This window comes from Kaistia defluvii, from assembly GCF_026343955.1.
In the GTDB taxonomy this organism is placed as follows: Bacteria; Pseudomonadota; Alphaproteobacteria; order Rhizobiales; family Kaistiaceae; genus Kaistia; species Kaistia defluvii.
The window spans coordinates 683,295-910,118 of sequence record NZ_JAPKNI010000001.1; the positions used below are offsets into that span (position 1 = coordinate 683,295).

Sequence of the window (226,824 nt, forward strand, 5' to 3'; positions counted from 1 at the left end):
GATGTTGGACTGGGCGTCCGCGTCAATCCGCAGACCGCCATTGATGGCATGCGCCGAGCAGGTGATCTCGACCGAGTCCTTGCGCAGATCGGTGCCGCGTTCCTTGTACCAGTCATAGGTCAGCGGCCACATCTTGGCGACGCTGCGGCTTTGATCCCCCAGGATGGCGTCGAGATCGTCATGGATGAAATCGAGCCGCAATCCGCCCTTGTCGGTGCCGCGTCCTTCATTGATCGCCTTCTGGATCGAGATCTCGATGAAGCGGGAGATGTCGCTGGAGCTGAACGGGAAATGCCGCTGCTTCTCATGGATCACCGCGTCGAGGGTTAGTCCATCCGGCAAGTAGTCGGTGATGAACGGCCTGCCGTCGCGATCGGTCAGGTTGGGGCGCGCATCCCAGAGATAGTTGCCGAACAGGTTGACGAAGGGATCGATGATCGAGACGCCCGCCTGCATGAACTCCATATTGACCAGATGCGCGCCGGCGCGATGCGCCATGGCATAGCCGTCGCCCGTGATGTCGGACGGGTAGAGGTTGGTGCGGAAGAGCTGGCTGGCGCCGCCGGTTGTCAGGATCGTCGCCTTGGCGCGGATGACGACCAGCTTCCCCTCGGCATCCACCGCGACCGCGCCCAGGCACTCGCCGTCGCGCACGATCAGGTCCTTGATCATCAGCCGGTCGAGCGCCGAGAGACCGCGTCGCGTCGCCTCGCCGCCCAGCGCCTTCACGATCGGCTTGAAGTGATCCTTGATCACATGCGAGCGCGGCTTCGACGAAAAGCAGGCCTTGAAGGTCAGATAGGGCTCGCCCGCCCCGGGACCGACACGCTCGAAGGGAACGCCGTAGCCCTCCAGATAGCGCAGCGCCGCCTCGGCCTCCTCGGCGAGGATCGCCGACAGGCGCGGATCCGACATGCCCTGCCCGGCGGTCAGGATATCGTTCAGGAACACCTCGGGACTGTCGTTCGCATCGCCGGCCCCGTCCGGCACGTTGAAGGCGCCGACCTCGGCCACGGAGTGGAAGGTCGCGCCGCTGCGCCGGAATTCGCCCTTGATGGCGACAGTGACCTCGGCCCCGCCCTCCTGTGCCTCGAGCGCGGCCCGCAACGCCGCCCCACCGCTTCCAACCACGAGGACGTCGGTCCTGATTTCCCTGAGCTCCCTTGGCATCCCGTTCCTTTCGCGCCGGCGCGATGCCAGGCGTCCGTCCTTATGGCCGACGAAGTCAAACCGCCTCCAGCAATGAAAGCGCTTTCATTTCCACCGGTATCCGACTTTCAGGCCTTTGGCAATGCGGGGGACGGGTGGGCGGATCGCGTCGGCGAGCGCTCGCACGATGCGTGCGAAAGCCCGTCGCGGGCGGATCGGAAGCGGGTCGTCTGCCGGAGTCACCGCGGGTCCTGTAGCCTCCCGCGACAACGTCGATTGCGCGTTCGAGGCGGGCGAGCTAAGCCTTTCAAGACGAGAGCCTCGCAACAGCATGGACGTGTCCTGCTATGATGGCATTTCTGGTCTCGATTGCAGAAGTCAGCCCGTTATTGTTTGGCGCTCTACTTCTGTTCGCTCAGTTGATTGTGTACGAGGTCGGCATTCGCCTCGGCCTCGATAGCCACAGGCGCGGCTGGCAATCCGAGGCAGCCGGCATCGTCGTCGGCGGCATGATGGCGCTGCTGGCCTTCGTGCTGGCTCTCACCCTGACCTTCGCCCACACGCGCTATACCGAGCGGCGGCAGGGAACCATGACCGAGGCAAATGCGATTGGCACGGCCTGGCTGAGGGCCAACGCCGTCGGCGGCCCGCAGGGCACCGAAATCGCCCGCCGGATCGAGGAATACAACGACCTCCGCAAGGCATTCATCCAGGCCAAGGGCGAGACAGGCGACGTCGCGGCGATCAACGATCGCTCCACCGCGATGCAATCCGAGATCTGGGGCCAGCTGACCCAACTGGTCCGCGAGCAGCCCAACCCGATTTCCGCCTCGCTGATGTCGGCACTCAACGAGATGTTCGACGCCTCGACCAGCGAGCGATTTGCCTTCCAGATGCGATTGCCGTCGCAGATATTCTGGCTGCTGATTGCCATGGCGATGCTGAGCATGGGCTGCCTCGGCTTCCAGATGGGCCTCAAGGAGCGACCGGCCCGCGTTCTGGTGGCGCTGCTCTCCATGATGTGGACGATCGTCATCGTCGACATTCTGGATTTGAGCGCGCCGAGGATCGGCAACTTCCGGACCAGCGCTGCGCTCTATGACTGGAATGCCAGCAGCTTCAAAAGCGGGCCCGCCGGGCCGCCGGCCACCACTGGCAAGCCGTAGCGGCTGCAGGAGATCGTTGCGGCTGCGTCAGTGAAACGCCCGCACCTCGACCGGCGCGCGACAGGCGATGGCGGCCTTCCGGCCCCATTCCAGCGCTTCCTCGGCGGTGCCAACGTCCAGGATCCAGAAGCCGCCGACATGCTCCTTCGCCTCGATATAGGGCCCGTCGGTGACATGGACCTCGCCATTGGGCTGAGGCCGCAGCGAGCGCGCGCTGGCGGCCGGCTGCAGCCCGCCGGCGAACAGCCGGACTCCGGCCGCCTTCATCTCGACGTTGAGCGCCTGAATATCCCGGATCGTCGCTTCCGATTCCATCAAAGGGTCGAAATCGTCGGGGTGGTGAATGGCGACCAGATATTGGGTCATCGGCGGTTCCTGTCACGGTTCTCGGCCAGGCGCCTTGCCTCGCCCTCGCCAGAACGACGGACCAGTCACCCCGGATTCGACACGTCACCAGAAAAGACCGCGCCTGACGGCGCGGCCTCCCGATGTCCGGCGGCTACTTGCCGGGCAGATATTTGCCGATATTGATCAGCTGGACGCGCCGATTGATCGGGTTCTTCGGATTCTTGACGTCCTCCAACGCCTCTTCGCCAAGACCGACCGCCTCCACGCGGGAAGGGTCGACGCTGAAGGTCGTCGTCAGGGCTTCCACCACGGCGTCGGCCCGAGCCTGGCTCAATGCCAGATTGTCCTTGCGGTTGCCGGTCGTGTCGGTGTTGCCCGTGACGACGAACTTGTATCCGCCCAGAATGGGGTGATGCAGAGCATCGGCCATCGAGCCGATCGTCGAATAGGACTCCGGCCGGATGATCGCCGAGTTCAGCGCGAACTGGATCTGCACGTCGATCTGCGCGAGGTTATCCAGCAGTTCCAACGGCTTCCAGGTGATCGGCATTCCCGGATTGTCGATCATGTGCTGCTGCACGGCCTGGCGGATGAGCGCGGCCGTGAGACCGGGAGGGGCGGCCCGCGCCGCGCTGCCCATGGTCTGGACAATCTGGTCCCCACTCAGCGCCGTCTGCGCGTTGGCGGAACTGAGCCCGCCGGCAAGCATGCCGGCGACGGCGAGCGAAAGAAGCGAAGTATTCCGGATCGATCTCGACATGACGCTCAATTCCAGCCAGCGTTGGTGATGGCGGTGGTGCAGCGCTTGCTGACAACCTTCTTGGCGGCGTTCAGGCAGTTGAGATAATGCGCGTTGCCGGGGGCCGTGCCCTGGCAGAACTGCGTCGCGTCACCCCGGCACGCCTTGGTCACCGCCGCCTGCGCCGCAAGGCGGGCGCTGAGCGACGCGACCACGGTCTTGTAGTCGGCGATGCATTGCGGATTGATCTGCGCGGCCCGCTCCTGCAGGCAGTCCTTGAGCGCCCCGCCGCCGAGATTGACCTTCGGACAATACTTCTCGATGTCCTTGCCGCAGCTCTTGGCGAGCAAGGCGCCCGCCTCCGAGTAGCTGATCGTCTGCGCCGAGACGGATCCCGCCAGGCCCATCAGGAGCCCCGCCGCCAGTCCCGCGCCGAGCAGCCTTCGACATGAAAAACGCATTGCTTCATTCCCCCGCTAACCGTCGCTACGGTCGCCGGGCGAAGCCCGACGCGACCACCGACATTTCCAATTCGCCCGTCTGGATCTTCGACGAAAGCCCCACCTGCAGGCGCCGCGTGGATATGGCCCGCCCGCCCCTGGCACCCAGCAGGCGCGTTGGCGAACCGAAGACCCTGCCCGCCGCCGGAAAGCGTCGCGCCCATCCAGGGCCGGACCAACGCGCAATTCCCCAACGACATGCACGCCATTTACGCACAGATTCGCCCGGGGCCGAGATAAATTTCGATGACAGCGCCAAAACGGGCGCGAGCGCCGGCGGCGCGAAGCCGCCGTGCCATGCGTGCCGCCGGACGGGCTTGGAAAGCTGCGGTGCTGGAAAGCTGCGCTACAGCACGCGCGAGAGGAATTCGCGCGTTCGGGCGGATTGCGGGTTGGCAATCACCTCGCGCGGTTCGCCGCGCTCGACGATGACGCCCTCATCCATGAAGATCAGGTCGTCGCCGACTTCGCGGGCGAAACCGATCTCATGCGTCACCACAACCATGGTCATGCCGCTCTCGGCCAGATCTCGCATCACCTGCAGCACCTCGCCGACCAGTTCCGGGTCGAGAGCCGAGGTCGGCTCGTCGAACAGCAGCACCTTGGGGTTCATGGCGAGCGCGCGCGCGATCGCGACGCGCTGCTGCTGGCCGCCCGACAACTCGCGCGGATAGCGTCCGGCCTTGTCGGAAAGCCCGACCCGCGCGAGCAGAACCTCGGCGCTGGCCTTCGCCTCGGCGACGGACATGCCGCGCACCCGGGTCGGCGCCTCGATCAGGTTCTCCATCACCGTCATGTGCGAGAACAGGTTGAACGACTGGAACACCATGCCGATATCGGCGCGGCGCTTGCAAAGCAGGCTGTCCTTCACCTCATAGAGCTTGCCGTCGCGCAGATCGTAGCCGACGAACTCGCCATCGACGAGCAGGACGCCGCCGGTCAACTGCTCGAGGTGGTTGATGCAGCGCAGGAAGGTACTCTTGCCCGAGCCGGACGGCCCGATGATGCAGGCGACCGAGCCCTTCGGCACGATCAGGTCGATGCCCTTCAGGACATCGAGCGAGCCATAGGACTTGCGGACGGAGCGCGCGAAGACCATTGCATCGGCTGGCACGCCGAAGCGCGCGCGGCTTTCCGCCTGAGACGTCATGACTGGACACTCCCCTTGCGAGACCCAAGCAGCGATTGCAGCAGCCGGATCAGCGGGTTCTCCTGGCGGCGGTCGCTGCGGCCGTAATAGCGCTCGAGGAAGTGCTGCCCGATCGACATCACCGTGACCACGAACAGGTACCAGAACGCCACGACGATCAGCAGCGGGATGGTTTCAAAGGTGCGGGCATAGATGCTCTGCGCGGTATAGAACAGATCGTCCACGGCGATGAAGGTGACGAGCGACGTCATCTTCAGCAGGCTGATCGCCTCGTTGCCGGTCGGCGGCACGATGAAGCGCATCGCCTGCGGCAGGATGATCCGGCGCAGGATCTGCCGGTAGGACATGCCGAGGCCGCTCGCCGCCTCGAACTGGCCGTGCGGCACGGACTTGATGCCGGCGCGGATGATCTCCGCCAGATAGCCGGCCTCGCAGAGCGACAGGGCGACGACGGCCGAGACGAACGGCGTCATGAAATCGTTGGTGTTGACCGAGAAGATCGTGCCGACACCGGGGATCGACAGCGACGCCGTGCGGAACAGCAGCGACAGGTTGAACCAGAAGATCAGCTGGATCAGCGCCGGAACGCCGCGGAAGAACCAGACATAGGCGCTGGCGAAGGTCTGCAGCACCGCGCTCGGCGACACGCGCATGATGGCGATGATCGTGCCGATCACGATCGCCGCCGCCATGATCACGACCGTCAGCAGCAGCGTCTTGCCGAGGCCGCGCATGATCGACGGGTGGAACAGATAGTTGGCAGCCGTTCCCCAATCGAAGGCGGGATTGGTCGCGAATGCCTTGCCGATGAAGAAGGCGAACAGCATCGCGATCGCGATGCCGATCCAGATGCCATAGCGCCGGCGCGGCACCACGACCAGCTCTTCAACGGGTAAATCCAATGGAAGCCCGGTAGTGTTTTTCGGCTCAACCAGGCTCATCCGCACGGTTCCTCGAAGCTATTTGGGGGGTCGATGGGAGCGGCGCCGGACGCCGTGACGCCCGGCGCCGACAGACTCAGTCCTTGCGGACCTTGTCCATGCTGTCGACCAGATAGGGTTCCTGGATGGCGTATTTGCCCATGCCGTACTTGTCGAGGATCTTCTGGTAGGTGCCGTTCTTGAACAGCTCCGAAAGCGCCTCGATCATCATCGTCTGGGTGGCCGCGTCGCCCTTGGCGACCGCCATGCCGAGCGGTGCGACGTCATAGAGCTCCGGCAGCACGACCAGCTTGCCCTTGCTCGTCACCTCGAAATAGCTCGACGCCGTAGCGTCGTCGAGGCGCGCATCGATGCGGCCGGACAGAACGGCCTGGATGATGTCCGTCGAGGCGTTGAAGACCGACTTCTGGATCGGCGGCAAATTGGCGGCCTTGCATTCGGCGTCCAGCTTGTCGACGAGGAAATCGGAAGCTGTGCCGGCCGAGACGCCGACGCGCTTGCCGCAGAGCGGATGGTCGCCGGTGAAGGAGGCGACCAGGTCCGGCGCCGTCGATGCGGCCACGCCAGCCTTCAGGAACATGACGAAATCGACCTGCTTCAGGCGATCCTCATTGGCCGAGAAGGTCTCCCAGGCGATCTTGAAACGACCGGCGGAAAGGCCGGGGATCATCGAGGGAAACGGCGTCCGCTGGATGTCGAGCTTGGCGCCGACCAGCTTGGCGACCTCGCCGGCCAGCTCGATGATGATGCCCGTCTGCTGGCCATCGGCATCGAGATATTCGAACGGCGCGAAGTCGAGCGTGTTGGCGATCGCCAGCGTGCCCGTCTGGGCGACCTCGGGCGACTTGGCGATCTCGGCCGAGGCCGGTGCGGCGGACCAGGCCGCCAGCCCCAGCGCAATTCCCAGCCCTGCCATCGGCTTCAGATATCGGATCATCGTCATTTCCTCTCGATCTCTCCTGGAAGTCCACTGTCTCGTCCCCGCCCAGTCGGTGGGGTTTCCCCGCAATCCAGCCCGCGCTCTTCGGGGCGGGTTTGGATTTCGAAAATTCGTCAATCCAGATGCCGACCGGCGGCGGTTCGAAGCACGCCGTCGCCCTCAGACCCCCGTCGTCGGTTGCGGCCGCGTGCCGTCGATGAAGCGTTCATAGCGGAAGGCGCGCGGGTCGACGATCGGCGTCGCGCCCGTGACCAGATCCGCCGCGAGCCGCCCTGCCGCCGGACCGATGCCGAAGCCATGCCCGGAAAAGCCCGTGGCGATCACCAGCCCGGGATGCGTCTGGACGGTCGAGATCACCGGCACCGCGTCGGGCGTGGCGTCGATCATGCCGGCCCATTGCTGCACCACCGGAACATTCCTGAAAGCCGGGAACACGTCCTTCAGCGCGGCATAGGCGGCGGCGAGCTGGCGCTGGCGGGGTTGCGGATCCAGGGTCCGCGTCTGTTCGAAGGCCATCGCCGCGCCCTCGACGCCGCGCAGACTCTGGCGCAGGCCGGCCACGAGCGGCGCGCCGAAGCCGAGGCGCATGTGGCGCCATTCGCGCTTCAGGATCGGCACGAAATCGCCGAGGAAGCGAAAGCTGTCCGGCACCACGTCATGCAGGCTGCGGCTGCCATCGGCGATCGTATAGCCGCCATCGAGGCGCTTGCGATAGGCGAAGCGCGACCCCCAGGCAGCGCCTTCCGGGCCTCCCTCGAAGGGAGCCGTCCGCAGCACCGAGGACCGTATGCCGAGTTGCGGCAGGCGCAGGCCCAGCGTCCGGCAAAGCTGGCTCGACCAGATGCCACCGGCGATCACCACGCGCTTGGTGGCGATCCGACCCCGCTCGGTGACGACGCCGGATAGCGTACCGCCGCTGGTCTCGATCCCGCGCACGGCGCAATCCGCCAGAAGCACGGCGCCATCGCGCGCGGCGGCAGCCGCGATCGCCGGCGCCGCCTTCTGCGGCTCGGCGCGGCCGTCGCTGGCCGTGTAGAGCGCCGCGTGAAACGGCCGGGTGGCGCCGGGCAGCAACGCCGCCAGTTCCGGGCCGGAGATGATCCGCGTGTCGAGCGCATGCGCGCCGGCGCGGGCGATCCAGCCCAAGTGATGCGCCACGTCGGCGTCGTTCTCGCAGAGATAAAGAATGCCGGTGCGCCGGAAGCCGACATCGCGCCCGACCAGAGCCTCCATGTCATCCCAGAGGCGCATGGCCTCGACGACCAGGGGCAGTTCGCGCGGATCGCGACCCATGCGACGAACCCAGCCCCAGTTGCGGCTCGATTGTTCGCCGGCAAACTGACCCTTTTCGCAGACGACAACGGACAGCCCTTCCCGCGCAAGGAACAGGGCCGTGCTCAAACCAATAATGCCGCCGCCAATGACGACGACATCGGACGATGTCGGCTGAGTGTCGGAGGATCCGACGGGATCAGTGGGTGGCCCCAAACTTGGTCCTTTCGCAGTCAGGATGCCGGCGGGCCGGACGTCATGCATCCGGCCCGCCGGGTTCTCGGCGCAGGATCCTGCGCGCTAGCTCGCCTGGGAGGAAGCCGCCGCGCCCTTGCGGTAGTGATAGTTCTTGTCGATGCGCTCCATCAGATAGTCGCGATAGACCACCGGCTCGTATTTGGGCTGCGTGCCTGCCGGAACGCAGGGCGGCAGCGCCTCGATCGTCTCGTCCATCGAGGGATCGAAGAAGAAGGGCTGCGAATAGCGCTCGCGGCCCGAGCGGTTGATGACGCGGTGCGGCGTCGACACGAACAGGTCGTTCGACCAGCGGGCGAGGATGTCGCCGACATTCATCACGAACGTATCGGGAATCGGCGGCGCGGGGATCCAGTCGCCGGCCTTGTTCTTGACCTCGAGCCCGCCGACATCGTCCTGCGCGAGCAGGGTGATGTAGCCGTAATCGGTATGCGGCGCGGAACCGAACAGGCCGGCTTCCTCGGGCTGGGTCGGATAGTGCAGCAGGCGCAGGAAGGTCGTCGGCTTCTCGAAATAGCGATCCATGCTCTCGGGCGGCAGGCCGAGCGAGATCGAGATGGCGCCGACCAACTCGCGGGCCAGCGCGCTCATTTCGGCGACATAGCGATCGATCGTGGCGTGGAAGCCCGGCAGTTCCGCCTCGGACGGCCACTGGTTCGGACCCTGCAGCGGCTTGCCGGCCAGCGCGTCCGGGTCGTCGGCCGCGACCTCGTGCATGAAGAAGATGGATTCGCTCTGGTTCGGCTTGCTGACCTTGGCGACCGAGGACGTGACGATGGTCGATCCGTTGAACGGCAGGTAGCCGCGGAAGTTCTTGTCGATCTTGAGCTTCAGCTTCTGCTCGTCCGGCAGAGCGAAGAACGCGCGGCTCATGCTGCGCACCGCCTCGACATCCTCGCGCGGCACGCGATGGCCCGAAACATACAGGAAGCCAACCGTCTCGAGATAGCCGCGCAGCGTCTCCGCCACGGCGCGGGCGTCAGCGAGATTGCCGGTATACAGCCCCGAAACGTCGAGGATCGGAATGTGCGAAAAATCTCCGCGTGCCTCTGCAACCATGCAAGCCTCCCATCTTGAACATAAGATACAGTACTGTATTCTCGGATCGCGTCGCTTGGCAATAGTCAGGCCCTTCCTCCCACAGCATCGACAAGGAAACGCCGTGGCTCCGCGCAAGATCATCATCGATACCGACCCGGGACAGGACGACGCCTTCGCGCTCCTGTTCGCCCTGGGCTCTCCTGCGGAACTCGAGGTGGTGGGCGTCACGACGGTCGGCGGCAACGTGCCCCTGAAACTGACGACGGAGAACGCGCTCAAGGTGGTCGAACTGGCCGGCCGCGCCGATGTCCCGGTCTATGCCGGCTGCGCGGGCCCGATGGTGAAGACGCTGATGACGGCCGAATATGTGCACGGCCCGACCGGCATGGACGGCGCCGACCTCCCTGCCCCCTCGGTCGCCGCCCAGGACGAACACGCCGTCAACTACCTGGTCCGCACGATCATGGCCGCGCCGGAAGGCGAGCTCACGGTCTGCACGCTGGGTCCGATGACCAACCTCGCCATGGCGATGGTCATGGAGCCGCGGATCATCCCCCGTCTGCGCGAAGTCGTGCTGATGGGCGGCGGATTCTTCCAGGGTGGCAACGCGACCCCGGCGGCCGAATTCAACATCTTCGTCGACCCGCACGCGGCCCATGTCGTGTTCGAATCCGGCGTGCCGGTGACGATGTGCCCGATCGATTGCACCTATACGGCCGAGATGACCGTCGAATGGCTCGACCGGCTGCGGGCGACGGGCAAGCGGGCGGCGATCGAGGCGGCGAACATGGCCGATTTCTACCGCCAGTATGGCAGCCACAAATTCGCGACGACGGCGCGGCCGATCCATGACGCCTGCGTCACCGGCTATCTGCTGGCGCCGGAGATCTACGAGCAGCGCCAGTGCAACGTCACCATCGACATCGTGTCGCCGGAGACGATCGGCATGACCGTGGTGGACTGGTGGCATGTCACCGGCCGCCGCCGCAATTGCAACGTGCTGCGCCGGATCGATCCGGCCCCGTTCTTCGAACTGATGCTGGAACGCATCGGTTCGCTCGACTGACCTCGCTCTCGGCGCGCGGTCGGCGCACGCCCGGCCTGTCCCGACCGAAGCGGGACGGGTTGTGGCCGGATTTTCCGGCCACAACCTTCGCGCGGCTGGGCTAAGGTTGTCGCCTCTACGTCACCAATTGCTGGAGCGCGTTTTGCCGAAGACCGACCGACCTGCCAAGCAAGGCACCCAGGAAGCGCCGGCCGTTCGGCGCAAGACGCTGACGCGCGAAGCCTGGATCGCCGCGGCGCTCAAAGTGCTCGAAAAGCGCGGCATCGCCGACGTGAAGATCGATGTGCTGGCGAAGCAGTTCAAGGTGACGCGCGGCAGCTTCTATTTCCACTTCTCCAGCATCAAGGACCTGCGTGAAGCGCTGCTGGAAGAGTGGCGCGCGCGCAATTGCCGGCCCTTCGAGGCGCTGGCTAGGAATCCGCATCCGGACGGGCTGGTCTTCTTCGAGATCATCGTGCTGACCTGGGTCAACGAAGACCCGTTCAGCCCCTTGCTCGACTTGGCTGTGCGCGACTGGTCGCGCGGATCGCGCAAGCTCGCCGACGAAATGGCAGCGGCGGACGATCTGCGCATCTCGCTGCTGGAAAAGGCGTTCCTGGCTCTGGATTACCCGGCCGACGAAGCGCTTGTTCGCGCCCGCATCACCTATTTCCACCAGATCGGCCACTACACGCTGTATTTCCGCGAGTCCGCCGCCGACCGGAAGCGCTACCAGCCGATCTACGGCAAGGTCCTGCTCGGCCCCAACGCCGAGGCGGCGGAGGCGCGTCAGGCGATCCCGCAGGGCCAGGACGGCTGAACGCCGGTCCCGGGGCCGACGGCCGCCGGCGCGGCTGTCCGGGTTCCGCCCCTCCCCGCAGGTGAGGCTGCATGCGGGATGGTTCGCGCCGGATGGTCGGCGCGGGTGCTGCTCCGCATGGATCTCGCACGCGGCGGAAGTGCCGCGCGGACTGCCGAAGCGACCAGGCATCTACCCCCTCGTTGCCACGCCGGCTTCGGCGCTGCCGTGCCCCGGCATCTGCCCGCCGGGTGGGTTCAGGGTGGTCTTAACCATCGCGCCGGCTTGTCCCGCCGACTCTCCAGAATTCACTGGCCACGAAGTTCCTGAGCCGCCATAGGCTGGGTAACGGCAAAGTTGGAAACAAGGTGGCGGCGTGGAACGTACTGCAACCCCAGGCTGCTCGATGACAGGCTGGAAGAGTTCTAAGGTCACTCATCCGCAACCGTGGCGCGGTTCTCTCGGATTCCGCTTCGTCAACAAAAAATCCCGGTCGAGATGAGGCCCCAATGCAATGGCCCCCTTTTCGGCATCTAAACTTACTATCAGCCATCCAGAGCGTAGAAGGAACCGACCTGAAGGAGCAAGGCCCGCAGGTGCGGACAAGCTTGATCTGGTTGGTCTGTGGCCTCGTGTTTGGCGCGTGCGTCGCCCTGATTGTCACGCTCTGCATTCTGTACATGGTCATCCTGCCCCAGCTGTCCTCGAAGGGGGCAACCGGCCGCCTGTATGTGCAGGGCCGGGAAATCCATAGAACCTTCCGGAGGCTCGAAGCCATCACGGCGGCACGATGCTCGCCGGAATTCCTCGCAGCCATGCGATCCATCGTTCTCGACACCTACACGATCCGCGACGCGGCCTACCGCGAAGGCGATATGGTTCGGTGCAGCAGCGGTGCAGGCCAGGTCCTTGTTTCGGTTCAGTCCTTTGGGCCACCCCTCTTTCGAGCCGTCTCGGGTGCGGAAACCTGGCGCAACATCGAACTGCCCTCGGCACCCGGGGTCAAATCGACCATCATCATGAGGGGCGCTTTCAGTCTGATGGTCGCGCCCGTCAGCCCGCAGAGCCGGTCCGGCCGTCCGATCAGCACCGTCCTCGTCAATCCGCTTTCAGGCGCGGTCACGACGATCTCCGGCCCCAAGATCAGCCTCAGCGCCGCCGCGCTCCTTGCGCACAAGCCGGCTCGCAAAGGTCTGCGCTTCATTTCTGCGGAGTGCGTGGAGGGCGCCTATGTCTGTTACGTGCAGGTGATGGGGCTCAGGGAGATCTGGCACGAGTTCAGCCTGCCGATTGCCCTGCTTGTCCTGCTGGGCTCGGTCGTCGGAGGTAGCCTGTCCGTGCTTGTCCTGCAGGCGCAGCGCAAGCGGGCGACCCTCGAGAATCGCCTCCGACGCGCCCTGGACACGAATGAGATCTCGCTCGAATACCAGCCGATCGTGGAACTCGGAAGCGGCCGGGTATGCGGGGCGGAGGCCCTGATGCGCTGGACGCTTCGCTCGAACGAGAAGGTCTCCCCCACCGCCTTCATCGCCTGCGCCGAAGAAAGCTCGCTGATTACCGACCTCACCTGCTTTGCCATCCGGACCGTGAGCCGCGAGCTTCGTAGCCTGCTCAGGAACGAGCAGGACTTCGTGATCAGCATCAATATCGGGTCGCGCGACCTGACGGACCCTCGTTTCCTGCTGGCCCTGGAGACACACATCGTGGCCACGGGCATCAGTCCGCGGCGCATCGCGCTCGAACTGACCGAGCGGCAGCCGATCGATACCCCGGATGCCCGAGCGACGATCCGGTCGCTGCATGCCAAGGGCTACAGGATCTACATTGATGACTTCGGCACCGGATACAGCAACCTGGCCTATCTCGGCGAACTGTCTGTGGACACGATCAAGGTCGACATGATCTTCACGCAAAGCGTCGGCAGCGACACTATCCGGGCCCGCCTGATCCCTTCCATCCTCGGCGTCGCAAGAGACCTCGGAATATCGGTGATCATCGAAGGCGTCGAGTCGGAGGAGCAGGAGAGGTACTTCCGCGCATCCGGCGCCCATTTCGCCCAGGGCTGGCGCTACAGTCGCAGCGTTCCGGCGCGCGACCTCCTATCCGTCGCCAGGTCCAGTCGAACGTCCCGTCCGCTGCACGGACCCGCCGGCGGCGGATAACGCATTGGCCCGGCCGTCTCGCAGGCCGATCCGGATCCGATGCGCCGGCTCCGGCCACTCCGAGCGGCGGCGGTGCCCAGGCCGCTCATCGGGCAGGCCGCAGGCGGCCCTAGGGAAGCAGCAGACCCACCCGCATGGTGAAGTCCATCGCCTCCAGGGCGAGCAGCGCGGAGATGGCCGCCCAGATCTTGCCCGGCAGCCCCTTGAGCGAGGACAGGCGCGACGACGCCGGCTCGCCCTCGGCGCGGCAGGCCTCGAAATCGACCAGGAACCGCAAGGACGAACCGGTCTTCGCCGCGTTGTCGTGCCGGATCGAATAGCGTCCACCCGGCTCAATCGACACCACCGTTCCGACATTGTCCTGGCCACGAACCTTGGGCCAGAGAACCCGGTCGCCGACGCGGAATCTCGGCTGGATCTCCTGCTCGGCCGCCCAGCGCACCTGAAGCGCCTCCAGCCGCTCGGCCAGCAGGCGACTGTAGCCGTCAAGCGCGGCGCAGACGGCATCGTTGCAGCGCCACGCCTCGTAGCGGGCGAGGTCGCGGCCCAATTCCCGGCCATCCTTGGTGAAGTCGCCATAGGTCGCGATATCATGCGGGGCGTCGGCAAGCCGGTCGGCCCGGATCAGCCCCGCCTCATACATCTGCGCGGCAAGCTCGGTCGCGAGGCGCAGCCGATCCGGAAAGGGTACATCCGTCGGGCGAACCAGTCCCGTCAGCAGTTCACTCATGGCAGGTCCCGTCAGTCTTGGTCAGCGAGGCTTGGGCAGCAGCAACGATCATAGGACGACAATTCCCTTATGCTTGGCCTTGTTTGCGGGCTCGACATGGATACTGACCACGGCGCCGTCAACGGCCGCTTCCAGCGCCGATTCCAGCCGGTCGCACACCGCATGGGCCCGCGAAATCGTCATCTCGCTGGCGACGACCAGGTGGAAATCGATGAAGGTGGCCGCGCCGGCATGCCGGGTCCGGAGATCATGGGCCTCGATGGCTTCCTCCGCCTGGGTCGAGATAATGCCGCGGATCCTGTCCAGAGTCGCGGCCGGGACCGCCTCGTCGAGCAGCGCGCTGGCGCTTTCGCGCAGCACGCCATAGCCGCTCCAGAGAATATGCAGCCCCACCAGCGCCGCGATCGCCGCATCGAGCACCGCCATGCCGGTGATGACGACCAGGACGACACCGACGAGCACACCCAGCGACGTCACGACATCGGCCAGCATATGCTTGCCGTCCGCCACGAGCGACGCCGAGCGGGCGCGCCGGCCGAAACGAATGATCAACAGTCCCCAGACGGCATTGATCGCGGTCGCGCCCATGCTGACGGCGAGGCCGAGCGCCGGCGCCTCGATCGGTTTCGGGTCGAGAAAGCCGGCCCACGCCTCATGGAAGATCAGGAGCGAGGCGACGATGATCATGACGCCGATCAGCACCGCCGAAAGATACTCGGCCTTGTGGTGCCCGAACGGATGATTGGCGTCCGCCGGGAGCGCGGAAACCCGGATGGCGACGATGGCGGCAACCGACGTGCCGACATTGATGATGCTTTCCAGGAAGTCCGAGTACAGCGCCAGGCTGCCCGTGACGGCGAAGGCGACATATTTGATGCCCAGCACGACGAAGCTCACCACCAGGCTGCCGATCGCGAACTTCATGGCCTTTTTCATGGAAACCTTCGAGCGGATTGGCACAGGGCGGGTCAGGACAAGCTTAGCATGCCTTGCGAGTGTGACGTCCTTGCAGGACGAAAGCGGCAAAAGCCGGTCCTGAAGAAGCGCTTCCCCAAAGAAGCGGCGCACCCTTGCGAGATCGTCGCGAGAGCCCCCTCCCCACCGGGTGTCCGGATCGGAATCGCCGCCTGACAGCGGACTGACAGCTCCTTCCGCCACATTGCGCTGGCCGGCCGGTGGCCGTGCGAAACCGCAACCCGGAGCTACCCATGCGTATTGTCTCGACTCTCGCCCTCGCCGCCCTGTCCCTGCCGCTTCTGGCGGGCGCCGCCCTTGCCGGCCCCGCCTGCACCAAGGAGCCCAAGTCGGCCTGGATGAGCCAGGAGGCCATGAAGGCCAAGATCGCCGACATGGGCTACCAGAAGATCAAGACCTTCAAGGTCACGGGCTCGTGCTACGAGATCTATGGCTACGACAAGGCCAACAAGAAGGCCGAGGTCTATTTCAACCCGGTCGACGGCTCCATCGTGAAGGCCGAGATCGGTGATTGATCGCGGCGAGACAAGCGTCTCGTCCGAGGATTTCACGGTCGCCCCGAAAGGGGCGGCCACGATCCGCGTCTGGGACCCGATCGTCCGGCTCTTTCACTGGACCGTCGTCACCGCCTGCATCCTCAACCTGTTCGTGCTGGAACCCGGCCACGCGTTGCATCGCGCCGCCGGCTATACGGTCGCCGCCGCGCTGGCGATCCGCCTGGTGTGGGGTTTCATCGGCACGCGCCATGCCCGCTTCTCCGATTTCTTCCCGACACCCCGCCGGTTGCTGCCCTATCTGCGCGCCCTGGTGCAACGCCGCGAGCCACGGCATCTGGGTCACAATCCCGCCGGCGCGGTGATGATGATCCTTCTCATGGTCCTGCTGTCCGGCGTATGCTTGACGGGGTGGATGATGGGCCTCGACGCGTTCTGGGGCGAGGACTGGCTGCAGGAAGTGCATGGCACGCTGGCAAATTCCATCATGGTGCTCGCGCTGTTGCATGCCGCCGCCGCGCTGTTCGAGAGCTTCCGGCATCGCGAGAACCTGGTTTTGTCGATGGTGACGGGTCGCAAGAAGGCATGAGGATCCTGCTCGTCGAAGACAGCCCGCGCCTTCGCGAGCTCCTCATCGAAACCATCCACAAGGCGGAGTGGCGCGTCGACGGCGTCGAAACGGTCGCCGACGCCCGTGCCGCCATCGCGGTCGCGCCCTATGACCTGCTGCTCGTCGACCTGGGCCTGCCGGATGGCGACGGACTCGATCTGGTCCGGGGCATCCGCGCCGACGGCCACACGCTTCCCGTCCTGATCATGACCGCGCGCGGCGCGGTGGATGAACGGATCGCCGGCCTCGACGCCGGCGCGGACGACTATCTAGTCAAGCCGTTCAACCATTTCGAGCTGCTGGCGCGCTGCCGCGCGTTGCTCCGACGCGCGCCGGCCCATGTCGCCGACCTGATCGAACTGGGCCATGTCGCCTTCGACCCGACCAGCGCGGTCCTCTCCTGCGCCGGCGAGCCGGTCGCGCTGTCGCCGCGCGAGCGCTCGGTGCTGGCCGTGCTGCTGCGCAACGCTGGCGCCGTCGTGCCCAAGGAGCGGATCGAAGCGAAGCTCTCCGAATTCGGCGATGAACTCTCCGCCAATGCCATCGAGCTTGCCATATCGAGGCTTCGCAAGCGCCTGGAAGGGATCGAGGCCGGCCTGGCGATCGAGACGGTGCGCGGCGCCGGCTATCTCCTGCGGGACCTCACCCATGGCTGAGCGGGCGGCGCGTCGGCCGGGCCTGGTTGCGACGATCGCCTGGGGCATCGTCTTCTTCGCCGTCGTCGCGATGGCGGCGCAACTCGTCATCGTCTTCGCCGACTATTATTTCGACGATTCCGAGCTCGGCTCGCTGATGATCGAGCGCGAAACGGCGCTGCTGGCGCAAGGCATCTCCCGGCAGGATGGGCGGTGGCGCTTCGAACTGCCGGAATCGGACGGAGGGTTCGGCCCCGACAGCCCGACCCGCGTCGCGCGCATCCGCACTGCCGATGGCACGCGGATCTTCTCCAATTGCGGCGACCAGTGCCGGGAGCACCTGCTACCCGAAGAGATCGATCCACCGGATCGCTGGACGCGGCTTCTGAGCCAGGGCAAGCCGATTGCCGTGGCGGGCGGGCGGTCCGTCCGGATCGACGGCCAGCAGGTCATCATCGAGATCGCGATCCTCGACAGGAACGAAGCGGTCATGTGGCGGGCACTGGGCCACGAATTCGCCGATCACCTCGCCATCCCGATGCTGCTGCAGCTGGTGCTGGTCCTGGGCGGTTCCCTCGTCTCGACCTGGCTCGCGCTGCGGCCGGTCAAGGCGGCGGCGCGGCAGGCGGGAGCCATCGACCCGCTCGACCCGGAGCACAAGATCGACATCAGCCAGATGCCGAGGGAGGTCGCGGAACTGGGCGCAGCCGTCAATCGCTCGCTGGCGCGGATCGGACGGCTCATGCGCGAGCAGAAGCTGTTCACCACCGCCGTCGCGCATGAGATCCGGACACCGCTCGCCATGCTGCAACTCGAGCTCGGCCAGATCGACAGTCCCCGCGCCCGGCGCATGGAAAAGGACGTCGAGGGCCTGGCCCGGTTTGTCGGCCAGATCACCGCGCTCGGCCGTCTGGAGGCGATCGAGCGAAAGGGCTTCAAGCCGATCGACCTGGCCCGGCTTGGCAGGGGCGTCGTGGCCTCCATGGGACCCTGGGTCTACGATCATGCGCACGCGATCGCCTTCGTCGAAAGGGAGGCCGGGACCATGATGGGAGATCGCGGGCTCCTGGAGGACGCCCTGATGAACCTCATCACCAACGCCGTCACGCACACGCCGCCCGGCACCGAGATCGAGCTCTGCGCCGGCCCGGGTTCCCGGATCGCGGTGGTCGACAAGGCGGGTCTCTACCACGCCACGGCCAGCGACGAGGCGCCGATGGCCAAGGCCGGCGACAGCCTCGGCATGGGCCTCGAGATCGTCAAGCGAATCGCCGCCCTGCATGACGGGCGGTTCGCGATTTCGGCCGATCCGGCGATCGGCACGATGGCCGTGCTGACATTCCCGCCGCTGGCCCCCGAACCCATGAACCCCGTACCATGAACCCCGCTTCCCTCCCGCATTCAGGAAACCAAAGATGCCGCGTCATTTGACCCACCGGGAAAACCATCTGGTCCATCGCATCGGCTGGCTCAGGGCGGCCGTGCTCGGGGCCAATGACGGCATCCTCTCGACCTCCAGCCTGATCGTGGGCGTGGCCGCGGCGGCGTCCGGGCCGAGCGAGATCCTGCTGGCCGGCATCGCCGGCTTGGTGGCGGGCGCCATGTCGATGGCCGCCGGGGAGTATGTGTCGGTAAGTTCGCAGGCCGACACGGAAAACGCCGATCTTGACCGGGAACGCGCGGAACTGGCGACCGATATCGAGGCCGAGCGACAGGAACTCGCCCAGATCTACGAGCAGAGAGGACTGGACAGCGCTCTCGCCCGCCAGGTGGCCGAGCAGCTGATGGCAAAGGATGCGCTCGGCGCGCATGCCCGCGACGAGCTCGGCATTTCCGAGATCACCACGGCCCGTCCCATTCAGGCGGCGATGGCCTCGGCCGCGACCTTCTCCATCGGCGCACTGATGCCGCTGCTGACGGCGCTGATCGCCCCGGCTTCCTGGGTGGTGCCGGCGGTGTCGATCGCCTCGCTCGCCTTTCTGGCCTTGCTGGGCGCCATCGGCGCCAAGGCGGGTGGCGCGAATGTGCTGAAAGCCACGATCCGCATGACCTTCTGGGGCGCGATCGCCATGGCGATCACCGCCGGCATCGGCGCGGCCTTCGGCACGGTCGTCTGACGCGCCGTCGCGTTCAAGAGAGGAAACACCCGAGCGGCAACGCGGCACCGGGGCGGCCAAACTCCGCCTCCCCGGTCCCAAGTCAGGCTTGAAACGTCCCCCTCCCCCCGACCCGGGTTCGCCCATTTTCTTTGACCGGCTGCACAGGCTCTGATACTAAGGCATATGCCTTACCATTCATCGCCACTCGATCTCGCCTTTCACGCGCTCAGTGACCCGACCCGCCGCGCCGTGGTCTCGCGGCTGGCCGAGGGCGAGGTGCAGGTCAGCGCGCTGGCAGAGCCTTTCGACATGGCGCTGCCTTCCTTCGTCCAGCATCTCAAGGTGCTGGAGGACTGTGGCCTGATCGCCAGCGAGAAGCGCGGCCGCAGCCGCTGGTGCCGGCTGGTGCAGCCGCGCTTCGAAGAGGCGGCGGACTGGATGGAAGCGGAACGGCGACGCTGGGCCCAGCGGCTGGATCGGCTGGAAGCCTATTTGGACAAGAGGGAGGCGGAGGATGAAGGACATGGAAAGTCTGTTTGAGACCTGGTCGCTCGACCGCGAGATCGTGCTGGTGAAGCTTCTCGATCACCCGCGCGAAAAGGTCTTCGCCGCCTGGATGGACCCCGACGCCTTGGCCGAGTGGTATGGCCCGGCCGGCCTCCGCATCGAAAGCCACGAGGCCGACATTCGCGAGGGCGGGCTCTGGCGGTTCGACATGGTCGGCATGTTCGAGGGCCGCGAGCAGCGCTTCCCCAACCTGATGCGCTTTCTCGAGATCGTGCCGAACGAGCGGATCGTGATGGACTATGGCACGCCCGCCGCCGACGATCCCGAGCGTTTCCGCGTCACGGTGACGTTCGACGAACAGTCCGACGGCAAGACGGTCCTGACCTTGCGCCAGCTGCATCCGAGCGCCCAGCGGCGGCGGGAGGTCATCGGTTTCGGCGCGGTGGAATATGGGCTGCAGACGCTGGACGGGCTCGCTGCCTGGCTGGACAGATGAACTGGACAGATGAATCTGTCACGAGGGAAAGACCGTCGGCGCGGCGCGACCCTTTTGCAACGCTGGGCCACGGCATGACCACGCAGCGACACGCTGTGTTTGCCAATCGAGCGGTTTGACGGCAATGTTGGTGCGGCAAGATTTTCGCTGCTGTGCGCCGAAGTCTTTCGGGGGGCGGGCAACAGGACATGGGACACTCCGACATCATGATCATGGACCGTATGTTTGCCGGTAGCGACGCGCTGCCTGAGGAAGCTCTGCCCGAAGCCAGGCCCGGGCAGCTCAACCGCCGATCGTTTCTGGTAGGTTCCGCGCTCGGTCTGGGCACGCTGGGTCTGGCCGGTTGCGCATCGTCGGGCGGCATGAGCCACGCCGAGGCGGTGCGGGCCTACGGGCCGGTGCCCGACGACAAATTCCCGATCGCCGCCGTGGATATCAGCAAGGTCGATCCGAAGTACTATCGCCGCACCGTGCGCTATCCCAGCAAGGAAGCGCCGGGCACGATCATCATCGATCCCGGCAAGCATTATGTTTACCGCATCGAGGGCGACGGAAATGCCACCCGCTACGGCGCCAATGTCGGCCGCGAGGGCTTCCTGTGGAGCGGCGAGGCCTATGTCGGGCGCAAGGCAGAATGGCCGACCTGGACGCCGCCCAAGGAGATGATCGCACGCCAGCCGGAGGCCGCCAAATATGCCGGCGGCATGCCCGGAGGCCCCGACAATCCGCTCGGCGCGCGCACGCTCTATCTCTATCAGGACGGCAAATACACGCTCTACACGATCTACAGCACCCGCGTGGCCCGCTCGATCGGGACGGGCGTGACCAGCGGCTGCACGGGCCTGCTGACCCAGGACATGCTCGACCTCTATGCGCGCACCCCCGTCAACACCAAGGTGCTCGTCCTGCCGGCCTAGGCAGGCACGTCCTCCCGGCTGCGCGGACGCCCTGCGAGGCTCGCGGAAGCCGCGATCCGGCGCGCCGGAAGAGGCGGCGCTCCGCTGGCGCGTTGTCCAGCCCGGCGCCGGCTTGGACGGCGCCGGGCTCGCCACGTGTGGTTGCCGCCCGCGCGGCGGGTCTCCCTACGGCCATCCCCGCCGGCAGCGTCACGAACCGATATCGAGCCCGGCCTTCTGGAGCGAGTCGAGAAAGCGCGCCGCATCCTCGGCGCGCGTGAAACGCTCGGAGGTTTCCCGGCGGACGTTTTGCACCAGGGACGGCGCGTCCCGCTTCAGCCAGGCGACCTCGCGGGCGGCATCGGCCGTTTGCCCGGCCTCGATGAATATGGCGGCGGCGATCGCGTGGTAGATCGCGTTCTTGGGGGCCGTCGTGCGGGTGATCCAGGTCGCCGCCTCCCCATAATCACCCTTGAAATAAGCGCATAGCGCGAGCGCGGATTCGAAATAGGCGAACGGTCCGGGATTTCTTTCCCGTGCCTCGACGACCATCGGACACCCCTCCTTCCAATTGCCCGAAAGGGCCAGTCGATAGCCGTATTCCCCCATCAGCTCCGTATCGTTCGGATTGATTTCCAGGGCCCGCTTGCCAACGGCCAGGCCGGCGGCCGGCTGCTTGACGAAGAACAGCGCGAACATCTCCGCCTGCAATCCGCGCACATTCAAAGGGTCCAGTTCGACCGCCTGCCGGGCCTCGGACAGCGCCTGCTCGATCGCCGCCGTCGATTTCTCGCGATCGAAGGGATAGAGGAAACGGACCTGATCGATCCTGGCTTGCGAGAGCAGCCCCCAGGCGGTCGCGTAGTCGGGGAAGCGCTTCACCGCGTTTTCCAGGCACGCCAGCACAGCCGGCAGCCGCGTCTGGTCCAGATTGGCGCGATAGGCATAGTAGGAAAGCGTGCAGGCATAGGCGTCCCAGTCGCCTGTCAAAGGCGGCCGGTGGCGCCCGGAATCGGCTTCATAGATGACGCCATAGGGCTGGCCGACCGCGGTCGCCACCCGGCGGGCCAGATCCGCCTCGATCGCCAGTCCCCGCGCCGGGTCATAGGGCGCCTCATAGGTCCTGGCCCAGAGCACGCTGACGTCCTGCGCGTCGAGCACGCGCGCCTGCAGGCGGAGCTTGTCTTCGGTGACGCTGACCGCGCCCATCAGGACATAGCGGGAGCCGTGGTCCGCTCCGTCGCGCTCTCCCTGGACCGTGACGATATCCTTGAACTTGGTCAGCTGGTTGAGGACCTCCTGCGTCAGGCCATTGGCGACGGCCGAAGCGGCATCCGTTCGGGACAGGTCCTCGAACGGCCGGACCAGCAGGCGTGGAACGGCGGGCACGGAGGTCGCGCTCCGCCACGGTGCCCAGCCCGAGGCAGACAGCGCCACGGCCATGACGACGCCGGCACAGAGGCCCACGACGAGCGTCGCCGGCCACCATCGCCGCGAGCCCGGCGGCGCTGCGGATTGGGCAGCCAGGTCGGGCCGCCGGGGCTCGAATGCCGGAACATAGCCTCCCTTCGGGATGGAGATCACGATCGGATCTTCCGCCCCGGCGCGCTCATAATACTGCTCGAGCGCCCGGCGCAGCCGCACGGCTTCCAGCCGCACGATCGGATCGGCATGCGCATCGAAATCCGCGCCACGGCCGAACACGTCGGTCGCGATCACAAAAGCCTTGATGCGGTCGGCCCTGCCGGCCAGCGTCTCGTCGACGACATAGCCGAGAAATCGGCGCGACCGGGGCGTCGCGTCGAATTTCGCGCTCCCGAGGATCCTGGCGAGCGCATCCCGGATGGCATCGGGCGTCGGGTCGCAGCCCTCCGCAGCCAACGCACTGTCTCCGGGCGCCGGCTGGGTCTCTCCTGCCGCTGCCGGACCGGTTCGAAGCGCTGCAAACCACCCCCGCATCGCGTCGCCTACCCCCCAAATGCTGCGTAACCTTACGCTACGAAACAGCCTCCGCACTCTATAGCTGCATTTCGGTGCTGGGAAGGACGGTGCGGCATCTGGATTTTTCCCCAGCCCGGGAAGTCCCACGCTGCCGGCGCACGGCCAGATTGCGCGATGGCGCGCGGGTTCAGCAGGAAGGGTCGGCGGCGTGCGACGCACCCGTCCCTCCATCAACCGGAGAGGAGTTCGGACATGAAGACCGCATGGGCTCTCGTCGTTTGCGCTTTCGTCCTGGCGGCTTGCCAAAGCAGCCAGTCGTCCACGGGAGGGCTTTCGACGTGCCAATCCACCGGAGCGGGCGGCACGACGGATGTGATCTGCCCCTGAGCCCCGCGCCCCCAGGGAACGACGGGCGGACTGGAGTTCAACATGGCAGGCGCGGAACAATCGGACACAGGACGCGACGGGATTGAGGCCGCCATTCGCCACTTCCCGGCCCAGGCGACGGATATCGAGGCGCTCGCCCGCGAAAGCGAGCGCTTCCGGGACCTCTGCGAGGAACTGGTCGAGGCCGAGGCGGCGCTATCGGCTGTCGATGAGCTCGAAATGGCCCTGCGCGCGGAACGGCGGCTGGAATGGCTCGCCTTTGTGCGCTGGGCGCTGAAGGAAATCGACCGCGACCTGCGACAGACGCGGGTCGTGTCCATCAACCGGACCAGCCGGTCCAACGGATAGAGCGGTGACACCCGCTGCCACGACAACCGAGGAGAACGAAGATGAAGCGAACCATTCTGATGGTCGCGGCGCTGTCCTGCGCCCTCGCCGCCGCCACCGCGGCTCGGGCGCAGGACGCCATCCAGGCGCCAGCCCAGAAACCGATCGGCGGCAATTCCAAGACGCAGATCGAACCGTCGCTGATCGTGATGAACGCGGCCGGTGCGAAACTCGAGGGCAACCGGCTCACGCTCATCGGCGCGGCGCCCAACGCGATCATCTTCGCCGACCGCCCGGTGCGGGCAGCCGGCCATGCGCTGACCGCGCATCTTCTCGAGGAATGGGACACCGGCTCCGACAGCTTCGCCAAGGACCCGCCCAACGCGACCGTATCGGTCTTCGACAAGAACGGCGAGAGCGTGAAGGACGCCGTCGTGACGCTTCGCTCGCCCAAGCGGGACGGGGCGAACATCGTCTTCGACGTCGCCGTGCTCGAGGGCGACCTCGGCGATGCGGCGGGGCCGGCCTCCGTGTTCATCGACATCATCGGCATGCCTTTGACGCCGTTCTCCTTTGCCGGCGCGGCGCGGCGCACGGCCTATCGCGGCGCGTTCTACGCCGGCGCGGCGGCGGGGGCGGCCTATCGCTACGCGCCCTATCCTCCCTACCCGGTCTATCCGCCCTATCCTTATTACCCGCCCTATCGCCCCTACTGATCGAGGAGCATGATGATGATGGATATTGCGCGCCGTACGGCGACCCTTCTGGGCGCCGGCCTGCTTGGTTCCGCCGCCCTCTCGCCCGCGCTCGCGCTGGACGGCCCGCTGTACGACATCGTCGCCGGTTTCTAGACGGGGCGTCGAGGCCTACATCTACGGCTACCCGCTGGTGACGATGGAACTGACGTGCCGCGTCGTCACCAGTGGTGGAGCCCAAGGACACCCGCGCCCCGAGCGGCCATCTGATCAAGCCGCGGGAATATCCCGACATGGGCGACCAAGTCCCCGGGCCAGGAAAAGGAGTCCAACTGGCTGCCGGCGTCCAAGGACAAGTTCTACCTGATGATGCGCCTGTACTGGCCGGACGAAAGCGATCCGACGATCCTGAACGGAAGCTGGATCATTCCGGCTGTGATGAAGACGAGATAGCTCCATCGGCGGGCGGGCGGCAGACAGGGTCCGCCGCCCGCCCCTTCTCCCCGAATTCTCGGAGCGGATCCCGCAGCACCCGTCAAGAGCGGCCCCGCCGGCGGGAGATCGACCCCGCCGCAGAGGCCGGGCGCGCTCGACCGATGCCTCTGGGGCCTCCAGGCTTCGGCGCTTCCCCGGGCGAAGGGCCCGGCGGGGTCTGCGCGCCTCGATGGCGGCAAGCCCTCCTCGCACAGATCCTCCGGTTCCCGATGCCGGCCGCCGATCTCCCAATCCGGCAGCTTATGGGCCGGGGCCGAGCCCCGGCTCGGCGACCGCGATCTTCCTGCCGTCCAGCCTGCCCGGCAGGACATCGCCTCCTTCCCAGGAGATGCATGGCCCCATCCTCCCGGCGTCTTCGCCATCGAGGCTTCGTCGGCATGCCCGACCGATTCCGTCCGTTCCAGCCGCGGCGCGCGGCCGTTCTGCGGCCCGCCGATCCGCGCCTCGCCCCGCCTTTCCGTAAAGGACGGTGAAACGGCGAAAATGGACGTGAAGACAATTTCCCGGATTCCAAGATAGAGACCGCATACCCAAAGTTTCCTATCGTCAGACATCAACAATACGCACGAGCTTCCTGCGTGACGTCTTGAATTGACGGATACGCAGATCGGATCTTCACGCGGCTGGTCCGAGTAATTTCTCCTTGTTCTGACGGAGGAAAAATTGAAAAACATATTCGACACAACAAAGATCATTTCAAAGAGGCCGCCGGCTCGCCGAATTCTTGTCGCGGGCGGGGCGGGATTTCTAGGATCTCATCTTTGCGAACGGCTGGTCCACGAAGGCAATACCGTCATCTGCGTCGATAATTTCTCCACCGGTAGAATGGAGAACCTGAGCGATCTGCTGCGTTTCGACACGTTCAGCGTCATCCAGCACGACATCGTGGATCCCCTCGAGCTGCCCGTCGACGAGATCTACAATCTCGCCTGCCCGGCCTCGCCACCGCATTATCAGGCGGATCCGATCCATACGCTGAAGACCAGCGTTATCGGTTCGCTCCATCTTCTGGAACTGGCGCGCAAGCATCAGGCGCGGATCTTCCAGGCCTCGACCTCGGAAGTCTATGGCGATCCCCATGTGCATCCGCAGCCGGAAGCCTATTGGGGCAACGTCAATTCCTTCGGACCGCGCTCCTGCTACGACGAAGGCAAGCGCTCCGCGGAAACGCTGTTCTACGACTTTCACCACCAGCATGGCGTCGATATCCGCATCGTCCGCATCTTCAACACCTATGGGCCGCGGATGCGGGCCGACGACGGCCGCGTGGTGTCGAACTTCATCGTCCAGGCGCTCCGGGGCGATGACATCACCGTCTATGGCGACGGGTCGCAGACCCGTTCCTTCTGCTATGTCGATGACCTGATCGAAGGCTTCTGCCGGCTGATGTACAACCAGCCGGCAATCCGGACACCGGTCAATCTGGGCAATCCCGGCGAATTCACCGTGCGGGAACTGGCCCAGCAGATCATCCGCATGACCGGCTCGTCCTCGAAGATCGTCCATCGCCCGCTGCCGACCGACGATCCGCGCCAGCGCCGGCCCGATATCTCCGCGGCGAAACGCGACCTCGACTGGACGCCTGGCGTGGCCCTTACCGAAGGCCTGACGTCGACGATCGCCTATTTCGAGCATCAGCTGAGCCGGGCGGACGGCGAATTCGTCGAGGCAGCGCAATGAGCCGGCCAGCCGTTCTCGTGGTCGGCGGCGCGGGCTTCATCGGCAGCCACACGGCCAAGCTCCTATCGAAACAGGGTTATGACCCCGTCGTCTATGACAATCTCTCGACGGGGTCGGCGGCGGCGGTGCGCTGGGGCGCGCTGGTCGAGGGCGATATCCTCGACCAGAAGAAGCTGGTCGAGACGATCGAGGCCTTCGATCCGGTCGCGGTCATCCATTTCGCCGCTTCCGCCTATGTCGGCGAGTCCGTCCAGAACCCCGCCAAATACTACCAGAACAACGTCAACGGCACGCAGTCGCTGCTCGAGGCCTGCCGCCTCGCCGGCGCGCCTCCCGTCATCTTTTCCTCCAGTTGCGCCACCTATGGCGTTCCGGATCACCTGCCGATCCGGGAAGGCGAAATCCAGCACCCGATCAACCCCTACGGACGCACCAAGCTGATCGCCGAGCAGATGCTGGCCGACTATTCGGCGGCCTATGGCATCCGCTATGCGGCGCTTCGCTATTTCAATGCCTGCGGCGCCGACCTCGAGGGCGAACTGGGCGAAGCCCATGATCCCGAGACGCATCTGATCCCGCGCGCCATGCTCGCGGCGGCCCGCTCGATCGACTTCCTCGAAGTCTTCGGCGACGACTACGACACGCCCGACGGCACCTGCATCCGCGACTACATCCACGTGACGGATCTGGCGCGCGCCCATGTCATGGCCGTCGAGCACCTGATCCGGGGCGGCGACAATCTCGCCGTCAACCTGGGCACCGGCCGCGGCACCTCGATCCGGGAAATCCTCGAGACGATCGGCCGCGTGACCGGCAGTCCGGTTCCGGTGGCGTTGCGGGCACGCCGGGCCGGCGACCCGCCGATCCTCTACGCCGATCCGACGCTCGCCGCAGAAAAGCTCGGCTTCCGCGTGATGCACTCCGATCTCGATACGATCATCCGCACGGCGGCACCGTTTTTCGGACTGACGGTGCGGCCATGAAGACGCCGCGCATTCTTCCCACGACGCAGGGCGAAGAGCCGCTTCTGGTGCCGATCTTCACCGGCCGCAAGCGGGTTGAATATGTCGTGGGCGTCGCCTTCTGGGCCGCGGCCCTCATCTTCTTCTGGCAATGGTGGCTGTTCGAGGCGACGCATACGCATCTCGTCGGGTCGGTGCTGGTCACGGCCATCCTGGCCTGGATCACCATCCTGCCGGTCTATTTCATCACGATTTTCTACAAGGCGCGCCGGCCGAACGGCCCGCTCCGCATTCCCGCCGGCAGCCGGGTCGCCATGGTCGTGACCAAGGCGCCATCCGAGCCCTTCCCCATCGTCGCCGAGACGTTGCTGGCAATGCTGGCGCAGAATGTGCCGCACGATACCTGGCTCGCCGACGAGGATCCGTCTCCCGAGACGCTCGACTGGTGCCGCGAGCACGGCGTGTTCGTCTCCACACGCAAGGGGCGCGCCGACTATCATCGCCAGACCTGGCCGCGCCGCACGCGCTGCAAGGAAGGCAACTTGGCCTTCTTCTACGACACCTATGGCTATGAGCGGTATGACTTCGTCTCCCAGCTCGATGCCGACCACGTGCCGGATCTGGACTATCTGTACAACATGCTGCGGCCCTTCGCGGACCCGGCCATCGGCTATGTGTCCGCTCCCAGCATCTGTGATCGCAATGCGCATGAGAGCTGGTCGGCGCGCGGCCGCCTCTATGTCGAGGCAAGCATGCATGGCTCGCTGCAGGCCGGCTATAATGGCGGCTATGCCCCGGTCTGCATCGGATCCCATTATGCGGTGCGCACGGCCGCGCTGAAGCAGATCGGCGGCCTCGGCCCGGAGCTCGCCGAGGATCACTCGACGACGCTGTTCATGAACGCGCATGGCTGGCGCGGAACACATGCCCTCGACGCCATTGCCCATGGCGACGGCCCGCGAACCTTCGCCGATCTCGTGACGCAGGAATTCCAGTGGTCGCGCAGCCTGGTGATGATCCTGCTGCAGTATTCGCCGACGCTGGTGAAGCGGCTGCCGCTGCGCCTGAAGGTCCAGTTCCTGTTCTCGCAGCTCTGGTACCCGCTCTATGCGTTCTTCCTGGCGGCGACGTTCCTGCTGCCCGTGACGGTGCTGCTCTACGGCGCCAATTTCGTGACGGTCACCTATCCGGACTTCCTGCTCCATTTCATGCCGCAATCGCTCATGATCCTGGTGCTGGCGTTCTGGTGGCGGTCGAGCCGGACATTCCGTCCGGTCGACGGCAAGATCTTCAGCTGGGAAGCGATGCTGTTCCTGCTGGCGCGCTGGCCCTGGGTGATGGCCGGCACGATCGCCGCCTTCCGCGACTGGGCAACCGGCTCGTTCGTCGACTTCCGGGTCACGCCCAAGGGGGCCTCCGAAGTCGATCCGCTGCCGTTCCGCGTCCTGGCGCCCTACGTCGTGATCATCGCTCTCTCGATCCTGCCGGTTCTCCTTGTCCAGGATGCCTTCGAGACACGCGGCTTCTACGTCTTCGCCATCATCAATACCTGCTTCTACCTGGTTCTGATGGCCGTGATCGTGCTGCGGCATTCCCGCGAGAACAACATTCGCATGCGCAGCCGCGCCTATCGTCCCGCGCTGGCGAGCGGTCTCGTCACGCTGTGCGCAATCGTCAGTTTCGCCACCATCGAACGCGGCCGGGACGGCATCGAGGCGCTGGCCTGGGGCACGAAGAGCTTCTCCATCTTCGACGACCGCTTCTCGGTTGCGGGCGCGGGCGTAGGGGGACATGCGGTCCACAAGACCGTCTTCAATCCGCGTTGGCGGGGCAGTTCAACCAGTCCTCAGGACGAGCGGGAGCAAGACTGATCATGAAAATCGCGGTCATTGGAACGGGTTACGTCGGATTGGTCAGCGGCACCTGCTTTGCCGCCTGGGGCCACGAGGTCGTCTGCGTCGACAAGGACGCGCAGAAGATCGCCGGCCTGAAGCGCGGCGTCCTGCCGATCTACGAGCCAGGACTGGACGATCTGGTGGCGCGCAACGCCGGCGCGGGCCGGCTCGGCTTCACCTGCCATCTCGCCGAGGCCCTGAAGGGCGCCGCCATCGTGCTGATCGCGGTCGGGACACCGACCCGCGCCAACCATGGCGACGCGGATCTCTCCTTCGTCTACATGGCCGCCCGCGAACTGGCGCCCCATCTCGAAAAGGGCGCCGTGATCGTCGTCAAGTCGACGGTCCCCGTCGGCACCGGCGACGTCGTCGAGAAGATCGTCGGCTCGATCCGGCCGGCCGGATCGTTCTCGGTCGCCTCCAACCCCGAATTCCTGCGCGAGGGGGCCGCCATCCGCGATTTTCTCGAACCCGATCGCGTGGTGATCGGCGTCGAGGACGACTGCGCGCGCAAGGTGCTGATGTCGCTGTATGGCCCGCCGCTGCAGGCGCGCGAAACCCCCATCGTGGTGACTCGGCGCCGCACGTCCGAGCTGATCAAATATGCGGCCAACGCGTTCCTGGCGACCAAGATCACCTTCATCAACGAACTGGCCGACCTTTGCGAGGAAGTCGGCAGCGATGTCGGCGAACTGGCGCTCGGCATGGGGCTGGACAAGCGCATTGGCGCCAGCTTCCTGAATGCCGGCCCCGGCTATGGCGGCTCCTGCTTCCCGAAGGACACGCTGGCGCTGCTGCGCACCGCACAGGATCACGGCGTCTCTCTGCGGCTGGTGGAGGAAACCGTCACCGCCAATGAAGCGCGCAAGCGCCGCATGGCGCTCAAGGTGATGGATGCGCTCGGCGGCGACGTCGAAGGCGCGACCATCGCGGTGTTGGGCCTTACCTTCAAGCCCGACACGGACGACATGCGCGACGCGCCGTCCGTGCCGCTGATCGAAACCCTGCAGCGCTTCGGCGCCCGGATCCGCGCCTACGATCCCGTCGGCGCGGAAAACGCCAGTCGGGTCCTTTCCGACGTGGAGTTTTGCAAGGATGCGCATGAGTGCGTCCGCGGCGCCGATGCGGCGGTGGTCGTGACGGAATGGGACAGCATCCGCGGCCTCGATCTCGTGCGCGTCAGAAGCGCGATGCGGCAACCGGTGCTGATCGACCTCCGCAACGCCCTGCCGCGGGCGATTGCCGAGGATCTCGGCTTCCACGTCTCGGCGATTGGCCGTCCCGCGCCCACGCGGCAGGAGGCTGCCGGAAAAGGCCCCCACGCGAACGATCATCGCTCGCCCCGGCGCGTGGGCGGAATGAGAAGCCATGCACGAATGGGAGGTTCGAATGAGCGGATGGAGATCTAAAGCGGGCCGGTCCCGGTCGGGATCGACGAGTCTGGCCCTGGCCGTTGTGGCAGCGTCGACGATTGCCGGCGTGACCATGGCCGGCGCGGCCTCGGCCCCCGGCCGTCCCGCCACGGCCAACACGGCAACCGCACCGGCCGCCTCCGCCAGCGAGGCGAGTCCGCCCGCGGGCACCATCCCCATGGCGGCTTCCGAGCTCTACCTGCTCTATCGGAACAAGAGCTGGCAATGGGCGGACGGCGCAGGACGGATGGCCGACGAGGATCGCCGGTTCACCGCCTGGGTCGAGAGCGACAAGGGCAAATCCTGGGCCGAAGGCCGCTGGCTGGTCACGGATGCCGGCACGATGTGCCTCAAGGCGGACTGGCACAGCGCCGAGGGGGTATTCCCGGGCAAGACCTGCTTCGCCCACCGCATCGGCGACGGGACGATCTACCAGAGGCAGGTGCCGGACGGCGCCTGGTACGTGTTTCGCCACGCCGACGGCCGCGCCGACGACGAAGCGAAGAAGCTCGTCTCCGCCGATCTGGTCACCGACCACATCGACAGCCTGAAGCCGGTGCGGCGCCCGAAACAATCGCCGATGAAACAACAGAGCAGGAAGTGAGGGGCCATGCAGTCACGACTCTTTATCGCAACGCTTTTGCTGTGCGGGGCGGCCTTCCCCGGCACGCTCCATGCCGCCAGCGGCGTCTCCGGCGCCAATGTCGACAACCGCAGCCAGTTTCAGGACAAGCGGCCTGTCATCGCCACGCCGTCGGTAACCCCCGGCGCCTATGACCCGCATGGCGACTATGCCAATGACGCCAACTCGAAGATCGAGCATCTCTTCCTGCCCTGGGAAGACGTCGATCTCGAAACGCTCGCCTTGGCGGACCAGTACGCCAGCGAGCGCGGACGCGCATTGCTGATTACCGTCGAGCCCTGGTCATGGGCCCGCGACTGGCGCGTCGCGCCGGACGACCTGCTACGGGGCATTTTGAACGGGCGCTATGATGCCAACATGGCATCCGTCTGTTCGGCCGCGTCCGAGCTGAAGAGCCCGGTCACGATCCGCTGGGCCCAGGAAATGGACGACAAATCCGGACAGTTCACATGGTCGTACTGGAAGCCGGACGACTACATCAAGGCCTACCGGCATGCGGTGGATGTGTGCCGCAAGGAACTCCCCTCCGCCCAGTACATGTGGTCGCCCCGGGGCGATGAGGGCCTGGAAGCCTACTATCCGGGCGATGACTACGTCGACTCGATCGGCCTCTCGGTCTTCGGCTACCAGCCCTATGACCAGTTGACCACCGGGCGCGACACCACCTTCGTCGAACGCACCAAGCCTGGATACGACCGGGTGAAAGGCTTCGGCAAGCCGATCGCCATCGCCGAACTGGGCTATGAAGGCAAGGACGACTATGTCCGCGCCTGGGCGCTGGCGGCCAACCGTCCGCATGCCGAATTTCCGGCCATGACGGCGGTGGTCTATTTCAACGATCGCGAAGTCTATCCCTGGCCCAAGGGCGTTGGACGGCCGGACTGGCGCGTCGCCAACCATCCGCTGGACTGGCCCGCTCCGTCGGATCCGCTGGAGTAGCCGGCGATCCCCCGGGGTCGCGGCCATCTCGAACCTGGAATGAATGCGCGTCCGGCCTTGGAAGACCGCCCGGTCTGGCCCGGATCCGCCCCAAGGATGAATAGGAGAGAAAATTGTTTCCGATCCGATTCACGATCATGAGCGCGGCGCTGTCCACGCTCTGCCTCGCCGGCGCCAGCGCCGCAACCCCATCCAGGACCGACGACGGGACGGCGAAGCTCGCTGCGGCCGCAGCGCCGATGAGTGCCCGGGCGCTGGAGGCGCTGTATTCCGGCAAGACCTGGAAATGGAAGGATGGCGGCGGCTATTTCTCCAGCGACCGCCACCGCTTCGCCGGCTGGTCGCAGAAGGGCGATGCCTGGTCCTATGGCAAGGGCCGCTGGCAGGTGAACAATAGCGGCAAGCTCTGCATGCCGGCGGTCTGGTACTACCGGACCGGCTATTCCAACAACGTCACCTGCTTCCTGCATCGCGAAAAGGATGGCGTGATCTACCAGAAGCCGGCGCTTGGCGGGTCCTGGTACGTGTTTCAGCACAATCCCGTCCGCCGCAGCGACGAGGTTCGCAAGCTGGTTCCCGGTGATCGGGTGAGCAAGCCGCTCGCCCGGCTCCAGGCGGGTTCCTGAACCCACCTGCCCTGTACGCATCCGGACAAGCAGGTCTTCACATCCCGGAAACGCAGGCCGTATCCGGGATGTGCGCGGCTGAGGAGGCCCCGTCGGAAGTCGCGCCATCGCCCGGCGCGGGACGACGCCGCGCCCGCTCAGAAAAAGTTGCGGCGGAAGCATCGCGATTGCTGGCCAAAACCGCTGGGCGTGCAGACATAGGGCGTGCCTCCGCGATAGGCGTCGGCGGAAATTTTCAGGATCTTGCCGGCGCGGCCCTTGTTGTAGCGAACCTCGCCGTTGACCCGATACTTGACGAGGTAGACGGAACGCACCTCGCCACCCTTCTTGCGGGCCGGTTCGGCCTGTGCGCCGCCTTGCAGCGACAAGGACAAGGCCATTCCGGTGGCGGCGATCGCCAGCCACTTCCGGCAGTTCCAACGAAGATGCTGAAGCCGTTCGAGGTGTTTCACAGGGTTGTCTCCAGATTGTGGATCTGGGGAATTCCTAGGGGCCGTCCGCTAAGAATCCTGCCGGGAATTGGCTCCAATTTTCATCAATACCCATCCAGGACTTCCGCAACGGCACGGGCAACGCCCCCCCCGGCGCATGGCGGCTGGCAAGCCATCGTCCGGCACGCCTCACCGCCGGCGCCAGGCCCCGCACGGTCTGCCCTCGAGCCCGAACGAAACCCGCCCCCCCCTGACTGGATGCCTCCTCCTGTGGCGAAGATCACTGAGGGCGCAGGGAGGTCATGCCTATTCTGCCCAGCTTGAAAGGAGAGCGCGGCTCTTCTAGGTTCTCAAATGGATTGGCAGGGTATTGCTGTGACAGCGGATGGGCACAAGGAACCTTACCCTCAGTTCGATTTTGTCGAACGCCGATTGCTGCCTCGCGTATCGATGGCCCCGCTTGGAGACAACGAGACCGAATGCGCCAATCTGGTTCCGCAGCATTTCACCACGCATACTCTCCCTCGGGCCCAGCAGTTCCAGGCGTGGCAGGACCACATCTCGCCTCTGCTTGACGTTCGCCTGCCCGAGGACGTCGTTGCCGACGACGGCTTCCTGGCGTCGCAGACATGCTGGAATCTCGGCGGAATGCTGCTCGTGCAGCAATCGACGGCGACGCATAGCTATGAGCGGTCTCCCGAAAAGGTTCGCTTCAGCCCCATCGACCATTGGATGATAACCCTGCTGCGGGCCGGTCACACCTGGACGGCGGTGGATGGGCGAGTCGCCGAGAACAAGCCCGGCATGATCGCCATCCGCTCGCTCGGCCAGCCCTTCCGCGGCCGCGCGCTGGCAACGGAATCCGTCTCCCTCATCATTCCCATCGATCATTTCGCGGCCCATGGCGGCCTGCCGGGCGCAAGCGACCACACCGTTCTCGTCGGCCACCGCGCCAAGCTGCTGATCGAATTCGTCGCCAGCGTCGAGGAAAGCCTCAGCCGGTTGACCATCGACGATCTCGCCAGCGTGAGAACCTCCCTGATCGAGATCGTCTTCAACACCGTGTCCCATCTGGTGGGGCCGAACAGCGAGCGGGATTTCACCGCGAACACCAGCCTGATGACGCGGGCGCGCCGGTTCATCCATGGCCACCTCCTGTCGGACGATCTGAGCCCGGAGGTTCTGAGCCGGGAATTGGCGATTTCGCGCACCCGCCTCTACGAATTGTTCGAGAGCTTCGGCGGGGTGCAGAAATACATCCGCGAGCGGCGCCTGCTCGCCGCCCACGCCATGCTGGCGGACGGGTCCGAATACCGGAAGATCGCCGATATCGCGACAGACTTCGGCTTCGATTCCGCCGCCAATTTCAGCCGAGCCTTCACCCAGCAGTTCGGCTATAGCCCGAGCCTCGTGCGGAAGCTGCGGGCGGGCCTGGACACCCATTTGAAGACGCCTTCCAGGCTTGGGAGCGACGAAAACTTCGGCGCCTTGTTGCAAACACTCGAGCTTCGGTAATGGCGCGGCTTCAAGCCCGCGCAAGCTCCCGGACGCGCCGAACCGAAAAAGCGGGCGCCCCCGGAAAGGCGCGATGCCACCCTCATGGGCGGCATCGCCCGCATCGCCGCCACGCGTCCCTTGCTAGTTGAGCAACTCCACGACGACCGCCTCGAGCTTTCCCTGGAAGGGGAAGGCGCCCGAATAGTCGGAGACGACCGGCGAGCCGGTGTCGCTGCCGACGTCCTGATTTTCAGACAGCGAGTATTTGAACGGCGTCGTCTGTTCGATCTTGCCGGATCCCGCCGGCTTTCCGTCAACCGACAGGTCGACAATGCCGCTCTTCCCCATCTCTTTCCCGCCCTCATAGGTGAAGGTCATCTTGAGATCATGTTTGCCAGCGGGCACGGTCTGGTCGCTGCGAACGACATACTCCTTCACATCAATGAAGTTGTGCGCAACGACGAGCTTGCCATCCTTCATGTAGAAGCCCCACCCGCCGGTATTGCCGCCTTGCGTGAAGATCATGCCGTTGTTGTCATCCTGGATGTCGACCTTGGCGGACACGCTGAACGACTTGTTCTTGAGATCCGGGGCGGCCGCCTCGGGCAGGCCGGTGAAGTTGCCGGCATAGACAAACGTCTTGCGGTCTCCGGCAAGATTGGGCTTGCCCGTAAGTTCGCCGCTGAAGCGCTCGGGGCCGCGCCAGTCGAGCGGAAGCGCGTTGTTCACCCGCGCCTCGGCCCACCAGAGGGCGGTCAACTCGTCCAGCTTGGACGGGTCGTCCTGCGCGAGGTCTTTGCCCTGGGAGAAGTCCTTGTCCAGATTGTAGAGTTCCCACCTGGCTTTGAACGGGTCGAACGCCCCGCGCTCGGCCTGCCAGGGCTCAAACGACATGGATGCCGCCCACCAGCCATCCTTGTAGATGCCCCGATTGGCAAACATCTCGAAATACTGGCTGGTCCGCATCTCGCCCGCTCCCGCATCGGTCATGGTGTCGAGGAAGCTGCGGCCCTGGATGGGCTCCTGCGATGTGCCGTTCACGCTGCGCGGCTCGTCGATACCGGCCGCCGCGAGCAGTGTGGGCGCGATGTCGATGACGTGGGTGAACTGCGAACGGATCGCATGCTGGTCCTTGATCCTGGCGGGCCATTTCACGATCATCGGGTTGCGAACGCCGCCCAGGTGGCTGGCAACCTGCTTGGTCCACTGGAACGGCGTGTTCATCGCCCAGGCCCATGCCGCCGGGAAGTGGTTGAAGTGCTTCTCCGTCCCGATTTCGTCGATCAGCGGCAGCATCTGCTGCCAGGTCATCTGGTAGAGGTTGAAGATGGCGTTCTCGTTCAACGTCCCGTCGAACCCGCCCTCGGCCGAGGCGCCATTGTCGCCGATGATGTAGAGGATCATCGTGTTGGAAGCGTCGGGAAGCGTGGCGACGTAGTCGAGCACGCGGCCGACCTGCTGATCGACGTGGTCGCCATAGGCGGCGAAGACCTCCATCATCCGTGAATAGAGCTCTTTCTGCTCGGCGCTTGCGCTGTCCCAGGCCGGCAGGCTCGCCGGCCGCGGCGTCAGCACCGCATCCGGCGGGATGACGCCGAGGCGTTTCTGGCGCTCGAAGGTCTGCCTGCGGTATTCGTCCCATCCCATGTCGAACTTGCCCTTGTATTTGGCGATCAGTTCCTTCGGAGCTTGGTGCGGGGCATGGGTCGCAGCCGGCGCGAGATAGAGGAACCAGGGTTTTCCCGGCTCGACCGCCTCGGTCATTTTTAGCCATTGGATCGATTTGTCGGCGAGATCGGTGCTCAGGAAGTAATTCGGGTCCTGCGGCGTGCCGACGGGCGTCTGGTTCTCGAACAGATACGGCTTGATCTGGTTGATGTCGCCGCCCATGAAGCCGTAGAAGTAGTCGAAGCCGAGACCGTTCGGCCAATGGTCAAAAGGCCCCATCGCGCTGGTCTCGTAGATCGGCGTGTTGTGGTTCTTGCCGAGCCAGGCCGTCGCGTAACCGTTCTGTCGCAGCACCTCGGCGACCGTCGCCGTGCGCTTTGGGATAATGCCGGTATAGCCGTCATAGCCGGTGGCGAGCTCGGTGATGATGCCGGTTCCCGAAGCCTGGTGGTTGCGTCCCGTCAGCAGGGCCGCCCGCGTCGGCGAACAGAGCGCGGTAGTGTGGAATCGATTGTACAGGAGCCCTTCCTTCGCCAGCCTTTCCAGGTTCAGCGACGGAACGCCGCCACCGGTCACGGAGAACTGGCCGAAACCGACATCGTCCAGCAGGACGAGCAGGATGTTGGGCGCGCCGTCGGGCGCCTGGACGGCCTTCGGGAAGGCCGCCGGATCCGAGTCCTTGAAGGTCGTTCCGACCGAGCCCCGAAAGCGAGGTTCCGCATAGGGCAGCACCGATTGCCCGCGCGATGTATCGGCGTCGCGCGCCAACGCTGCGCCGGAATGCATCGCCACCAGCACGGACACGCCAAACAACAGAGATTTTGAGACAAACGATCCCAACATGGCTCTCGGCCTCCCATGGAAACGAAGGAACACGGATCTCAGCCCATGAACCGACGGATGAGATCACGACACACGCGCCGGCCGGCCGGCCGGCGACAACGACGCGCGGGATGGCCGATCCGCCCCATGTCCGGCTGGCCACCCTGCCCGCTCGCCCTCCATCCATCGCCGCCGCACGACGCTTGACGGTCACGCCGGATGCCCCCCGCTGACAGGCATGAAGACCCGCCACGGACATGGACAGCGACAGAACCGCCGGAGCCCAGTCGATACGTCCCCGCACCAGCCCGGCGCAGGCATTGCCCATCCAGCCAATGAATAAACTACAGAATTCAATCTATAGAACAGACTTATTATTCATCACCTTACGTTGAGTTTCGTCTGGACGCATATTGATCCAGCATGTATATTGAAGATATTGCGGTGACGGAATGCATCACAATGAAACATCCGATCACATTCGTATCAATAGTCGTGAGCCTTCTGGCGCTTTGCCCGACGGGCGGCCTGGCGACCGAGGCCGCGTTGGGGCGCTATACAGTGGGCCTGTTCGCCGTGCCGGGCGCCGGCATCGTCCCGCCCTCTCCCAACGTCTACTGGCAGAGTTCGAGCTTCGTCTATTCCGGCTCGGCGGCAGCTGGCCTCGAGATCCCGATTGGTGGAACCGCGCAATTCGGCATATCTGCCGAGGTCATCGCGACCGCCATGACGGGCCTCTGGGTGCCCGACATCAAGCTGGGTGACAATCTGACGTTTGCCATCAGCGGTACGATCCCGGCGGGCTACATGAAGGTGGATGCGGCGCTCGGCCCGCTCGGCGCATCCGACCATGTCACGGATATCGGCGACATCATGGTGGCGCCGACGATCGGCTGGAACGAGGGGGCGAACTTCATCTCGGCCGCGCTTCGGATCTATGCCCCCACCGGAGGCTGGGAGAAGAATGCGCTGGCCAATATCGGCCTGAACTATTGGACGTTCTCGCCGACGCTCTCCTATACCCACCTGGTACCGCAGCAAGGGATCGATTTTACCGTGGTTGCGGGCCTCGACATCAATACCGAGAATACCACGACCGACTATACCAGCGGCCTGCTGGCCCATGTCGACGCGGTGCTCAGCAAGAAATTCGAGAACAATGTCGGCATCGGCATTTTCGCGTCGGCGCTGCTGCAACTGACCAAGGATCAGGGCGGCCCCCTCGTGGACCGGCTGGACGGGTTCGAGGGCCGCTCTTTCGCGATCGGCCCTGTGCTGACCTATACCGGCGGCACCAAGGAAAAGCCGGTTAACTTCAGCGTCAACTGGGCGCCCGAATTCGGCGTCAAGAACCGGCTCGAAGGCAACGCTGTCTATCTCAACATAGCGGGCTCGTTCTAGGACACGATATCCAGCAACCGTACGGAGACATACGGCAATGCAGAACTCGCTCCGGGCAATCTTGGGTGCGACAGCAGCTCTGATCCTAGGCATGGGCGGGGCGCTCGCCGATGACGCGGAACTCGCCAAGCAGCTGGCCAACCCTGTCGCGGACCTGATCAGCGTACCCTTCCAGGGAAACTATGATTGCTGCCTGGGGCCCAGCGATGCCGGCCAGTACACGCTGAACCTGCAGCCCGTCATCCCCATCACGCTGTCCGACAATCTCAACCTGATTGTCCGCACCATCCTTCCGACCATCCAGCAGGGAGAACTGGCGCCTGGCTATGGCAGCCATTTCGGGCTCGGCGACACCACGCAGAGCTTCTTCCTCTCCCCCGCCCTGAAAAATGGATGGGTGTTCGGCGCCGGCCCCGCTTTCCTGTGGCCGACAGCGACGGAAAGCGAACTTGGCAGCGGCATCTGGGGCGCCGGCCCGACCGCGGTCTTGCTGAAGCAGACGGGCGGCTGGACCGTTGGCGTGCTCGCCAACCAGATCTGGTCCTATGCCGGACCGGACAGTCGCGACGACTACAGCAAGGCTTTCATCCAGCCTTTCCTCAACTATACCTTCCCCGATACGACGTCGCTCATACTGAACACGGAGTCGACCTACGATTGGCAATCGGGCGACTGGACCGTCCCGATCAATTTCGGCGTCAGCAAGATCTTCAAGTTCGGCGACCAGCGCGTCAGTCTCGGCGCCATGGGACGCGTCTACGCCGTCGCGCCGGAAGAAGGCCCGGAATGGGGCGTGCGCCTGATCGCAACCTTCCTGTTTCCAAAATAACGGCACCGCCGGACGCCGAAGACAACACCATTCGCGACGATCGCCTGAAAGAAGCCCCTATCGCCACGGGATCAGTGAAGGACGTTTCTCAAAGAACAGGAGGATCCGTTATGCGAGTGCCCAGACTCATCGCCTCGGCGGCTGTCGTTGGAGCGGGGCTGCTTGGCCCTGCGGCGCTTGCCTTCGCCCAGGACGCACCCGCCCCGAACAACGCCGCCAAGCCCAACATCCTCGTCATCTTCGGAGACGACATCGGCCAGACCAACCTCTCGACCTACAGCTTCGGCCTGATGGGCTACCAGACACCGAACATCGATCGCATCGCCCAGGAAGGACTGAAGTTCACCGACTATTATGCCGAGCAGAGCTGCACGGCGGGTCGCTCGACCTTCCTCACCGGGCAGTCGACGCTGCGAACGGGCCTTTCGAAAGTCGGGATACCCGGCGCCGATCTCGGGCTCCAGGCGTCCGACGTGACCCTGGCCTCGGCGCTCAAGGACCAGGGCTACGCAACCGGCCAGTTCGGCAAGAACCATCTCGGCGACAAGGATGAGTTTCTGCCGACCGCCCATGGCTTCGACGAATTCTTCGGCAATCTCTATCATCTCAATGCGGAGGAAGAGCCGGAAGATCGCAACTACCCGCGCGATCCTCAGTTCAGCAAGCGGTTCGGCCCCCGCGGCGTCCTCCGCTCCTTTGCCGACGGCAGGATCGAAGACACCGGCGCCCTGACACGCAAGCGCATGGAGACCGTGGACGACGAGACGGCGGCGGCCGCCATCGACTTCATGCAGCGCCAGAACTCGGCGAAACAGCCATTCTTCACCTGGTTCAACACCACGCGGATGCATTTCCGCACCCATGTCCGCGACGAGCATCGCAGTCCCCCGGGCCTGGCGGCGCTGACCGAATATGCCGACGGCATGATCGAGCACGACGCGCTGATCGGCACGGTACTGAAGTCGCTGGACGACATGGGCATCGCCGACAACACGATCGTGATCTACACGACCGACAATGGCCCGCACCAGAACTCCTGGCCGGATGCCGGTACGACGCCGTTCCGCAGCGAGAAGAACACCAATTGGGAAGGCGCCTACCGCGTACCGGCGATGATCCGGTGGCCCGGACACATCAAGGAAGGCAGCGTCGCCAACGGCATTTTCTCGGGCCTGGACTGGTTCCCGACCCTGATGGCCGCAGCCGGCGATGCCGATATCAGCGAGCGGCTGCTCAAGGGCACGACGATCAACGGCAAGTCGTACAAGAACCATCTCGACGGCTACAACCAACTCCCCTACCTGACGGGCGAGTCCGACAAGAGCGCCCGCAATTCGTTCATCTATCTCAACGATGACGGCGAGGTGGTCGGGCTGCGGTTCGAGAACTGGAAGCTTGTCTTCGCCGAGCAGCGCAAGACCGGCACGATGGGAATCTGGGCGGAACCCTTCACCCGGCTACGCCTGCCGAAGATGTTCGACTTGCGGGCGGATCCCTACGAACGCGCCGACATCACCTCCAATACCTATTGGGACTGGATGCTTGCGCACAGCTACCTGGCGATCGCCGGACAGGCCTATGTCGCCAACTTCCTCGCGACATTCAAGGACTTCCCGCCGGCGCAGCGTCCGGCCAGCTTCTCGATCGACCAGATCCAGGATCAGCTGAACGAGTCCTTCAAGAACGTCGGAGGCGGCCAATAGCGAGCCGGGGCGCGGAGCCAGCCACCCGCGCCTCCACGCGCCCGGAATGCGCGGTCCCTGGCCGTCTTGGGACGCCAGGGACCCCGCCGACCCGGTTGCGCCGCCTGGTTCCAGAACCGTACGGCACGCTGGACATGCCCAGGGACGCGTCCGACGCGGACGGTGCATGCGACCGCTGCGGAGAGACCTTTCATCGCCTCCGGCCTGGACAGCGGAACGGCGCAAGGGCCGTCGTCCAGATGGTGGGACCGATCGCCGCCACCGACCGCCGTCCTGTCCCCTCCTGTGAATTCGGCCGGGCATAAGGCCTTTGGTTCGATCCGAACCACGATCCCGGGCGACGGCTACCCGGCCTTCTGGGCTATGGCATCCGCTCCACCCCTGCTAGTTGCCCGGCGCCTGGGATCCATGGAGACAATGTCAGCAAGGTCAGACGGAACCCCGCCTCAGGGGCGCGCAGCTCTCGCCCAGAATCAGGGCCGGCTGGAACACGACGTTTCGCGGCGGCGTATTATCGCCGCGCTGGATCCGATCCACCAGAAGCCGCAGCGCCTCGTTGGTCATCTCGATGATCGGGTGCTCGGTGCGCGTCAATCGCGGCCGCAAGCCTCCGATACCGGGGATCGTATCGGTCGACGCGATCGAGATCTCCTGCGGACAAGGAATCGAGAGATCGGCCAGGGCCCGCATGACGCCCAGCGCCATCACGCCGTTGGCGACATATAAAGCGGTCGGCCTGTCCGGACGATCGAGCATCTCGCGCGCCACGGAATAGGCAACGTCCTCTCGGAACTCACCGGCGCGGACATGGCCCGGCTCGGGCGCGAGGCCACGCTGCTGCATCGCCTGCAGCATTCCATCCAGCCGGCCGCGCCCCGTGGTCAAATGGAGCGGGCCGGTAATCGAGCCGATCCGCGTATGGCCGAGATCGAGCAGATAGTTCGTGACCTGGCTCGCTGCGGCGACATTGTCGATGGTGACAGTATCCGAGCGTCGATCCTCGACAATGCGCCCGAACAGCACCGTCGGGATGCCATGGCCCTCCGCATCGCGCTGGGCATAGTGGGCCGGCAGCCCCACCGGAACGACCAGCGCCCCATCGCAGGATAGAGCGCGAATGCGGGCGAGCGCCTTCCTCTCGTTCTCGGGCTTCTCGTCGCTGTTGAACACGACCAGAGAATAGCCCCAGGCCGCCACGGCCGCCTCCGCCGCCCAGACCATGCGGGCGAAGAACGGATTGGCGAGGTCGGCGACGACCAGGCCGATAAGCTGGCTGCGCCCCTTCTTGAGGTTTCGCGCCATCTGCGACGGCTCGTATTTCAGATCATCGATCGCCGCCTGCACGCGCGCCCGGAGCGGGGGGCTGACATAGGCGGAATCATTGATCACAGCCGACACCGTCGCCGTGGAAACTGCCGCGGCCTTCGCCACATCCTTGATGGTCGTCATTCCACACCGAGCTAATCGTTTCGCTGTATTTTAGCCGATGGAAATGGCTTGTCTAGGCCGCAATCCATAACTTGCACTTGCCAAGGAATGCCGTTTCAACGAACATAGCAAAACGGTTAGCACGCGTTCGCTGCATGTCGAGGCGTGTTGAAGCGGATTTTTGGGGAGGAACCCAATGACCAAAATAACACTCGGCGTCTCGCTGCTGGCGAGCCTTGTCCTATCGGCCGGCGTCGCGGCGGCGCAGGAAAAGCCACTGCTCGGCATCGTTTCGATCGCAGCGACCGAGGCGAACAATGTTCGCTACATCACGGGCGCGAAGGCTGCCGGCGAGGAGCTCGGCTGGGAAGTCTCGGTCATCGACGCGGCCGGCAACGCCGATCAGGCGAACTCCGCCATCCAGAATTTCGCCCAGCGTGGCGCCGTCGCCGTCATCGACATGGTGTTCCCGTATTCCTCGATTGGCGCCGGCCTCGAAGCCGCGAAGACCGCAGGCATACCGGTCGTAACCTGGGGCGGCGGAATCGGCGGCTCGGTTTCCGCGACCAACGGTTCGGGCGCGCCGATCGCCCTGCCCGTCATCGAAAGGATGATCGCCGATCTCGGCGACAAGGCGAGCCTGCTGGCCCTCACCTATCGCACCGGCGAAGTCTGCCGCAATCGCGAGACCTTGCTGGACGAAGTGCTTGCCAAGCACCCGGGCATCGAAGTCACCAAGAACGAAGTTCGCATCCCAGGCTATTTCGAGGATGGCGCACAATATGCCAACGCCTGGCTTGCCTCGCATCCGGCCGGCGACGGCAATCTCGCCATCTGGGGCTGCTGGGATGATCCGGCCATCGGCGCGATCGGCTCGCTGCGCCAGCAGGGCCGCACGGACGTCAAGGTTTACGGCGTCAACGGCAACGCGCAGGCAATCGAGAACATCAAGAACGGCCATATGACCGCGACAGCCTGGGAAGACAGCCACAAGGAAGGCTATGACATGGTCAAGCTGCTTCCCGAGATCATCAAGGCCAAAGCGGACTGGCAGCCCAAGGCGGTCGAAGTGCCCGCCGTCCTGATCACGGCCGAGAATGTCGCAGCGTTCATCGCCCAACATCCCGAAGCCGTCGGCAACTGATCGCCGAGCCCCATAGCAATGCTCTCACCTGACAGGACTGTTTCGGCCGCGATGACGCCTTTCGTCGCGGCCGAAAGCATCGCCAAGGCCTATGGCGGCGTGCAGGCGCTGACCGACGTATCGCTGATGATTGCCCCCGGCGAGGTGCATGGCCTCGTGGGGGCCAACGGCGCCGGCAAGTCGACCCTGATCAAGATACTGGCCGGCCTCGTCCAGCCGGACGCAGGCCGGATTCTGGTCGACGGCGCACCGACATCGCTGCCGACGCCGCACCACGCAACCGACCTTGGCATGAGCTTCATCCATCAGGAACTCGCCTTCATTCCGGGCATGACCGTCCTGCAGAACATCCTGCTCGGCGTTCCGAAGAAGACGCGGTTCGGCATGGTCGACTGGCAGGCGGCCGCGCGCGAGGTTGCGCCGATTGCCGAGCGCGTCGGCATTAAGGCGCCGCTCTCTGCCAGCGTGAAGGGCCTCTCGACCGCCGAAAACTGGCTGATCAATATCTGTCGGGCCCTCGTGCGCAATGCGCGGCTGATCGTGATGGACGAGCCGACCGCCTCGCTCTCGGCAGCCGAGGCCGAGAAACTGTTCGCGATCGTGGAAGACCTGTCTGCATCCGGCGTCGCGGTTCTCTATGTTTCCCACCGGCTTGACGAGATCATGCGGCTTTGCAGCCGGGTCAGCGTGTTTCGCGACGGCAGATCCGTCGGCTGCCTCGAAGGCGCGGCGATCACCCGCCCCGCCCTGATCGAAGCCATTGTCGGCAGCGCGGTCGCGCCTCTGGCGGCGACGCAACGCCATCCGGTCGCCGGACGGAAGATCACCCTTACCGTAGACGCCCTCACCCGTGCGCCAAAAGTCAACGGCGTGAGCTTCGAGCTCCGCCAGGGCGAAGTGCTCGGCATTGGCGGGCTCGTCGGTGCCGGACGAACCGAACTGGCGCGCCTGATCTATGGCGCTGACCGGGCGGATTCCGGCGTGATGACGCTGGACGGAGCTTCCTTCTCGCCGAGCAACCCGACCGAGGCCGTCAAAGCGGGGCTTGGCCTCGTGCCGGAAGAGCGCCGCTCCGAAGGCCTGCTGCTCACCAAGAGCGTCGCGTTCAATCTGCAGATCGCCAATCTGGCGAATATCGTCCGCAGCCCGGTCCTGCCGCTTATCGACCGGCGCAAGCGCGAGGCGCTTTCGCTTGAGATCGTGCGCGACCTCGCGGTCAAGACGCCGAGCATCGACACCCCGGTCGGACGCCTCTCGGGCGGCAATCAGCAGAAGGTGGTGATCGGCCGCTGGCTGTTGCGGGCGCCGAAGGTGCTGATCCTCGACGAGCCGACGCGCGGCGTCGATATCGGCGCGCGGGGCGAAATCCATCGCCTGGTGCGGGAACTGGCCGCCAGGGGTATGGCGGTCATCGTGATTTCGTCCGAGCCGGACGAGCTTCCCGACCTCTGCGACCGCGTCCTGATCATGGTGGAAGGTCGCATCGTCAGGGCACTCGAAGGCGCGGACATCACGCGCAACGCCATTGTCGAAGCGAGCTATTTTGTCGGCGAACCGCCGTCCAGGGAGAATACGATATGAGCATGGTGATGAGCGGCGGACGGCGCCTTTCGCCGTCATCGAAGGCGGCGCTCGGCTTTTTCGCCCGCTACGCGACCATCATCGGCCTGCTGCTGATGATCGCCGTCTTTGCCTTCCTGTCGCCGCGAGCGTTCCCGACGCTGAACAATTTCACCAACGTCCTCAATCAGGCATCGCTTGCCATGATCATCGCCGGCGGCCTGACGCTCGCGGTCATCGTCGGCGAACTCGATCTTTCGATCGGTTTCGCGGCGAGCCTGCACGGCGTGCTCGTCACCGGCCTGATCGTCGCCAACAAGCTGCCGATTCCCCTGGCCATCGTGATCGTGATCGCGCTCGGCGCGCTGATCGGCCTCGTCAACGGCATCATCGTGACCAAGGCGAAGGTCAATTCGGTGATCGCGACGCTGGGCGTCGGCACGATCCTGACCGGCCTCGCCTTCGCCTATTCGGCCGGCGTGCCCATCGTCGCCGGCGTGCCGGAAGCGTTCCTGCAGCTTTCGCTCGGACGCTGGCTTTTCGGTATCCCGAACAACATCATCATCATGGCGGTCGTGCTCGGCGGCCTGTGGATCCTCGTCGAACGCACCGCTCTCGGCCAGGAGATCCAGGCGGTCGGCGGCAATCCGGCCGCGGCCCGCCTCGCCGGCATCAATGTCGACCGGATCAAGATCCTCGGCTTCGTCGTCTCGGGCATGTGCGCGGCGCTGACCGGCATCCTGCTCGCCTCGCGCCTCGGCAGCGGCACGACAAGCGCTGCCGACAGCTATCTGCTCACCGCCTTCGCCGCAGTCTTCCTGGGCTCGGCGACCCTGCGCGACGGCGAATTCCATGTGCTCGGCACGTTTGTCGGCGTCCTCATCATCGCGTTCGGCTTCAACGGCCTGAACATCTTCGGCGCCCCGACCTTCTCGCAATACATCTTCCAGGGCGCGATCCTGATCGTGGCCGTGGGCCTGGCCAGCCTTGGCCGCATGATTTCGGAAAGCTGAGGAATCCCCGATGACCGGCACAGAAGCGCTCTGGGAAGTCCATATTCTCGAATTCGCCCGCTCAAAGGACCAACTCGTCGCAGGCCTGATCCTGGACGCGCATGATCAGGGCGTCGTCGACCTGCCCTTCTCCTTCCTCCTCGCACGACGGGACGAGCGGGTCGTCCTGATCGACACCGGGTTCATGCGCGAAGGCAGCGGGGCCGAGTTCAGCGAGAAGTTCGGCATCCCCGACTGGATCTCGCCGCTCGCATTGCTGAAGCGGCTCGGCGTCGAGCCGGGCGACGTCACCGACATCGTCCTCAGCCACGCACATTTCGACCATATGGGCTCGATCGGCAAGTTTCCGAACGCCATGATCCACGTGCAGAAGCAGGAGATCCTGAGCTGGGTCGAACTGCTCGCGCTGCCGCCGCGTTTCGGCGCGCTGACGGCGATCATAAACCCGGACGACATGCGCAGGGCCTTTGACGCCTCGATCGAGCACCGGCTCGACCTGCTGGATGGCGACCGCGACAATCTTCTCCCCGGCCTGCATGTGCGGACCGGCCCCGGCCATACGATCGGCCAGCAGTTCATCATTCTGGAGACGGCGCGCGGCCGACTGGTCGTCGCCGGCGACTGCATCTACACCAGCGCCAATATCTGCGGCCACAAGCATGGCGGCGTTGCCAGCGGCGTCTATGTGCCGCTGGCCAACGCCGTCGGCAGCACCTGGGACCAGTTGAAGACGATCGACAGGATCCATACGGAAATCGGCGGCGATCTGAGCCGCCTGATCATCCTGCACGACACGGAGCGGTGGGCCGGCCTGCCTATCGTCGAGGAAATCGACGGCTTCCGGATCGTGAAAGCCGCGTGAATACTCACGGATATCGCGGCGTATCTGGCGACGGCCGGCAGGGATGAACGGGCCATCCACTCGCCCCGCCTTGCCGTTGCAAGTCGGAATCGGGCGCGCGCGACATATCGGACCGGCAGCCAACCGCCCAATCGGATAGCTGGCCTGGTCTCCAGTCCCGTTGAACACCTTGTCTCGGTGTCCACAAAACCGGCAGGAGGCCGCTGCTGCCGGGGCACCACGATCCGCGTTCCAGGGCGCTGCTGGGATGGTTCCGCCAGCCGTTGATTGGCCGTGACAAGATCAGCGGGGCTCAGTCGACTTCGGCACGACGACCTGCCGCGCGGGCACATTCGAGTGACGACCTGATCTCTTCCGTCAGCATGTCGACGACGATCCGCCCAATGCGGGAGAGCGGCTTTTTCGCATCAATGGCGACGGAGACCGTTTGCGGCTCAGCTCCCTTGTCCCGAACCGGCAGGAAGATAAGCGACCCGGCCATGATTTCGGGCGCAGCGTCGAGTTCCGAGGTGAAGGCGACATAGCTGCCGCCGCGGGCGAGCTGCTTGACCAATTGCAATGAGTTGGTGACCAGCGCCTTGTGCGGGTCAGCAAACAGCCAGCCATAGCGCGCATCGAGATAGCGGCGGATCATCAGGGCCTTGCTCTGCAGCGCGATGGGGTGAGCCACCACCTCCTGCAGGCTGACCGACCGGCTTTTCGCCAGCGCATGATCCGGCGCCACGACGCAGCCGAACGGCAGGTCCGCGCTCCAGTGCACGTGAAGGTCACGGCGCGGCGTGAGATTGAAGATCGCCGCGATGTCGGCGCTGCCCGCCAGCAAGGCCGACAGCGCGTCGTCCGGACTTGCGACCTCGACCTCCAGCGAAATGCGGGGCTGCTCCGCCGCGAGGCGCTGGATGAAGCGCGGCAGGAAACCATTGGCGTGGCTGTCCATGGCGACGAGCCGGACGTGCCCCTGATCGACCCCTTGCAACTGCTTGATCTCGTTGGCGACGCGCCGCTCGTCGCTGCGCCAGCGCCGGGACAGCGTCACCAGGGCGTCGCCAGCCGCCGTCGGGCGCATGCCCCTTGGCAATCGCTCGAACAGTTCGACGTCGAGTTCCTGCTCAAGCAGCAGGATCTGCCGGTCTATGGCCGAGGCGGCGACGTTGAGTTCCTTGGCTGCCTTCTGGATCGAGCCCGATCGTGCCACCTGATCGAGATAGCGAAGCGAAGCCGGGACAAGGGAAGCGCGGGCCATCGGTACCATCCTAATAATTCGAACGGACTGTTGCTCAATCTGCGCTGGACGGCAACGCGTTTGTGGCTGACCCTGCGAATACAGTTGAGATCGCAGCGCCGGAACCAGGATCCGGGCAGCCACAGGAACAGCCGATGAGCCGGGCCGACATCATCGACGTGACCGCCTCTTCTTCCCCGGACCTCCGCGCGGCGCGCGAGATCCCGGAAGGCTGGATCTCGCGCCTTGCCGGCAAGGCATGGAGCCTGCTCTCCGGTCGCTATACCGGATACCTGCTGGTGGCGCCGACCGTCCTGTTCCTGGCCGCGTGGTTCCTCTGGCCGGTGCTGACGATGGTCTATCTCAGCCTCACCGCGCATAGCGTCGACGGCGTGATGGTCGAGGGCTTCACGCTGGAAAACTACATCCGGCTGTTCTCCTCGGATCTGTATTTCCGCATCCTGATGCGCACCATCCGTATCGCGCTGATGACCAGCCTGTTCGCCGCTCTGTTCGCCTACCCGCTGGCCATCACCATCGCCCGCGGCGGCCCCACGCTCGCTCGCCTGGTGACGATCACCATTCTCGCGCCGCTGCTGGTCAATGTGGTGGTGCGCTCCTATGGCTGGCAGACCATCCTTAACAAGACCGGCGCGCTCGCCTGGGTTCTGAAGCTGCTCGGCGTCAGCAATCCGCCGGTGCTGCTCTATACCGAATGGGCGGTGCTGATCGCCTGCGTCCACGTCTATCTGCCCTTCGTGGTGATGCCACTCGCGGGCGCCATAGGCCGGATCGATCGAACCGTGGAAGAGGCGGCACGGGTCGCCGGCGCGACGCGGTTCTCGGTGTTCCTGCGCGTGATCTTCCCACTCAGCCTGCCCGGCCTTGCGGTGGGCGTGTCGCTGGTTTTCTCGCTCAGCGCGGCGGCCTATGTCACGCCGCAGATACTGGGCGGCAATTTCTCGCCCCTGCTCGGCACGCTGATCGAACAGCAGATCCTGACCCTCAACGACTGGCCCTTCGGCGCGGCGATCTCGACCCTGCTGATCGCCATGGTGCTCGCCTCCAACCTCATCTTCCTCAAGCTCGTCAGCCGGCGCTTCGCGCGCTGGACGGCCGGCGCACGGTGAAGGAGTCCGCGCGATGAACGAGACCGTCAGTCCGCTTCTCAAGGTCGTCGTCGGCATCATCCTGCTGATCGTGGTGGCGCCGCTTGTCGTGCCCCTGCTGATGTCGATCTCCGACACGCCCTTCATCGTGTTCCCGCCGCAGGGCTTCACGCTGAAATGGTATGGCGCGGTGCTGGCGAACCCGGAGGCACGCGCCAGCTTCCTGTTCTCACTCGAACTTGCCGCCATCGTCACAGGCGTGTCGCTCCTCCTCGGTGTCCCCTGCGCGGCCGGGCTCACCCGCTTCAAGCTACCCGGGCAGGACGCAATCCTCGGCCTCATCCTGTCGCCGCTGATCGTGCCGCTGATCGTCACCGGCGTCGCGCTACTCCAGCTCTTCGCAATGCTGGGCTCGCGCGCCACGCTGCTGCAACTCGTCATCGGACACACGGTGGTATGCCTGCCCTATGTGATCCGCTCCGTGTCGGCGAGCCTGCTGCTGGTCAACCGCAACCTGGAGGACGCCGCCTCGGTGCTCGGCGCGCCCCCTCACATCGTGGCGACCCGGGTAATCTGGCCGCAGGTACGCCCCGGCATCCTGGCGGGCGGCATCTTCAGCTTCATCGTCTCGTTCGACGACTACCCGATCTCGATGTGGCTGGCCGACGGCAACCACTTCCCGGTGCCGCTCTACCTCTACACCGTCATCGAGCGCTCGTTCGATCCATCCATCGCGGCCATCGCCTCGCTGATGATCTTCTTCGCGCTGCTTCTCGTGCTCGTCATTGAAAAAGTCTTCGGACTCAGCCTGGCCCGGCTTGCGAGCTGACGCCTGCCTATACGCATAACCAGAACAGGGGACCTCGCATGACCACTCTTTCGCGACGTACATTCGGCAAACTCGCCCTGGGAGCCACCACCCTCGCCGCTCCCATGGGCTTCACCCGCAATGGCTGGGCGCAGGGCAAGGAGATCCAGATCGGCATCTGGGGCGGCTCGCAGGGCGAGTTCGTCAAGAAGAACATCATCCCGGCCTTCGAGAAGGATTTCGGCTGCAAGGTCACGGCGGAAGAGGGTTTCACCCTCGCCAATGTCGGCAAGATGCGGGCGACCAAGGCCAACCCGAAGTTCTCGGTCATGTTCATCGACGACGTGGCGATCCCGATCTGCAAGACCGAAGGCCTGATCGATCAACTGCCGAGCGCCGACATGCCCGCGCTCGCCAATCTCTATCCGCGCTTCGGCTTCGATGGCTGGGGCACCGCGCTCGCCATCTCGGTGGCCAGCATGTTCCACAACACCTCGATCACGCCGCCCGGCAGCTATGCCGATCTGTGGAAGCCGGAATATGCCGGCAAACTGAAGCTCGTCAGCCCCAAGAATACGCCGTCCGTATTCTTCCTGATCGTGGCGGCCGCCGTGAAGTCGGGCAAGCCATTTGCCGAAGCGCAGTATCTCGTCGACGACAGCTTCGACAAGGTCGCGGCGCTGAAGCCCAACATCATGAACCTGTTCGACAACGGCCCGCAGGCCGCCGCCGAGGTGGCGCAGGGCCAGGCCGAGATCGGTCTGCTGGAGCTGTCCAAATACATCTACCCCTACACCGCCAAGGGCGCGCCGGTGACGATGAGCTTCCCGAGCGAGGGCAGCTTCGCCGGCAACAACTGCCAGGTGCTGGTCAAGGGCGCGCCGAACAAGGATCTCGCCGTCGCCTTCATGAATCGCATGATCGAGCCCGCCGTGCAGAAAGCGTTCTCCGAATACGCGCTGACCGCACCGCCGGTTTCGGGCATCGAATTCTCGGCGGAAACGCTGAAGTACATCGCCTACCCGGTCGAGGAGATGGACAAGCGCGGTCTGTTCACGCCGGACTGGGAATACATCAACGCCAAGCGCTCGGGCTGGACCGAGAAGATGAATGGCATCTTCGCCGTCTGACATTGCGGGACCAGCAGGGGAGTACCAGATGGCGACATCTCAGGGGGCCGAGGTCCGCCTCACCGGCATCTGCCGAAGCTATGGCGATGCCCAGGTGGTGAGCGACGTGAATCTGAGGGCGTCTGGCGGCGAGATTCTCGCTTTGCTCGGTCCCTCGGGCTGCGGCAAGACGACGACGTTGCGGATGATCGCGGGGCTGGTGCAACCGTCGGCCGGCGAGATCACGATCGACGGCGCATCGGTCACCGGCCTGCCGGTGCACCGGCGAAACCTCGGCATGCTGTTCCAGAACTATGCGCTGTTTCCCCATCTCACGGTTCTGGAAAACGTCGCCTTCGGCCTCACCATGCGTGGCGTATCCCGGGCAGAGACCGCAAGACTGGCTCTCCAGGCGCTGGACCTCGTGCGCCTGACGGGCTTCGGGGACCGGATGCCGGCGGCGCTTTCCGGCGGCCAGCAACAGCGCGTGGCGATGGCGCGCGCCATCGTCTACCGCCCGCGCGTGTTGCTGCTCGACGAGCCGTTCGGGGCGCTCGACAAGAAGCTTCGCGAAGAGATGCAGATCGAGCTGCGCCAGCTCTGCAACGAGCTCGGACTGACCACAATCCTCGTCACCCACGACCAGGAAGAGGCGCTTGTCCTCGCCGACCAGATCGCGGTGATGCGCGGCGGGTGCATCGAGCAGGTCGCCGCCGCTCGCGCCATCTATGAGCGGCCGGTCTCGCATTTCGTCGCTGACTTCATCGGCACGTCCAACTTCCTGCCGGCCGGCATCGTCGAAAGGACCGGCGGGCGAACGGTTCTGAGAAACGCGCAGGGGCTGGTGTTCGAAAGCACCGTTGCCAATGATTTTACGGCGCAGGATCGCGTCGCGGTCGCCATTCGTCCCGAAAGCGTGAAGCTCACGCCGGGAGTGGCCCCGGCCGCGGCCAACACCCTCACCGGCACGATCCGGCGCAGCCTGTTCAAAGGGCAGATCATCTCGGTCTGGATGGAGATTGGTGAAGGAACGGAAATCGTCGTCTCCGTTCCCATCGAACAGGCCGGAACGACCAAGCCCGAGCCGGGTGAGGTCTGGACGGCGCGCTGGTCGCAGGAGCGCACGCTTGTGGTGCGCGAACAGTGAGCTCGATTCACCCGGATACGCCCCACGCGATAGGAATTATCGTGCCGTCGTCCAATCGCGTCGTCGAACGGGTGGCGCGCTCCATCCTCGACGATCGGCCGGGCATCGATGCCTGCTTCGCCCGCGTTCCCTATGCGGGCCATCCCCCGGATGGCTATGACATGGCCTCGTTCCGGCAGGCGGCATCCTTGCTCGCGCAGGCGCACCCCGCGGTCATTCTCTGGAATGCGACGCGCGGTGCCCTGATCGGCTTCACGCCCGATCGCCAGCTTTGCGAAACGATCGAAGGCGAGACCGGTATCCCCTGCGCGACAACCGCTCTGGCCACCGTCGACCTGCTGCGCCGCCGGAATCTGCGGCGGATCGGACTTGTCGCGCAAGGCGACGATCCGGACGGCGCACGCCTGAAGCAGACCTTCGCGCAGGAGGGCATAGAGATCGTGGCGGGGCATAATTTCGGCATCACCGACAATTTCGAGGCGGCCAGCGTCACGCCCGAGCAGATTGAAGCACAGGTCATCCGCCTCTCGACCGTCGCCGATCTCGATGCGGTGCTGATCTGGAGCACCAACCTGGCCGGTCACGGACTATCGGCCCGGCTTGGGAAACACTTGGGCATGCCGGTACTGGACTCGGCAGCTTTGGGAATACTCGCCGCGATGCCCTATGTAGACGACTAGGGTCGGCCTCAACCGCCCCCCCTGGATGAGGGACGGCAGCCATGACAGTGGCGGCGTGGGACGTTCCGGCGAGTTTGTCGTAGCGGATTGCGGCGCGCCGCCAGCCCTTTGGGCGGCACCACAGTCTCCCGCCTGCTGGACTGCGACGCGATGACGAGTTCGGCGTCCTGGCCGGCAATGGGTGGTCGAGCCCGTCCAAGAAGATCGTGAGATGCTCCGGCGCGAGCGGGAATAGGAAGGGACAAATCTCCCTCCCAATTTTCCTGCGGACGTCGAGCGAATGATGCACAAGCAGGCGACGCGGATCGAAGTGGCGGAGCGTGTGCCCCTATGCGCGCCGAGCGCGTCCGAGATCGGGAGGGGCGTCCATCGAGATGGAAGTGCGCCTAAGCCACATCTTCTTGGGCAGCGCGCATGCGGGCGCGAAATTCGAACGAGCGGCCGCGCCGAAAATGGATCGGGATGGGCACTTTGATGGGTGGGGTCTGGCGCGGCTCGAAATAGAACGCGACCGGATATTCGCCAGGGCGCGCCACGGTCGCAGCCACCGGCCCAACCGCATGGATATGCAAAGCCCGCTTGGTGAATTGTGCGATGGCTGCCTGGCCCGACGCGGCACTGACAGGTTCATAGGAAACGGCAGGAGAAGCGCCAAGCCCCTTGGGAAGATAGGTCGTCACATAGTAGTAGGTCATGCCAATCCCCCATCGAACGGACCAAGGGCCGCAACTAACTGATCTGGGCTCGAGCCAACATGGCGTTTATCTGCTGCAGAACGATGGCTGATCGACGGAGAGCGGCGGCTCCCTCGCTGAGCAAAGCTTCAGTATCGGCGCCTTCGACAATTCGTGCAGGAGGCGAGGCCGACTGAGTCATGCCCGCATAAGCCGCCTTTACGCAAGGGAAGTCCAGCACCAACTCTCTGGCACGAAATCCCATCTCGCGTTTCATGTCGCGTGCATTCGCCGTGCCTCGGTGAAGCCGCTGGAATCCAGCGTATCTGGCTGCAACACGGACGCGACGGGAAATGCCCCCCAGAGGGAGGATATTTCACAGGTCTATGAAGTCATTGAGGAAATGATGGTAGCGGAGGAGGGACTTGAACCCCCGACACGCGGATTATGATTCCGCTGCTCTAACCAGCTGAGCTACTCCGCCCCAGGACCGGCGCTTGCCGCGCCGGCTGGAATGGCCCGCTTATAGGGAGCCGGGCCGAGGGCTGTCAAGCATCGACCGCGCTTCACACACGCTCAAATACCAGCAGTGTGAAAAACCCGATCGGACCGACGCGGCGACGGTCGACAAGGCGCAGATCCGAGCGACCGAGAATCCGGCTGATATCGAAATCCATGTGCCAGCCGAGCGAGGCCGACAGCGGCGCCAGCTTCTCGCCGAGCCAGCCGCGCCAGCCCTTCTGCTCGGGAAAATGGCTGACCAGCACGACAGCGCCGCCGGGCTTGGTGACGCGGGCGAGTTCGCCCATCACGGCGCGCGGATCCGGCACCACGGTCAGCACGAACATGGCCACCGACGTGTCGAAGCTGGCATCCGCCATCTGCAGGTCGCCGGCATCGGCGACTTCCAGCGCCTCGACATGATCGAGTTGGCCCGCCGTGACGCGCTCGCGCGCGATCTCCAGCATTTCCGGCGACAGGTCGATGCCGGTGATGCGGTGTTCGGCGCGGTAATGCGGCAGCGAAATTCCCGTGCCGACGCCGCATTCGAGGATGCGGCCGGGCGAAAGCTCGTTGACGAAGCTGACGGCGGCGCGCCGGCCGGATTCGAACACATAGCCAAATACCCGGTCATAGACCGGCGCCCAGCGGGCATAGGTATTGCGGACGGCGTTCTCGTCGATGCGGTTTGCCGACCGGCGCTTGCCGGCAAAGGATTTCCACTTGCGCGCGACGTCTTCCAAGAATTCCGGCATCACTCTCCCTCAAGCTGCGGCGACGGTATCCGTCACGATCAGGCGACGAAGCGCCTGTTCTGCCTCGGCGTCGCGCTCGGCCCGGCTGATCCAGCCACCGCCAAGGACGCGAGCCCCTTCCCCCTGGCCGGCATAGAATACGCAGGCCTGGCCCGGCGCGACACCCGTCTCGCCATCGAACAGCGAGACCTGTGTCTCGCCATCCCTCTGCACGATCTGCGCCCGCTGCGGCGCGCGCGTTGAGCGGACGCGGGCATAGATCTCCATCCCGTCGGCGCCGATCGCCTCCAGCGGCGCATCGCCCAGCCAGTTGACGTTGCGCAGCACCAGCCGGCGGGCGGCGAGCGCCTCGCGCGGGCCGACGATGACCCGGCTGCGCCGCGCGTCGAGATGGATGACGTAGAGCGGATCGGCCGAGGCGATGCCGAGGCCGCGGCGCTGGCCGACCGTGTAATGGATGATGCCCTCGTGCCGGCCGAGCACGCGGCCGTCGATATGCACGACCTCGCCGCCCTCGGCCGCGCCCGGCTTCAGCCGCTCGATGACGTCGGAATATTTTCCGTTCGGCACGAAGCAGATGTCCTGGCTGTCATGCTTGTCGGCGATCTCCAGGCCGAGCTCGCGGGCGATGGCGCGCGTCTCCGGCTTGGTCAGATGGCCGAGCGGGAAGCGGATGAAATCGAGCTGCTCGGGCGTGGTGGCGAACAGGAAATAGCTCTGGTCGCGGTCGAGGTCGGCGGGGCGGAACATGCCGCGATGGCCGTTCGGCTGCAGCCGGCTCTGGACGTAGTGGCCGGTGGCGAGCGCGGCCGCCCCCAGCTCGCGCGCCGTGGTCAGGAGGTCGGAGAACTTGACCGTCTGGTTGCAGGAGACGCAGGGGATCGGTGTCTCGCCGGCGATGTAGCTCTCGGCGAAACGGTCGATGACCGACTTGCGGAAGCGCTCCTCATAGTCGAGCACATAGTGCGGAATATCGAGCCTTTCCGCGACGCGGCGCGCGTCATGGATATCCTGGCCGGCGCAGCAGGCGCCTTTGCGGTGCGTCGCCTCGCCATGATCGTAAAGCTGCAGCGTCATTCCGACGACGTCGTAGCCTTCGCGTTTCAGCAGTCCCGCGACAACCGAGGAATCAACGCCGCCGGACATGGCGACGACGATGCGCGTGTCCTCGGGTCGGCCGGGAAGATCGAGACTGTTGAGCATGGTGGAATGCCTTGCCGGAATGCTGCGCGAAACAGGTTTCGAACAGCGGCAGAAACGCAGGAGGCGGCAGAGCCGCGTTAAGCGCGGGACTATAGCGGCGATCGCGTCATCTTCAAGGCGCAAGCGGCGCCACAACCTGGAATGGGGCCCGGTTTCCGACGCGACATCCTGCCGGCACAGCCGGCAGCGGCCAGACCGAAAGCGCAGATTTCGGGGCTGCGGGCGGCTGCAAACCTTACCGAAGTGTTGCCGGGGGCTTAGTCAATTTTTAAAGCCGACGTCGTAGTCTCCCCTTCGACAAGGTCAGGTTGAGTATGTGAGAGTAGAATGACCGATCAAATGCGTCCGCGCGTCAAATATGTCATCGGACCGGACGGTAGTCCGCTTACGATTGCCGATTTGCCGCCGCGGGACACGAAACGTTGGGTTATCCGCCGTAAGGCAGAAGTTGTCGCGGCGGTGCGGGGGGGCCTGCTCAGCCTTGAAGAGGCGTGTCAGCGTTATACGTTGACCGTCGAGGAATTCATCTCCTGGCAGCAATCGATCGACCAGCACGGCCTCGCCGGGCTGCGGACGACGCGGATTCAGCAATATCGCCAGTAGATCGGGCAACCGGGCCACCGGTTGACCTTCAAATGCACCAAAAGGCCGGCGGCAACGCCGGCCTTTTCTTTTGGCTTTTTTTTGCCCAGGCCGCCGGTCGGTTGGCCGGGCGCAACCCGTTCGCCTTTCGACTCAAGAAAGACCCTGCTCCACGTGGGCCACCCTCCGCCGTCATCCTCGCGGAAGCGAGGATCCATGCAGCCGGAATTGCGGAAGGCTTGCACCCAACCCGGCTGGATGGATCCCGGGTCTTCGCCCGGGATGACGGCGAGTGTGGGGCGCGCGCGCCTCAGAGCGTCAGCATTTCGCCGATCGCCGGGACCGCAACCTTGGTGTCGGCGCCCTGCATCGCCTCAACGAATTTGTCCGCCGTCTGGTCGAGCAGGCCGAAGGTCGCGTAGTGGCAGGGGATCACCGTGTCGAAATGGAAGAAGCGCCGCGCGGCAAGCGCCGCCACCTTGCCGCCCATGGTGAAGCGGTCGCCGATCGGCAGGATGCCGATCTTCGGCTGGTAGATCTCGTCGATCAGCGCCATGTCGGAAAAGATGTCGGTATCGCCGGCGAGGTAGAGCGTCTTCTCGCCGGGGGCGGCGATGACAAGGCCATGCGGATGGCCAAGCGAATGCGAGACGCCGTTCTCGTCCAGCGTGGCCGAGGAATGGTGCGCCACCGTCATCGAGACGCGGAACGCGCCCTGGTCGGTGGTCCCGCCCGTGTTCATCGGGTCGACCTTGGCGACGCCCTTATGGGCGAGATAGCTGGCGAGATCCGCATCCGCCACCACCCTGGCGCCGGTCTTCGCCGCGATCGCGACCGTGTCGCCGAGGTGATCGCCATGGCCATGCGTCAGCAGGATATGCGTGACGCCGCGCGTCCAGGCCTGGTCGTTACCGGGAAAGCTTGGATTGCCGGTGAAGAACGGGTCGATCAGGATGACGGCGCCGTCGATCTCGACGCGAAAGGCCGAATGGCCGAGCCAGGTAAGCTGCATGGAGAGATTCATCCTTCTGTCGAATTTCAGCTCCAATATGGCGGCGGCGGGCCGATTAAACACCCCCGCGGGCGCGCAATCTTGCCGCGCCCCGGCGGGCTTGCTTGCCGCGCGCGGCATGATCCGTGATAAGGGCGGGTGAACCGACCGGAGGGAACGTGACGGACATGGAAGCAACCGCGCCGAAGGCCGCCCGCCCAGGGCTGATGAAGCGGCTCTTCGACCGATGCATGGAAGTCTCGGCCGGGCCGCATGCGCTCTGGCTGCTGGCCGTGGTGTCCTTCGCCGAAGCGTCGTTCTTCCCGATTCCGCCCGATCCGATCCTCGCCGCCATCGTGCTGGCGCGGCGCGAGCGCGCCTGGATCGCGGCCCTGGTCTGCACGGTCTTCTCGGTTTTGGGCGGCCTTGCCGGCTATGCCATCGGCGCCGGACTCTACGAGGCGATCGGCCAGCCGGTCATCGTCTTCTACAATCTGCAGGAAGCCTTCCATACCTTCCAGCTGCGCTTCGACGAATGGGGCGGCTGGATCATCGTCGCCAAGGGGCTGACGCCGATCCCGTTCAAGCTGGTGACGATCGCGTCGGGCGTGGCGCATCTGAACCTCGCCACCTTCATCATCGCCTGCATCATCACGCGCGGCCTGCGCTTCTTCCTGGTGGCGGGCCTGTTCTACGCCTTCGGTCCGCAGGCGCGCGCCATCATCGATCGCCATTTCTCGAAGGTGATGATCGCCGGCACCATCCTTGTCATCCTCGGCTTCGTCGCCGTCGTCTACATTTGAGGGCGGGCATGACCGGCACCATCCTGGACTTCGCGGAACTGCAGCAGGCGCTGCCGCCCGCCGCCGCCGTGATCGGCCTCGATCTCGGCACCAAGACGATCGGCGTCGCGATCTCGGATCTCGGCCGCCGCATCGCCTCGCCGCTGGTCCTGATCAACCGCGTGAAGTTCACCCAGGACGTCGAGGCGCTGACCAAGGTCATCGGCCAGCGTCAGGTGGCGGGCATCATCATCGGCCTGCCGCTCAACATGGACGGCTCGGAAGGCCCGCGCGCCCAGGCGACGCGCGCCTTCGTGCGCAATCTGCTGCCGAAGATCGATATCTCGGTGTCGTTCTGGGACGAACGGCTGTCTACCGTGGCGGTGACGCGGACGCTGCTCGAGGCCGATACCAGCCGCAAGCGGCGCGGCGAGCTGGTCGACAAGATGGCGGCCGCCTTCATCCTGCAGGGCGCGCTCGACCGCATGCAGAAGATCACGCGCGACATCCAGGACGCGCGCGATCTCGAGGACGATCAGCCCTTCGGGCAGATGTAGTCGACGAAGGCGCGCGCATCGAAGCGGGCGTCGAGCATGCCATAGGTCGAACGCCACGGCTTGCCGAGGCGCGATTCCAGGAACGCGTCGGCAATCACGGCCGGGAAGCGGCGGCGCATCGCGGCGGCGGCCACCGTCATGGCCAGCTGTTCGACCAGGATGCGGGCCGATCCCTCGTCGGCCAGCGCCACGGCGGTGGCGGCGCGCAGCACGTTGAGCGTCGAGCGGGCGGCCTGGCCGAGCCCGTCCTCGATCACCCGGAGCACCGCTTCGAGCGAATCCGACGAGCGGCGCAGGATCCGCAGCACGTCGAGGCAGAGCACGTTGCCGGGACCATCGGCCAGCGCCGGCGCCAAGGCATCGCGATAGAGCCGCGCGAGATGGCTCTCCTCGACGAAGCCGTTGCCGCCGGTGCATTCGATCGCCTCGGCGACCACCGACGGCGTCACCTTGGTGATCCAGTATTTCACCACCGGCGTCATCAGCCGCGCGAAGGCGGCCTCGAGCGGATCGTCATGCGAGCGGTCGACGGCTTCCGCGAGGCGGAAGGCGAGCGCCGCCGACGCCGTGACGTCGAGCGCCATGTCGGCGAGCACGCGGGTCATCAGCGGCTGGTCGAGCAGCGGAGCGCCGAAGGCCTTGCGGTGGCGCGCATAATGCACGGCCTCCGCCAGCGCCGCGCGGGAGATCCCGGCCGAGGTGATGGCGCTGTCGACGCGGGTCAGCGTCACCGTCTCGTTGATGGTCGAGACGCCGCGCCCGGCCTCGCCGACGAGGAAGCCGGTCGTGCCGGGGAATTCGACCTCGGCGACCGCGTTGGAGCGGGTGCCGAGCTTGTCCTTGAGGCGCGCCAGGCGGATCGGGTTGCGCTTGCCGTCAGGCATGAAGCGCGGCACCAGGAAGAAGGAGAGCCCTTCCAGCGTCTGCGCCAGCACCAGCAGCGCGTCGCTCATCGGCGCCGAGACGTACCATTTGTGGCCGACGAGCCGGTAACTGCCATCGCCCGAGGCCTCGGCCCGCGTCGAATTGGAGCGAAGGTCCGAGCCGCCCTGCTTCTCGGTCGTGGCGAAGGCGAACAGCGCACCCGCCTTCTGCGCCGGGGGGATGACGCGCGAATCATAGCGCCGCGAACGGATCATCGGCAGCCAGGTTTCGGCGAGGTTCGGCGCGTGTGCCAGCGCGGCGACGCTGGCGCTGGTCAGCGACATGGCGCCGACATGGCCTGCCTCGACCTGCGCGGTCATGTAGATGCGGGCGGCGCGGGCGACCGCGCGGACGCTGGCCTCGTCGCCGCTGGCGTCCCAGATCGACGCCTGCAGGCCGGCGGCCACGCTGCGCCGCATCAGGGCATGGTAGGCCGGATGGAACTCGACCGTATCGGCGCGGCGCCCGGCCGCGTCATGCGTCTTGAGGACAGGCGGCACGGCGTTGGCCAGCCGCGCGAGATCGGCCATCTCGGCCGATCCCCATTGCTGACCATGGGTTGCAAGCCCCTCGACCACCGGCCGTGGCAGGCCCTCGACCAGCGCGGCCAGCACCGGGTCGGACGCATAGAGGTTCGCGCCGACGCGAAACGCGACCTGGTTGTTGACTTCGTGCGTCTCATAATCCGGCGAAACCATGCGTCCCCTGCCCCGTCCTCGGCCCGCGCCCCTTATGGCCCGCCAAGGTTAATAGGGGCAAAAGGCGCCGGTGTCTTGCCTCAAGGATTTGAGATTTTTCTAGCGCCGCTTGCCCCCCGGCCGGCCCTTGAACGCCGCTCCGGCAGGACGCCCGCCGCGGCCGCGGAACTCGCGCTCCACAACCTTGCGTTCGCCCTTGGGAAGCAGCTTGCCATCGGACATCAGCTCGAAGCGCAGCGCGCCGGCGACCGGCGCGACTTCGACCAGCTTGACGTCGACGCTGTCGCCCAGGCGGAACATCTCGCCATTGCGCGAGCCGATCACGGCCTGGCGCGCCTCGTCGAACTGGTAGAAGTCCGAACCAATGGAGCCGATCGGCACGAAGCCGTCGGCTCCGGTCTCGTCCAGCTTGACGAACAGGCCGGCGCGGGTAACGCCGGCGATGCGGCCATGGAACTGGGCGCCGATGCGATCGGCCAGCCAATGCGCGACGAGACGGTCGATAGTCTCGCGCTCGGCCGCCATGGCCCGGCGCTCGGCCGTCGAGATCTCCTCGGCGATCGCCGGCAGGTCCTTGTCCATGCCGTCCGGCAGACCGCCCTCGCCCATTTCGAGCGAACGCACCAGCGCGCGATGCACGATCAGATCGGCATAGCGGCGGATCGGCGAGGTGAAATGCGCGTAGCGGCGCAGGTTGAGGCCGAAATGGCCGATATTGTCGGGGCTGTAGATCGCCTGGCTCTGCGACCGCAGCACCACCTCGTTGACGAGGGCGGCGTGCTCGCTATCCTTCACCCGTCCGAGGATGGTGTTGAAGTTGCTCGGGCGCAGATTGCCGCTCTTCGGCAGGTTCATCTCGATCGTGGCGAGGAACTCGCGCAGCGATTCGAGCTTCGCCAGCGAAGGCTGGTCGTGCACGCGATAGACCAGCGGCGACCCCTTGCGCTCCAGCGTTTCCGCCGCCGCGACATTCGCCTGGATCATGAACTCCTCGATCAGCTTGTGCGCGTCGAGGCGTTCGGGAATGACGATCTTGTCGATCGAGCCATCGGGACCGACGATCACCTTGCGCTCGGGCAGGTCGAGATCGAGCGGCTCGCGATTGTCCCGGCCGCGCTTCATCACGGCATAGGCCGCCCAGAGCGGCTTCAGGATCGGCCCGAGCAGCGGCCCGGTCTTGTCATCCGGCCGGCCGTCGATCGCGGCCTGCGCCTGCTGGTAGGAAAGCTTGGCCGCCGACCGCATCATGATGCGGTGGAACCAGTGGAACTTCTTCTTGCCCTCGGCGGTGAACTGCATCTTCACGGCCAGCGCCGGGCGATCCTCGCCCTCGCGCAGCGAGCAGAGATCGTTCGAGATGCGCTCGGGCAGCATCGGAACGACGCGGTCGGGGAAATAGACCGAATTGCCGCGCTTCAGCGCCTCGCGGTCGAGCGCCGAATTCGGGCGCACATACCAGGCGACATCGGCGATGGCGACGGTGACGAGGAAGCCGCCGGGATTCTCCGGGTCGGTGTCCGGCTCGGCATAGACGGCGTCGTCATGGTCCTTGGCGTCGGCCGGATCGATGGTGACGAGCGGCACCTGCCGCCAGTCCTCGCGGCCGCCGGCGATCTTCGCCGGCTTGGCCTTCTCCGCGTCTTCCAGAACCTGCGGCGGGAAGATGTAGGGAATGTCGTGCGCATGGATGGCGATCATCGAGACCGCCTTCTCGCTCGACATGTCGCCGATGATCTCGACCACGCGCACGCGCGGCAGGCCGAAGCGCGACATGCGCTTGGCCTCGACCGAAACGAGATCGCCATTCTTGGCGCCGTTCAGGTCGTCGGGCTCGACTTCGGCTTCCTTCTGCTTGCGATCGACCGGCAGCACGCGGGCGCCGCCGGGCGTGATGCGGATGACGCCGAGGATCGAGGCGGCCCGCTTCTCCAGCACCTTGATGATGCGGCCGGTATGGGCGAAGCCCGTCTCTTCCAGGTCGGCGGCGTCGACATGCGACAGCACGCGGTCGCCGATGCCGGGGGCCGGAACCAGCGGCTTGCCGCGATTGAGACGGATCAGGATGCGCGGCGCGGCGCCATGGTCGGTGTCCCAGAGCGCGGGCTGGGCGACGAATTCGCCATGCTCGTCGCGCTCGGTGATCAGCAGCACGGTCACGGGCGGAATATCGCCCGGACGCGACAGCTTCTTGCGGTTCTTCTCGACGAGCCCGTCTTCGCTCAATTCCTTGAGCGTGCGCTTCAGCGCGATGCGGGCGCCGCCGGAAATGCCGAAATGCTTCGAGATCTCGCGCTTGGTCGCCTTGCCGGGATGCTCGGCGATGAAGGCGAGGATCGCTTCGCGCGACGGCATGCCGTTGGCAGGCGGGGCGACGGGGGCGACCGGCTTGCCGGAGGCCTTGGCAAAGGCTGCGGAACGCGTCGCGGATCTCGCGCCGGGCGTCCGGACCTTGGCGGCTTTGGGGGGAGTATCTGGCTTCTTGGCCAAGTAAATTGTGTCCAGTTCGGAATGGGGTGCGGCCGGGACTGCGCCCGTCCTCTCCCAAGGGGGAGAAATGAGAATGGCCGGCTGTGTCCATTCTGGCAACAGCCGGCCTCGATTGTGTCGTTGGCGGCCGATTACTCGGCGTCGGCCTCGACGGCCGATTTCTTGGGCGCGGCCTTTTTCGCCGCCGGCTTCTTGGCGGCGGCCGCCTTCTTGGCCGGTGCCTTCTTGGCCGGCGCGTCTTCGCCATCCGCGGCCTTGGCAGCGGCCTTCTTCGCCGGCGCCTTCTTCGCGGTGGTCTTGGCTTCGGCCTTCGGCTTCGCCGCCGCGCGCGTCTTCTTGACCGGAGCCTTGCCCGCCTTTTCGGCGATCAGGGCGACGGCTTCGTCGAGCGAGACGGTTTCCGGCGGCAGCGCCTTGGGCAGCGTGGCGTTGACGGCGCCATGCTTCACATAGGGGCCATACTTGCCGGCATGCACGGTGATCGGCCCGCCCAGGGTCGGGTGGTCGCCCAGCGTCTTCAGCGGCTCGGCGCCGGCGCGAGCCGGACGTCCGCCGCGCGCCTTCTTTTCGGCGATGACGGCGACAGCCCGGTTGATGCCGACGACGAAGACCTCGTCGACGCTGTCGAGATTGGCGTATTTGCCGTCATGCAGCAGGAACGGGCCGTAGCGGCCGATACCGGCCTGGATCGGCTTGCCGTCCTCGGGGTGGATGCCGACCTCGCGCGGCAGCGACAGGAGCGCGAGCGCCTTGTCGAGGTCGAGCGACGCGGCTTCCCAGCCCTTGGGCAGGGAGGCGCGCTTGGGCTTGTCCTTGCCTTCCGGCTCGCCGAGCTGGACATAGGGACCGAAACGGCCGCTGCGCAGCGTCACGTCGAGTCCGGTCGCCGGATCCTTGCCCAGCACCTTCGAACCCTCGGCGCCGAGCACCGAACCGTTTTCGCCATTCTCGCCCGGCGTCGCCTCGTCGCCCGAGGCGACGAGTTGGCGGGTGAAGCGGCATTCCGGATAGTTCGAGCAGCCGATAAAGGCGCCGAACTTGCCGAGCTTCAGCGACAGGCGGCCGACGCCGCAGGACGGGCAGGCGCGCGGATCGCCGCCATCGGCGCGCGCCGGGAAGATGTGGGGCCCCAGCAGGTCGTTCAGCGCGTCCAGAACCTGCGTGACGCGCAGTTCCTTGGTCTCGCCGACATCGGCGGCGAAACGCTGCCAGAATTCGCGCAGCACGTCCTTCCAGGCGATCTCGCCAGCCGAGATCTGGTCGAGCTTCTCTTCCAGGTCGGCGGTGAAGTCATATTCGACATAGCGGGCGAAGAAGCTCTGCAGGAAGGCCGTGACCAGACGGCCCTTGTCCTCCGGCACGAGGCGCTTCTTGTCGAGGCGGACATATTCGCGGTCGCGCAGAACGGTCAGCGTCGCGGCATAGGTCGAGGGACGCCCGATGCCGAGCTCCTCCATGCGCTTCACCAGCGTCGCCTCGCTGTAGCGCGGCGGCGGCTCGGTGAAATGCTGGGTCGCGGCGATCGCCTTCTTGGTCAGGCTCTCGCCCTTCTCCATGCGCGGCAGGCGGCCTTCGTCCTCGTCGCCCTCCTCGTCCTTGTCCTCATTATAGAGAGCGAGGAAGCCGTCGAAGGTCATGACCTGGCCGGAAGCGCGCAGGTCGATCTTGCGGCCGCCGGCCTCGACGAGAATGTCGACGGCGGTGCGCTGCATCTCGGCCGATTCCATCTGGCTGGCGACGGTGCGCTTCCAGATCAGCTCGTAGAGGCGGGCCTGGTCCTGCTCGACATAGCGGGCGACGTCACGCGGACGGCGCGTTGGGTCGGTCGGGCGGACCGCTTCGTGCGCTTCCTGGGCGTTCTTCGCCTTGGTCTGGTAGCGGCGCGGGGCGTCCGGCAGGTGCTTGGGCGAGAAATCGGTGCCGATCACGCCGCGGACGGCGGCAACCGCCTCCGGCGCCATGTCGACGCCGTCGGTACGCATATAGGTGATCAGACCGACCGTCTCGCCACCGAGCTCGACGCCTTCATACAGGCGCTGGGCGAGCTGCATGGTGCGGTTCGGCGCGAAGCCGAGCTTGCGGCTGGCCTCCTGTTGCAGCGTCGAGGTGGTGAACGGCGCGAAGGGATGGCGCTTGGCCGGCTTCGACTCGATCTCGGCCACCGTGTAGCGGCCGGCATCGAGCGCCGCGCGGAACGCTTCGGCCTCTTCGGCCGTGCCAACGTCGAGGCGGCTGATCTTCTTGCCGTCGGCGCCGACCAGGCGGGCCTGGAACTCGTCGCCGCGCGGCGTCGCCAGCGTTGCCAGCAGCGACCAGTATTCGCGCGGCTTGAAGATCTCGATCTCGTTCTCGCGGTCGCAGACCAGGCGGAGCGCCACGGACTGGACGCGGCCGGCCGAGCGGGCGCCCGGCAGCTTGCGCCACAGCACCGGCGACAGCGTGAAGCCGACCAGATAGTCGAGGGCCCGGCGCGCCAGATAGGCGTCGACCAGCGCCACGTCGATCGGGCGCGGGTTCTTCATCGCCTCGAGGACGGCCTGCTTGGTGATCGCGTTGAACACCACGCGTTCGACCGGCTTGTCCTTGATCGCCCGCTTCTGCTTCAGGACCTCGAGAACGTGCCAGGAAATGGCCTCGCCTTCGCGATCCGGGTCGGTTGCGAGAATGATGCGGTCGGCCGCCTTGGCGGCGGCGGCCATGTCGACGAGGCGCTTGGCGGACTTCGGGTCCGCCTCCCAGCTCATCGCGAAGTCCTCGTCCGGCAGAACCGAGCCGTCCTTCGACGGCAGGTCGCGGACATGGCCGTAGGACGCCACGACGTGATAGTCGGAGCCGAGGTACTTGTTGATCGTTTTCGCCTTTGCAGGCGATTCCACGATGACGAGATTCATCAATGCCATTTACGAAAAGGCCGGACGGGCCACGAAAACCCGATCCGACGAGAATTGGAACAAGGCGGAAATCCCGCCGGCCCACGGTGTGGGCGCATTCGGGCTGGACAATCCCGGAAAGCACCCTGACTGTCAATGAAGGCCGTGACGCCCCATACCGGCGCAACAATAAGTTGCATTCGGTTGCAATCGCAACTATATCAGAGCCGATGCAGACCTTGTAGCGATCGAGGTATGGATATGGGGTGGCAACCGGAAGATACCAGCGGCGACGACATGGGCCCCCGTGACGCCAGCCTGCGGCACGAGAAGGCCAGCTACATCGCCGACATGACGAAAGAACTGCGCAGCATGGCCTCCAGCGCCGGGCTGGAGTTCCTGTCCTACCTGCTCGCCGTCTCGGAAGAAGAAGCCCGCCAGGAAAGCCAGCGCCAGCGCCATACCGGCTAGAGAAGGCCGCGCTTCGCCCTGCGGCGCGGGCAGGACCGCCACGCCTGGAAACAGGACGGCCACGCCTAGGAAAGCAGGGAAACGCGCTGGCCGGCGTGGTGCTCGATCCGGCCGGCCAGGTCCAGTTCCAGCAGCAGCATCTGCACCGTCGCCGCCGGCAGGCCGGTAAATCGAATCAGGGCGTCGATCTCGGTCGGCGCCGGCCCCAGCGCCTCGACCAGCCGGTCGCGATCCCTTTCGTGCTGCGCGGCATCCGGCGCAACCGCCGCGCGCATCCCCTCGCCCGCCATGCCCGGTCCGGACGCGGCGTGGCTGGATCGCCCCTCCGCCCTCGCCACCTCTTCGCCCGGCATCGCTTCCGCTTCGAGCGCCGCGTCCGCGTCGAGGAATGCCGCCCCGTCGAAGCCGCGTTCGGCCAGGCCGTCGCCACCGCCGACCGGCCAGCCGGCCTGCGGCGCAAAGGCGCGGCCGAGCATGGGCGCCACGATCTCCAGCACGTCGGCGGCTTCGGTGACGAGATGCGCGCCCTGCTTGATCAGCTGATTGGTGCCGGCGGCGCGCGGATCGAGCGGCGACCCCGGCACGGCGAACACCGCCCTGCCCTGTTCGGCGGCCAGCCGCGCCGTGATCAGCGATCCCGAGCGCTGCGCCGCCTCGACGATGACGGTGCCCGACGCCATGCCGGCGACCAGCCGGTTGCGGCGGGGAAAATCGCGCGAGCGCGGCTCCCAGCCGAGCGGCATTTCCGAGACATGCGCCCCGCCGCTGGCCAGGATGCGGTCGGCGAGCGCGGCGTTTTCCGGCGGATAGAGCCGGTCGAGCCCGCCGGCGAAGACGGCGACGGTGCCGCCCTCCAGCGCCGCCGCATGCGCTGCCGCGTCGATTCCGCGCGCCAGGCCCGAAGCGATGACGAAGCCGCCATCGCCGAGATCGCGCGCCAGCCGCTGCGCCAGCCGGCAGCCGACCACCGAGGCGCTGCGCGCGCCGACGATCGCGATCATCGGCTTCTCCAGCACGGCGAGGCTGCCGCGAACGGCGAGAAGTGGCGGCGCGGCATCGATCGCCTTCAGCCAGGCCGGATACCCCGTCTCGCGGATCGCAACGAACTGGCCGCCGAGGCGAGAAAGCTGGTCGATCTCGCGCTCGGCTTCAGTGCGGCCGGCGATGCGGACGCGGCGTCCGCTGCGGGCGGCGAGTTCCGGCAGTCCTTCGAGGGCGGCGATGGCCGAGCCGAAATGCCGGATCAGCTCGCGAAAGGTCACGGGCCCGACATTCTCGCTACGGATCAGCTGCAGCCAGGCGGTGCGCTCGTCGTCGCTCAGGCGGACGTCGGCGGGCCGTCCAACGTCGCGGGGAGAACCATTTTCCCCGCGCGCCATGTCAGCCCTTCTGGCCGATGCGGCTCTCGGTGCCGCCCAGCAGCCGCCGGATGTTGGTGCTGTGCTTGAGGATCAGGATCACCGCCAGAACCGCGAACAGCCCCCCCTTCGGGATATCGCCGGTCGCCAGCAACACGATCGGCACGAGCACGCTGGCCACCAGCGCCGCGAGCGAGGAATAGCGTGCGATATAGGCGACCGCGATCCAGACCACCGCGAACAGCAGCGCCATGGGCCAGGCAAGCCCGATCAGCACGCCGAGATAGGTAGCGACGCCCTTGCCGCCCTTGAAGCGCAGCCAGACGGAGAAGATGTGGCCGAGAAAGGCGCCGAGACCGGCCAGGATCGCGGCTTCCGGCCCCCAGAAATGACCGGCCAGCAGCACGGCGGCGGTGCCCTTCAGCGCATCGCCGAGCAGGGTCGCGGCGGCCAGCTTCTTGTTGCCGGTGCGCAGGACGTTGGTGGCGCCGATATTGCCCGAGCCGATCGAGCGGATGTCGCCGAGGCCGGCGAAGCGCGTCAGGATCAGCCCGAACGGGATCGAGCCCAGGAGATAGCCAAGCACCAGCGCCGCCACGGCGAGCGACGCGCTTAAGTCCCAGCCAACCGGCTGCGGCATGGCAGGATTCCCCCGAACTCGAAAAGATGGCCCGGTGCCTGGAAAGGCAGCACCGGAAAACGTGAAATCAGTCGCCAGCGTATGCGTAGACGGTCCGGCCTGCAACGATTGTCCGGAGCACGCGGCCCTCGAAGCGCGCGCCTTCGAACGGCGTGTTCTTCGAGCGCGAGCGCAGCTTCTCGCCGTCGCAGATCCAGGGCATCGCCGGATCGACCAGGATGATGTCGGCGGGCGCGCCCGGCGTCAGCCTGCCACCCGGCAGGCCGAGCAGTTCCGCCGGGCGGGTCGAGAGCGCGCGCGCCACCGTCAGCAGGTCGACATCACCATTGTTGACCAGGCGCAGCGTCGCCGCGAGCAGGGTTTCGAGCCCGACCGCGCCATCGGCGGCTTCCGCGAAGGGGTGGCGCTTGGTGTCGACGTCCTGCGGATCGTGGCTGGAGACGATCACGTCGATCGAGCCATCGGCGACGCCCTCGATCATCGCCTGCCGGTCGTCTTCCGAACGCAGTGGCGGCGACAGGCGGAAGAAGGTGCGGTACGGCCCGATATCGAGCTCGTTCAGCGCCAGATGCGTGGCCGAGACGCCGCAGGAGACGGCGAGCCCGGCCTTCTTGGCGCGGCGGATGATCTCGAGCGATTCCGCGCAGGAGATCTGGGCCGCGTGATAGCGGCCGCGCGTCAGCGCCGCGAGACGGATGTCGCGCTCCAGCATGATGATCTCGGCTTCCTTGGGGATGCCGGAAAGGCCGAGCCGGGTCGCCGTCTCGCCTTCGTTCATCACGCCCGAGCCGGTCAGGTCCGGATCGGCCGGATGGTGCATGATCAGCGCGCCGAAATCGCGCGCATAGGTCAGCGCCCGGCGCAGCACCAGCGCATTGGTGATCGAGTGCCGCCCATCGGTGAAGCCGACGGCGCCGGCATCCTGCAACAGGCCGAATTCCGTCATCTCGCGGCCCTTCAGGCCCTTGGTGACGGCGGCCATCGGCATGACGTTGACCAGCGCCGTGTCGCGCGTGCGGCGGGCGATGAAATCGACCAGCGCCACGTCGTCGATCACCGGGTCGGTGTCCGGCATCATGATGACGGTGGTGACGCCGCCGGCGGCGGCCGACTGGCCGGCCGAGGCGAAGGTCTCGCGATGTTCGCCGCCTGGTTCGCCGATGAAGACGCGCATGTCGATCAGGCCGGGCATGACGGCAGCGCCGCGGCAATCGACGATTTCGGCGCCATCCGGAACGGCGGCGCTGTCTGCCTCCGGCCCGGCCGCCACGATCATGCCATCGGCGAGGATGACGGAGCCGCGCGCGTCGAGCTTGCGCGACGGGTCGATGACGCGCGCATTGGCGAGCACCAGCGGGCGTTCATTATTCTTCAGGCGATCCGGGTTCATCTCGCCCTCATCCGTTCGGAAGGTTCTGGGCGAGTGCCTCGAGCACCGCCATGCGCACTGCGACGCCCATCTCGACCTGGTCGCGGATCAGGCTCTGCGGCCCGTCGGCGATGGCCGAGTCGATCTCGACGCCCCGGTTCATCGGGCCGGGATGCATCACCAGCGCGCCCGGCCTGGCATAGGCCAGCTTCTCGGCATCGAGACCGAAGAAGTGGAAATATTCGCGCACCGAAGGCACGAAGGAGCCGTCCATGCGCTCGCGCTGCAGGCGCAGCATCATGACGATGTCGACATCCTTCAGACCCTTGCGCATGTCGGTGAAGATCTCGACGCCGAGACGGTCGAGCCCCTTCGGCAGCAGCGTCGATGGCCCGATGCAGCGCACCCGGGCGCCCAGCGCGTTCAGCAGCATGATGTTGGAGCGGGCGACGCGCGAATGCAGGATGTCGCCGCAGATCGCCACCGTCAGGTCGTGGATCGGCCCCTTGTGGCGGCGGATGGTCAGCGCATCGAGCAGCGCCTGGGTCGGATGCTCATGCGCGCCGTCGCCGGCATTGATCACCGAGCAGCCGACCTTCTGCGCCAGCAGATGAACCGCGCCGGCCGCGTGGTGGCGGACCACCAGGATGTCGGGGTTCATCGCGTTCAGCGTCATCGCCGTGTCGATCAGCGTCTCGCCCTTCTTCACCGAGGACGAACCAACCGACATGTTCATGACGTCGGCGCCGAGGCGCTTTCCGGCCAGTTCGAACGAGGATTGCGTCCGGGTCGAAGCCTCGAAGAACAGGTTGATCTGGGTGCGGCCGCGCAGGACGGCCTTCTTCTTCTCGACCTGTCGGCTGACTTCGACGGCCTCTTCGGCGAGATCGAGAAGGGCGATGATCTCCGCGGGCAGGAGACCTTCAATGCCTAGCAGGTGGCGATGCGCGAACACTGCGGCGGGACTGGCTTTGAGCTCATTCATTGAAGCGACCCCTATATTGACTTCCGCCCTGGGCGACAAGACCGGCGGGCCTTTCCCCGTGTGTTTTGCACGCCCGCCAACGCCGCGCCAGATGGACCCTTGGGGTCATGGCGACGCGCCGGTCCCGGGCCGGGCCGCGGCCCGGCCGCGCGGTGGATTGCCGCGTCGGCTTGTATCCCCCGGCCCAGGCGCGATATTAGCCGCGTCAAGGAGAAGCCGATGAACGAGTGGACCAGCAGTTCCGAAGCGACCGTCCGCCCGCAGCGTTCGTTGTGGCAGGCCATGTCGCGCGGGTTCTTCTGCCGCTGCCCGGCCTGCGGCAAGGGCCGGATGTTCAACGGCTACCTCACCGTCGCCGATGCCTGCGACGCCTGCGGCGAGGACCTGTCGCACCAGCGCGCCGACGATGCGCCGCCCTATTTCACTATCACCATCGTCGCCCACATCGTGGTCCCGCTGATGCTGATCGTCGAAATGGCCTGGCATCTCTCCAACATGACGCATCTGGCGATCTGGCTGCCGCTGACGGCCATCCTGACACTCGGCCTGCTGCGGCCGGTCAAGGGCGCCATCGTCGGGCTGCAATGGGCGCTCTACATGCACGGCTTCGATCCCGAGGGCGACGCCGACGACCACGCGCCGGAAGCCTGGCGCGCCGATTCGGGCTAGGGCCGGACGGCCTTAAAATGCGAAAGCCGGCTTTCGGACAAAGTCCGGCCTCACCCTGATCCCATCCGTCATGCAGAATCCCGACCGGCTCGAAGAGCAGCGCTCCGCGCCTCTCCCTGAGGGAGACGTGAAGTTCAAGTTTGAACCCCATGAACCCTGCTGCTGCTCCCGATCCGACAGGGGCTGAACCGGCCTTCCCCTCTCGACCCAAGCCGGCGCAGCGTCTAGAACGGCGCCGTCCTTTCACGACACAGCGCTGCATTACAGTATCCGAGGCGAATACATGACCATGGCATCCGGGCGGCGGACCGATGGCGGCGGCACGATCGGCCTCGTCGCGGCGATCGGATCCGTCGCGGCCGTCGGCCTCGGCTTCTCGATCACGCTGCCGCTCCTGGCGCTGACGCTGGAAGATCGCGGCATCTCCTCCACCTGGATCGGCATCAACACCGCCACCTGGGGCCTGGCCGCCATCGCCGTGACCCCGTTTGTCTCGAAGCTCGCCGCGCGAATCGGCACGGCGCAATTGCTGGCGCTGGCGATCCTGACCCTCGCGGCCGCCCTGCCCCTCTTCTATATCGCCCCCTTCTGGGCCTGGTTCCTGCTGCGCCTGATCGGCGGCGCCGCCGTCACCACCACCTTCGTGCTGTCGGAATTCTGGATCAGTTCGGCCGCGCCGCCCGCAAAACGGGGCATCGTCATGGGCATCTATGCCTCGGTGCTGTCCGGCGGCTTCGCGCTTGGCCCGGTGATTCTGTCGCTGACGGGGACGCAGGGCATGCTGCCCTTCCTGATCGGCTCGGGCGTGCTGACGCTCGGTATCATCCCCGTGCTTTGCGGCCTGCCCGTCGCGCCCAAGCTCGATCGCCGCGAGAAGCACTCCTTCGGCCGCTTCCTGTTCCTGGCGCCCGCCGCCACCGGCGCCGCGCTGCTGTTCGGCACGATCGAGACCGGTGCCTTCGCGCTGCTGCCGATCTATGGCCAGCGCGTCGGCCATACACGCGAACTGGTGATCCTGCTCGGCATCGGCGTCACCGTCGGCAACATCCTGCTGCAGATGCCCATGGGCATGCTGTCGGACCGGATGGACCGGCGGAAGCTCTTGATGATCATCGCCGCCTTCGGCCTGCTCGGCGCGGCGATCCTGCCGCTGGTGGCCGCCTCGTTCTGGCCGCTGATGATCGCCCTGGCGATCTGGGGCGGCGTCATCGGCTCGCTCTACACGGTCGGCCTCGCCCATCTCGGTTCGCGCTTCACCGGGTCGGATCTGGCCGCCGCCAACGCCGCCTTCGTCTTCTGCTATTCGCTGGGTGGACTCGTCGGCCCGGCGACGCTCGGTGTCGCGATGGATGTCTGGAATCCGCATGGCTTCGCCATCGGGATCGGCCTCTTCTTCGCCGCCTATCTCGCCATGCTGATCATCCGGATCGGGCTGGCGCGACTTCCCGGAGGAGTTTCCAAGGGAGTGTCCAAGAAGCTTTCTTGACTTTCAGTTCTGAATCCGTAGGGTGCGCGCACAAAGGCGCCGGGCCAGTTTCAGCTACGCTGCGCGCAACAATTTTGAGGTTTGACCATGGCCAAGGCCACCACGATCAAGATCAAGCTCGTGAGCTCCGCTGACACCGGCTTCTTCTACGTCACCAAGAAGAACTCGCGTACCATGACCGAGAAGTTCTCGGCCAAGAAGTACGACCCGGTCGCGCGCAAGCACGTCGAGTTCCGCGAAGCCAAGATCAAGTAAGATCGGTTTCGGAAGTTTCGAAAAAGGCGCCGTTTCGGCGCCTTTTTTGTTGTCTCAAATGTGAGGGCGGCAGTTGTCCAAGCCTCTGAGTCTATCAGGCCGATCGACCTGCCCCGCCATCATCCTGAGGTGCTTCGCGTAAGCGAAGCCTCGAAGGAGGGTCCAGCGGGGCACTCCAGTATGCAGACAACGTCCGAAAGTCCGGCGAAACCCGCTCGCGATCCAGATCAAGGGCGTTCGCTGGACCCTCCTTCGAGGCCCGGCTTCGCCGGGCACCTCAGGATGATGGCTACAGTTCCGGCCAGCAGCACGAATTGGGAAAAAGCGCCTCAGGCGTCGCCGAGATAGGTCTTCACCGTCTCGATGAACTTGCCGATGGAGATCGGCTTCGACAGATAGGCCTCGCAGCCGCCCTGGCGGATGCGCTCCTCGTCGCCCTTCATGGCGAAGGCGGTGACGGCGATGATCGGGATGACGCGCAGTTCGTCGTCCTCCTTGATCCACTTCGTCACTTCGAGGCCCGAGACCTCGGGAAGCTGGATATCCATCAGAATCAGGTCGGGGCGATGGGTGCGGGCGAGTTCGAGCGCTTCCAGGCCGTTTCGGGTCTGGATAATGTCATAGCCATGCGCTTCGAGGAGGTCGTGGAAGAGCTTCATGTTGAGCTCGTTGTCTTCCACCACGAGAACGGTCTTTGCCATTCGTCCCTTCTTGCAGCCCTCGATCCCGTCGACGGCGTCTACTAGATGGTATCGATCTCCACTTTAGCGAAGATTCGTTTCGGAAAGGCAAATGCATGATCCGGCAGAAAGAGCCGCCGCTCGACCTCGAGGGCGCGGAGAGGCTGGCGATCGAGGGCCTGGCCTTCCTGGCATCGGAACCGGAGGAACTGGGCCGCTTCCTGGCGCTGGTCGGTCTCGGGCCGGAAACGCTGCGCGACGCGGCCGGCGATCCGGGCTTCCTCACCGCGGTGCTTGAATACTTCCTCGAGAACGAGCCGCTGCTGCTCGTCTTCGCCGCCCGCGCCAACATCCGGCCGACGCTGATCGCGGCCGCTCGCTACCTGCTCGACCGGGAGATTCTGGAATGACGCAAACGATCGCCCTCGACCTCGACGGCTATACCGACCTGCCGCCCGGCCGGATCGCCAATGTCGTCACCTATCTGGAGATGACGAGCCGCCCTGCCCCGGCCGTCGCGGCGGAGAGCGGCCGGACGGTGCGCCATGTGGCGAAGCCGGATCTCGCCGCCTACCGCGACCTCTACCGCCGGATCGGCACGGACTGGCTGTGGTTCTCGCGCGCCGTGATGTCGGATGACGAACTCGCCGCCCTGCTGGCCAAGCCCTCGACCGAGATCCACTTCCTCGAGCAGGACGGCGCGCCGATCGGACTGGCCGAGCTGCATCGCGGCGAAGGCCGGCCGGCGAATGTCGAGATCGCGATGTTCGGCGTGGTGCCCGAGGCGACCGGCACCGGCGCGGCCCGGCAACTGATGAATGCGGCGCTTGCCGTCGCCTGGGACGGCGGTACGGAGCGCGTCTGGCTCCACACCTGCTCGTTCGACCATCCGGCCGCCCTGCGCTTCTACAAGCGAGCCGGCTTCACGCCGTTCAAGTTCGCGATCGAGGTCTCGACCGATCCGCGCCTCGACGGCCACCTGCCGAGATCGGCCGGGCCGCATGTCGCGTTGATCGATCCGACGCCGTCGGCCTGAGGCCGGCGCTTTCCGGAGGGTTAACGAGGCGCTAACAGCGGCAGGTGCCGTTAACCCCTACCAGGACCGCCGCTCGGCGGCGGTCGAGCGAGCCGGGCGACGCGTCGCGGCAAGATCGACCGCTGCATTTCTCTCCTGGTCGCGGAGCGCCATCTGCTCCGCCTTGGCGAGATCGTCGAGCGCGAGATCGAGGCCAGCCTGGGCCGCGGCCAGCTGCGCCTCGAGATCCTGTGCCGAGGCGCGGAGATTGTCGCGCCGGGCCATCGCCGCCTTGGCGAAGGTCGGATAGGCGAAATGCGAGGTGTCCCGGATGCCGGCGCGTTCCTGCTCGACATTAATCTGGTCTTCGAGGTCGCGCGCCATGCGCTCGAACTCGGCGACCATGGTCTGGATCTGGTTGACCTGCCGACGCTTTTCCTCGGCCTGGAAACGCTTTAGCCGAATGATGCTATCACGCGACTTCATACTCGTTACTCCCTGAACACTGAGACGTAGACGCGCTGCGATGCCGACGGCCTCGGGGACGTTCTCGTCGCCGCTGTGGTTAACGGCCATCAAACTTGTCAAAACCTTAAGCCCGCGACCTCGCGCTAACCTTTCGTTTACGTCTCGCGTTAATCATGGCGCAGGAGGGCTTAAGGGCGGGTAAACCCCGTCTGCGGTGCCTTCATCCTAATTCCGTGAGTCCGACCAATTGGTTACCGGAATTCGTGCAATCGAGCGAAAGGGTGCAATCCACACCAATTCGCTCGGAATCTCAAAGAGCTTGGGCGATTTCCGAATAATTCGCCTGAACCCCTTGTGAGCACGAATCAGAATTTGTTAACCATTAAGCGTTAGCCTTCGAATCGGGGTGAGCCGTTTTCCAAGCACCGGTTTTCGAGGCCGGAGCGCCAAGCCCAGGATAGGCAATTGAGGGGATTGGTATGCGAGTTCTGCTGATCGAGGACGACAGCGCCACGGCGCAGAGCATCGAGTTGATGCTCAAGTCCGAGAATTTTAACGTCTACACGACGGATCTCGGCGAAGAGGGTGTCGATCTCGGCAAGCTCTACGATTACGACATCATTCTGCTCGACCTGAACCTGCCCGACATGTCGGGATACGAGGTTCTCCGGTCGCTGCGCGTCGCCAAGGTGAAGACGCCGATCCTGATCCTTTCCGGCCTAGCCGGCATCGAGGACAAGGTGCGCGGCCTCGGTTTCGGCGCCGACGACTACATGACCAAGCCCTTCCACAAGGACGAGCTCGTTGCGCGCATTCATGCGATCGTGCGCCGCTCGAAGGGCCATGCCCAGTCGGTCATCATCACCGGCGAGCTGACGGTCAATCTCGACACCAAGACGGTCGAGGTCCATGGCAGCCGCGTGCACCTGACGGGCAAGGAATACCAGATGCTGGAGCTGCTTTCGCTCCGCAAGGGCACGACGCTGACCAAGGAGATGTTCCTGAACCATCTCTATGGCGGCATGGACGAGCCCGAACTGAAGATCATCGACGTCTTCATCTGCAAGCTGCGCAAGAAGCTGGCGACGGCGACCAACGGCCTCAACTACATCGAGACCGTCTGGGGCCGCGGCTATGTGCTGCGCGAGCCCGACGAAGTTCAGATGCGCGCCAGCGCATAGCCGGTCCTCCCCCGGCTGGAATGTGAAAAGCTCCGCTCCGGCGGGGTTTTTCTTTGGCGGAAACCGGCGGCCCTTCACGGCACGTTCAAGGCCCTGCCCCGTGCAAGCCTTTGCCGGGCAAAGAAAAAGCCGCGCCGATCGTTCGATCCGCGCGGCTTCTCTGTATTTCAGGGCTGCGGCAGGCGCAGCCGTCCTGCCGATCAGGCTTGCTGCGTGGCCTCGTCTTCGCCGACGGCGACAGGCTCGGCCGCCTCCGGGGCGGCTTCCGCGACCATCGTCTCGGCCGCGGGCGCTTCGGCCGGAGCCTCCTCGCTCCCCGCCGCCGCGGCGCTCGACCGCGCGGTGATGATCACATCCGTGCCCTCCAGCACCGCCGCCACGGTCATGCCGCAGCTTCGCGCCAACAGGCCTGCATAGTAAGGCTGCACGGCATGCGCATCGATGTTGACGTCGACGATCGTGCCGGGGATCAGCTTTTCGAAGGCGGGCGGGATGCGCGCGCTCGGGCCCGAGCAATGGAAGGTGACGTCCGGCCTGGACGGCTCGCCCTCGACCGTGACCTTGATCAACCCGCCGCGCGGCACGGAAGCCACCGCCATCAGCACGAGGTTGAGGATCAGCTTGACCTGGTTCTTCGGCATAAGCGCGCGCGGCGCCGTCCATTCGAAATTCGCCTTCTCGCCTTCCATGTAGCCGCGTGCGACCTTCTCGGCGTCGCCGATGTCGATCTCGGCGCCGGCCGAACCGGCCGCGCCAAAGGCAAGACGGGCGAATTGCAGCTTGGCCGAGGCCTGGCGGGCGCTCTTGCGGATCAGGTCGAAGGCGAAGGCCTTCATTTCCTCATTGGTCTCTTCGTCGAGAACCTCGAGGCCGTTGTTGATCGCGCCGACGGGCGAGATGATGTCGTGACACACGCGGCTGCACAGCAGCGCCGCGAGATCGAGGGCTTCGAGTTCGATCTCATTGGTCATGACGGGTCATCCCCCTGATTGGCACGAATCAACGCATGGAAAAAAGACGCTTCGGGGATACACCGGCCCAACGATGCTGCCAACCGCCCGCCACCGGCGGGGCTGCAACCGGCCCTGCGGCGCGCCCGCCGGAACCACGTCAGAATGCCGCCCTTTTTTCACTTACACTCCTATCGGTGATTCGCGCGCCTGCTGCCGGTTTCCGCCGCCCGTCGGGGATCGGTTCCGTGCCATGACAGCCGCCACGACAAGGAGCCGACCGACATGACCCGCAGCCTGCGTCTTACTTTCTGTCTCGCGCTGATCGCGCTGGCCGCGCCGCTCCTTGCCCTCCGGCCGGCCTATGCGCAGAACCCGCAGCAATATTCCTCGGACGAGCTGGTCAATACCGGGCATCGGTTCTTCGGCGAGGTATCCGGCAGCCTCGCCTCCGTCGTGGAGCACGCAGTATCCAAATATGGCCTGCCGAACGGCTACATCCTGGGCGAGCAGGGATCGGGCGCGCTGTTCGCCGGCCTGCGCTATGGCAACGGCACGCTCTACACCAAGAACGCCGGACAGCATCAGGTCTTCTTCCAGGGACCATCGCTTGGCTGGGACATTGGCGGCGAGGGCTCGCGCGTCATGATGCTCGTCTACAATCTGCCCTCGATCAACGCGATCTATTCGCGCTTCGGCGGCGTCAACGGCTCGGCCTTCCTGGTCGGCGGCGTCGGCATGACGGTGCTGTCTCGCGACGACGTCTTCATCGTTCCGATCGTTTCCGGCCTTGGCGCCCGTCTCGGCCTCAATATCGGCTATCTGAAGTTCACCGACCGCCAGACCTGGAACCCCTTCTGATCGATGGGAACGCCCGCAGGGCGGGCGGCGGCGCAACACCGCGCGGGAACCGGCGCCGACCGGCCCGCGACACGCGCTTGTGGCTGGACTCCGGGCTTCGGACGATGTCATTAGGAAAACTGCGCGTGGGCTGGCGCGGGGAAGCCGATGACTGGGGGATTGGGTCTTGCCGGCCCGTCCTCAGGCGCGACGGACATCCGGAGACGGTGCATTGATTGAAGCGCTGATGTACTTCGCACTCGGCTTCCTGTCGGCGGGGATCCTTGCCCTGGTCGTCCTGCCGCCGGTCTGGCGCCGCGCATTGCGCCTGACCCGCCGCAACATCGAGCGCACGCTGCCGATGACCCGCGCCGAGATCCAGGCCGAGAAGGATCAGATCCGCGCCGGCTTCGCCCTGTCGACGCGAACCCTCAACCAGACCATCGAGCGCCTCAAGACGCAGGTGACCGAACAGCTGATCGACATCAACCGCAAGCGCGAAGTGATCACCCACCTGACCGCGCAGGGGACGCTTTCCGCCGATGACATCGTCGCGCTGGAAGAGCGCCGCGCCGAACTGGAAGTGCGGGTTGCCGAGGCCGACCTCGCCGTCGCTGCCGCCGTGACGGACCGAGCCGAGGGCGAAAAACGCCTCCAGCAGATGCGGATGAAGCTGGAAAGCGCCGAGGAAACCCTGGAGCAGATTACGGCCGAGCGCGAAGAACAACGGCTTGAGATCATTGCCCGCGATACCGAACTGGACAATCTGCGCGATGCGCTGGCGGCCGTGAAGATGAGTTCTACGGTCGACGAAGTGGCGAGCGCCGGGTTCGAATCCGAGCTGTCGACGCTTCGCGCCAATCTGGCGATCGAGCGTCGCCGCACCGAGGCGCAGTCGGAGCGCGAGCTCGAGAGCGAAGCGACGATGCGGGCCGCGATCGCCCAATTGAAGCAGCGCGAAACCGACCTCGCCGACGCGCATGCGAAGATCCAGGACCTCTCGGTCCGTCTGGTCGATGCCGAGGCGGCGGAGATGAGCGGCATGGCGCTGCGCGACCAGAAGTTGGAGCTGGAGGCCCGGATCCTGTCGCTGGAGAGCCGCAACGCCGCTCTCCAGGCCGATCTCGAGGGATGGAAGCAGCGGAGCGGGACGGCCAGCGCCGAGGAAAGCGCCGTGCTGCGCGAGAAGCTGATCGAGTTCGGCGCCGCCGTGGCCCGGCTTGCCAGCGAGCGGGGCGAGGCGCCGGGTCTCGTCACCCTGCTCCCGCCGCCGCCCGAGGAGACGACGGCGCCCGCGCCCGCCCCGGGGCTTGCCGAGCGCATTCGCGCCCTCCAGCACGCCGGCACGGGCGCCTGAGCGCCGGTCAGGCGGGGTCAGCCCCCGGCATCGAGCCCATCGCCGTCAGCGTCGCGCGCAAGGCGTCGGGCAGCGGCGTATGCGGTTCCTGGCCGAGAAAGGCGAGAAGCTTGCGATTGTCGAGTTCGAGCGGCTCGGTCCAGAGATAGCGCATCTCGATCAGTTCGCGGAACATCTCGACGAAAGGCGCGGCGAGATAGACCGCCACCCACGGAAAACCCCGGATCCGGCTGCCCTGCCTTCCGACCGTCGCCGCCACGCCTTCCGACATTTCGACGCCGCGTTCGAAATAATGGCCGCGGAAATGGAAGACCTCGAACAGCCCCATGGCATCGGCGCGCTCCATCAGTTGAACCATTGTCTCGGCCAGGTCCGGCAGATAGGCCCAGGCGTGGCCGATATCCCGCCTCCCCGGATAGCGGATCGTTGACGCGGGGACGCCCGGCTTGACGATTCCGGCGGCGAACCAGTTGTTGCCGGCATGAGGACCGAAGAAATCGCCGGCGCGCACGATCAGCACCGGCGTGCCCGCCGCCGCAGTTTCGCGCAGGCGCTGTTCCATGGCGACGCGGATCTTGCCCTTGCGGGTGGTGGGCCGCTGCGATGCGGCCTCGTCGACCAGGGGCCGCGCATCGGGCCCGAAATTGTAGACCGTGCCTGGGAAGACAATCCGGGCGCCAACCGCCCGGGCGGCGGCGATCGTGCTTTCCAGCATCGGCAGCGCCAGGCCCTTCCAGTTGCGGTAGCCGGGAGGATTGGCGCCATGGAAGATCACCTCGGCGCCCTTCGCGGCGGCGATCACGTCGGCGGCGACCATGGCGTCGCCTTGGACCCATTCGATGCCCTCGCCGCCCGGCTTGCGGCGGGCTGCGGCCGGGTCCCGGTTCAGGCCGCGCACCTTCCAGCCGCGGGCGAGCAGCACCCGAGCCACTGCGCCGCCGACGCCGCCCGTTGCGCCAACCACCAAGGCAATCCTGCCATCCGTCATGATCATCTCCTGTCGTTCCAATGACGAGAAGATCGCGCGCCCAGCTCCTATTTTAAATTGTTGAACTTCGGATAGCAGTCATACATTCTTGAATGATGACGCCATCCTGGGATCATTTCCGCTCGTTCCTTGCCGTGCTCGGCGATGGCAGCCTTTCGAAGGCCGCGCGCAGTCTGCGCCTGACCCAGCCGACGATCGGCCGTCACATTGATGAACTGGAGCAATCGCTGGGCGTCGTGCTGTTCACGCGCTCCCGCACGGGCCTGACGCCAACCGAAGCGGCGCTGGAGCTGGAGCCGCATGCAGCAACCATGGCGGCCGCGGCCGATGCCCTCGTCCGCGCCGCCTCGGGCGAAGCGCGCGAGGATCGCGGCACGGTTCGGCTGACGGCGAGCGAGGTGGTCGGCACCGAGATCCTGCCCGCCCTCCTGCGGCCCTTCCTGGGGCGGCATCCGCATATCGCCATCGAGCTGGTGGTATCCAACCGCAACGAGGACCTGATGCGACGCGAGGCCGACATCGCCGTCCGCATGGCGCGGCCGACCCAGGGTGCGCTGCTCGCGCGCCGCATCGGCGCGGTCGATATCGGCCTGCATGCGCACAGGTGCTATCTGGCGCAGCGCGGCACGCCGAAAACGTTGGCCGAACTCTCCGGCCATGCGCTGATCGGCTATGACCGCGATTCCCCGGCCATCCGCGCCCTGCAGAAACTCGGCCTGCCCCTGACCCGCGACATGTTCAGCCTGCGCACCGACAGCGACACGACGCAGCTCGCCGCCATCCGCGCCGGCCTCGGCATTGGCGGCTGCCAGAGCCGCCTCGCGGCGCTCGATCCCGATCTGGTGCATCTCGTGCCGGAAGAATTCGCCTACCCGCTCGAATGCTGGGTCGCCATGCATGAGGATCTCGGCGCGGTGCGGCGAATGCGGCTTGTCTTCGATCATCTTGTCGCGGGGCTCGGCGACTATGTCGCCGGCAGGCCGCTGGAAGGCTGAACGGGGCCAACGCAGGGCTAGAGCCCTTGAGATCACAAAAACTTAGAGAGCAGCCATTTCTGGGTGGGGTGCAAATTTTGGTACGCCCAAGGGGAATCGAACCCCTGCTTTCGCCGTGAGAGGGCGACGTCCTGACCGCTAGACGATGGGCGCGGATCCGTTCGCTTTCGGATGACGGCGATATACCGGGTGATCGGAACCTTGGCAAGCCATCTCGCCAAGGTTCTTTGCATCTCCCTGTGCAGAACTTCGCCGCAGGGAAGCCAAATGGCGGAAATCCTAGGGCGTGACGCCCAGCGTGATGTTGCGCAGAACCTTGCCCGTATTGATGTTGAGGATCACGACGCGGGTGGCGCCACCGGCATCCAGCGTCAGGGCCAGCTGGTCGCCATTCAGCGACGAGGAAATGATGCGCGCGCCGGCCGGAATCGCCTTCTCGATGCGCAGCTCCGCCGACGATGGCTTGAGACCGGACTTGCTTCCGCCGGGGCCGATCCGATAGATGACGGCGAACAGCACGGCGACGAAGCCGAGCAACACCGTCAAACTCGATACCAGGATCAGACGTCTCAGCTTCAGCCGGACGCGCTCGACGGCGGGATCGAGGGGCGTATCGCCGCCAGGCTGCTGCGCGCCGGGCTGGTTCGAAGAGGAAGTAGAGTTGACCATGGATCAGTTTCCGGATGACGGCGAGGAAATCGTCGACCTCGTGGTCGAACCGGACGCGGCAGGCCGTCGCCTCGACGCCTATCTGGCCACCGCGATCGCCGAGCTTTCCCGTAGCCGCCTCAAGGTGTTGATCGAGGCCGGCCACGTCTCCATCGGCGGCGCGACCATAGTGGAGGCCAAAAAGGCGGTCAACGCGGGCGACGTCATCCGCGTCGCCGTGCCGCCCGCCGTCGCCCCGGAGCCCGAAGGCGAACCGATCCCGCTCAATGTCGTCTACGAGGACAGTGACCTGCTCGTCATCGACAAGCAGGCTGGCCTCGTGGTGCACCCGGCCGCCGGCAACTGGTCGGGCACGCTGGTCAACGCGCTGATCGCCCATTGCGGCGACAGCCTGTCGGGCATTGGCGGCGTGCGCCGGCCGGGCATCGTGCACCGGCTCGACAAGGACACGACCGGGCTGATGGTCGTGGCCAAGAACGACCGCGCCCACAAGCGCCTCGCCAACCAGTTCGCCGACCATGGCCGCACCGGCCCGCTCGAGCGCGGCTACCGCGCCATCGTCTGGGGCGTGCCGTCCCTGCCCTATGGCCTCGTCGATGCGCCGATCGGCCGCTCGCCGACCAGCCGGCTGAAGATGGCCGTGCTGAAGACCGGCGGCAAGGAAGCCATCACCCATTACACGGTGCAGGACCGCTTCGGCGACCCGAAGAACCCGATCGCCAGCCTGATCGACCTGCGGCTGGAAACCGGCCGCACGCACCAGATCCGCGTCCATATGGCCGCCATGGCGCATCCGCTGATCGGCGACCAGGAATATGGCAAGGGCTTCCTGACCAAGATGAGTCTGATCCCGGAGCCGGCGCGCTCGGCGATCGCCTCGTTCCATCGCCAGGCGCTGCATGCCTGGCTGCTCGGCTTCGAGCATCCGACGACCGGCGAAACGCTGCATTTCGAAAGCGAACCGCCGGAGGATCTGGCCCATCTGATCGAGGCATTCAACGGACTGTGATCGGATCGAACCGATCGGTCCTGTTAAACTTGTATTTCGTGCCTATATATCTCCATGCGGGCCAACATGGCCGCGACCGGCGTTGGCTTTCGGGGAACGCCGGCAAGAAATGGAGGGGGCACATATGGCTGCCAGAGCAAGTCTTCCTGTCATCGCGTCCGGCGAAGCCGGACTCTCACGCTATCTCGACGATATCCGCCGCTTTCCCATGCTGGCGCCGGATGAAGAATATATGCTGGCCAAGGCCTACAAGGAACATGACGACCGCAGCGCGGCGCATCGGCTGGTCACCAGCCATCTGCGTCTCGTCGCCAAGATCGCCATGGGCTATCGCGGCTACGGCCTGCCGATCGGCGAAGTGATCTCCGAGGGCAATGTCGGCCTGATGCAGGCCGTGAAGCGGTTCGAGCCCGAAAAGGGCTTCCGCCTCGCGACCTACGCCATGTGGTGGATCAAGGCCTCGATCCAGGAGTACATCCTGCGGTCGTGGAGCCTGGTCAAGATGGGCACGACGGCCAACCAGAAGCGCCTGTTCTTCAATCTGCGCAAGATGAAGAGCCAGATCCAGGCGCTCGAGGAAGGCGATCTGAAGCCGCATCAGGTCGAGCAGATCGCCACCAAGCTCGGAGTCACCACCGAGGACGTCATCTCGATGAACCGTCGCCTCGGCGGCGACGCGTCGCTGAACGCGCCGCTGCGCGCCGACACCGAAGGCGGCGAGTGGCAGGATTGGCTCGTCGACGACAGCGACAACCAGGAAACCATCCTCGCCAACCAGGAGGAGGCCGACAACCGTCGCCAGCTCCTGCGCGATGCGATGGGCGTCCTGAACGAGCGCGAGCGCCGGATCTTCGAGGCGCGCCGCCTTGCCGAGGACCCGATGACGCTCGAGGAACTCTCGTCCGAATTCGGCGTCAGCCGCGAACGCGTGCGCCAGATCGAGGTCCGCGCCTTCGAAAAGGTGCAGAAGGCCGTCAAAAGGGGCGCCCGGGATCTCGAGCGCAACCATGGCGAGGACGAACTCGCCGCGACCGACGCCTGAGCTTCAGGCGCCGGTCCCGCCGCGTTTGGCGACATTTCTGCCAACGCGAGAGACTTTCGACTTTCCCGACAAACGAAACCGTTGCGAAAGCCGCGGCGATGCTGTATGCGGCTGATAGGCGCATGCCCCAGCGTAAGCTTCGGCGGGCCGCATTACTCATCCAATCCGGTGTCGGGGAACCACCATGGCGCGCGCGCGTCGTCGACTGACCGTCATTGCTGCGCTGGACATGGTCGGCTACTCGGAGCTGATCCAGCGGGATGAACTCGGCGCGATCCGCGAAGTCCGCTCGATCTACCGCAATCTCGTACGCCCGACGATTGCCCGCTTTGGCGCCCACATCATCAAGACGATGGGCGATGGCGGGCTGATCGAATTCCCCAGCGTGCTTGACGCGGTCGAATGGACCATGGCCTTCCAGACCGGCATGGCCGCCCGCAATGCGGCGCGCGATCGGGCGCCGATCGAAGTCCGGGCGGCGATCGTGCTCGCCGACCTGATCCTGACCGATGATGATCGCTTCGGCGCCGCGATCGGCTTTGCGATGCGGCTGCAGACAGCCGCGCCGCCCGGCGGCATCGCCATCACCCATTCCGTGCGCTGGCAATTGCTGGGCGAGCCCGCCGCCGCGTTCAAGCCGGCCGGTTTCCTGTCGCTGCGCAGCATCCCCTACCCTGTCGAAGCCTGGTTCTGGATGCCCGAGGGCAAGCCGATGCCGCGCCGCGTACCGACGGCGGGGCAGACGCTGACGCCCGGCAGCCTCGCGGTTCTCGCCCTGAAGCCGGCGGAGGCGCCGGATCTCCGCCCGCTCACGGTCGTGCTGCCGTTCGACGACCTTTCCCCGCGCGCCGATCATGAATCCTTCGCCGATGGCGTGGTCGAGGAAATGACCGCGACCCTGTCGCGCGTGCGTGACATTCGCGTCGTCGCCCGCAATTCCGCCTTCACCTACAAGGGCAAGCCGACCGACGTCCGCTCGCTCGGCCGCGATCTCGGCGTGCGCTATGTGATCGAGGGCAGCGTGCGCCAGTCCGGCGAGATGCTGCGCGTCACCGCGCAGTTGGTCGAGGCCGAGACGGGCGCGCATCTGTGGTCCGGCCGCAAGGACGGGACCATCCACGACCCGCTCGCCCTGCAGGACGATGTCGCGACGCTGGTCGCGGGCGCGCTGCGCCCCGCCATCCGCACGGCCGAGATCGAACGGTCCAGGCGCAAGACGTCGGAGACACTGAAGACACATGACCTGATCCTGCAGGCCATGCCGCATTTCTGGGCGCATCGGCGCGAGGACAATGCCGCCGCCCTGGCGCTGCTCGAAAAAGCGCTGGCGATCGATCCGCGCTCCAGCGGAGCGCTCAGCCTGAAGGGCTGGTGCCTCAGCCAGCAGATCACCTATCTCTGGTCCGAGGATCCCGTCCGCGATCGCGCCGAGGCCCTCGAATTCGCGGAGCTGGCCGCCGAACTGGCCGAGCCGGATCCGCTCGTCATGACCGCGATCGGCGCCACCTTCTCCATCCTGCATACCGACCAGTCGCGGGCGCTGCTCTTCATCGAGCGGGCCCTGGCGCTGGACAGTACCTTCGCCTGGGCCTGGACCCGGCTTGGTTACGCCCAGGCCTATTCTGAGGGTCCGGAACTGGGCATCGAGAGCTTCGAGAAAGCGATCGCCTTGAGCCCGGAGGATCCGATCCAGTTCAATGCCTTCGCCGGCATGGCCACCTGCCACTTCCTGCTCGGGCATTATGCCGAGGCGGCGCATTGGGCAGCGCAGGCGCTGCACGGCCGCCCCGGCATGGTCTGGGCCTATCGTCTGCTCGCCACCTCGGCGTCCCTCTCCGGCCAGACGAGCCTCGCACGGCATGCCGTGCGTCGGTTGCTCGCCGAGAACCCGGCCCTGACCCTGGCCGGCGTACGGGCCGGCATCCAGAACCTCGCCGGCCCGGCGCTGGATCGCTACATGGAAGGCCTGCAACTGGCGGGCCTGCCCGATTAGGCGCAGCGAGCCCGCCAACCCAGGCCCTTCCCGCTATGCGGGGAGACGGGTCCCTTCTGTAGAGCCTAGCGCGGGGCGATCGCGTAGCTGTCGATCGGCGGGATCGTATCCAGGAGGCCCCTCGCCTTCATGAACGCGGCGAACCGGTCATAGCGCCCGATGTCGAGCGCGGCCGGCCGCTTGGCGAAGCGCGGCAGGGTCGCGGCGAACGACTCGCGATTCAGCTTGTCGTCCAGTTCCTTGTGCGACTTGACGAACATCGCCAACGCCTCGTCCGGATGATTGGTCAGGAAGATCGTCGCGTCCTCGACAGCGGAGAGGAAGCGGGCCATGCGCGGATCGCCGCGCAATTCGTTGCGCGTCACATAGATCAGTTCGTCATAGGCCGGCACGCCATGCTCCTCCGGAAAGAAGGCGACGCCCGGCTTGCCCTCGATGCCAAGCTGGATCAGCTCGACATTGCGATAGCCGTCGATCACCGCGTCCACCTGGCCGGACATCAGGGACGTCGAGAGGTTGAAATTGACGTTGACCATCTCGACGTCCTTCTCGGACAGGCCGACCGAGTTGAGGATCGCGCCGATATAGGCATTCTGCAGGCTGGCGACCGAATAGCCGACCTTCTTGCCCTTGAGATCCGCCAGGGACTGGATCGGCCCATCCTTGAGCACGATCAGCGCGTTGAGCGGCGTCTCGATCAGCGTGCCGATGCGCGTCAGCGGCAGGCCTTCCTTTACCTGGAGCATCAGGTCGGGCTGATAGGTGATGGCAATGTCGGCCTGGCCGGCGGCGACCAGCCGCGGCGGGGCCGAAGCATCGGCCGGCGCGATCATCTCGACGTCGAGGCCATGCTTCTCGAAGAAGCCGGCTTCCTTGGCGATCACCAGCGGCGCGTGGTCGGGATTGTAGAACCAGTCGAGCAGCACGGTCAGCTTGTCGGCCGCGTGGACAGGTCCGATCGTCAGGGCCGCTGCCAGACCGAGCGCCGCGAGCCGGATGAAGGGTTTCATGCGTTTTCCTTTGCAGATGCAGAACGTTAGCGGAGGGTTTCTGGCGCCCAGGGGGCGATATGGCGGGTGGCGATCTCGACGACGGCGCGGACCAGGACGGCCATGGCGGCGAGGATGACCAGAGCCGCGAAGACGACATCGGTCTGCGCCCGGCCATTGGCCATCAGCATGGCGTAGCCAAGCCCGGACGACGCGCCGACCCATTCGCCGATCAGCGCGCCGACCGGCGCATAGACGGCGGCAACCCGCAGCCCGGAGGCCAGCGCCGGCAGCGCGTCGGGAACACGCAGATAGAGGATTTCCTGCCAGCGCTTCGCCCGGTAGAGCCGGCTCAGATCGACGAGCCCGGCCTCCGTCCGCGCCAGACCGTCATGGAAGGCGGAAGCAACGGGGAAGAAGATCGCAATCGTCGCCATCACGATCTTCGAGCCGATGCCGAAGCCGAACCAGAGAACCAGCAAGGGTGCGATGGCGAAGACCGGAAACGCCTGGGTGACGATCAGCAGCGGCATCAGGATGCGGCGGATTGCCGGCACGAAGGTCATCACCAGCGCCAGCACGATGCCGGCCAGGGCGCCGGTGATCAGCCCGGAGACCGTCTCGATCAGCGTGGTGACGGCATCGCGCCGCCAGAGATCGGGGCGCTCGACCAGGGCGCGCCAGACGCGCGAGGGCGGCGGCAGCATGAAGGGCGGCGGCGCGAAGATGAGGATGACCGCCTGCCAGATGGCGACGAGCGCCACGGCGACGACGAGAGCCCGCACGATGCCGGCGATCCAGCCGCGCCGCCCGTCTCCCGCTTCAAATTCAGCCCTTGCCGCCATGGCGAAGCCGCTCCTCCGAAATACGGACGAGACCATGCCAATAGCGATGGGGGACGAGCAGACGTCGCGAACCAGCTTCCCGTCCCTTCGCCGGCATGACCCGGATCAGGTTCGAAGGGTTCGGCCCTAGGCCATCTCAGCTCGCGTCCGCGAACACCCCTCGGAATGGCCGAAGCATGGCCGAGGATGCGTGAACGTGCAAGGCCCGCGGCCGAAGAGCAGCTATGCAGTGCCGTTCAACGGCGTCGGACCGAGATGGACGCGGAGGGCGGAGGGGCGGCATTCGACGCGGAAGTGCCGCGTCCTCACAGGCTCGCCGTCGAGGTTGATGTGCAGTTCCTCCTGCGAATCGAATTCGATCCAGGAACTGCGGGTCTTGACCTGAAGGCTTTCGACTGCCGCCGCGCCCTGCCGCAGGATCTGCGTGAAGGCATCGAGCCGGGCGTCGCCGACCAGATCCGGCAGGATGGTGAGGTCGAGCAGGCCATCATCGATCCGCGCCCCGGGACACAGCACGATGCCACCGCCGGCCTGGCGGCCATTGCCGATGGCAAGCGCCAGGAAGCTGCCTTGCCACTCCAGGCCTTCGGCGCGGAAACGGCCCTGGCTCGCGGACAATTCGCGAAACCGGGTCACGCCGGTGACGACATAGGCGAGACCACCCAGACGTCGCTTGAGTTCGGGATCGGTCTCGACGGTGACGCGCGACCCGAACCCTCCGGAGACGAGATTGATGAAGACGCGGCCATTCAGGCTACCGACGTCGATTGGCGACGCCGGCGCTTCGACGACCAGCCGAAGCGCGGCGGTCAGGTCGTCGACGGGAATGCCGGTGGAATGGGCGAAATCGTTGGCGGTGCCGAGCGGCAGGATCCCGAACGAGCAGGAATCGGGCGGTCCCGCCGCCAGCGCAGCGGCGAACACCTCGTTGACCGTGCCATCGCCGCCGCCGGCCACGATGCAATCCACGGCGCCACGATGAGCCTCGGCGACGGAGTCACGGGCGAACCGGGTGGCGTCGCCCACCTCCCACGTCACGCGAACCTCGACGACATGACCATCGGCGCGGACGGCGCCGACCGCTTCGCGAACGCGCGGATCGCGCGCAGCCTTGCCATGCAGGATGAGCCGGATCTTCATGGGTTCATCCTGACGAGGGTTCATCCTGGCGAGGCCGGAGACGCTACTTGTTGCCCCAGGCGGTCATCGCCTTGTCGAAGACCCGCTGGCCCGGAGTTCCCTTCTCGAATGTCAGGATCGCACGCTGATCGTTGTTGTAGACCAGCGGCAGGTCGATCCAGTTGCGCTCGCGCATCAGCCCGACATTCTGGGTCAGCGGACCGGCATCGTTCGAGAAGGCGATCCAGAAGAAGCCATCGGCGACCTTGGCGGCGGCGCCGTCGAGCGGCTGGCCACGCGATTCCTCGGTCGGCTTCATCACCAGCGCCGGCACGGACTTGATGCCGCCGCCGGCGAAATCGGCCGGCGTATCGACGACGATCTCGACGAGATGGCTGGCGGGAAGCGCCGGGTCGTTGTTCTTCCGGATGTTCAGCGTCACCTTCATGTTCTTCTCGGGAACATCCAGATTGGCCTGGATTTCCGGACCATTCGGCGAGTTGGCGTTGAACTTCCACGTGACGTTGGCATTCACGATCTTGACGTTCTGGCTGCCATCGGTCGGCTGTTCGTAGAGAATGGCCTTTTGGGCGACCAGCGATTCATCGGCGGTGCCCGCGTCCGAGGCGCTCGACGGGGCGGGAGCAGGCTCGCTGGCTGCGGGTGCCGCAGCGACGGGGCCCGTGCCCTCCGGCGTCATGACGCCGGCGAGCGGATCGGCTTCTTCGCCATCCGTAGCTGGCTGCGCCTCGACCGTGCGCACCGCCTTGGGCGCCTCTTCCGGGGCACCGCCCAGGCGATCCGCATTCTTGCTGCTGACGGGAGCGGATGCGGTCGGAACCGCGTCCTCGCTGAGAGTCGGCTTGGCGCCGGTATCGGCGGAAGAAATCAGGTCGCCGATGACATCCTTGACCACGCCGCGCTGCGACCAGGCGAGCGCGGCAATGCCGCCCAGCATCAGGCCGATCAGCACCAGCAGGATGAGGGTCGGCCAGCGCGACGGCTTGGCGCGCTCGACATAGACGGCGGGGCGCTCCACATCGCGGTTGCGCTCGCGGCGCGACGCCCGGCGCTCGCGCGGCTCGTCGAGACCGTCATTGTCCATGGGCGTGACGCGCATCGGCTCGGGCGCCCAATCGGCGTCGGCGCTGAAATGGCGGCCATCATCGCGATCGGCATCGACATCGAAGCGCGGCTCGTCGATCGGATCGGCGGCCACCATGGGCGGCTCGCGACGGCCCTGCGGCGCGGCGCGATCATAGGCGCTCGGCTTGGTGGGCGAAACCTGCGGCCATTGCGGCTGCACCGGCGGTGGCTGCCGCACGGGCGGCGCAGGCGGCGCCTGCTCGGGTTCGGGTTCGTGCCAGACGGGTTCGGGTTCAGGCTCCTCCCCGTCATCGATGTCGGAATACACATCCTGCGGAGGCGGCGCGGGCGGCGGCGCGACAGCTGCCGGCGCCGGGGACGGCGCGGGCGGCGGCGGCGGCGCTACGGCCTCTTCCAGCTCGTGCTCGAGCTCGTCGGCATATTCGGATTCGTCCAGCGATTCCGGCTCGGCGGGAACCGCCAGCGCCTCGGCAACGGCCGCCGCGGCGCTGACGCGAACCGGAGCCGGGCGCGCGGCGCTCGCCTCGCGCTCGACCTTGCGGATCGCCTCTTCCAGTTCCAGGCGCTGGCGCGAGATCTCGGACGTGGTCAGCGGTGGGTCGATGGATTTCAGCTGTCCGATCAGCGCCGTGCGCGCCTTGTCGTAAACTGAACGACGCGCGTCGCCGGATTCGCTCTCGAACCCGGAAACCGCCTTTTTCAATACCGCGTAATAGTCGGTCATCGTCCCATTCTACTAACTACACGTCCGAACCGGCGCCTGTGATCGACAACCTCAGTCCTGAAACGGATCCTGAACCAGAATTGTATCGTCACGTTCCGGACTGGTCGACAGGAGCGCAACGGGCGCGCCGATCAATTCCTCGACGTGGCGGACATATTTTACGGCCTGCGCCGGCAAATCGTTCCAGCTACGGGCACCGGCGGTCGTATCCTTCCAACCTTCCAGCGTCTCGTAGATCGGCTCGACCCGGGCCTGTGCGGCCTGCGAAGCCGGAAGATAGTCGATTTCGCGACCATCCAGCCTATATCCAACGCAAATCTTGATTTCTTCAAGGCCGTCGAGAACATCGAGCTTCGTCAGCGCGATTCCGGTGATGCCGGAGGTGCGGATCGTCTGGCGCACCAGCACGGCGTCGAACCAGCCGCAGCGACGCTTGCGGCCCGTGACGGTGCCGAATTCATGGCCGCGCGTGCCGAGGAAATCGCCGATCTCGCCGGTCTGCTCGGTCGGGAACGGGCCCTCGCCGACGCGCGTCGTATAGGCCTTGGTGATGCCGAGCACATAGCCGACCGCGCCCGGACCGACGCCCGAACCCGTCGAGGCCTGGCCGGCGACGGTGTTGGACGAGGTCACGAACGGATAGGTGCCATGGTCGATGTCGAGCAGCGCGCCCTGCGCGCCTTCGAACAGGATGCGCTTGCCGGCGCGGCGCTCGCGGTCGAGCAGCTGCCAGACCGAATCCATGAACGGCAGAACCTTGTCGGCGACCGAGGCGAGCTCTTCGTAGAGCGTCTCCGCCAGAATCTCTTCCTGACCAAGACCACGGCGCAGCGCATTGTGATGCGCCAGCAGCCGCTCGATCTTGTCGCGAAGCGCCGGTAGATCGGCGAGATCCATGACGCGGATGGCGCGACGGCCGACCTTGTCCTCGTAGGCCGGGCCGATGCCGCGCTTGGTGGTGCCGATGCGGGTGCCGGAATTGCTGTTTTCGCGGAACGCGTCGAGCTCGCGGTGCAGCGACAGGATCAGCGCGGCATTCTCGGCGATGCGGAGATTGTCCGGCGAGACGGCAACGCCCTGTGCGGCCAGGCGGCCGATCTCGGCCACCAGCGCATGCGGGTCGACGACGACGCCATTGCCGATGACGCCCATCTTGCCCGGACGCACGACGCCGGACGGCAGCAGGCTGAGCTTGTAGGAAACGCCGTCGATGACGAGCGTGTGGCCGGCGTTATGTCCGCCCTGGAAGCGCACGACGATATCGGCGCGCTCGGAGAGCCAGTCGACAATCTTGCCCTTGCCTTCGTCGCCCCATTGCGATCCGACGACGACTACATTCGCCATTGAGACTTCCCTTTTCGACGTCCAGCCACTGCCTGTGCCGCAATGCGCGGCGCGCGATAGACTTCGCCCCGGCAGGCCGCCAGGACGAAGCGCGCGGACTATATAGACTCCCTCTGCCCGGCGCGACCCCCGCCGGAGCATGTCAGGCCCTCAATTCTCCCAGAATACGTCCTGATCGGCCGGCCAGCTGATGGCAAAGGCGTGGGTGATCTCCTTTGTTTCGCCGGCGGCATAATCATAGCCCCAGGCCACCACCCCGCGCCTGCCGTCCACGGCGCGCGCGGTCGGCGGCGTCGCCTCCGGCAAAGCCTGCACGGTTATGGTCTTGGCCTCGGATACGGGAAGCTGGTCCAGCACCACGATCGCGATCGGCCGGGCGTGCCGATTCTCGACCTGGATGCGATAGCGTCGCTCGTCGGTCTTCTCCGACGAGATCAGCCCGCGCTCGCCGGTCTTGCGCTCCAGCGTCGTGCGGGTGACGGCGACCTTGTCGTCAATGCCGAAGCCCAGCGTCAGCTCCGCATTGGGCGCGGTGAAGGCAAGCGGCACGGTGCCCGCGAAAGCACCGTCGCGATACAGCACCGCATGGCCGCCGACATAGGGCGCGCCGGACGTATTGCGGAAGCGCGCTGTCAGATAGGCGGCATCGCTGACTGCCGGCACGGCGCGCACCTCCAGCGTCGGCGCGAGTTTCTCCGTGGCGATCCGCACCGATCGGCTGCCCTCCCCCGAAGCGACCGTAACGGGATCCGTTATCCGGTACTCGGCGCGGAAGTCGCCGAAATCGCCGACCGCCTCGGCCTGGAATATCCCGTCGGCGGCGCCGCCAGCGGCCTCCATCTTGGAGCGCGCCGGGGGAACGGGCGCGGGGCGCGCCAGAGCCATCGATTCGCGCGCCTCGTCCTGGGCGAAACGCGGCGCGAAGCGCACGACGCTTTCGCCAAGCTCCGGCGGCTGCGTGCCTTCCGCCGGCCGCGTCGTCGACAGCGTCAGCGCCACGCCGGACCAATTCTCGCCTGTCTCCTGGTGCAGTTCGGCCCGGCGGACCAGTTCCAGCTTCGGCTCGGCCGCCGATTCGCCGAGCGCGAGCGAGATGTCATAGGCCGGGCTCCAGCCCGCCGATTGCGTGCGATAGCCGAGCGTCAGCTTGCCGGTCGCCGCCTGATTGGCCAGCAGCTCGATCCGCGCCTCAAGCTTTGGTGCCGCAACCGGCAGGTCGTCCAGCGCGGCCTGCCGGGTCGCGAGCGTCTTCTCGATGCCGCGCCGGTCGATGGCGATCGCCGCGCGCTGCTGGTCGATCTTCTCCCGCTCGAGGCCGAGACCTTCGGCGGTCTGGACCCAGTCGCCGATCGACTTGCCCTCGGCCATGCCCTTGGCGAGCCCCTGCGGCACGCTCTCGGCCAGCTGGTCGATGAATTTCACGCGCAGATCCAGCGCCGCGCGCTTGTCGTCGAGCGCGCCGAGCCGGTCGCGCAGCGCCTCGATCTCGGCCTCGATCGCCGCGCGCGCCGGATCGGCGTCCGCATCCGCCTTGGCGGCGCGCGTCTCGACCGAACGGATGGTGACGCCGCCCGCCGCCAGGCCCTCGACCCGCAGGCTGTCGGCGACCATGTCGGCCGGCAGGTCATCCGCCACCAGCACGCTGACGCCGGGCGGCACCGAGAACGCAGCCTCGCGAAGCACCGCCGCCCCTTGCGGATGCACGGTCACGGCGGTGATCCGGCTGCCGAGCGGCAGATCGGCGGCGTGCACATTCGCACTGGAGGCGGCCAGCACCGCCAGCGTCAGAGCGAGGATTGTCTTGGCCATCGGGCTTCCCCTACATGATGAAGCGCCGCCACCCATGGAACGCCGGCGCGCTTCCTGCCGCATAACGCGCGATTGTGGTATCGCCGCGCCACAATTGCGCGAATTCCATGAAAAGCGGCGCTGCACCGTCTCAGGCGATGCCGTTTTCCTTTTTCCATTTGCGCAATCGTCCCCGTGCGTTGGCATAGGGCGAGGATGTGTTGAACTGGATCATCCGGCCCATGGTGTAGGTCTCGTACCAGGGGGCGCCATAGAGCGCGGCATCGTTCTGGCGCTCGATAAGCTCGATGATACGGGCCTTGGCATCGGCGAGACGCCTCAGCAATTCGTCGAAGGGCACGTCCTCGTAGTCGGCGTAGAATTTCTGCGCCAGCGCACCGAGCTGGTTCCATCGATAGCCGGTCTCGGGAAAATCGACGGGCAGGCCGGCGTCACGCCGCGCATGCCACTTCAGCACAAGCTCGTTCCACCCCGTCAGATAAGCGACGAGATCGTGCACGCTGATCCGCGTATCCCGGACATGCCCTTCCAGCGTCTTTTCGGCCGTCCGGCCGGACGGCACGGTCGAGAGGTCCTGCATCAGCCTGGCGAAGCTGGATTCGATCGCCTCCACAAGCTCAGCCTTGCTGGTCGGAACCGCCATGAACCGTGTCTCCATCCTCATCAGCCCGAAGGCATAGCCATGCCGCCGCGCCGGTGCAAACCCGGACAAGGAAGGTTCCCGGCAACCCGGCGGGGCGTTGGCGCTTGGCAGCGACCGCCCGACAGCGCTATCCAGACGTTCCGCTGTCCGAGGCCAGTTCATGTCATTGCTTTCGCGAGCCTTCGCCTGGTTGTTCAACCGGCCCTATCTGCTGCTCGCCCTCACCTTCCTGTTCTGGGCGATCAACATCGTGCTCGGCCGTTATGTCGCCGGCAGCATACCGCCGGTCGCGCTGGCGCAGGTGCGCTGGGCCGGGGCATCGCTGATCATCCTGCCCTTCGCCTGGCCGCGTCTGAAACGCGACTGGCCGGCGATCCGCGGCAGCTTCGCCGTGATGCTTCTGCTCGCCGCCTCCGGCATTGGCGCCTACAACACGCTCGCCTATTACGGGCTGCAATATACCGAGGCGCTGAACGGCCTGCTGATGCAGTCGATCGCGCCGCTGGTCATCGGCCTCTGGTCGCTGATCCTGTTCCGCGATCGCATGACGGCGGCCCAGATCACCGGCGTCTGCCTGTCGCTTGGCGGCGTCGTCCTGATCATCTGCCGCGGCGATCCGGGCGTTCTCCTGCACATGACGCTCAATATCGGCGACATCATCATGCTGGTGGCGATCAGCTGCTACGGCTTCTATTCGGCCCTGCTGAAGAAGGGGCCGCGCATCCACTATCTGTCGATGCTGGGCTTCACGATACCCGCCGGGGCCGCGATGATCCTGCCCTTCTGCCTGTGGGAGATCGCATCGGGCAAGGTCATGCACGCGACGCCGCTGACCTTCGCGGTGCTCGCCTATGTCGTCGTAATACCGTCGGTCGTCGCCTACATGTTCTTCAATCGCGGCGTCGCCCTGATCGGCCCCAACCGCGCCGGGCCGTTCTTCCACCTGCTGCCGGTGTTCGGCTCGATCATCGCCATCCTGTTCCTCGGCGAACAGCCGCGCTGGTACCACGGCGCCGGCTACGCGCTGATCCTTGGCGGCATCGCGCTGGCGCAGCTGAGCCTCGCCAGGATTCGGTCGTTCGGGCGGTAGCTTTCATTTCCTGTCTTTCCCGCTGTCTCGCCCGCTTCCCCACCCTCGCCGTCATCCCGGGCGCAGACCCGGGATCCATTCAGCCGGGTTTCCAGCCGCGTCAAACGCCTTAAAAACGGGGCTGCATGGATCCTCGCCTTCGCGAGGATGACGGCGGTGGCGGGTCGAGCCGCCGGCTCTTGCTGCGCGAAAGCCGCTGAAAACACAGACAAAGAAGGGGCGACGGTTGCCCGTCGCCCCTCTTCATTCCGGCAATAGAGCCTGGTCTCAGAACGTCAGGCGCTTGGCCTGGACCACGCCTTCGAGCGCGCTGACGCGATCGATGACGCTGTCCGAGATCGCCTCGTCGACTTCGATCAGCGCGATCGCATCCTCGCCGGCAGCCTTCCGGCCGAGATTGAAGGTGGCGATGTTGATGCCCTCGGAGCCAAGCAGGCTTGCAAAGCGGCCGATGAAGCCCGGCTTGTCCTTGTTGGTGACGTAGAGCATGTGGGGACCGAGCTCGGCCTCCATGTTGATACCCTTGATCTGGATGATGCGCGGCTTGACGTCGCCGAACACCGTGCCGGCAACCGAACGCTCCTGGCGCTCCGTCGTCACCGTCAGGCGGATGTAGTTCTCATAGGCGCCCTGCTGCTCGCGACGGACCTCTTCCACCGCGATGCCGCGTTCCTTGGCGATGGCCGGGGCCGAGACCATGTTGATGGTCTGGAGCTGCGGCCGCAGAACGGCGGCGAGCGCGGCGGCGGTCAGCGCGCGGACGTTCATCTCCGCGACCTCGCCTTCATATTCGAGCTTGATCGCCTTGATCCCGGTTTCGGTGAGTTGGCCGGCGAACGAACCGAGCTGCTCGGCGAGCTTGACGAACGGCGTCAGGCGCGGCGCTTCCTCGGCCGTGATGGAAGGCATGTTCAAGGCGTTGGAAACCGCGCCCTTGACCAGGTAGTCGGCCATCTGCTCGGCAACCTGCAGCGCGACATTCTCCTGCGCTTCCGTGGTCGAGGCGCCGAGATGCGGCGTGGCGACGACGTTGGGCAGGCCGAACAGTACGTTCTCGGTCGCGGGCTCCTCCTCGAACACGTCGAAGCCGGCGCCGGCAACCTTGCCGGATTTCAGCGCCTCGGCGAGATCCTTCTCGACGACGAGACCGCCACGGGCGCAGTTGATGATGCGGACGCCGTCCTTCATCATCGCGATCGCCTTGGCGTCGATGATGCCGCGCGTCTTGTCGATCAGCGGCGTGTGCAGGGTGATGAAGTCGGCGCGGCGGAACAGTTCCTCCAGCTCGACCTTCTCGACGCCGAGATCGATGGCGCGCTCCGGCGACAGGAACGGATCGAAGGCGATGACGCGCATCTTGAGGCCGACGCCGCGCTCGGCGACGATCGAGCCGATATTGCCGCAGCCGATGATGCCAAGCGTCTTGCCCGTCACCTCGACGCCCATGAAGCGGTTCTTCTCCCACTTGCCGGCCTGGGTCGAGGCATTGGCTTCGGGGATCTGGCGCGCGGTCGCGAAGATCATCGCGATGGCGTGCTCGGCGGTGGTGATCGAATTGCCGAAGGGCGTGTTCATCACGATGATGCCCTTGGCGGTCGCGGCCGGGATGTCGACATTGTCGACGCCGATGCCGGCGCGGCCGATGACGCGAAGGTTCTTCGCGGCCGCGATGACCTTCTCGGTCACCTTGGTGTTGGAGCGGATGGCGAGACCATCATAATTGCCGATGATCTCGAGCAGCTTTTCCTTGTCCTTGCCGAGGTCCGGCAGATAGTCGACCTCGACGCCACGATCCTTGAAGATCTGGATGGCGGTCTTGGAGAGCTTGTCGGAAATGAGAACGCGCGGTGCCATAGTGCTGATGTCCCTGGTTACCTACCGCCGACGTCATCCCGGACGAGCGAAGCGAAGATCCGGGATCCATACAGCCGAAGCCTTGGGCTGAATGGATCCCCGCTTCCGCGGGGATGACGCCTGAGGGGCGGAGACGCTGGTACGAAAAGTGGAATGTCTGGAGATGACGGGGCCGAAGCCCCGCCTCTGGAAGATCAGGCGGCCTGAAGGGCGGCCTTCTGCGATGCGAAGGCCCAGTCGAGCCACTCGGTGACGATGGCGAGGTCGGATGCCTCGATCGTCGCACCGGCCCAGATGCGAAGGCCGGCGGGCGCGTCGCGGTAGGAACCGATGTCATAGGCGACGCCGGCCTTGTCGAGCGCGGTCGAGACGGCCTTGGCGAAGGCGGCCTGCGCCTTGTCGTCGAGCGCCTTGATCGCCGGATCGGTGATGATCAGACAGACCGACGTGTTGGAGCGCGTGTTCTCGACAACCGGCAGGAAATCGATCCAGCTGGTCTTCTCAACCCAGTCGGCCAGAACCTTGAGATTCGCGTCGGCGCGTGCCTGAAGGGCCTTCCAGCCACCGAGCGCCTTGGCCCAGTTGAGCGCATCGAGGTAATCCTCGACCGCGAGCATGGACGGGGTGTTGATCGTCTCGCCGACGAAGATGCCGTCGATGAGCTTGCCGCCCTTCGTCATGCGGAAGATCTTCGGCAGCGGCCAGGCCGGCTTGTAGGTCTCGAGCCGCTCCACCGCGCGGGGGGAGAGAATCAACATGCCATGGGCGCCCTCGCCGCCGAGAACCTTCTGCCAGGAGAAGGTCACGACATCGAGCTTGTCCCAGGCGAGATCCTGCGCGAACGCGGCCGAGGTGGCGTCGCAGATGGTCAGGCCGGCGCGGTCGGCATCGATCCAGTCGCCATTCGGAACGCGGACGCCCGAGGTGGTGCCGTTCCAGGTGAAGACGACGTCACGGTCGAAATCGACCTGGTTCAGATCGGGAAGCTTGCCGTAATCGGCGGTAAAGGTGCGGACGTCTTCCAGCTTCAGCTGCTTGACGACATCGGTGACCCAGCCCTCGCCGAAGGACTCCCACGCCAGCATGTCGACGCCGCGGGCGCCGAGCATCGACCACAGGACCATCTCGACGGCGCCCGTATCGGAAGCCGGCACGATGCCGATGCGATAGTCGGCCGGCACGCCGAGCACGTCGCGAGTGAGGTCGATGGCGTTCTGGAGCTTGGTCTTGCCGATCTTGGCCCGGTGGGATCGGCCGAGGGCCGCATCCTTAAGCGCATCCAGGGTCCAACCAGGACGCTTGGCGCAGGGGCCGGAAGAATAGTTTGCGTTCACCGGCCGGCGGGCGGGCGTAGCGAAGTCAGCCATTTTCTATCCTCTCAGATAGTCAGCGCCTCGTTGGGGAGGCGTGTCCCGCCGACGCGTTTACGCCTGGGCTGGAGGGAAAGCAAGACGAGGATAGAGATTTTGTCGATCGGCCTCTCGCGGCTAAATGGGGTAGCGCTGAAATTCGTTCACCCGCGCTCGAGAGGTCCCATGACGATCGACGGCAAGCCCCCGCGCCGCCCTCCCTACCGTCCGTCCGGGCAACTGGTCCTGCTCGTGCTCATCGTGATCCTGACGATCCTGCAGGCGGCGAAATCGCAGGGCTGGATCTAGCGACAGCGATGGGGCCGAGCACGATCGCCACGCCCTGAACGAAAAAGCCCGCCACGGCGCCGTGGCGGGCTCTTCCTGAAAATGCCGTGCCGGGGCGAGCCGGATCTTCCGGCCTGCCGGGCGAGCCGATCAGTTGAACAGGTAGCGGATGCCGAAGTTCACATCATGCGACGTGATGTTCTTGAACTTGAAGCCGTCGTTCGGCCGCGAATAGTTCGGGTCGATGTTGTAGGCCGTCGCGGTCTTGGCGTTGCCGAGATCGGTGTAGCTGTAGCCGAGATCGAAAATGAGGTTCTCGGTCACCTTGAAGCCCAGGCCGGCATGCAGCGCCCAGGCAAAGTTCCACTGCGACGCGCTGCCGGCATAGCCGCCGGCATTCATTTCCGTGTTCACGTCGCGAAAGCCGGAAATCGTGTTGCGCGACGTGCCGATGCCGGCACCGACATAAGGTGTGATGCCGTGATAGGTGCCGAGATCGACATAGCCATTGGCCAGGAACAGCCATTCCGACTTCTGCCCGGTGTAGTCGTCGCTATAGGGCGCGCCCTGTAGCGGCGTCACGCGCTGCGTCGCGGAGAAATCCGCCTTGCCGCGATACTGGCCGGTCAGGTCGGCGCGGAACCAGTCGTTGAACTGATAGCCGGCGCCGAGGCTGAAGGTCGGGGCGGACGAGAAATCGCCCTTGTTGATCCATTCGGTCGCGTAGCCGGGCGTCTCGAAATACTGGTAGTCGAGATTGCCGAGCCGCTGGTTGCTCATGCCGATCGCGCCGCGCAGGTACCAGCCGCCGGTTGCCAGCGGCACAGGCTCGACATAGGCCAGGTCCGCTGCCATCGCCACGCTGCCTGGAGCTCCAAAGCCAAGGCTCGCCGCAATCGCGAGGGCCGCTATTCGAGATCTGGTCATCCTTATCCCCCATCGAAGGCCGGACCACGTCGCGCGCGATCCCGAAACTTTCATGGGACGGAATTTCAGTCCGAACCTTTTAACATTGGATTAACTACACCGCTTAACCCAGATCTTTCCGTCGCAACGGAAGGTTAAGCATAAATTTCGCGTCAAAAGTGCTGTTCCCGAGCTCGACACATCCTCCTGCCGCGGGCACCTCCTGCCCCCCCGGATGGGAGCGAAGTCCGCCACAGCATCGCAAGATGCGCCTGCGGCGGACGCCATTGGCGAGGACAGGGCGCGATCGCTCAGGCGACCTGCTTCAGCGCGCCGATGATGTCGTCGACCACGGCTTCCACCAGGGCATGATCGTCGCCCTCGGCCATGACGCGGATCAGCGGCTCCGTGCCCGAGGGCCGGATCACCAGGCGACCCGAGGCGCCAAGCCGGGCCTCGCCCTCGGCGATGGCCGCCTTGACGCTCGCCTTCTCCAGCGGCTTGCCGCCGCCGAAGCGCAGGTTCTTGAGGATCTGCGGCACCGGCTCGAAGCGGCGGCAGACTTCGCTGACCGGCTTGCCGGTCTTGCGCACGACGGCAAGTATCTGCAGCGCCGAGACAAGGCCGTCGCCCGTCGTCGAGAAGTCGGACAGGATCAGATGGCCGGACTGTTCGCCGCCAACGTTGAAGCCGTGCTGGCGCATATGCTCGACGACATAGCGGTCGCCGACCTTGGTGCGCGCGAGGCTGAGGCCGATCGAGCCCAGAAAACGCTCCAGGCCGAGATTGGACATGACCGTGGCCACGATGCCGGGCTGCGACAGAAGCCCATCCTCGGCCCAGGACTGCGCGACGACGGCCATCAGCTGGTCGCCATCAACGACCTCGCCATTCTCGTCGACGATGATGACCCGGTCGGCGTCGCCATCCAGCGCAATGCCGATATCCGCCCGGACCTCGTGCACCTTCTTGCGTAGAGCATCCGTCGCCGTCGAGCCGACATCGAGGTTGATGTTGAAGCCGTTCGGCTCCGCGCCGATGGTGATCACCTCGGCGCCGAGTTCCCAGAGCACGTCTGGGGCAACCTTGTAGGCGGCGCCATTCGCGCAATCGACGACGATGCGCAGGCCGGCCAGATCCAGCGTCTTCGGCAGCGTCCGCTTGGCGAATTCGACATAGCGCTCCTGCGCGCCATCAATGCGCTTGGCGCGGCCGAGATCGCGCGATTGGGCCAGACGGTCCGACAAGTCCTCTTCGATCAGCGCCTCGATCTTGCGCTCGGTCTCATCGGAAAGCTTGTAGCCATCCGGACCGAACAGCTTGATGCCGTTATCCTCATACGGATTGTGCGAAGCGGAGATCATGACGCCAAGATCGGCGCGCAGCGAGCGGGTCAGCATGGCGACAGCCGGCGTCGGCATCGGACCGAGCAGGAAGACGTCCATGCCGGCGGCCGTGAAACCCGCCGTCAGCGCCGGCTCGATCATGTAGCCGGACAGGCGCGTGTCCTTGCCGATCACGACGCGGTGCCGATGGCCGCCATTCCGGAACGCCAGCCCCGCCGCGATCCCCACCTGCAGCGCCAGTTGCGGGGTGATCGGGAAGGTGTTGGCCTTGCCACGAATGCCGTCGGTACCGAAGAATTTGCGAGCCATGCGTCGAATCCGTCTCCTAAATCGCCGGCAGTCTTAACCCAGCATTGCGGCGAAACCGTTCAAAAATCATAAGCAGTTGTTACAGGCCCGGCCGCGGCAACCAGCCCTCGCTGCGGAGACCACCTCACCCGCTCTATTTCCTTGACCATAAGGTCTAGTTTTCATTGAGCAATTCGGCGAGATCGGATGTAAATTGGTTCGGGAGCCGAATATTTCAGCCGGATATGCAATGTGCGTTTCCCTGCACCGGGCGAGGTGGCAAGGGGGGCTTCCCTTGCCAAATCAGGAGCAGGATATGAAGGCCCTCATCATCGTCGACATGCTGAACGACTTCTACTCGGGCGTGCTTCAGAATGAAATGCACGCCTCGAAGATCGTGCCGGTCATCGCCAGGCTGATCGATCATGCCCGCGGCAATCCGGAATGGATGGTCGTCTATTCCAACGATGCGCATCGCGCCGACGACGCCGAGATCGCCGTCTGGGGGCCGCATGCCATGGCCGGGACGCACGGTGCCGACGTGATCGACGCGCTGAGGCCAATTGGCGCGGCGCGCGAGATCGTCTCCCCCAAGCGCTTTTACGGCGCGTTTGACGAGACCGGCCTGCATGAAATCCTGCAGGGCTATGGCGTCACCGACGTCGTCATCGTCGGCCAGCACACGCATTGCTGCGTCCGCCACTCCAGCTATGGCGCGTTCATCCGGGGCTATGGCATCGAGATCCCGACCGACGGCGTCTGCGTGTTCGACGGCGTCGACAACCAGGCGGCCATCGAATACCTGCGCACCATCTATGGCGCTACGATCACCGATTCCGAAACGCTGATCGGCACGTCGGCCAGCAAGGCCGCCTGAGCCCGGCAACCGGACAAGAAAAAGGGCGGGACCTCGGTCCCGCCCTTTCTTTGTATTGCCTGTCGATCAGACCTGCGGCTGCGGCTCGAGGCCGGTATCGCCCTTCGGGCGGGGGCCACGGGTCGTCGGCACCACCGAGGGACGCGACGGCGGGACATCGTCCCCGGTGTCGCGGATCGGCGGCTTGCCTTCGAGGAGGTTGCGGATCTCCTCGCCCGACAGCGTCTCGTATTCGAGCAGCGCTTCCGCGATGGCGATGAACTTGTCCCGGTTTTCCGTGATCAGGCGACGCGCCTCGCTCTCACCCTCTTCGATCAGCTTGCGCACTTCCTCGTCGATGATCTTGGCGGTCTCGTCGGAAATGTTGGTCGATTGCGAGACCGAATGACCGAGGAAGACTTCCTGCTCGTTCGAACGGTAGCGCACGCGGCCAAGACGCTCCGACATGCCCCACTCCATCACCATGGAGCGCGCGAGCCCGGTCGCCATCTGGATGTCGCCCGAGGCGCCGGTCGTCACCTTCTCCGGACCGAAAGTCAGGATCTCCGCCTCGCGACCGCCGAACAGCATGATCAGGCGCGACTTGGCCTTCTCATAGGTCCAGTTGTAGCGATCGGATTCCGGCAGGGTCATCACCATGCCGAGCGCACGGCCGCGCGGAATGATCGTGGCCTTGTGGATCGGGTCGATCGTGCCCGAGAGCAGCAGCGCGATGATCGCGTGGCCGGCCTCGTGATAGGCGGTGTTGCGCTTCTCTTCGGCGGTCATGGCCATCGACTTGCGCTCGGCGCCCATCATCACCTTGTCCTTGGCGTCCTCGAACTCGGCCATGGTGACGATGCGCTTGTTGCGGCGGGCCGCGAGCAAGGCACCTTCATTGACCAGGTTCATTAGATCGGCGCCGGAGAAACCGGGCGTGCCGCGGGCGAGCGTCTTCAGGTCGACGTCCGGCGCCATCGGCACCTTGCGGGCATGGACCTTCAGGATCTTCTCGCGGCCGATGACGTCCGGGTTCGGGATCATGACCTGGCGATCGAAACGGCCGGGACGCAGCAGCGCGGGATCCAGCACGTCGGGACGGTTGGTCGCGGCGATGATGATCACGCCTTCGTTCTGCTCGAAGCCATCCATCTCGACCAGCAACTGGTTCAGCGTCTGCTCGCGCTCGTCATTGCCGCCGCCGAGACCGGCGCCGCGATGACGGCCGACCGCGTCGATTTCGTCGATGAAGATGATGCAGGGCGAATTCTTCTTCGCCTGCTCGAACATGTCGCGCACGCGGGACGCACCGACGCCGACGAACATTTCGACGAAGTCGGAACCCGAGATGGTGAAGAACGGCACATTGGCTTCGCCGGCGACGGCGCGGGCCGTCAGCGTCTTGCCGGTACCCGGAGGGCCGACCAGCAGCACGCCGCGCGGAATGCGGCCGCCCAGACGCTGGAACTTCTGCGGGTCACGCAGGAACTCGACGATCTCCTGAAGGTCTTCCTTGGCTTCGTCGACACCGGCGACGTCGTCGAAGGTGACGCGGCCATGGGCTTCCGTCAGCAGCTTGGCCTTGGACTTGCCGAAGCCCATCGCCTTGCCGCCGGCGCCGCCCTGCATCTGGCGCATGAAGAAGATCCAGACCGCGAGGATCAGGAACATGGGGAACCACGAGATCAGCACGCCGATCAGCGAGGTTCCGCCTTCGGTCGGCGGCTTCGCCGTGATCGAGATGCTCTTGTTCTCGAGGCGCTTGACCAGATCCGCGTCATTCGGCGCGAAGGTCTGGAAGCTGGAATTGTCAGTATAGCTGCCGGAGATCTGCTGCCCGGCGATCACCACGCTTTTGACTCGGCCGCTGTCGACGTCGCTCAGGAACTGCGAATACGCAATATCCTGGCCGGCGGCGCGCGGTCCCGGGTTCTGAAACAGGTTGAACAGGGCGATCAGCAGCAGGCCAATAATGACCCACACTGCGAAGTTGCGAAAATTCGCGTTCATCAGAATCCCTTCAAGGGCAGGATTACGGCCGAGGTGCCGCTCATTTGAAAGCTAAGATAGGTGGCCCGACCGCTTAAGCCAATATGAGCTATGCCAATGAAAGCGCGGAAAATGCGGCGATGGTTTAGATCCGGCGGCTCATTCCCCGGATCGGACCGGTTCCAGCATCCGACGAGCGACCAGCGAGGAGGCCTCGAACCCCACGCCAAGGCTCGCCTCCGCCGTGATGCCAAGACCCGGAACCGCAATGATTTCGCCATTTCGCCGCAGTGCCGGCAGCGCCTCGATGGCGCGCGGCATGCCCTTCGGCACACAGACGGCAAATTGTCGCCGCCCCCCGGCTCCCAGCGCGCCGATGGTAAACGCCCCCTCCCCCTCGGCCGTCATCCGGACGGCAAATCGGCCGTCCCAGATGCCGACGAAGCCGCTTTCGACTGTAATTTCGGCCAATCCCTCGCGTCCCGGCTCGCGCTGGAAGCGGAAGGCCCCCTGCCGCAGGTCGACAAGCACCCCGGCCAGGGTCCGCGCCAGCTTGCCGGATGGCTCGTCCTGCAACGCCTGACGCATTGCCAGCTCCAGCGCCTCCAGGCTCTCCAGCCGCGGCACGTAAGGCGCTCCGCCGGCGGCGCGCAGGATGCGGGCAAGCGCCCGCAGGCGCACCTCCTCCGGCTCCCCGCACCAGGCGGCGGCATCGAGCCGCACGCCGCCGGTGGCGTCGAGGATCGCCGCCCGGTCGAACAGCCGCCCGACATAGCTGTCGAGGGCCGCCGCCGCGCGGCCCAGCCGTTTTGCCGTAGCCGCCAGTGTCTCCGCGTCGAGCCCTTCGGCAGCGACGATCGGCATCAGCCGGCGAAAGCGGACGCGGTCGAAGGCGGGATCGGCATTATGCGGGTCGTCGACGGCTTGGAGCCCCGCAGCGCGGACGACCGCGACAAGGTCCTCATGCGGCACGTCGAGCAGCGGACGGACGAGGCGGATGCCGTCGCGCTCGACATCGCGCGCCATGGCGGCCAGCCCGTAGACGCCGGACCCACGCGCCAGCCGCATGAGAAAGGTCTCGGCCTGGTCGTCGCGATGATGGGCGGTGGCAAGGTGGGTCGCGCCGGCCTGGCGCGCCGCGTCCAGCAGCAGCGCATAGCGCGCGGCGCGGGCGGCGGCCTCGACGCCGCTCAGGGGAGCCGGCCCCTGCCAGAGCAAGGACTGGAACCGAAGTCCGTGGCGTTTCGCGACCTCGCCGACAAACCGGGCCTCGGCGGACGATTCAGGGCGCAGGCCGTGATCGACGGTCAGCACAAGAAGCTCGGGCCCGCTCAGGCGCGCAGCGCGCCAGCGTTGGGCGAGGAGGAGCAGAGCCAGCGAATCGGCGCCGCCGGAAACGGCAAGGGCCAGGCATCGGGTCTCCGCGAACGGTGCGAAAAGTTCGTCGAGCCGCGCGCCGTCGTTCAGCAGCGAGCCATCAGCAGCTGGCACTGGCCTGTTCTTGCTTGACCCGCTGGACAAGGGCATTCGAGCTCTTCGGATACTGCTTCAGCACCTCGGCATAGGTGGCGCAGGCCGCCTCGCGCTGCTTGAGGCCGGCGAGCGACATGCCGAGCTTCAGCAGCATATCGGGCGCCTTGCCACTCTTGGGATACTTCTTGTAGCCGGAGAGGAAGGAATCGGCGGCGCCGCGATAATCCTGACGCGCATAGAGGCTTTCGCCGAGCCAGTACTGGGCGTCGGCGGCGAGCGGATCGCCCGGATACTGGCGGAGAAACTGCTGGAACGACGCTTCCGCGACGTCGTAATCGCCCTTCAGCACGAGACTGTAGGCCGCGTCATAATCACCGCGCGCGCTGCCCGTCGAGCGCGGAGCCGTCCCCGGAGCGGCGCCCGGCACGGCGCTGCTGCCCTGGGACAGGTCGATCGGCGCGTTGGGATCGAGGGTGATCTGGCCGAGATCGCGCGGCGGCGCGCCCTGCCCGACCGGCACGCTGCCCTCCATCTCGCCATCGGTCGAGCCGATCGCCTGGCCGATCGGATCCCCGCCCCGTGCGGCGGGCGGAACGTTGGCGGCGGCGGACGACGGCACCCGGGCGCGCAGCGGCGGCGCCTCGGAACGCTTGCCCGCGCCGGTCTCGGCGCCACCGCCGCCCTGCGCGCGCTGCAGCTGTTCCTGCAACTGGCGGACCTGGAAGGTCAGTTGCTCGATCTGGCCGGTCATTTCGCGCATCTGCTGCTCGATGCGGTCCATGCGCATGCTCGCCTGGCCGTCATTCGGGGTCGACTGAGACGGCGCAAAGCCGCCATCGCCAACCCCTGCCGGCGGCACCTGTTCCTCCGGGCCGCGCTTCAGGCGGTCGAACAGGCCGGCATCGGCCGGGCCGGTCGTCGCGAAGCTCAGCCCGGCTGCGAACAGCACGGCGGTCAGGATCGGAATTCTCTGTGTCATCAGCCCATCCGTTGAAGGATCGTCGCGGGTCCGCCGCTCTACCGTCTTCTTCTGCCTATCTGGGCGGGGTGAGTTCGGCCAAATTGCGGCGTCGCACAAACAGAAACGGCGGCCAGAGGCCGCCGTTTCCGTCAAACCGTATGGTGGACTGCGATCACGAGCCGGCGTTGTTCAGCACCGTGACGGCACGACGGTTCTGCGACCAGCAGGAAATGTCGTTGCAGACGGCGACGGGCCGTTCCTTGCCGTAGGAGATCGTGCGGATACGGGCGGGATTGATGCCGCGCGAGACCAGATAGTTCTTGGTGTTGGTGGCGCGACGGGCGCCCAGCGCGATGTTGTATTCACGCGTGCCGCGCTCGTCGGCATGGCCTTCGATCGTGACCTGGTAGCGCGGATACTGCTGCAGCCACTGGGCCTGCTTGTCGAGGGTCGCGCGGTTGGCCGACGAGATTTCGGTCTGGTCGGTCGTGAAGAAGATGCGGTCGCCGACATTGACGACGAAATCCTGGGCGCTGCCCGGGCTCGCCGAACCGATGCCGCCGGAGCCGTAACCACCGGCGCCGCCAGCGCCACCGGCACCCGGCTTATTGGCGCAGGCCGCCAACGCGAGCGCTGCACCGAGGAACACGACGAACTTGGCGCCGCGCAGAATGGGGTGAGTATTCGTCATGAAGATAACTCCTTGTCCACCATACTCGGACATGAGGCGGTATTAGCAGCCCGTTGGTTAAGCGCGGGTTCAAAAACGTGGTTGAGAGGAGATTAACGTCACGGCCGTGGAAGCCATACGGTACCGGAAAACACGAGGCCCAGCCTGGATTCCCACATGCCTAACGAGGGGCGGGAACATGATTACCGAAATACGCACGGCGATGAAAAAAGCCGCCGGCGCAGAGCGCCGACGGCTTGGAAACTATCCACTCGATCTCAGTTGATCAAGGGCGACCAGGCGGGATCCGAGCCGAAGGCGGGCGTCGGAACCTTGAACTCGTTATAGCCGGTCAGATCGACCGACCAGAGCTGCGGTCCGCCATTCGCGCCAGGCGTGTCGCGGAAGAACATCAGCACGCGGCCGTTGGGCGACCAGGTCGGACCTTCATTGTGGAAGCCTTCGGTCAAAATACGCTCGCCGGAACCGTCCGGCTTCATCACGCCGATGGCGAAACCGCCGGCAGACTGGCGCGTGAACGCGATCAGATCGCCGCGCGGCGACCAGACCGGGGTCGAATAGGAACCCTGGCCGAACGAGATGCGCTGCGGGTTCGAGCCGTCTGCGCCCATCACGTAGATCTGCTGGCTGCCGCCACGATCCGAGGTGAAGACAATGCGCGAGCCATCCGGCGCATAGGACGGGCTGGTGTCGATCGAGGCCGAATTGGTCAGCCGCGTGGTGCGGCGCGAACGCAGATCCATCGCATAAATGTTGGCGTTGCCCTGGTCCTCGAAGCTCATGACGATGCGCTGGCCATCCGGCGAGAAGCGCGGCGCGAAGGTCATGCCCGGAAAATTGCCGACCAGCTCACGCTGCCCGGTTTCGATATTGAGCAGATAGACCCGCGGCTGGTCGGCGCCGTAGGACATGTAGACCACTTCCTGCGCGGAAGAATTGAAGCGCGGCGTCAGCACGAGATCATTGCCGCGGGTCAGATAGCGCGAGTTGGCGCCATCCTGGTCCATGATGGCCAGGCGCTTGACGCGCTTGTCCTTGGGGCCGCTCTCATCGACATAGACGACGCGGCTGTCGAAATAGCCCTGTTCGCCGGTCAGCCGCTCATAGATCGCGTCGGCGATGATGTGGGCCACCCGACGCCAGTTCTCCGGCGTCGTGTAGAACTGCTGACCGGCCATCTGCTGGCCGGCATAGATGTCCCACAGGCGGAACTCGGCGCGCAGCCGGCCATCGGACTGGCGGGTGACGCCACCGGTGACGAGCGCCTGCGCCTTGATCACCGTCCAGCTCTGGAAATTCGGCGTCTGGTTGGCGTTGCCGATCTTCTCGATGAAGGAAGCCGGGTCGAGCGGCAGAAACAGGCCCGAGCGCTTCAGGTCGGCGGCGATGACGCCGGACACATCGGCCGCGAGCTGTGCGTCGGCCGGCGTGCCGCCGATGAAGGTCGGGATGGCGATCGGCAGCGGCTGGACATTGCCCTGCGTCACGTCGAGCTCGATGAGGGCTTCGGCGCGCTGGGTGAACGGCACGGTCGCCACCACGAAGGCAGCGGCGAAAAGAAGGGCCGCTCCGAAGGACATCCGGGTTAGGCGACGCGGACCGGCCGCGGCGCCTTTGTCGAGGGCGTGAACCGTCATGGTGCTGTTCCTGTAATCCAAATCTTCTGTGCTGGTTCGGTTGTGGCCGAAGATAACGGCAGAGCAGTGACGACGGCGAATCTCATCCTTGCGGAGAGAATCGCATCTGGACCTCGCTCCAAAGATCATACTTCTCGACCGGCAGCTGATACGGGCCGCACTGGAGCACGGCGCCAACCGCGCGATCCGCGGCGACCGTGCCATACTGGCTGGCCGGATATTGCTGGATCGACGGCATGCCATTGACCGTGCCGTCCTGGTTCAGCTTGAAGCGGATCGTGACGGTGACGTCCTTCGGATCCGTCCAGCCGACCGGAATGTTCCAGCAGCGCTGGATCTGCGCGCGCAGCGCGTCGATCTCGCTCTGCGTCATCGTGGCGCTCGGATTGCGTGCCTCTTCCGCGCCAAACGATTCCTGTTCCTGACTGCGCGTCTCGCCGCCGGTCGGCTTGGTCTTGTCGAGCAGGGCGGCAATACGGTCGGGGTCGAAGTCCGACGGCGTCGTGCTCTGCGAGGGCTGCTTTGCGGGCTTGTCCGGCTGCTTCTTCGGCGCCTCGGCGGTCTCGACCGGCTTGGGCGGCTGCGGCTTGACGCGCGGCTTGGGAGCGGGCTGCGGCGGCGTGGCCTCGGCCTCCTTGGGCGCAGGCGCGGGTTCGGGCGTCGGCTCGGGCTTCACCTCGGCCGGGGCAGGCTTGGGCGGCTCCGGCGGCGTCGGCTCGGGCGGCGCGGGGGTGGGCTCAGGCGGGGTCGGCGCCGGCGGCGTCGGTTCCGACTTGGGCTGCGGCGGCGGGGGCGGCGGAGGCGGCGGCGTCGACGGCTGCGCGGGCTTCGGCGGCGCCGGCGACGGCTTCGGCGTCTCCTTCTCGGAAGGCTTGTTCGGAGACGGCTTGTTCTTGACCTCGGCGGTCTTCTTGCCCTTCTGCAGGCTGGTCAGCTCCGAGATCGGAACGAGGTCGACCGGCATCGATTCGACCATGGTCGCATCGAACGGCTTGTTGTCGGGCAGCCCGAAGAGCCCCAAGGCGAGAACCGAGAGGTGGGCAACGGCGGAAAAGGCGAGCCCGACGCGCATGGATCAGCCGTCCGTCGCCTCGGTGACAAGCCCGATGTTGCGATAGCCGGCGCTCGAGATGGCGCCCATCACCTGCATGATCGCGCCGTAATTGCTGGTCTTGTCGCCGCGCACGAAGATGCGCTCTTCATAACCAGCCGCCGCGATCGCCTTGAGCTTCGGCACGATCTCGTTGAGCGAGATCTCCGTGTCCTGCAGGAAGATCTTGCCGTCGGCATTGATGCTGACGGAAATCGGATCCTTGTCGGCCGTGAGCGCCTTGGCCTGGCTCTGCGGCAGGTCCAGCGGAACACCGGCCGTCAGCAGCGGCGCCGAGACCATGAAGATGATCAGCAGCACGAGAATGACGTCGACGAACGGCGTGACGTTGATTTCGCTCATGACGCCAGTCGTGCGCCGGCGACGGCGTCCACCGCGTCCACCGCCTCCCGACCGACCGCCGACCGACATGCCCATGGCTCAGGCCCTCTCGTCGATCTGGCGCGACAGGATGGCGGAGAACTCATCGGCGAAGCCCTCGAGCCGCGACGAGATCTTGCCGGCCGAGCTTGCGAGCTTGTTGTAGGCGATAACGGCGGGAATGGCGGCGAACAGGCCGATCGCGGTCGCCATCAGCGCTTCGGCGATACCGGGCGCCACGACGGCCAGCGAGGTGTTCTTGGAGGCGGCGATGGCCTGGAACGAGGACATGATGCCCCAGACCGTGCCGAACAGGCCGATGAAGGGACCGGCGGCGCCGACGGTGGCGAGGAACAGCAAGCGGCTCTCCAGCCGCTCCGCTTCGCGCGACAGCGTCACGTCGAGCACCTTGTCGATGCGCATCTGCAGGCCCATCGGCGACCGGGCGCCGGATTCGAACGAGCGCTTCCATTCGCGCATCGCGGCGACGAAGAGCGCAGCCATAGAGGTCGCGGGACGGGTCGAGATCGAGCGGTAAAGTTCTTCCAGCGACTGACCGGACCAGAACACCTTCTCGAAGCGATCCATCTGGCGACGGACGCGTCCGAACAGCAGCACCTTGTCGATGATGATGGCCCAGCTCCAGATCGAGGAGACGAGCAGTCCGAGCATCACCAGCTTGACGACGATGTGCGCCTGCCAGAACAGGGACAAAAGCGACAGACTTGCCGGCGCGTCGAGCGCTACCTGGCCCACGTCGACCGGATTCATTCGCTTTACAACCTCTCGGAGTTGATCACTCGCATCTCGCAGCCGGCGAGGACAGGACGCGGTACCTGGCGACGATCCCAGCCTTGGAACAAGTCCTTGCAAGCATCGGGCCGGATACAACAATCCGATTGGCTGTCTCGCCCTCAAATTTGTTCATTTGAGGGCGTTTTGGCCAGCTCGCCCATGCTGTCGCGACGCCTTCTCTATAGCGCCGGCATGGTTAAGCAATGGTTATTTCGGGGCCGCCGCGAAGCGCTGCGCGAGGCTCTCCGGGATTCGCTGCGCCCGGCCCGCCGCATTGACCAGCACCACCGTCACGACCGCCTCGATCAGGATCTCCGAACCGCGACGAATGGTCTGCGACAGCAGGATCCGCGCCCCGCGCACTTCCCGGGGCCGGGTCAGCACCTCGACGACGTCGTCGATGCGCGCAGGCCGCTTGAAGTCGATCTCCATGCGGTGCACGGCGAAGGCGATCGACTCGCCCGTCTCGCCGGCATGCAGCTCGCTGTGATGCACGCCGAGCAGGCGCACATAATCGCTGCGGCCGCGCTCCAGAAAGCGGACATAGGAGCCGTGATAGACGACGCCGGAAAAGTCGGTGTCCTCGAAATAGATCCGCACCGGCAGCACATGGCCCTCCGGCGTGTGCCGTCCGGCGAGGTGGGGATAGTCGTCCTGGATGCCGTCCTGGCTCATGCGATGCTGGCTCCTTCTCATGCGGCCCCGACGCGCCGGAGTGCGTTTTCGCGCGTTCCCAGCGTGACTTATGCGATCTAGCCGTCGAGATCGAGCATCGGCGCCTCGATGATGGCGCTGTTCGGAACGGCGAGGCCGAGATGGCGGAACGCGTGCGGTGTCAGCATCCGGCCGCGCGGCGTGCGCTGCACGAAGCCCTGCTGGATCAAATAGGGCTCGACGATCTCCTCGATCGCGTCGCGCGGTTCGGACAGGGCGGCCGCGATCGTCTCGATGCCGACCGGCCCGCCGCCAAACGACACGGCGATGGTCGACATGTAGCGCCGATCGAGCGAATCGAACCCCATGCTGTCGACCTCGAGCCGCAGCAGCGCGCCATCCGCCACCTCGCGCGTGATCGTGCCCGGGCCCTCGACCAGCGCGAAATCGCGCACGCGGCGCAGCAGCCGGCCGGCGACGCGTGGCGTGCCGCGCGAGCGGCGCGCGATCTCGGTCGCGCCATCCGCCGTCATGCCGATGCCCATCATCTTCGCGCCGCGCGACACGATGTGTTCCAGTTCCGGCACGGTGTAGAACTGCAGTCGGACGGGGATGCCGAAGCGGTCGCGCAGCGGCGTGGTCAGCAGGCCGAGACGAGTTGTCGCAGCGACCAGCGTGAATTTCGCCAGGTCGATCTTCACCGACCGCGCCGCCGGCCCCTCGCCGATGATCAGGTCGAGCTGGAAATCCTCCATCGCCGGATAGAGAATCTCCTCCACCGCCGGGCTCAGGCGATGGATCTCGTCGATGAACAGCACGTCACGCTCTTCGAGATTGGTCAGCAGCGCCGCGAGATCGCCGGCCTTGGCGATGACCGGCCCGGAGGTGGCGCGGAAATTCACCCCGAGCTCGCGCGAGACGATCTGCGCCAGCGTCGTCTTGCCGAGCCCAGGAGGCCCGACGAACAGCACATGGTCGAGTGCTTCCTTGCGGGAGCGGGCCGCCTCGATGAACACCGAAAGGTTGGCGCGCGCCTGCTGCTGGCCGACGAAATCGGCCAGGACCTGCGGCCGCAGCGTCCGGTCGAAGTCTTCACTCTGGAATTCGGGGGCTACCAGGCGGCTGTCGCTCATCGTTCCTCCTGCGACAACATTGGCCGCGCGAATGGTCGGCTCAGTCCGTAACAGACGAGGCCGGCCAGGACCACGCTGACGAAAGCGCGTGCCCCGATTGCCAGTTGAGCGCCGAAAGGCGGCGGGGTGAAGACGAACAGGTTGCGGGCGAAGAAGATCGCCGTGGCGAGCCCCAGCCCCGCCGACAGCATGGCGATCAGGCGGCCGGAGGTCCGGCCGCGCGAATCCCGCCAGGCGACCAGCGCGCCGAGAAGGCCGGCCGGGACGGCGCCCAGAATGAAAAGAAAACGCGGCACGAAGAACACGTCCTGGACGATCCAGCTGCGCAGCCGGGCAAGGCTGAGCCCGTCCTCCAGGCTCAGCTGTTCCAGCGCCATGTCGACCAGCATGACCAGCAAAGGGCCGAACAGCACGAAGATCACGATCGTCGGCCAGCGGCTGGCCAGCGCGGCGCGGACCTCGGTCACGGCAGCCCCCTGCCGGTCGCGGCACCGGTCATCGCGCCAGTTCCTTCAGGCCGAGGCGGATCAGCGTCTCGGTGGTGGCGTCCTCGCCGGCGGAACGCGCCGCCGCCGCGACCGCCGCACTCGCCTGCAACTGCGCATAGCCGAGATTGGTCAGCGCCGAAACGGCGTCCGCGACCGGCTGCGGCGCACGCTTGTCATGCAGTTCGTTCTGCAGCGCCACGAAGGTTGGATCGGCGGTCGAGAAGGCTGGCGCCTTGTCGCGCAATTCCGCGACGATGCGGGCCGCGACCTTGGGCCCGACGCCCGGCGCGCGCGACACCTGCGCCTTGTCCTGCAGGGCGATGGCGGTGGCAAGATCGGCTGGCTTCAGGATGCCCAGAATGGCGAGCGCCACCTTGGAGCCGACGCCCTGCACGGTCATCAGCAGCCGGAACCACTCGCGCTCGACATCGGCGCCGAAGCCGAACAGCTTGATCATGTCCTCGCGTACATAGGTCTCGATGGCGAGCTGGGCCGCCTCGCCGGGGGCCGGCAGCGCCTGCAGCGTCCGGGTCGAGCAATGCACCTGATAGCCGACGCCGCCGACATCCAGGATGACCCAGTCGTCGCCGAACGAGTCGACGATCCCCTTGAGCTTGCCGATCATGCTTCCACCAGCCTCCGAAAGCGGGAACCCGGAAGGTGGCGGCCCTGCCGGATCCAGTGATGCGTCGAGACGAAGTTAGCCCACCGCCCGCATCATGCGGGCGAGCGAGACGCGGTGATGAACATGGCATATCGCGATGCCGAGGGCGTCGGCGGCGTCGTCGGTGTCGAACTCGGCCTTCGGCAGCAGCACCTTCACCATCATGCGGATCTGCTCCTTGCCGGCATGGCCGGCGCCGACGATCGTCTTCTTGACCGAGTTCGGCGAATATTCGGCCACCGAGAGGCCGGCCAGCGCCGGCACCAGCAGCGCGATGCCGCGCGCATGGCCGAGCTTGAGCGTCGCGCCCGCGTCCTTGTTGACGAAGGTCTGCTCCACGGCCGCCTCGTCGGGCTGATACTGGCGCATGACTTCCGTCAATCCGGTATGCAGCGTGACCAGCCGGTGCGCCAGTTCGCCATCCAGCTGCGCCTTGACGGTGCCGGACGCGATGAAGGAAAGCGCATTGCCCCGACTCTCGACGATTCCCCAGCCGGTGCGGCGAAGCCCGGGGTCGATGCCGATGATGCGAATCGTGTGTGTCATGCCAAAGGCCTAGCCGACCCCGGCGCAATTGGGAAGAACATTCGGGGAACATCGAGGAAAGTCCGGGACCGCCGCGGCCCCGGCCGGCGCGGTCAAAGCGGCTTGACGCCGTCCTTTTCGGCCTGCACGGCGCGGGCCGACAGGCTGCCATCGGCGTCCTTGGTGACGAAGACCGAGACGGCGGCGCCGGGCTTCAGCAGCGCCCGGTCGCCGGGAACGATCGCGACGATCCGCGCCTCGGGGCCTACCTCGATATCCTGCTCGCCGCCCTTGTAGGTGAGGCGCAGGGTCTGGCCCTGAGGATCGGCGATCACCGTGGTGACGGTCGCGTTGGTCATCGACCGGCTGGGCCCCGACATCGGCCGGTGTCCCTCCCCGGCGCCGCGCATGCTTTCGGCAAAGATGTGCACTTCCTGCGCATGCAGCTTGCCGTCCGCGCCCTGCACGGCGGCGGAGCCGACATAGTCGCCCGCCTTGATGTCGCTAAGCCTGCGATTCTCCAGCGCCGTGACCTTGACCGTGGGCGGGATCTGGACCGTCGCCACCTCGCCGTCGGCGGTCTTCATCGTCAGCCGGTCGCCGGCGAAACGCTCCACCGTGCCGCCGATGCGGTCGGGCATGGCCGGCTGCTGCGCCAGCGCAGCGGCGGAGCCGAGGATCAGAAGAAAGCCGGCGGCAACAAGGGGAAGAAGGCGCATGGTTCGCTCCGAAGCCGAAGACGGCCGGACATGGCCATCGCGACGGAGCAACTAGGGCGCGCCACCACGCTGTCGAGCGGATGCGGCAAAGGCGGAAGCCGGCCCGAACGCGTCGGGCCGGCAGTGGCCAGGAAGACTCAGGCGGCGGTCAGCTTCTGCATGACCTCGTCGGAGACTTCGAAGTTGGTGTAGACGTTCTGGACGTCGTCATCATCGTCGAGCGCGTCGATCAGCTTCATGACGCTGACCGCCTTCTCCTCGTCGACGGGGACGAGGTTCTGCGGCTTCCAGATCGCCTTGACGGATTCAGCCTCGCCCAGCGTTTCCTCAAGCGCCTTGGAGACGTCGCTCAGGCTCTCGAAGGCGGTGATGATCTCGTGGCCTTCCTCGGTGCTCACCACGTCGTCGGCGCCCGCCTCGATCGCGGCATCCAGCACCTTGTCGGCCGAACCGGCCTCGGGCTTGTAGACGATCTGGCCGACGTGATCGAACATGAAGGAAACGGCGCCGGTTTCGCCCAGCGCGCCGCCGGAGCGGGTGAAATAGGAGCGCACCGCGCTGGCCGTGCGGTTCTTGTTGTCGGTCAGCGCCTCGACCACGACGGCGATGCCGCCGGGACCGTAGCCCTCGTAGCGCATCTCGTCATAGTTCTCGCTGTCGGCGCCGGCCGCCTTCTTGATGGCGCGGTCGACGACGTCCTTGGGCATGTTTTCCGCGCGGGCGTTCTGGATCGCCAGGCGCAGGCGCGAGTTCATCTTCGGATCTGGCAGGCCGAGCTTGGCGGCAACGGTGATTTCACGCGCCAGCTTGGCGAAGGCCTGCGAGCGCTTAGCGTCGGCGGCACCCTTGCGGTGCATGATGTTCTTAAATTGGGAATGTCCGGCCATCTGGGGCGTCCTATTGAAGCAAATGGGCGGCGCGGGCCGCGCGGTCGCCCCGCTTATAGGGGCAAGAAGCCCCGAAATAAAGTCGGCTCAGTGGCCGGCGGGCCAGCGTTCCGCTGCGATCTCGGCCGCCTTGCGCTCGCTTTCGGGCAGTCTCTCGACGAAATCGTCGAGCCATTCATCCTTGGCGCCACGCTTCTCGGCGATCAAATGCCATTTGGCGGCAGCCACGGGATCGGGGTCGGCCCCCATGCCGCTGGCAAGAATCCGGGCATAACGATTCTGGCCGACGGCATTGCCCGCCTCGGCCGCACGCTGGAACCAGCCCGCCGCGGCGATGATGTCCTTCGGGGTGCCGATTCCGTTGAACAGGCGGATGCCGTATTCGACCGCCGCGTCGGCATGGCCGGCCTTCGCCGCCTTCGCCATCCACATCGTCGCGATGCCGTCGTCGAGCAGCACGCCCTCGCCCTCGGAATAGAGCTGCGCCAGCGCGAACTGGGCGTCGATATTGCCGAGCCCTGCCGACTTGCTGAACAGCGCAGCCGCCTTCTCCGCGTCACGCGGACGGACATTCCCTTCCAGATAGAGCAGCCCGAGATTGTAGAGCGCCTGGGGCTCGTTCCACTCGGCCGCCTGCTCGAAGGCGTCGGCCGCCTTGGCGCGGTCCTTCTTCAGCCCGCGCCCGTCGAGATAGAGCAGGCCAAGCGCGAGCTGCGCATTGGGGTCGCCGCCGAGCGCGCCCTGCTGGTACCAGGCGGCCGCCGCCTTGTCGCTCTGCTTGACGCCGAGCCCCTCGGCATAGAGCCGGCCGACCAGCGTCGCCGAAACGCCGTCGCCCCGTTGCGCGCGGCTCATGGCGATCTTGAAGGCGGTGAGGTAGAGGCCGCGCTGGAATGCGCCGAAGGCGAGATCGCCCTCGCTGTCATCGTTCAGCGCCCGACCGGACTTGATCAGTTCGTCGGCGCTGGGGAGCAGGCCGGCCGCGGGCGGCGGCACGCCAAGCGTCCCGGACGAGCCGATCACCGGGGCGACGCCGATGGATTTATCCGTGCCCTCGGGCTTGGCCGGTTCGGTGGTCGTCGCCGTCGTCTTGCCGGACGCGGCCTGGGCTTGCATCGGCAGCGCGATGGCCACAACCAGAACAGCGAGAACCGCGGTCCGCTTCGTCATGGCGTGGCCCGCCCGGTCATGGCGTCGCTTCGGCCTGGCGGGCGGCGATCAGCCGGTTGACCTCGGTCACGGCAGCGACCGGCCCCCCCGGATGGTCCCAAATCGCGGAGCGCAGGGCGACGAACTCGATGCGGGCGTCGACGGCCGGCTCGACCGAAGCCAGCGTGCGGCCGCCCATGACCACGGCCGGGATCTCGAACACGGCCGACCACCAGGAGGCCAGGTCGAACGCCTTGTCGAAGATCTCGTCGGCGGTGTCGCCATCGAAGCGGCCGAAAAAGATGTAGTCGCAGTCCGCCTCGGCGGCGAGCATGGCGTCGTGCCGGGTGGTGATGCCGCCGGCGCCGACGATATGGTCGGGCTTCAGCGTCTCCATCGCGTCCTTGAGATCGGCAAGGCTGGTATCGACATGCAGGCCGTCCGCGCCGGACCGGCCGAACAGGCGCGTGTCGTTCGGCACGATCACGGCGACGCCATTGGCCTGCGCCACCGGCACCAGCGCCTCGGCGATGCGCTGCAGTTCCCCGGCATTCGACGTCTCCGACGCGATGAACAGCGTCGCGACGTCGCCCGCCTTCAGGGCGGCGTCGAGCACGGGCGCGAAGGCCTCGGGATCGAGGCCCGCCGGCGTGACGAGGCAGAGGCGCGCAAACGGCTCTGGCGGAGGGGCTTTTTTCTTCTTGGCCATGATCGCCTTCAACAACGCATCCGAAAACGCCACAGCCTTATGGCGAAAGCACGACGCCATTCAAGCCGTCGCGCGCGGGTCTGTGGCTCGCTCAGCCGCGGGCGGTGGTGAGCGCCGTCAGCAGGCGGCCCTGGATCTTCTCGTTGCCGGCGCAGATGCTGCGGGTCTCGACCATCTTCTCGCCGCCCCACAGGTCGGAGCTCTTGCCGCCGGCTTCGCGCACGAACAGCGCGCCGGCCGCGATGTCCCAGGGCTGCAGCCCTTCCTGCCAGTAGGCATCGATCCTGCCGGCGGCGACCGAGGCCAGCTCGAACACCGGCGAACCGCTGGAACGCATGCCGGCCACTTCGATCATGACGCTCTGCAGCTTGCGGATGGCGCCCGGATGATCGGGCGTGCCGAGATGCGGAATGCCGGTCGCAACCACGCAGTCGGCCAGCGCCGTGCGGCCGGCGACACGCAGGCGGCGATCGTTCAGGAACGCGCCGGCGCCGCGCTCGGAGACATAGAGGTCGTTGGTGACGGGGTTGAACAGCACCGCCGCGACGATCTGCCCTTCCCGCTCGAGCGCCAGGGCGACGCCGAACACCGGAATGCCGTGCAGGAAATTGGTCGATCCGGCGAGCGGGTCGACGATCCAGCGATGCGACTCGTCGGTGCCGGGCAGCAGGCCGCGATCCTTGGTCAGGAAGCTGTAGCCGGGCCGCGCCTTGGTCAGTTCGGCGACCAGCGCCTGGCCGGCCTTGCGATCGGCGGCGACGACGAAATCGGCCGGACCCTTCATCGAAACCTGCAGGTTCTCGATCTCGCCGAAGTCGCGCGCGAGGGGACGGCCGGCCTTGGTGACGGCGCTGACCATGACATTGAGAAGGGCCGAGCGGGCCATGAAGGAAACTCCTGCAGCATCGTCCGGCGGTATCGAGGCGAACCGCGCCCGGACGGAGCAAATCTGAAATGGGGGAAGCGTTTGCCTCTCCCATCACGGAATGACGATCGGCGTCAACCCCAGAAGGTCGGCAACCGCTCTTCGAGCACGCCGCCAATCGCCAGCGGCGAGACCGAGCGGGCGAGCCCCGTCGTGTCGTCGACGTCGACGGCCAGACCGCACAAGGTGGCGGTCCCGCCCGACGGCTGGAACCGCCCGGACGGGATCTTGGTCAGGAAACGGCGGACCGGCTCTTCCTTGTCCATGCCGAGCACGGAATCATAGTCGCCGCACATGCCGGCATCCGACTGGTAGGCGGTGCCGCCCGCCAGGATGCGGCAATCGGAGGTCGGCACATGGGTGTGGGTGCCCACCACGAGGGTGACGCGTCCATCGAGATGGTGGCCGATCGCCTGCTTCTCGCTGGTCGCCTCGGCGTGGAAATCGATCACGATCGCATCGGCCTGCTCGCCGAGCGGACAGGCCGAGATCTCACGGTCGATGGCGGCGAAGGGGTCGTCCAGCGCGTCCATGTAGATGCGCCCCATCGCGTTGACGACGAGCACCCGCGCGCCGTTGCGGGCGATGAACAGGTTGGCGCCCCGGCCGGGCGTTCCCGTGGGGTAATTGACCGGTCGCAGGAACTGCGGCTGGCGCTCGCAGAACACCAGCGCCTCGCGCTGGTCGAAGGCGTGGTTGCCGGTGGTGATGACATCGGCGCCCGCATCCAGCACGTCGCGCACGATCTCCTCGGTGATGCCGAAGCCGCCCGCCGCGTTTTCACCATTGATGACGACGAAATCGAGCTTGTAGCGATCGATCAGGCCCGGCAGCCTTTCGATGACGGCGTTTCGGCCGGAGCGTCCCACAATGTCGCCCAGAAATAGAAGTCGCACGCAGTTCCCTTTCGATCGGTCAGCCAGGCTTTGGCGCAGCGATCAGTTCGTCCTCGGTCAGGATGTAATCGAGGGGGATGTCGTGCGGCTCAAAGGGAACTTTGTCGACTTCCTGCACCGCGAAGGCAAGCCCAACCAGCAAAGGTTGCGCGCCGGAAGCCATCAGGCCGGCGACGGCGCGATCATAATGTCCCTTGCCATAGCCGATGCGATGGCCGCGACGGTCGAAGGCGGCGAGCGGCAGGATGACGATGTCGGGGACGACGAAGGGCGCCTCGGCCGATGGCCCGACCGTGCCGAAACCGGCCGGCTCGAGCGCGGCGCCCGCCTCCCAGAGACGGAAGCGCAGCGTCTCGGCATCGAGCAGCACGGGTAGCGCGATCGAGGCGCCGGCAAGACGCGCGCGCTCCAGAAGCGGGCGCGGATCGGCCTCGCTGCGGATCGGCCAATAGCCGGAAACGACATGGCCCGGTCGGTCGAACAGCGCTTCGGCCCGGCGCAGAACCCGGTCGGCCGCCGCGATGCGCGCGGCTGGATCGACGGCGTCGCGTCGGGCAAGGGCGGCGGCGCGAAGCTGGCTTTTGTTCGTCACGGCAAACGGCAGGGCTGGAAGCGAAGAAGAAAGGGTGGCGAGCCACGATGGGCCGATGGAGTGATCGATCCCAGGGAACCTACAGTGTAGGTGGGAGCCATATGACCGGAACCACGGCTCCAGTCAGGGACAGCCCCCGTTTGGATCGATAAGGCCCCGGGGAATTGTGAGCTCCTGTCGCACCGCGCAGTCTCGCCGAAACCAGATATAGGCGACCGCATGCCGGTTAGCCAGAGATCTCGACGCGATGTTCGCAGGATCCTGCAGTCGCGATGCGTCGCAGGGCTGCGCCGAAAGGCAGGATCAGTCGCGCTTGTCGACGGCGACGAGCTTCTGCGCCAGTCCCTCGAGCCGACCGGCGGCCTGCTCGATGGCGCGCGCGATGCTCGCCTCCGATTCCTCGAAGCGGGAAATCACCGCGGTCTTGGTTTCGTTGATGGCGGCGAGTTCCGCCTCCAACCGGCGGATGCGCCGATGCGCCTCGGCAAGGTCGTCGCCCATGGTAATGGCCGCCATGACGGTCAGGCGCTGGTCGCCGATCTCGCCGAAACTCTGGCGCAACTGGCCGATGATCTCGTTCAGACGGTCGGCCAGCCCTTCGAGATGGGCCTCCTGCCCATCGTCGCAGGCCATGCGGTAGGTCTTGCCGTTAATCGTGACGTTGACTTGCGGCATGGTCTCTTCCGTTAGCCGTCGTGCCGTTCGAGCACGGAGCGAATCGTTTCCATGGCGGCGACGAGACGACGGGAAACTTCTTTGTTGGCTTCTTCCAGGCGCTCGGAACGGGCCTCGGCCGCGTCGACGGACTGCGCCAGGCGCGACCGGTCGAGCCCGATGCGCTGCATTTCGTTTTCGATCTCGCCGAGCCGTGCGCCGGCGTTCAGCCGTCGATCGACGGCTCCCTCCAGCCCGTCCAGCGCCGCGCTCAAGCGCCGCAACGCACCGTCAATGGGCGACGCCCCTCGCATTGTGGCGGAATCTCCCTGATGCAGCCGGTCAGAAATCGTTCCGGACATTAGGCAGGCCCGAAACGGGGCGTCAATGGCCTACGCGGCGACAGGCATTTTCGGCGAATTTCCGCGAAGCGCGCCGGTCGCGAAGGACGGTCACGAGATTGACTCACCAAGGGGGTCTGTTATTTGTCGCAGCGCCTTTCCGTGACGGTCCGGCGGCCGGGTACCTACCCCCACAGAACAACGAGGCCGCTCGCTGCTCGACCAGTGAGCAGCGGTCCGGCCCACAAGCGTGGAAGCAAAGATGACAGCTCCTGACACCCACAAGCGCATGGCAAACGCCATCCGTGCGCTCGCGATGGATTCGGTCGAAAAGGCCAAGTCCGGCCATCCCGGCATGCCGATGGGCATGGCCGATGTCGCCACGGTGCTGTTCACGCGCTTCCTGAAATACGACGTCGCCCAGCCGCATTGGCCCGACCGGGACCGCTTCATCCTGTCGGCCGGCCATGGCTCGATGCTGCTCTATTCCGTGCTGCACCTGCTTGGCTCCGAGGCTCTGCCGATCAGCGAGCTGAAGAATTTCCGGCAGCTTCACTCGAAGACGCCGGGCCACCCCGAGAACTTCGTGACGCCGGGCGTCGAGACGACCACCGGCCCGCTCGGCCAGGGCCTGGCCATGTCGGTCGGCTTCGCGCTCGCCGAGCGCATGCTGAACGCCGAATATGGCGACGACCTCGTCGACCACTACACCTATGTGATCGCGGGCGACGGTTGCCTGATGGAAGGCGTCAGCCACGAGGCGATCGACCTTGCCGGCCATCTGAAGCTGAACAAGCTGATCGTGCTGTTCGACGACAACGGCATCACCATTGACGGCCATACTGACCTCTCCACCTCGGTCGACCAGGTTGCGCGCTTCAAGGCGAGCGGCTGGAACGCCGAGCGCGTCGACGGCCTGGATCAGGAAGAAGTCGCCGCCGCCATCGAGCGCGCCCGCAATTCCGACCGCCCGACCCTGATCGCCTGCAAGACGATCATCGGCTATGGCGCGCCGACCAAGGCCGACAGCCATGCCTCGCATGGCTCGGCACTGGGCGACAAGGAAATCGCCGGTGCCCGCGAGGCGCTCGGCTGGCCCTATGCGCCGTTCGAGATCCCGGAAGACGTCTATGCCGACTGGCACAAGGCGGCAGCCGAACTGGCAGCGCCGCGCGCCGCCTGGGAAGCCCGCTTCGCCGCGGCCGACGCCGCCGTGCGTTCGGAATTCGAGCGCCGCATGAAGGGCGAACTGCCGGCCGGCCTCGACGCCGCCGTCGACGCCTACAAGAAGACCCTGTCCGAGACCAAGCCGAAGGTCGCGACCCGCAAGTCGTCCGAGATGGCGCTGGACATGCTCGCGACCGTGCTGCCGGAACTGGCCGGCGGCTCGGCCGACCTGACCGGCTCCAACCTCACCCGCGCGAAGATCCAGATCCCGCTGACGCCGGACGATTATGCCGGCCGCTACATCCACTACGGCATCCGCGAGTTCGGCATGTCGGCGGCGATGAACGGCATCGCGCTCCATGGCGGCTTCATCCCCTATGGCGGCACGTTCCTGGTCTTCACCGACTACGCCCGCCCGGCCATCCGCCTCTCGGCACTGATGGGCGAGCGCGTCATCTATGTCATGACGCATGACTCGATCGGTCTCGGCGAAGATGGCCCGACCCACCAGCCCGTCGAACATGTCGCGGCGCTGCGGGCGATCCCGCATCTGCGCGTCTTCCGTCCGGCCGACGCGGTCGAGACGGCGGAAGTCTGGCAGATCGCCGTCGAAAGCCCGCACAATCCGTCCGTGCTGGCCCTGTCGCGCCAGAACCTGCCGACGCTGCGCACCGAGCACGTCTCGGAGAACAAGTCGGCCAAGGGCGCCTACCTGCTCGCCGGTCCCGACCATGCCGACGTGACGCTGTTCGCGACCGGTTCGGAAGTCGAGATCGCCATGAACGCCAAGGCGAAGATCGAGGAAGCCGGCCACACGGCCCGCGTCGTCTCGGTTCCGAGCTTCGAGCTGTTCGAAGAGCAGGATGACGCCTACAAGGCGTCGATCCTCGGCAATTCGAGGGTTCGCGTCGCCATCGAGGCGGCGATCCGCATGGGATGGGACCGCTTCATCGGCGTCGATGGCATTTTCATCGGCATGAACGGATTCGGCGCCAGCGCGCCGGCCGACAAGCTCTACGAATATTTCGGCATCACGGCCGAGCATGCCGCCGAGGCGGCGCTGGCACGGCTGAAGTAAGCCGAGCCTGAACCATGAACTGAACCCCGGCCGGGCACGCGCCCGGCCGAAACGGACGAAGGCGCGTCACGCGCTTCAAGGAGATCGAATATGGCGGTGCGGGTTGCTATCAATGGCTTCGGCCGAATTGGCCGGAACATCCTTCGTGCGATCGTCGAGTCGGGCCGGACCGACATCGAAGTCGTCACGGTCAACGATCTCGGCCCGGTCGAGACCAACGCCCACCTGCTCCGCTTCGATTCGGTCCATGGCCGCTTTCCGCATGAAGTGATCGTGGACGGCGACACGCTGGTCATCGGCAAGAGCCGGATCAAGGTCACCGCGATCCGCAACCCGGCCGAGCTGCCGCACAAGGAGCTCGACATCGACATCGCGCTTGAGTGCACCGGCATCTTCACGACCCGCGACAAGGCCGCCGCCCACCTGACGGCCGGAGCCAAGCGCGTCATCGTCTCGGCTCCCTGCGACGGCGCTGACTACACCGCCGTGTTCGGCGTCAACCATGAGGGCCTCACCAAGGACCACCTGGTGATCTCCAACGGCTCCTGCACCACCAACTGCCTGGCGCCGGTCGCCAAGGTCCTGCAGGAAACGGTCGGCATCAAGCACGGCTACATGACGACGGTGCATTCCTACACCGGCGACCAGCCGACGCTCGACACCATGCACAAGGACCTTTACCGCGGCCGCGCCGCCGCCCTTTCGGCCATCCCGACCTCGACCGGCGCCGCCAAGGCGATCGGCCTGGTGATCCCGGAGCTCAAGGGCAAGCTCGACGGCAGCGCCATCCGCATCCCGACGCCGAACGTCTCGCTGATCGACCTCAAGATCGTCGCCGAGCGCAACACGACGGTCGACGAGATCAACGCGGCGATGAAGGCTGCGGCTGCCGGCCCGCTCAAGGGCGTGCTCGCGATCACCGACCAGCCGAACGTCTCGCACGATTTCAACCACGACCCGCACTCCTCGACGTTCCACCTCGACCAGACCAAGGTCATCGAGGGCAACTTCGTCCGCGTGCTGGCCTGGTACGACAATGAGTGGGGCTTCTCGAACCGCATGGCCGACATGACGGCCTATTTCGCCAAGACGATCTGATCCCGATCGGCTCGCCCGAAAGACGATTTGATCCCGCGAAAGCAGATCACTAGAACAGAATGGCCCGGACGCACTCCGGGCCATTTTCACATCTGAGGGCATTCCGTGCCCACAAGGAGAGAGCGCGCATGTCGACCTTCCGGACCCTCGATAACGCCGACATCAAGGGCAAGCGCGTCCTGATCCGTGTCGACCTCAATGTGCCGATGAAGGATGGCATGGTCAGCGACGACACGCGCATCCGCGCCATCCTACCGACCGTTCGCGATGTTTCGAAGCGGGGCGGCAAGGCGATTCTCCTGGCGCATTTCGGCCGCCCGAAGGGCGAGCGCGTCGCCGACATGTCGCTCGCACCCGTCGTGCCGGCGCTCGAGACGCTGCTTGGCCGTCCGGTCGCCTTCGCCAATGACTGCATCGGCAACGACGCCGCCTCGGCGATCGCCAGGATGTCGGATGGCGACGTCCTGCTGCTGGAGAACACGCGCTTCCACAAGGGCGAGGAGAAGAACGATCCGATCTTCACCTCGGCGCTCGCCGAACTGGGCGATCTCTATGTGAACGACGCCTTCTCGGCCGCCCATCGCGCCCATTCCTCGACCGAGGGTCTGGCGCATCAGCTGCCGGCCTATGCCGGTCGTGCCATGCAGGCCGAACTCGAGGCGCTCGAAAAGGCGCTTACCAGCCCGCAGCGCCCGGTGATCGCGCTCGTCGGCGGCGCCAAGGTCTCCTCCAAGATCGACCTGCTCGAGAATCTCGTCGGCCAGGTCGATGCGCTGGTGATCGGCGGCGGCATGGCCAACACCTTCCTGCATGCCCAGGGATATTCGGTCGGCAAGTCTCTCTGCGAGAAGGACCTCGCCGATACCGCCCGCCGCATCATGGCCAAGGCGCAGGAAGCCAATTGCGCGATCATCCTGCCGGTCGATGCGACGGTCGCCTATCACTTCCAGGCCCACACGCCGACCCAGACCTATGGCGTCGACGCCATTCCCGAGGACGGCATGATCCTCGACGTCGGCGCGCTGTCGGTGGCGCGCATCAACGCCGCCATGGATGAAGCGGCGACGCTGGTCTGGAATGGTCCGCTCGGCGCGTTCGAGATGGAGCCCTTCGATCGCGGCACGGTCGAGGCGGCACGCCATGCCGCCAAGCGCACCAAGGCCGGCCAGCTGCTGTCGGTCGCCGGCGGCGGCGATACGGTCGCGGCCCTCAATCATGCGGGCGTCGCCGACGACTTCACCTATGTGTCGGCCGCTGGCGGCGCATTCCTGGAGTGGCTGGAGGGCAAGCCGCTCCCCGGCGTCGAAGTGCTGCGCCAGAAGCCCTGAGTATCGCGCGAACCAACAAAGCAACGTCGCAATCTTGCGGATAATTTGATCCATAAAATTAAATTACTTCCGAGCCTTAACGGCTCGGAAGCGTTTTATTTCGCAGTGCAAAATCTATCTCGACGCGCTATGCAGCCTGTGTGCGGCCTGGACGGTCCAGGTCCGCGTTTGGAAAGAGATCGCTCCGCATGACCGACAGCCTTCAGGATATTGCCCGTCGTCTCGTCGCACCTGGAAAGGGCATCCTCGCGGCTGACGAAAGCTCGAGCACGATCAAGAAGCGCTTCGACGGGATCGCTCTCGATTCGACGGCGGACAGCCGGCGCGACTACCGCGAGATGCTGTTTTCCGCCGACACCGCGATGCGCGAGCACATCTCGGGCGTGATCCTGTTCGATGAAACGATCCGCCAGTCCGCCCGCGACGGCCGCTCGCTGGTCAGCCTGATCGAGGCGAATGGCTCGATCCCGGGCATCAAGGTCGACATGGGCGCCAAGCCCCTCGCCTTCTATCCTGGCGAAACCGTCACCGAGGGCCTGGACGGCCTGCGCGAGCGGCTGGTCGAATATTACAAGCTCGGCGCCCGCTTCGCCAAATGGCGCGGCGTGATCACCATCGGCGCGAACCTCCCGACGCCGGGCGCGCTTTCCGCCAATGCGCATGCGCTGGCGCGCTATGCGGCGCTCTGCCAGGAAAACGGCATCGTTCCGATCGTCGAGCCGGAAGTCCTGATGGACAATCCGAACGCGACCCACACCATCGAGACCTGCCAGAAGGTCACCGAGGCAACGCTCGAGGCTGTGTTCGACGAACTGGAAAAGGCTCGCGTCGATCTGACCGGCATGATCCTCAAGCCGAACATGGTCGTGCCGGGCAAGGATAGCGGCCAGAACGCTGCCCCGTCCGAGGTTGCCGAGCGTACCGTCGCCGCGTTCCACGCGACCGTGCCGACCAGCGTTCCCGGCATCGCCTTCCTGTCCGGCGGCCAATCCGATGTGCTGGCGACCGAGCATCTGTCGCTGATCAACCAGCTTCCGAACCGCCCCTGGAAGATCACCTTCTCCTATGGCCGCGCGCTGCAGGCCGCCGCCCTCAAGGCCTGGGGCGGCAAGCCGGAGAACGTCGCTGCCGGGCAGGACGCCTTCCTGCACCGCGCACGCATGAACGGCCTGGCCGCGCTCGGCGAGTGGACCGCGGAGCTGGAGCGCCAGGCCGACTGAAGGCAAGGCGAAAATGACGGAGGGGAAAGCGCCTTCCGCGCGCGCCGCGACGCGTTAAGGACTTTCTATCCTCCGTCAAATCACGTTAAACCTTGATCACCGGAGTGCGACGCGGTCCGCCGCGCCGCATGCCGGAACAGGACTTGGCACTCTCGGTCGAGGCTACCCACGTCGCCAGCCGCAATCGCTTCTGGCAGGACGTGCGGAGCGGATCGAGACGGAGCGTGATCCGGCGGAGAACGATGGCAAGAGACTTCGACCCCTACAAGCTTGCCAGCCCACAGGTCTATCTGTGGCGGATGATCGTCTTTCTGGTGATCGCGGCTTTCGTGGCCATGATCCTGTATCGCCAGGCCTATAATTCGTTCCTCGCCAATCCCGCACTGAACGGCGTCATCCTCGGCGTGCTGTTCATCGGCATCCTGCTGGCGTTCCGGCAGGTGATTCGCATTTTCCCGGAGATCCGCTGGGTAAACGGCTTTCGCAACGCCGATCGCTCCGTCGAGATGGACCGCGCGCCCGTGCTGCTGGCGCCGATGGCCGCCATTCTTGGCGATCGCATCGGCCGCATGTCGATCTCGACCCAGACCATGCGCTCCGTGCTCGATTCGATCCTGATGCGCCTGGACGAGGACCGCGACACCTCGCGCTACCTGACCGGCCTGCTGATCTTCCTCGGCCTGCTCGGCACCTTCTGGGGCCTGCTGCAGACGGTTGGCGCGGTTGCCGATGCGATCCGCGGCCTCAATGTCGGCACCGGCGACAGCGCCGTCATCTTCGAGGATCTGAAATCCGGCCTCGAGGCGCCGCTGACCGGCATGGGCACGGCCTTCTCGTCCTCGCTGTTCGGTCTCGCCGGCTCGCTGATCCTGGGCTTCCTCGACCTGCAGGCCGGCCAGGCGCAGAACAAGTTCTATACCGAGCTGGAAGACTGGCTCTCCACCGTCACCGACCTCGATCCGAGCATGCTCGACGTCCACGCAGGGGCGGCGTCCTCCGGCGAGGACCTGCGCGTCGCCATCGAGCGGTTGACGGCGGCCGTGCACGAAGGCGGCGGCGGATCGAGCGGCTCGACGCAGCGCGCCACGGCGGCGATGGCCAATCTCGCCGAAGGCATCCAGGGGCTGGTGCAGCATATGCGCAGCGAACAGCAGGTCGTGCGCGGCTGGGTCGAGCAACAGGCTGACCAGCAGCGCGAAATGCAGCAATTGCTGGAAGTGATCGCCAAGGCCCTCAAGCAGCCGGCCGGAGAATAGGCGTGGCCGCACGGGGACGCCGTCGCGAGGCCAGGAGCGATGTCTGGCCGGCCTTTGTCGACGTGCTGTCGAACCTCCTGCTCGTCTTCATCTTCCTGCTGTCGATCTTCGCGCTGCTCCAATTCCTGCAGACCCGCGAGATCACCGGCAAGGACACCGTGCTGAACCGCCTCAACAGCCAGATCGCCGAATTGACCGAGCTGCTGGCCATGGAACGGGCCGGCAAGCAGGATACCGCCGACCAACTGGCGAGCCTGCAGGCGAGCCTCGCCTCGGCCGAAGCCGAGCGCGACCGGCTGAAGGGAGCGGCGGATACGTCGACCGCTGCTGCCGGCTCCGCCGAGGGCCAGATCGCCATCATCACCAAGGCGCTCGAAAACGAGAAGGTCGTCAGCCAGAAGGCTCTGTCGCAGGTCGAGATTCTCAACCAGCAGATCGCCGCCCTGCGCCGCCAGATCGGCGCGCTCGAGGAGGCGCTCGGCGCTTCGGAAAAACGCGATACCGAGAGCCAGACGAAAATCGCCGATCTCGGCCGCCGCCTGAACGTGGCGCTGGCCCAGCGCGTGCAGGAACTGTCTCGCTACCGCTCCGACTTCTTTGGCCGCCTGCGCGAGATCCTCGGCAACCGGCCGGACATCACCGTCGTCGGCGACCGCTTCGTCTTCCAGTCGGAAGTGCTGTTCCCGTCCGGATCGGACGAGATCAACGAAGAGGGCCGCGTCGAGATGACCAAGCTCGCCGATGCGCTCAAGGTGCTGGAGGGCGAGATCCCGCCCGAGATCGCCTGGGTCCTTCGCGTCGACGGCCACACCGACGCGCGTCCGCTTTCCGGTTCCGGCCGCTATCGCAACAATTGGGAACTGTCGGCCGCGCGCGCCATCGCGGTGGTGCGCTTCCTGGTCGACCAGGGCGTCCAGCCGATCCATCTGGTCGCTGCCGGCTTTGGCGAGTTCCAGCCCCTGGTCCAGGGCAATGACGACGCCGCCTACGCCCGCAACCGCCGCATCGAGCTGAAGCTCACCGAGCGATAGGCGCGCTCTGACAGCGACCGGGAAATCAGGCCGCCCGCCGCCACCACTCCGCCGTCATTCTCGCCGAAGCGAGGATCCATCCAGCCTGGGCGCTGGAGCAAAGATCGTAGCCGTCGAGATCCTCGACGCGTCCCTGCACCTCGCACCGGGCACGGACTTCTCTCGTCTCGTCGCGGCCTGAGGCTCAGGCGGCGTCTTCGCGGAACTGCAGGCGGGCGAGCCTCGCATAGAGGCCGCCGTGGCGCACGAGCGCCTCATGCGTGCCCTCCTCTACGATCGCGCCGCCATCCATGACCAGGATGCGGTCGGCCTTGAGGATCGTCGCCAGGCGGTGGGCGATGACGATCGTCGTGCGGCCGACCATCAGTTCATCCAGCGCATCCTGAACGGCGACTTCGCTCTCGGCGTCGAGCGCCGAGGTCGCCTCGTCGAGCAGCAGGATCGGCGCGTCCTTGAGGATGGCGCGGGCAATCGCGATGCGCTGGCGCTGGCCGCCGGAAAGCGTCACGCCACGTTCGCCCAGTTCGGTCTCGTAGCCTTGCGGCAGCGTCGCCAGGAACGCGTCGGCATGGGCGGAGACAGTCGCCCGCTCGATCGCGGCGCGGTCGGCGCCGGGACGGCCGATGCCGATATTCTCGGCCGCGCTCGCCGCGAACACCACCGTATCCTGCGGCACGATGGCGATATGGCTGCGCAAGGCGACGGGATCGAGATCGCGGATATCGACGTCATCCACCGTCACCCGGCCCTGCTGCGGATCGTAGAAGCGCAGCATCAGGTTGAACAACGTGCTTTTGCCGGCGCCGGACGGACCGACCACGGCGACGCGTTCGCCAGGCTCGACGCGGAAACCGATATGGCGGATGGCAGCGCCCCGCCCGCCCTCGGGATAGGCGAAGCCCACATCCTCGAACGCGACGGCGCCCCGGACCGGCTCGGCCAGTCGCAGCGGCTTGGCCGGCGCCGCGACGGACGGCTTTTCCGCCAGGATCTCGGCAAGCCGCTCTGCGGCGCCGGTGGCATTCGAGATATCGCCCCAGACCTGCGAAAGCTCGCCAAGCGCGCCGGCGCCGATCACCGCATAGATCAGGAACTGGCCGAGCGTGCCCGGCGTCATCCGGCCCGCCATCACGTCCTGGGCGCCCCACCACAGCACCGCGACCATGCTGGCAAACACCATGAAGATGCCGAAGCCCGTCAGCGCCGCGCGAGCGACCGTCGAATTGCGCGCCGCGACAAAGGCGCCCTCCACGCTTTCCGCAAATCGCCGCGCCACCGTCGCCTCGGCCGTGAAGGCCTGGACGATGCGGATGGCGCCGACCGCTTCCGAGGCATAGGCGGAGGCATCCGCCAGCAGGTCCTGCGCCTTGCGCGAGCGTAGCCGGACTCGACGGCCGAAGCCGACCAGCGGCAGCACGACGATCGGGAGTGCGATCAGCACGAGGCCGGAAAGCTTGGGGCTGGTGACGATCATCATCGCCACGCCGCCGATGAACATCACCAGATTGCGCAGCGCGATCGAGATGCTGGCGCCGGCTACCGACTTGATCTGCGTGGTGTCGGCCGTCAGCCGCGAGGCGATCTCGCCGGAGCGGTTGCGGTCGAAGAAATCGATGCCGAGCGCCGAAAGATGGCGGAAAACATCGGCCCGCAGGTCGGCGACGACGCGCTCGCCAAGCCAGGTGACAAAGTAGAAGCGCAGGCTGGAAGCGGTCGCGAGCACGGCGACGACGCCGATCAGGGCCATGAAATAGACGTTGATCGTGCCGGCATTGTCGGCGGTGAAGCCGTGGTCGATCATGCGGCGCACGGCCAGCGGGACCGTCAGGGTTGCCAGCGCCGCCATCACCAGCGCCAGGATGGCGCCGACCAGTTGCGGCTTGCGGCGCAGCACATAAGGCCGCAGCATGGCCAGCGGCCGCAGCGAACGGCGTCCAGTCCTGGCAGCGCCCGCGGCGTCGCTCGATATCGCGTCTCGGTCCGCCATCGGCACCCGTCTCAGTCATTCCCGGAGGCGATCGCCTCGATGGCGCCTAGATGCACTGACGGCGGCGGTGTTTCAAGGCAAGCCGCCTCTTGTGCAGGCCGGAACGCTGGGCTATATCGTCGCCCCACAGGACGGCCCGTCGCAAGCAGCCGTTTTCCCCATTGATCAGGACGGCGCTTCCGCTTCGGCGGGCGACGACCATGCGGTCCAACGGACCGAGCCGCGAGGACCAGACGATGAAGAATGGCATTCATCCCGACTACCACACGATCAAGATCGTGATGACGAACGGGACCGAATATTTGACCAAGTCGACCTATGGCGAAGAAGGTTCGGTCATGAACCTCGACATCGACCCGTCGACGCATCCGGCCTGGACCGGCGGCAACCAGACCCTGCTCGACCGCGCCGGCCGCGTCTCGCGCTTCAACAACAAGTTCAAGGGCTTCATGGGCAGCTAATTCGCCCGTTCGAAGCACTGGAATGAAAAAACCCCGGTCATTGGCCGGGGTTTTTGCTTGTCGGGATGCCGGTTGGCGGCAGGCGTGCTGCGGACGCTGCGCTTGGCGCCTATTCTCCGCCAGAGCCGAAGGCGCGCGCCAGTTGTCCCAACTGGCGGCTGACCGGGTTCTCGGCCGGCTCCTCGGCATTGGCAGCGTTGCACATCGCATCGTCGAGGCGGATGACGCGTTCCTGCAGCCGCACCGAATGCTCGATCAGTTCGCGCAGCCGCACCGGCAGGTCCTGCCAGTTCGGTCCCTCGGTCAGCGTGCCGAAGCCGCGCAGCCGCACCTTGGCCTTTTCCGTGCCCGCCTGCTCGAAGGTCATCTCGCCCTCGTTGACGGCGCGCTGCAGCAGGAGCCAGGAGGCAATCTGCATCAGCCGGGTCGTCAGCCGCATCGATTCGGTGGCGTAGGTGAGCGAGGCGGCCCGCGGGAGGTCGCGTGATTCGCCCCGGCCGTCACCGTCGAGATAGGCCGCCGTCTCCTCGACGAGCAGCATCCCTTCCCGGAAGAGGCCGCGGAAAGTGTCCGAAAACGCAAACCGTCTGCCGAAAACGACCGGCGGATCGATTTGCCCAGGGCTATCGTCTGTCATGAAGCCATTCCGCTGCGCAGCCATGCTCACCGACCAGGGGCGAGCGGGGCGCAAGTTTTCCGGATTTTGCCTCCTGCAAAGGCGGAAGTCAAAAAAAGAGCCGCGATGAACGGCTCTTGTGAGGCGACAGAGGGAGGAGACCAACAGAACGCTTCAGTCACATCCAGATCGCTGGATCCCCTGATTAAGGCGCCCGAAACCTTAACGAGCCGTTAACGGTCTTCCAGGCACCGCGCGTATCAGGTCTTGAAGAAGGAAGAGGCCGCCGCGCGCGACGCCGTCTTGGCGGCGATCGCCTCGCGCAGCCGTGCGATTTCGACCTCCATCAAGACGATCCGCTCGTTCAGCTCGTCGATCGAAAGCCGTCCCAGATCCTCGCCGATCCGATGCGGCGAAGGCTTTTCCACCGGGACGTCGTCGAAAAGGGCCATGATGCGCTCCACTCGTTTTTGGATCCCGCCTGGTCCAAAGATAGCAAGATTGAATCGGCCTTTGCCAGACAGGGCGCCGAAGTCCAAGGAGACGTTCATGAACGCTGTTCCCGAAACCATGACCGCCATCGCCATTTCCGAGCCGGGCGGGCCGGACGTTCTGCAGCCGACCCAGCGCCCGGTGCCGCACCCGTTCGAGCACGAGATCCTGATCCAGGTGGCGGCGGCCGGCGTCAACCGGCCCGACGTGGCGCAGCGGCAGGGCCATTACCCGCCGCCCAAGGGCGCCTCCGACCTGCCGGGCCTCGAGGTTGCCGGCCATGTCGTGGCGCTCGGCCGCAATGTCACGCGCTTCGCCATCGGCGATACGGTAACGGCGCTGGTCGCCGGCGGCGGCTATGCCGAATATGTCACCGTCAACGAAACCAATGCCCTCCCCGTGCCCAGGGGCCTGAGCCTGGTCGAGGCGGCAGCCCTGCCCGAGACCTTCTTCACCGTCTGGCACAATGTCTTCGAGCGCTGCGGCCTCAAGGCCGGCGACATCTTCCTCATGCATGGCGGCACGTCCGGCATCGGCACGACGGCGATCCAGCTCGCCAAGGCCTTCGGCGCCACCGTGCTGGCGACGGCCGGATCGGCCGAGAAGTGCGCCGCCTGCGTCGAACTCGGCGCCAGCCACGCCATCAACTACCATACGGAGGATTTCGTCAGCGTCGTGAAGACGGTGACCGAGGGCCACGGCGCCGATGTCATCCTCGACATGGTCGGCGGCGACTATATCGAGCGCAATTTCGATGCCGCCGCGCTGGACGGCCATATCGGCCAGATCGCCTTCCTGAACGGCCCGATCGCCGACGTGAACTTCACCCGCCTTCTGTCCAAGCGGCTGACCCTGACGGGATCGACGCTGCGCCCGCGCACCGTGGGCTTCAAGGCCGGCATTGCGCGCGCACTGGAGGCGAAGGTCTGGCCTCTGATCGAACAGCGGCAGATCCTGCCCCGGATCGATGCGACCTTCCCGCTGCTGCAGGCCGCGGAAGCGCATCGACGGATGGAAAGCTCTGGCCATATCGGCAAGATCGTCCTGACGCTCTGATCGGCAGGGCCCGCTCCGCCGAAAATGAACGGCCGGTGAAACCAGACCGGCCGAACGCCGTTGCCCTCCCGGGCGCTGAAGTTCACCGGCGCAGCCAAGCGTAAACATCGGCAGTGCCCTGTCGAGGTCGGCGGATGGAGGCTGAATATCGGCTCGCTCGGACCGTGGAGCAGCCTCCATGCAGTAGACTTCGAGACCGCGAGAAACCTAGCCTATCGTTTCCTCTTCGTTGAATGGGACGATTTGATGTAAGATTGCGCTCGTCGGTGCAACACGCACCCCGGAGGACAACATGCAACGCCAAAATACTTGGGTATGGGTCGTCGTCGTCATCATCGTTCTGGTGATCGCCTATTTCTGGTGGAAGTCACGCACGCCCGTCGCGCCGCCCACGCCGGCGGCCGTAGAGCAGTCCACGCCGGCGCCCGCCCCGGCAACCCCGGCTCCGGAACCCGTCAAACCGGCCGAGCCCGCTCCGGCTCCTGCGCCGGCTACCCCCGAGCCTGCTCCGGCAACCCCGGCCCCGGCAGCCCCCGAGCCCGCGCCGGCCACCCCGGCTCCGGCGACGCCCGAGCCCGCGCCAGCCACTCCGGCCCCGGCGACTCCCGCCCCGTAAGCCTATGGCGGGCATGACCTAGATTGCCGGATGCGACCTCGGTCGCATCCGGCTTCAATCGTAGCCTGCCGGCACATCGGCGGCAGTGGCAGCGGGACGGAATGGGCCGATCACCCATCCCCTTTGGCAAGCGGCGCTTGCCGCCTGGCAAGCATTGTTTGCGTCGGGAAGGGCACCGGTCTATATATCGGCCCATTCCCGTCATTCAGACGATTGCTCTGCTCCTCCGGCCGACCACCGGGAGAGCGACCAGGAGAGAATTATGTCGACTATCCCGCTGATGCCAAAGGCAACCGCCGTATGGCTCGTCGAGAATACCTCTCTCGGCTTCGACCAGATCGCCGATTTCTGCAAGCTTCACCCGCTCGAAGTGAAGGCAATCGCCGACGGCGAGGCCGCCCAGACGATCAAGGGCCTCGATCCTGTGACGACCGGCCAGCTGACGCGCGAGGAAATCGACCGCGCCCAGAAGGATCCGAAATACCGGCTCAAGATGGCCGAGACGCGCGTCCGCGTTCCCGTGCAGAAGCGCAAGGGTCCGCGCTACACGCCGGTTTCGCGCCGCCAGGATCGTCCCAACGCCATTCTCTGGCTGCTGCGCAATCACCCGGAGCTGAAGGACGCCGCGATCATGCGTCTGGTCGGCACGACCAAGCCGACGATCGATTCGATCCGCGGCCGCAGCCACTGGAATTCCACCAATCTGACGCCGTCCGACCCGGTCATGCTCGGCCTGTGCTCGCAGATCGATCTCGATTTCGAAGTCGAGAAGGCCGCCAAGAACGCACCGCCGCGTGAAATCGGCGCCGAGGGCGAGACGCTGCTGTCGACGGAAGAGACGACCGCAGCCGACGCCCTGGCCTCGGCTGCGCTGCGCTCCTATCGCCCGGAAGAGCCGCAGGAAGACGAACTGGACGCCGACGCGGTCTTTGCCAAGCTGAAGTCGCTGAAGGGCCCCGTCGACGAGGACGAAGACGAGGCCTGACGCCAGGCCCGGCTGGATCCCCAGCCCGCCGCACGGGCCGCCGCAGGCGCCCACCCATATGCGTCGCCCGGCGCCTGATCGATCCTTCGCAAGGCCTCGCCCATCCGGGCGGGGCCTTTTCCTTGTCCGCCGGAACGATTCCTCGACGTCCCGTGATGTGCGATTGCGACTCACTCGCGAAGAATTGCTTCCAGCGCCGGATTCTGCTTGAATCAGCCTTGTGGCGGCCTTGGACGCTCGTGAATTCCGACCTGTGGATCTCGGAAGGCGGGCCAAAAAGCCACGCGGACCCGGCGAAAACGAGAATTTACCTTGTTTCGGCGGCTCTCCGCTTTGACATCGCCTCCCCCCTTCTGCTATGAGAGCGACCACAATTGGGACGGTGTTGATAAGCGGCTTTTGTCGCCCTGCCTCGTCTCCCCCGAGATTTCATCCGGACCGGATCAAGATAGGACGCTCCCGCGTGCAGGTACTCGTTCGCGACAATAACGTCGATCAGGCGCTCAAGGCTCTCAAGAAGAAGATGCAGCGTGAAGGCATCTTCCGTGAGATGAAGCTGCGCAACTTCTACGAGAAGCCCTCGGAGAAGAAGGCACGCGAGAAGGCGGAAGCCGTTCGCCGTGCTCGCAAGCTGGCTCGCAAGCGCGCCCAGCGCGAAGGCGGCATCGTGGCGGCTCCCAAGCCGAAGCGCTGATAAGTCAGGGTATCGCCCTGCTTTCGCCTGCTTTTTCGCTTTGAAGTTCAGAGGTGACGAGCCCGTTGTTTCGGGCTCGTTTCCTTTTGTTTTCTTGCGCCCTTTCCATTCGCCATGGGCGCCCGTTTGGGAGCTACGCTCATGATGGCGCTCGGCAGGTTTTCATCCGCGAGCCCGGCCTCGACCGCAATCGGCAGCCAGGCGCTTGCCTTGAGGTCGATGAGCGGATTGCGGCAGCGGCCGCTCTGGGTCGCCCTCGCCGGCGCGCTGGCACTTGCCGGCTGCCAGACGGCATCCAACGTTCACGACTTCGACGATGTCGACCGCGCCATGGGCTCGGAGGCGAACATCTCGTCGCTCAGTTCGGTCGTGAACCAGAATCCCAGCGACGCCTCGGGCTACAATGTGCGCGGCACCGCGCTCGGCCGCGCCGGACGCTACGACCAGGCGCTGGCGGACTTCAACCGCGCCATCGAGATCAATCCGGGCTTCTACCAGGCCTATTCGAACCGCGCCCTCGTCCAGCGCAAGCTGAACCAGAACGGCCAGGCGCTGTCGGACTATAATCGTTCGATCGAGATCAATCCGAGCTACAACGAAGCCTATGTCGGCCGCGGCAATCTCTATCGCTCGCAGGGCCAGATCGACATGGCGCTCGCCGATTTCTCCAGGGCGATCGAGCTCGAGCCGACCGATCCCAAGGCCTATAACAATCGCGCCCTGATCTATCAGGGCCAGGGCCGCCACAACGACGCCATCGCCGATTTCACGGCGTCGATGACCTATGCGCCGAACGCGGTCGCCCCGCATCTCGGCCGTGGCCTGTCCTATCTCGCAACCGCCGACTACAAGGCCGCGCTCGACGACTTCAACGCCGTCGTCCGTCGCGACAAGGACAATTACCAGGGCTGGACCAACCAGGGCCTGGCGCTGGAGAAGCTGGGCGAGCGCGACGCGGCCTACGCCGCCTTCAACCGCGCCCACACACTCAATTCCGGCTACGCCCCCGCCCGCGACGGCATGCGCCGCACGGCGCCCGCCAGCTAAGCCGACACATCGGGCGGGGACCGCTCGGAGCCCCGCCTGCGGTCGCTGCGGCCTAATCTGGCTGGACGTCCGGATCCTCGAAGGGTTTCAGCCGCAGCCGGGTCAGGTGGTCGCCCGGCGCCGCGCGCTCGTCGAAGACGTCGGTGCCGCGCCGGTAGTTTCCGGGCCATTTCTGCCGCCGCTCGGGTGAATCGGGGTCCTTCAGCGCCTCCTGGAAGACGCCGCGCCGGGCGCTCCACTGACGCATATATTCGGCGAGTTCGGGATCGTCGGCGAGCTTCCTCTTTTCAGGCTCGAAGCTCTCCAGTTCGCCCCGCTTCACGGGAACGATCTGGCATATCGGCTGCCCCTTCCTGAACCGCACGGCGAAATTCGGCCGGGTCAGTTGCCAGTTCATCGAGACGACGGTCGAGGCCCAATCCATCTCGACGATCCCGGTGAGCGGCGACACGCCGTCGACCGGACTGTTCGGCGGGGCTTGGATAATCAGGTCGTAACCCGGTTCGGTCCGGAACACGGCCGGCACCTTGTAGGTGATGATTCCCGCGCCGAAAAAACTGAGGATCAGCCCGTTCGAATCCTCGTCCTCGAGAATCGCGAGACAGTCCTTGTCGCTGCCGCCATTCCAGATGGCGGTGAAGCTGACCGGCGACAGGATCTCCCAGCCATGCATGTTGGCCATCAGCAGCGGCAGGCAGCCATAGGCATATCGCTCGAAATAGGCGTCCATCCAAGCGCGGTTCGGTCGCGCCGGCCGTATGTCGATCTCGTGGCCGTCCATCACATAGGCGATGAGCTTCATGCGTGCCTGGCCGCTTCCATCCGGCTTGAAACCCCGATGGCTGTCAGCCACCGGGCACGGTTCGTCGCTGCATATCGTCCGAGGACGAGATCGGGATTGCCTTAGCTGGCGGGCGGCCAGATGACCGGCGAGGTCACCGCGACAATAGGGCCGATCTTCGAACGCTTGGTCAGGACAGGCGGAACGTAAGGCTTGCGATCAGTCATGCATGGACCCCCATCGGGTTTGAATCGCCCCCACCAAGCAGCCTGAAGAAAGCACTCCCCTACGTCAACCCTTCCGGCAGCAAGGACCTTTGCGCTTCGGATGCGCCAACGCAAAAAGGCCGCCCGGAGGCGGCCTTTTCGAGATCCTGCATCGGCCAGAAGATCAGCCGAGAGACTTGACGATGTTCTCGACCATCTTCTTGGCGTCGGCGAAGAGCATCATCGTGTTGTCCTTGAAGAACAGCTCGTTCTCGACGCCGGCATAGCCCGAGCCCATGCCGCGCTTGATGAACAGCACCGTGCCAGCCTTCTCGACGTCGAGGATCGGCATGCCGTAGATCGGCGAGGTCGGGTCGGTCTTCGCGGCCGGGTTGGTCACGTCGTTGGCGCCGATGACGAAGGCGACGTCGGCCTGGGCGAATTCCGAATTGATGTCCTCGAGCTCGAAGACCTCGTCATACGGCACGTTCGCTTCGGCCAGCAGCACGTTCATGTGGCCCGGCATGCGGCCCGCCACCGGATGGATGGCGTATTTGATCTCGACGCCTTCCGCCTTGAGCTTGTCGGCCATTTCCCGCAGCGCGTGCTGGGCCTGGGCGACCGCCATGCCGTATCCCGGCACGATGATGACCTTGGACGCGTTCTTCATGATGAAGGCCGCGTCTTCGGCCGAGCCCTGCTTGACCGGGCGCTGCTCGACCGCACCACCCGTTGCCGGCCCGCCCGTCTCGCCACCGAAGCCGCCGAGGATGACGGAGATGAACGACCGGTTCATGCCCTTGCACATGATGTAGGAAAGGATCGCGCCCGACGAGCCGACAAGCGCGCCGGTGATGATCAGCGCCGTGTTGCCCAGCGTGAAGCCGATGCCGGCCGCGGCCCAGCCCGAATAGGAGTTGAGCATCGACACGACGACGGGCATGTCGGCGCCGCCGATCGGGATGATGATCAGGCCGCCGAGAACCAGGCTGACGATCACGATCAGCCAGAAGATCAGATGGCTTTCCGTGAACACCAGCGCAATGACCAGCGCCACCAGCAGGATGAACAGGCCGGCATTGGTGAAGTGGCGGCCGGCCAGCAGGATCGGCTTGCCCGACATGTTGCCGTTCAGCTTGGCGAAGGCGATGACCGAGCCGGTGAAGGTGATCGCGCCAATGGCGACGCCGAGCGACATCTCGACCAGCGCCTGGCCGTGGATGTGGCCGATCTCGCCGATGCCGAAGGCCGATGGCGCGTAGAGGGCGGCGGCCGCCACCATGACGGCGGCGAGGCCGACCAGCGAGTGGAAGGCGGCAACCAGCTGCGGCATCTGCGTCATGGCGATGCGGCGGGCGATGATCGCGCCGGCGCCGCCGCCAATGGCGAGGCCGACAATGATCAGGCCCCAGGCCGTGCCGCCCTTGGGCGCGGCGAGGACCAGGGTCGTGAGGATCGCGATCCCCATGCCGACCATGCCGTACAGGTTGCCCTGGCGCGAGGTCGCCGGGCTCGAAAGCCCGCGCAGCGCCATGATGAACAGGACGCCGGAGACGAGGTAGAGCAGCGCCGTGATATTTGCGGTTGTCATCGGCGCGGCCTCACTTCGTCTTTTTCTTGTACATGGCGAGCATGCGACTGGTGACGAGGAAGCCACCGAAGATGTTGACGCTGGCGAGGATCAGGGCGACGAAGCCGAAGCCCTGCGCCCAGGCATGGCCGGAGGCAGCGGCCGCATCGACCGCCGCGTCGACGCCGACCGCGAGCAGCGCGCCGACGACGATGACCGAGGAGATCGCGTTGGTGACCGACATCAGCGGTGTGTGCAGCGCCGGCGTCACCTGCCAGACCACGTAATAGCCGACGAAGATCGCCAGCACGAAGACGGACAGCTGGAAGATGAAGGGGTCGATCGCGCCCCCCGACACCGCATGCGCCGCCGCGCCGGCGACATTGCCGAGTCCGCTGGCGGCCTGGTCGGCGTAGATCTGGGCCGCGGCGGCAGCTTCCTGCGCGGCGCTCGCCGCCGCGCTTGCGGCGTCGGCAGCAGATTTGGCGGCGCTGGCCGCCTGATCGGGCGTAAGACTTGCCATGTTCAGCTGGCCCCCTGCTCAGCAACGATGATCGGCTTCGGCTCTTCAACCGGCGCGGGCGCCGGCGCTTCCTTCGGCTTGAAGGCCGGGTGCACGATGGCACCGTCGCGCGTCAGCACGGTCGCCTTGACCAGCTCGTCGTCCCAGTTGACGGCAACCGTCTTGGCGGCCTTGTCGATCAGCGTCTCGACGAAGGCGAACAGGTTCTTGGCATAGAGCTGCGACGCGGTCGCGGCGATGCGGCCGGCGACGTTCAGATGGCCGACGATCTTCTTGCCGTCGACAAGTGCGACCTCGCCGGGCCTGGCGCCCTCGACGTTGCCGCCGCGCTCGACCGCGAGATCGACCAGCACCGAACCGGGCTTCATCGAGGCGACCATGGCGGCCGAGACGAGGCGGGGCGCGGCGCGGCCGGGGATCAGGGCCGTCGTGATGACGATGTCCTGCTTCTTGATATGCTCGGCAACCAGCGCCGCCTGCTTGGCCTGGTATTCGGCCGACATCGGCTTGGCGTAACCGGCGGCGGTCTCTGCCTGCTTGAACTCGTCATCCTCGACGGCGACGAACTTGGCGCCCAGCGATTCCACCTGTTCCTTGGCGGCGGGGCGGACGTCGGTCGCCGTCACCACCGCGCCGAGGCGTCGGGCGGTGGCGATGGCCTGCAGGCCGGCGACGCCGGCGCCCATGACGAAGACGCGGGCGGCCGGCACGGTGCCGGCGGCGGTCATCATCATCGGCAGCGCGCGATCATATTCGGAAGCCGCGTCGATCACGGCCTGGTAGCCGGCGAGGTTCGCCTGGCTCGACAGGATGTCCATGACCTGGGCGCGGGTGATGCGCGGCATGAACTCCATGGCGATCGCCGTGACGCCGGCGCCGGCCATGGCGGCGACATCCTGCTCATGCCCATAGGGATCCATGGTCGCGACGATCAGCGCGCCGCGCTTGTAGGTCGGCAGTTCATCGGCGAGCGGCCGGCGAACCTTGAGCACGATATCCGCATCGCGCACGGCATCGGCGGCGGAAGCCGCGATGGTCGCGCCGGCAGCGGCATATTCGGCATCGGGAATGCGCGAGGCGACACCGGCGCCAGACTGCACCGACACCTCGGCGCCCAGCGCGATGAACTTCTTTACCGTCTCAGGCGTCGCGGCAACGCGGCTTTCCAGCCCGTCCACCTCCGCCGGCACACCAATCTTCATGGCGTTTTCCTATGGAGCGGCGGGCCTCGCAATGTGCCCGCTCAGTCAAGTCGTCGGGTATCGCGACATCCGGCAGCCAGGCTGCCGGATGAGTCTATGTCGAACTCAGACCAGGAAAATCGCCATCAGCACCAGGATCACCACGCAGGCGATCGTGCCGTATTTGGTCAGGCCGGTGAAGAACGCATAGGTTCTCTCATGTTCCTGGTAGTCCATCGGGCTATCTGACATGGTGCATCCATCCTTCAGCGCAAACCAAACGTGAGCGGCCTTTACAACACTTGGGCAGGCCGGGCAATCCGCCATCGCCAGCATAGCAACGACCGGGCCTCGCCATACTCTAGCGGTGCTGAAAAACGGCGATTGGGCGTGATGTCGCAGGCGGAGGGGCAAACAGGGCCCCTACCCCCGCCAACGATACAGCGAGGAACGCTTCAGGCCAGGCCGACCCCGCCCAGCGCCGCTTTCTGACGGTAGTCGAGCATGTCGCGGTCGAAGCCGTCGATGGTCTCGGCGAACAGGCGATGGAAGTTCATTTCCGCCCTCAGGTGCAGGAACACCGAGCCGAGCCCCACGGCCGCGCGGTCCATGAACACGAATTCGCGCGGCACCGTCACCGGCCCCTTTTCGCGCAGCACCTGATGCACCTGGAACGCTTCGCGGCGGCCGTATTCCGAAGGCGCCACGCCGTCGGCGATGGTGCGGACGCGATCGTCGATCAGCGGGCCATAGATGAAGCGCGCCCAGATGTTCAGCGCCTCGATCAATTCGTTCGAGAGACCCGCGAAGCCCCAGATCTCATAGGCCGAGACGATCCGGTCGCGGTCGTTGTCGCGCAGCCCGTGGAACAGGTCGACCACGCCAGCCACGAACTTGGCCGGGAAGATGCGCACGCAGCCATAATCGAGCAGGTTGATGCCGGCGGCCTCGCCCGCCTCGTTCTCGAACACGGTGTAGTTGCCAAGATGCGGGTCCCCATGGATCACGCCATAGCGGGCAAAGGGCGACCACCAGGCATTGAACATGGCGGTGGCGATGCGGTTGCGCTCGTTGAGTGGCCGGTCGCGATAGTCGAGCAGCCGGTTGCCGTCGAGCCATTGCATGGCGAGCAGCCGGTTGGTCGAGAGCGCCGGCTCGACCTCGGGCACGCGCACCAGCGTCTCGCCGTCGAGCATGATCTTGTAGAGCAGCGCGTGGCGCGCCTCGCGGCCATAGTCGAGTTCTTCGCGGATGCGGTTGCCGATCTCCTCGAAAATCTCGCTGGTGTCGATCGCCTTGTCGATCCGGCGATAGACCGAAAACAGGATCTTCAGCTGCGAGAGGTCGGCTTCGACGGCCGACTGCATGTCGGGATATTGCAGCTTGACCGCCAGCGCCTTGCCATCCCCGGCAATGGCGCGATGGACCTGGCCGAGCGAAGCGGCCGCGGCCGGCGCATGCTCGAAAAGCTGGAAGCGCTTTTCCCAGTTCGGACCGAGCTCCGCCTGCATGCGCCGCTTGACGAAGGGCCAGCCCATCGGCGGCGCATTGGCCTGCAACTGCGACAGTTCCTCGGCATATTCCGGCGGCACGAGGTCGGGCACGGTCGAGAGGATCTGCCCGACCTTCATCAACGGCCCCTTCAGCCCGCCGAGCGCGGCGGCCAGCTCCGACGCATTCTTGCCCTTGTCGAGCGAGCCGCCGAACAGCCGCGCCCCCGCCACCTTGGCCGCGACGCCGCCGACATTCACGCCGACGCGGGCATAGCGGGAGAGGCGGCCGGTGAGACGGTTGCGTTCGGAATCGGACATGGGGGCAAGCTCTCTCGGGAAGGAGACGCGAAGGGAAGCGTGCCCCTAAGATGCGGTGCCGAAAGCCAGAAGCAAGCCGACGCCCGAAAAACCCGCCGCGCTACTCGGTCGCTGGGGGAAGTCTCTCCCGGATCCAGCGCGCGAGGTTTTCCTCGGAGATCTCGCCTGCCGCAAGCCCGAGAATGGCGAGCGTCGCTTCGGCCGGGGACGGCGCGAAACGCACATCGTTGAGACGCAGGAACAGCATCATCGCGACAAAGGCGGCGCGCTTGTTACCGTCGACAAAGGGATGGTTGCGCGCGATGCCAAACGCATAGGCCGCAGCCAGGCTGGCTAAATCGGTTCCGACATACGCCAACTTGTTGCGAGGCCGGCCCAACGCCGATTCCAGCGCACCCGCGTCCCGTATCCCCGCCGGCCCTCCGAATTTGGCGATCTGCCGCTCATGCGCGACCAGCACCTCCTCTAGGGCGAGCCAGCGCGGCTCGCTCACTTCGCCAGTTCCCGCAGGGTATCGCGGTATTCGTCCATGACGTCGTCGACGATGCGCATCGCCTTGTCGAATTCCGGATCGAAGGGCGAAAGGCGGATGGAGCCATCGGCATTTTCTGTCACGCTCAGCCATTGGCCCTGCTGCAGGTCGAGCCTCGTCAGCAGTTCCTTCGGCAAAATCAGACCGGTCGAATTGCCGATCTTCTTGATTTCGAGCTTCATGGCGCACACTCCAGTTATACAGAATGTACAACATTCTTGACCGGATGGCCATCGCCGGTGCCGAAAAGTCACGGTCGGCCGGTTTCCACCCCCTCGACATTGCCCGGCGTGGCCCGCGCGATCATAGTGCCGGCTCGCCAAACGAGAGACCGGGAGCATCCGATGAGAACCCTCATGTCCAACCACAAGGAGGCCTTTGAAAACCACCAGGACATGAAACTCTATGCTTATCCGTTCTCCGGAAATGCAGGCGCGCGACGACGCCGCTAGCGAAAGCGAACACTCCCCTCTTCCCGCTCCATCCGCCGCGAATGCCGAACGCGCCTTTCCGCGCGCGGCTTTGCTGTTGGAAGATCCGACCGAGGCCTCGACGCCGCGGCTGACCCGCGCGCGGCTTGCCAAGCTGCTCGGCTACTACCGGCCCTATCTATCGCTGCTGGCGCTCGACCTCGCCTGCGCCGTGCTGATCTCCGTGACGGCGCTGCTGCTGCCGCTCTGCGCCAACCATGTGACGCGCCTGCTGATCGGCGCGGAAGATCCGTCGTCGACGCTGCCCGCCATCTACGCCATGGGCGGGCTTATGCTGGCGCTGCTCGTCGTGCAGGCATTCGCCACCCTCTTCGTCGACTATCAGGGCCACATGATGGGCGCGAAGATGGAGGCGGCGCTGCGGCGCGAGCTTTTCGCCCACTGCCAGAAGCTCTCCTTCCGCTTCTACGACCGCCAGCGCGTCGGCCAGTTGATGAGCCGCGTCACCCACGACCTGTTCGACGTGGGTGAGCTCTATCACCACGGCCCGGAGGACCTCGCCATCGCGGTCCTCAAGTTCGGCGGCGTGACCGCGATCCTGTTCACGCTCGACGTCCCGCTCGCCCTGATGATCCTCGCCTTCGTTCCGCCGGCGGCCTTCTATGCGCTCTATTTCAACAATCGCGTCAACGCCGCCATGCTGCGGGTGAAGGAGCGCGTCGGCGGCGTCAGCGAGCGGGTCGAGGATTCCCTCGCCGGCATCCGCGTCGTGCAGTCCTTCGCCAACGAGGCGCTGGAGAACCAGCGCTTCGAAATTGCCAACCAGCGCTTTCTCGAAGGCCGGCGCATCGGCTATCGCAGCGAGGCGTTTCTCTGGTCCGGTACCACGGTGTTCCCGCAGATCGTCACGGTCATGGTGATCGTCGCGGGCGCGGTCCGGGTCGTCGAAGCGGGGCTCGGCGTCGCCGAACTGCTCACCTTCCTGCTCTGCGTCGGCGTGCTGATCGACCCGGTCGACCGTCTCGCCAACCTCGCCCGCCTCTGGCAGAGCGGCTTCACCGGCTTCGTGCGGGTGATGGAGATCTTCGAGACGGAGCCCGACATCCAGGATCGTCCAGGCGCGATCACCCTCGGCCGCGCCCGTGGCGCGATCGCCTTCGAAAAGGTCGGCTTCCGCTACGAGGAGGACGGCCCGTCTGTGCTCCGCAACCTGTCGCTCGCGATCCGGCCGGGCGAGTTCGTGGCGCTCGTCGGCGCCTCGGGCGCGGGCAAGAGCTCGCTCTGCGCGCTGATCCCGCGCTTCTACGACGTGACGGAGGGGCGGATCCTCGTCGACGGCACGGATATCCGCGACATCCGGCTCGATGCGCTGCGGCGGAACATCGGCATCGTGCAGCAGGACGTCTACCTGTTCGCCGGTACGGTGATGGAGAACCTCCGCTACGGCCGGCCCGATGCCACCGATGCGGAGGTCGAGGCGGCGGCGCGTGCCGCCAACGCGCACGACTTCATCCTGGCGCTGCCGGACGGCTATGCCAGCGACATCGGCCAGCGCGGCGTGAAGCTCTCCGGCGGGCAGAAGCAGCGGCTGACCATCGCCCGCGCTATCCTGAAGGACGCGCCGATCCTGATCTTCGACGAAGCGACCAGCGCGCTCGACAATGAGAGCGAACGGGCCGTGCAGCAGGCCTTGCTGACGCTGACGCGCTCCCGCACCACTCTGGTCATCGCCCACCGCCTGTCGACCGTGCAGCGGGCCGACCGGATCCTCGTGCTGACCGAGGCGGGCATCGTCGAGGAAGGCAGCCACGAGGCCCTGATCGCGGCGAACGGCGCCTATGCCCGGCTCTACCGGGCCCAGGCGAGCCTGTAGGAGAAGGGCCCGGCGACGTTCGCATCGTGACCTCGATCGAACGAAGCACCCTGACGGAAAAGGCCGCGCCATTCCTGGCGCGGCCACTTTCATGTTGGCGAATGGCGCGGCGAGTTACGCCTCCATCGCCTCCAGTTCGGAGATAAACCCTTCGAGCACCGAAAGGCCCTTCTGCCAGAAGGACGGGTCCGTCGCGTCGAGGCCGAAGGGCGCGAGCAGTTCGGAGTGATGCTTGGTGCCGCCCGCCTTCAGCAGGTCAAAGTACTTCTCCTGGAAGCCGCTCTCCGACTGGCGGTAGACCGCATAGAGCGAATTCACCAGGCAATCGCCGAACGCATAGGCGTAGACGTAGAACGGCGAATGGATGAAGTGCGGGATGTAGGTCCAGAACGTCTCGTAGCCGGAACCGAGGCGGATCGCCGGGCCGAGGCTCTCGACCTGGACTTCCATCCAGATCGCATTCAGCTGGTCGGAGGTCAGTTCGCCCTCGCGCCGGGCGATGTGAACCTTGCGCTCGAACGAATAGAAGGCGATCTGGCGCACCACCGTGTTGATCATGTCCTCGACCTTGGAGGCGAGCATCGCCTTGCGCTGGACCGGGTCGGTCTGGCTGTCGAGCAGCGCGCGGAAGGTCAGCATCTCGCCGAACACGCTGGCGGTCTCCGCGAGCGTCAACGGCGTCGGCGCCATCAGCGCACCCTGCGGCGCGGCCAGCACCTGGTGCACGCCATGGCCGAGCTCATGCGCCAGCGTCATCACGTCCCGCGTCTTGCCCTGGTAGTTGAGCAGGACATAGGGGTGCACGGAGGGCACCGTCGGATGCGCGAAGGCGCCGGGCGACTTGCCCGGGCGCACCGGCGCGTCGATCCAGTTCTTGTCGAAGAATTCCCTGGCGATCTCGGCCATCTCCGGCGCGAAGTCGCCATAGGCCGACAGCACGGTGTCGCGCGCCTCGGTCCAGGGAATGGTGCGGCCCGGCACCTTCGGCAGCGGCGCGTTGCGGTCCCAATGGTCGAGCGCATCCTTGCCGAACCACTTGGCCTTCAGCTTGTAGTAGCGGTGCGACAGGCGCGGATAGGCCTCGCGTACGGCCGCGACGAGCGCATCGACCACTTCCGGCTCGACCCGGTTGGCGAGGTGGCGCGAGGCCGCGACATCCTCGAAGCCGCGCCAGCGATCCGAGATTTCCTTGTCCTTGGCCAGCGTGTTGGTGACCAGGGTGAACAGGCGGATGTTCTCCTTGAAGGTCGCCGCCAGCGCATCGGACGCCGCCTTGCGCTTGGCCTCGTCCGGATCCTGCATCAGGTTCAGCGTCGGCTCGAGCGTCAGCTCCTCGCCGTTCACGTCGAAGCGGAGCGAGGCCATGGTCTCGTCGAACAGCCGGTTCCACGCGCCCCGCCCGGTGACCGACTTCTCGTGGAAGAGCTGCTCGACGCGGTCCTCGAGCTGGTAGGGCTTCTCCTTGCGGACATCCTCGATCCACGGGCGGTAATGCGCGAGCCTGGCATCCGCCTGCATCGCGCTCTCGAGCACGCTGTCCTCGATCCGGTTCAGCTCCAGCGTGAAGAACAGCAGATGCGTTCCGGCATCGGTGATCTTCTGCTGCACGTCGCCATAGAACTTTGCGCCGACCGGATCGGTCGTGTCGCCGGAATAGACGAGACCGGCATAGGAGATAATACGGCCGAGCAATTCCTCCAGCGTCTCGCAGGCGACGATCGCCTCGACCAGACCGCCATCGCGGGCAAGGGTTTCCAGCTTGCCTTTGTAAGCGGTCTCGAACGCGACCGAATCGGTCTGCGCCCGGACGAGGTCGGCGGCCAGCGCCGGCGAGTCCATGCCGGGATAGAGGTCGGCCAGATTCCACTCCGGCAGTGCGCCAAGCGCCGCATCGGCGGGCTGGGTGACAAGAGCGGAGCTCATGTGAGCCGAGCTCTTCGGGATCGCATTGATGAAGGGCATGGTGGATCCGATAGCGCGAGAAAGATGGCCCTTACTTAGGGGGCCACCCCCCTCTCGATCAACCCGCGTCATGGAAGGGTGCGCAGCGGCGCATCGGGGCCGCACGGGTAACAGGACGTTAACACGACGATCCGATCATGCCCCCACAGGCACCCTGGCGTCGCTCGCCGCCGTGCCGCTCCCATCCCGAAAATGCAAAGCGCCGCATGCCCGCCCAGATCCTCATCGTCGACGACGATCCCGCGCAAAGGCGGCTTCTGGAAGCGGCGGCCATTGCGCTCGGCCTGGAAGTGGTGGCGCTGCCGGACGGCCGCGCCGCGCTCGAGCGGCTGGCCGCGCCGGATGGCGGGCGTTTCGATCTGATGATTCTCGATCTGGTCCTGCCGGAACTCGACGGCATCGGCGTCCTGGAACGCCTGCCCCGGACCCGCCGTACCCTGCCCGTGATCGCCCAGGTGGCGCAGGGCGGCATCGACCAGGCGGCCAGCGCGATTCGCGCCGGCGCCACGGACTTCCTCGTCAAACCCGCCTCCCCCGAGCGCATCGAGGTCTCGATCCGGAATGCGCTGCGTCTGGGCGCGCTGGAAAAAGAGCTGGCGCGGAGCCGCCGCGCCAGCGGCGACATGCTGACCTTCGACGACCTCGTCGCGACAAGCCCGGCCATGGCGAGGGTGATCCAGCTTGGCCTGCGCGCAGCGGGATCGCCGATGCCGATCCTGCTCGAAGGCGAAAGCGGCACGGGCAAGGAACGCATCGCCCGCGCCATCCATGGCAGCGGCGACCGGAAGTCGAAGCCTTTCGTGGCCGTTTCGTGCGGCATGCTTGCGCCCGGCCTGCTGGATGCGACCCTGTTCGGCCTGCAGACCGGCCCCTCCGCCCGGCAGCCCGGCAAACTGCAGCAGGCCCAGGGCGGGACGCTGTTTCTCGACGGCATCAGCGACCTGCCGCTCGACATCCAGACCCGGCTGCTGCGCGCGCTGCAGGAAGGCGAGATTGAGCCGGTGGGCGCCAAGCGCCCGATCCGGATCGATATCCGGCTGATCGCCGCGACCGATCGCGACCTCATCGCCCGCGTCAAGCAGGGCCTGTTCCGAGAGGACCTGTATTACCGCCTCAATGTCTTCCCGATCCGCGTGCCGCCGCTGCGCGACCGCCGCGAGGATATCCCCGATCTGGTCCAGCAATTCGCCGCCCGCTTCGCGGGCGAGGAAGGCAAGCGCAGCTTGCGCGGCGTCGCGCCGGGGGCGCTGGACCTGCTGACGTCGCATCCTTGGCCGGGCAATGTCCGGCAGCTGGAAAACGCCGTCTTCCGCGCTGTCGCACTGGCGGACGGGCCGATGCTGACCCCGGCCGATTTCCCGCAGATGGCCAGCCGCCTCGATCCCGTTGCCAGCGCGCCGGTCGCGATCGAGACGGACGCGGTGATTCATTTCGACCGGCCGCGTCTATCCGACCCGCCGCCAACCGCTTTGGCGCCACGACCCGATGCGACGATCGTCGCCGTCGACGCAGGCGGAGACGTTCGCCCCCTCGTCGATATAGAGTCAGAGATGATCAGGCTGGCGCTCGATCGATACCGTGGCCGCATGGCAACGGTGGCGCGGAAACTCGGGATTGGTCGCTCGACTCTCTATCGCAAACTCAAAGAACTCGGCATTGCCGAGACGGGCGAGAAATCCGGGGCCGGGAAGATTGCGGCAGAGTGACGTGGATCGCAGCGCGGTCCATGGAATTGATGTCTAGAGGTACAGGCACCGGCCGTAAGGGGATCGCTCCGGGACGGCTCGAGGTTTGGAAGTCATGAAGGGTTCGAGCGAGATGATGTTCAAGGCGACGAAGGCACTCCTGGCAGGCGCGGCGCTGATCGGGTTGTCGGTCGGCTCGGCCCATGCCTACCTGCCGGAAGGCAAGACCTTCCGCGAGCGAGCCGGCAGCGCCGCCAGCCTGGCCCTGGCCGATGTCGCCAACGATCCGGCGGCGCGCGCCCTGAAGAGCTTGCTCGCCACGCCGCAGGGAAAGCTCTCGTTCAACGACAAGCGCGACCGCGCCGCCATGGTCGAGTTCTATGCCGAGCGTGACTATCAGCCTGTCTGGATGGTTGAGGGCGTCTACACGGCGCAGGCACGCCGGATCATGGACCGGATCGCTGCTGCCGCCGAAGACGGGCTCGACCCCGCCGCCTACACGCTGCCCCCGGCGACCCTTGGCTCCAGCACGCCGGCCGGCCCGGATATCGCCGCCTCGGTCGACCTGCTGCTCAGCAAGGCGGTTCTCACCTATGCGCGTCAGGCCTATGCGGGGCGGCTCGATCCATCCTCGATCAGCAAGCTGATCACGCTGAAGCCGCTGCTGCCCGATCCCATCGAGGTGCTGACCACCGTCTCGACCGCCAGCGATGGCGCGGGGGCGATCGCAGCCTACAATCCGCAGCATGAGGGATATCTGCGCCTGAAGCAGGCGCTCGCCACCGCCCGCAGCGTCGAGACCCCGACGGTCCATGCGCCGCTGCCCAGCGGTAAGTCGATGAAGGTCGGCCTCTCCGATCCGCGCGTGCCGCTGCTGCGCGCCCGCTTCGACCTGCCGGCGCCGAGCGAGGCGCCCGAGGTCTATGACGAGACGCTGGCGCAGGCGGTGAAGAGCTTCCAGGCCGACAAGGGGCTGAAGGCGGACGGCATCGCCGGCAACGCCACGGTCGCCTTCATCAACGGCACCGGCAAGTCGAACACCGCCGAGATCATCGCCAATATGGAGCGCTGGCGCTGGATGCCGCGCGATCTCGGCGCTTTCCACATCATCGCGAACATCCCCGAATACAATGTTCGCGTGGTCGAGAACGGCAAGGTCATCCACACCACCCGCTCGGTGGTCGGCAAGATCACCAACCAGACCCCGGTCTTCTCCGACGCGATGGAATCGATCGTCGTCAATCCGAGCTGGAACGTTCCGGCTTCGATCACCATGAAGGAAATGCTGCCGGCGGTTCGGCGCGACCCGAGCTACATGTCGCGCAAGGGTTACCAGGTGCTGGCGAATGTCGATGGCAAGTTCCGCCCGGTCGATCCGCAGATGGTCGACTGGAGCAATGTCAACGCGCGCCAGATCATGATCCGGCAGCCGCCGGGCGATGACAACGCCTTGGGCAACGTCAAATTCCTGTTCCCCAACGAGCATGCCGTCTACCTGCACGACACCCCATCGAAGAGCTTCTTCAAACGCGACGATCGCGCGCTCAGCCATGGCTGTGTCCGCGTCCAGGACCCGCTGGAATTCGCCGACGTGCTCCTGGCCCATCAGGGCGGATGGTCGCAGCAGCGCCTGCGCAAGATGGTCGGCGGCAAGGAAAAATGGATCAATCTGCCGAATCGGATCCCGATCCACCTGACCTATTTCACGGCTTTCGTCGACGATAATGGCGATGTCCAGACCCGTCCCGACATTTACGGCTTCAACGCCAGAGTCGAAAAAGCGCTCGGCCTGCAGGGCTGAAACCGGCCCGGGGCCTCGGGTTGCAAGGCGCCCGCCGCCCCTATCGGGCGATGAAATGTGCGAAACCGCGCAGGACGATGTTCCGCGCGGTTTTCTTTTTGCCCATCAAATGCCACGATTGCCGCCGACTGTTGCGAAATGACAATGCCGTGATCGGCAGGTGAACCCCGGAAACGGGGTCCAAGAAAGGTCGATTACGGTAAATGCTGGTTAACTCTCTTCAAGCATTCTGCCCTTTACGGGGGCCCATTCCGGGCAAGGACGCAGAAGCACATTGATTAAGCAAACCGATCCGTTCGAGCGAGACCGTAGTCTGCTGCAGCGTTGCAGCACGGCTCTTCGCGGGCTCCTCGCAACCACCGTCGTTGCCGGCTCAATGGTCGTCACGGCGCCCATCGATGATGCAGATGCCGCCGCGGGCGACCGTGCGCTGAAGCTGCACAACGCCCACACACAAGAGACGGCCACCATCGTCTTCAAGCGCAACGGCCGATACGACCCGGCCGGGCTGAAGCAGCTCAATGTGTTCCTGCGCGACTGGCGCAAGAACGAGCCGACCAAGATGGATCCGCAGCTCTTCGACCTGATCTGGGAAGTGTACCAGCAGGCCGGGTCGCGCGTGCCGATCACCGTCATCTGCGGCTATCGCTCGCCCGCCACCAACGGCATGCTGCGTTCGCGCTCCCGCGGCGTCGCCAAGCAGAGCCAGCACATGCTCGGCAAGGCGATGGATTTCTACATGCCGGACGTTCCGCTGGCCAAGCTCCGGGCCATCGGCCTGAGGATGCAGGTTGGCGGCGTCGGCTTCTACCCGACCTCCGGCTCGCCCTTCGTCCATATGGACACGGGCAGCGTCCGCCATTGGCCGAAGATGACGCGCGAACAGCTCGTGCGGATCTTCCCGAACGGCAAGACGCTGCATGTGCCCTCCGACGGCCGGCCGCTTCCCGGTTATGAGCAGGCGCTCGCTGCCTACAAGGCCCGCAAGGCCGGCGGCGGTTCCGTCATGATGGCCAGCGCCTCGCCGAGCAAGGGCAAGTCCTGGTTCAGCCGCCTGACCGGCAATGATTCCGCCGACGAGGACGATATCCCCGCTGCCCCGGCCGCGAAGCCGGGCAAGGCTCCGGCTGTCATGGAGGCCGACGCCGACGCCGTTCAGGTCGCCGCCGTCGCCAAACCCGCCGAGCCGGAAGCCGAGACCGTTCCGTTTGCAACGGCGTCCGCGCCGCTGCCGCGTCCCGCTCCGAACCGCGAGCCGGAAGCCGTCGTGGTCGCCGTCGCCGATACGGAAGCCGATGGCGCCTTCCCGCCGGCGCCGCGCCGTTCTCCGGTCGCCCGTCCCGTCATGGTCCTCGCCAGCGTCGCCCCGCTGCCTCAGGCATCGCCTGTGCAGCCGACGCCGAGCTATGGCAGCGGCATCACCGATACGCTCGCGGCGCTGGAGGCTACCAGCTCCGCCAGGGCCAACGCCCAGGTCGCGGGTCTGCGCAAGTCCGGCACCGCGGCGGAGGCCATCGCCGAGGCCGTCGGCAAGGGCAAGCCGTCCAGCGACGCGATGATGGCCTATGCCGCACCGTTGACCTTCGACGAGACTGCTGCGCCGCATATCGACGCCGCGACTGGCGCGATCGTCGCCGGCCACGCCGCCAAGTCCGTTGCCAAGGCCTCGGCTGCCGGCGCAGCCAAGCTCGCGTCGCGGGGCAATGCCTCGGGACTGCAGGCTGCGGCGCCGGTTGTTGCCAACGATCCGCTGGCTCGCCTGACGCCGGTTGCCTATGAGGCGGCGACGATCGAACTGGTCACCCGCACCGGCTCGACCCGTCAGAAGCCCTACGCCAACCTGCAGATGCCGACGCCCTTCCTGATGCCCGAACTGTTCACGGCACCGGAGCGCTCCATCCGCCTCGGCTTCGGGCGCATCGCTTATGAAGGCCTCCGGACGGACCGCTTCGCCGGCCCGCTGGTGCATCACCTCGGCACGCAGGAGTTCGCGCAGCTGGAGACGATCGGTCGGACCGCCTTCCTGAAGCGCTGACCACAGGCAAGATTTAAGAAATTGAAGCGCCGTGGCGATTGCTGCGGCGCTTTTTTGTTGGCTGGATCTTTTACGATGCCCTGGAGCGCACGGGGACGGGTCAGGCGGCAGATAGCCGAACGCCGCGGCCACGGACTGCCGGTCGGCACGAAATCGATCGGCAGGAATCGATGCCTCGGAATGCAGGCCGACGCTGGGCTCTTCGGGAGGCGCGCTTCAAAACAGCGGACGGGACCTGTCGGCTGCCGCAAGGGGCTGATATAGGCTGTTGATCAGCCTGAGAGGAAGCGCGCGCCATGACCGAAACAAACGATCGCTTCAAGAAAGCCCCGCGCAAGAAAGCGGCCCCGGTTAAGCGGGTATCGCTGTCGGCGGAGGCCCGCCAAGCCTACGAAGACCTGGTGCGGACGCGCGACGAGCGCGAACGGGCCTATGGCCAGCATCTGCCGGCCGAGAACAAGGGCAAGTAGCCCCGTCGGGATGCCCACCGGCGGCGCACGATCGGAGCAATGCTCCGATCGACCCCGTCTGACGGAATGGCTGGATCAGACCATGCCGAGCGCGTTCTTGTAGAGTTCGAGGATGGCCTCTTGCTCTTCGCGCTCATTGGCGTCCTGCTTGCGCAGCGCCACGATCTTGCGCAGCGCCTTGGTGTCGTAACCATTGGCCTTCGCCTCGCCATAGACATCCTTGATGTCGTCGGCGATCGCCTTCTTCTCTTCCTCGAGTCGCTCGATCCGCTCGACAATGGATCTGAGCTGGGCGGCGGCGACGCCCTGGACTTCGTCTTCAGCCATGGTGGGGAACCTCAAAAAAGATTGGCGACAGGCGAGCGTGAGTGCCCGACTTAGCCGAAGGGGTCAAGTCCACAAAGGACGTGCCGGTGCGTCAATGGTCCGGGCGATTGGCGGCGAAGGCCGCCTGCTGTTCCGCCGTCGCCTCGCGCTGGTTGAGCTTCTGCCAGTCCGCATAGGGCATGCCGTAGACGATCTCGCGCGACTGCTCCTTCGAAAGCGCGATGCCCTTCGCCTCGGCCGCTTCGCGATACCAGTTCGACAGGCAGTTGCGGCAAAAGCCGGCGAGGTTCATCAGATCGATGTTCTGCACGTCGCTGCGCGTACGCAGATGCTCGACCAGGCTGCGGAATGCCGCCGCCTCCAGTTCGATGGTCATTTGCGGGTCCAATGAGGTCATGACAGCCTGCCTTCGAGGATGGATGGGACGGAAGCGCCGTTTCCGGGGCTTGCCGGGCGCCGCTATCGCGGGTCGGCGAGCGAGCCGTAGAATTCGACCTCGTGAGGCGCTTCGCCAATCTTGAGGTCGGAGAGCACGCCGGCCAGCCGATCCGCCCATTCCGCGACGCCGGCGGGATCGGCGATCAGGTCCTGGCGGATCTCGACCAGCGCATGCGCAAGCCCGCGACGGGTCGCGTGACGGTAGAGCGTGTCGCCCTTCAGAGCGCCATGATAGGGTTCGTTGTCGCCAACGACGATGGCGGGATCGCGGGCGAGCCCCTCGATCAGCGGCCGGGCCAGCCGAGGGTCGGCATCCCACAGGATCCCCGCATGCCAGGGACGGGGCCGCCCCTTCCAGAGAGGGGTGAAGCTGTGGATCGACAGGATCATCGGGATCCGCCCGGTGGCCATGCCGGCCTCGATCGTCCGCTTCACCGCATCGTCATAGGGCTGGTAGAAGCGCGCGATCCGACGCTCGCGCTCCTCCCCGTCGATCCGCGCATTGCGCGGGATCACGGCGCCGTCCGAGAGCCGCATGATCAGGGTCGGGTCGTCGAGGCCGCGATTGGGATCGATCAGCAGGCGCGAGAAATGCGACAGCACGGCCGGCACGCCAAAGCGCGCGGCCAGCGCCCGCGTCAGCGCCTCGGCCCCGATGTCATAGGCGATATGGCGCTCGAATTCGGAAGGCGGCAGGCCGAGCGAGTCGTAGTCTTCCGGCACATGGCTGGAAGCGTGGTCGCAAAGCAGGACCAACCCCGCCCGCCCGTCGCCTGGAACGATCTCGAAAGCGGCATCGGCGGGCGCGGCTTCGCCAGCCGGCGTCGGATTTAAGGCATCGCACATGGTTAAATCATAGTGACCCGGCCCGGCGGCTGCCATAGGAATGTGCTGCCCTTCCCGCGAGATCGCCTTGTCCTCCTCCGCTTCGCCAACCACCCCAACGCCCGCCTCCGTTACCGCCTTCGCGATTCCAGCCCTCATCCTGGGCGCGATGGCGATGGGCATCTCGCCGGTGTTCGTCCGGCTGACGGATGTCGGCCCCTTCGCCAGCGCCTTCTGGCGCGTTGGAGGGGCCCTGCCGCTGCTCTTCGCCTGGGCGCTGTTCGAGGCACGCCGGTCCGGCGCGCCGCTGAACTCGGTCTGGCGAATCGATGGCGCGATCCTGCTGGCCGGAGGGCTGTTTGCCGGCGACCTGCTGTTCTGGCACCTGGCGATCCTGAAAACGAGCGTCGCCAACGCCACCTTCCTCGCCACCATGGCGCCGGTCTGGGTCGTGCTGGGCTCCGGCGTCCTGATCGGAGAGAGGGTCGGTCGAGGGGTGCTGGCCGGCCTCGCGCTCTGCCTGCTCGGCGCCAGCTTCCTGATCGGCCTGAACTGGCGGATCCGCCCCGATCATCTCGACGGCGACCTCTACGGCGTCATCACCTCCTTCTTCTTCGGCTGCTATTTCCTGGCGGTCCGGGTGGCGCGCCGCCGATCCTCGGCCGGGAAGATCACCTTCCTGTCGACCCTCGTCACCAGCATCCTGCTGCTCGCGGTGGCGCTGGCGACGGAGCCGCGCATGCTGCCCGATTCGATCGAGAGCGCCGCGTCGCTCGCGGGCCTTGCTTTCATCAGCCATGCCGGCGGCCAGGGCATGCTTGCTTTCGCGCTCGGCCATCTGCCTGCCGCTTTTTCAGCGCTGGTAATCTTCCTGGAAGCGGTCGCGGCGGCATTGGCCGGCTGGCTGTTTCTCGGCGAGGCCGTCTCGATGCCCCAGGCGATTGGCGGCGCCCTCATCCTCGCCGGCATCTTCATTGCCCGACCGCCCCGCGGCGGTTGACGAAAGAGGTTTTAGCCATCATGCAGCCGCGTTTATTTTGATTATCAGAGAAATGCGATTCATCGGACTGAAATCAGCGGCAAGCCCGCGGCAGACGCGGGTTCTGGAGCCCGCCGCTTCGCCTATCCCAAGGTTGACAGCTGGAAAGCAGCAGCGCCATAAAGCAGCCTCCTGCCTCAACCGGTTCGCGACCTCATCGATGCGATCATACGAGCTTCGACATTGGCCGCGCTCGGCCCTTCTCGCCTTCATTGTCGCTTTGGGAGCGCTGTTCCTGCAATCGGCGCCGGCCTCCGCCGATCTGCGCCTCTGCAACAAGACGCCCAGTCGTGTCGGCGTCGCCATCGGCTATAAGGACAAGAAAGTCTGGACGACCGAAGGCTGGTGGAACGTCCCGGTCAACAGCTGCGAGACGCTTGTCAGCGGCACGCTCGTGTCACGCTACTATTACGTCTATGCGGTCGACTACGACCACGGTGGCGAGTGGAGCGGCAAATACGTGATGTGCACGAAAGACAAAATGTTTACCATTGAAGGCACCGAAGATTGCGTGCCGCGTGGATTTAACCGTTCCGGCTTCTTCGAAGTCGATACCGGCGAACAAACCAGCTGGACGATCCAGCTCAACGAACCTGCACAGCAAGGAGCGCAACGCAAATGAGACGGTCGCGTAAGGTCAAGATTCTCGCGACCCTGGGTCCGGCTTCTTCCGACAAGAAGATGATCGAGGCCCTGTTCCGGGCCGGCGCCGATGTGTTCCGCATCAACATGAGCCACACGACGCATGAGAAGCTGAACGACCTCGTTCGCATCATTCGCGCCGTTGAGGCGGATGTCGGTCGCCCGATCGGCATCCTCGCCGACCTCCAGGGTCCGAAGCTGCGCCTTGGCGCCTTTGCGGACAAGTCGATCGACATCTCGGTCGGCCAGAACTTCACGCTCGACAGCGATCCGACCCCCGGCACGCAGGGTCGCGTGTTCTTGCCGCATCCCGAAATCCTCGAAGTGCTCGAACCCGGCCACCGCCTGCTGATCGACGACGGCAAGGTTCGCCTGCGCGTCATCTCGACCAATGGCACCAGCGCGCTCACGACCGTCGAAGTCGGCACCAAGCTCTCCGACCGCAAGGGCGTCAGCGTCCCGGATTCGACGATCAAGACGGGCGCGCTGACCGAGAAGGACCGCGCCGACCTCGACGCCGCCCTTCAGGCCAATGTCGACTGGATCGCGCTTTCCTTCGTGCAGCGTCCCGATGACGTCGCCGAAGTGCGCAAGATCGCCGCCGGCCGCGCCGGCATCATGTCGAAGATCGAGAAACCGCAAGCCGTGCAGCGTCTGGCCGAGATCATCGAGATCTCCGATGCGCTGATGGTGGCGCGCGGCGATCTCGGCGTCGAGATGCCGCTGGAGCAGGTTCCGGGCATCCAGAAGCAGATTACCCGCGCCTGCCGCCGCGCCGGCAAGCCGGTCGTCGTCGCCACGCAGATGCTGGAATCGATGATCACGGCGCCCGTCCCGACCCGCGCCGAAGTCTCCGACGTCGCCACCGCCGTCTATGAAGGCGCCGACGCCGTCATGCTGTCGGCCGAATCCGCCGCCGGCGCGTTCCCGATCGATGCCGTCGCGACGATGGACCGGATCGCCACCCAGGTGGAGCTCGATTCGAACCACAAGAACATCATGCACGCCCAGCGCACCGAGCCGGAGGCGACCGGCGCCGACGCAATCTCGGCCGCCGCGCGCCAGATCGCCGAGACCCTGAACCTCGCCGCCATCTGCTGCTACACGGCCTCGGGCTCGACCGGCCTGCGCGCCGCCCGCGAGCGGCCGCAGACCCCGATCATCGCCCTGTCGCCGATCGTCTCGACGGCCCGGCGCCTCTCGGTCGTCTGGGGCCTGCACTGCGTCGTCAGCGACGATGCCTACAATCTCGACGACATGGTGAACCGCGCCTGCTTCATCGCGAACCGCGAGGAATTCGCGAAGCCCGGCGACCGGATCATCATCACGGCCGGCGTGCCGCTCCGCACGCCGGGCGCCACCAACATGCTGCGCATCGCCTATGTCGGCACCGGTGCGGAAGAGGGTCGCCGCTAGGCGGCTCTCCGGGCTGGGCAGGCCCATACCGGGTCCGCCCTACTAGGGCCCTGCCCTTTCCTATCCGGCTTGACCGCAGACATAAAAGCCGGCCTCCTCGCGGAGGCCGGCTTTTTCTATGTGCGAAAGCTCAGGCGAGCCGGAACTGTCGAAATCGTTCGGAGAGAGCGCCGGCGGCTAGATCTCGCGACCGTCGATCTCGGGCTCGAGCTTCTTGATGGCGTCGCGGACCTGGTCGTCGAGATAGGGATCGATGGCGATCGCCTTCTGAAGGGCGATGAGCGCTTCCTTCTTGCGGTCGATCTCGTTCAGGATCATGCCAAGGCCCGCCAGGGCGCCAAAATGGCGGGGCTCGAGCGCCAGCACCTTTTCCAGGTCCGAGAGCGCCTTGCCGTATTCGTCCTGCAGGAAGAACAGCGTCGCACGCCGGTTCCAGCCCTCGATATAATCGGGCCGCAGGGTGGTGACGGCATCCAGATAATCGAAGGCACGGGGGAAGTTCTTGGTGGCGATCGCCTCGGTCGCCCACTGCATCAGCAGATCCACCGTATCGCTGCCGGAATCGCGCCAGCGCCGCTGCAGTTCCGCCTCGACGGCAGCCCCCGCCGCTTCATCACCAGGCATGGCGAGCGACGTGAAGAGCTGGTCAATGCTCTGGCTCGCCAGGCCGCCGCTCTTGTCCGCCGAATCGGCAGCACCCGGCGGCGCGGCAAAGGCCACAGACGAAAGCGCGGTCAACGCGACGAGAGAAATGACAAATGCCCGCATGATGGCAATTTAAGCCGTCATGCGGGCATCGTCAAAATCTAATCCGGATGGCACGCCGTGGCGCGCCCGCCAATTAGCCCTGGCGGGCCTTGTAGCGCGGATTGACCTTATTGATGATGAATACACGGCCCTTCCGGCGCACGAGCCGGTTGGCGCGGTGACGCCCGAGAAGGGACTTGAGCGAGTTCTTGATCTTCATGGCGCGACGCTCGCGAAAGGGTTCTGGGAACGACACGAGCGCCAGGGCGCCCGCTCGAAAATTCGGCCGGACCATAGGCAGCGCGGCTATGGCTTGTCAACACGAACAGGCCAGAATCCGGTGATTCCGCGCTGCGACGTAACGTTATGCGGCAAAGTTCGGAACGATTGCCCCGCTGCGCAGTTTTTTAGCCGGACGGGGTCAAGCGGAGTGAGTGAGATGCCCAATAAAGATCAGCGCACCGGATCTGGCAATTCTGCGAACGACCCGAAACGAGCCTCCGAAATGGGCAAGAAGGGCGCAGAGCCGTCCGGACAGCGCCAGCAGAGCCAAGCCTCGGAGAAGGGCCCGCAGCAGGGTTCGCACGGATCCCAGCACAAGAATCCCAACCCGTCGCACAAGGGCGGCCAGCGTTAGCGGCGCCCTTGGATCGAGCCCCTCTCAATCGATCCTCGCGATCGACCCGCCCCTCACCGGGCGGGTCACTTTTTTTTGGCGACGGCTGACCGCGCCGCTCGCGGGGGGCGGACCACCGGGAATCGGTGCGTCATCCCGGCCGCCATATGGGCACGTCATACCGGCCGGCGCGACGACAGCACGTTGCGGATGGCGAAGCTCGAGTGAATGCGGGCAACTCCCGGCAGGGCGGACAGGATCTCCTTGTGCACCCGTTCGAAATTCGCGGCGCCGTCCACCTCGACGCGCAGGAAATAGTCGGAACCGCCGGTCATCAGGAAGCACTCGCGGATCTCCGGATATTTCCGCACCGCCGCCTCGAAGCGGTTCAGATATTCCTCCGTCTGCCGGTCGAGCGTGATCTGCACGATGACGGCAATCCCCTCTTCGGCGCCCGTCCCGACCAGCGCCGTATAGCCCCGGATGATGCCCGTCTGCTCCAATATGTTGACCCGCCTCAGACAGGCGGAGGGCGACAGCCCCACGGCCTCCGCGAGCTTGGCATTGCTGATGCGGGCATTGAGGCGCAGCAGCCGGATGATGTTGCGGTCGATGGCGTCGAGACCCGACATGCGATTTCTTTCAATCCTTCGCAGAAGCGATCTTCATAGCCCCTTCTATCGCACAAAGATGCACTCTTCGATCGGAAGTTCGCAGGATGAAGCAATATGCTGGTCTGAGGCGAAGGGTGGGAAGCGATGAACGAGACCGTGAGGCTGACAATGGCGAGCGGCGTGGATGAGACGGCTGCCTGCGGGCGGCTGACCATCGACCTCGCCGCGCTGGTCGAAAACTATCGCAGGCTGTGCCGGACGTCGGCGCCGACGCCGGTCGCGGCCGTCGTCAAGGCCGATGCCTACGGGCTGGGCGCGGCTGAGGTCGTGCCGGTGCTGCATTCGGCCGGCTGCCGCGACTTCTTCGTGGCCCATTTCATCGAGGCTATACGGCTGAAGCCTTTCCTCCCCGCCGACGCCAGGCTTTACGTCCTGAACGGGCTGATGCCGGGAAGCGAAGGTGCCTGCTCCGACCTCGGCGCTATCCCCGTGCTGAATTCGCTCGATCAAGCAAAGGCCTGGTCAGCGCTGGCCCTGGCACGTCGCATCGAGCTGGAGGCGGCGCTTCAGGTCGATACGGGCATGGCCCGGCTCGGCCTCTCCCTGCCGGAGCTGCAGGCGCTGGCGGCGGACCCGGCCGGGCTGGCCGGCATCCGCCTGACCCTGATCATGAGCCATCTCGCCTGCGCCGATCAGCCCCACCACGCCGCGAGCCCGAGCCAGCTTGCCGGGATGCGGACCGCCAGCACGCTCTTCCCCGACATTCCCGTCTCCTTCGCCAATTCCGGCGGCGTGTTTCTGGGCCCGGATTATCGCGGCGATCTCGCCCGTCCGGGCGTGGCGCTCTATGGCGCCGCCCCGACCGTGGCCAAGGTGAACCCGATGCGCCCGGTCGTCCGGCTCGACGTGCGCGTCATTCAGACCCGCACCGTTCCGGCCGGCACGGCAGTGGGCTATGGCGGCGCCTATGTCACCCCGCGCGAAACCCGCATCGCCACGCTCGCCGCCGGCTATGCGGACGGCCTGCCACGCTCGCTGGGCAATCGTGGCGCGGCATGGTTCGAAGGAACGCGATTGCCGATTATCGGCCGGATCTCGATGGACAGCCTCATGGTCGATATCACGGCGCTTGCCGAAGGCGCCCTCGCGCCCGGGACGCTGGTCGAACTGATCGGACCCAACCAGACGCTGGAAAGGATCGCGGCCGACGCCGACACCATTTCCTACGAAATCCTGACCCGTCTCGGTCAGCGCTACCATCGGCACTACGCATATCCGTCAAGCCGCGAAGGCGGACAGGGGAAGTCATGAAGATCACCATTCTCGGGGCCGGCGTCATCGGTGTGACCTCCGCCTACTATCTGGCCAAGGCAGGACACGAGGTGACGGTCATCGACCGGCAGCCGGGCCCGGCGCTGGAGACCAGCTTCGCCAATGCCGGCGAGATCTCACCCGGCTATTCCTCGCCCTGGGCCGCCCCCGGCATCCCGCAGAAGGCGATGAAGTGGGTGTTCATGAAATATGCCCCCTTGATCATCCAGCCGATGCTGGATGCCGACACCTGGCGCTGGGTGATCGCGATGCTCGGCAACTGCACCTCGGCCCGCTACGCCGTCAACAAAAGCCGCATGGTCCGGCTGGCGGAATATTCCCGCGATTGCCTGATCGCTCTGCGCGAGGAAACCGGCATCGAATATGACGGCCGCGCCAAGGGCACGCTGCAATTGTTCCGGACGCAAAAACAGCTCGACGGCATCGGCAAGGACGTTGCCGTGCTGAAGAGCGACGGCGTGCCGTTCTCGGTGCTCGACCCGGCCGGCTGCATCGCGGCCGAGCCCGGCCTCGCCCATGTGCGCGAGAAGATCGTCGGCGGGCTGCAGCTTCCCCATGACGAGACGGGCGATTGCTTCAAGTTCACCAACGAACTGGCCAAGCGGGCCGAAGCGCTGGGCGTCACCTTCCGGTATGGCGTCGACATCCTCGGCATCCGCACCGAGGGCAAGCGCATCGTCGCCGTCAGGACCAGCGCCGGCGAAATCACCGCCGATCGCTTCGTCGCCGCCATGGGCAGCTTCACGCCGCAATTGCTGAAGCCGCTAGGCCTGCGGGTGCCGGTCTATCCGGTCAAGGGCTATTCGATCACGGTTCCGATCGTCGATGAGAGCCGCGCCCCCGTCTCCACCGTCATGGACGAGACCTACAAGATCGCCATCACCCGTCTCGGCGACCGCATCCGCGTCGGCGGCATGGCGGAGATCGCCGGCTTCAACCGCGACCTGCCGCCATCGCGCAAGGCGACCTTGGTCTATTCCGTGGAAGACCTGTTCGGCGGCGCCGGCGATCAGTCGCAGGCCAGCTACTGGACCGGCCTTCGCCCGATGACCCCCGACGGCACGCCGGTGATCGGCGCGACGGAGTACAGCAATCTCTATCTCAACACAGGCCATGGCACGCTGGGCTGGACCATGGCCTGCGGGTCGGGAAAGCTTCTCGCGGACCTGATCGACGGCAAGCGGCCCGATATCCAGTCGGACGATCTCGGTCTGGCGCGCTATGCTCGCCGGATGGCCGCGTGAGACGGACCGGCGCGCCTAACGGCGCGCCGCCTCCCGGCCCGAGAGCAGCAGCAGGGCGAGGATCAGCGTGCCGAACAGGATGCTGCGCCAGCCCGGCGAGGCGTTGACGACGGTGATCAGCGCCGTGATCGTCACCAGCAGGATGGCGCCGGGGATCGAGCCGGCATAGGTGCCGAGCCCTCCCAGGATCGAGGTTCCGCCCAGCACCACGGCCGCGATCGAGGCGAGCAGGTAGGGATCGCCGATGCCGACATAGCCCTGCCCGTTCATGCCGAGCACGATGATGCCGGCAAGCCCCGACATGAAGCCGCTGATGCCGTAGACGGCCATCGTCGTGCTGGCGATCGGCACCCCGGAGAGCTTGGCCGCCAGCGGCCCGGCCCCCATCGCGAACAGCCGCGCGCCGAACGGCGTCGCGTGCATGACGACCAGCACGACGAACGAGATCACCACCCAGACGAGGATGCCGGCTGGGACGCCGAACGGCCGCGCATTGCCGACCCAGCTGACCAGCGGGTTGGCCGCGGTGACGGCGCTGCCGCCGGCGATGATGATCAGCAGCCCCTGCAGGAAGGTCGCCATCGCTAGCGTCATGATCATCGGATGCACGCGCAGGAGCGCCACGCCGAGTCCGTTGACGAGCCCGATCGCCGTGGTCATGGCGAGCACGGCGAGGATCGGCGTCAGGCCGGTCGGGTCGGCGTCGATGGCGAACAGCGGCAGGCCGACGGCGGCCACCGTGACGATCGCCGCGACCGAGAGATCGATGCCGCCGGCGATGACGACGAAGGTCTGGCCCGCCGCGACAATGCCGATGACGGCGGCGAGCTCGACGAGATAGCGCAGATGGCCGTAAGCGCCGAAGCCGCGCGAGACGAAGCTGGCCACGATCCAGACCAGCGCCACGATGGCGAAGGTCAGGAACGGCCGGCTGGTGACGACCGCGAGGATGCGGGATCGGGACAGAAATCCGGCGTCGCGAATGCTCATCGGGCCCTCATGCGGAACTGTGGAATGGCGACGGCGCCGATGATGATCAGGCCCTGCGCCACATATTGCGCCACCGGCGTGAAGCCGAGGAAGAACATGACCGAGATCATCAGGCTGAGGAGGAGGCTGCCGGCGAGCGCGCCGCGCATGGTGCCCTGGCCGCCGAGAAAGCCGATGCCGCCAAGAACGGCGGCAGCGATCGAGTTGAGCGTGAAGGAATTGCCGATGATCGGATCGCCGGAGCCGGTCTGCGCCGCGACGAACAGGCCGGCGCCGGTGCAGAGCAGGCCGCTGATCGCATAGGCCGCGATCCGCGCCGCATCGACCGGCACGCCGGAGCGATAGGCACCGACCGGATTTTCGCCGGCGGCGTAGAGGCTGAGGCCGAGCGGCGTTGCCAGATAGAGCTTCCAGAGCAGCACGACGACGACCAGCACGCCGAAGGCGGCCGGCGTGTTGCCGGCCAGCAGATCCGACAGCCAGGGCGGCATGGCCCCGCCCGGCCGCGGCAGCACCAGAAGCGCCGCGCCGGCGATGATGAACGAACCGGCCAGCGTCACGACAATGGCAGGCAGGCGCAGGCGCACGACGATGACGCCCGTCGCCGCGCCGATGCCGAGACCGACGAGGCAGACCAGCGCCGTGCCGCCGGCGACACCGAGCGGCCCGGTCATGGTGGTGGCGGCGATCACCGCGCCGAGACTGACCAGCGCGCCGATGGCGAGGCTGATGCCGCCGGTCAGCATCAGGATGACCTGCGCCATGGCAACGAGGGCGAGCGGGAACCAGCTCTGGGTGAACTTGGCGAAGCCCGAGCCGGTAAAGAGGCCGTGGAACAGAAAGCCATAGGCGACCATGAAGGCCAGCACGACCACGAACAGGCCGCGCACGCCGATGTTGCGCCTGGCCTGGATCGCCCAATAGAGCGAGCCCGAACGGGCGTGCGGGGAGATGGATGCGTCGCTCATGCCGCCGCCCTTTCCGGCTCGGCGCCCATGGCAGCGGCCACGATCGCCTCCTCGCTCAGTTCGCCGCGCTCCAGCAGCGTGATCACCCGCCCTTCGCGCACGACCGCGACGCGGTCGCAGAGATGGACGAGTTCCGGCGTGTCGGAGCTGAGCAGCACGACCGCCTTGCCGGCGGCCGCGAAAGCGCGAAGCATGGCGTAGATCTCCCGCTTGGTCTCGACATCGACGCCGCGCGTCGGATCGTTCAGAAGCAGCACGGCGGGATCCAGCGGCATCCATTTCGCCAGCGCGACCTTCTGCTGGTTGCCGCCGGAAAGCGCCTGCGCGGCGCGGCCGAGATCGCCCTTGATGGCGAATTGCAGCGCGAGCCCCATCGCCGTCTCGCGCTCGCGGGCGCGGCTGCGCAGTTTCAGCGCCGGCATGCGGGCGAAGGCCGGCAGCATCAGATTGGTCACGATCGGATGGATGAGGTGCAGGCCCTCGCGCTTCCGGTCGGCCGGCACATAGGCCAGTCCGCGCGTATTGGCCTGGGGAACATTGGCGGGAAGTCCCGCCGCGTCATGGATCACGGCCGAGGCCGCCTTGGCGGGAATGGCGCCATAGAGGCCGAGCAGCAGGTCTTCCTGCCCCTGCCCGACCAGGCCGCCAATGCCGACGACCTCGCCGGCGCGGACTTCGAGATCGACATCGCGCATGAGCCCGGCTGCAAAACGGCTGACGGAAACCGCCACGCGCTCGGTCCGCGTGCTGTCCCAGCGCGGGAACAGATCGCCGGGATCGCGCCCGACCATCAGCCGCACCAGCCCGGCCGCATTGACGCCCTCCAGCGGGCGGTCCGCCGTGCAGATACCGTCCTTCAGCACGGTAACGTGCTGGCAAAGCTGCATCACCTCGTCCAGGCGGTGCGAGATATAGAGAATGGCGATGCCCTCGCTGCGCAGCTTCTCCAAGAGCGTGGTGAGGATGCGCGTCTCGGTGGCGGAGAGCGACGAGGTCGGCTCGTCGAGGATCAGTACGCGCGGCTTGCGATAAAGCGCCTTGGCGATCTCGACCATCTGGCGGCGGCCAAGCGACAACTCGCCGACCGGCGTGGAAAGCGGCTCGTGCAGCCCGACAAGGTCGCAGGCCGCCTTCGCTCGCGCCGCCAGCGCCGGATAATCGACCAGCCCGAAGCGGCGCGGATAGGCGCCGAGACCGATATTCTCCGCGATCGACAGCGAGTTGGTGAGGCTCAGTTCCTGCTGCACGACCGCGATGCCGGCACGGCGCGCTTCCGGTGGACTGTGGCGGGAGACCGCCTTGCCGTCGATCTCGATGGTCCCGCTGTCCGGACGCAGCGCGCCGGACAGCAGGTTGATCAGCGTGGACTTGCCCGCGCCATTCTCGCCGAGCAGCGCATGGACGCGGCCCGGCTCGAGGGAGATGGACACCGAGCGCAGGACGGGGTTGCCGAAGAACGCCTTCGACACCCCGCGCGCGGCGAGGATGGGCACGGACGATGCCACGGCTCCGGCCTTACTTCTGAGCCAGAAGCTTGGCGAAGAGCTCGCGGTCATACGGCGAATAGATATAGCCGTCGGCCGGGAAGTCCTTGGCGCGGGCCAGATACTCATCGATGTTGGAATTGTCGATGATCGGCAGCGGCACCTTGACGAAGGCCGGCACATCCTTGCCTTCCAGCGCCTGCACGGCGGTATAGGCGGCAAAGGCGCCCAGCCAGTTCGGCTGCATCGTCGCCCAGCTCTTCAGGCCCTTCTCCTTCCATAGTTCCAGGAACTGGCGTGCATTCTCGCCGGTGATCGGCACCTGCTCGCGGCCCTGCTTGTCGAGGGCCAGCACGGCGCCGGCCGAAAGCGCGCCGCCGAAGGAAAGGATGCCGTCGATTTCGGGATTGGCGAACAGCAGGCTGGTCACCGCCTCCTGCGCCGGGGCAACGTTGTAGGCGGTATTGGTCTCGGCCAGGATCTGGATGTCCGGATTGGCCTTGAGCAGATCATTGCCGCCCGCGCGGCGATCGTCGCTGACCGACACGCCGGCCGGGCCGTTCAGGATGATGATCTTGCCCTTGCCGCCGAGCGCGTCGATCATGAACTTGGTGGCCTGCTCGCCCCACTGGTGCGAGTCCGTATTGACCTTCGCGGTCACGTCATTGGTGTCGACCAGGCTGTCGAAATTGATGATGGCGATGCCCTTGGCGCAGGCATCGGCCAGCACGCGGGCCGGCGCCGTCGACGAGCCGGCGATCAGGATGATGGCATCGACATCGGCGTCGATCATCGACTGGATCTGCTGGATCTGGACATTGGAGTCGCCTTGCGCGTCGGTCACGACGAGCTTGTCGACCAGTCCTTCCTTCTTCAGCTGCTCGACTTCCGCTTCGATCGTGCCCTGGGTCTGCTTCATCCAGGTCGGCACGGAGTAGATGTTGGCCCAGCCGAGCGTATAGGGCGCCTTGCGGTCACCCTTGATGCAGTTGGCGGCGGCGTCGGCATGCGAAGCGCCCAGAACGTTCAGAAGGATACCGAGGCCGAGCACGCTTGCGGATGCAAAAAGCGAAGACTTCTTCATGTTGTTCCCCTGGAAGGTTGTGCCTCGACGCGCAGGGAAACGACAATGCAGGATCGTGCAGCCGCCATGACGCGGCCTGTCTGCCAATCGCCGAGAACTCTCCGCCCGGGCCCCCATTTTTGTCCGATATACTAGACAGCGCGTCTGTATATCGGACAAAAGAGAGGCTAGTCTGAGCCACGATATCTTTCAAGGGCCTTCGCCCCCGCCCGATCCAAGCAACGAACCAGGCATCTCATGACGGAAACCGAGACCCTAGACAGAAACCGGCCCGAGACAGCGACGGCAACCGGGGGCGAGCGCAAGCGCGGGATCGACCGCGTCATCATCCTGCTGGAGGCACTGCTGCGTCAGCGCGCGCCGATGCGGGTCGGCGACATCGCCCGCCGGATCGGCGCGCCGCGCTCCACCACCTACGAAATCGTCAATCGTCTGCTCGAAGCCGATATGCTGGAGACGGTGGGAACCGACGGCCATGTCTATTTCGGCCGCGCCATGCACCTGTTCGGATGGGCCTACAGCCATCACAACGCCCATTATCCGCGCATCATCGAGACGCTCGACCGCCTGGCCGCCGAAACCGGCGAGACGGTGCAGCTCTGCAGCCTGCGGGGCAACAAATATGTCGTCCTCGACTGCCGCGATTCCGCCGGGCCGTTCCGCATTTCCAGCCAGGTCGGCGTCGAGGTGCCGATCCCCTGGACGGCGTCGGGCCGGCTGCTTCTCAGCCACATGGACGAGGATGCCGTTCGCGCCTTCATTCCGCCGGAGGATTATCGGCTGCCGGATGGGCGGTGGCTGCCGCAGGAAGAGTTCCTTGCAGCGATCGCGCTGGCGCGCCAGCAGGGCTACAGCGAAAGCGCGGCGCTGGCCGATCGCTTCACCTGGTGCCTGGCGGCGCCCATCCTCGACGGACGCGGCGCCATGACCCTGACGCTCTGCTTCGTGCTGCCGATCGATACGCCGGAGGCCCGCCGCATCGAACTGCTGGCCCTGCTGCGCGAACGCGCCGCCAGCCTCGGCCTCGTCGGCGAATAGCACCGGCTCTCTCGTCCCTCCTATCGGCGCCATTCTGCGCTGATGCCAGAGGATGAGTGTTGCGGCGATGGCGGCATCGGCCTAAAACGGTTTTGTAAATCGTTTTTTCGGGACGAGCCGCGGGCTTCGTTCCGGCCGAGAGGTCGCCGTCCCCATGTCGGACAAGCCGATTTCCATACGCGACGTCGCCGAGCGGGCGGGCGTGTCGCCCGGCACCGTCTCGAATGTCATGAATGGCAGCAAGCCGGTCAATCCGGCGCTCGCGGAGCGGGTCCGCCAGGCGGCGCGGGAACTGGGCTACCAGGCCGACCGGGCGGCGGCGCTGCTGCGCACCGGCAAGGCGCGGATCATCGCCGTGCTGGTCCCCGATCTCGACAATCCCTTCTTCACCTCGGTGGTTTCCGCGGTCGAAACCTCGCTGCGCGACCAGGGCTACGAACTCATCGTCGCCAGTTCCAATGGCGACGAGGCGACCGAGCATTCGCGCCTCGCCGCCATGCTGGCCTGGCGCCCGGCGGGACTGGTGGTCATCCCCTGCTCCGACGATTTCTCCGCCCGCGCTCGGATCGGGCAGGCCGGCGTGCCCTATGTCATCGCCGATCGCATCACCCGCGAGCCCACCGCCGACACCGTGTCGGTCGACAATGAGGACGCCGGCAGGATCGGCGCGCGGCATCTGCTCGAGCTCGGCCATCGCAACATCCTGGTCGCCGCCTCCGTGCTCACGCTTGGCAACATCCGCGAGCGCTGCGCCGGCATTGGCGCGACGCTGGAGCGCGCGGGCCTGCCGCCGCCCGTCATTCTCGAGTCGGGCGGCCATTTCGAACTGGCCGCCACCCGTCTCTCGCAATGGCTCGACACCAACCGCTGGCCGACGGCCATTCTGGCGCTGACCAATTTCACCACGCTCGGCGCGCTCGCGGCACTGGCGGAAAGGCAGATCGGCATTCCGCGACCGATCTCGCTGATCGGCTTCGACGACTATGCCTGGATGCGGGCGCGCGCCACGCCGCTGACCGCGATCCGCCAGCCGGTTACGGAAATCGGCGAGGCAATCTGGGCGCGGCTCAAGGCACGGATCGACGGCGATGCTTCGCCGCCGGCGCATATCCAGTTGAAGTGCAGCCTGGAGATCCGCGCTTCGACGGCCGCGCCTTCGGTAGAAGACGGAATTTCAACAGGGGCCGCTTGAGCTCCGAGACACGAGGGAGGAACACCATGAAGAACAAGCTGGGCGTCCACGCGCAGGTCTGGGTCGGCGGCTGGAGCCACGAGGAAGCCGCCCGCGCGATCGCCAGCACGGCATCGCTGGGCTACGATTATATCGAAGCGCCGGCGCTCGATCCGTCGTTGATCGACATCGACTTCACCCGCAAGGAGCTGGAGAAGGCCGGGCTCGGCATCACGACGTCGCTTGGCCTCGACGATAGCTGCGATATTTCGGCCGGCGACCCCGGCAAGAAGGCGCGCGGCGAGGCGCATCTGATGCAGGTGGTGAAGACCACGCGCGACCTCGGCGGCACCCACATCACCGGCATCCTCTATTCCGGCTTCCAGAAATATTTCACCGCCGCCACCAAGGAGGGCGTCGCCGGCGCCGTCGAAGTGCTGCAGCGCGTCGCGGAAGAAGCCGCCAAGAGCAACATCACGCTCGGCCTCGAAGTGGTGAACCGCTACGAGACCAACGTCATCAACACCGCAGCCCAGGGCGTCGAACTCTGCAAGCGCGTCGGCATGGCCAACGTCAAGGTTCACCTCGACTGCTATCACATGAACATCGAGGAGGCCGACGCCGAACAGGCGATCATCGATACCGGCGACTATCTCGGCTACTTCCACACCGGCGAGTCGCATCGCGGCTATCTCGGCACCGGCTCGATCGACTTCGTGAAGATCTTCCGCGGACTGGTGAAGGCCAACTATCAGGGCCCGATCTGCTTCGAATCCTTCTCCTCGGCCGTCGCCGGCGAGCCGTTGACCGGCATCCTCGGCATCTGGCGCAATCTCTGGACCGACTCCACCGATCTCTGCCGCCACGCGATGGAGTTCACCCAGGCCCAGATGCACGCTGCCAAGCAGGCCCAGGCGATCGGCGGCAGCGTCGACTGGTAGCCAGAAGGGCCGGTGCGATACGGGAGTTCCCGCCGCACCGGCTCAACCCGTCGAGATTCGGCACCCCACTCCCAGAGGCGGCCAAACCCTTAAGTTCCCCAACGTAATGAAAGCTTAAATGCAATTCTCGAAAGGGATATGCATGACTTCCTATTGCATGCGGAATCGAACTCGCCCCACGCTCGCTCCAATACGCTGAAATCGGCGAGTCTTGCGATTCGAAAACATCTTGACTCCAGTATCCGAACGTTTAGCGTAGAATTATTACGGATTTTTAAATATCCGGCTGATGCCTGCGAAATGCAGACGGGCTATTGGCTGGCACGCGCCGGATTCCTAGCATTCCCAGCTCCCTTGAGGGGCAGACGTCAGAGACGTAAGCGTTTCCGGCTTGCAATGCATGTGCTTTCAGGGGGCCCTCATCTTCCGAAATGCCCTTCTGTTGCTCGATGGCTTCATGTCATCGGCCGGCGGAGGTTAGCTTATTGCAGACCATGAATTGGATCTTGCGAGAATGCCGCGGGGGTATCGCATGAAGATCTCTAGTAAAGCCGGCTGCCCGGCTGCATCGTCTCATTCTGAGCAAGCAGGTTCTACATGACGACGCGGGGCGCGATCCTGGTGACGGGCGGCGCGGGCTATATCGGCAGCCACACCTGCAAACAACTGGCAGCGGCCGGCTATCTTCCGGTCGCCTTTGACAATCTCGCGCGCGGACATCGCAACGCCGTGCGCTGGGGGCCTCTGGTCGAGGGCGACATTCGCGACGCAGCGGCTCTCGAAGGCGCCATCCGCCAGTACAGGCCCAGCGCGATCTGCCACATCGCCGCCCTCGCCTATGTCGGCGAGTCCGTTGCCGATCCGGCGGCCTATTATTCCAACAACGTCGTGGGAACACTTTCCGTCCTCGAAGCCGCCCGCAGGACCGGCATCGAACGGCTGGTCTTTTCCAGCAGTTGCGCGACCTATGGCGCACCGGACGTCCTGCCGGTGTCGGAAGCCGCCGCGCAGCGGCCGATCAGCCCCTATGGACGATCGAAGCTGATGGGGGAGCAGATCATCCAGGACTACGGCCGCGCCTATGCGAGCCGCTCCGTGATCCTGCGCTATTTCAATGCCTGCGGCTGTGACCCCGCAGGCGAAATCGGCGAGTGGCACTCGCCCGAGACGCATCTTGTGCCGCGGGTGTTGATGGCTGCCCATGGCATCCTGCCCTCGATCGAGATCTATGGCGACGATCACGCGACGCCCGACGGCACCTGCGTGCGCGACTATATCCATGTCACCGATCTTGCCCGCGCGCATGGTCTGGCGCTCGAGCATCTGGCGCGGGGCGGCGAGAGCCTGGCGCTCAATCTCGGGACCGGGCAAGGCCTCTCGGTTCAACAGATCCTGGAGGCCGCCGCGCGCCAGACCGGCCATCCCGTGCCGAGCACCATCAAGCCCCGCCGGCGGGGCGACCCGCCGATCCTCTATGCCGACCCGACCCTGGCGCGCCGAAAGCTCGGCTTCATGACGCAGCATTCCGACATCGAGACGATCCTCGGCACGGCACGGGCCGAACTCGTCTCGCGCCAGCCTGTATCGGTCGCAGAACCGAGATGATCCGCAGAAGGTAGCCTCATGCCGGCGTCGGCGCGGCATAGGGCACCGAAGGCGGCCCGACCCTCGAACAGAGTCTGAGTAGGTGAGCGATGGACCCGAAATTCGAAATCGCCTCGGCCCCTTCCCTGGAACAGGCGGCCATTCCCGCCTCCGCCCCGGAGCGACGACGCGGACGAGCGGAAGTCCGGGAATATCCTTTCAAGCGCGGCCTCGACATATTGCTAGCGGCGACGCTGCTTGTGGGCCTGCTGCCGGTCGCCATTGTCATCGCCGGCTTGATCGGTTTTGCCGGAAAGCCAATCTTCTTCAGGTCGCAGCGCGTGGGACGCGGAGGGCGCCCCTTCGCGATGTACAAGTTCCGCACGATGGAGACCGATGCCGAGCGCAGGCTGGAGAACTACCTGGCCAACAACCCGCAGGCTCGGTTCGACTATGCGTGCCGATACAAGCTGAGGTCGGATCCGCGCGTGACACGTCTGGGCCTTTTCCTTCGCCAGTTCAGCCTCGACGAACTGCCCCAGTTGATCAATGTCCTGAAAGGCGAGATGAGCCTGGTCGGCCCGCGCCCCAGATTGCCGCGCGAGATCGCCGATGCCGGGCGCTACAATGCGCGCCATTTCGAGGCCTATTATCTCTGCCGCCCCGGCATGACGGGACTGTGGCAGGTTTCCGGCCGCGCCGACACCGACTACCACACCCGCATCCGGCTCGACGCGATCTATGTCCGGCAGATGAGCGTCCTCCAGGACCTGGCAATTCTGGCCCGGACCATTCCCGTGGTCCTGCTGGGCCGCGGCGAATACTGAAGAAGCGTTCCCGTGACGCGCCGGATGATCGCCGTCGCGCCGCGTGCTAAGGGGTCGAGACCTTGAGGCCGACAAGGCCAAGGATAATGAAGGCGACGCTGGCGATGCGGAACAGGGTCGCCGCCTCGCCCAGGATGAAGACGCCGACGCAAAACGCGCCGACAGCGCCGATGCCCGTCCAGAGCGCATAGGCCGTGCCGAGCGGCAGCGACTTCATGGCGATCGAGAGCAGGCCGAAGCTGATGATCATCGTGACGATGGTAATGATCGTCGGCGTGAGCTTCGTGAAGCCGTCGGAATGCTTCATGGTCGAAGCCCAGATGACCTCGAACACACCGGCAAGCAGAAGATAAACCCAGGCCATCAGGCCCTCCGCGAAAGGGCCGGGCCGTCCCGGTTATTGTTTCCCAAGGTGGGGAGGTCGTCCTCTGCAGCGCAAGATAGCGATGCGGCAAAAGGGGCGCAAGCGCCCTGCCCGCCCCACGTCAATGTCGATGCACGGGACAATCGGACGCTGCCATTCTCGCATTTTAGTTCAAATTTCGAACTAAAATGCGAGACGGACGGCCTTGTCTCGCTATAGCATCCGTTGACGTAGCGGGAGTTCGATTGGATGCAAGGGGTTTTCCGGCTGCTCAGCCGCCTCTGTCGCAGAAAAGTCTGGATGGTGGACGGCGACGGGGACTTCGCCTGTGGCGCTGAAGGCGAGCGATATTTTCAAGCTGCGCTGGATGGGATTGCCGGCGGAAAGACCGAACTCGGGCACCAGATTGCCGTTGTCGCCGACCTGATTCCGGAGCGCGATCGGCCTGGCCAGTCTACCGCCGTCCAGGTCGTGATCGACGGCGTGCTGGTCGGATATCTGGCCGACTCCCATGCCAACGCTCTGATTCAGGCACTCGACGTGCGGGCCCTCCAGTCCGCCCGGGTCGAGGCGATGATCGTGGGCGGCTGGTTTGGCGAGGCGATGCGCGGCCGGCAGGGGGACTATTTCGTGCTTCTGGACCTGCCGCTCTGGGTGCTGGAATGGTCCCGCGAGAAGAAGCCCAGCCGCGCGAAGACGGCGGAAGCACGACCACCCTCCTCGAGCGCCGCTACCGCCGAAGCCGGCCCGTCGGGCCTGCCGGACCGCGCCTGACGCCTGCGCCCCTTCAAGGCCCTCTCCGACACAACGCGCCTCGGAAGCTGTCGGAGAGCGCAAGGCGCCGTCAGCGCCCTATCGCTACCGCTCGACAATGGTACTTCCCGGAGGGCGCAGACGGCATCTTCGCCGCCTCCCGGTCGATGGACAGAATTCCACGGGCATGGACTGGTCAGGCTCGCTAGCGAGCGACAGTATGGCTGATGCTGCAGGAGCCCACCCCATCCCGGCGACTCAGGGGGAGAGTCCACCATGCCCGACCAGTCCAAAGACGGCGCCGATCGACGAGACTTCATGATGGCTTCGCTGGCGGCTGTGGGGGCGTCCGCTCTGGGTGCCCACGGCGCGAGCGCCCAGGAGGCCGCCCCATCGAGCGATGGCGTTGCACCCCAATCGGCGCACGGCACCGTCTATACCGGGGAGATCCTCCAGGGAAAGAAGGTCGTCAGCACGCTCCATGTCGAGGATTTGCCCCCCCGGGCAGAAGCATCTTCTGTATTTCCAGGGCGTGGAGATGCCGAGCGGGCAGCACTGGTATGTGTCGGTCGCCGTCGTCCGCGGCGCGAAGCCCGGCAAGCGCGTGGTGCTGGTGAGCGGCGTGCATGGCGACGAAATGAGTTCCATCCACACGGTGCAGACCGTGATTAACCAGCTTGACCCAGCACGGATGTCGGGCACGGTCATGGCTGTCACGGATGTGGCCCGTCCCGCCATCGAGAGCCTACAGCGCCGGTGGCCCAATTATGGCCGAGGCCATGACCTGATCGACATGAATCGGGAATGGCCCGGAAACGCGAACGGCATCACCGCGCCCAGCCGTCACGCAGGGCTCCTGTTCAATCGCCTGCTGCGGCCCAACGCCGACGCGGCGATCGACTTCCACACCGGGACGACGGGGTTCGAAGTCGCGGCCTTCAACCTCGCCGGCATGGATGTGCCCGAGATCAAGGCGATGGTGGATCTGTTTCCGATCGGCCAGGTCTTCGACAACCACGTCTATCCCGGGGTGCTGCACAATGCGCTGGTCGACGCCGGCGTCCCGTCCTTTTGCGCGGAGGTCGGCGCTGCGCGTATCCTGGACCTGGACATGATCGCCCTGTTCGTGGAGGGCACGATGAACGTCCTCAAGCACCACGGCATCCTGGCGGGAGCGATGGGCCGCACCGGCAAGGATGTGGGAGTGTTTGTCGGCAACAGCGCCTTCCCCGTCTTGGCGACGCAGGGCGGGCTGGTGGAACTTCTGGTCAAGCTCAACGACAAGGTCGAAGCGGGGCAGAGAATCGCGATCCAGCGCAATGGGTTCGGCGAAGTGGTCGGGGAATATTTCAGCGGCGCGACCGGAGAGGTGACAGGCCTGCGGAGCGACGCGATGGCCGAGCCCGGCAATCCCCTCGCCTTCATTCTCTTCCACAAATCCGCGCCGGACGGCGCCGAGACCTATCCCGAGTGATCCGGCCCGAAGGTTTGGGAAGGCGTCTGGACTCTGGAGGCCTCCGGAAAATCGACGAGGAACCGAGGCGCGAGGCCGGCGGCTTTCAGGTCAGCGATTTCGGTGGAGGGAGGATGGTGGGCGTGACAGGGATTGAACCTGTGACCCCTACGATGTCAACGTAGTGCTCTCCCGCTGAGCTACACGCCCATCCTTCTCAACGCGACCGGCGGGACCGGCGGCGTGAGCGAGGGTATACAGGGCGATTTCCGAAGCTTCAAGCCTCGTTTTTCGACCCTGTTGAAAACTCCTTCAGGCAGCGAGCAGCCGCTCCACCTCATTGACCAGATCGCGCAGGTGGAAAGGCTTGGAAAGCACCTTCGCATCCTTGGGCGCGTTCGAATCGGGATTGAGCGCGACGGCGGCAAAGCCGGTGATAAACATCACCTTCAGGTCGGGATCGAGCTCGGTGGCGCGGCGCGCCAGCTCGATGCCGTCCATCTCCGGCATGACGATATCGGTCAGCAGAAGGGTGAAGGGCTCTTCGCGGATGCGCTCATAGGCGCTGCGGCCATTGTCGAAGGACACGACATCATAGCCGGCATTCTGCAGCGCCTTCGCCAGAAAGCGGCGCATGTCATTGTCGTCTTCGGCAAGCAGGATGCGGTTCATCAGGGAATCCATGGCTGGACGGTCGATCTTGTTCGCAAGGCGCCAACTATGCGCGGCCTGGGCGATTTGGTTATTGAATTACGGCTGAACGAAGTAAAGATCGGGTGAATGGAGCGAAACTTCCCCTGCCCGAAGCGCGCCAGACGACATAGAATGGGCCTTACGGACAGGACGGGCCCCGGCCGCAACCGCGAGGAGAACGATCATCAACGCCGCGCCGGATCTTGCAAACGCGCTTCCCTTCGAGGTGGTGGCTCCGGCCGAGCAGCGCATACCCTTCGTGTTCAACTCGCCCCATAGCGGCCGCATCTATCCGGCCGCGTTCCTGGAGGCCTCGAAGCTCGACGAAAAGACGATCCGCCGCTCCGAGGATACGTTCGTCGACGAACTCTTTGCCTCCGTCGTGCCGCTTGGCGCGCCGCTGATGCGGGCGCATTTTCCCCGTGCCTGGCTGGACGTGAACCGCGAACCCTACGAACTGGACCCGCGCATGTTCGATGGCGACCTGCCGTCCTATGCCAATGTCCGCTCGCTCCGGGTCGCCGGCGGTCTCGGCACGATCGCCCGGGTCGTCTCGGAGAATGTCGAGATCTATGCCGAGCCGATCCCGGTCGCGCTGGGGCTCCATCGCATCGAGACGGTCTACAAGCCCTATCACGAGACGCTGCGCCAGACGCTGGCGGCGACGCATGAGCGCTTCGGCTATTGCGTGCTGGTCGATTGCCACTCCATGCCATCCAGCGTGCGGACGCTGCCCGGCAGGGCTCGGGCCGACATCGTGCTGGGCGATCGCTACGGCACCAGTTGCGCGCCGGGCATTTCGGAAGCCGCCTATTCGATCCTGAGCGATGCCGGCTATGCCGTCGCCCGCAACAAGCCCTATGCGGGCGGCTTCATCACCGAACATTACGGCCGACCGAGCCGCGGCCTGCATGCGCTGCAGATCGAGATCAATCGCGGGCTCTACATGAACGAGCGGACGCTGCAGCCCAATGCCGGCTATGATCGGCTCGCGGCCGACCTGGCGCGGTTCGCGGCGGCGCTGTCGAGCCTGCCGGACGCCGCGCTTTATCCGCTCCCCGAAGCGGCGGAGTAGTCTCATCCACCATCGCCGAAGCGGAATCGCGGGCAGAAAAAAGGGCCGCTCGTCAAACGAGGCGGCCCAAGTCTAGGGAGGAAACGCCCAAGAAGGGCAGCGGTAGATCGACGCCAATCGATGTACCGCACCGCAATAAGTTGCGCTTGCACTGCAAAAAGATCAAGACCCTTTCCCACGCTCGCGCCCGGGTGCGACGATTCCGCCACGGCAGACGCCCCAGCGGCCGGCGCGCACCGAGAGTGGATCGAAATAGACATTTGAAATCAGATTGTTAGACACGAACGCCTGAACGAGGCGTCGCTATGCACACAGCGCATGGCACGTCTGCAGCAGCCTTTTGGAGCCTCGAATGACCGATCCGACCCTGATTGCCTTCCTCGATCGGCTCGCTGATTCTGCCGGAAAAGCGATCATGCCGCATTTTCGCGCACTCGATTCCGTCGAGAATAAAGCGGCCTCCGGCTTCGATCCGGTCACGGTCGCAGACCGCGCCTCGGAAGAGGCGCTGCGCGCGCTGATCAACGAGCACTACCCATCGCATGGCATCATGGGCGAGGAGTTCGGCGACGAGAATCTCGACGCCGAGAACGTCTGGGTGCTCGATCCGATCGACGGCACGCGCGCTTTCATTTCCGGCCTGCCGGTCTGGGGCACGCTGATCGGCCTCACCACTGGCGGCAGGCCCTCGCTCGGCATGATGGCCCAGCCCTTCACCGGCGAACGCTTCGCCGGCAATGGCGCGCGGGCCTGGTACACCGGGCCGGAAGGCGACCGGGTCCTGAAGACTCGCGCCTGCGACAAGCTTTCGGATGCGGTCCTTTTCACGACCACGCCGGCCCTGTTCAAGGGCAGCGATCGCGAGGCCTATGACCGCGTCGAGAACAAGGTCCGCCTGGCCCGCTATGGCTGCGATTGCTACGCCTATTGCATGGTGGCCGCGGGCTTTGCGGATGCCGTGATCGAGGTTGGCCTGCATGCCTATGACATCGTGGCGCTGATCCCCGTGATCGAGGGCGCCGGCGGCCGCGTCACCAGCTGGGACGGCGGCTCGGCCGCGTCCGGCGGCCGCGTGGTGGCGAGCGGCGACGCGCGCCTGCACGACCAGATTCTGGAAACGCTGAACCGCGCCGGGTGATGAAATGGCAGGGCGGCGCCGATGCAACCGCCCTGCCTGCTTTCAGATCGACTGCAGCAGGCCGCCATCGACGGCGATCGCCTGACCGGTGATGTAGCTGGCGCGCTCCGAGGCGAGGAAGGCGGCAAGCGCGGCGAATTCCTCCGGCTCGCCGATGCGGCCGCCCGGGATCTTCGAGCCCATCGATGCGCTGGTGACGCCGACTTCCTTCATCCGGTCCGTATTGGTGTAGCCGGGCAGCAGCGCGTTGACCGTCACACCCGACGCCGCGACGTCGCGGCTGATCGCGTTGACGAGACCGAGCAGACCGGCGCGTAGGCCGTTGGACACCACCAGCCCCGGCTGCGGCTCCTTGGCCGCGACCGAGGTGACAGCGAGGATGCGGCCGAACCCCCTGGCCTTCATCGCCGGCAGCGCCTCGCCGACGCTCTCCACGAAGCTCATCCAGAGATTGTTGAAGCCCGCCTGCCAGGCCTGATCGCTGATCGCCTCGAAATTGCCGGGCGCGGGACCGCCGGTATTGGTGACGAGGATATCGACGCTGCGACCCAGTTTTTCGGCCGCCTGCTGCACCAGCGCGCGACCGGCGCCAGGCTTGGAGACGTCGCCGGCCACGCCGATGATGCCGAGTTCCCTGGCCGTCGCCTCGACGCGGGCGGGATCCCGCGCGACGATCACGACCTTAGCGCCCTCGGCCGCCAGTTCGGCCGCGATGGCGCGTCCGAGCCCGCGCGAGCCGCCGAAGACGAGGGCGGTCTTGTCGTTCAGTTTCAGGTCCATGGACGAAAAATCCTGCATTTCGAAAGAAGGAAAGGCTCGCAGATGCGGGCCGCCAAGGCCACTGTCCCCCGTGGGCGATTGGCGCTCGCTAGGCGGCGCCGTCGAGCTGCTGGCGGGCGGAGAGATAGTGCTCGATTGCCCGCGCCAGACGGCGCACGCCTTCGGCAATCACCTCGGGCGAACTGCGGGTGAAATTGACCCGCATGGCGAAGCGGTTCTCGCCGGTGAAGTCGAAGACACTGCTCGGGACATAGGCGACCTTTTCCTCGACCGCGAACTTGTAGAGCGCGTCGGTGTCGATCGCGTCGCCCTTCGATCGCATCCAGACGAACATGCCGCCGACCGGCACCTCCCATTCGAACCAGTCGGCAAGCCGCGCATCCGCCTCGCGCAGCAGCGCGTCGCGGCGCTCGCGATATACCGGCACGATGGAACGCGAATGCTGGTGGTCGAAGTCCCGCTCCATCAGTTCGAGCGCGATCGCCTGCGTCAGCAGGCTGCCGCTAAGGTCGCTCGCCATCTTGGTCAGGGCCAGGTTCTGGATCATGCCGGCCTCGGCGATCACCCAGCCGACGCGCAGGCCCGGCACCAGGCTTTTCGAGACCGTGCCGAGATAGATCACGGGCCCGTCATAGGGACCCGGCCGCGCCGAGCGGGCGACCGAATGGCTCAATATGCTCGGACCCGGCGAACCGTCGAGCTGGATCGAGAGATACGGGTCGTCCTCCACCAGCCAGGTGCCGGCCTCCAGCACCTTGTCGAGCAGCGCGATGCGCCGTTCCTGCGAGACCAGCACGCCGGTCGGGTTGGAATAGTTCGGCACCGAATAGACGAATTTCGCCCGCGCCAGCGCCGCGTCGAAATCGGGATCGGTCAGCGTCCAGTCGAGCGGCCGATAGCTGGGGGCGCGCGGCCGCCAGGCATCGAGCGCGCCGAGATAGGTCGGCGCCTGCGCGACGATCAGTTCGCCCGGATCGACCAGAACCTTGCCGATCAGGTCGAGCGCCTGCATCGAGCCGGTGGTCAGCAGCACGTTCGCCGCCGTGAAGGTACCGCCGGTCTCGGCCGAGGCGCGCGCCGCGATCAACTGGCGCAGCGCCGGCAGGCCCTCGACCGGGCCATATTCCATGATCGTCGCGCCATGGCGGGCAATCGCCGCCTGCGCCGCGGCCTGCACCTCGGCGACCGGATAGAGTTCGGCCGCCGGCAGGCCGCCGGCGAGGCTAACGACATCGGCGCGCCCGCCAAAGGCCAGGAACTGCTGCGAAATGTCGTTGCTGGACCGGAGCCAGGCCGCCGTCTGCGGCCGGGCGGTGCTTGCCTTGGCGCTCGCCATCGTCGGAAACCTCGAAGATTCAGGGAAGTTCGGCGGGCGCCGCGCCCGCCGGAAGCATCAGAGCCTGGGATCGGGATCCTCGGTATTGCCGCGGCTTTCCTGCACGATCATCCGGCCGGTCGAGGCGGCGTAGCGGAACTGGCAGGCCTCGACATAGTCGGGATCCTTGATCCAGGCATCGACATGCGCCTTGCTCGGGAATTCCAGAATCACCATGCGATCGGTGAAAGGAGGGCCTTCTGCCGCAGAAACCTCGTCGCCGCGGGTCAGAAACCGGCCGCCATGCCGCTTGACGATCGGCGGCGTGCGGTCAGTGTATTTCTTGTAGGTCACGGGGTCGTGGATCGCCATCGTACAAATCACATAGGCCGGCATTGTCGTCTCCCTTGTTTGCTAGACAATAGCGCTCGAATGGCGAGCGAATCCGTGCAATTTTTCGTGGAGCTCGCTTTAGTCTCGCAAGAACTCGCTCGCAGAGCCCGTCTCGTTAGGGAAAAACGCCAATGGTCGAACTCGACCCGATCGACCGCCGGATCCTGGCCGTGCTGCAGGCCGATGGCCGCATGTCCAACCTCGAAGTCGCCGAGCGGGTCGGCCTGTCGCCGACGCCCTGCAGCCGGCGCATCAAGCGGCTGGAAGAGAGCAGCGTCATCCAGGGTTACTCGGCCAGGATCAACCCGCTGGCGCTGGGCCTCTCCATCTGCGTCGTCGTCAGCGTGCGCCTCGCCAAGCAGACACCGGATGCGGCCAGCCAGTTCCTGAGCGCCATCGAGGACCGGCCGGAAATCACCGAATGCCTGCTCGTCACCGGCAGCGTCGATTATCTGCTGCGGGTCTGGGTCCGGGATATCGAGGCGCTGCGGCAGTTCATCTCGGCCGCCCTGCAGGCGATTCCCTGCGTCGCCGAGACCTCGACAATGGTCATTCTCGACACGACCAAATCGAACGGCCTGTCGACGGCCGAGACCGGGGCCAGGCGCTAGCCTGTTATGACGCCTCAGAGCCGGGAATGAACTCGTCGAAGGTGGCCCAGAACAGGCCGCGCATCGGATCGCGCTCCATCAGGATCTCGTGACGCGCGCCGGGGATGACGATCTGCGCGCCGATCCGCATCTCGCGGGCAAAGCGCTCGATCGCAAGCGGCGACACCACCCGGTCCTCGCCGGCGGCGATCATCAGGGTCGGGATGCGGATGCTGGCGGCGAAGGCTGGATCGGCCGCCTCGTTCATGGCGCGGCAGGCCGCGTGCAGCCAGGCAATGGTGGGCGGGCCGACCATCAGCTCCGGCCGCGTCTGGCCGATGGCGATCGACCGGGCGAAACGGCGGGGATCGCTGGTGAGCGGATTGCTCTTGAAGCCGCGCTCCTCGACCTGGGCGATCTTCGAACCCGGCGGAAAGGCATCGCCGAGGCCCAGCAGCGAAAAGCAGCCGGCCGTGAAGTTGATCAGCGCGCGCGAGGGCGCGAAGCCGCCGAAGTCGAGCAGCGGCGATACCAGCACCATCCGCGCAAAGGTCTGGCGCGACCGGCGGGCGACGCGCAGGCAGATCAGGCCGCCGGTGGAATGCGCCAGCGCGAAATAGGGCGGCGGGCAGTCCGGCAGCACCACCTGCTGCATGAACGCCTCGAGATCGCGCTCGAACTCGGAGAAATCATCGACATGGCCCTTGCGAGGGTTGGCGAGGCGCCGGTCGGAAGCCCCCTGCCCGCGCCAGTCGAAGCTCGCCACCGCGAAGCCGCGCTCCAGCAGTTCGCCGACGACCTCGTAGTATTTCTCGATCGCTTCGGCACGGCCATGGATGAGGCAGACCGTGCCTTTTCGCTGTCCCGGCGGGCGCCAGTAGGCGGCGCGCAGCTTGACCCCGTCGACGGTCGTGACGGTCTGCTCGACGGCGCCTTCGGGGACGGGATTGTCAGGAAAGGATTGCAAACTCATCCGCCGCGCGGTTCCGCATTCGAGCATCGCATTCTGATGCCAACCGGTCTTAGCCGACCAACCGGGGAGCGACAAGCGACGCGCCGCAACCGGCCTCGCCCGGACAAGAAGAAACCGGCGACATCCAGGGATGTCGCCGGCTGACAGGCCGACCTCGCGCGGGGGGCGGATTCGAGATCGACCGACCGATCAGAGCCGAATGGCTCCTGCAACGGGGCTACCAGCGGCGCCAGTCATTGCCCCAACCACCGTGCCAGCCGCGATCGCCGCGCCAGTCATTCTGGATCACCCGGCGGCGAAGGATCTCGCCGGACCAGGAATCGACCACCAGAATAACGTCCCGGCCACGCGGACCGATGGCGCGCACGATATAGGCGTCGCCCCGGCGGTTGATGATGTCGATCCGGGCATAGCCCTGACGCGCAAGCAACCGGTAGATCTGGCGACCGTCGAGCTGGCGGCGGGGCGGCGGCGGGCGGCGATAGCCGCGATCGTCCCGATAGCCGCGGTCGTCATTGTAACCGCCGCGACCGCCTTCGAAGCGGTAGTCCTGGGCCTGGGCCGCGATCGGCAGCAGCAGGGCGCCGACCAGTGCGGAGGTGGCGAGAATGGACTTCATCATTGATGTCTCTCCAGCGGATGCACCGAGCGATCTCTTTGTCGCCGGCATTGATGGTGAAGCTATCCGCGGGCGCCTGAACATCATCCGAATTGGTCGTTCATATGGCGTTCAGCCTGGCACGGAGCCAGACCCACTCCCCCCTCTTGAACCACCCCGGACTTGTCCCCACATCCTCGTTGCGGATGCCAAAAGAGGGTCCGCAGCTGAGACACGCGGCCCCGGCCATCGGATGGCGGAGCCTTCGTGAACTTCGAAACGAACCGTCGCTCCAAGGAGGACAACCATGCGTACGTTTGATCTGAGCCCGCTCTATCGCTCCACGGTCGGCTTTGACCGGCTCTTCTCCCTTCTCGACCAGGCCTCCGGCGTCGAAGCCGGCGTGCCGGGCTATCCGCCCTACAACATCGAGCGCACCGGCGAGAACGCCTATCGCATCACCATGGCGGTAGCCGGTTTCGGCGACAGCGATCTGTCGATCGAGTCGCGTGAAAACACGCTGACCGTGAAGGGCGAGAAGAAGCCTGAGGAAGGCAAGGATTCGGAAGTGCTGTATCGCGGCATTGCCGGACGTTCGTTCGAGCGCCGATTCCAGCTCGCCGACCATGTGGAAGTGAAGGGCGCCAGCCTCGAGAACGGCCTCCTGCATGTCGATCTCGTCCGCGAGATCCCCGAGGCCATGAAGCCGCGCACGATCGCGATTTCCAGCGGCAAGAATGCCAGCCAGCAGATCGAGGCCAAGGCGGCCTAAGCAGCGTCACAGGCTGAAGGATGGGGCGTCCCACGCAAGTGGGACGCCTATTTTTTAGGCCATATCTGCCGAAACTATTTGCAGAAATGCATCCACTTCCGATGCCTGCGTCTGGAAACTGGTCACCAGCCGCACAAGAATTGGCTTGTTGTCCAAGGGTGCTGCAATCGGTCCCGCCGTCGGCCACTCATAATAGGCAGCGCCCGCCGCGCGCAGCCGGGCATCGGCAGCCTTCGAGATCCACGCAAAGACCTCATTGCCCTGCGGCTGCCAGGCGAGACTAGAGCCCGATGCCGCCTCTATGCCCTCGGCCAGCCGCCGTGCCATCGCATTGGCATGCGACGCCAGGCTCAGCCAGTGATCCGCCTCAAGATAGGCCGAGAACTGCGCCGCGACGAATCGGCTCTTGGAAAAGAGGTGGCCACCGCGCTTGCGATGAAACGCGAAGCCCTTCGCCTGCTCCGGATTGAAGAAGACGACCGCCTCGGCGGCGAAACAGCCATTCTTCGATCCGCCGAACGACATCACGTCGACGCCGGCGCGCCAGCTCGCCTCGGCCGGCGTGACTCCAAGCCCGGCGACCGCATTGCCGAATCGCGCGCCGTCCATATGGAGCGGCAGGCCAGCCTCATGCGCCACAGCGGCAAGCGCAGCGATCTCCGCCGGCGCATACGCCGTGCCGATTTCGGTAAGCTGGCTGATCGAAACGGCGACCGGTTGACCGTGATGAATGAACGCGGCCGGATAGAGCGCGATCGCCGCGGCCAGGTCGGCCGGCCACAGCTTGCCGTCCGCCCCATCGATCCGGTGCAGTCGCGAACCGCCGCCGAAAAACTCCGGCGCGCCGCCCTCGTCGACCGCGATATGAGCATCGCGGTGGCAGAACACCACGCCGCCCGGCCTGGAGAACTGCGCCAGGGACAGCGAATTCGCCGCCGTTCCCGTCGCGACGAAAAACGCCGCCACCTCGCGCTCGAAGACCCGCGCGAACGCCGCCTCGACGGAAGCCGTCAGCGGATCGTTGCCATAGGCGGGAGCATAGCCACCCGCCGCTTCGACGAGCGCGGCCGCCACCCGGTCGGACGCCCCCGTCCAGTTATCGCTTGCAAAAATCATGGCGCCATATCGCGGACACGCGGCGTCCGGCGCAACCCCTTTGTCAGCCGTCGCTCGCGCACAGACAGCGCCATGTCATGACGGAGCCGCCCCAGTGCGGGAAACCCATGCCGCAGCGTCCGTAGCGCCTTTCGTAATTTTGTTGCGCTTGCATGACAGCATCATCACCTTAAGTGTGCTTGCCACGCTCCTTTCGTAACAAACATAATGCGTGATCGTCGGAGCGCTTGCCGAACTAGAAGAGTTCTGGCATTTTGGCGCGCCTTGAATTAGGACAGTCTTGCTGTCCCATTATCGAATCCGGAACGCAAAGTTTCGGCCACGCACGAAGCGGGCGAGTTCGGAATGAACCTTGCTTGCGATAGGATGCGGCCCTGACGGGTCGGGTCGCATGCCGGACGGCGCGATGCGGCGGTTTGGACGCGCGGTTGCGTCTTATAGTGAATACGGCAATGCGCCGGTTGGTCATCCAAACGTTCGAAAGGACGAGCGGGAGAGCGGCCGGTTTCATCGTCGAATGATGAACCATAGAGGATGAGAGGGCACTCACATGCCGAAGGTCTTACGTGAAGCGGAAATGCAGATGGCAGCAGCGGCGACGGCCCGCGCCGCCAAAAGCACCGCCGCACGCAACAAGGCCGGCGGCGTAGGCGCCCAAGGCCTTTATGATCCGCGCAACGAGCACGATGCCTGCGGCGTCGGATTCATCGCCAATCTGAAGAACGAGAAGTCGCACCGCATCGTGCAGAGCGGGCTGCAGATCGTCCGCAACCTCGAGCATCGCGGAGCGGTCGGCGCCGATCCGCTGATGGGAGACGGCGCGGGCATGCTCGTGCAGATTCCGCATCGCTTCTTTTCCGAGGAGGCCACGCGCCTGGGCTTCGCGCTCAGCGAGCCCGGCACCTATGCCGTCGGCTTCCTCTTCCTGCCGCAGGACGCGGAAGTGCGCGCCGGCATGGAGAAGATCGTCGAGGAAGTCGTCGCTTCCGAGGGCCAGGTTCTGCTCGGCTGGCGCGACGTGCCGGTCGACAACTCCACGCTCTCCAAGGCCCCCGATATCGCCGCGACCGAGCCGCATCATCGCCAGGTGTTCATTGCCCGTGGCAAGGACATCGAGGGCGAGGACGCGTTCGAGCGGCGGCTGTTCATCATCCGCAAGGTGATCTCGAACCGCATCTATGCGGCCTATTCCGGCCTGAACAACGACTTCTACGTCGTGTCGCTGTCGGCCCGCACCATCGTCTACAAGGGCATGTTCCTCGCCGAACAGCTCGGCGCCTATTATCGCGACTTCCACGACGAGCGCTTCGAGAGCGCGATCGCGCTCGTGCATCAGCGTTTCTCGACCAACACCTTCCCGTCCTGGCGCCTGGCGCATCCCTACCGCATGGTCGCGCATAACGGCGAGATCAACACGGTGCGCGGCAACGTCAACTGGATGGCGGCGCGGCAGGCCTCGGTCGACAGCGAGCTCTACGGCAACGACATCTCGAAGCTGTGGCCGATTTCCTATGAGGGGCAGTCGGACACCGCCTGCTTCGACAACGCGCTCGAATTCCTGGTGCAGGGCGGCTATTCGCTGCCCCACGCAGCCATGATGCTGATCCCCGAGGCCTGGGCGGGCAACCCGCTCATGGATGAGCAGCGGCGTGCCTTCTACGAATATCATGCCGCCCTGATGGAGCCCTGGGACGGGCCGGCCGCCGTCGCCTTCACCGACGGCTTGCGCATCGGCGCGACGCTCGACCGCAACGGCCTGCGCCCGGCACGCTACCTCGTGACCGAGGATGGAGACGTGCTGCTCGCCTCCGAATCCGGCGTGCTGCCGATCCCGGAAGAGAAGATCGTCACCAAGTGGCGGCTTCAGCCGGGCCGCATGCTGCTGATCGACCTGGAACAGGGCCGCATCGTCTCCGACGAGGAGATCAAGACCGAACTCGCCACCAAGCTCCCCTACCAGGAGTGGCTGGCGCGTACCCAGATCGTGCTTGAAGACCTGCCCTCCGTGCCGCCGCGCGCACCGCGCACCGACGTGACGCTGCTCGATCGCCAGCAGGCCTTCGGCTACACCGGCGAAGACCTGAAGCTGCTGATGGCCCCCATGGCCACCACCGGCCAGGAAGCCGTCGGCTCGATGGGCACGGACACGCCGATCTCTGTCCTCTCCGACAAGTCGAAGCTGCTCTACACCTATTTCAAGCAGAACTTCGCCCAGGTGACGAACCCGCCGATCGATCCGATCCGCGAGGAGCTCGTCATGAGCCTCGTGTCCTTCATCGGACCGCGGCCGAACCTGTTCGACCTCTCGGGCGCCGGCCGTCGCAAGCGGCTCGAAGTCCGGCAGCCGATCCTGGAGAATCCGGATCTCGAGAAGATCCGCGCCATCGGTGAACTGGACGACAACCCGTTCCAGTCGAAGACGCTCGACATCACCTATGCCGTGGCACAGGGCGCCGAAGGCATGGCCGATGCGCTGGAGCGGCTTTGCGAGCGCGCCGAGGCGGCGGTCCATGGCGGCTACAACATCATCATCCTGTCCGACCGCATGGTTGGACCGGACCGGATCCCGATTCCCGCGCTGCTGGCGACCGCCGGCGTGCATCATCACCTGATCCGCAAGGGCCTCAGGACCTCGGTCGGTCTCGTCGTCGAGACCGGCGAGGCCCGCGAGGTGCATCATTTCTGCGTGCTGGCCGGCTTCGGCGCCGAGGCGATCAATCCCTATCTCGCCTTCGAGACGCTGACCGAGATGAAGAAGGACTTCCCCGAGGAGGTCGACGACGAAGAGATCGTGCATCGCTACGTCAAGTCGATCGACAAGGGCATTCTCAAGGTCATGTCCAAGATGGGCATCTCGACCTACCAGTCCTATTGCGGCGCGCAGATCTTCGATGCGATCGGTCTCGCGAGCGAGTTCGTCGACCGCTACTTCTTCGGCACCGCCACCACCATCGAGGGTGTCGGCCTGGCCGAGATCGCGGAAGAAACCGTGCGCCGTCACGCCGAGGCCTTCGGCGATGGCGCAGTGCTGCGCAACACGCTCGACATCGGCGGCGAGTACAATTTCCGCATCCGCGGCGAACGCCATGCCTGGTCGCCCGATTCGGTGGCGAACCTGCAGCATGCCGTCCGCGTCGGCTCGTGGGAGCGCTACGAGGACTATGCGCGGGCGATGAACGAGCAGTCGAAGGCGTTGCTGACGCTGCGCGGCCTGTTCGAGATCAAGATGGCGGAAGAGGTAGGCGCATCGCCGGTTCCGCTCGAGGAAGTCGAGCCGGCATCGGAGATCGTCAAGCGTTTCGCCACCGGCGCCATGTCATTCGGCTCGATCTCGCGCGAGGCGCACACCACGCTCGCCATTGCCATGAACCGGATCGGCGGCAAGTCGAACACCGGCGAGGGCGGCGAGGAAGCCGAGCGCTTCCTGACGATGGCCAATGGCGATTCGATGCGCTCGTCGATCAAGCAGATCGCCTCGGGACGCTTCGGCGTGACGACGGAATATCTCGTCAACTCCGACGTGATGCAGATCAAGGTGGCGCAGGGTGCCAAGCCCGGCGAAGGCGGACAGTTGCCCGGCCACAAGGTGGACGCGACCATCGCCAAGGTCCGGCACTCGACCCCGGGCGTCGGCCTGATCTCGCCGCCGCCGCACCATGACATCTACTCGATCGAGGATCTGGCCCAGCTGATCTTCGATCTGAAGAACGTCAACCCGCAGGCGGACGTCTCGGTCAAGCTCGTCTCGGAAGTCGGTGTCGGCACGGTCGCCGCCGGCGTCGCCAAGGCGCGCGCCGACCACATCACCATCTCCGGCTTCGAGGGCGGCACGGGTGCTTCGCCCCTGACCTCGCTCAAGCATGCCGGCAGCCCGTGGGAAATCGGCCTGGCCGAAACCCAGCAGACGCTGGTCCTGAACGGCCTGCGCTCGCGCATCGCCCTGCAGGTCGATGGCGGTTTCCGGACCGGTCGCGATGTCATCATCGGCGCGCTGCTCGGCGCGGACGAATTTGCCTTCTCGACGGCGCCGCTGATCGCCGCCGGCTGCATCATGATGCGCAAGTGCCATCTCAACACCTGCCCGGTTGGCGTCGCCACCCAGGATCCGGTGCTGCGCAAGCGCTTCAAGGGCACGCCCGAGAACGTCATCAACTTCTTCTTCTTCGTCGCCGAGGAAGTTCGCCAGCTGATGGCTGCCATGGGCGTTCGCCACCTCGAAGAGCTGATCGGCCAGTCCGACCGGCTCGACAAGGTCGCCGCCGTCAACCACTGGAAGGCGGCCGGGCTCGACTTCACCAAGCTGTTCCACAAGGTCGAGGCCGGGCCGGACGAGATCCGTCACACCCAGCGCCAGCAGCACCCGATCGAGCATGTGCTCGACCGCAAGCTGATCGCCGAGGCCCAGCCCGCGCTGGCCGATGGCACGCCGGTGCAGATCGAAGCCGAGATCCGCAACACCGACCGTTCGGCCGGCGCGATGCTGTCGGGCGAGGTGGCCAAGCGCTACGGCAATGACGGCCTGCCGGACGACACGATCGCGATCACCCTGCGCGGCACGGCCGGCCAGAGCTTCGCCGCCTTCCTGGCGCGCGGCGTTTCGATCGACCTGATCGGCGAAGGCAACGATTATGTCGGCAAGGGCCTTTCCGGCGGACGCATCGTGGTGCGCCCGGCCGAGAACAGCCGCATCGTGCCCGAAGAATCGATCATCGTCGGCAACACCGTTCTCTATGGTGCGACCGAGGGCGAGGCCTATTTCCGCGGCGTCGCCGGCGAGCGCTTCTCCGTCCGCAACTCGGGCGCGATCGCGGTCGTGGAAGGCTGTGGCGATCATGGCTGCGAATACATGACCGGCGGCATCGTCGTCGTCATCGGCCAGACCGGGCGCAACTTCGCGGCCGGCATGTCCGGCGGCATCGCCTATGTGCTCGACGAGGACGAGTCCTTCGCCCAGCGCTGCAACCTGTCGATGGTCGAGATCGAGCCCGTCCAGGAAGAGGACGATCTGCTGGAGAAGCTGCACCACCATGGCGGCGACATCGAGCACAAGGGCCGGATCGACATCACGTCGAACATGAATCGCCACGATGACGAGCGGCTTCACCTGCTGATCTCCAAGCATCTCCACTACACCGGCTCCAGCCGGGCCAAGGAGATCCTGGAGAACTGGGAGAGCTATCGTCCGAAATTCCGCAAGGTCATGCCGGTCGAGTATCGGCGCGCACTGATCGAGATGGAACGCGCGCGCTACGGCGTGGCGGCCGAGTAAGGGGAAAGAAATGGGTAAGGTAACGGGTTTCCTCGAAATCGATCGCCAGGACCAGAAGTATCAGCCGGCTGCGGACCGCATCCGGCACTTCCGGGAATTCACCCTGCCGCTGAACGACCAGGACGTCGTCCGGCAGGCGGCGCGCTGCATGGATTGCGGCGTTCCGTTCTGCCACGGCGACACGGGCTGTCCGGTTCACAACCAGATCCCGGACTGGAACGACCTCGTCTATTCGAACGACTGGCAGGAGGCCTCGCGCAACCTGCACTCGACCAACAACTTCCCGGAGTTCACCGGCCGCGTCTGCCCCGCCCCGTGCGAGGAAGCCTGCACGCTGAACCTCGAGAACACGCCGGTCGCGATCAAGTCGGTCGAGCAGTCGATCGCCGACAAGGCCTGGAACCAGGGCTGGATCAAGCCGGAGATCGCGGCGGTCAAGACCGGCCGCCGGATCGCCATCGTCGGTTCGGGGCCTGCCGGCATGGCGGCCGCCCAGCAGCTCGCCCGCGCCGGCCATGACGTCCATGTCTACGAGCGCGAGGCGAAGGCCGGCGGCCTGCTTCGCTACGGCATCCCGGACTTCAAGATGGAGAAGCACTTCATCGATCGGCGCGTCGCGCAGATCGAGGCCGAGGGCGCCACCTTCCATTACGGCGTCAACATCGGCGTCAACAAGCCGATGGCCGAACTGGTCGCCGACCATGACGCAGTGCTGCTCACGGGCGGCGCCGAGGCCCCGCGCGACCCGAAGCTGCCGGGCGCCGAGCTGGAAGGCGTGCATTACGCCATGCCGTTCCTGGTCCAGCAGAACCGCCGGGTCGGTCGCGAGGAGATCCACGATGAGCCGATCATCGCCACCGGCAAGCGCGTTGTCGTCATCGGCGGCGGCGACACCGCGTCGGACTGCGTCGGCACCTCGTTCCGCCAGGGAGCGCTCGCCGTCACCCAGCTCGACATCCGCCCGATGCCGCCGCTGCGCGAGGACAAGCTGACGGTCTGGCCCTATTGGCCGACCAAGTTCCGCACCTCGTCCTCGCAGGCCGAGGGAGCCGAGCGCGAGTTCGCCTGCGCCACGCTTGGCGTGGTCGGCAAGAACGGCAAGGTCACGGGCGTCCAGTGCGCCCGCGTCGACGAGAAGCGCCGGCCGATCGAAGGCACCGAGTTCGTCATCCGCGCCGATCTCGTCTTCATGGCGATCGGCTTTGCCCATCCGGTTCACGAGGGCATGCTGACCGAACTGGGCGCGACGCTCGACAAGCGCGGCAACCTCGCCGCCGATACGCAGAGCTACCAGACCTCGGTCGACAAGGTGTTCGCCGCCGGCGACATGCGCCGCGGCCAGTCGCTCGTCGTCTGGGCGATCCGCGAAGGCCGCCAGGCGGCCCACGCGATCGACAAGCATCTGATGGGCGCGTCGAACCTCGCCTGGTAAGGCCGGCTCGCAGCCGAAGACATAGAAGCCCCCGCCAGCGACCGGCGGGGGCTTTTTTATGTACAGGCTTCGACTTCCAACATCCTGAGGAGGCTTGCGGGAGCAAGCCGTCTCGAAGGACGCACAGCCTGAGGGCAATCCCTATAGCCGCACCACTCTACGTGCTTCGAGACGGCCCTTTGGGCCTCCTCAGCATGTTGAGGGTAGAACTGCGCAATATATCTCAAAGGGAGGTAAGGCTGGCGCCAGCCTCAACCACGGCGTTCCTGGGCCGGGACCGGCCCTCCGGCCCTACTCCACGGCCGGAGCCATGCCCCGGACGCCTGCCGTGGGTGCCGGCAGGATGACGATGCCGTCGACGATCCTCGACGTCGACGCGGCGGCGCTGTCGTCCTCTGCATGTGGCGGCTTCCAGGCAAAGTCGTCGACCCGGCCGGCCTTCGCCGCCGGCGCCTCGCCTTTCACCGTCAGCTTGTATTGCAGACTGTCGGCCGCGGGGCCGGGTCCGGCCTGATCGGCGGCTCCCGCCAGCTTGGCGTTGGCCGTTCCGGGATCCGGATCGGTCAGGGACACCACCGGCCCGACCTGGCGCTCCTTGCCATCGGGGCCGATCTCCGTCGCCGCATTGGGGTTGGTCGGCGTGATCGCGCTCATCGGCAGGCCGAGGCCGCTATCCTGGCGTATGTCGCGCTCGACAAAGAAGGCAAGCTTGCGCTTGCCGGCCTTGCTGAAGTTGATGCCGTCGCTGAGACGCAGATTGCGCATCTGCCCGTCGACATCGGGTCCGCGCGCGATGAACTTGCCGCTCTCGTCGGCGAAGCCGTCCCATACGTCGATGAAATGCGCACCGACCGCCTCGGCCCGCACCTTGTAGATCAGGTTCAACTGCGCCATGTCGGCCGATGCATCCGACGAGCGCAGCGGCGGCGCGCCGACCCAGTAGACCGGCTTGCCATAGACCTTGAGCGCCACCAGGAAACGCTCCACCCTCTGCTGATAGGCCTTCTGCCATTCGGCCGTGCCCGGCGACAGGCGGCCGTCGGGCGTCTTGATCTGCTGGCGGTCGTTCGCCCCCATCAGCACCACGACCATGTCCGGCTTCTCGGCATCGAGCTTTTCGCCGATCTTGGCGACCCAGTCGAAATGATCGTCGCGCACGAAGCCGGAAGGCCCGTCGCTCTGATCAATGACCGCCAGCCTCGGCTCCTCCGCAAAGGCCTGATCGAGCCCCCAGGCCAGGGCGCCGGCGACGAAATCCCCGACCACGAGCACCTTTCGCGCGTCCGGATTCTTGGGCTGGATCTCGAGCGCCGGGTAAATCGGTTCGGCCGGCGCGGCCGGCCGCTTCTTGCGCACCGGCGGCGGCTGATCATTCGATTGACGCGGGGCGCGCTGCCCGGAGGGCGCCCGGCGGCGGCCCACATCCTGCGGCGGCATGAGAAACTCGTCCGGCGGCGGCCGCTCAATGCCGAACAGCCGGTCGAGGAACCCGGCCGGTCCACGGCGATATTGCGCGGCCGCAGGCTCCGTCGCGCTCAGCAGCGCGGCGGAGACCAGGAAAAGGGCGACGAACGCGCGAAGGATACGAACCAGCATGACGACATCCGGTCACAAGGTCGCCTGCCCTCGCGACCTTCCCTAAAGGAATAATCCTACCTGCCGGACCGCAGCCGCTGCAACACCCCCGTTGAGGCGTAACCGTCCGGCACGTCGCCGGCCGATGCCTGGTAAGAGCGAATAGCCTGGCGCGTCCCGGCGCCGATCTTGCCATCGACCGCGCCCGAATAGAAGCCGCGCCGCCCCAGCAATCTCTGCAATTCCGCCCTTTCGGCCGCCGCGAGCGGCCGCACCTCACGCGGCCAGCCGGAGATAAAATCGCCGCCGCCACGCAGCCGATCGGCCAGATGGCCAACCGCGAGCGCATAGGCATTGGCATTGTTGTAGCGCTTGATCACTTTGAAGTTATGCAGGAGCAGGAAGGCGGGCCCGCCGGCGCCGGCAGGCGCATAGAGCGTCGCCGTCTCGTTCGAAGCGGGGAACTGCCGCCCGGCGACGCGATGGACGCCCATCTTGCGCCACTGGCCGAGGGAGAGCGCCTTGCCGGAATCGTTGTGGCGCCAGTCGAAGCCGGCCGGCAACTCGACCTCGTAGCCCCAGGTCTGGCCCGACCGCCAGCCCATCTTGGCGAGGTAGTTGGCCGTCGAGGCGAGCGCGTCGACCTCGGATGTCCAGACATTGCGCTTGCCGTCGCCATCGAAGTCGACGGCATAGGCCTGGTAGGTGGTCGGGATGAACTGGGTATGCCCCATGGCGCCGGCCCACGAGCCGACCATGTGGCGGGCATCGACGTCGCCGCGCTGCAGGATCTTCAGCGCCGCGATCAGCTGCTGGCGGCCATATTTCGCGCGCGAACCGCCCTGATAGGCCAGCGTCGCCAGCGAACGGATGGTGTTCTTGACGATCTTCGGATTGCTCAGCACCTGGCCATAGGAGGATTCCATGCCCCAGATCGCGACGACGACGCTGCGGTCGACGCCATAGGCCTGCTCGATCTGCTGCAATTGCCGGCCGTACTGGCGCAGCGCGTCACGGCCATTCTCCAGCCGCTTCTGCGAGACGGCGCCATCCAGATACTCCCAGAGCGGCTTGACGAATTCTGCCTGAGAACCGGCTTTGGACAGCACGTCGGGATCGGGGGTGAAATTGCCGAGCGCGCTGTTGTAGACGCTGCGCGAGATGCCGGCCTTCTGGGCGGTCGGCCAGAAACTCGCCACCCATCGCGCGCCTGCCGCATCCGCCATGGCGGGTAACAGCCCCGCCAGAAGCAGGAAGACCAACAAGACTGCGCGGGTTCCGGCGGCCGCGAAGGGCCGCATGACGGAAACGGGCGAGCTCAAAAATGCCATGTCTCAGAAGACTCCTTGTATCGGTATCCATGCAGATCCGGGCCCCCGTCCGGCTGCTTCCTCACGCTTCGACCAGCCCCAATCCGGTCCTTCCATCTCAGTCGCGCTGATTGCGCCGACCGAGCGCCGCCTCCCAGGCCAACGCAGTCGCGACGCATTGGTCGAGATCGTCATGCATGGGCGTCCAGCCCAGCGTGCTGCGTGCCCGTGTCGAATTTGCGACCACGGCGGGAACATCGCCGGGACGGCGTTCCCGCTCCACGACGGGGAATTCCTTGCCGGAGACACGCCGTACGGACTCCAGTACTTCGCGCACGGAATAGCCGTGGCCATAGCCGCAATTGGCGACCAGGCTGTCGCCGCCGTTGCGCAGATAGGCCAGCGCGTCGGCATGGGCATTGGCGAGATCGGCGACATGGATGTAGTCGCGCACGCAGGTGCCGTCCGGCGTGTCGCAATCGGTGCCGAACAGTTCGATCGCCTGGCGCTTGCCGAGTGCGGTCTCGCAGGCAACCTTGATCAGATGCGTCGCGCCCCGTGTGGATTGGCCGGTGCGGCCGCGCGGATCGGCGCCGACGACGTTGAAGTAGCGCAGCGCCGCATAGCGGAAGTCATGCGCCTTCGCCGCGTCCTCCAGCATCATCTCGGTCATCAGCTTCGAGCGGCCATAGGGCGATTGCGGCACGGTGGCCGCGCTCTCCAGCACGGGCTCGGTGCCGGTGTCGCCATAGACGGCGGCGGTCGAGGAGAAGATGAAGTGGCGCACGCCAGCGCGGATCACCGCCGCCATCAGGGCGCGGGATTTGACGGTGTTGTTCAGATAGTAGCCGAGCGGATCGGAAACCGATTCCGGCACGACGATCGAACCGGCGAAATGGATGACGGCGTCGATGGCGTGTTCGGCGACCAACCGTTCGACCAGAGCCTCGTCGGCGATGTCGCCCTGGACGAAGGTTGCCTCCGGCGCCACGGCCCATCGAAAGCCGGTGGACAGCCGGTCGAGAACGACGACCGCCTCACCGGCGTCAACAAGACGCCACACCATGTGGCTACCGATATATCCGGCTCCACCCGTCACCAAAACAGCCACTTCGAAACTCCAAGCAGATTCGTAATGTTAATGAACTATGAATAGGTGAACGAAGTCTTGATGGCGCTGAAATATTCACCCTTTTCATTAGCGTTCCTGTTAGGAATCTGCCGATATGCTATCCGTACCGATGCATCTGTGAGGCGTCCATGAACCCGAAGATCCGCAAGGCCGTATTCCCCGTCGCAGGCCTTGGCACCCGCTTTCTCCCCGCGACCAAAGCCATGCCCAAGGAGATGCTGACGGTCGTCGATCGTCCGCTGATCCAATATGCTGTCGATGAGGCGCGCGAAGCCGGCATCGAGCATCTGATTTTCGTCACCGGCCGCAACAAGGCGGTCATCGAGGATCACTTCGACGTCCAGTACGAACTGGAGGCCACGCTTTCCGGTCGCGGCAAGCAGGAGGCGCTCGACCTGCTGACCAAGGATCTGCCGAAGCCCGGCTCGACCAGCTTTACCCGCCAGCAGGTTCCCCTCGGCCTCGGCCATGCGGTCTGGTGCGCACGCGAGATGATCGGCAACGAGCCGTTCGCCGTGCTGCTGCCGGACATGCTCATGAAGGGCGAGCCCGGCTGCCTGAAGCAGATGGTCAAGGTCTATGAGGAGTGGGGTGGCAACGTCCTCGCCGTCGAGGAATGCGACCCGTCGCAGACCCACCAGTACGGAATTGTCGGCGTCGGCGCCGAAGTCGGTGGCGCCGCCTTCCGCATCAATGCGATGGTCGAGAAGCCGAAGCCGGAAGTCGCCCCGTCCAACCTCTATATCAACGGCCGCTACATCCTGCAGCCCCAGATCTTCGACCTGCTCTCGAAGCAGGAGAAGGGCGCCGGCAACGAGATCCAGCTGACGGACGCCATGCTGCGCCTGATGGACCGCCAGTATATCTACGGCTGCCGCTTCAACGGTGAGACCTATGACTGCGGCAACAAGGTCGGCTTCCTCGCCGCCAACGTCGCTTTCGCGCTCGACCGCCCGGATATCGCGGCGGAATTCCGTCCCGAGCTGGAAAAGCTGCTGGCGCGCTAAGGCGTCCAAAGATACGACACGAAGCGGCCCTGCCGCTTCGTGTCCCCTGCCCCGCGCCTACTCCCGGGCGCCTGCCTTCGTCAAAAGCGCGACGATCGGCAGAAAGCCTCGTTGCCTGGCGTGCCGCAACGGCGTGACGCCATCACGATCCGGGAGCGAGGGATTGGCCCCGCCGTCGAGCAGCAGCTTGACGATCGCGATGTGGCGTTCGCCGCCATCGCCGAGCAGGATCGCCTCGAGCAGCGCCGTCCATCCCAGATTGTTCACATGATCGACCGCCACGCCCGCCTCGATGAGGGTTCGGACGGTTTCGACATGGCCGCGCTCGGCGGCTGGAATGAGCGCGGTGCCGCCATAGCGGTTGGTGCTCTTCAGGTCCGCGCCATGCGCGAGCGTCAGCTTCAGGATCTCCAGATGGCCGCGCGCACCGGCGTAGAGATAGGGGCTGTCCTGGATGCGGTCCTTGGCATTGACGTCGGCGCCGGCCAGGATCAGCTGCCGCGCGGCCCCGACGCGGTTCTGGTGCGTGGCGACAAGAAGCGCCGTTGCGCCATCGGCATTGCGGGCATCGACATCCACACCCTTCGCAAGCAGATTGGCGACGGCGGTTTCGTCACCACGCTCCACGGCGGCAAACAGCGCGTCCGGGGCGGCGGTCTGGGCGGAAGCGGTCATGACACCGGACACCATCAATCGGGTTGCGACGGCGGCGGCGATGCCGCCGAAGAGAAAGCTGCGCCGGGTCAGACGGATCGGCATGAAGGCGTCCTCGCACACGGATAGCGATCAGGCGCGAGGCGACAGGCCCCCTCGCCAGCTCTTTCCTTGTAGCCCGGCAGGGCGACGACCGTGAACCTCCCGGAGAGAAAACCGACGGGGCGACGACCGACTACAGCTTGCCGATCTTGCGACTGACCTTCTGCAGGTAGCGCGCGCGGCTTTCCGGCGTCGAACTGTCCATCTTGTAGTGCGCGGTATAGCTGGTGCGGCACAGCGGATGGCAGAGCGTGCGGATGCCGCGCAGGAGAATGCGCCGGCCCGGCTCCCCGACGAATTTCGACAGCATCCAGCTGGCGCCGCAGGTCGTCACCACGGCGATCTTGCGGATGTTGGTCATGCCCGGGCGCGGCCCCTGCGTCGCCGTCGGCATGGTGAAGGTGACATGCGGCACCCAGACCCGCTCCAGCCAGCCCTTCAGCATGGCCGGCGGGCCGTACCACCAGGTCGGATAGACGAAGACGAGGATCTCGCACCACTTGATCAGGGCGAGATGATCGGCGACCGGAAGCTCGTTGATGCCGGGCTCGTTGTAGACGCGGCGCTCGTCCGCCCCCATCACCGGATCGAAGCCGGAGGCATAAAGGTCGAGTAGCTTGACCTCATGGCCGGCGTTGCGAAGTGCGGCCACGGTGGTGTCGCGCAGGGCGGCGCCAAAACTCTCCGGCACGGGATGGGCGAAAACGACAAGGGCGCGCATGGCTCTAAAAACGTTCCATCTCTTTCGATACGCGCCGGAGGAACGCCGAGCGCGTCGCCTCCGTCGAGCGGTTCATGTCGTAATGGGCCAGGTAAGACACGCGGCCGAAGGGCCGGGTCTGCGCCCGCAGCACGCGCTTGACGCTGCGGCGCGGCGGGTCCCCGACGAGCAGCGCCTTCCAGCGCGCGCCGCCATAGGTCGCCACCGCCGCGAGCTTGCGGATGTTCTGCAGATTGTTGACGGCCTTGCCGCCTTCCATCCGGAACGACACGCCGGGCAGGAACACCCGGTCGAAGAAGCCCTTCAGGATCGCCGGGAAGCCGAAATTCCACACGGGATAGACGAGGACCAGCGCCTCGGCTTTCAAAAGGCGCTCGACATAGGGATCGACGTTGCGCCGGTTGCGGGCGAGGTCGTGATAGTCGATCCGCTCCTGTCGCGACAGCACGGGATCGAAGCCCTCGGCGTAGAGATCGCAATCATCGACCTGGTGCCCGGCGTGCGTCAGGGCCTCTACGACGGTGCGATGCACCGCCGCCTGGAAGCTCGTCTCGACCGGATGCGCGTAGAGCACCAGAACGCGCATCTCAGCTCGCCTGCTGCAGTCCCGGGAACAGGAAGGTCTTGGTGGTGGTGAAGTCGAAGTCCGGATCTTCCCAGGCGATCATCTTGCCCGGATTGAGCAGGCCCTTCGGGTCCGCCTCGCGCTTGAAGGCGAGTTGGGCGAGGTCGGTCTGCTTCATGCCGCCCTCCTCCAGCGTATAGCGGTGCGGATTGAAGATCGGACAGCCATGTTCCTCATGGATGCGGATGATCTCTTCCAGCCGTTCCTCGGTGGTGTAGCGCACCATCGGCAGGCCCATCGGCGTGATCTTGCCGTCGAAGCGGACGAATTCCAGATGGCCGGGAACCTCGTCGCCGAGCAGCTTCGTCAGCGTCTCGATCTTCTCGATGTGGTGCGGCGGCGGATACATCGACTGCAGATAGGTGATCGACGGATCGACTCGGATCGCCCGCAGAGTCGTGTGGTTCCAGCCGAGCTCGTAAGCCGGCGGCAGGCCCTTCAGATCCTCGGCCGTGTCGGAGCGGAAGACGATCTCGCCCTTGGTCCGCTCGGTGAAGGCGACGAAGGCGTCGACCGCATGCGGCGCGAGCGAGACGATCGCCAGCGACTGGCCAGGCTTCAGGAATTTCTGGTGACGCAGGAAATAGTCGTAGGGGATCGGCGCCGCGACGGTGGCGAGCTCCTTGAGCAGCAGGCCATCGGCATTGCCGAGGCTGTCGGCATAGCGCACCGCGTCCATGTAGTCGTCGAAACCGACCAGCACGTCGACCCAGTCATAGGCCGTGGTCAGCGGCATCTCGACTTCGGTGATGATGCCGTTGGTGCCATAGGCGTGCATCACCTTGTGCAGTTCCCAGCCGGTCAGTTCCAGGACGCGCGGCTCGGCCTCCATGGTGACGACGCGGAGCCGCAGCACGTTGCCGATATCGCGCAGGCCGCCCCAGCGGATCGAGCCGACGCCGCCGGAACCGCCGGCGATGAAGCCGCCGATCGTCGCCGTCTTGGCGGTCGAGGGATGGATGCGCAGTTCCTGGCCGGAATGGGCGCGCGTTTCGGCGTCGAGCTGGGCGACGACCACGCCGGGCTCGGCGATGACGCGGCCGGGATGGATCTCCTTGACCTTGTTCATCTCGGCAAGGTTCAGGATCAGCCCGCCGGAAAGCGGCATGGCCTGGCCGTAATTGCCGGTGCCGGTGCCACGCGGCGTGACCGGCACGTCGTGCCTGAAGGCGGCCTTGAGGATGCGGATCACCTCCGCCTCGTCCTTCGGCGTCGCCACCAGATCGGCGGTGACGTTGTCGAGCTGGGCCTTCAGGACGGGCGAGTACCAGAAGAAGTCACGGCTCTTCTGCTTCACCAGCGCGGGATTCTCCTCGATGGCGATGCCGTCGAGATCGGCCTTCAGCGCTTCGAGGTCGTTACGGAATTGGTGAGCCATGATCAGTGTCCAAACAGGGAATCGAGGTCGCGATAATCGGGCAAGGTCCGGTCGATCGCCTTGCCCTGGCGCAAAACGATGCGATCGGATTGCGGGCGCGACAGGAATTCCGACCACGTCCTGGCGCGGAACAGCACCAGATCGGCCGGGTCGCCGACGCGGATGCGACCGACATCGGAGCGGCGCAGGATTGCCGCGGGGTTGGTGGTGACGACGCGCGCAGCGCCATCGAGAGGATGGTCGAGATGCAGGATGCGCACCGCCTCGCGGAACACCTCCACGGCGTCGAGGTCGCCATAGGCGTAGAACGGATCGCGCGTATTGTCGGAGGCGACGGCGACGCGGATGCCGCGCTCTTCCATCTCGTTCAACAGCGTCACGCCGCGCCAGCGCGGCGTGCGGCCGGCGTGCCGGTCCTGCAGATAGAGATTGCACATCGGCAGCGAGACGACGGCGAGCCCGGCCTCGGCGACGAGATCCATGGTGCGGTCCGCCTCGCTTTCCTCCTGCCGCGCCAGCGAGCAGCAATGGCCGACCGTGACCTGCCCCTCATAATCGGTGCGGATCGCGGCTTCCGCGATCGCCTTGAGCGAGCGGGCATTCGGATCCGCGGTCTCGTCGACATGCAGATCGATGTCGAAGCCGTTTTCCGAGGCCATCGCGAACAGATGGTCGAGCGCCGTCTCCAGCCCGGGGATCATGTAGGTGAACCCGCCGAGCACGCCGCCATACTCGGCAAGCGTCTGCGTCAGGCGGCTGCGCACGGTTTCGTCGAGGAACAGCTCGATCGGCGACAGCGCCACGGCCTGCAGGTCGACGCGACCTGCCCAGGCGTCGCGCGCCTCGGCGAAGGCCGGCCACGAGGCCGGGAACTGCGGCGGCACGCAATCGATATGCGTGCGGATCAGCTTCGTGCCGTGCGCATAGGCCGAGCGGAGCGAGAACTCCATGCGCGCCCGCACGTCGGCGGTCGACCAGGTCGCGTCGCGATCGGCATCCACGGCGGCGAGCGCACCGGCGAAATCGCCGGTCGGGTTCTCGCGGCGGGCCCAGATATGGCCCTTGTCAAGATGGGTGTGCATGTCGACGAAGCAGGGCCAGACCTGGCCCTTGTCGAGATCGAAGACCGGCAGCTCGGCGACGCTGCCGGCCGGCCGCAGCGCCTCGATCTTGCCGTCGGCAACGACGATATCGGCGCGCATCAGCCCCTCGCCGACATCGCGCCCGTCAAAGCCGTCGACGGTGACCGAAGGCAGCGTCGCATTGGCCAGCACATAGCGATCCGCATCGGGGAGCGCGGCGAAACCCTTCGTCATCTCAATTCTCCCGCCGGATCGCGCTCTCGTGCCAGCGGCGGAGCGCCAGGTGCGAGATCAGGCTGGTGGCGCCATAGATCACGACACCCGTGCCGCAGAGCAGGATCAGCGCCGCGAACAGGCGGGGAATGTTGAGACGGTATTGCGATTCGAGGAGGCGGAAGGCGAGGCCCGAGCCGGCGCCCGCCGAACCGGCGGCGAACTCCGCCACCACGGCGGCGATCAGCGCGAGACCGCCGGCGATCCGCAGGCCCGCCAGGAAATAGGGCAGCGCGGCCGGCAGCTTCAGGTGGATCATCGTCTGCCAGCGGCTGGCGCCGTAGAGCTCGAACAGGTTGAGCAGATTGTGGTCGGTGCTCTTCAGGCCCTGCGTCGTGTTGGAGAGCACCGGGAAGAAGGCGACGATCCAGGCGCAGATCAGCAGCGCCGACTGGGTCGAGGGCGCATAGATGAGAATGAGCGGCGCGATGGCGACGACCGGCGTCACCTGCAGGATCACCATGTAGGGCGACAGCGCCAGTTCGACCCATTTGGACGAGGTGAGCAGGATCGCCAGCGCGACCCCGCCGACCAGCGCGATGCCGAGCGCCGCGAAGGTGATCTTCAGCGTCACCAGCAGCGCAGTGCCGAGGATCGGCCAATCCTTGATCAGCGACTGCAGCACCAGGTCCGGGCCCGGCAGGATGTATTTCGGGATGTTGTAGGCCGCGACATACCAAGCCCAGAGGCCGATCAGGCCGGCGAGCATCACGAGCGGGATGGCCACCCGCAGCACGCGCTCGGTGACCGGCATGGACGGCGCGGGCACGAGGGCGGGTTCCGGATGCGCAGTCTCCTGCGCGGCGTGGGCCGCGGCCGGGCCCTGATCGATGCTGGTCATAGGTGGTCGGCCGCTCCGATCGCGGAAAGAAGGGATTCCGAGGCCCGGCGGCAATAATCGCCATAGGCCTGCGAAGTACGGAAGCCGATGCCGCGCGGATGCGGCGCATCGACGTCGATCTCGTCGATGACGCGGCCCGGACGGGCTGCCATGACGACGATGCGGCTCGACAGGTAGACGGATTCGAATACCGAATGCGTGACGAAGACGATGGTCCAGCCGAACTGTTCCCAGAGGCGCAGCAGGTCGTCATTGAGCTTCTGGCGGGTGATCTCGTCCAGCGCCGCGAAGGGCTCGTCCATCAGCAGGATGCGTGGGCGGGTGACCAGCGCGCGGGCGATCGAGACGCGCATCTTCATGCCGCCCGAAAGTTCGCGCGGATAGGAATCCGCGAACTTGTCGAGGCCGACCATCTCCAGCGCTTCCATCACGCGTGGCCGGGCGGCGGCCTGCGAGATTCCCTTGAGGCGCAGCGGCAGCCAGACATTCTTGAACACGGTCGCCCAGGGCATCAGCGTCGGTTCCTGGAACACGAAGCCGATCTCGCCCTCGCTCTTGTCACTCGCGGATTTCTCGGCCGGATCGGGCCAGACGATCTTGCCGGAACTCGGCTCGCCCAGTCCCGCCAGCATCCGCAGCGCCGTCGACTTGCCGCAGCCGGAGGGGCCGAGCAGACTGATGAACTCGCCGGCGCCGATCGTCAGCGACATGTCCTTCAGCGCGATGGTGCCGTTCGAAAAGGTCTTCGAAACATGCTCGAGACGCACGATAGGCCGTCCGGACAAGGCGGATGGCGGGCTGCTGGCTGCGAGAGACAAGAAATCCGTTTCCTCAACTGAAGTGGCGAAGCGCGCCACCAGACTGGCGATGGCATTGCCGGGGCGAGCCCGGCAATGCCTGGAGCGTCGCAGCCCCTACTTCTTCAGTTCCTTGCCCACGCCCTTGCAGGTGAACTTGGTCGTGTAGACCTTGGAAAGGTCGAGGCCCGGCTTGGTGACGCCCGCCTTGACCATCTTCTCGTAGAAATCCTGCACGCGCGCATCGGTGATGCAGCCAATGCCCTTGTCGAGCGTATCGCCGGAATCGACCAGGCCGTAATCCTTCATGGTCTGGACGGTGTAGGCGATCTGCTCGTCCGTGATCTCGGGATTGTCCTTCTTGATCAGGTCGTTGGCAGCCTTGTTGTCGCCATACAGGTAATTGTACCAGCCGACCGTCGAGGCATCGACGAAGCGCTGGACGATGTCGGGATGCGCGTCGACATATTCCTGCGTGCCTTCGATCAGCGTCGAATAGGTGCTGAAGCCCTGGTCGGCGAGCAGGAACAGCTTGGGCTTGAAATCGGCCTGCTTGGCGATCTCGAACGGCTCGGAGGTGATGTAGCCCTGCTGCGCCGACTTCGGATCGGCCAGGAACGGCGCCGGATTGAAGGTGTAGGGCTTGAACTGTTCATCGCGGAAGCCCGGATAGGCCGACTTCATCCACTGGAAATAGGAGGCATAGCCATCCTTCGACAGCAGCAGCGTGTCGAGCTTGGCGAGGTCCTCGAACTTCTCGACGTCGGGATGGGCGATCAGGACCTGCGGTTCCTTCTGGAAGATCGCGGCGACCTCGACCAGCGGAATGCCTTCCTCGACGGCGGCGAAGGTCTCGACCAGATTGCCGGCCATGTTGAAGGTCGTCTTGCCGGCCAGCATCAGCTGGCGGTTGGCGGCCTGCGGGCCACCCTGCACGATCGTGACCTTGAGGCCATACTTCTCGTAGGTGCCATCGGCGACGGCCTGGTAGAAGCCGCCATGCTCGGCCTGGGCCAGCCAATTGGTGCCGAAGCTGACTTCGTCGAGGGCGAAGGCCTGGCCGGAAAAGGCCACTGCCGCCGCGCCGGCCGCCAGACCGATGAACTTAGTCCTGATGGATGTCATGAGCACTCCGCCTTCCCCTTGTTGCGGCAGCCCCAGCGGCCGCAGATCTTGTTTTCTCGAACCATGTTGCCCGGTTCGCGGCCTTCAAGGCCCAGAAATCGCGCTCTCCAGTCGCAAGACATATGCCACTCGTCATTCGGCGCGAGGAGCCCCCAAGCCCCTGCGTCCGCCATGGCATACTCCCTGCTCCCGGGAAGTGGCGGCATATTATGCGACGAATTCTGCTCATGATAGCGGCAGCCGCCAGGAAATTGAGCAACTCCATCGAAAGGACGCGGCGGGAAATGCGCATCCCGCAGGCAGGCCCGCGCTTGCCACCGGGTCCATGCGCGCCCTACCCTTCCCGGACCTTTCCAGACCCAGACCCCATCCCGTCGAACCGGAGTTGCTCGGTGAACCAGCCGCTGATCCCCAAGGATATCCGTCCGCCCTTCGGCCGCTACAGCCATGGCGTCGAAGCGCCGGCCGGCAGCCGCTTCATCTTCACCTCCGGCCAGCTCAGCATTCGCGCCGATGACAGCGTGCCCGACAGCGTCGAGGAGCAGGCCGAGATCTGCTTCGAAAACATCCGCTCGATTCTCGCGGAGGGCGGGATGGATCTTTCCGACATCGTCCGCCTCAATGCCTTCGTCACCAAGCGCGAGGACATGCGCCGCTACATGAATGTGCGCGACCGCTTCGTCAGCGAGCCGCTGCCGGCCTCGACGCTCTACATCGTCACCGGCTTCACCCGGCCCGAATTCCTGGTCGAGATCGAAGCCGTCGCCGCCAGAGCGGAATGAACGGCCGGTTGTCTGGCGCGCATCTTGCCAGCCAGGCGCCAGCGGCACCCGGCGTCGAGCGACGCGCGAGAGGACAGGAAGCGACATGACGACGAGCGAAAGAGTCTGGCTGAAGGATCCGATCGCGGTCCTCGCCGAAGGGGCGGAACGCGGCGTCGTCGTCGAGAACGGCAAGATCCAGGAACTGGTGGGCAAGGGCGCCGAACCGAGCCATCCGGTCCACAAGGTGTTCGACGCCTCGCGCCATGTCGTGACGCCCGGCCTCGTCAACACGCATCACCACATGTTCCAGACGCTGACCCGGGCGCATCCGGCGGCGATCAACAAGGAACTGTTCCCCTGGCTGCAGGCGCTGTTCCCGATCTGGGCGAAGAACGTCAATCCCGACAATCTGCGGCTTGCCACCCGCCTGGCCCTGACCGAACTCCTGATCTCCGGCTGCACCACGGCCTCGGACCATCAATATCTGTTCCCGCCGGGCCTCGACGACGCCATGGACATCCAGGCGGAAGAGGCCGGCAAGCTGGGCGTCCGCATGACGCTGACGCGCGGCGCGCTCAACCTGACGACCGAGGATGGCGGCAATGCCGACCAGGGCGCGGTGCAGGATACCGACGTCATCCTGGCCGATTGCGAGCGGGTGATAAATCGCTACCACGACATGTCGGAAGGCTCGATGCTGCAGGTGGCGCTGGCCCCCTGCGCGCCCTTCAACGTCACCAAGCGGCTGATGGTCGAGACGGCGGCGCTCGCCGAGCGCTGCGGTTGCCGGCTGCACACCCATCTCGGCGAAACCCGCGACGAGAACGCCTACTGCATGGAGCATTTCGGCTACCGGCCGGTCGATTATCTCGAGGAATGCGGCTGGCTCAACGACAAGGTCTGGCTGGCGCACGGCATCCACTTCAACGACGAGGAAGTGATGCGCCTCGGCCGCCACGGCGTCGGCGTCTCGCATTGCCCGACCTCCAACATGGTGCTCGCCTCCGGCCAGTGCCGCACCAAGGAACTGGAGGCGGCGGGATCCCCGGTCGGTCTCGGCGTCGACGGCTCGGCCTCCAACGACAATTCCAACCTGATGGAAGGCGTCCGCCACGCCCTGATGATCAACCGCCTCACCTACAACGCCGAAAGCGTCACGCATTTCGACGCGTTCCGCTGGGCGACGCAGGGTTCGGCGCGCTGCCTCGGCCGCGACGACATCGGCGCCATCGCCGTCGGCAAGCAGGCCGACATGGCGCTCTACACGCTGGACGAGCTGCGTTTTTCCGGCGCCGGCGACCCGCTTGCCGCCCTCGTTCTCTGCGGCGCCTACAAGGCCGACCGCGTTATGGTGAAGGGCGACTGGCGCGTCGAGGAGGGCGTGCCCGTCGGCATGGACCTGGCCAGGCTCCGCTACGAACACGGCCAGGCGGCGAAGGCCTTTTTGGAGTCGGTGTAGGTGGCCAGGCTCCCACTGGCGCCCTCGCCCGCGCAGCGGGAAGGGGAGAAGAAGCCCACCGACCGCACCTGGATCAGGGATCCGATCGCCGTACTGGCCGAAGGCGCCGAGCGCGGCGTCGTCGTCGAAGGCGGCCGGATCGTGGAACTGGTGGGCAACGGCGCCGAACCCGCCCACCCGGTTCAGACAATCTTCGACGCCTCGCGCCATGTCGTGACGCCCGGCCTCGTCAACACGCACCACCACTTCTTCCAGACCATGACGCGGGCGCATCCCAAGGCGATCAACAAATCGCTCTGGCCGTGGATCGAGGCGCTCTATCCGATCTGGACCCGCCATGTGAACGCCGACAATTTCCGCCTCGCCGCCCGGCTTTCCGTGACCGAACTGCTCATGTCGGGCTGCACCTGCGCCTCCGACCACCACTACATGTTCCCGGCCGGGCTTGAGCACGCGCTCGACATCGAGGCGGAGGAAGCCGCCGCTGTCGGATTGCGCATGACCCTTTCGCGCGGCGCGCTCGATGTCGTCGGCGAAAAGGCCGGCGACGGTAGCCAGGCGGTGGCGCCGGGCGGCGCGACGCAGGATACCGACGTTATCCTCGCCGATTGCGAGCGCGTCATCGGCCGCTATCACGACCGCTCGGACGGCGCGATGACCCGCGTCGCGCTCGCCCCCTGCGCGCCCTTCGACGTTTCGATGCGGCTGATGCGCGAGACGGCGGCGCTGGCCGACCGGCACGATTGCCGGCTGCACACCCACCTCGTCGAGACGAAGCAGGAAGCCGATTTCGCCCATGCCCGGCACGGCATGTCGGCGGTCGACTACCTAGAGGAATGCGGCTGGCTTTCGAACCGGACCTGGCTGGCGCATGGCATTCACTTCGATGATGGCGAGGTGCAGAAGCTTGGCCGCCACGGCGTCGGCATCTGCCATTGTCCGACCTCCAACATGGTGCTCGCCTCCGGCATCTGCCGGACGAAGGAGCTGGAAGCGGCAGGCTCGCCGGTCGGTCTCGGCGTCGATGGCTCGGCCTCGAATGACAATTCCAACCTGATGGAAGCCGTCCGCCACGCCCTGATGATCGGGCGGCTGCGCTACGATGCGGCGAGCGTCACCCATCGCGACGCACTGCGCTGGGCGACGGAAGGTTCGGCCCGGTGCCTCGGCCGCGACGATCTAGGCAGAATCGCCATCGGCAAGCAGGCGGACATGGCGTTCTGGTCGCTCGACGATCTGCGCTTCTCCGGCGCGGGCGATCCGATCGCGGCGCTCGTCCTCTGCGGCGCGCACGCGGCCGACCGCGTCATGGTCAAGGGCGAATGGCGGGTCGAGGACGGCGCGCCGGTCGGTGTCGATATCGCGCGGCTTCGCCACGAGCATCATCAGGCTTCGCGCGCCTTCCTGGAAGCGCTATGACAGGGGGCATTCTTTCGGACGGCCGCCCGGCCGCCCTCGGCCTGACAAGGTGGGCGCGGTGAACTGCCGTCCTGCCAACCCAAAATGATCCTTGAAAGAGATATCGGCATGACCCTTCCCCGCCCCTATTGGCATGAGATGCAGGCCCCGGCTTTTCTGGGCGGCGAAAAGGACTGGATCGCGGTCCTGCCGGTTTGCGCCATCGAGCAGCACGGCCCGCATCTGCCCGTCTTTACCGATGCCTGCATCGGCGAAGGCATGGTCAAGCGCGTCATCGAGATGCTGCCCGAAGGGGTGCCCGCGACCTTCCTGCCGCTGCAGTCGATCGGCAAGTCGAACGAGCACATCGCCTCGCCCGGCACGCTGACCTTCTCGTGGGAAACCGTCATCAGGATGTGGCTGGAGATCGGTGACAGCCTTGCGCGCGCCGGCGTCCGCAAGCTGGTCCTCGTCACCTCGCATGGCGGCAATATCCCGCCTTGCGAGATCATCGCCCGCGAGTTGCGCATCCGGCACGACATGCTGGTCGTTACCACCGGCTGGACCGCGGTCGGCGAGCCCGAAGGCATGGTGCCGGAGGAGGAATATCTCTACGGCATCCATGGCGGCGACGTCGAAACCTCGATTATGCTGCATTTCCGGCCCGATCTCGTCGACATGTCGAAGGCAGAGGATTTCCGCTCGACCCAGCTCGACCTGCTGAAGGAATTCAAGCGTCTCCGCTTCCACGGCGCCCCGGCGCGGGCGGCCTGGAAGGCGCAGGACCTGAACCCAAAAGGCGCGGTCGGCAACGCGGCGCGCGCAACCGCCGATCGAGGCCGGCAGATGGTCGACTACCAGGCGGCGGCCTTCGTCGAACTGCTGCAGGAAATGGCACGATTCGACCTCGACCGGCTCTCGAAGGCGCCCGCCTGAAACGAAGAAATTCGACCGAAAACGCTTGGGAATGTCAGGCGTCTGTTGCTAGCATGAAGGCAACAGCGCGACCGCATCTGCCGGAGCGTATGTCCGGGGGCGGGCGTGGTCGACATTGTCATTTCCGAGTTCATGCACAAGAACGCCGTCGCGGATCTCTCCCGCGACTTCGAGGTTCACTACGAGCCGACGCTCGGCAGCGATCTGCCGAGCCTGGCGCGCGCGGTGCGCCATGCCAGGGCACTGATCATTCGCGACCGTACCGTGGTCGACATACCGCTGATCGCGCAGGCGCTTGACCTGCGCGTCATCGGCCAGGTCGGCGCGGTTTCCGACAACATCGACATGCTGAGCTGCGAGGCGCGCGGGGTCTCGATCGTCCGCGCCCCCGACATGATGGCCGACGCGATCGGTGAATACGTCATCGCCAGCGCCATGATGCTCGTGCGCGGCGCCTTTTTCGCGAGCCGCGAGGTAATGGCCGGCAAGTGGCCGCGCGGCCATCTCGTCGGCCGCGAGATCAATGGCCGCACGCTCGGCCTGCTGGGGCTCGATTTCGGCGCCCGCGCCGCTGCCCAGCGCGCCCAGGCGCTCGGGATGAAGGTCATCGGCTGGGATCCGTTCCTGAAATCCGCCCATCCCGTGTGGCGCGATGTCGAGCGGGTCGAGTTCGATGCGCTGCTCGCCGAATCCGATGTGGTCAGCGTGCACCTTCCGGCCCGGCCGGAACTGATCGGTCGCGTCGGCACGGTGGCGCTGGCGCGGCTGAAGCCGACCGCGGTGCTGATCTCGGTTGGCGGCGGCGGCGTGGTCGACGAGGCGACCGTCGCCAACATGCTGTCGATCGGCCGACTGCGCGGCGCCGCCTTCGACGGTTTCGAGACCGAGCCGCTGAACAGCGAGGCCGGCTCGATCTTCGCGGCCGTGCCCAATCTGCTGCTGACGCCGCGCATCGCCGACCTGACGCTCGAATCGCACCTCCGCTCCTCGGCGGCGATCGTTGCCAAAGTTCGTGGCGCGCTCAATCTTTGATCAATCGGCCAAAATCCCTCTTGCAATAGCGCTCGGCCTCGGCTCGACTGGAGCTTTCCCGCCCATATCGAGGTTCCAGCAAGGAACCCACCTGCAGGCGGGCTGAAAGCGCTTTGGATGGCGCGAGCCAGGGGAGTTCAGGAATGAAGAATTTTGCCCGCCTGTTGGCGGCAACCATGCTGGCCGCCGGCCTTGCTTCGGCGGCGGAAGCCAAGACTCTGGTGTACTGCTCGGAAGGCAGCCCGGAAAACTTCAACCCGCAGATCAACACCACCGGCACGTCGTTCGATGCGGCGCGTCCGGTATTCAACCAGCTCGTCGAGTTCGAGCCCGGCACGACCAAGATCCGCCCGGCGCTGGCAGAGAGCTGGGACGTGTCCCCGGACGGCCTCGAGGTGACGTTCCACCTCCGCAAGGGCGTGAAGTTCCATTCCTCGAAGCAGTTCAAGCCGACGCGCGACTTCAACGCCGACGACGTGCTGTTCTCGTTCAACCGGATGTGGAAGGAGGACAATCCCTACCACAAGGTCTCCGGCGGCGCGTATGACTACTTCAACGACATGGAGATGCCGACTCTGCTGAAGTCGATCGACAAGGTCGACGACTACACGGTCAAGTTCACGCTGACCAAGCCGAATGCGCCCTTCCTCGCCAATCTCGGCATGGATTTCGCCACCATCATGTCGGCCGAATATGCCGACGCGATGCTGAAGGCGGGCAAACCGGAGATGGTCGACCAGCAGCCGATCGGCACCGGTCCGTTCACCTTCGTCGCCTACCAGAAGGACGCCGTCATCCGCTTCAAGGCCTTCCCGGATTTCTGGGGCCCGAAAGCCAAGATCGACGACCTCGTCTTCGCCATCACCAAGGATCCGACAGCGCGCTGGGCCAAGCTCCAGAAGAACGAATGCCAGGTGATGATCGGCCCCAACCCGGCCGACCTCGAAGCGATGGGCAAGGACCCCAACGTCAACCTGCTGTCGCAGCCGGGCCTCAACATCGCCTATCTGTCGTTCAACGTCACCAAGCCGCCCTTCGACAAGAAGGAAGTCCGACAGGCGCTGACGATGGCGATCGACCAGGCGACGATCATCAAGGACGTCTATGGCGGCGCCGGCCAGGCGGCCAAGAACTTCATTCCGCCGACGATCTGGAGCTACAACGACGCGATCGAGCCCTACAAGTATGACCCCGCCAAAGCCAAGGAAATGCTGAAGGCCGCCGGCGTCGCCGAAGGCTTCGAAAGCGATCTCTGGTGGATGCCGGTGACGCGCCCCTACAACCCGAACGCCAAGCGCATCGCCGAACTGATGCAGGCGGATTTCGAGAAGGTCGGCATCAAGACCCACCTGGTTTCCTATGAGTGGGGCGAATACCGCAAGCGCATGCAGGCCGGCGAGCACCAGATGGGCCAGCTCGGCTGGAGCGGTGACAATGGCGATCCCGACAACTTCTTCTTCCTGCTCGGCTGCGAGGGTGCCCGACCGGGCGGCCAGAACCTGTCGAAGTGGTGCAACGAGGACTTCGAAGCCCTGTTCCAGAAGGCCAAGTCGACCTTCGACGTGGCGGAACGCGCGAAGCTCTACGAGCAGATGCAGGTGATCGCGCATGAAGAAGCACCGGTGTTCAACGTCGCGCATTCGATCGTGTACGAGCCGATCCGCAAGAACGTGACGAACTACAAGGTCAGCCCGCTCGGACGGCGTGAATTCGCCGAAGTCGGTCTCGAGTAGCAAGCGACGGACGAGGACGGGGGCGCACCACACCTCCGTCGTTCCGGGTAATGCCATGAGCCTGCCGGACCGCGTCGCGCGCGGTTCGGCAGGCTCACGCAGGCCCCAGGATCCGCCGGCCCGCGAGGGCCAGGGCGGATCCCCGCATTCGCGGGGATGACGGCCGTGACGGCGCCTCCCGCCTCGCCTTCCAGGCGGTGTCACCATGTTCAGTTTCATTATCCGGCGTGTGCTGCTGGTCATACCGACCTTCCTGGCCATCGCCTTCCTCACCTTCGTCGCGATCCGGCTCGTGCCGGGCGACCCGGTCGAGGCCCGTACCGGCGAGCGCGGCATCTCGCCCGAGCGCCTGGCCCATTTCCGCCATGAGCTCGGCCTCGACCAGCCGGTGTGGAAACAGTTTCTCGACTATCTCTGGCAGATCGCGCATGGCGATTTCGGCACCTCGATCTCGACGCAGACGCCGATCCTGACCGAATTCACGACGCTGTTCCCGGCGACGTTGGAACTGGCCATCTGCGCCATGCTGTTCGCGACGATCCTCGGCATCCCGGCCGGCGTGATCGCGGCGACCCGGCGCGGCACCTTCGTCGACTACACGCTGATGGGCGCCGCGCTGACCGGCTTCTCCATGCCGATCTTCTGGTGGGGCCTGCTGCTGATCCTGTTCTTCTCGGTCGATCTCGGCTGGACCCCCGTCTCGGGCCGCATCGACCTGCTCTATTATTTCGAGCCCGTCACCGGCTTCATGCTGATCGACAGCTGGCTCTCCGGCCAGGAGGGCGCGTTCAGCTCGGCCGTGTCGCACCTGATCCTGCCGACCATCGTGCTCGGCACCATCCCGCTCGCCACCATCGCCCGCATGACCCGATCGGCCATGCTGGAGATCCTGGGCGAGGATTACGTCCGCACCGCCCGCGCCAAGGGCCTGTCGCCCTTCCGCGTCGTCGGCATCCACGCGCTTCGCAACGCGCTGATCCCCGTCGTCACGGTGATCGGCCTGCAGGTCGGCGCGCTGATGGCCGGCGCGGTGCTGACCGAATACATCTTCTCCTGGCCCGGCATCGGTTCCTGGCTGATCGAATCGATCCAGCGGCGCGACTATCCGGTGCTGCAGGGCGGCATCCTGCTGGTCTCCGGCATCGTCATCGTCATCAACATTCTCGTCGACCTGCTCTACGGCGTGCTCAACCCGAGGATCCGCCATGCCCGCTGACAGAATGCCTGCCGAGCGGACCGCCGCCGCCATGGTCGAGCCGAAGGCGCCGCCCGGTCCCTTCGCCGCTTTCTTCCGCGACTTTTCGGAAAACCGCGCCGCCCTGATCGGGCTTATCCTGCTCGGCCTGCTGGTCTTCGTTGCCATATTCGCCGATTTCCTGGCGCCCTATTCGCCGATCGAGCAGTTCCGCGAGTTCACCCGCATTCCGCCCGCCTGGGTCGAAGGCGGAAACCGCGCCTTCCTGCTCGGCACCGACGAAATCGGCCGCGACATGCTCTCGCGCCTGATCTTCGGCGCCCGGCTGTCGCTGTTCATCGGCCTCTCCGTGGTGGTTGCCTCGATGGCGGTCGGCATCGTGCTCGGCCTGGTGGCGGCGTTCGCGCCGGGCTGGCCTTCGATCGTCATCATGCGGGCGATGGACGTCATCCTGTCCGTGCCGAGCCTGCTGCTCGCCATCGTCATCGTCGCGATCATCGGCCCGAGCCTGACCAACACCATCGTCGCGATCACGGTGGTCTACCTGCCCTATTATGTCCGCCTCGTGCGCGCCTCGGCGATGCAGGAGAAGACCCGCGACTATGTGACGGCCGCCCGCGTCGGCGGCGCCGGCACGCTCCGCATCATGTTCAAGACGGTGCTGCCCAACTGCATGGCGCCGATCATCGTCCAGGCGGCGCTGACCATTTCCAACGCCATTCTCGAGGCAGCGGCGCTGGGCTTCCTCGGCCTCGGCGCGCAGCCGCCCTCGCCTGAATGGGGCGCAATGCTCGCCTCGGCGCGCGAATTCCTGCAATCCGCGCCCTGGATCGTCACCGAGCCCGGCCTCGCCATCCTGATCACCGTGCTTGCCATCAACCTTGTCGGCGACGGGCTGCGCGATGCGCTCGACCCGAAAATGCGGAGGAGCTGACCATGCCGCTTCTCGAAATCTCCGACCTGACGGTCGACTTCAAGACCGGCGGCGGCCAGTTCCGCGCCGTCGACGGCGTGTCGCTCACCGTCGACCGCGGCGAGATCCTGGCCATCGTCGGCGAGAGCGGCTCCGGCAAGTCGGTCGCCATGCTGGCCGTCATGGGCCTGCTGCCCTGGACCGCAACCGTCACGGCCAGAACGCTCGCCTTCGATGGCCGCGACCTGCTGACGCTGACGCCGCGCGAGCGGCGCCGCCTGGTCGGCAAGGACATGGCGATGATCTTCCAGGAGCCGATGTCGAGCCTCAACCCGTGCTTCACGGTCGGCTACCAGATCGGCGAAAGCCTCAAGGTCCATCTCGGCCTCTCCAAGAGCGAGCGCCGGCAGCGCGCAATCGAGCTGCTGGACGCTGTCGGCATTCCCGATCCGGAACGACGGCTTTCCGCGTTTCCGCACCAGTTGTCCGGCGGCATGAGCCAGCGCGTGATGATCGCGATCGCTCTCGCCTGCCGGCCCAAGCTGATCATCGCCGACGAGCCGACCACGGCGCTCGACGTCACCATCCAGGCGCAGATCCTGGAGCTGCTCGTCTCGCTGCAGCGCGAGACCGATACCGGCCTGGTGCTGATCACCCACGACATGGGCGTCGTCGCCGAAACGGCCGAGCGCGTCTCGGTGCATTATGCGGGACAGAAGATCGAGGAGCAGCCCGTCGCGCCCTTGTTCGAAGATCCGCACCATCCCTATACGGCGGCGCTGCTCGCCGCCCTGCCGGAGCGCGCGACGGGCAAGCGCCTGCCGTCCATCCCCGGCGTCGTGCCCGGCCAGTTCGACCGGCCGCCGGCCTGCCTGTTCGAGCCGCGCTGCCGCTTCGCCACCGAGCGCTGCCGCACCAAGGCGCCGCCGCGCCAGGGCGCCATCGCCGGTTTCGCGCTCTGCCATTATCCGCTGACGCATGGCCGCCCCATCGGCCATCCCCACCCCGAAGGCAGGGAGGTCGCGGCATGAACGCGCCCGTCGTCCTCGAAGCCAGCAAGCTGGCGCGCTTCTATTCGGTCAGCCGCGGCGCCTTCAATCCCGCCGCCACCATCCGCGCGCTGGCCGAGGCCAGCTTCACCCTGCATGCCGGCAAGACCCTGGCCGTCGTCGGCGAATCCGGCTGCGGAAAGTCCACCCTTGCCCGCCTCGTCACCATGATCGAGGAGCCGAGCGAGGGGCAACTGGTCATCGGCGACACCGACATCGTCACCGCCGACAAGGCGGCGCTGAAGAAGCTGCGCTCCGACGTGCAGATCGTCTTCCAGAACCCCTATGGCTCGCTCAATCCGCGCCAGAGGATCATCGACGCGCTGGCCGAGCCGCTGGTCATCAACCGCAAGGAAATGAGCGCGGCCGAACGCAAGGCAGCCGTGCTCGACATGCTGCAACGGGTCGGACTTCGCCCCGAGCATGCCAACCGCTATCCGCACATGTTTTCCGGCGGCCAGCGCCAGCGCATCGCGATTGCCCGCGCGCTGATGCTCCGGCCCAAGATTCTCGTCCTCGACGAGCCGGTCTCGGCGCTCGACGTATCGGTGCAGGCGCAGGTGCTCAACCTGCTGGTCGAGCTGCAGGAAAGCCTCGGCCTCTCCTACCTGTTCATCAGCCACGGCCTGTCGGTCGTCCGCCACATGGCCGATGAGATCATCGTCATGTATCTGGGCCGCGTCGTCGAACGCGCGCCGCGCGAAAAGCTGTTCGAGCAGCCGATGCACCCCTATACGCAGGCGCTGCTTTCCGCCACGCCGATGGCGGATCCCGAGCGCCAGCGCGACCGGATCCGCCTGAAGGGCGAACTGCCCTCGCCGTTCAACCCGCCATCCGGCTGCGCCTTCCATCCGCGCTGCCCGCTCGCCTTCGACAAATGCCGCGTCGACCGCCCCGAACTGCGCTTTCACGGCGAAACGGAAGTCGCCTGCTGGGCCGTCGAGCGGGATGACCGGGCGGCTTAGGTCTTTTCAGCCAGCAAGCCCCTCACCCAGCCCTCTCCCGCGGGCGGGCGAGGGCTTTTCTGGCGGCCGCCCTCATCGACATCGCGGCAGATCGCTGACGCCCCCTCTCCCGCACGCGGGAGAGGGCTGGGGTGAGGGTCTTCCTTTGCCGCGACCGTTTCGTGACCCATCGCAATCGGCGCCGACATCCCTTATATCAGGCGGCAACCCATTCCCCCTTTTGCGCGGGCTGATGTTCCGCGCCGGAGACATTTCATGACGGAAACCCAGATCCCGGTCACCGTTCTCACCGGCTATCTCGGCGCCGGCAAGACGACGCTGCTGAACCGCATCCTCTCGGAAAACCACGGCAAGAAATACGCCGTCGTCGTCAATGAATTCGGCGAGATCGGCATCGACAACGACCTCATCGTCGAGAGCGACGAAGAGATCTACGAGATGAACAATGGCTGCGTCTGCTGCACGGTGCGCGGCGACCTGATCCGCGTCGTCGAGGGCCTGATGAAACGCCCCGGCGGTTTCGACGGCATCCTGGTTGAGACCACCGGGCTCGCCAATCCGGCCCCGGTCGCGCAGACCTTCTTCATGGATGACGATGTCCGCGCCAAGTCGCGCCTCGACGCCGTCGTCACCGTCGCCGACGCGATGAACCTTCTGACCCGGCTCGACGACGCGCCGGAGGCCGAGGAACAGATCGCCTTCGCCGACGTCATTCTGCTCAACAAGGCCGATCTCGTCGACGCCGAGAAGCTGGCCGCCGTCGAGCGCCGCATCCGCGAGATCAACCCGCATGCGACGATCCACCGGACCGAGCGCTGCGCCATCGATCTCACCAAGGTGCTCGACCGTGGCGCCTTCGACCTCGAGCGCATCCTGACGCTCGACCCGGAATTCCTCGAGGGCGAGGATCATGACCATGATCACGTCCATGACGAGAATTGCGGCCACGATCACCACCATCATGACCACGACCATGCCCATCACGGTCATGACCATGATCACGACCATCACCACCACCATCCGCGCCATGACGAATCCGTGTTCAGCGTCTCGCTGCGCGGCGGCACGCTCGATCCGAACAAGTTCTTCCCCTGGATCCAGGAAATCACCCAGGTCGAGGGTCCGAACATCCTGCGCCTGAAGGGCATCCTGGCGATGGACAAGGACCCGGACCGCTATGTGCTGCAGGGCGTGCACATGATCGTCGAAGGCACGCATCAGCGCCCCTGGGCCGAGGGCGAGAAGCGCGAGAGCCGCCTCGTCTTCATCGGCCGCAAGCTGAACGAGCAGGCGCTGCGCAAGAGCTTCGAGGATTGCCTCGTCGCCGCCTGAGCCCCGGAACGGGCCGGCGCCTCGCCGCCCGGCACCCTTTCAGGCCGCGTCCCCCCGGAACATTCCGGGTGACGCGGCCTGACCTCCCCAAAGATCCACGACAGACATCGACCGGAAGCGCCTCTTGCCCACGATCCAGTCCTTTCCTCTCGACGCCTATGTCGTCGCCGCCGAGTTTCTGGGTTCCGAGCCGGCGTTCGCGCTCGGCGACGGCAAGGTCGCCCTGGTGAGCGGCCCCTCCGCCGAGAAGCATGGTGTCCATTCCGGAGGCCTGCTCGCCGCCGCCCGCACGCTCGATGGCGACCGGCTGATCACCACAGGCGATGACGGCCGCGTCATGGCGATCGACGCAAGCGGCAAGATCGACGAGATCGCGGTGCAGCCGAAGAAGTGGATCGACCAGGTCGCCTGCGGCCCGGACGGCACGATCGCCTATGCCAGCGGCCGCCAGGTCTTCGTGCGCTTCGCCAACGGCAAGGAGCGCGTGCTGGAGCATGAGCGTACCGCCGCCGGCCTCGCCTTCGCGCCGAAGGGGCTGCGCCTCGCCGTCGCGCGCTACAATGGCGTGTCGCTCTGGTGGATCGGCACGGACGCCAAGCCGACCGAGTTCGAATGGAAGGGATCGCATCTCGGCGTCACCTTCTCGCCCGATGGCAAGAACGTCATCACGACGATGCAGGAAAATTCGCTGCATGGCTGGCGCGTCGCCGATGGCGGCGGCCACATGCGCATGTCGGGCTATCCGGGCAAGGTGAAGTCGATGTCCTGGTCGGCCAAGGGGCGCTTCCTGGCGACGTCGGGCGCGGAAATGGCCGTGCTGTGGCCGTTCCATTTCAAGGACGGCCCGATGGGCAAGCAACCGCTGCAACTCGGGACGCGCGACCAGATCGTCAGCTTCGTGGCCTGCCACCCGACCGAGGAGGTCGTGGCGATCGGCTACCGCGACGGCATGGTGCTGGCGGTTCGCTTCGCCGACAGCGACGAGGCGATCCTGCGCAAGCCGGCCAAAGGCGGCCCGATCAGCACGCTCGCCTGGGACAAGAAGGGCGTCCGCCTCGCCTTCGGCACCGAAGGCGGGCAGGCCGGCGTCATCGACCTCGCCGGCTGACAGCGACGAGCGCGCAGCCGGCGGCTTTCTTCACCTCTCCCTGAGGGAGAGGTGACAAGGAGCGCAGGCCCGACGCTTCAGCGCAGGCTGGGGGTCTTCCGGAAGATCGCGGTCGCGAACAGGATCATGCCGATCAGCGTGATCAGCGATCCCAGGATGACAATGGGTTCGCCGGCCGGCGCGCCGCGCAACGTCAGCACCAGGCCCGGGATCATGATCCAGAGGCCAATCGTCGAGATCCAGAACTGGATCAGCGCGAGCCGGCTTTCCGCTTTGGCAGGATTGGCATTGTAATAAAAGCCCATCAGCGCGAGCGATACCCAGCCGATCAGGTTGAGATGGGCATGCGCCGGTGCAAGACTAAAGTCCTGCTTCGCTCCCATGATGATTCCGCCCAGCATGCCGATGATCACATAGATCACCGCGGTGCCGATAAACATCTGGCTAATTCTTGGCATGTCCGATTCCCCTCCGGAAGCGCGGCCGACTCATCCCGTCAAGCGCCCCAATGGCGGTTACGACGTTACGGAAGGCAAGTCAAAATCATTCTAGGGAAGAACGTCCGGACGGCCCAGCTCGGAGCGCGTGTCGGCCAGGGGCAGGACACGGGCAAAGGGCCAAAAGAATGACGCCGGCGCGCGACCGGGAGCCGAAGGAGAGGCTCAAGACTCGGTCGCGTCTGCCGGCGTCTGACGCATGGCTTCGGGAGGAAAGCCGCATGGCGTCGAAGAAGAAACGCCCGTCGGGGAGGAGGTCGACGGGCGTTTTTAAGGTGGCGCGTTGCCGGGGAGGAGGTCAGCGCGGCGCCGATCGCAGGGACTTGGAGGGGAGGAGATTCCCTGCGAATTCCTTGAACTTTTAGCGTGTATCGAAAGTCTTAGTAGCCAACAGCCTGCTTCGCGACGCGCTCGATCTCGCCACGATGAATGCCGAGGTCAGCAAGCTCGCGGTTGTTGAGGCGGGAAAGCTCGTTGTAGGTCTCGCGGAACTTGCGCCAGGTCTTGTAGGAAGCAACGATGTTCATAGCCATTTTCGGATGTCCTTTTGAATTCGGTTTGATCTCTGTCGAACTGGCGCCGGATTTCTCTGTCGCCGTTCTTGTTGACGCTGATATAGGCTGATGCCGACGGAATGAGCACTGCGTAAAAGCTCATGCCAGCGATGCGCGTGGCGCAGAGCAGCATTAATTTCACCGTCATATTGCACTGCACCTTAAGCGCTGCGGCCGAATTGCGGCACTCAGATACCGATTGCGCCGACATCGCGGCGACGAGCCGGCGGAGACATGCCCGTGACGCATGTCAAGGCAACCGCGCGGCCTGCCTAATCGGGAGGCGGCCGCCACCTCACCCTGCCAGGCGCACAAAAAAAGACCGGGCCAGGGCCCGGTCTCAACACTTCGTGCGGCTTGGTCGAACGTATCAGCCCAGATTGTGGACCAGCACGTTGCGGAACTGCCAGGGGTCGCTCTCGTCGATGTCTTCCGGGAAGAAGCCCGGTCGATCGGTGAGCGGCGTCCAGTCGGTGTAGATGCCCTCGACGGTGCCGAGATAGGGCTTCTGCACGCTCAGGCACAGGTGATAGTCGAGCTCGTCCGCCTCGACGATGCCGGAGGTCGGATGCTCGAGCGCCCAGACCATGCCGGCGATCACCGCCGACGTGACCTGCATGCCGGTAGCGTTCTGGTAGGGCGCGTTCTCGCGCGCCTCGTCGATCGTCAGCCGCGAGCCATACCAGTAGGCGTTCTTGGCATGGCCATAGAGCAGCACGCCAAGCTCATCGCGGCCGGCGATGATCTCTTCCTCGCTGAGGATGTGCTGCTTCGACTGGCGCTTGCCGGCGCGGCCGAACATTTCGTGCAGCGACAGCACCGCGTCGTTGGACGGGTGGTAGGCGTAGTGGCAGGTCGGGCGATAGACGACTTCGCCCTCTTCGCGCACCGTGAAGTGGTCGGCGATCGAGATCGCTTCATTGTGCGTGACGAGGTAGCCGAGCTGCGGGCCGGGTGTCGGGCACCAGGAGCGCACGCGCGTATCGGCGCCGGGCCCCAGCAGGAAGATCGCCGCGCCGCTGCCGGTGTCATGCGTGCGGGCATGGTCCGGGATCCAGCGCTCATGCGTGCCCCAGCCAAGCTCGGCCGGCTGCAGCGCCTCGGAGATGAAGCCCTCGACCGACCAGGTGTTGATGAAGGTGTCGAGCTGCTTGGCGACGCGGGCGCGCTGCGTATCGCGCTCGGCGATGTGGATGCCCTTCACGCCGGTCGCCTTCATCAGGGCGGCCCATTCGCGACGCGTCTTCGGCTCGTCATGTTCGATGTTGAGGTCGCGCGCCACGTCCAGCAGCGCCTGCTTGACGAACCAGGACACCATGCCCGGATTGGCGCCGGAGCACGAAACCGCCGTCGGCCCGCCGGGATGGGCGCGCTTTTCCGTCAGCAGTTCTTCGCGCAGCGCATAGTTGGAGCGCGAGGCAGGGTCGGCCTTGTGGTCGTAGTAGAAGCCCGGCCAGGGCTCGATCACCGTGTCGATGTAGAGGCTGCCGATTTCGCGGGCGAGCTTCATTATGTCGAGCGAGGAGGTATCGACCGAAAGGTTGACGCAAAAACCGCCGGCCGCCAGCAGCGGCGCCAGCACCTCGCGGTAGTTTTCCCGCGTCAGCGCCGCCTTGACGTGCTTCACGCCATAGGTAGCCATCAGTCCCACGTTTTCACTGCTCGGCTCGATGACCGTGATCTGCGGCTGGTCGAGCGCGAAATGGCGCTTGATCAGCGGGAGGAACCCTCGCCCGATCGAACCGAAGCCGATGATGACCACGGGGCCATGGATGCGACCGTAGACAGGCCAAGTCGTCATAGCGAGACACTCCTCAAAGTCGAAATCAACAAGTGGGGTACCGTACCCTTCCTTCGTGACAAACAAAAAGTCGTGGATGGAAGAGCGTCAACCCTTCCATCCACGACCGGTTTGAAGCGGGAGCCTAGCGGCTTGTATCGGCCAGGTCGAGCCCGGACGGGCTTGCAACCAGCGGAAAGTCCGTCGCGGAGAGCGGCGGCGCCGACCAGTCGCCTGTCGCGACCAGCATGCCGCAGGCGCCGTCGAGAGCGCCATCCCTGAGTTCCAGCGCCAGGAAGCGCTTGCGCTCCACCGGCCCCGGCATCAGCAGGCTCTGCGTCGGCTCGGCGGAAAAGCCGAAACGCGCATAGTATTCGGCATCGCCGACCAGAATCACGGCGCCGTGGCCGAACATGGCGGCGCGGTTGAGCGCGGCGCGCATCAGCTTGCCGCCGAGGCCTTCGCTCTGACGTTCCGGCGCAATCGCCAGCGGCCCGAGCAGCAGGGCGTCGCGCCCGCCGGCCGCGACGTTCCAGAGCCGGACCGTGCCGATGATCTCGCCGCCATCGCGGGCGACGAGCGCCAGGCCGGACGCCGGCAGGCGGTTTTCCCGCAGGCGTTCGGAGGTTTTCTGGTGGCGATCCGGACCCATGGTCCGGTCAAGCAGCATTTCCCGGGCGCCGGATTCGCCGGGCGCCTCCACATCGATCTGAATCATGAATGGAATTCCCTCAGATCACGAAGGATTCGAGCGGCTTGAAGCCGTTGAAGGCGACCGCCGAATAGGTCGTCGTATAGGCGCCCGTGCCTTCGATCAGCACTTCGTCGCCGATCGAGAGCGAAACCGGAAGGTGATACGGCGCCTTCTCGTAGAGCACATCGGCCGAGTCGCAGGTCGGGCCGGCAAGCACGCAGGCCGTCTTCTCGTCGTGGTCATGCGCCGTGCGGATCGGGTAGCGGATCGACTCGTCCATCGTCTCGGCGAGGCCGCCGAACTTGCCGATGTCGAGATAGACCCAGCGCAGGTCGTCCGCCGCGTCGCTCTTCTTCGAGATCAGCACGACTTCCGTCTTGATGATGCCGGCATTGCCGACCATGCCGCGGCCCGGCTCGATGATCGTCTCGGGGATCCGGTTGCCGAAATGGCGCTTCAGGGCCGAGTCGATCGACGAGGCATAGTTCTCCACGCCCGGAATCTCCTTGAGATAACGGGTCGGGAAACCACCGCCGAGATTGACCATCGACAGCTGGATGCCGCGCTCTGCGAGCGTGTGGAAGATGTCGGCGGCCGAGGCGAGCGCGCCGTCCCAGGCTTCGGTGTTCGCCTGCTGCGAACCGACATGGAACGAGACGCCATAGGCGCGCAGGCCCTGGCGATGGGCATGCTCGAGGACGCCGACAGCCATCTGGGGCTCGCAGCCGAATTTGCGCGACAGCGGCCATTCGGCGCCGGCGCCGTCGCACAGGATGCGGCAGAACACACGGGTGCCGGGAGCGGCGCGGGCGACCTTGTCGACCTCGGCTTCGCAATCGACCGCATAGAGGTTGATGCCACGCGCGAAGGCAGCGGCAACGTCGCGCTCCTTCTTGATGGTGTTGCCGAAGGAGATGCGATCCGGGGTGGCGCCAGCGGCCAGCGCCATGTCGATCTCGGCCACCGACGCGCAGTCGAAGTTCGAGCCGAGCGAGGCGAGCAGCGCCAGCACTTCCGGAGCCGGATTGGCCTTCACCGCATAGAAGACGCGGGTGTCGGGCAGAGCGTGCGCGAAGGTGAGATAATTCTCCCGCACGACATCGAGATCCACGACAAGGCACGGGCCATCGGGACGTCGGCTGTTGAGAAAGTCGATGATGCGAGCGGTCATGAGGGTCTCCCCGTTGGCCTGCCAAGGCCAAAAAAGCGTTGCGAGCGATGACGAAACCGGAGCGAATTCGCCGCGCCGAGCGCTATGGACGCGATCGGAACGTTGAAGACGAGCCGTTTTTGCCGGGGTTAGCCGGCAGTTTTCGCGGGTAGCAGTCGCAGGACAAACGCGGACGTTTATCGTAAGCGCTGCCTTCGCTTGGAACGGGAGACCCGATCCGCACGCCCGGCAAGGATGTAGTGCCTCTTCAGTGACAACGGCCTTTGGAGAGCCGTCCGAGACCAAAAAAGCCCGCTACGTCGTTGCTTCAAGTCGCGTCCTCCGCGGAGACGGAGTTCACCGGTTTCGCTTTCCGGCTGCCGACCTTATCGGGATCTCTCCCGAACTCCTGGGACCCTCTCTTTTTGAGAGTCTTGGGCGTCGCTTCGGCCTCTTGTCCGAAGCCCCACCGGTCGGCACGCAACCACAGGCACGTGCGATAATTGGGCAAGCGGTACGTAGGCCCAACGCGGTTAACATTCAAGCGGTTTTTGCCCCCTGGGCCCAAAATTCACGCACGATCGGCCGCGCAACGCTCGACATGACGGAATCGCGACATTTTTGTGTCGCCACAGGGGCTTGGCAGCTCCCTCCGGGAGGCGGATTCCGCCCGCAAAGCAGGCTTAACGCGTCCCGCACTGCGATTGATTCGTGCTTCCGGCCATGGGCGCTTTGGCCTATGCAGAAGCGTCAACAGGAGGGCTGCGCGTGAACGAAACCGTCGTCGGTGAAAAGGGCATGGTCGTCGCCCCCCACAGGGCTGCAGCGGAAGCGGGGGCGGAGATCATCCGGGCCGGCGGCAACGCCATCGAGGCGGTGATCGCCGCGGCCGCCACCATCGCCGTGGTCTATCCGCATATGAATGCCATTGGCGGCGACGGCTTCTGGCTGATCCGCGAACCGGGCAAGGAGCCGCGCTACCTAGAAGCCTGCGGCGGCGCCGGTTCGCTCGCCACCATCAAGGCCTATCGCGGCAAGGGCTATGACACGATCCCGACGCGCGGCCCCGATGCGGCGCTCACCGTCGCCGGCGCGGTCTCCGGCTGGAACACCGCCTATGAACTGTCGCAGAGCCTGGGCGGGCGGATCGACCGCCCCACCCTGCTCGCCGACGCCGTCGAACATGCCAAGAAGGGCATCAGCGTCACGCGCTCGCAGGCAAGGCTGACGGCGCAGCACCTCGCCGATCTCTCCACCGCCCCCGGCTTCGGGGACGTATTCCTGGTCGACGGCAAGGCGCCGGAACTCGGCGCGACGATCCGCCAGGAACGCCTCGCCGACACGCTGGACCATCTCGGCCGAGCCGGCTTCCTCGACTTCTATAAGGGCGACGTCGCCAGCGAGATCGGCGCCGATCTCGAGCGCTTCGAATGCCCGGTGACGCGCGACGACCTCGCCGCGCATGAGGCGCGCCTGCGCGCCCCCCTCTCCGTCCGGCTCGAGGGCGCCACGGTGTTCAACTCGCCGCCGCCGACCCAGGGCCTCGCCTCGCTGCTGATCCTCGGCATCTTCGAGCGCCTCAACGTCAAGCGCGGCGAGAGCTTCGAGCATATTCACGGGCTGGTCGAGGCGACCAAGCGCGCCTTCCTGATCCGCGACAAGCATGTCACCGACCCGGTCTTCGCCGGCGATCTCTCCGTGCATCTGTCGCCGCGCGTGCTCGACCGCGAGGCGGCGCAGATCAGCATGTCCCGCGCCGCGCCCTGGCCTCAGGTGGCGAAGAAGGGCGACACGGTCTGGCTCGGCGCGATCGACGCCTCCGGCCTCTCCGTTTCCTATATCCAGTCGATCTTCTGGGAGTTCGGCTCCGG

At 65.8% G+C, this 226,824-nt stretch carries 213 protein-coding genes, 3 tRNA genes, 1 other RNA gene, 1 pseudogene and 1 riboswitch (2 of these 219 running past the window's edge); of the genes and pseudogenes, 103 read left to right on the forward strand and 115 right to left on the reverse strand.

Features of this window, described 5'->3' with window-relative positions:
• Positions 1-1,131, reverse strand: the 5' portion of a protein-coding gene (locus OSH10_RS03115; RefSeq protein ID WP_266330077.1) for an FAD-binding protein. The gene continues 561 nt to the left of window position 1, outside the view; the window shows 1,131 of its 1,692 coding nt (coding positions 1-1,131); the start codon lies at positions 1,129-1,131; its stop codon lies beyond the left edge, outside the window.
• Between the two features lie 365 nt (positions 1,132-1,496).
• On the opposite strand from OSH10_RS03115, the gene OSH10_RS03120 reads away from it, so the two are divergent.
• The gene (locus OSH10_RS03120) at positions 1,497-2,315 is read left to right on the forward strand and encodes a bestrophin-like domain (protein WP_266330078.1); all 819 of its coding nucleotides are present in this window, start codon (positions 1,497-1,499) and stop codon (positions 2,313-2,315) included.
• A gap of 27 nt (positions 2,316-2,342) precedes the next feature.
• On the opposite strand, the gene OSH10_RS03125 is transcribed toward OSH10_RS03120, so the two are convergent.
• The 8 genes from OSH10_RS03125 to OSH10_RS03160 all read right to left on the reverse strand — a co-directional run bounded on the left by OSH10_RS03125 (position 2,343) and on the right by OSH10_RS03160 (position 9,519).
• On the reverse strand, positions 2,343-2,681 hold the full coding sequence (locus OSH10_RS03125; protein WP_266330079.1) for a YciI family protein: 339 nt from the start codon (positions 2,679-2,681) through the stop codon (positions 2,343-2,345).
• 133 nt (positions 2,682-2,814) lie between these two features.
• The gene (locus OSH10_RS03130) at positions 2,815-3,423 is read right to left on the reverse strand and encodes an OmpA family protein (RefSeq protein WP_266330081.1); all 609 of its coding nucleotides are present in this window, start codon (positions 3,421-3,423) and stop codon (positions 2,815-2,817) included.
• A 5-nt stretch (positions 3,424-3,428) separates the two neighbouring features.
• Positions 3,429-3,863: a cysteine rich repeat-containing protein gene (locus tag OSH10_RS03135; RefSeq protein ID WP_266330082.1), complete on the reverse strand. Its 435-nt coding sequence runs from the start codon at positions 3,861-3,863 to the stop codon at positions 3,429-3,431.
• Positions 3,864-4,248: 385 nt separating this feature from the next.
• Positions 4,249-5,052 carry an amino acid ABC transporter ATP-binding protein gene (locus tag OSH10_RS03140; protein WP_407660651.1) on the reverse strand — a complete coding sequence of 268 codons (804 nt, stop codon included), beginning with the start codon at positions 5,050-5,052 and terminating at the stop codon, positions 4,249-4,251.
• Positions 5,049-5,993, reverse strand: coding sequence for an amino acid ABC transporter permease (locus tag OSH10_RS03145; RefSeq protein WP_266330083.1), 945 nt, complete (start codon positions 5,991-5,993; stop codon positions 5,049-5,051). Before OSH10_RS03145 ends, OSH10_RS03140 begins: the two co-directional genes overlap by 4 nt.
• Positions 5,994-6,069: 76 nt before the next feature.
• Positions 6,070-6,930, reverse strand: a complete 861-nt coding sequence (locus OSH10_RS03150; protein WP_266330379.1) for an ABC transporter substrate-binding protein — start codon at positions 6,928-6,930, stop codon at positions 6,070-6,072.
• 162 nt (positions 6,931-7,092) lie between these two features.
• Positions 7,093-8,469 (reverse strand): NAD(P)/FAD-dependent oxidoreductase, encoded by a 1,377-nt coding sequence (locus OSH10_RS03155; RefSeq protein WP_407660652.1) that lies wholly within the window; start codon positions 8,467-8,469, stop codon positions 7,093-7,095.
• A gap of 36 nt (positions 8,470-8,505) precedes the next feature.
• Positions 8,506-9,519, reverse strand: coding sequence for an isopenicillin N synthase family dioxygenase (locus tag OSH10_RS03160; RefSeq protein ID WP_266330085.1), 1,014 nt, complete (start codon positions 9,517-9,519; stop codon positions 8,506-8,508).
• Positions 9,520-9,622: 103 nt separating this feature from the next.
• Here OSH10_RS03160 and OSH10_RS03165 point away from each other — a divergent pair, with 103 nt between their 5' ends.
• From OSH10_RS03165 to OSH10_RS03175, 3 genes are all read left to right on the forward strand, one after another.
• Positions 9,623-10,567, forward strand: a complete 945-nt coding sequence (locus OSH10_RS03165) for a nucleoside hydrolase (RefSeq protein WP_266330086.1) — start codon at positions 9,623-9,625, stop codon at positions 10,565-10,567.
• 142 nt (positions 10,568-10,709) lie between these two features.
• A complete protein-coding gene (locus OSH10_RS03170) occupies positions 10,710-11,366 on the forward strand; it encodes a TetR/AcrR family transcriptional regulator (protein WP_266330087.1) in 657 nt (218 codons plus the stop codon).
• A 587-nt stretch (positions 11,367-11,953) separates the two neighbouring features.
• Positions 11,954-13,507 (forward strand): EAL domain-containing protein, encoded by a 1,554-nt coding sequence (locus OSH10_RS03175; RefSeq protein WP_266330088.1) that lies wholly within the window; start codon positions 11,954-11,956, stop codon positions 13,505-13,507.
• Positions 13,508-13,616: 109 nt separating this feature from the next.
• Here OSH10_RS03175 and OSH10_RS03180 read toward each other — a convergent pair whose 3' ends face one another.
• Together OSH10_RS03180 and OSH10_RS03185 are read right to left on the reverse strand one after the other, a co-directional pair.
• On the reverse strand, positions 13,617-14,237 hold the full coding sequence (locus OSH10_RS03180; RefSeq protein ID WP_266330089.1) for a hypothetical protein: 621 nt from the start codon (positions 14,235-14,237) through the stop codon (positions 13,617-13,619).
• A 48-nt stretch (positions 14,238-14,285) separates the two neighbouring features.
• Positions 14,286-15,173, reverse strand: coding sequence for a cation diffusion facilitator family transporter (locus OSH10_RS03185; RefSeq protein ID WP_266330090.1), 888 nt, complete (start codon positions 15,171-15,173; stop codon positions 14,286-14,288).
• A gap of 272 nt (positions 15,174-15,445) precedes the next feature.
• On the opposite strand from OSH10_RS03185, the gene OSH10_RS03190 reads away from it, so the two are divergent.
• The 8 genes from OSH10_RS03190 (at position 15,446) to OSH10_RS03225 (ending at position 20,970) form a co-directional block, all read left to right on the forward strand.
• Positions 15,446-15,727, forward strand: coding sequence for a PepSY domain-containing protein (locus OSH10_RS03190; protein WP_266330091.1), 282 nt, complete (start codon positions 15,446-15,448; stop codon positions 15,725-15,727).
• Positions 15,720-16,295, forward strand: a complete 576-nt coding sequence (locus tag OSH10_RS03195) for a cytochrome b/b6 domain-containing protein (protein ID WP_266330092.1) — start codon at positions 15,720-15,722, stop codon at positions 16,293-16,295. The genes OSH10_RS03190 and OSH10_RS03195 overlap by 8 nt, the downstream gene beginning before the upstream one ends.
• The gene (locus OSH10_RS03200; RefSeq protein WP_266330093.1) at positions 16,292-16,972 is read left to right on the forward strand and encodes a response regulator; all 681 of its coding nucleotides are present in this window, start codon (positions 16,292-16,294) and stop codon (positions 16,970-16,972) included. The genes OSH10_RS03195 and OSH10_RS03200 overlap by 4 nt, the downstream gene beginning before the upstream one ends.
• A complete protein-coding gene (locus tag OSH10_RS03205) occupies positions 16,965-18,332 on the forward strand; it encodes a sensor histidine kinase (RefSeq protein ID WP_266330094.1) in 1,368 nt (455 codons plus the stop codon). Before OSH10_RS03200 ends, OSH10_RS03205 begins: the two co-directional genes overlap by 8 nt.
• A gap of 34 nt (positions 18,333-18,366) precedes the next feature.
• Entirely contained in the window at positions 18,367-19,068 is a 702-nt protein-coding gene (locus OSH10_RS03210; protein WP_266330095.1) for a VIT1/CCC1 transporter family protein, read from the forward strand.
• Between the two features lie 165 nt (positions 19,069-19,233).
• Positions 19,234-19,590 (forward strand): ArsR/SmtB family transcription factor, encoded by a 357-nt coding sequence (locus OSH10_RS03215; protein WP_266330096.1) that lies wholly within the window; start codon positions 19,234-19,236, stop codon positions 19,588-19,590.
• Entirely contained in the window at positions 19,565-20,053 is a 489-nt protein-coding gene (locus OSH10_RS03220; RefSeq protein WP_266330097.1) for an SRPBCC family protein, read from the forward strand. The genes OSH10_RS03215 and OSH10_RS03220 overlap by 26 nt, the downstream gene beginning before the upstream one ends.
• Before the next feature lie 206 nt (positions 20,054-20,259).
• Positions 20,260-20,970, forward strand: coding sequence for a L,D-transpeptidase (locus OSH10_RS03225; RefSeq protein ID WP_266330380.1), 711 nt, complete (start codon positions 20,260-20,262; stop codon positions 20,968-20,970).
• 189 nt (positions 20,971-21,159) lie between these two features.
• Here OSH10_RS03225 and OSH10_RS03230 read toward each other — a convergent pair whose 3' ends face one another.
• Positions 21,160-22,830, reverse strand: a complete 1,671-nt coding sequence (locus OSH10_RS03230; protein WP_266330098.1) for a hypothetical protein — start codon at positions 22,828-22,830, stop codon at positions 21,160-21,162.
• A 489-nt stretch (positions 22,831-23,319) separates the two neighbouring features.
• On the opposite strand from OSH10_RS03230, the gene OSH10_RS03235 reads away from it, so the two are divergent.
• From OSH10_RS03235 to OSH10_RS03280, 10 genes are all read left to right on the forward strand, one after another.
• Positions 23,320-23,625, forward strand: a complete 306-nt coding sequence (locus OSH10_RS03235) for a hypothetical protein (protein ID WP_266330099.1) — start codon at positions 23,320-23,322, stop codon at positions 23,623-23,625.
• Positions 23,626-23,666: 41 nt separating this feature from the next.
• Positions 23,667-24,320, forward strand: coding sequence for a hypothetical protein (locus tag OSH10_RS03240; RefSeq protein WP_266330100.1), 654 nt, complete (start codon positions 23,667-23,669; stop codon positions 24,318-24,320).
• A 264-nt stretch (positions 24,321-24,584) separates the two neighbouring features.
• On the forward strand, positions 24,585-24,752 hold the full coding sequence (locus OSH10_RS03245; protein WP_323181550.1) for a DUF1214 domain-containing protein: 168 nt from the start codon (positions 24,585-24,587) through the stop codon (positions 24,750-24,752).
• A gap of 705 nt (positions 24,753-25,457) precedes the next feature.
• The gene (locus OSH10_RS03250; RefSeq protein WP_266330101.1) at positions 25,458-26,474 is read left to right on the forward strand and encodes a UDP-glucuronic acid decarboxylase family protein; all 1,017 of its coding nucleotides are present in this window, start codon (positions 25,458-25,460) and stop codon (positions 26,472-26,474) included.
• Positions 26,471-27,457 (forward strand): UDP-glucose 4-epimerase GalE, encoded by a 987-nt coding sequence (gene galE / locus OSH10_RS03255; RefSeq protein WP_266330102.1) that lies wholly within the window; start codon positions 26,471-26,473, stop codon positions 27,455-27,457. Before OSH10_RS03250 ends, galE (OSH10_RS03255) begins: the two co-directional genes overlap by 4 nt.
• Complete coding sequence (locus tag OSH10_RS03260) at positions 27,454-29,307, forward strand: glycosyltransferase family 2 protein (protein ID WP_266330104.1); 1,854 nt, start codon at positions 27,454-27,456, stop codon at positions 29,305-29,307. Before galE (OSH10_RS03255) ends, OSH10_RS03260 begins: the two co-directional genes overlap by 4 nt.
• Positions 29,308-29,309: 2 nt before the next feature.
• Positions 29,310-30,740 carry a UDP-glucose dehydrogenase family protein gene (locus OSH10_RS03265; RefSeq protein WP_266330106.1) on the forward strand — a complete coding sequence of 477 codons (1,431 nt, stop codon included), beginning with the start codon at positions 29,310-29,312 and terminating at the stop codon, positions 30,738-30,740.
• Positions 30,721-31,347 (forward strand): DUF995 domain-containing protein, encoded by a 627-nt coding sequence (locus OSH10_RS03270; RefSeq protein WP_266330107.1) that lies wholly within the window; start codon positions 30,721-30,723, stop codon positions 31,345-31,347. Before OSH10_RS03265 ends, OSH10_RS03270 begins: the two co-directional genes overlap by 20 nt.
• Before the next feature lie 6 nt (positions 31,348-31,353).
• A complete protein-coding gene (locus OSH10_RS03275; protein ID WP_266330109.1) occupies positions 31,354-32,325 on the forward strand; it encodes a glycoside hydrolase family 26 protein in 972 nt (323 codons plus the stop codon).
• Between the two features lie 137 nt (positions 32,326-32,462).
• Positions 32,463-32,951: a DUF995 domain-containing protein gene (locus OSH10_RS03280; protein WP_266330381.1), complete on the forward strand. Its 489-nt coding sequence runs from the start codon at positions 32,463-32,465 to the stop codon at positions 32,949-32,951.
• Between the two features lie 137 nt (positions 32,952-33,088).
• Here OSH10_RS03280 and OSH10_RS03285 read toward each other — a convergent pair whose 3' ends face one another.
• On the reverse strand, positions 33,089-33,403 hold the full coding sequence (locus OSH10_RS03285; protein WP_266330111.1) for a hypothetical protein: 315 nt from the start codon (positions 33,401-33,403) through the stop codon (positions 33,089-33,091).
• 429 nt (positions 33,404-33,832) lie between these two features.
• Between OSH10_RS03285 and OSH10_RS03290 the strand changes: the two genes are divergently transcribed.
• A complete protein-coding gene (locus OSH10_RS03290; RefSeq protein WP_266330112.1) occupies positions 33,833-34,897 on the forward strand; it encodes a helix-turn-helix domain-containing protein in 1,065 nt (354 codons plus the stop codon).
• A 123-nt stretch (positions 34,898-35,020) separates the two neighbouring features.
• Here OSH10_RS03290 and OSH10_RS03295 read toward each other — a convergent pair whose 3' ends face one another.
• A complete protein-coding gene (locus OSH10_RS03295; RefSeq protein ID WP_266330382.1) occupies positions 35,021-37,351 on the reverse strand; it encodes an arylsulfatase in 2,331 nt (776 codons plus the stop codon).
• A gap of 480 nt (positions 37,352-37,831) precedes the next feature.
• Here OSH10_RS03295 and OSH10_RS03300 point away from each other — a divergent pair, with 480 nt between their 5' ends.
• The 3 genes from OSH10_RS03300 (at position 37,832) to OSH10_RS03310 (ending at position 41,302) form a co-directional block, all read left to right on the forward strand.
• The gene (locus OSH10_RS03300) at positions 37,832-38,770 is read left to right on the forward strand and encodes a SphA family protein (RefSeq protein WP_266330113.1); all 939 of its coding nucleotides are present in this window, start codon (positions 37,832-37,834) and stop codon (positions 38,768-38,770) included.
• Positions 38,771-38,807: 37 nt separating this feature from the next.
• A complete protein-coding gene (locus tag OSH10_RS03305; protein ID WP_266330114.1) occupies positions 38,808-39,599 on the forward strand; it encodes a hypothetical protein in 792 nt (263 codons plus the stop codon).
• Between the two features lie 110 nt (positions 39,600-39,709).
• Positions 39,710-41,302: an arylsulfatase gene (locus OSH10_RS03310; RefSeq protein WP_266330115.1), complete on the forward strand. Its 1,593-nt coding sequence runs from the start codon at positions 39,710-39,712 to the stop codon at positions 41,300-41,302.
• Positions 41,303-41,731: 429 nt separating this feature from the next.
• Here OSH10_RS03310 and OSH10_RS03315 read toward each other — a convergent pair whose 3' ends face one another.
• Positions 41,732-42,751, reverse strand: a complete 1,020-nt coding sequence (locus OSH10_RS03315) for a LacI family DNA-binding transcriptional regulator (protein WP_266330116.1) — start codon at positions 42,749-42,751, stop codon at positions 41,732-41,734.
• 175 nt (positions 42,752-42,926) lie between these two features.
• Here OSH10_RS03315 and OSH10_RS03320 point away from each other — a divergent pair, with 175 nt between their 5' ends.
• The 4 genes from OSH10_RS03320 to OSH10_RS03335 are packed head-to-tail and all read left to right on the forward strand — an operon-like array spanning position 42,927 to position 47,309.
• Positions 42,927-43,874 (forward strand): sugar ABC transporter substrate-binding protein, encoded by a 948-nt coding sequence (locus tag OSH10_RS03320; RefSeq protein ID WP_266330117.1) that lies wholly within the window; start codon positions 42,927-42,929, stop codon positions 43,872-43,874.
• Between the two features lie 51 nt (positions 43,875-43,925).
• Positions 43,926-45,455 (forward strand): sugar ABC transporter ATP-binding protein, encoded by a 1,530-nt coding sequence (locus tag OSH10_RS03325; protein WP_266330118.1) that lies wholly within the window; start codon positions 43,926-43,928, stop codon positions 45,453-45,455.
• Entirely contained in the window at positions 45,452-46,447 is a 996-nt protein-coding gene (locus tag OSH10_RS03330) for an ABC transporter permease (RefSeq protein WP_266330119.1), read from the forward strand. Before OSH10_RS03325 ends, OSH10_RS03330 begins: the two co-directional genes overlap by 4 nt.
• A gap of 10 nt (positions 46,448-46,457) precedes the next feature.
• A complete protein-coding gene (locus OSH10_RS03335) occupies positions 46,458-47,309 on the forward strand; it encodes an N-acyl homoserine lactonase family protein (RefSeq protein WP_266330120.1) in 852 nt (283 codons plus the stop codon).
• Positions 47,310-47,601: 292 nt separating this feature from the next.
• On the opposite strand, the gene OSH10_RS03340 is transcribed toward OSH10_RS03335, so the two are convergent.
• A complete protein-coding gene (locus OSH10_RS03340) occupies positions 47,602-48,675 on the reverse strand; it encodes a LysR family transcriptional regulator (protein ID WP_266330121.1) in 1,074 nt (357 codons plus the stop codon).
• Between the two features lie 11 nt (positions 48,676-48,686).
• On the opposite strand from OSH10_RS03340, the gene OSH10_RS03345 reads away from it, so the two are divergent.
• The 5 genes from OSH10_RS03345 to OSH10_RS03365 all read left to right on the forward strand — a co-directional run bounded on the left by OSH10_RS03345 (position 48,687) and on the right by OSH10_RS03365 (position 53,384).
• Positions 48,687-49,661, forward strand: coding sequence for an ABC transporter permease (locus OSH10_RS03345; RefSeq protein ID WP_266330122.1), 975 nt, complete (start codon positions 48,687-48,689; stop codon positions 49,659-49,661).
• A 13-nt stretch (positions 49,662-49,674) separates the two neighbouring features.
• Positions 49,675-50,469, forward strand: a complete 795-nt coding sequence (locus OSH10_RS03350) for an ABC transporter permease (RefSeq protein WP_266330124.1) — start codon at positions 49,675-49,677, stop codon at positions 50,467-50,469.
• Positions 50,470-50,507: 38 nt separating this feature from the next.
• Positions 50,508-51,578 carry an extracellular solute-binding protein gene (locus OSH10_RS03355; RefSeq protein WP_266330125.1) on the forward strand — a complete coding sequence of 357 codons (1,071 nt, stop codon included), beginning with the start codon at positions 50,508-50,510 and terminating at the stop codon, positions 51,576-51,578.
• A gap of 28 nt (positions 51,579-51,606) precedes the next feature.
• A complete protein-coding gene (locus tag OSH10_RS03360) occupies positions 51,607-52,704 on the forward strand; it encodes an ABC transporter ATP-binding protein (RefSeq protein ID WP_266330126.1) in 1,098 nt (365 codons plus the stop codon).
• Positions 52,705-52,865: 161 nt separating this feature from the next.
• A complete protein-coding gene (locus OSH10_RS03365) occupies positions 52,866-53,384 on the forward strand; it encodes an aspartate racemase/maleate isomerase family protein (protein ID WP_266330127.1) in 519 nt (172 codons plus the stop codon).
• A 386-nt stretch (positions 53,385-53,770) separates the two neighbouring features.
• Here OSH10_RS03365 and OSH10_RS03370 read toward each other — a convergent pair whose 3' ends face one another.
• The 4 genes from OSH10_RS03370 to mnmA all read right to left on the reverse strand — a co-directional run bounded on the left by OSH10_RS03370 (position 53,771) and on the right by mnmA (position 56,517).
• Positions 53,771-54,079: a hypothetical protein gene (locus tag OSH10_RS03370; protein ID WP_266330128.1), complete on the reverse strand. Its 309-nt coding sequence runs from the start codon at positions 54,077-54,079 to the stop codon at positions 53,771-53,773.
• A 386-nt stretch (positions 54,080-54,465) separates the two neighbouring features.
• Positions 54,466-54,542: transfer RNA gene (locus OSH10_RS03375), tRNA-Met, on the reverse strand.
• Positions 54,543-54,624: 82 nt separating this feature from the next.
• Positions 54,625-55,314, reverse strand: a complete 690-nt coding sequence (locus OSH10_RS03380; protein WP_266330129.1) for a class I SAM-dependent methyltransferase — start codon at positions 55,312-55,314, stop codon at positions 54,625-54,627.
• 9 nt (positions 55,315-55,323) lie between these two features.
• On the reverse strand, positions 55,324-56,517 hold the full coding sequence (gene mnmA / locus OSH10_RS03385; protein ID WP_266330130.1) for a tRNA 2-thiouridine(34) synthase MnmA: 1,194 nt from the start codon (positions 56,515-56,517) through the stop codon (positions 55,324-55,326).
• Positions 56,518-56,844: 327 nt separating this feature from the next.
• On the opposite strand from mnmA, the gene sciP reads away from it, so the two are divergent.
• Positions 56,845-57,120, forward strand: a complete 276-nt coding sequence (gene sciP / locus OSH10_RS03390; RefSeq protein WP_026303994.1) for a CtrA inhibitor SciP — start codon at positions 56,845-56,847, stop codon at positions 57,118-57,120.
• Positions 57,121-57,409: 289 nt separating this feature from the next.
• On the opposite strand, the gene OSH10_RS03395 is transcribed toward sciP, so the two are convergent.
• Positions 57,410-58,111: a metal-dependent hydrolase gene (locus tag OSH10_RS03395; protein WP_266330131.1), complete on the reverse strand. Its 702-nt coding sequence runs from the start codon at positions 58,109-58,111 to the stop codon at positions 57,410-57,412.
• A 167-nt stretch (positions 58,112-58,278) separates the two neighbouring features.
• Between OSH10_RS03395 and OSH10_RS03400 the strand changes: the two genes are divergently transcribed.
• Together OSH10_RS03400 and ruvX are read left to right on the forward strand one after the other, a co-directional pair.
• Positions 58,279-58,893, forward strand: a complete 615-nt coding sequence (locus tag OSH10_RS03400; RefSeq protein ID WP_266330384.1) for a YqaA family protein — start codon at positions 58,279-58,281, stop codon at positions 58,891-58,893.
• An 8-nt stretch (positions 58,894-58,901) separates the two neighbouring features.
• Entirely contained in the window at positions 58,902-59,429 is a 528-nt protein-coding gene (gene ruvX / locus OSH10_RS03405; RefSeq protein ID WP_266330132.1) for a Holliday junction resolvase RuvX, read from the forward strand.
• Here the strand turns inward: ruvX and OSH10_RS03410 are convergent.
• The 3 genes from OSH10_RS03410 to topA form a co-directional block, all read right to left on the reverse strand.
• Positions 59,408-61,051, reverse strand: coding sequence for an acyl-CoA dehydrogenase family protein (locus OSH10_RS03410; protein ID WP_266330134.1), 1,644 nt, complete (start codon positions 61,049-61,051; stop codon positions 59,408-59,410). The genes ruvX and OSH10_RS03410 overlap by 22 nt on opposite strands.
• Positions 61,052-61,150: 99 nt before the next feature.
• Entirely contained in the window at positions 61,151-63,538 is a 2,388-nt protein-coding gene (rnr, locus tag OSH10_RS03415; RefSeq protein ID WP_266330135.1) for a ribonuclease R, read from the reverse strand.
• A 131-nt stretch (positions 63,539-63,669) separates the two neighbouring features.
• A complete protein-coding gene (gene topA / locus OSH10_RS03420) occupies positions 63,670-66,429 on the reverse strand; it encodes a type I DNA topoisomerase (protein ID WP_266330137.1) in 2,760 nt (919 codons plus the stop codon).
• Between the two features lie 240 nt (positions 66,430-66,669).
• Between topA and OSH10_RS03425 the strand changes: the two genes are divergently transcribed.
• A complete protein-coding gene (locus OSH10_RS03425) occupies positions 66,670-66,879 on the forward strand; it encodes a hypothetical protein (protein WP_266330138.1) in 210 nt (69 codons plus the stop codon).
• Positions 66,880-66,944: 65 nt separating this feature from the next.
• Here OSH10_RS03425 and dprA read toward each other — a convergent pair whose 3' ends face one another.
• The 4 genes from dprA to OSH10_RS03445 all read right to left on the reverse strand — a co-directional run bounded on the left by dprA (position 66,945) and on the right by OSH10_RS03445 (position 71,231).
• On the reverse strand, positions 66,945-68,258 hold the full coding sequence (gene dprA / locus OSH10_RS03430; protein WP_266330139.1) for a DNA-processing protein DprA: 1,314 nt from the start codon (positions 68,256-68,258) through the stop codon (positions 66,945-66,947).
• 1 nt (position 68,259) lies between these two features.
• Entirely contained in the window at positions 68,260-68,877 is a 618-nt protein-coding gene (gene plsY, locus OSH10_RS03435) for a glycerol-3-phosphate 1-O-acyltransferase PlsY (protein WP_266330140.1), read from the reverse strand.
• A gap of 67 nt (positions 68,878-68,944) precedes the next feature.
• Positions 68,945-70,267, reverse strand: a complete 1,323-nt coding sequence (locus tag OSH10_RS03440) for a dihydroorotase (protein WP_266330141.1) — start codon at positions 70,265-70,267, stop codon at positions 68,945-68,947.
• A gap of 7 nt (positions 70,268-70,274) precedes the next feature.
• Positions 70,275-71,231: an aspartate carbamoyltransferase catalytic subunit gene (locus tag OSH10_RS03445; protein WP_266330142.1), complete on the reverse strand. Its 957-nt coding sequence runs from the start codon at positions 71,229-71,231 to the stop codon at positions 70,275-70,277.
• Positions 71,232-71,450: 219 nt separating this feature from the next.
• Here OSH10_RS03445 and OSH10_RS03450 point away from each other — a divergent pair, with 219 nt between their 5' ends.
• The 3 genes from OSH10_RS03450 to rpmG all read left to right on the forward strand — a co-directional run bounded on the left by OSH10_RS03450 (position 71,451) and on the right by rpmG (position 73,641).
• The gene (locus tag OSH10_RS03450; protein ID WP_266330143.1) at positions 71,451-71,900 is read left to right on the forward strand and encodes a DUF983 domain-containing protein; all 450 of its coding nucleotides are present in this window, start codon (positions 71,451-71,453) and stop codon (positions 71,898-71,900) included.
• Positions 71,901-72,183: 283 nt separating this feature from the next.
• Positions 72,184-73,386 (forward strand): MFS transporter, encoded by a 1,203-nt coding sequence (locus OSH10_RS03455; RefSeq protein WP_266330144.1) that lies wholly within the window; start codon positions 72,184-72,186, stop codon positions 73,384-73,386.
• A gap of 87 nt (positions 73,387-73,473) precedes the next feature.
• Positions 73,474-73,641, forward strand: coding sequence for a 50S ribosomal protein L33 (gene rpmG, locus OSH10_RS03460; RefSeq protein WP_018181260.1), 168 nt, complete (start codon positions 73,474-73,476; stop codon positions 73,639-73,641).
• 329 nt (positions 73,642-73,970) lie between these two features.
• On the opposite strand, the gene OSH10_RS03465 is transcribed toward rpmG, so the two are convergent.
• Positions 73,971-74,342, reverse strand: a complete 372-nt coding sequence (locus tag OSH10_RS03465; protein ID WP_266330146.1) for a response regulator — start codon at positions 74,340-74,342, stop codon at positions 73,971-73,973.
• 95 nt (positions 74,343-74,437) lie between these two features.
• Here OSH10_RS03465 and OSH10_RS03470 point away from each other — a divergent pair, with 95 nt between their 5' ends.
• Both OSH10_RS03470 and OSH10_RS03475 read left to right on the forward strand, forming a co-directional pair.
• Positions 74,438-74,731, forward strand: a complete 294-nt coding sequence (locus OSH10_RS03470) for a DUF3572 domain-containing protein (RefSeq protein WP_266330147.1) — start codon at positions 74,438-74,440, stop codon at positions 74,729-74,731.
• Positions 74,728-75,357: a GNAT family N-acetyltransferase gene (locus OSH10_RS03475; RefSeq protein WP_266330148.1), complete on the forward strand. Its 630-nt coding sequence runs from the start codon at positions 74,728-74,730 to the stop codon at positions 75,355-75,357. Before OSH10_RS03470 ends, OSH10_RS03475 begins: the two co-directional genes overlap by 4 nt.
• A gap of 57 nt (positions 75,358-75,414) precedes the next feature.
• On the opposite strand, the gene OSH10_RS03480 is transcribed toward OSH10_RS03475, so the two are convergent.
• Entirely contained in the window at positions 75,415-75,822 is a 408-nt protein-coding gene (locus OSH10_RS03480; protein ID WP_266330149.1) for a flagellar export protein FliJ, read from the reverse strand.
• A 461-nt stretch (positions 75,823-76,283) separates the two neighbouring features.
• On the opposite strand from OSH10_RS03480, the gene ctrA reads away from it, so the two are divergent.
• The gene (gene ctrA / locus OSH10_RS03485; RefSeq protein ID WP_266330150.1) at positions 76,284-76,985 is read left to right on the forward strand and encodes a response regulator transcription factor CtrA; all 702 of its coding nucleotides are present in this window, start codon (positions 76,284-76,286) and stop codon (positions 76,983-76,985) included.
• A 200-nt stretch (positions 76,986-77,185) separates the two neighbouring features.
• On the opposite strand, the gene chpT is transcribed toward ctrA, so the two are convergent.
• Positions 77,186-77,956 (reverse strand): histidine phosphotransferase ChpT, encoded by a 771-nt coding sequence (gene chpT, locus OSH10_RS03490; RefSeq protein WP_266330152.1) that lies wholly within the window; start codon positions 77,954-77,956, stop codon positions 77,186-77,188.
• Between the two features lie 264 nt (positions 77,957-78,220).
• On the opposite strand from chpT, the gene OSH10_RS03495 reads away from it, so the two are divergent.
• Together OSH10_RS03495 and OSH10_RS03500 are read left to right on the forward strand one after the other, a co-directional pair.
• The gene (locus OSH10_RS03495; RefSeq protein ID WP_266330154.1) at positions 78,221-78,796 is read left to right on the forward strand and encodes a DUF1134 domain-containing protein; all 576 of its coding nucleotides are present in this window, start codon (positions 78,221-78,223) and stop codon (positions 78,794-78,796) included.
• Between the two features lie 211 nt (positions 78,797-79,007).
• A complete protein-coding gene (locus tag OSH10_RS03500) occupies positions 79,008-80,132 on the forward strand; it encodes a coiled-coil domain-containing protein (protein ID WP_266330156.1) in 1,125 nt (374 codons plus the stop codon).
• A 7-nt stretch (positions 80,133-80,139) separates the two neighbouring features.
• Here OSH10_RS03500 and OSH10_RS03505 read toward each other — a convergent pair whose 3' ends face one another.
• Entirely contained in the window at positions 80,140-81,120 is a 981-nt protein-coding gene (locus tag OSH10_RS03505) for an NAD-dependent epimerase/dehydratase family protein (RefSeq protein ID WP_266330157.1), read from the reverse strand.
• Positions 81,121-81,212: 92 nt separating this feature from the next.
• Between OSH10_RS03505 and OSH10_RS03510 the strand changes: the two genes are divergently transcribed.
• Positions 81,213-82,115 carry a LysR family transcriptional regulator gene (locus OSH10_RS03510; RefSeq protein WP_266330159.1) on the forward strand — a complete coding sequence of 301 codons (903 nt, stop codon included), beginning with the start codon at positions 81,213-81,215 and terminating at the stop codon, positions 82,113-82,115.
• 78 nt (positions 82,116-82,193) lie between these two features.
• On the opposite strand, the gene OSH10_RS03515 is transcribed toward OSH10_RS03510, so the two are convergent.
• Together OSH10_RS03515 and OSH10_RS03520 are read right to left on the reverse strand one after the other, a co-directional pair.
• Positions 82,194-82,268 (reverse strand) — tRNA-Glu (locus OSH10_RS03515).
• Between the two features lie 126 nt (positions 82,269-82,394).
• Positions 82,395-82,784, reverse strand: coding sequence for a hypothetical protein (locus tag OSH10_RS03520; RefSeq protein WP_266330160.1), 390 nt, complete (start codon positions 82,782-82,784; stop codon positions 82,395-82,397).
• Between OSH10_RS03520 and OSH10_RS03525 the strand changes: the two genes are divergently transcribed.
• The 3 genes from OSH10_RS03525 to OSH10_RS03535 all read left to right on the forward strand — a co-directional run bounded on the left by OSH10_RS03525 (position 82,783) and on the right by OSH10_RS03535 (position 86,828).
• A complete protein-coding gene (locus tag OSH10_RS03525; RefSeq protein WP_266330161.1) occupies positions 82,783-83,793 on the forward strand; it encodes an RluA family pseudouridine synthase in 1,011 nt (336 codons plus the stop codon). The two genes, OSH10_RS03520 and OSH10_RS03525, sit on opposite strands and share 2 nt — an antisense overlap.
• Before the next feature lie 124 nt (positions 83,794-83,917).
• On the forward strand, positions 83,918-84,835 hold the full coding sequence (gene rpoH / locus OSH10_RS03530) for an RNA polymerase sigma factor RpoH (RefSeq protein WP_266330162.1): 918 nt from the start codon (positions 83,918-83,920) through the stop codon (positions 84,833-84,835).
• 184 nt (positions 84,836-85,019) lie between these two features.
• Complete coding sequence (locus OSH10_RS03535) at positions 85,020-86,828, forward strand: adenylate/guanylate cyclase domain-containing protein (protein WP_266330163.1); 1,809 nt, start codon at positions 85,020-85,022, stop codon at positions 86,826-86,828.
• A 65-nt stretch (positions 86,829-86,893) separates the two neighbouring features.
• Here OSH10_RS03535 and OSH10_RS03540 read toward each other — a convergent pair whose 3' ends face one another.
• The 7 genes from OSH10_RS03540 to OSH10_RS03570 form a co-directional block, all read right to left on the reverse strand.
• The gene (locus OSH10_RS03540) at positions 86,894-87,838 is read right to left on the reverse strand and encodes an ABC transporter substrate-binding protein (protein ID WP_266330164.1); all 945 of its coding nucleotides are present in this window, start codon (positions 87,836-87,838) and stop codon (positions 86,894-86,896) included.
• Positions 87,839-87,864: 26 nt separating this feature from the next.
• Positions 87,865-88,662: an ABC transporter permease gene (locus OSH10_RS03545; RefSeq protein WP_266330165.1), complete on the reverse strand. Its 798-nt coding sequence runs from the start codon at positions 88,660-88,662 to the stop codon at positions 87,865-87,867.
• 65 nt (positions 88,663-88,727) lie between these two features.
• A riboswitch (TPP riboswitch) is annotated at positions 88,728-88,833 on the reverse strand.
• Between the two features lie 51 nt (positions 88,834-88,884).
• Positions 88,885-89,802: a lipid kinase YegS gene (gene yegS / locus OSH10_RS03550; RefSeq protein ID WP_266330166.1), complete on the reverse strand. Its 918-nt coding sequence runs from the start codon at positions 89,800-89,802 to the stop codon at positions 88,885-88,887.
• 43 nt (positions 89,803-89,845) lie between these two features.
• Entirely contained in the window at positions 89,846-91,612 is a 1,767-nt protein-coding gene (locus tag OSH10_RS03555) for a hypothetical protein (RefSeq protein WP_266330167.1), read from the reverse strand.
• Positions 91,613-91,663: 51 nt separating this feature from the next.
• Complete coding sequence (locus OSH10_RS03560; protein WP_266330168.1) at positions 91,664-92,956, reverse strand: adenylosuccinate synthase; 1,293 nt, start codon at positions 92,954-92,956, stop codon at positions 91,664-91,666.
• A 150-nt stretch (positions 92,957-93,106) separates the two neighbouring features.
• Positions 93,107-94,765, reverse strand: a complete 1,659-nt coding sequence (locus OSH10_RS03565) for a mucoidy inhibitor MuiA family protein (RefSeq protein WP_266330169.1) — start codon at positions 94,763-94,765, stop codon at positions 93,107-93,109.
• Positions 94,766-94,895: 130 nt separating this feature from the next.
• A complete protein-coding gene (locus tag OSH10_RS03570; protein WP_266330170.1) occupies positions 94,896-95,408 on the reverse strand; it encodes a ClbS/DfsB family four-helix bundle protein in 513 nt (170 codons plus the stop codon).
• 160 nt (positions 95,409-95,568) lie between these two features.
• Between OSH10_RS03570 and OSH10_RS03575 the strand changes: the two genes are divergently transcribed.
• On the forward strand, positions 95,569-96,498 hold the full coding sequence (locus OSH10_RS03575; RefSeq protein WP_266330171.1) for a DMT family transporter: 930 nt from the start codon (positions 95,569-95,571) through the stop codon (positions 96,496-96,498).
• A gap of 267 nt (positions 96,499-96,765) precedes the next feature.
• Here OSH10_RS03575 and serA read toward each other — a convergent pair whose 3' ends face one another.
• Both serA and OSH10_RS03585 read right to left on the reverse strand, forming a co-directional pair.
• The gene (gene serA, locus OSH10_RS03580) at positions 96,766-98,352 is read right to left on the reverse strand and encodes a phosphoglycerate dehydrogenase (RefSeq protein WP_266330172.1); all 1,587 of its coding nucleotides are present in this window, start codon (positions 98,350-98,352) and stop codon (positions 96,766-96,768) included.
• A gap of 194 nt (positions 98,353-98,546) precedes the next feature.
• Complete coding sequence (locus OSH10_RS03585; RefSeq protein WP_266330173.1) at positions 98,547-99,719, reverse strand: phosphoserine transaminase; 1,173 nt, start codon at positions 99,717-99,719, stop codon at positions 98,547-98,549.
• Positions 99,720-99,887: 168 nt separating this feature from the next.
• Between OSH10_RS03585 and OSH10_RS03590 the strand changes: the two genes are divergently transcribed.
• Positions 99,888-100,010: a hypothetical protein gene (locus OSH10_RS03590; protein WP_266330174.1), complete on the forward strand. Its 123-nt coding sequence runs from the start codon at positions 99,888-99,890 to the stop codon at positions 100,008-100,010.
• A 129-nt stretch (positions 100,011-100,139) separates the two neighbouring features.
• Here OSH10_RS03590 and OSH10_RS03595 read toward each other — a convergent pair whose 3' ends face one another.
• Complete coding sequence (locus OSH10_RS03595) at positions 100,140-100,916, reverse strand: outer membrane protein (RefSeq protein WP_266330175.1); 777 nt, start codon at positions 100,914-100,916, stop codon at positions 100,140-100,142.
• Positions 100,917-101,206: 290 nt separating this feature from the next.
• Positions 101,207-102,550 carry a phosphoglucosamine mutase gene (gene glmM, locus OSH10_RS03600; RefSeq protein ID WP_266330176.1) on the reverse strand — a complete coding sequence of 448 codons (1,344 nt, stop codon included), beginning with the start codon at positions 102,548-102,550 and terminating at the stop codon, positions 101,207-101,209.
• A gap of 295 nt (positions 102,551-102,845) precedes the next feature.
• Between glmM and OSH10_RS03605 the strand changes: the two genes are divergently transcribed.
• Positions 102,846-103,406, forward strand: coding sequence for a cysteine hydrolase family protein (locus OSH10_RS03605; RefSeq protein WP_266330177.1), 561 nt, complete (start codon positions 102,846-102,848; stop codon positions 103,404-103,406).
• 66 nt (positions 103,407-103,472) lie between these two features.
• Here OSH10_RS03605 and ftsH read toward each other — a convergent pair whose 3' ends face one another.
• The 23 genes from ftsH to OSH10_RS03720 all read right to left on the reverse strand — a co-directional run bounded on the left by ftsH (position 103,473) and on the right by OSH10_RS03720 (position 122,759).
• A complete protein-coding gene (gene ftsH, locus OSH10_RS03610) occupies positions 103,473-105,395 on the reverse strand; it encodes an ATP-dependent zinc metalloprotease FtsH (RefSeq protein ID WP_266330178.1) in 1,923 nt (640 codons plus the stop codon).
• 138 nt (positions 105,396-105,533) lie between these two features.
• Positions 105,534-106,865 carry a tRNA lysidine(34) synthetase TilS gene (tilS, locus tag OSH10_RS03615; protein WP_266330179.1) on the reverse strand — a complete coding sequence of 444 codons (1,332 nt, stop codon included), beginning with the start codon at positions 106,863-106,865 and terminating at the stop codon, positions 105,534-105,536.
• Positions 106,852-107,826 (reverse strand): tol-pal system protein YbgF, encoded by a 975-nt coding sequence (gene ybgF, locus OSH10_RS03620; RefSeq protein ID WP_266330180.1) that lies wholly within the window; start codon positions 107,824-107,826, stop codon positions 106,852-106,854. The genes tilS and ybgF overlap by 14 nt, the downstream gene beginning before the upstream one ends.
• A 154-nt stretch (positions 107,827-107,980) precedes the next feature.
• A complete protein-coding gene (gene pal, locus OSH10_RS03625) occupies positions 107,981-108,499 on the reverse strand; it encodes a peptidoglycan-associated lipoprotein Pal (protein ID WP_266330181.1) in 519 nt (172 codons plus the stop codon).
• Positions 108,500-108,756: 257 nt separating this feature from the next.
• Positions 108,757-110,136: a Tol-Pal system beta propeller repeat protein TolB gene (gene tolB / locus OSH10_RS03630; protein ID WP_266330182.1), complete on the reverse strand. Its 1,380-nt coding sequence runs from the start codon at positions 110,134-110,136 to the stop codon at positions 108,757-108,759.
• An 82-nt stretch (positions 110,137-110,218) separates the two neighbouring features.
• A complete protein-coding gene (locus OSH10_RS03635) occupies positions 110,219-111,208 on the reverse strand; it encodes a hypothetical protein (protein WP_266330183.1) in 990 nt (329 codons plus the stop codon).
• Between the two features lie 3 nt (positions 111,209-111,211).
• Entirely contained in the window at positions 111,212-111,664 is a 453-nt protein-coding gene (tolR, locus tag OSH10_RS03640) for a protein TolR (RefSeq protein ID WP_266330184.1), read from the reverse strand.
• A gap of 3 nt (positions 111,665-111,667) precedes the next feature.
• A complete protein-coding gene (gene tolQ / locus OSH10_RS03645; protein ID WP_266330185.1) occupies positions 111,668-112,378 on the reverse strand; it encodes a protein TolQ in 711 nt (236 codons plus the stop codon).
• Positions 112,379-112,609: 231 nt separating this feature from the next.
• Positions 112,610-113,077 carry a tol-pal system-associated acyl-CoA thioesterase gene (gene ybgC / locus OSH10_RS03650; protein ID WP_266330186.1) on the reverse strand — a complete coding sequence of 156 codons (468 nt, stop codon included), beginning with the start codon at positions 113,075-113,077 and terminating at the stop codon, positions 112,610-112,612.
• Between the two features lie 77 nt (positions 113,078-113,154).
• Positions 113,155-114,189 (reverse strand): Holliday junction branch migration DNA helicase RuvB, encoded by a 1,035-nt coding sequence (gene ruvB / locus OSH10_RS03655; protein ID WP_266330187.1) that lies wholly within the window; start codon positions 114,187-114,189, stop codon positions 113,155-113,157.
• On the reverse strand, positions 114,186-114,656 hold the full coding sequence (locus OSH10_RS03660; protein ID WP_266330188.1) for a hypothetical protein: 471 nt from the start codon (positions 114,654-114,656) through the stop codon (positions 114,186-114,188). The genes ruvB and OSH10_RS03660 overlap by 4 nt, the downstream gene beginning before the upstream one ends.
• 28 nt (positions 114,657-114,684) lie before the next feature.
• Positions 114,685-115,302, reverse strand: coding sequence for a Holliday junction branch migration protein RuvA (gene ruvA / locus OSH10_RS03665; RefSeq protein WP_266330189.1), 618 nt, complete (start codon positions 115,300-115,302; stop codon positions 114,685-114,687).
• A gap of 75 nt (positions 115,303-115,377) precedes the next feature.
• Positions 115,378-115,887 (reverse strand): crossover junction endodeoxyribonuclease RuvC, encoded by a 510-nt coding sequence (gene ruvC / locus OSH10_RS03670; protein WP_266330190.1) that lies wholly within the window; start codon positions 115,885-115,887, stop codon positions 115,378-115,380.
• Between the two features lie 92 nt (positions 115,888-115,979).
• Positions 115,980-116,585 (reverse strand): hypothetical protein, encoded by a 606-nt coding sequence (locus OSH10_RS03675; RefSeq protein WP_266330191.1) that lies wholly within the window; start codon positions 116,583-116,585, stop codon positions 115,980-115,982.
• A gap of 137 nt (positions 116,586-116,722) precedes the next feature.
• On the reverse strand, positions 116,723-117,472 hold the full coding sequence (locus tag OSH10_RS03680) for a YebC/PmpR family DNA-binding transcriptional regulator (protein ID WP_266330192.1): 750 nt from the start codon (positions 117,470-117,472) through the stop codon (positions 116,723-116,725).
• Positions 117,473-117,559: 87 nt separating this feature from the next.
• Positions 117,560-118,642 (reverse strand): tetratricopeptide repeat protein, encoded by a 1,083-nt coding sequence (locus OSH10_RS03685; protein WP_266330193.1) that lies wholly within the window; start codon positions 118,640-118,642, stop codon positions 117,560-117,562.
• Between the two features lie 16 nt (positions 118,643-118,658).
• The gene (locus OSH10_RS03690) at positions 118,659-119,330 is read right to left on the reverse strand and encodes a thiamine phosphate synthase (protein ID WP_266330194.1); all 672 of its coding nucleotides are present in this window, start codon (positions 119,328-119,330) and stop codon (positions 118,659-118,661) included.
• 91 nt (positions 119,331-119,421) lie between these two features.
• Complete coding sequence (locus OSH10_RS03695; protein WP_266330195.1) at positions 119,422-120,216, reverse strand: inositol monophosphatase family protein; 795 nt, start codon at positions 120,214-120,216, stop codon at positions 119,422-119,424.
• Between the two features lie 113 nt (positions 120,217-120,329).
• Positions 120,330-121,151, reverse strand: coding sequence for a TIGR00282 family metallophosphoesterase (locus OSH10_RS03700; RefSeq protein WP_266330196.1), 822 nt, complete (start codon positions 121,149-121,151; stop codon positions 120,330-120,332).
• A gap of 19 nt (positions 121,152-121,170) precedes the next feature.
• Positions 121,171-121,743, reverse strand: a complete 573-nt coding sequence (locus OSH10_RS03705; protein WP_266330197.1) for a 5-formyltetrahydrofolate cyclo-ligase — start codon at positions 121,741-121,743, stop codon at positions 121,171-121,173.
• 36 nt (positions 121,744-121,779) lie between these two features.
• Positions 121,780-121,939, reverse strand: a non-coding RNA gene (ssrS, locus tag OSH10_RS03710) — 6S RNA.
• Between the two features lie 107 nt (positions 121,940-122,046).
• Positions 122,047-122,418: a cell division protein ZapA gene (locus OSH10_RS03715; protein WP_266330198.1), complete on the reverse strand. Its 372-nt coding sequence runs from the start codon at positions 122,416-122,418 to the stop codon at positions 122,047-122,049.
• Between the two features lie 11 nt (positions 122,419-122,429).
• Positions 122,430-122,759, reverse strand: coding sequence for a DUF4164 domain-containing protein (locus tag OSH10_RS03720; protein ID WP_323181544.1), 330 nt, complete (start codon positions 122,757-122,759; stop codon positions 122,430-122,432).
• Between the two features lie 241 nt (positions 122,760-123,000).
• Between OSH10_RS03720 and tkt the strand changes: the two genes are divergently transcribed.
• The 6 genes from tkt (at position 123,001) to OSH10_RS03750 (ending at position 130,916) form a co-directional block, all read left to right on the forward strand.
• Positions 123,001-124,983, forward strand: coding sequence for a transketolase (gene tkt, locus OSH10_RS03725; RefSeq protein ID WP_266330199.1), 1,983 nt, complete (start codon positions 123,001-123,003; stop codon positions 124,981-124,983).
• A 90-nt stretch (positions 124,984-125,073) separates the two neighbouring features.
• Positions 125,074-126,081, forward strand: coding sequence for a type I glyceraldehyde-3-phosphate dehydrogenase (gene gap / locus OSH10_RS03730; RefSeq protein ID WP_266330200.1), 1,008 nt, complete (start codon positions 125,074-125,076; stop codon positions 126,079-126,081).
• Between the two features lie 128 nt (positions 126,082-126,209).
• Entirely contained in the window at positions 126,210-127,409 is a 1,200-nt protein-coding gene (locus OSH10_RS03735) for a phosphoglycerate kinase (protein ID WP_266330201.1), read from the forward strand.
• Positions 127,410-127,597: 188 nt separating this feature from the next.
• Positions 127,598-128,629, forward strand: coding sequence for a class I fructose-bisphosphate aldolase (locus OSH10_RS03740; protein ID WP_266330202.1), 1,032 nt, complete (start codon positions 127,598-127,600; stop codon positions 128,627-128,629).
• A gap of 242 nt (positions 128,630-128,871) precedes the next feature.
• Positions 128,872-129,885, forward strand: a complete 1,014-nt coding sequence (locus OSH10_RS03745) for a flagellar motor protein MotA (protein WP_266330203.1) — start codon at positions 128,872-128,874, stop codon at positions 129,883-129,885.
• Between the two features lie 2 nt (positions 129,886-129,887).
• Positions 129,888-130,916, forward strand: a complete 1,029-nt coding sequence (locus OSH10_RS03750) for a peptidoglycan -binding protein (protein ID WP_266330204.1) — start codon at positions 129,888-129,890, stop codon at positions 130,914-130,916.
• Positions 130,917-131,100: 184 nt separating this feature from the next.
• Here OSH10_RS03750 and OSH10_RS03755 read toward each other — a convergent pair whose 3' ends face one another.
• The gene (locus tag OSH10_RS03755; protein WP_266330205.1) at positions 131,101-132,903 is read right to left on the reverse strand and encodes an ABC transporter transmembrane domain-containing protein; all 1,803 of its coding nucleotides are present in this window, start codon (positions 132,901-132,903) and stop codon (positions 131,101-131,103) included.
• 236 nt (positions 132,904-133,139) lie between these two features.
• On the opposite strand from OSH10_RS03755, the gene rpmE reads away from it, so the two are divergent.
• Complete coding sequence (rpmE, locus tag OSH10_RS03760; protein WP_266330388.1) at positions 133,140-133,364, forward strand: 50S ribosomal protein L31; 225 nt, start codon at positions 133,140-133,142, stop codon at positions 133,362-133,364.
• 109 nt (positions 133,365-133,473) lie between these two features.
• Here the strand turns inward: rpmE and rcdA are convergent, their stop codons facing one another.
• Both rcdA and OSH10_RS22945 read right to left on the reverse strand, forming a co-directional pair.
• Positions 133,474-134,001 carry a protease adaptor protein RcdA gene (rcdA, locus tag OSH10_RS03765; protein ID WP_266330206.1) on the reverse strand — a complete coding sequence of 176 codons (528 nt, stop codon included), beginning with the start codon at positions 133,999-134,001 and terminating at the stop codon, positions 133,474-133,476.
• A gap of 239 nt (positions 134,002-134,240) precedes the next feature.
• Positions 134,241-134,561 carry a DUF1192 domain-containing protein gene (locus OSH10_RS22945; protein WP_407660653.1) on the reverse strand — a complete coding sequence of 107 codons (321 nt, stop codon included), beginning with the start codon at positions 134,559-134,561 and terminating at the stop codon, positions 134,241-134,243.
• Between OSH10_RS22945 and OSH10_RS03775 the strand changes: the two genes are divergently transcribed.
• The 5 genes from OSH10_RS03775 to OSH10_RS03795 all read left to right on the forward strand — a co-directional run bounded on the left by OSH10_RS03775 (position 134,530) and on the right by OSH10_RS03795 (position 138,870).
• On the forward strand, positions 134,530-135,528 hold the full coding sequence (locus tag OSH10_RS03775) for an NAD(P)H-quinone oxidoreductase (protein ID WP_266330207.1): 999 nt from the start codon (positions 134,530-134,532) through the stop codon (positions 135,526-135,528). The two genes, OSH10_RS22945 and OSH10_RS03775, sit on opposite strands and share 32 nt — an antisense overlap.
• A gap of 292 nt (positions 135,529-135,820) precedes the next feature.
• Positions 135,821-136,144 (forward strand): hypothetical protein, encoded by a 324-nt coding sequence (locus tag OSH10_RS03780; protein WP_266330208.1) that lies wholly within the window; start codon positions 135,821-135,823, stop codon positions 136,142-136,144.
• 262 nt (positions 136,145-136,406) lie between these two features.
• Positions 136,407-137,129, forward strand: coding sequence for a DUF1013 domain-containing protein (locus tag OSH10_RS03785; protein ID WP_266330209.1), 723 nt, complete (start codon positions 136,407-136,409; stop codon positions 137,127-137,129).
• Positions 137,130-137,592: 463 nt separating this feature from the next.
• A complete protein-coding gene (gene rpsU, locus OSH10_RS03790; RefSeq protein WP_018181327.1) occupies positions 137,593-137,823 on the forward strand; it encodes a 30S ribosomal protein S21 in 231 nt (76 codons plus the stop codon).
• Positions 137,824-137,964: 141 nt separating this feature from the next.
• Positions 137,965-138,870 carry a tetratricopeptide repeat protein gene (locus OSH10_RS03795; RefSeq protein WP_266330210.1) on the forward strand — a complete coding sequence of 302 codons (906 nt, stop codon included), beginning with the start codon at positions 137,965-137,967 and terminating at the stop codon, positions 138,868-138,870.
• A gap of 52 nt (positions 138,871-138,922) precedes the next feature.
• On the opposite strand, the gene OSH10_RS03800 is transcribed toward OSH10_RS03795, so the two are convergent.
• From OSH10_RS03800 to OSH10_RS03835, 8 genes are all read right to left on the reverse strand, one after another.
• Entirely contained in the window at positions 138,923-139,672 is a 750-nt protein-coding gene (locus tag OSH10_RS03800) for a DUF6065 family protein (protein ID WP_266330211.1), read from the reverse strand.
• 369 nt (positions 139,673-140,041) lie between these two features.
• Positions 140,042-141,448: an NAD(P)(+) transhydrogenase (Re/Si-specific) subunit beta gene (locus OSH10_RS03805; RefSeq protein WP_266330212.1), complete on the reverse strand. Its 1,407-nt coding sequence runs from the start codon at positions 141,446-141,448 to the stop codon at positions 140,042-140,044.
• A gap of 10 nt (positions 141,449-141,458) precedes the next feature.
• Positions 141,459-141,950, reverse strand: coding sequence for a proton-translocating transhydrogenase family protein (locus OSH10_RS03810; RefSeq protein WP_266330213.1), 492 nt, complete (start codon positions 141,948-141,950; stop codon positions 141,459-141,461).
• 2 nt (positions 141,951-141,952) lie between these two features.
• On the reverse strand, positions 141,953-143,152 hold the full coding sequence (locus tag OSH10_RS03815) for a Re/Si-specific NAD(P)(+) transhydrogenase subunit alpha (RefSeq protein WP_266330214.1): 1,200 nt from the start codon (positions 143,150-143,152) through the stop codon (positions 141,953-141,955).
• Between the two features lie 105 nt (positions 143,153-143,257).
• On the reverse strand, positions 143,258-143,383 hold the full coding sequence (locus OSH10_RS03820) for an aa3-type cytochrome c oxidase subunit IV (RefSeq protein WP_266330215.1): 126 nt from the start codon (positions 143,381-143,383) through the stop codon (positions 143,258-143,260).
• Between the two features lie 203 nt (positions 143,384-143,586).
• Positions 143,587-144,942, reverse strand: a complete 1,356-nt coding sequence (locus OSH10_RS03825; protein ID WP_266330216.1) for an ABC1 kinase family protein — start codon at positions 144,940-144,942, stop codon at positions 143,587-143,589.
• Positions 144,943-145,042: 100 nt separating this feature from the next.
• Entirely contained in the window at positions 145,043-145,435 is a 393-nt protein-coding gene (locus OSH10_RS03830; protein ID WP_266330217.1) for a type II toxin-antitoxin system death-on-curing family toxin, read from the reverse strand.
• Entirely contained in the window at positions 145,432-145,656 is a 225-nt protein-coding gene (locus OSH10_RS03835) for an AbrB/MazE/SpoVT family DNA-binding domain-containing protein (RefSeq protein WP_266330218.1), read from the reverse strand. The genes OSH10_RS03830 and OSH10_RS03835 overlap by 4 nt, the downstream gene beginning before the upstream one ends.
• 223 nt (positions 145,657-145,879) lie before the next feature.
• Here OSH10_RS03835 and OSH10_RS03840 point away from each other — a divergent pair, with 223 nt between their 5' ends.
• A complete protein-coding gene (locus OSH10_RS03840; RefSeq protein ID WP_266330219.1) occupies positions 145,880-147,778 on the forward strand; it encodes an ABC transporter ATP-binding protein in 1,899 nt (632 codons plus the stop codon).
• A 114-nt stretch (positions 147,779-147,892) separates the two neighbouring features.
• Here OSH10_RS03840 and OSH10_RS03845 read toward each other — a convergent pair whose 3' ends face one another.
• Complete coding sequence (locus tag OSH10_RS03845; protein WP_266330220.1) at positions 147,893-149,701, reverse strand: M3 family oligoendopeptidase; 1,809 nt, start codon at positions 149,699-149,701, stop codon at positions 147,893-147,895.
• A 245-nt stretch (positions 149,702-149,946) separates the two neighbouring features.
• On the opposite strand from OSH10_RS03845, the gene OSH10_RS03850 reads away from it, so the two are divergent.
• The 4 genes from OSH10_RS03850 (at position 149,947) to OSH10_RS03865 (ending at position 155,731) form a co-directional block, all read left to right on the forward strand.
• A complete protein-coding gene (locus tag OSH10_RS03850) occupies positions 149,947-151,446 on the forward strand; it encodes a sigma-54-dependent transcriptional regulator (protein WP_266330221.1) in 1,500 nt (499 codons plus the stop codon).
• A 94-nt stretch (positions 151,447-151,540) separates the two neighbouring features.
• On the forward strand, positions 151,541-153,226 hold the full coding sequence (locus tag OSH10_RS03855) for a L,D-transpeptidase family protein (RefSeq protein ID WP_266330222.1): 1,686 nt from the start codon (positions 151,541-151,543) through the stop codon (positions 153,224-153,226).
• Between the two features lie 274 nt (positions 153,227-153,500).
• Positions 153,501-155,261 carry a DUF882 domain-containing protein gene (locus tag OSH10_RS03860; RefSeq protein WP_407660654.1) on the forward strand — a complete coding sequence of 587 codons (1,761 nt, stop codon included), beginning with the start codon at positions 153,501-153,503 and terminating at the stop codon, positions 155,259-155,261.
• Between the two features lie 296 nt (positions 155,262-155,557).
• Positions 155,558-155,731, forward strand: a complete 174-nt coding sequence (locus OSH10_RS03865; RefSeq protein WP_266330223.1) for a hypothetical protein — start codon at positions 155,558-155,560, stop codon at positions 155,729-155,731.
• Positions 155,732-155,806: 75 nt separating this feature from the next.
• Here the strand turns inward: OSH10_RS03865 and OSH10_RS03870 are convergent, their stop codons facing one another.
• The 3 genes from OSH10_RS03870 to OSH10_RS03880 all read right to left on the reverse strand — a co-directional run bounded on the left by OSH10_RS03870 (position 155,807) and on the right by OSH10_RS03880 (position 157,342).
• Positions 155,807-156,058: a DUF2312 domain-containing protein gene (locus tag OSH10_RS03870; RefSeq protein ID WP_266330224.1), complete on the reverse strand. Its 252-nt coding sequence runs from the start codon at positions 156,056-156,058 to the stop codon at positions 155,807-155,809.
• A gap of 91 nt (positions 156,059-156,149) precedes the next feature.
• Positions 156,150-156,455, reverse strand: coding sequence for a DUF1244 domain-containing protein (locus tag OSH10_RS03875; RefSeq protein ID WP_266330225.1), 306 nt, complete (start codon positions 156,453-156,455; stop codon positions 156,150-156,152).
• Positions 156,456-156,517: 62 nt separating this feature from the next.
• The gene (locus tag OSH10_RS03880) at positions 156,518-157,342 is read right to left on the reverse strand and encodes an N-formylglutamate amidohydrolase (RefSeq protein ID WP_266330226.1); all 825 of its coding nucleotides are present in this window, start codon (positions 157,340-157,342) and stop codon (positions 156,518-156,520) included.
• A 67-nt stretch (positions 157,343-157,409) separates the two neighbouring features.
• On the opposite strand from OSH10_RS03880, the gene OSH10_RS03885 reads away from it, so the two are divergent.
• The 3 genes from OSH10_RS03885 to pyk are packed head-to-tail and all read left to right on the forward strand — an operon-like array spanning position 157,410 to position 160,418.
• Positions 157,410-158,321: a DMT family transporter gene (locus OSH10_RS03885; RefSeq protein WP_266330227.1), complete on the forward strand. Its 912-nt coding sequence runs from the start codon at positions 157,410-157,412 to the stop codon at positions 158,319-158,321.
• Positions 158,296-158,982 (forward strand): DUF1036 domain-containing protein, encoded by a 687-nt coding sequence (locus OSH10_RS03890; RefSeq protein WP_323181545.1) that lies wholly within the window; start codon positions 158,296-158,298, stop codon positions 158,980-158,982. Before OSH10_RS03885 ends, OSH10_RS03890 begins: the two co-directional genes overlap by 26 nt.
• A complete protein-coding gene (gene pyk, locus OSH10_RS03895) occupies positions 158,979-160,418 on the forward strand; it encodes a pyruvate kinase (protein ID WP_266330228.1) in 1,440 nt (479 codons plus the stop codon). Before OSH10_RS03890 ends, pyk begins: the two co-directional genes overlap by 4 nt.
• A gap of 177 nt (positions 160,419-160,595) precedes the next feature.
• Here the strand turns inward: pyk and OSH10_RS03900 are convergent, their stop codons facing one another.
• From OSH10_RS03900 to OSH10_RS03910, 3 genes are all read right to left on the reverse strand, one after another.
• Positions 160,596-161,186, reverse strand: coding sequence for a tetratricopeptide repeat protein (locus OSH10_RS03900; RefSeq protein WP_266330229.1), 591 nt, complete (start codon positions 161,184-161,186; stop codon positions 160,596-160,598).
• 73 nt (positions 161,187-161,259) lie between these two features.
• Positions 161,260-161,385, reverse strand: coding sequence for a type B 50S ribosomal protein L36 (gene ykgO / locus OSH10_RS03905; RefSeq protein ID WP_018181353.1), 126 nt, complete (start codon positions 161,383-161,385; stop codon positions 161,260-161,262).
• 572 nt (positions 161,386-161,957) lie between these two features.
• Complete coding sequence (locus OSH10_RS03910; protein ID WP_266330231.1) at positions 161,958-162,413, reverse strand: Lrp/AsnC family transcriptional regulator; 456 nt, start codon at positions 162,411-162,413, stop codon at positions 161,958-161,960.
• 126 nt (positions 162,414-162,539) lie between these two features.
• Here OSH10_RS03910 and alr point away from each other — a divergent pair, with 126 nt between their 5' ends.
• On the forward strand, positions 162,540-163,706 hold the full coding sequence (gene alr / locus OSH10_RS03915) for an alanine racemase (RefSeq protein WP_266330232.1): 1,167 nt from the start codon (positions 162,540-162,542) through the stop codon (positions 163,704-163,706).
• Complete coding sequence (locus tag OSH10_RS03920; protein WP_266330234.1) at positions 163,703-164,971, forward strand: D-amino acid dehydrogenase; 1,269 nt, start codon at positions 163,703-163,705, stop codon at positions 164,969-164,971. Before alr ends, OSH10_RS03920 begins: the two co-directional genes overlap by 4 nt.
• 15 nt (positions 164,972-164,986) lie before the next feature.
• Here OSH10_RS03920 and OSH10_RS03925 read toward each other — a convergent pair whose 3' ends face one another.
• The 4 genes from OSH10_RS03925 to OSH10_RS03940 are packed head-to-tail and all read right to left on the reverse strand — an operon-like array spanning position 164,987 to position 169,497.
• A complete protein-coding gene (locus tag OSH10_RS03925; RefSeq protein ID WP_266330235.1) occupies positions 164,987-165,961 on the reverse strand; it encodes an ABC transporter permease in 975 nt (324 codons plus the stop codon).
• The gene (locus tag OSH10_RS03930; protein WP_266330236.1) at positions 165,958-166,929 is read right to left on the reverse strand and encodes an ABC transporter permease; all 972 of its coding nucleotides are present in this window, start codon (positions 166,927-166,929) and stop codon (positions 165,958-165,960) included. Before OSH10_RS03930 ends, OSH10_RS03925 begins: the two co-directional genes overlap by 4 nt.
• The gene (locus OSH10_RS03935; protein ID WP_266330237.1) at positions 166,926-168,434 is read right to left on the reverse strand and encodes a sugar ABC transporter ATP-binding protein; all 1,509 of its coding nucleotides are present in this window, start codon (positions 168,432-168,434) and stop codon (positions 166,926-166,928) included. The genes OSH10_RS03930 and OSH10_RS03935 overlap by 4 nt, the downstream gene beginning before the upstream one ends.
• Before the next feature lie 10 nt (positions 168,435-168,444).
• Positions 168,445-169,497 (reverse strand): substrate-binding domain-containing protein, encoded by a 1,053-nt coding sequence (locus tag OSH10_RS03940; protein ID WP_266330238.1) that lies wholly within the window; start codon positions 169,495-169,497, stop codon positions 168,445-168,447.
• A 237-nt stretch (positions 169,498-169,734) separates the two neighbouring features.
• On the opposite strand from OSH10_RS03940, the gene OSH10_RS03945 reads away from it, so the two are divergent.
• The 5 genes from OSH10_RS03945 (at position 169,735) to OSH10_RS03965 (ending at position 175,058) form a co-directional block, all read left to right on the forward strand.
• The gene (locus OSH10_RS03945; RefSeq protein WP_266330239.1) at positions 169,735-170,535 is read left to right on the forward strand and encodes an IclR family transcriptional regulator; all 801 of its coding nucleotides are present in this window, start codon (positions 169,735-169,737) and stop codon (positions 170,533-170,535) included.
• Positions 170,536-170,689: 154 nt separating this feature from the next.
• Positions 170,690-171,727, forward strand: a complete 1,038-nt coding sequence (locus OSH10_RS03950; protein WP_266330240.1) for a LacI family DNA-binding transcriptional regulator — start codon at positions 170,690-170,692, stop codon at positions 171,725-171,727.
• A gap of 26 nt (positions 171,728-171,753) precedes the next feature.
• Positions 171,754-172,647, forward strand: a complete 894-nt coding sequence (locus OSH10_RS03955) for a sugar phosphate isomerase/epimerase family protein (protein WP_266330241.1) — start codon at positions 171,754-171,756, stop codon at positions 172,645-172,647.
• Between the two features lie 597 nt (positions 172,648-173,244).
• Complete coding sequence (gene galE, locus OSH10_RS03960) at positions 173,245-174,252, forward strand: UDP-glucose 4-epimerase GalE (protein ID WP_266330242.1); 1,008 nt, start codon at positions 173,245-173,247, stop codon at positions 174,250-174,252.
• Between the two features lie 89 nt (positions 174,253-174,341).
• Positions 174,342-175,058 (forward strand): sugar transferase, encoded by a 717-nt coding sequence (locus OSH10_RS03965; protein WP_266330243.1) that lies wholly within the window; start codon positions 174,342-174,344, stop codon positions 175,056-175,058.
• Between the two features lie 46 nt (positions 175,059-175,104).
• On the opposite strand, the gene sugE is transcribed toward OSH10_RS03965, so the two are convergent.
• Positions 175,105-175,422 (reverse strand): quaternary ammonium compound efflux SMR transporter SugE, encoded by a 318-nt coding sequence (gene sugE / locus OSH10_RS03970; protein WP_266330244.1) that lies wholly within the window; start codon positions 175,420-175,422, stop codon positions 175,105-175,107.
• Positions 175,423-175,722: 300 nt separating this feature from the next.
• Here sugE and OSH10_RS03975 point away from each other — a divergent pair, with 300 nt between their 5' ends.
• Positions 175,723-176,196 carry a hypothetical protein gene (locus OSH10_RS03975; protein WP_266330245.1) on the forward strand — a complete coding sequence of 158 codons (474 nt, stop codon included), beginning with the start codon at positions 175,723-175,725 and terminating at the stop codon, positions 176,194-176,196.
• A 255-nt stretch (positions 176,197-176,451) separates the two neighbouring features.
• Positions 176,452-177,649 (forward strand): annotated as a pseudogene (locus OSH10_RS03980) (M14 family metallopeptidase).
• 114 nt (positions 177,650-177,763) lie between these two features.
• Here the strand turns inward: OSH10_RS03980 and OSH10_RS03985 are convergent.
• Both OSH10_RS03985 and cpdR read right to left on the reverse strand, forming a co-directional pair.
• Positions 177,764-177,838: transfer RNA gene (locus OSH10_RS03985), tRNA-Val, on the reverse strand.
• 102 nt (positions 177,839-177,940) lie between these two features.
• Positions 177,941-178,303 carry a cell cycle two-component system response regulator CpdR gene (gene cpdR, locus OSH10_RS03990; RefSeq protein WP_244670002.1) on the reverse strand — a complete coding sequence of 121 codons (363 nt, stop codon included), beginning with the start codon at positions 178,301-178,303 and terminating at the stop codon, positions 177,941-177,943.
• Positions 178,304-178,547: 244 nt separating this feature from the next.
• On the opposite strand from cpdR, the gene OSH10_RS03995 reads away from it, so the two are divergent.
• Entirely contained in the window at positions 178,548-179,396 is an 849-nt protein-coding gene (locus OSH10_RS03995) for an N-formylglutamate amidohydrolase (protein WP_266330246.1), read from the forward strand.
• Between the two features lie 352 nt (positions 179,397-179,748).
• Positions 179,749-180,534 carry a histidinol-phosphatase gene (hisN, locus tag OSH10_RS04000; RefSeq protein WP_266330247.1) on the forward strand — a complete coding sequence of 262 codons (786 nt, stop codon included), beginning with the start codon at positions 179,749-179,751 and terminating at the stop codon, positions 180,532-180,534.
• 42 nt (positions 180,535-180,576) lie between these two features.
• Here the strand turns inward: hisN and OSH10_RS04005 are convergent, their stop codons facing one another.
• The 3 genes from OSH10_RS04005 to OSH10_RS04015 all read right to left on the reverse strand — a co-directional run bounded on the left by OSH10_RS04005 (position 180,577) and on the right by OSH10_RS04015 (position 183,025).
• Positions 180,577-181,314, reverse strand: coding sequence for an SDR family oxidoreductase (locus tag OSH10_RS04005; protein WP_266330248.1), 738 nt, complete (start codon positions 181,312-181,314; stop codon positions 180,577-180,579).
• An 88-nt stretch (positions 181,315-181,402) separates the two neighbouring features.
• On the reverse strand, positions 181,403-182,650 hold the full coding sequence (locus OSH10_RS04010; RefSeq protein ID WP_266330249.1) for an aminotransferase-like domain-containing protein: 1,248 nt from the start codon (positions 182,648-182,650) through the stop codon (positions 181,403-181,405).
• A 57-nt stretch (positions 182,651-182,707) separates the two neighbouring features.
• On the reverse strand, positions 182,708-183,025 hold the full coding sequence (locus tag OSH10_RS04015; protein WP_266330250.1) for a DUF1330 domain-containing protein: 318 nt from the start codon (positions 183,023-183,025) through the stop codon (positions 182,708-182,710).
• Positions 183,026-183,153: 128 nt separating this feature from the next.
• Between OSH10_RS04015 and OSH10_RS04020 the strand changes: the two genes are divergently transcribed.
• Positions 183,154-183,633, forward strand: a complete 480-nt coding sequence (locus OSH10_RS04020; protein WP_266330251.1) for an Lrp/AsnC family transcriptional regulator — start codon at positions 183,154-183,156, stop codon at positions 183,631-183,633.
• 4 nt (positions 183,634-183,637) lie between these two features.
• Here OSH10_RS04020 and OSH10_RS04025 read toward each other — a convergent pair whose 3' ends face one another.
• Both OSH10_RS04025 and OSH10_RS04030 read right to left on the reverse strand, forming a co-directional pair.
• The gene (locus OSH10_RS04025) at positions 183,638-184,585 is read right to left on the reverse strand and encodes an alpha/beta fold hydrolase (protein WP_266330252.1); all 948 of its coding nucleotides are present in this window, start codon (positions 184,583-184,585) and stop codon (positions 183,638-183,640) included.
• Positions 184,586-184,802: 217 nt separating this feature from the next.
• A complete protein-coding gene (locus OSH10_RS04030; protein ID WP_266330253.1) occupies positions 184,803-185,207 on the reverse strand; it encodes a hypothetical protein in 405 nt (134 codons plus the stop codon).
• Positions 185,208-185,490: 283 nt separating this feature from the next.
• Between OSH10_RS04030 and OSH10_RS04035 the strand changes: the two genes are divergently transcribed.
• Entirely contained in the window at positions 185,491-185,955 is a 465-nt protein-coding gene (locus tag OSH10_RS04035) for an Hsp20 family protein (protein WP_266330254.1), read from the forward strand.
• Positions 185,956-186,009: 54 nt separating this feature from the next.
• Here OSH10_RS04035 and OSH10_RS04040 read toward each other — a convergent pair whose 3' ends face one another.
• Complete coding sequence (locus OSH10_RS04040; protein ID WP_266330255.1) at positions 186,010-187,071, reverse strand: threonine aldolase family protein; 1,062 nt, start codon at positions 187,069-187,071, stop codon at positions 186,010-186,012.
• A 583-nt stretch (positions 187,072-187,654) separates the two neighbouring features.
• Between OSH10_RS04040 and gltB the strand changes: the two genes are divergently transcribed.
• Both gltB and OSH10_RS04050 read left to right on the forward strand, forming a co-directional pair.
• Positions 187,655-192,340, forward strand: a complete 4,686-nt coding sequence (gene gltB / locus OSH10_RS04045) for a glutamate synthase large subunit (RefSeq protein WP_266330256.1) — start codon at positions 187,655-187,657, stop codon at positions 192,338-192,340.
• 10 nt (positions 192,341-192,350) lie between these two features.
• Positions 192,351-193,772: a glutamate synthase subunit beta gene (locus OSH10_RS04050; protein ID WP_266330257.1), complete on the forward strand. Its 1,422-nt coding sequence runs from the start codon at positions 192,351-192,353 to the stop codon at positions 193,770-193,772.
• A 291-nt stretch (positions 193,773-194,063) separates the two neighbouring features.
• On the opposite strand, the gene OSH10_RS04055 is transcribed toward OSH10_RS04050, so the two are convergent.
• The 3 genes from OSH10_RS04055 to galE (OSH10_RS04065) form a co-directional block, all read right to left on the reverse strand.
• A complete protein-coding gene (locus OSH10_RS04055; protein ID WP_266330259.1) occupies positions 194,064-195,368 on the reverse strand; it encodes an SGNH/GDSL hydrolase family protein in 1,305 nt (434 codons plus the stop codon).
• A 56-nt stretch (positions 195,369-195,424) separates the two neighbouring features.
• Entirely contained in the window at positions 195,425-196,678 is a 1,254-nt protein-coding gene (locus OSH10_RS04060) for a lytic murein transglycosylase (protein ID WP_266330260.1), read from the reverse strand.
• A 97-nt stretch (positions 196,679-196,775) separates the two neighbouring features.
• Positions 196,776-197,768, reverse strand: a complete 993-nt coding sequence (gene galE / locus OSH10_RS04065; protein ID WP_266330261.1) for a UDP-glucose 4-epimerase GalE — start codon at positions 197,766-197,768, stop codon at positions 196,776-196,778.
• Positions 197,769-197,917: 149 nt separating this feature from the next.
• Here galE (OSH10_RS04065) and galU point away from each other — a divergent pair, with 149 nt between their 5' ends.
• Complete coding sequence (gene galU / locus OSH10_RS04070; RefSeq protein ID WP_266330262.1) at positions 197,918-198,796, forward strand: UTP--glucose-1-phosphate uridylyltransferase GalU; 879 nt, start codon at positions 197,918-197,920, stop codon at positions 198,794-198,796.
• Positions 198,797-198,853: 57 nt separating this feature from the next.
• Here galU and OSH10_RS04075 read toward each other — a convergent pair whose 3' ends face one another.
• The 8 genes from OSH10_RS04075 to OSH10_RS04110 all read right to left on the reverse strand — a co-directional run bounded on the left by OSH10_RS04075 (position 198,854) and on the right by OSH10_RS04110 (position 206,394).
• Complete coding sequence (locus tag OSH10_RS04075) at positions 198,854-199,555, reverse strand: ankyrin repeat domain-containing protein (protein WP_266330263.1); 702 nt, start codon at positions 199,553-199,555, stop codon at positions 198,854-198,856.
• 130 nt (positions 199,556-199,685) lie between these two features.
• Positions 199,686-200,273 (reverse strand): NAD(P)H-dependent oxidoreductase, encoded by a 588-nt coding sequence (locus OSH10_RS04080; RefSeq protein ID WP_266330265.1) that lies wholly within the window; start codon positions 200,271-200,273, stop codon positions 199,686-199,688.
• A 4-nt stretch (positions 200,274-200,277) separates the two neighbouring features.
• Positions 200,278-200,859, reverse strand: coding sequence for an NAD(P)H-dependent oxidoreductase (locus OSH10_RS04085; RefSeq protein WP_266330267.1), 582 nt, complete (start codon positions 200,857-200,859; stop codon positions 200,278-200,280).
• 1 nt (position 200,860) lies between these two features.
• Entirely contained in the window at positions 200,861-202,276 is a 1,416-nt protein-coding gene (locus tag OSH10_RS04090; RefSeq protein ID WP_266330269.1) for an FAD-binding oxidoreductase, read from the reverse strand.
• A 2-nt stretch (positions 202,277-202,278) separates the two neighbouring features.
• The gene (locus tag OSH10_RS04095; protein WP_266330270.1) at positions 202,279-203,592 is read right to left on the reverse strand and encodes a cytosine deaminase; all 1,314 of its coding nucleotides are present in this window, start codon (positions 203,590-203,592) and stop codon (positions 202,279-202,281) included.
• A 1-nt stretch (position 203,593) separates the two neighbouring features.
• The gene (locus OSH10_RS04100) at positions 203,594-204,472 is read right to left on the reverse strand and encodes an ABC transporter permease (protein ID WP_407660655.1); all 879 of its coding nucleotides are present in this window, start codon (positions 204,470-204,472) and stop codon (positions 203,594-203,596) included.
• On the reverse strand, positions 204,469-205,290 hold the full coding sequence (locus OSH10_RS04105; RefSeq protein ID WP_266330271.1) for an ABC transporter ATP-binding protein: 822 nt from the start codon (positions 205,288-205,290) through the stop codon (positions 204,469-204,471). Before OSH10_RS04105 ends, OSH10_RS04100 begins: the two co-directional genes overlap by 4 nt.
• Before the next feature lie 96 nt (positions 205,291-205,386).
• The gene (locus tag OSH10_RS04110; RefSeq protein WP_407660656.1) at positions 205,387-206,394 is read right to left on the reverse strand and encodes an ABC transporter substrate-binding protein; all 1,008 of its coding nucleotides are present in this window, start codon (positions 206,392-206,394) and stop codon (positions 205,387-205,389) included.
• Positions 206,395-206,786: 392 nt separating this feature from the next.
• On the opposite strand from OSH10_RS04110, the gene OSH10_RS04115 reads away from it, so the two are divergent.
• The 12 genes from OSH10_RS04115 (at position 206,787) to OSH10_RS04170 (ending at position 220,278) form a co-directional block, all read left to right on the forward strand.
• Positions 206,787-207,176, forward strand: a complete 390-nt coding sequence (locus OSH10_RS04115) for a RidA family protein (protein WP_266330273.1) — start codon at positions 206,787-206,789, stop codon at positions 207,174-207,176.
• 85 nt (positions 207,177-207,261) lie between these two features.
• The gene (locus OSH10_RS04120; RefSeq protein WP_266330274.1) at positions 207,262-208,617 is read left to right on the forward strand and encodes an 8-oxoguanine deaminase; all 1,356 of its coding nucleotides are present in this window, start codon (positions 207,262-207,264) and stop codon (positions 208,615-208,617) included.
• A gap of 15 nt (positions 208,618-208,632) precedes the next feature.
• Positions 208,633-210,036: an 8-oxoguanine deaminase gene (locus OSH10_RS04125; protein ID WP_266330393.1), complete on the forward strand. Its 1,404-nt coding sequence runs from the start codon at positions 208,633-208,635 to the stop codon at positions 210,034-210,036.
• 108 nt (positions 210,037-210,144) lie between these two features.
• On the forward strand, positions 210,145-210,951 hold the full coding sequence (locus OSH10_RS04130) for a creatininase family protein (protein WP_266330276.1): 807 nt from the start codon (positions 210,145-210,147) through the stop codon (positions 210,949-210,951).
• A gap of 105 nt (positions 210,952-211,056) precedes the next feature.
• Positions 211,057-211,983 (forward strand): NAD(P)-dependent oxidoreductase, encoded by a 927-nt coding sequence (locus OSH10_RS04135; protein WP_266330277.1) that lies wholly within the window; start codon positions 211,057-211,059, stop codon positions 211,981-211,983.
• A gap of 143 nt (positions 211,984-212,126) precedes the next feature.
• Complete coding sequence (locus OSH10_RS04140; protein ID WP_266330278.1) at positions 212,127-213,716, forward strand: ABC transporter substrate-binding protein; 1,590 nt, start codon at positions 212,127-212,129, stop codon at positions 213,714-213,716.
• A 205-nt stretch (positions 213,717-213,921) separates the two neighbouring features.
• The gene (locus tag OSH10_RS04145) at positions 213,922-214,932 is read left to right on the forward strand and encodes an ABC transporter permease subunit (RefSeq protein ID WP_266330279.1); all 1,011 of its coding nucleotides are present in this window, start codon (positions 213,922-213,924) and stop codon (positions 214,930-214,932) included.
• Positions 214,933-214,936: 4 nt separating this feature from the next.
• Positions 214,937-215,845: an ABC transporter permease subunit gene (locus OSH10_RS04150; RefSeq protein WP_407660668.1), complete on the forward strand. Its 909-nt coding sequence runs from the start codon at positions 214,937-214,939 to the stop codon at positions 215,843-215,845.
• A gap of 2 nt (positions 215,846-215,847) precedes the next feature.
• Positions 215,848-216,855 (forward strand): ABC transporter ATP-binding protein, encoded by a 1,008-nt coding sequence (locus OSH10_RS04155; protein ID WP_266330280.1) that lies wholly within the window; start codon positions 215,848-215,850, stop codon positions 216,853-216,855.
• Entirely contained in the window at positions 216,852-217,838 is a 987-nt protein-coding gene (locus tag OSH10_RS04160; protein ID WP_266330281.1) for a dipeptide ABC transporter ATP-binding protein, read from the forward strand. Before OSH10_RS04155 ends, OSH10_RS04160 begins: the two co-directional genes overlap by 4 nt.
• Positions 217,839-218,093: 255 nt before the next feature.
• Positions 218,094-219,170, forward strand: coding sequence for a CobW family GTP-binding protein (locus tag OSH10_RS04165; protein WP_266330282.1), 1,077 nt, complete (start codon positions 218,094-218,096; stop codon positions 219,168-219,170).
• Positions 219,171-219,294: 124 nt separating this feature from the next.
• Positions 219,295-220,278 (forward strand): WD40 repeat domain-containing protein, encoded by a 984-nt coding sequence (locus tag OSH10_RS04170; RefSeq protein ID WP_266330283.1) that lies wholly within the window; start codon positions 219,295-219,297, stop codon positions 220,276-220,278.
• Between the two features lie 77 nt (positions 220,279-220,355).
• Here the strand turns inward: OSH10_RS04170 and OSH10_RS04175 are convergent, their stop codons facing one another.
• From OSH10_RS04175 to OSH10_RS04195, 5 genes are all read right to left on the reverse strand, one after another.
• Positions 220,356-220,736 (reverse strand): hypothetical protein, encoded by a 381-nt coding sequence (locus OSH10_RS04175; protein WP_266330284.1) that lies wholly within the window; start codon positions 220,734-220,736, stop codon positions 220,356-220,358.
• Positions 220,737-221,155: 419 nt separating this feature from the next.
• Positions 221,156-221,308: a DUF1127 domain-containing protein gene (locus tag OSH10_RS04180; RefSeq protein ID WP_323181546.1), complete on the reverse strand. Its 153-nt coding sequence runs from the start codon at positions 221,306-221,308 to the stop codon at positions 221,156-221,158.
• Between the two features lie 391 nt (positions 221,309-221,699).
• The gene (locus tag OSH10_RS04185) at positions 221,700-223,130 is read right to left on the reverse strand and encodes a homospermidine synthase (protein ID WP_266330286.1); all 1,431 of its coding nucleotides are present in this window, start codon (positions 223,128-223,130) and stop codon (positions 221,700-221,702) included.
• Between the two features lie 124 nt (positions 223,131-223,254).
• Positions 223,255-223,827, reverse strand: a complete 573-nt coding sequence (locus tag OSH10_RS04190; RefSeq protein WP_266330288.1) for a GNAT family N-acetyltransferase — start codon at positions 223,825-223,827, stop codon at positions 223,255-223,257.
• Between the two features lie 13 nt (positions 223,828-223,840).
• The gene (locus OSH10_RS04195; RefSeq protein WP_266330289.1) at positions 223,841-224,974 is read right to left on the reverse strand and encodes a type III PLP-dependent enzyme; all 1,134 of its coding nucleotides are present in this window, start codon (positions 224,972-224,974) and stop codon (positions 223,841-223,843) included.
• Positions 224,975-225,721: 747 nt separating this feature from the next.
• On the opposite strand from OSH10_RS04195, the gene OSH10_RS04200 reads away from it, so the two are divergent.
• Positions 225,722-226,824, forward strand: partial view of a gamma-glutamyltransferase family protein gene (locus tag OSH10_RS04200; RefSeq protein ID WP_407660657.1) — the 5' portion only. The gene runs 487 nt beyond the window's last position; only the first 1,103 of its 1,590 coding nucleotides appear in the window; the start codon lies at positions 225,722-225,724; its stop codon lies beyond the right edge, outside the window.

Excerpts from the sequence above, each read along its gene's own strand:
- OSH10_RS03120 (WP_266330078.1), top strand. The coding sequence starts at position 1,497 with ATGATGGCATTTCTGGTCTCGATTGCAGAAGTCAGCCCGTTATTGTTT.
- OSH10_RS03125 (WP_266330079.1), bottom strand. The coding sequence starts at position 2,681 with ATGACCCAATATCTGGTCGCCATTCACCACCCCGACGATTTCGACCCT.
- OSH10_RS03130 (WP_266330081.1), bottom strand. The coding sequence starts at position 3,423 with ATGTCGAGATCGATCCGGAATACTTCGCTTCTTTCGCTCGCCGTCGCC.
- OSH10_RS03135 (WP_266330082.1), bottom strand. The coding sequence starts at position 3,863 with ATGCGTTTTTCATGTCGAAGGCTGCTCGGCGCGGGACTGGCGGCGGGG.
- OSH10_RS03140 (WP_407660651.1), bottom strand. The coding sequence starts at position 5,052 with ATGACGTCTCAGGCGGAAAGCCGCGCGCGCTTCGGCGTGCCAGCCGAT.
- OSH10_RS03145 (WP_266330083.1), bottom strand. The coding sequence starts at position 5,993 with ATGAGCCTGGTTGAGCCGAAAAACACTACCGGGCTTCCATTGGATTTA.
- OSH10_RS03150 (WP_266330379.1), bottom strand. The coding sequence starts at position 6,930 with ATGATCCGATATCTGAAGCCGATGGCAGGGCTGGGAATTGCGCTGGGG.
- OSH10_RS03155 (WP_407660652.1), bottom strand. The coding sequence starts at position 8,469 with ATGCATGACGTCCGGCCCGCCGGCATCCTGACTGCGAAAGGACCAAGT.
- OSH10_RS03160 (WP_266330085.1), bottom strand. The coding sequence starts at position 9,519 with ATGGTTGCAGAGGCACGCGGAGATTTTTCGCACATTCCGATCCTCGAC.
- OSH10_RS03180 (WP_266330089.1), bottom strand. The coding sequence starts at position 14,237 with ATGAGTGAACTGCTGACGGGACTGGTTCGCCCGACGGATGTACCCTTT.
- OSH10_RS03185 (WP_266330090.1), bottom strand. The coding sequence starts at position 15,173 with ATGAAAAAGGCCATGAAGTTCGCGATCGGCAGCCTGGTGGTGAGCTTC.
- OSH10_RS03190 (WP_266330091.1), top strand. The coding sequence starts at position 15,446 with ATGCGTATTGTCTCGACTCTCGCCCTCGCCGCCCTGTCCCTGCCGCTT.
- OSH10_RS03200 (WP_266330093.1), top strand. The coding sequence starts at position 16,292 with ATGAGGATCCTGCTCGTCGAAGACAGCCCGCGCCTTCGCGAGCTCCTC.
- OSH10_RS03205 (WP_266330094.1), top strand. The coding sequence starts at position 16,965 with ATGGCTGAGCGGGCGGCGCGTCGGCCGGGCCTGGTTGCGACGATCGCC.
- OSH10_RS03210 (WP_266330095.1), top strand. The coding sequence starts at position 18,367 with ATGCCGCGTCATTTGACCCACCGGGAAAACCATCTGGTCCATCGCATC.
- OSH10_RS03215 (WP_266330096.1), top strand. The coding sequence starts at position 19,234 with ATGCCTTACCATTCATCGCCACTCGATCTCGCCTTTCACGCGCTCAGT.
- OSH10_RS03220 (WP_266330097.1), top strand. The coding sequence starts at position 19,565 with ATGAAGGACATGGAAAGTCTGTTTGAGACCTGGTCGCTCGACCGCGAG.
- OSH10_RS03225 (WP_266330380.1), top strand. The coding sequence starts at position 20,260 with ATGATCATGGACCGTATGTTTGCCGGTAGCGACGCGCTGCCTGAGGAA.
- OSH10_RS03235 (WP_266330099.1), top strand. The coding sequence starts at position 23,320 with ATGGCAGGCGCGGAACAATCGGACACAGGACGCGACGGGATTGAGGCC.
- OSH10_RS03240 (WP_266330100.1), top strand. The coding sequence starts at position 23,667 with ATGAAGCGAACCATTCTGATGGTCGCGGCGCTGTCCTGCGCCCTCGCC.
- galE (WP_266330102.1), top strand. The coding sequence starts at position 26,471 with ATGAGCCGGCCAGCCGTTCTCGTGGTCGGCGGCGCGGGCTTCATCGGC.
- OSH10_RS03260 (WP_266330104.1), top strand. The coding sequence starts at position 27,454 with ATGAAGACGCCGCGCATTCTTCCCACGACGCAGGGCGAAGAGCCGCTT.
- OSH10_RS03265 (WP_266330106.1), top strand. The coding sequence starts at position 29,310 with ATGAAAATCGCGGTCATTGGAACGGGTTACGTCGGATTGGTCAGCGGC.
- OSH10_RS03270 (WP_266330107.1), top strand. The coding sequence starts at position 30,721 with ATGAGCGGATGGAGATCTAAAGCGGGCCGGTCCCGGTCGGGATCGACG.
- OSH10_RS03275 (WP_266330109.1), top strand. The coding sequence starts at position 31,354 with ATGCAGTCACGACTCTTTATCGCAACGCTTTTGCTGTGCGGGGCGGCC.
- OSH10_RS03280 (WP_266330381.1), top strand. The coding sequence starts at position 32,463 with ATGAGCGCGGCGCTGTCCACGCTCTGCCTCGCCGGCGCCAGCGCCGCA.
- OSH10_RS03290 (WP_266330112.1), top strand. The coding sequence starts at position 33,833 with ATGGCCCCGCTTGGAGACAACGAGACCGAATGCGCCAATCTGGTTCCG.
- OSH10_RS03300 (WP_266330113.1), top strand. The coding sequence starts at position 37,832 with ATGAAACATCCGATCACATTCGTATCAATAGTCGTGAGCCTTCTGGCG.
- OSH10_RS03305 (WP_266330114.1), top strand. The coding sequence starts at position 38,808 with ATGCAGAACTCGCTCCGGGCAATCTTGGGTGCGACAGCAGCTCTGATC.
- OSH10_RS03310 (WP_266330115.1), top strand. The coding sequence starts at position 39,710 with ATGCGAGTGCCCAGACTCATCGCCTCGGCGGCTGTCGTTGGAGCGGGG.
- OSH10_RS03315 (WP_266330116.1), bottom strand. The coding sequence starts at position 42,751 with ATGACGACCATCAAGGATGTGGCGAAGGCCGCGGCAGTTTCCACGGCG.
- OSH10_RS03320 (WP_266330117.1), top strand. The coding sequence starts at position 42,927 with ATGACCAAAATAACACTCGGCGTCTCGCTGCTGGCGAGCCTTGTCCTA.
- OSH10_RS03325 (WP_266330118.1), top strand. The coding sequence starts at position 43,926 with ATGACGCCTTTCGTCGCGGCCGAAAGCATCGCCAAGGCCTATGGCGGC.
- OSH10_RS03330 (WP_266330119.1), top strand. The coding sequence starts at position 45,452 with ATGAGCATGGTGATGAGCGGCGGACGGCGCCTTTCGCCGTCATCGAAG.
- OSH10_RS03335 (WP_266330120.1), top strand. The coding sequence starts at position 46,458 with ATGACCGGCACAGAAGCGCTCTGGGAAGTCCATATTCTCGAATTCGCC.
- OSH10_RS03345 (WP_266330122.1), top strand. The coding sequence starts at position 48,687 with ATGAGCCGGGCCGACATCATCGACGTGACCGCCTCTTCTTCCCCGGAC.
- OSH10_RS03350 (WP_266330124.1), top strand. The coding sequence starts at position 49,675 with ATGAACGAGACCGTCAGTCCGCTTCTCAAGGTCGTCGTCGGCATCATC.
- OSH10_RS03355 (WP_266330125.1), top strand. The coding sequence starts at position 50,508 with ATGACCACTCTTTCGCGACGTACATTCGGCAAACTCGCCCTGGGAGCC.
- OSH10_RS03360 (WP_266330126.1), top strand. The coding sequence starts at position 51,607 with ATGGCGACATCTCAGGGGGCCGAGGTCCGCCTCACCGGCATCTGCCGA.
- OSH10_RS03365 (WP_266330127.1), top strand. The coding sequence starts at position 52,866 with ATGGCCTCGTTCCGGCAGGCGGCATCCTTGCTCGCGCAGGCGCACCCC.
- OSH10_RS03370 (WP_266330128.1), bottom strand. The coding sequence starts at position 54,079 with ATGACCTACTACTATGTGACGACCTATCTTCCCAAGGGGCTTGGCGCT.
- OSH10_RS03380 (WP_266330129.1), bottom strand. The coding sequence starts at position 55,314 with ATGCCGGAATTCTTGGAAGACGTCGCGCGCAAGTGGAAATCCTTTGCC.
- mnmA (WP_266330130.1), bottom strand. The coding sequence starts at position 56,517 with ATGCTCAACAGTCTCGATCTTCCCGGCCGACCCGAGGACACGCGCATC.
- sciP (WP_026303994.1), top strand. The coding sequence starts at position 56,845 with ATGACCGATCAAATGCGTCCGCGCGTCAAATATGTCATCGGACCGGAC.
- OSH10_RS03395 (WP_266330131.1), bottom strand. The coding sequence starts at position 58,111 with ATGCAGCTTACCTGGCTCGGCCATTCGGCCTTTCGCGTCGAGATCGAC.
- OSH10_RS03400 (WP_266330384.1), top strand. The coding sequence starts at position 58,279 with ATGGAAGCAACCGCGCCGAAGGCCGCCCGCCCAGGGCTGATGAAGCGG.
- ruvX (WP_266330132.1), top strand. The coding sequence starts at position 58,902 with ATGACCGGCACCATCCTGGACTTCGCGGAACTGCAGCAGGCGCTGCCG.
- OSH10_RS03410 (WP_266330134.1), bottom strand. The coding sequence starts at position 61,051 with ATGGTTTCGCCGGATTATGAGACGCACGAAGTCAACAACCAGGTCGCG.
- topA (WP_266330137.1), bottom strand. The coding sequence starts at position 66,429 with ATGAATCTCGTCATCGTGGAATCGCCTGCAAAGGCGAAAACGATCAAC.
- OSH10_RS03425 (WP_266330138.1), top strand. The coding sequence starts at position 66,670 with ATGGGGTGGCAACCGGAAGATACCAGCGGCGACGACATGGGCCCCCGT.
- dprA (WP_266330139.1), bottom strand. The coding sequence starts at position 68,258 with ATGGCGCGCGGGGAAAATGGTTCTCCCCGCGACGTTGGACGGCCCGCC.
- plsY (WP_266330140.1), bottom strand. The coding sequence starts at position 68,877 with ATGCCGCAGCCGGTTGGCTGGGACTTAAGCGCGTCGCTCGCCGTGGCG.
- OSH10_RS03440 (WP_266330141.1), bottom strand. The coding sequence starts at position 70,267 with ATGAACCCGGATCGCCTGAAGAATAATGAACGCCCGCTGGTGCTCGCC.
- OSH10_RS03445 (WP_266330142.1), bottom strand. The coding sequence starts at position 71,231 with ATGAATGAGCTCAAAGCCAGTCCCGCCGCAGTGTTCGCGCATCGCCAC.
- OSH10_RS03450 (WP_266330143.1), top strand. The coding sequence starts at position 71,451 with ATGAACGAGTGGACCAGCAGTTCCGAAGCGACCGTCCGCCCGCAGCGT.
- OSH10_RS03455 (WP_266330144.1), top strand. The coding sequence starts at position 72,184 with ATGACCATGGCATCCGGGCGGCGGACCGATGGCGGCGGCACGATCGGC.
- rpmG (WP_018181260.1), top strand. The coding sequence starts at position 73,474 with ATGGCCAAGGCCACCACGATCAAGATCAAGCTCGTGAGCTCCGCTGAC.
- OSH10_RS03465 (WP_266330146.1), bottom strand. The coding sequence starts at position 74,342 with ATGGCAAAGACCGTTCTCGTGGTGGAAGACAACGAGCTCAACATGAAG.
- OSH10_RS03470 (WP_266330147.1), top strand. The coding sequence starts at position 74,438 with ATGATCCGGCAGAAAGAGCCGCCGCTCGACCTCGAGGGCGCGGAGAGG.
- OSH10_RS03475 (WP_266330148.1), top strand. The coding sequence starts at position 74,728 with ATGACGCAAACGATCGCCCTCGACCTCGACGGCTATACCGACCTGCCG.
- OSH10_RS03480 (WP_266330149.1), bottom strand. The coding sequence starts at position 75,822 with ATGAAGTCGCGTGATAGCATCATTCGGCTAAAGCGTTTCCAGGCCGAG.
- ctrA (WP_266330150.1), top strand. The coding sequence starts at position 76,284 with ATGCGAGTTCTGCTGATCGAGGACGACAGCGCCACGGCGCAGAGCATC.
- chpT (WP_266330152.1), bottom strand. The coding sequence starts at position 77,956 with ATGACCAATGAGATCGAACTCGAAGCCCTCGATCTCGCGGCGCTGCTG.
- OSH10_RS03495 (WP_266330154.1), top strand. The coding sequence starts at position 78,221 with ATGACCCGCAGCCTGCGTCTTACTTTCTGTCTCGCGCTGATCGCGCTG.
- OSH10_RS03505 (WP_266330157.1), bottom strand. The coding sequence starts at position 81,120 with ATGACGGATGGCAGGATTGCCTTGGTGGTTGGCGCAACGGGCGGCGTC.
- OSH10_RS03510 (WP_266330159.1), top strand. The coding sequence starts at position 81,213 with ATGATGACGCCATCCTGGGATCATTTCCGCTCGTTCCTTGCCGTGCTC.
- OSH10_RS03525 (WP_266330161.1), top strand. The coding sequence starts at position 82,783 with ATGGATCAGTTTCCGGATGACGGCGAGGAAATCGTCGACCTCGTGGTC.
- OSH10_RS03520 (WP_266330160.1), bottom strand. The coding sequence starts at position 82,784 with ATGGTCAACTCTACTTCCTCTTCGAACCAGCCCGGCGCGCAGCAGCCT.
- rpoH (WP_266330162.1), top strand. The coding sequence starts at position 83,918 with ATGGCTGCCAGAGCAAGTCTTCCTGTCATCGCGTCCGGCGAAGCCGGA.
- OSH10_RS03535 (WP_266330163.1), top strand. The coding sequence starts at position 85,020 with ATGGCGCGCGCGCGTCGTCGACTGACCGTCATTGCTGCGCTGGACATG.
- OSH10_RS03540 (WP_266330164.1), bottom strand. The coding sequence starts at position 87,838 with ATGAAACCCTTCATCCGGCTCGCGGCGCTCGGTCTGGCAGCGGCCCTG.
- OSH10_RS03545 (WP_266330165.1), bottom strand. The coding sequence starts at position 88,662 with ATGGCGGCAAGGGCTGAATTTGAAGCGGGAGACGGGCGGCGCGGCTGG.
- yegS (WP_266330166.1), bottom strand. The coding sequence starts at position 89,802 with ATGAAGATCCGGCTCATCCTGCATGGCAAGGCTGCGCGCGATCCGCGC.
- OSH10_RS03555 (WP_266330167.1), bottom strand. The coding sequence starts at position 91,612 with ATGACCGACTATTACGCGGTATTGAAAAAGGCGGTTTCCGGGTTCGAG.
- OSH10_RS03560 (WP_266330168.1), bottom strand. The coding sequence starts at position 92,956 with ATGGCGAATGTAGTCGTCGTCGGATCGCAATGGGGCGACGAAGGCAAG.
- OSH10_RS03565 (WP_266330169.1), bottom strand. The coding sequence starts at position 94,765 with ATGGCCAAGACAATCCTCGCTCTGACGCTGGCGGTGCTGGCCGCCTCC.
- OSH10_RS03570 (WP_266330170.1), bottom strand. The coding sequence starts at position 95,408 with ATGGCGGTTCCGACCAGCAAGGCTGAGCTTGTGGAGGCGATCGAATCC.
- OSH10_RS03575 (WP_266330171.1), top strand. The coding sequence starts at position 95,569 with ATGTCATTGCTTTCGCGAGCCTTCGCCTGGTTGTTCAACCGGCCCTAT.
- serA (WP_266330172.1), bottom strand. The coding sequence starts at position 98,352 with ATGGCACCGCGCGTTCTCATTTCCGACAAGCTCTCCAAGACCGCCATC.
- OSH10_RS03585 (WP_266330173.1), bottom strand. The coding sequence starts at position 99,719 with ATGGCTGACTTCGCTACGCCCGCCCGCCGGCCGGTGAACGCAAACTAT.
- OSH10_RS03590 (WP_266330174.1), top strand. The coding sequence starts at position 99,888 with ATGACGATCGACGGCAAGCCCCCGCGCCGCCCTCCCTACCGTCCGTCC.
- OSH10_RS03595 (WP_266330175.1), bottom strand. The coding sequence starts at position 100,916 with ATGACCAGATCTCGAATAGCGGCCCTCGCGATTGCGGCGAGCCTTGGC.
- glmM (WP_266330176.1), bottom strand. The coding sequence starts at position 102,550 with ATGGCTCGCAAATTCTTCGGTACCGACGGCATTCGTGGCAAGGCCAAC.
- OSH10_RS03605 (WP_266330177.1), top strand. The coding sequence starts at position 102,846 with ATGAAGGCCCTCATCATCGTCGACATGCTGAACGACTTCTACTCGGGC.
- ftsH (WP_266330178.1), bottom strand. The coding sequence starts at position 105,395 with ATGAACGCGAATTTTCGCAACTTCGCAGTGTGGGTCATTATTGGCCTG.
- ybgF (WP_266330180.1), bottom strand. The coding sequence starts at position 107,826 with ATGACACAGAGAATTCCGATCCTGACCGCCGTGCTGTTCGCAGCCGGG.
- pal (WP_266330181.1), bottom strand. The coding sequence starts at position 108,499 with ATGACGAATACTCACCCCATTCTGCGCGGCGCCAAGTTCGTCGTGTTC.
- tolB (WP_266330182.1), bottom strand. The coding sequence starts at position 110,136 with ATGACGGTTCACGCCCTCGACAAAGGCGCCGCGGCCGGTCCGCGTCGC.
- OSH10_RS03635 (WP_266330183.1), bottom strand. The coding sequence starts at position 111,208 with ATGCGCGTCGGGCTCGCCTTTTCCGCCGTTGCCCACCTCTCGGTTCTC.
- tolR (WP_266330184.1), bottom strand. The coding sequence starts at position 111,664 with ATGGGCATGTCGGTCGGCGGTCGGTCGGGAGGCGGTGGACGCGGTGGA.
- tolQ (WP_266330185.1), bottom strand. The coding sequence starts at position 112,378 with ATGAATCCGGTCGACGTGGGCCAGGTAGCGCTCGACGCGCCGGCAAGT.
- ybgC (WP_266330186.1), bottom strand. The coding sequence starts at position 113,077 with ATGAGCCAGGACGGCATCCAGGACGACTATCCCCACCTCGCCGGACGG.
- ruvB (WP_266330187.1), bottom strand. The coding sequence starts at position 114,189 with ATGAGCGACAGCCGCCTGGTAGCCCCCGAATTCCAGAGTGAAGACTTC.
- ruvA (WP_266330189.1), bottom strand. The coding sequence starts at position 115,302 with ATGATCGGCAAGCTCAAGGGGATCGTCGACTCGTTCGGCGACGACTGG.
- ruvC (WP_266330190.1), bottom strand. The coding sequence starts at position 115,887 with ATGACACACACGATTCGCATCATCGGCATCGACCCCGGGCTTCGCCGC.
- OSH10_RS03675 (WP_266330191.1), bottom strand. The coding sequence starts at position 116,585 with ATGCGCCTTCTTCCCCTTGTTGCCGCCGGCTTTCTTCTGATCCTCGGC.
- OSH10_RS03680 (WP_266330192.1), bottom strand. The coding sequence starts at position 117,472 with ATGGCCGGACATTCCCAATTTAAGAACATCATGCACCGCAAGGGTGCC.
- OSH10_RS03685 (WP_266330193.1), bottom strand. The coding sequence starts at position 118,642 with ATGACGAAGCGGACCGCGGTTCTCGCTGTTCTGGTTGTGGCCATCGCG.
- OSH10_RS03690 (WP_266330194.1), bottom strand. The coding sequence starts at position 119,330 with ATGGCCAAGAAGAAAAAAGCCCCTCCGCCAGAGCCGTTTGCGCGCCTC.
- OSH10_RS03695 (WP_266330195.1), bottom strand. The coding sequence starts at position 120,216 with ATGGCCCGCTCGGCCCTTCTCAATGTCATGGTCAGCGCCGTCACCAAG.
- OSH10_RS03715 (WP_266330198.1), bottom strand. The coding sequence starts at position 122,418 with ATGCCGCAAGTCAACGTCACGATTAACGGCAAGACCTACCGCATGGCC.
- OSH10_RS03720 (WP_323181544.1), bottom strand. The coding sequence starts at position 122,759 with ATGTCCGGAACGATTTCTGACCGGCTGCATCAGGGAGATTCCGCCACA.
- tkt (WP_266330199.1), top strand. The coding sequence starts at position 123,001 with ATGACAGCTCCTGACACCCACAAGCGCATGGCAAACGCCATCCGTGCG.
- gap (WP_266330200.1), top strand. The coding sequence starts at position 125,074 with ATGGCGGTGCGGGTTGCTATCAATGGCTTCGGCCGAATTGGCCGGAAC.
- OSH10_RS03735 (WP_266330201.1), top strand. The coding sequence starts at position 126,210 with ATGTCGACCTTCCGGACCCTCGATAACGCCGACATCAAGGGCAAGCGC.
- OSH10_RS03740 (WP_266330202.1), top strand. The coding sequence starts at position 127,598 with ATGACCGACAGCCTTCAGGATATTGCCCGTCGTCTCGTCGCACCTGGA.
- OSH10_RS03745 (WP_266330203.1), top strand. The coding sequence starts at position 128,872 with ATGGCAAGAGACTTCGACCCCTACAAGCTTGCCAGCCCACAGGTCTAT.
- OSH10_RS03755 (WP_266330205.1), bottom strand. The coding sequence starts at position 132,903 with ATGGCGGACCGAGACGCGATATCGAGCGACGCCGCGGGCGCTGCCAGG.
- rpmE (WP_266330388.1), top strand. The coding sequence starts at position 133,140 with ATGAAGAATGGCATTCATCCCGACTACCACACGATCAAGATCGTGATG.
- rcdA (WP_266330206.1), bottom strand. The coding sequence starts at position 134,001 with ATGACAGACGATAGCCCTGGGCAAATCGATCCGCCGGTCGTTTTCGGC.
- OSH10_RS03775 (WP_266330207.1), top strand. The coding sequence starts at position 134,530 with ATGAACGCTGTTCCCGAAACCATGACCGCCATCGCCATTTCCGAGCCG.
- OSH10_RS22945 (WP_407660653.1), bottom strand. The coding sequence starts at position 134,561 with ATGGCGGTCATGGTTTCGGGAACAGCGTTCATGAACGTCTCCTTGGAC.
- OSH10_RS03780 (WP_266330208.1), top strand. The coding sequence starts at position 135,821 with ATGCAACGCCAAAATACTTGGGTATGGGTCGTCGTCGTCATCATCGTT.
- OSH10_RS03785 (WP_266330209.1), top strand. The coding sequence starts at position 136,407 with ATGTCGACTATCCCGCTGATGCCAAAGGCAACCGCCGTATGGCTCGTC.
- OSH10_RS03795 (WP_266330210.1), top strand. The coding sequence starts at position 137,965 with ATGATGGCGCTCGGCAGGTTTTCATCCGCGAGCCCGGCCTCGACCGCA.
- OSH10_RS03800 (WP_266330211.1), bottom strand. The coding sequence starts at position 139,672 with ATGAAGCTCATCGCCTATGTGATGGACGGCCACGAGATCGACATACGG.
- OSH10_RS03805 (WP_266330212.1), bottom strand. The coding sequence starts at position 141,448 with ATGACAACCGCAAATATCACGGCGCTGCTCTACCTCGTCTCCGGCGTC.
- OSH10_RS03810 (WP_266330213.1), bottom strand. The coding sequence starts at position 141,950 with ATGGCAAGTCTTACGCCCGATCAGGCGGCCAGCGCCGCCAAATCTGCT.
- OSH10_RS03815 (WP_266330214.1), bottom strand. The coding sequence starts at position 143,152 with ATGAAGATTGGTGTGCCGGCGGAGGTGGACGGGCTGGAAAGCCGCGTT.
- OSH10_RS03820 (WP_266330215.1), bottom strand. The coding sequence starts at position 143,383 with ATGTCAGATAGCCCGATGGACTACCAGGAACATGAGAGAACCTATGCG.
- OSH10_RS03825 (WP_266330216.1), bottom strand. The coding sequence starts at position 144,942 with ATGTCCGATTCCGAACGCAACCGTCTCACCGGCCGCCTCTCCCGCTAT.
- OSH10_RS03835 (WP_266330218.1), bottom strand. The coding sequence starts at position 145,656 with ATGAAGCTCGAAATCAAGAAGATCGGCAATTCGACCGGTCTGATTTTG.
- OSH10_RS03840 (WP_266330219.1), top strand. The coding sequence starts at position 145,880 with ATGCTTATCCGTTCTCCGGAAATGCAGGCGCGCGACGACGCCGCTAGC.
- OSH10_RS03845 (WP_266330220.1), bottom strand. The coding sequence starts at position 149,701 with ATGAGCTCCGCTCTTGTCACCCAGCCCGCCGATGCGGCGCTTGGCGCA.
- OSH10_RS03850 (WP_266330221.1), top strand. The coding sequence starts at position 149,947 with ATGCCCGCCCAGATCCTCATCGTCGACGACGATCCCGCGCAAAGGCGG.
- OSH10_RS03855 (WP_266330222.1), top strand. The coding sequence starts at position 151,541 with ATGAAGGGTTCGAGCGAGATGATGTTCAAGGCGACGAAGGCACTCCTG.
- OSH10_RS03865 (WP_266330223.1), top strand. The coding sequence starts at position 155,558 with ATGACCGAAACAAACGATCGCTTCAAGAAAGCCCCGCGCAAGAAAGCG.
- OSH10_RS03870 (WP_266330224.1), bottom strand. The coding sequence starts at position 156,058 with ATGGCTGAAGACGAAGTCCAGGGCGTCGCCGCCGCCCAGCTCAGATCC.
- OSH10_RS03875 (WP_266330225.1), bottom strand. The coding sequence starts at position 156,455 with ATGACCTCATTGGACCCGCAAATGACCATCGAACTGGAGGCGGCGGCA.
- OSH10_RS03880 (WP_266330226.1), bottom strand. The coding sequence starts at position 157,342 with ATGTGCGATGCCTTAAATCCGACGCCGGCTGGCGAAGCCGCGCCCGCC.
- pyk (WP_266330228.1), top strand. The coding sequence starts at position 158,979 with ATGAGACGGTCGCGTAAGGTCAAGATTCTCGCGACCCTGGGTCCGGCT.
- OSH10_RS03900 (WP_266330229.1), bottom strand. The coding sequence starts at position 161,186 with ATGCGGGCATTTGTCATTTCTCTCGTCGCGTTGACCGCGCTTTCGTCT.
- ykgO (WP_018181353.1), bottom strand. The coding sequence starts at position 161,385 with ATGAAGATCAAGAACTCGCTCAAGTCCCTTCTCGGGCGTCACCGCGCC.
- OSH10_RS03910 (WP_266330231.1), bottom strand. The coding sequence starts at position 162,413 with ATGTCGGGTCTCGACGCCATCGACCGCAACATCATCCGGCTGCTGCGC.
- alr (WP_266330232.1), top strand. The coding sequence starts at position 162,540 with ATGAACGAGACCGTGAGGCTGACAATGGCGAGCGGCGTGGATGAGACG.
- OSH10_RS03920 (WP_266330234.1), top strand. The coding sequence starts at position 163,703 with ATGAAGATCACCATTCTCGGGGCCGGCGTCATCGGTGTGACCTCCGCC.
- OSH10_RS03925 (WP_266330235.1), bottom strand. The coding sequence starts at position 165,961 with ATGAGCATTCGCGACGCCGGATTTCTGTCCCGATCCCGCATCCTCGCG.
- OSH10_RS03930 (WP_266330236.1), bottom strand. The coding sequence starts at position 166,929 with ATGAGCGACGCATCCATCTCCCCGCACGCCCGTTCGGGCTCGCTCTAT.
- OSH10_RS03940 (WP_266330238.1), bottom strand. The coding sequence starts at position 169,497 with ATGAAGAAGTCTTCGCTTTTTGCATCCGCAAGCGTGCTCGGCCTCGGT.
- OSH10_RS03945 (WP_266330239.1), top strand. The coding sequence starts at position 169,735 with ATGACGGAAACCGAGACCCTAGACAGAAACCGGCCCGAGACAGCGACG.
- OSH10_RS03950 (WP_266330240.1), top strand. The coding sequence starts at position 170,690 with ATGTCGGACAAGCCGATTTCCATACGCGACGTCGCCGAGCGGGCGGGC.
- OSH10_RS03955 (WP_266330241.1), top strand. The coding sequence starts at position 171,754 with ATGAAGAACAAGCTGGGCGTCCACGCGCAGGTCTGGGTCGGCGGCTGG.
- galE (WP_266330242.1), top strand. The coding sequence starts at position 173,245 with ATGACGACGCGGGGCGCGATCCTGGTGACGGGCGGCGCGGGCTATATC.
- OSH10_RS03965 (WP_266330243.1), top strand. The coding sequence starts at position 174,342 with ATGGACCCGAAATTCGAAATCGCCTCGGCCCCTTCCCTGGAACAGGCG.
- sugE (WP_266330244.1), bottom strand. The coding sequence starts at position 175,422 with ATGGCCTGGGTTTATCTTCTGCTTGCCGGTGTGTTCGAGGTCATCTGG.
- OSH10_RS03975 (WP_266330245.1), top strand. The coding sequence starts at position 175,723 with ATGGTGGACGGCGACGGGGACTTCGCCTGTGGCGCTGAAGGCGAGCGA.
- hisN (WP_266330247.1), top strand. The coding sequence starts at position 179,749 with ATGACCGATCCGACCCTGATTGCCTTCCTCGATCGGCTCGCTGATTCT.
- OSH10_RS04005 (WP_266330248.1), bottom strand. The coding sequence starts at position 181,314 with ATGGACCTGAAACTGAACGACAAGACCGCCCTCGTCTTCGGCGGCTCG.
- OSH10_RS04010 (WP_266330249.1), bottom strand. The coding sequence starts at position 182,650 with ATGGCGAGCGCCAAGGCAAGCACCGCCCGGCCGCAGACGGCGGCCTGG.
- OSH10_RS04015 (WP_266330250.1), bottom strand. The coding sequence starts at position 183,025 with ATGCCGGCCTATGTGATTTGTACGATGGCGATCCACGACCCCGTGACC.
- OSH10_RS04020 (WP_266330251.1), top strand. The coding sequence starts at position 183,154 with ATGGTCGAACTCGACCCGATCGACCGCCGGATCCTGGCCGTGCTGCAG.
- OSH10_RS04025 (WP_266330252.1), bottom strand. The coding sequence starts at position 184,585 with ATGAGTTTGCAATCCTTTCCTGACAATCCCGTCCCCGAAGGCGCCGTC.
- OSH10_RS04030 (WP_266330253.1), bottom strand. The coding sequence starts at position 185,207 with ATGATGAAGTCCATTCTCGCCACCTCCGCACTGGTCGGCGCCCTGCTG.
- OSH10_RS04035 (WP_266330254.1), top strand. The coding sequence starts at position 185,491 with ATGCGTACGTTTGATCTGAGCCCGCTCTATCGCTCCACGGTCGGCTTT.
- OSH10_RS04040 (WP_266330255.1), bottom strand. The coding sequence starts at position 187,071 with ATGATTTTTGCAAGCGATAACTGGACGGGGGCGTCCGACCGGGTGGCG.
- gltB (WP_266330256.1), top strand. The coding sequence starts at position 187,655 with ATGGCAGCAGCGGCGACGGCCCGCGCCGCCAAAAGCACCGCCGCACGC.
- OSH10_RS04050 (WP_266330257.1), top strand. The coding sequence starts at position 192,351 with ATGGGTAAGGTAACGGGTTTCCTCGAAATCGATCGCCAGGACCAGAAG.
- OSH10_RS04055 (WP_266330259.1), bottom strand. The coding sequence starts at position 195,368 with ATGCTGGTTCGTATCCTTCGCGCGTTCGTCGCCCTTTTCCTGGTCTCC.
- OSH10_RS04060 (WP_266330260.1), bottom strand. The coding sequence starts at position 196,678 with ATGGCATTTTTGAGCTCGCCCGTTTCCGTCATGCGGCCCTTCGCGGCC.
- galU (WP_266330262.1), top strand. The coding sequence starts at position 197,918 with ATGAACCCGAAGATCCGCAAGGCCGTATTCCCCGTCGCAGGCCTTGGC.
- OSH10_RS04075 (WP_266330263.1), bottom strand. The coding sequence starts at position 199,555 with ATGCCGATCCGTCTGACCCGGCGCAGCTTTCTCTTCGGCGGCATCGCC.
- OSH10_RS04080 (WP_266330265.1), bottom strand. The coding sequence starts at position 200,273 with ATGCGCGCCCTTGTCGTTTTCGCCCATCCCGTGCCGGAGAGTTTTGGC.
- OSH10_RS04085 (WP_266330267.1), bottom strand. The coding sequence starts at position 200,859 with ATGCGCGTTCTGGTGCTCTACGCGCATCCGGTCGAGACGAGCTTCCAG.
- OSH10_RS04090 (WP_266330269.1), bottom strand. The coding sequence starts at position 202,276 with ATGGCTCACCAATTCCGTAACGACCTCGAAGCGCTGAAGGCCGATCTC.
- OSH10_RS04095 (WP_266330270.1), bottom strand. The coding sequence starts at position 203,592 with ATGACGAAGGGTTTCGCCGCGCTCCCCGATGCGGATCGCTATGTGCTG.
- OSH10_RS04100 (WP_407660655.1), bottom strand. The coding sequence starts at position 204,472 with ATGACCAGCATCGATCAGGGCCCGGCCGCGGCCCACGCCGCGCAGGAG.
- OSH10_RS04110 (WP_407660656.1), bottom strand. The coding sequence starts at position 206,394 with ATGACATCCATCAGGACTAAGTTCATCGGTCTGGCGGCCGGCGCGGCG.
- OSH10_RS04120 (WP_266330274.1), top strand. The coding sequence starts at position 207,262 with ATGACGACGAGCGAAAGAGTCTGGCTGAAGGATCCGATCGCGGTCCTC.
- OSH10_RS04130 (WP_266330276.1), top strand. The coding sequence starts at position 210,145 with ATGACCCTTCCCCGCCCCTATTGGCATGAGATGCAGGCCCCGGCTTTT.
- OSH10_RS04140 (WP_266330278.1), top strand. The coding sequence starts at position 212,127 with ATGAAGAATTTTGCCCGCCTGTTGGCGGCAACCATGCTGGCCGCCGGC.
- OSH10_RS04145 (WP_266330279.1), top strand. The coding sequence starts at position 213,922 with ATGTTCAGTTTCATTATCCGGCGTGTGCTGCTGGTCATACCGACCTTC.
- OSH10_RS04150 (WP_407660668.1), top strand. The coding sequence starts at position 214,937 with ATGCCTGCCGAGCGGACCGCCGCCGCCATGGTCGAGCCGAAGGCGCCG.
- OSH10_RS04155 (WP_266330280.1), top strand. The coding sequence starts at position 215,848 with ATGCCGCTTCTCGAAATCTCCGACCTGACGGTCGACTTCAAGACCGGC.
- OSH10_RS04160 (WP_266330281.1), top strand. The coding sequence starts at position 216,852 with ATGAACGCGCCCGTCGTCCTCGAAGCCAGCAAGCTGGCGCGCTTCTAT.
- OSH10_RS04165 (WP_266330282.1), top strand. The coding sequence starts at position 218,094 with ATGACGGAAACCCAGATCCCGGTCACCGTTCTCACCGGCTATCTCGGC.
- OSH10_RS04175 (WP_266330284.1), bottom strand. The coding sequence starts at position 220,736 with ATGCCAAGAATTAGCCAGATGTTTATCGGCACCGCGGTGATCTATGTG.
- OSH10_RS04180 (WP_323181546.1), bottom strand. The coding sequence starts at position 221,308 with ATGGCTATGAACATCGTTGCTTCCTACAAGACCTGGCGCAAGTTCCGC.
- OSH10_RS04185 (WP_266330286.1), bottom strand. The coding sequence starts at position 223,130 with ATGACGACTTGGCCTGTCTACGGTCGCATCCATGGCCCCGTGGTCATC.
- OSH10_RS04190 (WP_266330288.1), bottom strand. The coding sequence starts at position 223,827 with ATGATTCAGATCGATGTGGAGGCGCCCGGCGAATCCGGCGCCCGGGAA.
- OSH10_RS04195 (WP_266330289.1), bottom strand. The coding sequence starts at position 224,974 with ATGACCGCTCGCATCATCGACTTTCTCAACAGCCGACGTCCCGATGGC.